Source organism: Luteibacter sp. SG786, from assembly GCF_011759605.1.
In the GTDB taxonomy this organism is placed as follows: Bacteria; Pseudomonadota; Gammaproteobacteria; order Xanthomonadales; family Rhodanobacteraceae; genus Luteibacter.
On the sequence record NZ_JAAOYX010000001.1, the window covers coordinates 1,496,271 to 1,726,956 of the forward strand.

At 65.3% G+C, this 230,686-nt stretch carries 207 protein-coding genes, 2 tRNA genes and 2 pseudogenes (2 of these 211 only partly in view); 112 read left to right on the forward strand and 99 right to left on the reverse strand.

Annotation, left to right across the window (positions count from 1 at the left end):
* Positions 1–1,257: the 5' portion of a PLP-dependent aminotransferase family protein gene (locus FHS47_RS06835; RefSeq protein WP_167024791.1), read on the reverse strand. 150 nt of this gene lie to the left of the window's left edge; 1,257 of the gene's 1,407 nt are visible here — the first part of the coding sequence; the start codon lies at positions 1,255–1,257; its stop codon lies beyond the left edge, outside the window.
* Positions 1,258–1,348: 91 nt separating this feature from the next.
* Between FHS47_RS06835 and FHS47_RS06840 the strand changes: the two genes are divergently transcribed.
* From FHS47_RS06840 to FHS47_RS06860, 5 genes are read left to right on the forward strand one after another with little or no spacing between them, the layout of a single operon-like run.
* Entirely contained in the window at positions 1,349–1,759 is a 411-nt protein-coding gene (locus FHS47_RS06840; protein ID WP_167024794.1) for a cupin domain-containing protein, read from the forward strand.
* An 8-nt stretch (positions 1,760–1,767) separates the two neighbouring features.
* Positions 1,768–2,229, forward strand: a complete 462-nt coding sequence (locus FHS47_RS06845) for a carboxymuconolactone decarboxylase family protein (RefSeq protein ID WP_167024797.1) — start codon at positions 1,768–1,770, stop codon at positions 2,227–2,229.
* Positions 2,230–2,245: 16 nt separating this feature from the next.
* Complete coding sequence (locus FHS47_RS06850; protein WP_167024800.1) at positions 2,246–2,959, forward strand: HD domain-containing protein; 714 nt, start codon at positions 2,246–2,248, stop codon at positions 2,957–2,959.
* Positions 2,914–3,636, forward strand: coding sequence for an SDR family oxidoreductase (locus tag FHS47_RS06855; RefSeq protein WP_167024803.1), 723 nt, complete (start codon positions 2,914–2,916; stop codon positions 3,634–3,636). The genes FHS47_RS06850 and FHS47_RS06855 overlap by 46 nt, the downstream gene beginning before the upstream one ends.
* A 54-nt stretch (positions 3,637–3,690) precedes the next feature.
* On the forward strand, positions 3,691–4,683 hold the full coding sequence (locus FHS47_RS06860; RefSeq protein WP_167024806.1) for an NADP-dependent oxidoreductase: 993 nt from the start codon (positions 3,691–3,693) through the stop codon (positions 4,681–4,683).
* Here FHS47_RS06860 and FHS47_RS06865 read toward each other — a convergent pair.
* A complete protein-coding gene (locus FHS47_RS06865) occupies positions 4,680–5,729 on the reverse strand; it encodes a permease (RefSeq protein ID WP_167024809.1) in 1,050 nt (349 codons plus the stop codon). The two genes, FHS47_RS06860 and FHS47_RS06865, sit on opposite strands and share 4 nt — an antisense overlap.
* 83 nt (positions 5,730–5,812) lie before the next feature.
* Between FHS47_RS06865 and selD the strand changes: the two genes are divergently transcribed.
* A complete protein-coding gene (gene selD / locus FHS47_RS06870; RefSeq protein ID WP_167024812.1) occupies positions 5,813–6,853 on the forward strand; it encodes a selenide, water dikinase SelD in 1,041 nt (346 codons plus the stop codon).
* A 23-nt stretch (positions 6,854–6,876) separates the two neighbouring features.
* Here selD and FHS47_RS06875 read toward each other — a convergent pair.
* The 8 genes from FHS47_RS06875 to FHS47_RS06910 form a co-directional block, all read right to left on the reverse strand.
* Positions 6,877–6,972, reverse strand: a tRNA-Sec gene (locus FHS47_RS06875).
* A gap of 11 nt (positions 6,973–6,983) precedes the next feature.
* Positions 6,984–8,915, reverse strand: a complete 1,932-nt coding sequence (gene selB, locus FHS47_RS06880; protein WP_167024815.1) for a selenocysteine-specific translation elongation factor — start codon at positions 8,913–8,915, stop codon at positions 6,984–6,986.
* Positions 8,912–10,321, reverse strand: a complete 1,410-nt coding sequence (gene selA / locus FHS47_RS06885) for an L-seryl-tRNA(Sec) selenium transferase (RefSeq protein WP_167024818.1) — start codon at positions 10,319–10,321, stop codon at positions 8,912–8,914. Before selA ends, selB begins: the two co-directional genes overlap by 4 nt.
* Positions 10,322–10,325: 4 nt before the next feature.
* Positions 10,326–11,258: a formate dehydrogenase accessory protein FdhE gene (gene fdhE / locus FHS47_RS06890; protein ID WP_167024821.1), complete on the reverse strand. Its 933-nt coding sequence runs from the start codon at positions 11,256–11,258 to the stop codon at positions 10,326–10,328.
* The gene (locus FHS47_RS06895) at positions 11,255–11,914 is read right to left on the reverse strand and encodes a formate dehydrogenase subunit gamma (RefSeq protein ID WP_167024824.1); all 660 of its coding nucleotides are present in this window, start codon (positions 11,912–11,914) and stop codon (positions 11,255–11,257) included. Before FHS47_RS06895 ends, fdhE begins: the two co-directional genes overlap by 4 nt.
* Positions 11,911–12,834, reverse strand: coding sequence for a formate dehydrogenase subunit beta (gene fdxH, locus FHS47_RS06900; protein ID WP_167024827.1), 924 nt, complete (start codon positions 12,832–12,834; stop codon positions 11,911–11,913). The genes FHS47_RS06895 and fdxH overlap by 4 nt, the downstream gene beginning before the upstream one ends.
* Positions 12,835–12,844: 10 nt before the next feature.
* Positions 12,845–15,919, reverse strand: coding sequence for a formate dehydrogenase-N subunit alpha (gene fdnG, locus FHS47_RS06905; RefSeq protein WP_167024830.1), 3,075 nt, complete (start codon positions 15,917–15,919; stop codon positions 12,845–12,847).
* Positions 15,920–16,228: 309 nt separating this feature from the next.
* On the reverse strand, positions 16,229–17,212 hold the full coding sequence (locus FHS47_RS06910; RefSeq protein WP_167024833.1) for an NAD(P)H-quinone oxidoreductase: 984 nt from the start codon (positions 17,210–17,212) through the stop codon (positions 16,229–16,231).
* A gap of 167 nt (positions 17,213–17,379) precedes the next feature.
* On the opposite strand from FHS47_RS06910, the gene FHS47_RS06915 reads away from it, so the two are divergent.
* The gene (locus tag FHS47_RS06915) at positions 17,380–18,402 is read left to right on the forward strand and encodes an MBL fold metallo-hydrolase (RefSeq protein ID WP_343203514.1); all 1,023 of its coding nucleotides are present in this window, start codon (positions 17,380–17,382) and stop codon (positions 18,400–18,402) included.
* 92 nt (positions 18,403–18,494) lie between these two features.
* Here FHS47_RS06915 and FHS47_RS06920 read toward each other — a convergent pair whose 3' ends face one another.
* Complete coding sequence (locus FHS47_RS06920; RefSeq protein ID WP_167024836.1) at positions 18,495–19,313, reverse strand: alpha/beta hydrolase; 819 nt, start codon at positions 19,311–19,313, stop codon at positions 18,495–18,497.
* Between the two features lie 355 nt (positions 19,314–19,668).
* On the opposite strand from FHS47_RS06920, the gene FHS47_RS06925 reads away from it, so the two are divergent.
* From FHS47_RS06925 to FHS47_RS20005, 3 genes and pseudogenes are all read left to right on the forward strand, one after another.
* Entirely contained in the window at positions 19,669–20,265 is a 597-nt protein-coding gene (locus FHS47_RS06925; RefSeq protein WP_208381828.1) for a response regulator transcription factor, read from the forward strand.
* Positions 20,266–20,462: 197 nt separating this feature from the next.
* Positions 20,463–23,450, forward strand: coding sequence for a sensor histidine kinase (locus FHS47_RS06930; protein WP_167024842.1), 2,988 nt, complete (start codon positions 20,463–20,465; stop codon positions 23,448–23,450).
* Positions 23,451–23,525: 75 nt separating this feature from the next.
* Positions 23,526–23,930: pseudogene (locus FHS47_RS20005) on the forward strand (hydrolase); the annotation flags it as partial.
* Positions 23,931–24,049: 119 nt separating this feature from the next.
* On the opposite strand, the gene FHS47_RS06940 reads toward FHS47_RS20005, so the two are convergent.
* From FHS47_RS06940 to FHS47_RS19560, 3 genes are all read right to left on the reverse strand, one after another.
* The gene (locus FHS47_RS06940) at positions 24,050–24,493 is read right to left on the reverse strand and encodes a MarR family transcriptional regulator (protein WP_167024848.1); all 444 of its coding nucleotides are present in this window, start codon (positions 24,491–24,493) and stop codon (positions 24,050–24,052) included.
* Positions 24,494–24,501: 8 nt separating this feature from the next.
* A complete protein-coding gene (locus tag FHS47_RS06945; protein ID WP_167024851.1) occupies positions 24,502–24,909 on the reverse strand; it encodes an ester cyclase in 408 nt (135 codons plus the stop codon).
* 225 nt (positions 24,910–25,134) lie between these two features.
* Positions 25,135–25,272 carry a hypothetical protein gene (locus FHS47_RS19560; RefSeq protein ID WP_208381829.1) on the reverse strand — a complete coding sequence of 46 codons (138 nt, stop codon included), beginning with the start codon at positions 25,270–25,272 and terminating at the stop codon, positions 25,135–25,137.
* A gap of 643 nt (positions 25,273–25,915) precedes the next feature.
* Between FHS47_RS19560 and FHS47_RS06955 the strand changes: the two genes are divergently transcribed.
* Entirely contained in the window at positions 25,916–28,114 is a 2,199-nt protein-coding gene (locus FHS47_RS06955; RefSeq protein ID WP_167024854.1) for a hypothetical protein, read from the forward strand.
* A gap of 567 nt (positions 28,115–28,681) precedes the next feature.
* Here FHS47_RS06955 and FHS47_RS06960 read toward each other — a convergent pair.
* The 3 genes from FHS47_RS06960 to FHS47_RS06970 all read right to left on the reverse strand — a co-directional run bounded on the left by FHS47_RS06960 (position 28,682) and on the right by FHS47_RS06970 (position 31,294).
* Positions 28,682–29,335 carry a hypothetical protein gene (locus tag FHS47_RS06960; RefSeq protein ID WP_167024857.1) on the reverse strand — a complete coding sequence of 218 codons (654 nt, stop codon included), beginning with the start codon at positions 29,333–29,335 and terminating at the stop codon, positions 28,682–28,684.
* Positions 29,336–29,707: 372 nt separating this feature from the next.
* Positions 29,708–30,313 (reverse strand): hypothetical protein, encoded by a 606-nt coding sequence (locus tag FHS47_RS06965; protein WP_167024860.1) that lies wholly within the window; start codon positions 30,311–30,313, stop codon positions 29,708–29,710.
* 207 nt (positions 30,314–30,520) lie between these two features.
* The gene (locus FHS47_RS06970) at positions 30,521–31,294 is read right to left on the reverse strand and encodes a hypothetical protein (protein ID WP_167024863.1); all 774 of its coding nucleotides are present in this window, start codon (positions 31,292–31,294) and stop codon (positions 30,521–30,523) included.
* Positions 31,295–31,758: 464 nt separating this feature from the next.
* On the opposite strand from FHS47_RS06970, the gene FHS47_RS06975 reads away from it, so the two are divergent.
* Together FHS47_RS06975 and FHS47_RS06980 are read left to right on the forward strand one after the other, a co-directional pair.
* Complete coding sequence (locus tag FHS47_RS06975) at positions 31,759–35,841, forward strand: type II toxin-antitoxin system MqsA family antitoxin (protein WP_167024866.1); 4,083 nt, start codon at positions 31,759–31,761, stop codon at positions 35,839–35,841.
* Positions 35,842–35,860: 19 nt separating this feature from the next.
* Positions 35,861–36,976: a hypothetical protein gene (locus tag FHS47_RS06980; protein ID WP_167024869.1), complete on the forward strand. Its 1,116-nt coding sequence runs from the start codon at positions 35,861–35,863 to the stop codon at positions 36,974–36,976.
* A gap of 781 nt (positions 36,977–37,757) precedes the next feature.
* Here the strand turns inward: FHS47_RS06980 and FHS47_RS06985 are convergent.
* Positions 37,758–38,615, reverse strand: coding sequence for a LysR family transcriptional regulator (locus FHS47_RS06985; RefSeq protein ID WP_167024872.1), 858 nt, complete (start codon positions 38,613–38,615; stop codon positions 37,758–37,760).
* Positions 38,616–38,702: 87 nt separating this feature from the next.
* Between FHS47_RS06985 and FHS47_RS06990 the strand changes: the two genes are divergently transcribed.
* Together FHS47_RS06990 and FHS47_RS06995 are read left to right on the forward strand one after the other, a co-directional pair.
* Positions 38,703–39,740 (forward strand): zinc-dependent alcohol dehydrogenase family protein, encoded by a 1,038-nt coding sequence (locus tag FHS47_RS06990; RefSeq protein ID WP_208381830.1) that lies wholly within the window; start codon positions 38,703–38,705, stop codon positions 39,738–39,740.
* A gap of 261 nt (positions 39,741–40,001) precedes the next feature.
* Complete coding sequence (locus tag FHS47_RS06995; protein ID WP_167024874.1) at positions 40,002–41,267, forward strand: carbohydrate porin; 1,266 nt, start codon at positions 40,002–40,004, stop codon at positions 41,265–41,267.
* Between the two features lie 25 nt (positions 41,268–41,292).
* On the opposite strand, the gene FHS47_RS07000 is transcribed toward FHS47_RS06995, so the two are convergent.
* The 3 genes from FHS47_RS07000 to FHS47_RS07010 form a co-directional block, all read right to left on the reverse strand.
* The gene (locus FHS47_RS07000; protein WP_208381831.1) at positions 41,293–41,886 is read right to left on the reverse strand and encodes a cytochrome b/b6 domain-containing protein; all 594 of its coding nucleotides are present in this window, start codon (positions 41,884–41,886) and stop codon (positions 41,293–41,295) included.
* Between the two features lie 74 nt (positions 41,887–41,960).
* On the reverse strand, positions 41,961–43,346 hold the full coding sequence (locus tag FHS47_RS07005; RefSeq protein WP_167024876.1) for a sigma-54 dependent transcriptional regulator: 1,386 nt from the start codon (positions 43,344–43,346) through the stop codon (positions 41,961–41,963).
* A complete protein-coding gene (locus tag FHS47_RS07010; RefSeq protein ID WP_167024878.1) occupies positions 43,343–45,073 on the reverse strand; it encodes an ATP-binding protein in 1,731 nt (576 codons plus the stop codon). The genes FHS47_RS07005 and FHS47_RS07010 overlap by 4 nt, the downstream gene beginning before the upstream one ends.
* A gap of 116 nt (positions 45,074–45,189) precedes the next feature.
* Between FHS47_RS07010 and FHS47_RS07015 the strand changes: the two genes are divergently transcribed.
* The 8 genes from FHS47_RS07015 (at position 45,190) to FHS47_RS07050 (ending at position 52,402) form a co-directional block, all read left to right on the forward strand.
* Positions 45,190–46,290 (forward strand): porin, encoded by a 1,101-nt coding sequence (locus FHS47_RS07015; RefSeq protein WP_167024880.1) that lies wholly within the window; start codon positions 45,190–45,192, stop codon positions 46,288–46,290.
* 3 nt (positions 46,291–46,293) lie between these two features.
* Positions 46,294–46,785, forward strand: coding sequence for a hypothetical protein (locus FHS47_RS07020; protein WP_167024882.1), 492 nt, complete (start codon positions 46,294–46,296; stop codon positions 46,783–46,785).
* Positions 46,786–46,945: 160 nt separating this feature from the next.
* Complete coding sequence (locus FHS47_RS07025; protein WP_167024884.1) at positions 46,946–47,683, forward strand: thermostable hemolysin; 738 nt, start codon at positions 46,946–46,948, stop codon at positions 47,681–47,683.
* Positions 47,683–49,173: an AMP-binding protein gene (locus FHS47_RS07030; protein ID WP_167024886.1), complete on the forward strand. Its 1,491-nt coding sequence runs from the start codon at positions 47,683–47,685 to the stop codon at positions 49,171–49,173. The genes FHS47_RS07025 and FHS47_RS07030 overlap by 1 nt, the downstream gene beginning before the upstream one ends.
* The gene (locus FHS47_RS07035) at positions 49,160–49,831 is read left to right on the forward strand and encodes an iron-containing redox enzyme family protein (RefSeq protein WP_167027750.1); all 672 of its coding nucleotides are present in this window, start codon (positions 49,160–49,162) and stop codon (positions 49,829–49,831) included. Before FHS47_RS07030 ends, FHS47_RS07035 begins: the two co-directional genes overlap by 14 nt.
* Positions 49,828–50,481 (forward strand): tetratricopeptide repeat protein, encoded by a 654-nt coding sequence (locus FHS47_RS07040; RefSeq protein WP_167024888.1) that lies wholly within the window; start codon positions 49,828–49,830, stop codon positions 50,479–50,481. Before FHS47_RS07035 ends, FHS47_RS07040 begins: the two co-directional genes overlap by 4 nt.
* A gap of 2 nt (positions 50,482–50,483) precedes the next feature.
* The gene (locus FHS47_RS07045; protein ID WP_167024891.1) at positions 50,484–51,293 is read left to right on the forward strand and encodes an SDR family oxidoreductase; all 810 of its coding nucleotides are present in this window, start codon (positions 50,484–50,486) and stop codon (positions 51,291–51,293) included.
* A gap of 2 nt (positions 51,294–51,295) precedes the next feature.
* A complete protein-coding gene (locus FHS47_RS07050) occupies positions 51,296–52,402 on the forward strand; it encodes a glycosyltransferase family 9 protein (RefSeq protein ID WP_247741385.1) in 1,107 nt (368 codons plus the stop codon).
* On the opposite strand, the gene FHS47_RS07055 is transcribed toward FHS47_RS07050, so the two are convergent.
* Positions 52,349–52,921, reverse strand: coding sequence for a TetR/AcrR family transcriptional regulator (locus FHS47_RS07055; RefSeq protein ID WP_167024897.1), 573 nt, complete (start codon positions 52,919–52,921; stop codon positions 52,349–52,351). The two genes, FHS47_RS07050 and FHS47_RS07055, sit on opposite strands and share 54 nt — an antisense overlap.
* A gap of 77 nt (positions 52,922–52,998) precedes the next feature.
* Between FHS47_RS07055 and FHS47_RS07060 the strand changes: the two genes are divergently transcribed.
* Positions 52,999–53,748, forward strand: coding sequence for a glucose 1-dehydrogenase (locus FHS47_RS07060; protein ID WP_167024901.1), 750 nt, complete (start codon positions 52,999–53,001; stop codon positions 53,746–53,748).
* An 83-nt stretch (positions 53,749–53,831) separates the two neighbouring features.
* Here FHS47_RS07060 and FHS47_RS07065 read toward each other — a convergent pair whose 3' ends face one another.
* Both FHS47_RS07065 and FHS47_RS07070 read right to left on the reverse strand, forming a co-directional pair.
* Positions 53,832–55,133, reverse strand: a complete 1,302-nt coding sequence (locus tag FHS47_RS07065; RefSeq protein WP_167024904.1) for an OprD family outer membrane porin — start codon at positions 55,131–55,133, stop codon at positions 53,832–53,834.
* On the reverse strand, positions 55,133–56,482 hold the full coding sequence (locus FHS47_RS07070) for an MFS transporter (RefSeq protein WP_167024908.1): 1,350 nt from the start codon (positions 56,480–56,482) through the stop codon (positions 55,133–55,135). The genes FHS47_RS07065 and FHS47_RS07070 overlap by 1 nt, the downstream gene beginning before the upstream one ends.
* Positions 56,483–56,728: 246 nt before the next feature.
* On the opposite strand from FHS47_RS07070, the gene FHS47_RS07075 reads away from it, so the two are divergent.
* Genes FHS47_RS07075 through FHS47_RS07100 form a run of 6 tightly spaced genes read left to right on the forward strand, consistent with a single transcriptional unit; the run spans position 56,729 to position 62,489 of the window.
* Positions 56,729–57,499, forward strand: a complete 771-nt coding sequence (locus FHS47_RS07075; protein WP_167024911.1) for an IclR family transcriptional regulator — start codon at positions 56,729–56,731, stop codon at positions 57,497–57,499.
* Between the two features lie 22 nt (positions 57,500–57,521).
* Entirely contained in the window at positions 57,522–58,682 is a 1,161-nt protein-coding gene (locus tag FHS47_RS07080; RefSeq protein ID WP_167024914.1) for a CoA transferase, read from the forward strand.
* Positions 58,675–59,400, forward strand: a complete 726-nt coding sequence (locus FHS47_RS07085; protein WP_167024917.1) for an enoyl-CoA hydratase/isomerase family protein — start codon at positions 58,675–58,677, stop codon at positions 59,398–59,400. Before FHS47_RS07080 ends, FHS47_RS07085 begins: the two co-directional genes overlap by 8 nt.
* 17 nt (positions 59,401–59,417) lie before the next feature.
* A complete protein-coding gene (locus FHS47_RS07090; RefSeq protein ID WP_167024919.1) occupies positions 59,418–60,239 on the forward strand; it encodes a CoA transferase subunit A in 822 nt (273 codons plus the stop codon).
* Complete coding sequence (locus FHS47_RS07095; protein WP_167024922.1) at positions 60,232–60,981, forward strand: CoA-transferase; 750 nt, start codon at positions 60,232–60,234, stop codon at positions 60,979–60,981. The genes FHS47_RS07090 and FHS47_RS07095 overlap by 8 nt, the downstream gene beginning before the upstream one ends.
* Positions 60,978–62,489, forward strand: coding sequence for a class I adenylate-forming enzyme family protein (locus tag FHS47_RS07100; RefSeq protein ID WP_167024924.1), 1,512 nt, complete (start codon positions 60,978–60,980; stop codon positions 62,487–62,489). The genes FHS47_RS07095 and FHS47_RS07100 overlap by 4 nt, the downstream gene beginning before the upstream one ends.
* Here the strand turns inward: FHS47_RS07100 and FHS47_RS07105 are convergent.
* Positions 62,434–63,069 carry a TetR/AcrR family transcriptional regulator gene (locus FHS47_RS07105; protein WP_167024927.1) on the reverse strand — a complete coding sequence of 212 codons (636 nt, stop codon included), beginning with the start codon at positions 63,067–63,069 and terminating at the stop codon, positions 62,434–62,436. The genes FHS47_RS07100 and FHS47_RS07105 overlap by 56 nt on opposite strands.
* A gap of 154 nt (positions 63,070–63,223) precedes the next feature.
* On the opposite strand from FHS47_RS07105, the gene FHS47_RS07110 reads away from it, so the two are divergent.
* The 5 genes from FHS47_RS07110 (at position 63,224) to tssA (ending at position 68,994) form a co-directional block, all read left to right on the forward strand.
* Positions 63,224–64,642 (forward strand): MFS transporter, encoded by a 1,419-nt coding sequence (locus FHS47_RS07110; protein ID WP_167024930.1) that lies wholly within the window; start codon positions 63,224–63,226, stop codon positions 64,640–64,642.
* 100 nt (positions 64,643–64,742) lie between these two features.
* Complete coding sequence (locus FHS47_RS07115) at positions 64,743–66,032, forward strand: retropepsin-like aspartic protease (RefSeq protein WP_167024933.1); 1,290 nt, start codon at positions 64,743–64,745, stop codon at positions 66,030–66,032.
* A gap of 27 nt (positions 66,033–66,059) precedes the next feature.
* Complete coding sequence (locus FHS47_RS07120; RefSeq protein WP_167024936.1) at positions 66,060–66,686, forward strand: hydrolase; 627 nt, start codon at positions 66,060–66,062, stop codon at positions 66,684–66,686.
* Positions 66,687–66,989: 303 nt separating this feature from the next.
* Complete coding sequence (locus FHS47_RS07125; RefSeq protein ID WP_167024939.1) at positions 66,990–67,970, forward strand: LysR family transcriptional regulator; 981 nt, start codon at positions 66,990–66,992, stop codon at positions 67,968–67,970.
* Positions 67,957–68,994, forward strand: coding sequence for a type VI secretion system protein TssA (tssA, locus tag FHS47_RS07130; RefSeq protein WP_167024942.1), 1,038 nt, complete (start codon positions 67,957–67,959; stop codon positions 68,992–68,994). Before FHS47_RS07125 ends, tssA begins: the two co-directional genes overlap by 14 nt.
* Positions 68,995–69,010: 16 nt before the next feature.
* On the opposite strand, the gene FHS47_RS07135 is transcribed toward tssA, so the two are convergent.
* The 18 genes from FHS47_RS07135 to tssB are packed head-to-tail and all read right to left on the reverse strand — an operon-like array spanning position 69,011 to position 93,072.
* Entirely contained in the window at positions 69,011–69,322 is a 312-nt protein-coding gene (locus FHS47_RS07135) for a hypothetical protein (protein WP_167024945.1), read from the reverse strand.
* Positions 69,322–72,243, reverse strand: a complete 2,922-nt coding sequence (locus FHS47_RS07140) for a bifunctional serine/threonine-protein kinase/formylglycine-generating enzyme family protein (protein WP_167024948.1) — start codon at positions 72,241–72,243, stop codon at positions 69,322–69,324. Before FHS47_RS07140 ends, FHS47_RS07135 begins: the two co-directional genes overlap by 1 nt.
* 3 nt (positions 72,244–72,246) lie before the next feature.
* Complete coding sequence (locus FHS47_RS07145) at positions 72,247–72,969, reverse strand: protein phosphatase 2C domain-containing protein (protein WP_167024952.1); 723 nt, start codon at positions 72,967–72,969, stop codon at positions 72,247–72,249.
* On the reverse strand, positions 72,966–73,541 hold the full coding sequence (tagF, locus tag FHS47_RS07150; RefSeq protein WP_167024955.1) for a type VI secretion system-associated protein TagF: 576 nt from the start codon (positions 73,539–73,541) through the stop codon (positions 72,966–72,968). Before tagF ends, FHS47_RS07145 begins: the two co-directional genes overlap by 4 nt.
* On the reverse strand, positions 73,538–76,918 hold the full coding sequence (tssM, locus tag FHS47_RS07155) for a type VI secretion system membrane subunit TssM (protein WP_167024958.1): 3,381 nt from the start codon (positions 76,916–76,918) through the stop codon (positions 73,538–73,540). The genes tagF and tssM overlap by 4 nt, the downstream gene beginning before the upstream one ends.
* A complete protein-coding gene (gene icmH / locus FHS47_RS07160; protein ID WP_167024961.1) occupies positions 76,915–78,201 on the reverse strand; it encodes a type IVB secretion system protein IcmH/DotU in 1,287 nt (428 codons plus the stop codon). The genes tssM and icmH overlap by 4 nt, the downstream gene beginning before the upstream one ends.
* 3 nt (positions 78,202–78,204) lie before the next feature.
* Positions 78,205–79,545, reverse strand: coding sequence for a type VI secretion system baseplate subunit TssK (gene tssK, locus FHS47_RS07165; protein ID WP_167024964.1), 1,341 nt, complete (start codon positions 79,543–79,545; stop codon positions 78,205–78,207).
* A complete protein-coding gene (gene tagH / locus FHS47_RS07170; protein ID WP_167024967.1) occupies positions 79,542–80,906 on the reverse strand; it encodes a type VI secretion system-associated FHA domain protein TagH in 1,365 nt (454 codons plus the stop codon). The genes tssK and tagH overlap by 4 nt, the downstream gene beginning before the upstream one ends.
* Positions 80,906–81,442, reverse strand: coding sequence for a hypothetical protein (locus FHS47_RS07175; protein ID WP_167024970.1), 537 nt, complete (start codon positions 81,440–81,442; stop codon positions 80,906–80,908). The genes tagH and FHS47_RS07175 overlap by 1 nt, the downstream gene beginning before the upstream one ends.
* Entirely contained in the window at positions 81,439–83,427 is a 1,989-nt protein-coding gene (gene tssI / locus FHS47_RS07180; protein WP_167024973.1) for a type VI secretion system tip protein TssI/VgrG, read from the reverse strand. Before tssI ends, FHS47_RS07175 begins: the two co-directional genes overlap by 4 nt.
* A gap of 8 nt (positions 83,428–83,435) precedes the next feature.
* Positions 83,436–84,446, reverse strand: coding sequence for a hypothetical protein (locus tag FHS47_RS07185; protein ID WP_167024976.1), 1,011 nt, complete (start codon positions 84,444–84,446; stop codon positions 83,436–83,438).
* Positions 84,443–87,142: a type VI secretion system ATPase TssH gene (tssH, locus tag FHS47_RS07190; RefSeq protein ID WP_167024979.1), complete on the reverse strand. Its 2,700-nt coding sequence runs from the start codon at positions 87,140–87,142 to the stop codon at positions 84,443–84,445. Before tssH ends, FHS47_RS07185 begins: the two co-directional genes overlap by 4 nt.
* Positions 87,139–88,173 carry a type VI secretion system baseplate subunit TssG gene (gene tssG / locus FHS47_RS07195; RefSeq protein ID WP_167024982.1) on the reverse strand — a complete coding sequence of 345 codons (1,035 nt, stop codon included), beginning with the start codon at positions 88,171–88,173 and terminating at the stop codon, positions 87,139–87,141. Before tssG ends, tssH begins: the two co-directional genes overlap by 4 nt.
* Entirely contained in the window at positions 88,137–90,002 is a 1,866-nt protein-coding gene (tssF, locus tag FHS47_RS07200; protein ID WP_167024985.1) for a type VI secretion system baseplate subunit TssF, read from the reverse strand. The genes tssG and tssF overlap by 37 nt, the downstream gene beginning before the upstream one ends.
* Before the next feature lie 6 nt (positions 90,003–90,008).
* Positions 90,009–90,509, reverse strand: coding sequence for a type VI secretion system baseplate subunit TssE (gene tssE / locus FHS47_RS07205; protein ID WP_167024988.1), 501 nt, complete (start codon positions 90,507–90,509; stop codon positions 90,009–90,011).
* A 10-nt stretch (positions 90,510–90,519) separates the two neighbouring features.
* Positions 90,520–91,023 (reverse strand): type VI secretion system tube protein Hcp, encoded by a 504-nt coding sequence (locus FHS47_RS07210; RefSeq protein ID WP_167024991.1) that lies wholly within the window; start codon positions 91,021–91,023, stop codon positions 90,520–90,522.
* A gap of 36 nt (positions 91,024–91,059) precedes the next feature.
* On the reverse strand, positions 91,060–92,553 hold the full coding sequence (gene tssC / locus FHS47_RS07215; RefSeq protein ID WP_167024994.1) for a type VI secretion system contractile sheath large subunit: 1,494 nt from the start codon (positions 92,551–92,553) through the stop codon (positions 91,060–91,062).
* Positions 92,554–92,556: 3 nt separating this feature from the next.
* Complete coding sequence (gene tssB / locus FHS47_RS07220) at positions 92,557–93,072, reverse strand: type VI secretion system contractile sheath small subunit (RefSeq protein WP_167024997.1); 516 nt, start codon at positions 93,070–93,072, stop codon at positions 92,557–92,559.
* Between the two features lie 404 nt (positions 93,073–93,476).
* On the opposite strand from tssB, the gene FHS47_RS07225 reads away from it, so the two are divergent.
* Positions 93,477–96,308, forward strand: coding sequence for a TonB-dependent receptor (locus tag FHS47_RS07225; protein WP_167025000.1), 2,832 nt, complete (start codon positions 93,477–93,479; stop codon positions 96,306–96,308).
* Positions 96,309–96,350: 42 nt separating this feature from the next.
* Here the strand turns inward: FHS47_RS07225 and FHS47_RS07230 are convergent, their stop codons facing one another.
* The 12 genes from FHS47_RS07230 to FHS47_RS07285 all read right to left on the reverse strand — a co-directional run bounded on the left by FHS47_RS07230 (position 96,351) and on the right by FHS47_RS07285 (position 109,716).
* On the reverse strand, positions 96,351–96,656 hold the full coding sequence (locus tag FHS47_RS07230; RefSeq protein ID WP_167025003.1) for a hypothetical protein: 306 nt from the start codon (positions 96,654–96,656) through the stop codon (positions 96,351–96,353).
* Between the two features lie 124 nt (positions 96,657–96,780).
* Positions 96,781–98,007 (reverse strand): HAMP domain-containing sensor histidine kinase, encoded by a 1,227-nt coding sequence (locus tag FHS47_RS07235; RefSeq protein ID WP_208381833.1) that lies wholly within the window; start codon positions 98,005–98,007, stop codon positions 96,781–96,783.
* Between the two features lie 89 nt (positions 98,008–98,096).
* Positions 98,097–98,771 carry a response regulator transcription factor gene (locus FHS47_RS07240; RefSeq protein WP_167025009.1) on the reverse strand — a complete coding sequence of 225 codons (675 nt, stop codon included), beginning with the start codon at positions 98,769–98,771 and terminating at the stop codon, positions 98,097–98,099.
* 50 nt (positions 98,772–98,821) lie between these two features.
* A complete protein-coding gene (locus FHS47_RS07245) occupies positions 98,822–101,833 on the reverse strand; it encodes a sensor histidine kinase (RefSeq protein ID WP_167025012.1) in 3,012 nt (1,003 codons plus the stop codon).
* A gap of 92 nt (positions 101,834–101,925) precedes the next feature.
* Entirely contained in the window at positions 101,926–103,347 is a 1,422-nt protein-coding gene (locus FHS47_RS07250; protein WP_208381835.1) for an alginate export family protein, read from the reverse strand.
* Complete coding sequence (locus FHS47_RS07255) at positions 103,344–104,216, reverse strand: glyoxalase (protein ID WP_167025015.1); 873 nt, start codon at positions 104,214–104,216, stop codon at positions 103,344–103,346. The genes FHS47_RS07250 and FHS47_RS07255 overlap by 4 nt, the downstream gene beginning before the upstream one ends.
* A gap of 16 nt (positions 104,217–104,232) precedes the next feature.
* A complete protein-coding gene (locus tag FHS47_RS07260; RefSeq protein ID WP_167025018.1) occupies positions 104,233–105,852 on the reverse strand; it encodes an MFS transporter in 1,620 nt (539 codons plus the stop codon).
* The gene (locus FHS47_RS07265) at positions 105,842–106,264 is read right to left on the reverse strand and encodes a DoxX family protein (RefSeq protein WP_208381836.1); all 423 of its coding nucleotides are present in this window, start codon (positions 106,262–106,264) and stop codon (positions 105,842–105,844) included. Before FHS47_RS07265 ends, FHS47_RS07260 begins: the two co-directional genes overlap by 11 nt.
* Positions 106,249–108,135, reverse strand: a complete 1,887-nt coding sequence (locus tag FHS47_RS07270) for an amidohydrolase (protein ID WP_167025021.1) — start codon at positions 108,133–108,135, stop codon at positions 106,249–106,251. The genes FHS47_RS07265 and FHS47_RS07270 overlap by 16 nt, the downstream gene beginning before the upstream one ends.
* Positions 108,136–108,151: 16 nt before the next feature.
* On the reverse strand, positions 108,152–108,394 hold the full coding sequence (locus tag FHS47_RS07275) for a DUF1427 family protein (RefSeq protein WP_167025025.1): 243 nt from the start codon (positions 108,392–108,394) through the stop codon (positions 108,152–108,154).
* A gap of 4 nt (positions 108,395–108,398) precedes the next feature.
* Positions 108,399–109,055 (reverse strand): hydrolase, encoded by a 657-nt coding sequence (locus FHS47_RS07280; protein ID WP_208381837.1) that lies wholly within the window; start codon positions 109,053–109,055, stop codon positions 108,399–108,401.
* Positions 109,056–109,182: 127 nt separating this feature from the next.
* Entirely contained in the window at positions 109,183–109,716 is a 534-nt protein-coding gene (locus FHS47_RS07285; RefSeq protein WP_167025028.1) for an AraC family transcriptional regulator, read from the reverse strand.
* Positions 109,717–109,894: 178 nt separating this feature from the next.
* On the opposite strand from FHS47_RS07285, the gene FHS47_RS07290 reads away from it, so the two are divergent.
* Positions 109,895–110,518 (forward strand): response regulator transcription factor, encoded by a 624-nt coding sequence (locus FHS47_RS07290; RefSeq protein WP_167025031.1) that lies wholly within the window; start codon positions 109,895–109,897, stop codon positions 110,516–110,518.
* A gap of 1 nt (position 110,519) precedes the next feature.
* Here FHS47_RS07290 and FHS47_RS07295 read toward each other — a convergent pair whose 3' ends face one another.
* Both FHS47_RS07295 and FHS47_RS07300 read right to left on the reverse strand, forming a co-directional pair.
* Entirely contained in the window at positions 110,520–111,461 is a 942-nt protein-coding gene (locus FHS47_RS07295) for an MBL fold metallo-hydrolase (RefSeq protein WP_167025033.1), read from the reverse strand.
* Positions 111,458–112,321, reverse strand: a complete 864-nt coding sequence (locus FHS47_RS07300) for an alpha/beta hydrolase (RefSeq protein ID WP_167025036.1) — start codon at positions 112,319–112,321, stop codon at positions 111,458–111,460. The genes FHS47_RS07295 and FHS47_RS07300 overlap by 4 nt, the downstream gene beginning before the upstream one ends.
* Positions 112,322–112,532: 211 nt before the next feature.
* On the opposite strand from FHS47_RS07300, the gene FHS47_RS07305 reads away from it, so the two are divergent.
* On the forward strand, positions 112,533–113,240 hold the full coding sequence (locus FHS47_RS07305; protein WP_167025039.1) for an alpha/beta hydrolase: 708 nt from the start codon (positions 112,533–112,535) through the stop codon (positions 113,238–113,240).
* 935 nt (positions 113,241–114,175) lie between these two features.
* Here FHS47_RS07305 and FHS47_RS07310 read toward each other — a convergent pair.
* The 5 genes from FHS47_RS07310 to FHS47_RS07330 form a co-directional block, all read right to left on the reverse strand.
* Positions 114,176–114,568 (reverse strand): HU family DNA-binding protein, encoded by a 393-nt coding sequence (locus FHS47_RS07310; protein ID WP_167025042.1) that lies wholly within the window; start codon positions 114,566–114,568, stop codon positions 114,176–114,178.
* A gap of 167 nt (positions 114,569–114,735) precedes the next feature.
* Entirely contained in the window at positions 114,736–115,491 is a 756-nt protein-coding gene (locus FHS47_RS07315) for a molybdopterin-binding protein (protein ID WP_167025045.1), read from the reverse strand.
* Positions 115,484–116,308 carry a cytochrome b/b6 domain-containing protein gene (locus FHS47_RS07320; protein WP_167025049.1) on the reverse strand — a complete coding sequence of 275 codons (825 nt, stop codon included), beginning with the start codon at positions 116,306–116,308 and terminating at the stop codon, positions 115,484–115,486. The genes FHS47_RS07315 and FHS47_RS07320 overlap by 8 nt, the downstream gene beginning before the upstream one ends.
* Positions 116,309–116,472: 164 nt before the next feature.
* The gene (locus FHS47_RS07325) at positions 116,473–117,078 is read right to left on the reverse strand and encodes a nucleotidyltransferase family protein (protein ID WP_167025052.1); all 606 of its coding nucleotides are present in this window, start codon (positions 117,076–117,078) and stop codon (positions 116,473–116,475) included.
* Complete coding sequence (locus FHS47_RS07330) at positions 117,075–118,052, reverse strand: XdhC family protein (protein WP_167025054.1); 978 nt, start codon at positions 118,050–118,052, stop codon at positions 117,075–117,077. Before FHS47_RS07330 ends, FHS47_RS07325 begins: the two co-directional genes overlap by 4 nt.
* An 87-nt stretch (positions 118,053–118,139) precedes the next feature.
* On the opposite strand from FHS47_RS07330, the gene moaA reads away from it, so the two are divergent.
* The 5 genes from moaA to FHS47_RS07355 are packed head-to-tail and all read left to right on the forward strand — an operon-like array spanning position 118,140 to position 122,001.
* A complete protein-coding gene (gene moaA / locus FHS47_RS07335; RefSeq protein WP_167025056.1) occupies positions 118,140–119,114 on the forward strand; it encodes a GTP 3',8-cyclase MoaA in 975 nt (324 codons plus the stop codon).
* Positions 119,115–119,136: 22 nt separating this feature from the next.
* Entirely contained in the window at positions 119,137–119,388 is a 252-nt protein-coding gene (locus FHS47_RS07340) for a MoaD/ThiS family protein (protein ID WP_167025059.1), read from the forward strand.
* 2 nt (positions 119,389–119,390) lie between these two features.
* Positions 119,391–119,876: a molybdenum cofactor biosynthesis protein MoaE gene (locus FHS47_RS07345; protein ID WP_167025062.1), complete on the forward strand. Its 486-nt coding sequence runs from the start codon at positions 119,391–119,393 to the stop codon at positions 119,874–119,876.
* A complete protein-coding gene (gene moaCB, locus FHS47_RS07350) occupies positions 119,873–120,811 on the forward strand; it encodes a bifunctional molybdenum cofactor biosynthesis protein MoaC/MoaB (protein WP_167025065.1) in 939 nt (312 codons plus the stop codon). Before FHS47_RS07345 ends, moaCB begins: the two co-directional genes overlap by 4 nt.
* Positions 120,811–122,001, forward strand: coding sequence for a molybdopterin molybdotransferase MoeA (locus FHS47_RS07355; RefSeq protein WP_167025068.1), 1,191 nt, complete (start codon positions 120,811–120,813; stop codon positions 121,999–122,001). Before moaCB ends, FHS47_RS07355 begins: the two co-directional genes overlap by 1 nt.
* Before the next feature lie 38 nt (positions 122,002–122,039).
* Here the strand turns inward: FHS47_RS07355 and FHS47_RS07360 are convergent, their stop codons facing one another.
* The 16 genes from FHS47_RS07360 to rpsB form a co-directional block, all read right to left on the reverse strand.
* On the reverse strand, positions 122,040–125,339 hold the full coding sequence (locus FHS47_RS07360) for an Ig-like domain-containing protein (protein WP_167025071.1): 3,300 nt from the start codon (positions 125,337–125,339) through the stop codon (positions 122,040–122,042).
* Positions 125,340–125,443: 104 nt separating this feature from the next.
* Complete coding sequence (locus tag FHS47_RS07365) at positions 125,444–125,809, reverse strand: hypothetical protein (protein WP_167025074.1); 366 nt, start codon at positions 125,807–125,809, stop codon at positions 125,444–125,446.
* A 110-nt stretch (positions 125,810–125,919) separates the two neighbouring features.
* A complete protein-coding gene (gene rnhB, locus FHS47_RS07370) occupies positions 125,920–126,609 on the reverse strand; it encodes a ribonuclease HII (RefSeq protein WP_167025077.1) in 690 nt (229 codons plus the stop codon).
* Positions 126,593–127,816, reverse strand: coding sequence for a lipid-A-disaccharide synthase (gene lpxB / locus FHS47_RS07375; RefSeq protein WP_167025080.1), 1,224 nt, complete (start codon positions 127,814–127,816; stop codon positions 126,593–126,595). Before lpxB ends, rnhB begins: the two co-directional genes overlap by 17 nt.
* A complete protein-coding gene (gene lpxA, locus FHS47_RS07380) occupies positions 127,813–128,586 on the reverse strand; it encodes an acyl-ACP--UDP-N-acetylglucosamine O-acyltransferase (RefSeq protein WP_167025084.1) in 774 nt (257 codons plus the stop codon). Before lpxA ends, lpxB begins: the two co-directional genes overlap by 4 nt.
* Positions 128,583–129,047, reverse strand: coding sequence for a 3-hydroxyacyl-ACP dehydratase FabZ (gene fabZ, locus FHS47_RS07385; RefSeq protein ID WP_167027762.1), 465 nt, complete (start codon positions 129,045–129,047; stop codon positions 128,583–128,585). The genes lpxA and fabZ overlap by 4 nt, the downstream gene beginning before the upstream one ends.
* 5 nt (positions 129,048–129,052) lie before the next feature.
* Positions 129,053–130,081, reverse strand: coding sequence for a UDP-3-O-(3-hydroxymyristoyl)glucosamine N-acyltransferase (lpxD, locus tag FHS47_RS07390; protein ID WP_167025087.1), 1,029 nt, complete (start codon positions 130,079–130,081; stop codon positions 129,053–129,055).
* Between the two features lie 90 nt (positions 130,082–130,171).
* Complete coding sequence (gene bamA, locus FHS47_RS07395; protein WP_167025090.1) at positions 130,172–132,595, reverse strand: outer membrane protein assembly factor BamA; 2,424 nt, start codon at positions 132,593–132,595, stop codon at positions 130,172–130,174.
* Positions 132,596–132,745: 150 nt separating this feature from the next.
* Positions 132,746–134,089, reverse strand: coding sequence for an RIP metalloprotease RseP (rseP, locus tag FHS47_RS07400; RefSeq protein ID WP_167025093.1), 1,344 nt, complete (start codon positions 134,087–134,089; stop codon positions 132,746–132,748).
* Between the two features lie 45 nt (positions 134,090–134,134).
* Positions 134,135–135,319 carry a 1-deoxy-D-xylulose-5-phosphate reductoisomerase gene (locus tag FHS47_RS07405; RefSeq protein WP_167025096.1) on the reverse strand — a complete coding sequence of 395 codons (1,185 nt, stop codon included), beginning with the start codon at positions 135,317–135,319 and terminating at the stop codon, positions 134,135–134,137.
* 2 nt (positions 135,320–135,321) lie between these two features.
* Positions 135,322–136,140: a phosphatidate cytidylyltransferase gene (locus tag FHS47_RS07410; RefSeq protein ID WP_167025099.1), complete on the reverse strand. Its 819-nt coding sequence runs from the start codon at positions 136,138–136,140 to the stop codon at positions 135,322–135,324.
* A 12-nt stretch (positions 136,141–136,152) separates the two neighbouring features.
* Positions 136,153–136,887 carry a polyprenyl diphosphate synthase gene (gene uppS / locus FHS47_RS07415; RefSeq protein ID WP_167025103.1) on the reverse strand — a complete coding sequence of 245 codons (735 nt, stop codon included), beginning with the start codon at positions 136,885–136,887 and terminating at the stop codon, positions 136,153–136,155.
* 21 nt (positions 136,888–136,908) lie between these two features.
* Positions 136,909–137,466 carry a ribosome recycling factor gene (gene frr / locus FHS47_RS07420; RefSeq protein ID WP_167025107.1) on the reverse strand — a complete coding sequence of 186 codons (558 nt, stop codon included), beginning with the start codon at positions 137,464–137,466 and terminating at the stop codon, positions 136,909–136,911.
* A gap of 90 nt (positions 137,467–137,556) precedes the next feature.
* Complete coding sequence (gene pyrH, locus FHS47_RS07425; protein WP_167025110.1) at positions 137,557–138,279, reverse strand: UMP kinase; 723 nt, start codon at positions 138,277–138,279, stop codon at positions 137,557–137,559.
* Between the two features lie 277 nt (positions 138,280–138,556).
* Positions 138,557–139,435: a translation elongation factor Ts gene (gene tsf / locus FHS47_RS07430; protein WP_167025113.1), complete on the reverse strand. Its 879-nt coding sequence runs from the start codon at positions 139,433–139,435 to the stop codon at positions 138,557–138,559.
* Between the two features lie 85 nt (positions 139,436–139,520).
* Positions 139,521–140,369: a 30S ribosomal protein S2 gene (gene rpsB, locus FHS47_RS07435; protein ID WP_167025116.1), complete on the reverse strand. Its 849-nt coding sequence runs from the start codon at positions 140,367–140,369 to the stop codon at positions 139,521–139,523.
* A gap of 352 nt (positions 140,370–140,721) precedes the next feature.
* Between rpsB and map the strand changes: the two genes are divergently transcribed.
* The 6 genes and pseudogenes from map to FHS47_RS07465 all read left to right on the forward strand — a co-directional run bounded on the left by map (position 140,722) and on the right by FHS47_RS07465 (position 151,054).
* The gene (gene map / locus FHS47_RS07440; RefSeq protein ID WP_167025119.1) at positions 140,722–141,489 is read left to right on the forward strand and encodes a type I methionyl aminopeptidase; all 768 of its coding nucleotides are present in this window, start codon (positions 140,722–140,724) and stop codon (positions 141,487–141,489) included.
* Positions 141,490–141,617: 128 nt separating this feature from the next.
* A pseudogene (glnD, locus tag FHS47_RS07445) lies at positions 141,618–144,203 on the forward strand ([protein-PII] uridylyltransferase); the annotation flags it as partial.
* The gene (gene dapD, locus FHS47_RS07450) at positions 144,103–145,089 is read left to right on the forward strand and encodes a 2,3,4,5-tetrahydropyridine-2,6-dicarboxylate N-succinyltransferase (RefSeq protein WP_343203515.1); all 987 of its coding nucleotides are present in this window, start codon (positions 144,103–144,105) and stop codon (positions 145,087–145,089) included. The pseudogene glnD and the gene dapD, both read left to right, overlap by 101 nt.
* Before the next feature lie 3 nt (positions 145,090–145,092).
* Positions 145,093–145,446, forward strand: a complete 354-nt coding sequence (locus tag FHS47_RS07455; protein ID WP_167025125.1) for a Spx/MgsR family RNA polymerase-binding regulatory protein — start codon at positions 145,093–145,095, stop codon at positions 145,444–145,446.
* Between the two features lie 247 nt (positions 145,447–145,693).
* Complete coding sequence (gene dapE / locus FHS47_RS07460) at positions 145,694–146,824, forward strand: succinyl-diaminopimelate desuccinylase (RefSeq protein ID WP_167025128.1); 1,131 nt, start codon at positions 145,694–145,696, stop codon at positions 146,822–146,824.
* Between the two features lie 93 nt (positions 146,825–146,917).
* Positions 146,918–151,054 carry a glycosyltransferase gene (locus FHS47_RS07465; RefSeq protein WP_167025131.1) on the forward strand — a complete coding sequence of 1,379 codons (4,137 nt, stop codon included), beginning with the start codon at positions 146,918–146,920 and terminating at the stop codon, positions 151,052–151,054.
* Positions 151,055–151,056: 2 nt separating this feature from the next.
* On the opposite strand, the gene FHS47_RS07470 is transcribed toward FHS47_RS07465, so the two are convergent.
* Positions 151,057–151,866, reverse strand: a complete 810-nt coding sequence (locus tag FHS47_RS07470) for a phosphodiester glycosidase family protein (RefSeq protein WP_167025135.1) — start codon at positions 151,864–151,866, stop codon at positions 151,057–151,059.
* Positions 151,867–151,969: 103 nt separating this feature from the next.
* Between FHS47_RS07470 and FHS47_RS07475 the strand changes: the two genes are divergently transcribed.
* On the forward strand, positions 151,970–152,458 hold the full coding sequence (locus tag FHS47_RS07475; protein WP_167025138.1) for an 8-oxo-dGTP diphosphatase: 489 nt from the start codon (positions 151,970–151,972) through the stop codon (positions 152,456–152,458).
* Between the two features lie 189 nt (positions 152,459–152,647).
* On the opposite strand, the gene parC is transcribed toward FHS47_RS07475, so the two are convergent.
* The 3 genes from parC to FHS47_RS07490 all read right to left on the reverse strand — a co-directional run bounded on the left by parC (position 152,648) and on the right by FHS47_RS07490 (position 157,178).
* Entirely contained in the window at positions 152,648–154,888 is a 2,241-nt protein-coding gene (parC, locus tag FHS47_RS07480; RefSeq protein ID WP_167025141.1) for a DNA topoisomerase IV subunit A, read from the reverse strand.
* Between the two features lie 270 nt (positions 154,889–155,158).
* Positions 155,159–156,196, reverse strand: coding sequence for a proline iminopeptidase-family hydrolase (locus tag FHS47_RS07485; RefSeq protein WP_167025144.1), 1,038 nt, complete (start codon positions 156,194–156,196; stop codon positions 155,159–155,161).
* A gap of 151 nt (positions 156,197–156,347) precedes the next feature.
* On the reverse strand, positions 156,348–157,178 hold the full coding sequence (locus FHS47_RS07490) for an endonuclease/exonuclease/phosphatase family protein (RefSeq protein ID WP_167025147.1): 831 nt from the start codon (positions 157,176–157,178) through the stop codon (positions 156,348–156,350).
* A gap of 122 nt (positions 157,179–157,300) precedes the next feature.
* On the opposite strand from FHS47_RS07490, the gene FHS47_RS07495 reads away from it, so the two are divergent.
* Positions 157,301–157,765 carry a hypothetical protein gene (locus tag FHS47_RS07495; RefSeq protein ID WP_167025150.1) on the forward strand — a complete coding sequence of 155 codons (465 nt, stop codon included), beginning with the start codon at positions 157,301–157,303 and terminating at the stop codon, positions 157,763–157,765.
* 61 nt (positions 157,766–157,826) lie between these two features.
* Positions 157,827–158,066 (forward strand): hypothetical protein, encoded by a 240-nt coding sequence (locus FHS47_RS07500; protein ID WP_167025153.1) that lies wholly within the window; start codon positions 157,827–157,829, stop codon positions 158,064–158,066.
* Positions 158,067–158,074: 8 nt separating this feature from the next.
* On the opposite strand, the gene FHS47_RS07505 is transcribed toward FHS47_RS07500, so the two are convergent.
* Positions 158,075–158,971 (reverse strand): oxidoreductase, encoded by an 897-nt coding sequence (locus FHS47_RS07505; protein ID WP_208381841.1) that lies wholly within the window; start codon positions 158,969–158,971, stop codon positions 158,075–158,077.
* Between the two features lie 81 nt (positions 158,972–159,052).
* On the opposite strand from FHS47_RS07505, the gene FHS47_RS07510 reads away from it, so the two are divergent.
* Positions 159,053–159,937, forward strand: coding sequence for a MurR/RpiR family transcriptional regulator (locus FHS47_RS07510; protein WP_167025156.1), 885 nt, complete (start codon positions 159,053–159,055; stop codon positions 159,935–159,937).
* The gene (locus FHS47_RS07515) at positions 159,937–160,803 is read left to right on the forward strand and encodes a DMT family transporter (RefSeq protein ID WP_167025159.1); all 867 of its coding nucleotides are present in this window, start codon (positions 159,937–159,939) and stop codon (positions 160,801–160,803) included. Before FHS47_RS07510 ends, FHS47_RS07515 begins: the two co-directional genes overlap by 1 nt.
* On the opposite strand, the gene FHS47_RS07520 is transcribed toward FHS47_RS07515, so the two are convergent.
* From FHS47_RS07520 to ftsY, 7 genes are all read right to left on the reverse strand, one after another.
* Complete coding sequence (locus FHS47_RS07520; RefSeq protein ID WP_208381842.1) at positions 160,787–162,010, reverse strand: glycoside hydrolase family 27 protein; 1,224 nt, start codon at positions 162,008–162,010, stop codon at positions 160,787–160,789. The two genes, FHS47_RS07515 and FHS47_RS07520, sit on opposite strands and share 17 nt — an antisense overlap.
* A 106-nt stretch (positions 162,011–162,116) precedes the next feature.
* On the reverse strand, positions 162,117–162,983 hold the full coding sequence (locus tag FHS47_RS07525; RefSeq protein ID WP_167025164.1) for a type II CAAX endopeptidase family protein: 867 nt from the start codon (positions 162,981–162,983) through the stop codon (positions 162,117–162,119).
* Between the two features lie 452 nt (positions 162,984–163,435).
* Positions 163,436–163,511: transfer RNA gene (locus FHS47_RS07530), tRNA-Phe, on the reverse strand.
* A gap of 66 nt (positions 163,512–163,577) precedes the next feature.
* Positions 163,578–163,856 carry an oxidative damage protection protein gene (locus FHS47_RS07535; RefSeq protein WP_167025167.1) on the reverse strand — a complete coding sequence of 93 codons (279 nt, stop codon included), beginning with the start codon at positions 163,854–163,856 and terminating at the stop codon, positions 163,578–163,580.
* A complete protein-coding gene (gene mutY / locus FHS47_RS07540) occupies positions 163,853–164,899 on the reverse strand; it encodes an A/G-specific adenine glycosylase (RefSeq protein ID WP_167025170.1) in 1,047 nt (348 codons plus the stop codon). The genes FHS47_RS07535 and mutY overlap by 4 nt, the downstream gene beginning before the upstream one ends.
* Positions 164,896–165,918, reverse strand: coding sequence for an AsmA family protein (locus tag FHS47_RS07545; protein WP_167025173.1), 1,023 nt, complete (start codon positions 165,916–165,918; stop codon positions 164,896–164,898). Before FHS47_RS07545 ends, mutY begins: the two co-directional genes overlap by 4 nt.
* A gap of 41 nt (positions 165,919–165,959) precedes the next feature.
* Entirely contained in the window at positions 165,960–167,099 is a 1,140-nt protein-coding gene (gene ftsY, locus FHS47_RS07550) for a signal recognition particle-docking protein FtsY (protein ID WP_167025176.1), read from the reverse strand.
* Between the two features lie 64 nt (positions 167,100–167,163).
* On the opposite strand from ftsY, the gene rsmD reads away from it, so the two are divergent.
* The 9 genes from rsmD (at position 167,164) to FHS47_RS07595 (ending at position 174,271) form a co-directional block, all read left to right on the forward strand.
* Entirely contained in the window at positions 167,164–167,733 is a 570-nt protein-coding gene (gene rsmD, locus FHS47_RS07555; protein ID WP_167025179.1) for a 16S rRNA (guanine(966)-N(2))-methyltransferase RsmD, read from the forward strand.
* Between the two features lie 25 nt (positions 167,734–167,758).
* The gene (coaD, locus tag FHS47_RS07560; protein WP_167025182.1) at positions 167,759–168,259 is read left to right on the forward strand and encodes a pantetheine-phosphate adenylyltransferase; all 501 of its coding nucleotides are present in this window, start codon (positions 167,759–167,761) and stop codon (positions 168,257–168,259) included.
* 17 nt (positions 168,260–168,276) lie between these two features.
* Positions 168,277–168,780 carry a hypothetical protein gene (locus tag FHS47_RS07565; RefSeq protein WP_167025185.1) on the forward strand — a complete coding sequence of 168 codons (504 nt, stop codon included), beginning with the start codon at positions 168,277–168,279 and terminating at the stop codon, positions 168,778–168,780.
* A 157-nt stretch (positions 168,781–168,937) separates the two neighbouring features.
* Positions 168,938–169,192 (forward strand): YfhL family 4Fe-4S dicluster ferredoxin, encoded by a 255-nt coding sequence (locus FHS47_RS07570; RefSeq protein ID WP_167025188.1) that lies wholly within the window; start codon positions 168,938–168,940, stop codon positions 169,190–169,192.
* 61 nt (positions 169,193–169,253) lie between these two features.
* Complete coding sequence (ggt, locus tag FHS47_RS07575) at positions 169,254–170,957, forward strand: gamma-glutamyltransferase (protein ID WP_167025191.1); 1,704 nt, start codon at positions 169,254–169,256, stop codon at positions 170,955–170,957.
* Between the two features lie 10 nt (positions 170,958–170,967).
* On the forward strand, positions 170,968–171,831 hold the full coding sequence (locus tag FHS47_RS07580; protein WP_167025194.1) for an MBL fold metallo-hydrolase: 864 nt from the start codon (positions 170,968–170,970) through the stop codon (positions 171,829–171,831).
* A gap of 10 nt (positions 171,832–171,841) precedes the next feature.
* Positions 171,842–172,891, forward strand: a complete 1,050-nt coding sequence (locus FHS47_RS07585; RefSeq protein ID WP_208381843.1) for a TMEM43 family protein — start codon at positions 171,842–171,844, stop codon at positions 172,889–172,891.
* Positions 172,892–172,952: 61 nt separating this feature from the next.
* Positions 172,953–173,810 carry an AraC family transcriptional regulator gene (locus FHS47_RS07590; RefSeq protein ID WP_208381844.1) on the forward strand — a complete coding sequence of 286 codons (858 nt, stop codon included), beginning with the start codon at positions 172,953–172,955 and terminating at the stop codon, positions 173,808–173,810.
* A 53-nt stretch (positions 173,811–173,863) separates the two neighbouring features.
* Positions 173,864–174,271 (forward strand): DUF2000 family protein, encoded by a 408-nt coding sequence (locus tag FHS47_RS07595; RefSeq protein ID WP_167025197.1) that lies wholly within the window; start codon positions 173,864–173,866, stop codon positions 174,269–174,271.
* 4 nt (positions 174,272–174,275) lie between these two features.
* Here the strand turns inward: FHS47_RS07595 and FHS47_RS07600 are convergent, their stop codons facing one another.
* Positions 174,276–175,157, reverse strand: a complete 882-nt coding sequence (locus FHS47_RS07600) for an AraC family transcriptional regulator (RefSeq protein WP_167025200.1) — start codon at positions 175,155–175,157, stop codon at positions 174,276–174,278.
* Between the two features lie 168 nt (positions 175,158–175,325).
* Here FHS47_RS07600 and FHS47_RS07605 point away from each other — a divergent pair, with 168 nt between their 5' ends.
* Entirely contained in the window at positions 175,326–176,168 is an 843-nt protein-coding gene (locus FHS47_RS07605; protein ID WP_167025203.1) for an oxidoreductase, read from the forward strand.
* Between the two features lie 22 nt (positions 176,169–176,190).
* On the opposite strand, the gene FHS47_RS07610 is transcribed toward FHS47_RS07605, so the two are convergent.
* From FHS47_RS07610 to FHS47_RS19565, 5 genes are all read right to left on the reverse strand, one after another.
* Positions 176,191–177,459 carry an HDOD domain-containing protein gene (locus FHS47_RS07610; protein WP_167025206.1) on the reverse strand — a complete coding sequence of 423 codons (1,269 nt, stop codon included), beginning with the start codon at positions 177,457–177,459 and terminating at the stop codon, positions 176,191–176,193.
* Between the two features lie 54 nt (positions 177,460–177,513).
* Positions 177,514–177,957, reverse strand: a complete 444-nt coding sequence (locus FHS47_RS07615; protein ID WP_167025209.1) for a flagellar protein FlgN — start codon at positions 177,955–177,957, stop codon at positions 177,514–177,516.
* On the reverse strand, positions 177,954–178,262 hold the full coding sequence (gene flgM, locus FHS47_RS07620; RefSeq protein ID WP_167025212.1) for a flagellar biosynthesis anti-sigma factor FlgM: 309 nt from the start codon (positions 178,260–178,262) through the stop codon (positions 177,954–177,956). The genes FHS47_RS07615 and flgM overlap by 4 nt, the downstream gene beginning before the upstream one ends.
* Positions 178,263–178,365: 103 nt before the next feature.
* Positions 178,366–179,064 carry a flagellar basal body P-ring formation chaperone FlgA gene (gene flgA, locus FHS47_RS07625; protein WP_167025215.1) on the reverse strand — a complete coding sequence of 233 codons (699 nt, stop codon included), beginning with the start codon at positions 179,062–179,064 and terminating at the stop codon, positions 178,366–178,368.
* Positions 179,061–180,368, reverse strand: a complete 1,308-nt coding sequence (locus FHS47_RS19565) for a methyl-accepting chemotaxis protein (protein ID WP_247741277.1) — start codon at positions 180,366–180,368, stop codon at positions 179,061–179,063. The genes flgA and FHS47_RS19565 overlap by 4 nt, the downstream gene beginning before the upstream one ends.
* A 237-nt stretch (positions 180,369–180,605) precedes the next feature.
* Here FHS47_RS19565 and FHS47_RS07635 point away from each other — a divergent pair, with 237 nt between their 5' ends.
* The 48 genes from FHS47_RS07635 (at position 180,606) to FHS47_RS07870 (ending at position 225,918) form a co-directional block, all read left to right on the forward strand.
* Complete coding sequence (locus FHS47_RS07635) at positions 180,606–181,523, forward strand: chemotaxis protein (RefSeq protein ID WP_167025218.1); 918 nt, start codon at positions 180,606–180,608, stop codon at positions 181,521–181,523.
* Positions 181,524–181,892: 369 nt separating this feature from the next.
* Positions 181,893–182,312, forward strand: a complete 420-nt coding sequence (gene flgB / locus FHS47_RS07640; protein ID WP_167025221.1) for a flagellar basal body rod protein FlgB — start codon at positions 181,893–181,895, stop codon at positions 182,310–182,312.
* Positions 182,309–182,722 (forward strand): flagellar basal body rod protein FlgC, encoded by a 414-nt coding sequence (gene flgC, locus FHS47_RS07645; protein WP_167025224.1) that lies wholly within the window; start codon positions 182,309–182,311, stop codon positions 182,720–182,722. The genes flgB and flgC overlap by 4 nt, the downstream gene beginning before the upstream one ends.
* Positions 182,723–182,730: 8 nt before the next feature.
* Entirely contained in the window at positions 182,731–183,378 is a 648-nt protein-coding gene (locus FHS47_RS07650) for a flagellar hook capping FlgD N-terminal domain-containing protein (protein WP_167025227.1), read from the forward strand.
* A 20-nt stretch (positions 183,379–183,398) separates the two neighbouring features.
* Positions 183,399–184,625 (forward strand): flagellar hook protein FlgE, encoded by a 1,227-nt coding sequence (flgE, locus tag FHS47_RS07655; RefSeq protein ID WP_167025230.1) that lies wholly within the window; start codon positions 183,399–183,401, stop codon positions 184,623–184,625.
* Between the two features lie 12 nt (positions 184,626–184,637).
* Positions 184,638–185,378 carry a flagellar basal-body rod protein FlgF gene (flgF, locus tag FHS47_RS07660; RefSeq protein ID WP_167025232.1) on the forward strand — a complete coding sequence of 247 codons (741 nt, stop codon included), beginning with the start codon at positions 184,638–184,640 and terminating at the stop codon, positions 185,376–185,378.
* A 62-nt stretch (positions 185,379–185,440) separates the two neighbouring features.
* Positions 185,441–186,226 carry a flagellar basal-body rod protein FlgG gene (gene flgG / locus FHS47_RS07665; RefSeq protein ID WP_167025235.1) on the forward strand — a complete coding sequence of 262 codons (786 nt, stop codon included), beginning with the start codon at positions 185,441–185,443 and terminating at the stop codon, positions 186,224–186,226.
* A gap of 8 nt (positions 186,227–186,234) precedes the next feature.
* Positions 186,235–186,915, forward strand: a complete 681-nt coding sequence (gene flgH / locus FHS47_RS07670; protein ID WP_167025238.1) for a flagellar basal body L-ring protein FlgH — start codon at positions 186,235–186,237, stop codon at positions 186,913–186,915.
* A gap of 26 nt (positions 186,916–186,941) precedes the next feature.
* Positions 186,942–188,039: a flagellar basal body P-ring protein FlgI gene (locus FHS47_RS07675; protein WP_167027777.1), complete on the forward strand. Its 1,098-nt coding sequence runs from the start codon at positions 186,942–186,944 to the stop codon at positions 188,037–188,039.
* Between the two features lies 1 nt (position 188,040).
* Positions 188,041–189,045: a flagellar assembly peptidoglycan hydrolase FlgJ gene (gene flgJ, locus FHS47_RS07680; RefSeq protein WP_167025241.1), complete on the forward strand. Its 1,005-nt coding sequence runs from the start codon at positions 188,041–188,043 to the stop codon at positions 189,043–189,045.
* 38 nt (positions 189,046–189,083) lie between these two features.
* Positions 189,084–190,958, forward strand: coding sequence for a flagellar hook-associated protein FlgK (flgK, locus tag FHS47_RS07685; RefSeq protein ID WP_167025244.1), 1,875 nt, complete (start codon positions 189,084–189,086; stop codon positions 190,956–190,958).
* A gap of 2 nt (positions 190,959–190,960) precedes the next feature.
* Positions 190,961–192,160, forward strand: a complete 1,200-nt coding sequence (gene flgL / locus FHS47_RS07690; RefSeq protein ID WP_167025246.1) for a flagellar hook-associated protein FlgL — start codon at positions 190,961–190,963, stop codon at positions 192,158–192,160.
* 401 nt (positions 192,161–192,561) lie between these two features.
* Entirely contained in the window at positions 192,562–194,001 is a 1,440-nt protein-coding gene (locus tag FHS47_RS19895) for a flagellin (RefSeq protein ID WP_167025249.1), read from the forward strand.
* Positions 194,002–194,139: 138 nt separating this feature from the next.
* Positions 194,140–195,528 carry a flagellar filament capping protein FliD gene (fliD, locus tag FHS47_RS07700; protein WP_167025252.1) on the forward strand — a complete coding sequence of 463 codons (1,389 nt, stop codon included), beginning with the start codon at positions 194,140–194,142 and terminating at the stop codon, positions 195,526–195,528.
* A 24-nt stretch (positions 195,529–195,552) separates the two neighbouring features.
* Positions 195,553–195,969 (forward strand): flagellar export chaperone FliS, encoded by a 417-nt coding sequence (gene fliS / locus FHS47_RS07705; RefSeq protein WP_167025255.1) that lies wholly within the window; start codon positions 195,553–195,555, stop codon positions 195,967–195,969.
* On the forward strand, positions 195,966–196,259 hold the full coding sequence (locus FHS47_RS07710; protein WP_167025258.1) for a flagellar protein FliT: 294 nt from the start codon (positions 195,966–195,968) through the stop codon (positions 196,257–196,259). The genes fliS and FHS47_RS07710 overlap by 4 nt, the downstream gene beginning before the upstream one ends.
* Positions 196,260–196,290: 31 nt before the next feature.
* Positions 196,291–196,872: a PilZ domain-containing protein gene (locus FHS47_RS07715; RefSeq protein WP_167025260.1), complete on the forward strand. Its 582-nt coding sequence runs from the start codon at positions 196,291–196,293 to the stop codon at positions 196,870–196,872.
* Positions 196,873–197,161: 289 nt separating this feature from the next.
* Positions 197,162–198,580 carry a sigma-54 dependent transcriptional regulator gene (locus FHS47_RS07720; protein ID WP_167025263.1) on the forward strand — a complete coding sequence of 473 codons (1,419 nt, stop codon included), beginning with the start codon at positions 197,162–197,164 and terminating at the stop codon, positions 198,578–198,580.
* 69 nt (positions 198,581–198,649) lie between these two features.
* Positions 198,650–198,979 carry a flagellar hook-basal body complex protein FliE gene (fliE, locus tag FHS47_RS07725; protein WP_167025266.1) on the forward strand — a complete coding sequence of 110 codons (330 nt, stop codon included), beginning with the start codon at positions 198,650–198,652 and terminating at the stop codon, positions 198,977–198,979.
* A gap of 36 nt (positions 198,980–199,015) precedes the next feature.
* Entirely contained in the window at positions 199,016–200,722 is a 1,707-nt protein-coding gene (fliF, locus tag FHS47_RS07730; protein WP_167025268.1) for a flagellar basal-body MS-ring/collar protein FliF, read from the forward strand.
* Complete coding sequence (gene fliG, locus FHS47_RS07735) at positions 200,712–201,725, forward strand: flagellar motor switch protein FliG (RefSeq protein WP_167025271.1); 1,014 nt, start codon at positions 200,712–200,714, stop codon at positions 201,723–201,725. The genes fliF and fliG overlap by 11 nt, the downstream gene beginning before the upstream one ends.
* Positions 201,725–202,384 (forward strand): flagellar assembly protein FliH, encoded by a 660-nt coding sequence (locus FHS47_RS07740; protein ID WP_167025273.1) that lies wholly within the window; start codon positions 201,725–201,727, stop codon positions 202,382–202,384. Before fliG ends, FHS47_RS07740 begins: the two co-directional genes overlap by 1 nt.
* Positions 202,381–203,742, forward strand: a complete 1,362-nt coding sequence (fliI, locus tag FHS47_RS07745) for a flagellar protein export ATPase FliI (RefSeq protein ID WP_167025276.1) — start codon at positions 202,381–202,383, stop codon at positions 203,740–203,742. The genes FHS47_RS07740 and fliI overlap by 4 nt, the downstream gene beginning before the upstream one ends.
* A complete protein-coding gene (fliJ, locus tag FHS47_RS07750; RefSeq protein ID WP_167025279.1) occupies positions 203,742–204,176 on the forward strand; it encodes a flagellar export protein FliJ in 435 nt (144 codons plus the stop codon). Before fliI ends, fliJ begins: the two co-directional genes overlap by 1 nt.
* Before the next feature lie 52 nt (positions 204,177–204,228).
* Positions 204,229–205,332 carry a flagellar hook-length control protein FliK gene (locus tag FHS47_RS07755; RefSeq protein WP_167025282.1) on the forward strand — a complete coding sequence of 368 codons (1,104 nt, stop codon included), beginning with the start codon at positions 204,229–204,231 and terminating at the stop codon, positions 205,330–205,332.
* A gap of 206 nt (positions 205,333–205,538) precedes the next feature.
* Positions 205,539–206,039, forward strand: coding sequence for a flagellar basal body-associated FliL family protein (locus FHS47_RS07760; RefSeq protein WP_167025285.1), 501 nt, complete (start codon positions 205,539–205,541; stop codon positions 206,037–206,039).
* Positions 206,040–206,052: 13 nt separating this feature from the next.
* Positions 206,053–207,069: a flagellar motor switch protein FliM gene (gene fliM, locus FHS47_RS07765; RefSeq protein ID WP_167025288.1), complete on the forward strand. Its 1,017-nt coding sequence runs from the start codon at positions 206,053–206,055 to the stop codon at positions 207,067–207,069.
* Between the two features lie 446 nt (positions 207,070–207,515).
* On the forward strand, positions 207,516–207,827 hold the full coding sequence (gene fliN, locus FHS47_RS07770) for a flagellar motor switch protein FliN (protein WP_343203522.1): 312 nt from the start codon (positions 207,516–207,518) through the stop codon (positions 207,825–207,827).
* 5 nt (positions 207,828–207,832) lie between these two features.
* On the forward strand, positions 207,833–208,243 hold the full coding sequence (fliO, locus tag FHS47_RS07775; protein ID WP_208381847.1) for a flagellar biosynthetic protein FliO: 411 nt from the start codon (positions 207,833–207,835) through the stop codon (positions 208,241–208,243).
* 134 nt (positions 208,244–208,377) lie between these two features.
* Complete coding sequence (gene fliP, locus FHS47_RS07780) at positions 208,378–209,106, forward strand: flagellar type III secretion system pore protein FliP (protein WP_247741399.1); 729 nt, start codon at positions 208,378–208,380, stop codon at positions 209,104–209,106.
* Positions 209,103–209,372, forward strand: a complete 270-nt coding sequence (gene fliQ, locus FHS47_RS07785; RefSeq protein ID WP_167027786.1) for a flagellar biosynthesis protein FliQ — start codon at positions 209,103–209,105, stop codon at positions 209,370–209,372. The genes fliP and fliQ overlap by 4 nt, the downstream gene beginning before the upstream one ends.
* Complete coding sequence (fliR, locus tag FHS47_RS07790; protein WP_208381849.1) at positions 209,372–210,139, forward strand: flagellar biosynthetic protein FliR; 768 nt, start codon at positions 209,372–209,374, stop codon at positions 210,137–210,139. Before fliQ ends, fliR begins: the two co-directional genes overlap by 1 nt.
* Before the next feature lie 4 nt (positions 210,140–210,143).
* Complete coding sequence (gene flhB / locus FHS47_RS07795) at positions 210,144–211,286, forward strand: flagellar biosynthesis protein FlhB (RefSeq protein WP_167025294.1); 1,143 nt, start codon at positions 210,144–210,146, stop codon at positions 211,284–211,286.
* 2 nt (positions 211,287–211,288) lie between these two features.
* Entirely contained in the window at positions 211,289–213,400 is a 2,112-nt protein-coding gene (gene flhA, locus FHS47_RS07800; protein WP_167025297.1) for a flagellar biosynthesis protein FlhA, read from the forward strand.
* Between the two features lie 89 nt (positions 213,401–213,489).
* A complete protein-coding gene (gene flhF, locus FHS47_RS07805; protein ID WP_167025300.1) occupies positions 213,490–214,821 on the forward strand; it encodes a flagellar biosynthesis protein FlhF in 1,332 nt (443 codons plus the stop codon).
* Between the two features lie 47 nt (positions 214,822–214,868).
* Positions 214,869–215,744: a MinD/ParA family protein gene (locus FHS47_RS07810; RefSeq protein WP_167025303.1), complete on the forward strand. Its 876-nt coding sequence runs from the start codon at positions 214,869–214,871 to the stop codon at positions 215,742–215,744.
* A complete protein-coding gene (locus FHS47_RS07815; protein WP_167025306.1) occupies positions 215,741–216,472 on the forward strand; it encodes an RNA polymerase sigma factor FliA in 732 nt (243 codons plus the stop codon). Before FHS47_RS07810 ends, FHS47_RS07815 begins: the two co-directional genes overlap by 4 nt.
* 31 nt (positions 216,473–216,503) lie before the next feature.
* Positions 216,504–216,905 (forward strand): chemotaxis response regulator CheY, encoded by a 402-nt coding sequence (cheY, locus tag FHS47_RS07820; protein WP_167025309.1) that lies wholly within the window; start codon positions 216,504–216,506, stop codon positions 216,903–216,905.
* Between the two features lie 9 nt (positions 216,906–216,914).
* Positions 216,915–217,556, forward strand: coding sequence for a protein phosphatase CheZ (locus FHS47_RS07825; protein WP_167025311.1), 642 nt, complete (start codon positions 216,915–216,917; stop codon positions 217,554–217,556).
* A 7-nt stretch (positions 217,557–217,563) separates the two neighbouring features.
* The gene (locus FHS47_RS07830) at positions 217,564–219,612 is read left to right on the forward strand and encodes a chemotaxis protein CheA (protein WP_167025314.1); all 2,049 of its coding nucleotides are present in this window, start codon (positions 217,564–217,566) and stop codon (positions 219,610–219,612) included.
* Position 219,613: 1 nt separating this feature from the next.
* Positions 219,614–220,354, forward strand: a complete 741-nt coding sequence (locus FHS47_RS07835; protein WP_167025317.1) for a flagellar motor protein — start codon at positions 219,614–219,616, stop codon at positions 220,352–220,354.
* The gene (motD, locus tag FHS47_RS07840; RefSeq protein ID WP_167025320.1) at positions 220,351–221,352 is read left to right on the forward strand and encodes a flagellar motor protein MotD; all 1,002 of its coding nucleotides are present in this window, start codon (positions 220,351–220,353) and stop codon (positions 221,350–221,352) included. Before FHS47_RS07835 ends, motD begins: the two co-directional genes overlap by 4 nt.
* A complete protein-coding gene (locus FHS47_RS07845) occupies positions 221,352–222,140 on the forward strand; it encodes a ParA family protein (protein ID WP_167025323.1) in 789 nt (262 codons plus the stop codon). The genes motD and FHS47_RS07845 overlap by 1 nt, the downstream gene beginning before the upstream one ends.
* Entirely contained in the window at positions 222,140–222,715 is a 576-nt protein-coding gene (locus tag FHS47_RS07850) for a chemotaxis protein CheW (protein WP_167025326.1), read from the forward strand. Before FHS47_RS07845 ends, FHS47_RS07850 begins: the two co-directional genes overlap by 1 nt.
* Positions 222,712–223,161, forward strand: coding sequence for a chemotaxis protein CheW (locus FHS47_RS07855; RefSeq protein ID WP_167025329.1), 450 nt, complete (start codon positions 222,712–222,714; stop codon positions 223,159–223,161). Before FHS47_RS07850 ends, FHS47_RS07855 begins: the two co-directional genes overlap by 4 nt.
* 103 nt (positions 223,162–223,264) lie before the next feature.
* Positions 223,265–223,678 (forward strand): DUF2802 domain-containing protein, encoded by a 414-nt coding sequence (locus tag FHS47_RS07860; protein WP_167025332.1) that lies wholly within the window; start codon positions 223,265–223,267, stop codon positions 223,676–223,678.
* A 40-nt stretch (positions 223,679–223,718) separates the two neighbouring features.
* Positions 223,719–225,236 carry a P-loop NTPase fold protein gene (locus FHS47_RS07865; protein ID WP_167025335.1) on the forward strand — a complete coding sequence of 506 codons (1,518 nt, stop codon included), beginning with the start codon at positions 223,719–223,721 and terminating at the stop codon, positions 225,234–225,236.
* 145 nt (positions 225,237–225,381) lie between these two features.
* Positions 225,382–225,918 (forward strand): YaeQ family protein, encoded by a 537-nt coding sequence (locus FHS47_RS07870; RefSeq protein WP_167025339.1) that lies wholly within the window; start codon positions 225,382–225,384, stop codon positions 225,916–225,918.
* Between the two features lie 21 nt (positions 225,919–225,939).
* Here FHS47_RS07870 and FHS47_RS07875 read toward each other — a convergent pair whose 3' ends face one another.
* The 3 genes in view from FHS47_RS07875 to FHS47_RS07885 are tightly spaced (at most 31 nt apart) and all read right to left on the reverse strand, a layout consistent with a single transcriptional unit that may run on beyond the window.
* The gene (locus FHS47_RS07875) at positions 225,940–226,581 is read right to left on the reverse strand and encodes a TMEM175 family protein (RefSeq protein ID WP_167025342.1); all 642 of its coding nucleotides are present in this window, start codon (positions 226,579–226,581) and stop codon (positions 225,940–225,942) included.
* Between the two features lie 31 nt (positions 226,582–226,612).
* A complete protein-coding gene (locus FHS47_RS07880) occupies positions 226,613–230,359 on the reverse strand; it encodes a translocation/assembly module TamB domain-containing protein (protein WP_167025345.1) in 3,747 nt (1,248 codons plus the stop codon).
* 11 nt (positions 230,360–230,370) lie between these two features.
* On the reverse strand, positions 230,371–230,686 hold the end of the coding sequence (locus tag FHS47_RS07885) for an autotransporter assembly complex family protein (RefSeq protein WP_167025348.1). Its footprint extends 1,451 nt past the window's final position; only the last 316 of its 1,767 coding nucleotides appear in the window; its start codon lies off the right edge, out of view; its stop codon occupies positions 230,371–230,373.

The following is a 230,686-nucleotide window of genomic DNA, read 5'->3' on the forward strand; positions in this document are numbered from 1 at the left end:
ACCCAACGAGCGGGCTTCCTTCGCCACGGCGACGTCGGGTGCCCCGTCGGGCAGGCGCAAGAGCGCGGCGAGCCCGCCGATCCGCACTTCGTAGCCCTTGCGCTCGAGGGCGTTCTGCAACGCATCGCCTCGCGCGGAATAGATGCGTTTCATCCGGCGCAGATGTCGCATGTAGTGCCCTTCGCTCATGAAGCGTGCCGTCGCGTGCTGCACGGCGGGGCCGGGCGCCGAACCGAGACACAACACCGCCTCGGTGAACCTGTCCACCAGATCGGGTGGCGCGACGATGAAACCCAGGCGCAGGGCAGGGCTGATGGTCTTGCTGAACGATCCGATGTGGATGACGCGGCCGCTTTGGTCCAGCGAAGCAAGCGCGGGCGCAGCGCGGCGGCGAAGCTGCAATTCGCCGAGGTAGTCGTCCTCGATGATCCACGCGCCGGTTTGCGCGGCCCACGCAATGAGTGCCACGCGGCGGCCAAGCGACAACGTGCCGCCAAGCGGTGCCTGTTGGCCTGGCGTCACCAGGGCAAGCGCAGCGTTTGGAAACCGCTCGATGCCGTAGTCGACATCCATGCCATCGTCGTCCACCGGTATCGGCACGGTTTCAAGCTGAGCGAGTTCCAGCGCGCGGCGACTGTGGAAGAAACCTGGGTTTTCCATCCAGGCCGTGGCGCCCGCCAAGCCAAGGATCCGTAGCGTTATCTCCAGTGCGCCTGCGAAACCGGCCGTCACGAAGATCTGCGAGGGGCGGCATTCGATACCCCGCGCAAGCGCCAGATGCGCGGCGATCTCGCGTCGGAATGCCAGTTCGCCGCGCGGGTCGGGATAGACCGCTGGCGACATGACCTCGCGCCGGGCCGCGTGGGCGCGCAGGCGGGCGAAGAGGCTGACCGGAAAGCTGTCCGAGGCCGGCACGCCCATCTGGAACATCGCCGGACCGGCGAACAGATGCTGATAGAGCTCCGGCACTTCGGCCTCGTTGGCCGGTGCCGACCGGGTGGCCGTGGGGTGCTCCGCGACCCGCGTTCCGCCCGGCTGCGACGAAACGATGACTTGTTCGTCGGCCAGCCGCTCATAGGCCGATTTGACCGTGCCACGGGCCACGCCCAGCTGTGCGGCAAGAGCCTGCCAGGACGGCAACCGCGCGCCCGGGGCCAGTGCGCCACTGCGAATGGCGGCGAGCACACCCATACGAATCTGTTCGGTCAGCGTGGCCGCGGCGGACCGGTCGAGACGGATGTCGAGCGCATGAGGCATGCCGCATGGTACAGCGAAAATAGAGGCTTTTGGTTCTTTGCAGTGCACCGTTCGGGGCGCAAGCTGGCCCCATTCCGAACAGGAGCGAACCATGTCGACGAAACGCCTGCTTGCCACACTGCTCGCCTCCACCGCGCTTGCCGGGGTTGCCTATGCGCACGCTCCGGAAGAAACCGTCAAGCCCAACTTCTCCCATGCCCTCCCGAACCTGCCGGGCAAGTCGCTCGTCGCGGTGGAGGTGAACTATCCGCCGGGCGCGGCGTCCAGGCCGCACCACCACGCCCATTCCGCCTTCATCTACGCCTATGTGCTTTCCGGCGAAATCGAGAGCCAGGTCGACGATGGCCCCGCACGGATCTACCGCGTTGGCGAATCGTTCTATGAAGCGCCGGGTTCCCATCACGGCATCAGCCGCAACGTGAGCAAGACCCAGCCCGCCAAGCTGCTGGCCGTGTTCGTCGTCGACACCGGCGAGAAACCCCTCACCACCCCGGACAAATAGGTAACGCCATGTCTCCCCGCATTGATTACACCCATGTCGCGCCGGCAGGTGCCAAGGCGCTCGGCACGGTTTACGGTTACATCATGCAGTCCGGCCTCGATCCCATCCTGGTGGATCTGGTCTACCTGCGCGTCAGCCAGATCAACGGTTGCGCCTACTGCCTGGACATGCACACCCGCGACCTGGTGAAGAAAGGCGTCGGCATCGAAAAGCTCGCGCTGCTGCAGGCCTGGCACGAGGCGGGCAAGGTTTTCAGCGAGCGCGAGAAGGCGGCTCTCGCCTGGGCCGAAACGGTCACACGTGTTGCGGAAACCGGTGTGCCGGATAGCGACTTCCAGGCCGCGTCGGCCGTCTTCAGTGAGAAGGAACTGGTGGACCTCACCTTCGCCATTGGCCTGATGAACACCTATAACCGCCTCGCCATCAGCTTCCGCAACCCGCCCGAGGCGGCGCTGCGCGCGGAAGGCTGAGCACCGGAAGAAGACCATGTCTACCCCTCAGATCCCGGGCCTCCGTATCCCCGACAGCAGGATAGCCCGCGAAGCCACAGAGCTCGTTCGCGATACGGAGAGCGAGCGGCTTTTCGTCCACTCCATGCGCGTTTACGCATGGGGCGCGCTGGCGGGCGAACGCCAGGGCCTGACTTTCGATCCGGAGCTGCTCTACGTGGGCGCCATGTTCCACGACCTTGGCCTGACCGAGCGCTTCCATGGCAGCGCATTGCGTTTCGAAGTGGACGGCGCGAACGCGGCGCGCGAGTTCCTGCGCGGCCACGGTATTCCGGAGCCGAGCATCGACAAGGTGTGGAGTGCGATCGCGTTCCACACCACGCCCGGCATTCCGCAGTTCATGCACCCGGAGGTGGCGCTGCTGCACCTCGCCGCAGGCATGGATGTGGCCGGCCGTGCCTACGGCCAGTTCACCGACGCCGAACGCGATGCCGTCACGGCCGCCTGGCCGCGCGGAAGCGACTTCGAGCACGCCATGATCGATATCTTCTACGAAGGCCTGAAGCATCGCCCGGACAGCACGTTCGGCACATTCAACGACGACTTCCTCGCCTTCAAGGATCCGACGTTCCGCCGCGGGGACATGTGCAGCATCATGCTGCATTCGGCCTGGGCGGGGCAGGGCAGCATCCAACAGGAGCATCCATGTCTTCCCGTACATTCCTCATCACCGGCGCAAGCAAGGGCATAGGCCGTGCCTTGTCCGATCGGCTGGCCCGGGATGGCCACCGCGTGGTCGGCATCGCGCGGCAGGGCGGCGATCCGGACTTTCCGGGCGAGCTGGTCGCGCTCGATCTTGCAGATCGCGAGGCCACCGAGCGGACCTTGCGCGACTTGAGTTCGCGCCATGCCTTCGATGGCGTGGTCAACAACGTGGCCATGGTGCGCCCGCAGCGCATCGGCGAAATCGATCTGGACGACCTAGACGCCACCCTTGCACTGAATCTCCATCCGGCGGTGCAGGCCGTGCAAGCGCTTCTGCCAGGCATGCGCGAACGCGGATGGGGCCGCATCGTCAACATCTCCAGCCTCACCATCCTGGGGATGATCGAGCGTACGGCCTACGCGGCAGCCAAGAGCGCCATGGTCAGCTTCACCCGCTCATGGGGACTGGAACTGGCGCGCACCGGCATCACGGTCAACGCGGTGGCGCCGGGCCCGACCGAAACCGTGCTGTTCCGCGAGAACAATCCACCGGGGAGCGAGGGGGAGAAGCGTTATCTCGCCTCTGTTCCCATGAATCGGTTCGGCAAGCCGGAGGAACTGGCGGCGGCGATCGCATTCTTCCTGTCGGAGGAGGCGGGGTTCATTACGGGACAGACGCTTTATGTGGATGGCGGAGCTTCGATTGGGAAGTTGGCGTTTTGATGAGACCCGGGTCGAACGCAACTCTATTCGGACAGATCAGCCGGAGATAAAACCATGAAGGCCGCGTGGATCACTGCACCCCGCGCCGGGGACCTTTCGATCAGCGTCGGTGACACCGACGCGCCTGTGCCGACCGAAGGCCAGATTCTGGTCGATGTAGAGACGGTCGGACTCACGTTCAGCGAGCCCACGTGGGCCACCAATGGCAGTCTGCCGTTGCCCGACGGATCTATGCGGCCGTTGCCTGTCATCATCGGGCACGAGTTCGCCGGACGTGTTGCGAGGGTGGGCTCGGCGACATCGGGCTTCGCCGTCGGTGATCGGGTCTTTGGCCTCATCGACTTCTGGCGCAATGGCGCCGCAGCGGAGCAGGCGAACGTGTTGCCTGGCGAAATAACGCACGTGCCCAGCGCCGTGAGTAGCCTCGACGCGTGCACTCTTCCCATCGGGGCGCTTACCGCATGGCAGGCGCTTTTTGATTTCGCTCACTTGAAGAAAGGCGAAACGGTGCTCATCCATGGCGGTGCCGGCGCCGTGGGAACGTTCGCGATCCAGCTTGCGAAGGACGCCGGTGCCCGCGTCATCGCCACCGCCCGAGGCCAGGCCGCAACGGCGCTCTGCCATGCACTGGGCGCCGAGCATGCGATCGATACATCGGCGGAGCGTTTTGAAGACGTCGCCGGCCAGGTGGATGTCATCTTCGATACGGTGGGCCACGAACTGCTCGAACGCAGTTGGTCGTTCTTGCAACGGGGCGGCCGGCTGGTGACCATCTCCGGCGAGGCAGAAGATGCGCCTTCACCCGAGCGCGCAGCGGCGCTGGGCATCGAGGCGCACTGGTTCATCGTCGAGCCGAACCCGAAGCAACTGGATCAGATCGTCAAGAAGGTAGAGGAAGGCCGGATCGTTGTTCAGATCGACCGGTGTTACCCGTTGAGTGATGCTCACAAGGCGTTCGTGGAAGCGGAGAACCGGGCCAGACAGGGGAAGACGATCCTGGTGGTTCGTGAACCGCGGGCGCAATCGAGTGCTATAAACAGGCCCTAAGCCCACAACGCCGCGGCGATTGCCGCGGCGAGTACCCCGAACGACACCACCGCGGCCGCCAGCGACAGCAGCAGGCGCAAGGGTAGGGAGCGTCCCAACATCGCCAGCGACGGCAGGCTGACCGGGGGCAGGGTCATCATCAGGGCGGCAGCCGGAGCCACGCCCATGCCGAGCGTGAGCATCGCCTGGACGATCGGCACTTCGCCTGCCGTGGGAATCACGAACAGCATGCCAGCCAGTGCCAGGGCGAGCACCCAGAACCATTCGTTGCCGATGTCCGGACCGATATGCGGGAACATCCACGCACGCGCCGCGCCCAGCAGGAGCACGATCACCAGGTATTCGGGAATGAGCCGCAGCGTCATGCCGCCGAAGATCCGCATCCAGCGGACCGCGGTCTGGCCCAGCGTGCGGGGCTCGTCTTCCCCCAGCGGCACCTGCACGGTGACGTGGTCGGCGGGCGCGGCGACACGATTCGCCAGCCAGCCGAGGCCGAACACCATCGGCACGCTCAGGGCGAGACGCAACGCGGTCCATTGCCACCCGAGCACGAAACCGGTGAAGACGAGGGTGGCGGGGTTGAGCATGGTGTTCGACAACCAGAAGGCCACCGCCGCGCCCGGCGCGGCATTCTGCCGGCGCAGGCCCACGACGACCGGCGCCGCGCAGCAGGTGCACATCATGCCGGGTATCCCGAGCAACCCGCCGGCCAGCGTGCTGCGGAAGCCGCTGCCCGCGAGTGCGCGGTGCACCGCGCTCGCGGGGACGAGCGCCTGCACGGCCGAGCCGATCAGCAGGCCGAGGATCATGGCCTTCCAGATGGCCTTGCCGTAGGCCAGCGCATAACCGAGGGCCGCGTCCCAGGAGGGCGAGGGCGCCGCATCCGCCGTACCCATGAGGATCGACGAACCGATGGAATGATGGGCTGCCGCGTCGAAGGCACGGCCGTAGTAGGGGTACCACTTCACATAGAACAGCCCCGCCACCACGAGCAGAGCGAAGACCGACCAGCGCATCGTGCGGGAGCTGCGAAGTGCCACACTCATGACCGTCCCCTCGGGAAACATGCGTGCGTTATGCTGCCGCATGAGATGACGACCGCGCTACCTCGCCTTTGGTGGAACCTGCCATGACTTGTGTCCGCTTGACCGAACTTGCCCATGGCGGCGGCTGTGGCTGCAAGCTCGCGCCCTCGGTGCTGCGCGAATTGCTCGCCGATCGCGCCAGGGCCATGCCCTTCTCGCAGCTGCTGGTGGGCACCGAATCGAGCGACGACGCGGCGGTCTGGCAGGTCGACGAGCGCACCTGCGTCATCGCCACCACCGACTTCTTCATGCCGGTGGTCGACGATCCTTACGACTTCGGGCGCATCGCGGCCACGAACGCCCTGTCCGACGTGTACGCCATGGGCGGGAAGCCGATCATGGCTCTCGCGATCCTCGGCATGCCACTCGACAAGCTGGACACGGGCACCGTCCGCCGCATCCTCGAAGGCGGTGAGGCGGTCTGCGCGGAGGCCGGCATCCCGGTGGCGGGAGGCCACTCCATCGATTCGGTCGAGCCGATCTACGGGCTGGCCGCGATCGGCCTGTGCGCGCCTTCCGAGGTTCGGCGCAACACCGGCGCACGCGCCGGCGACGCGCTGATCCTCACCAAGGGCATCGGCGTCGGCGTGTACTCGGCAGCGTTCAAGAAACAGCAACTGCCCGAGGATGCATACGCCGAGATGATCGCCTCGACGACGCTCCTCAATCGCATCGGGCACGAGCTGGCGAAGGACGACGACGTGCATGCGATCACCGATGTCACAGGCTTCGGCCTCCTGGGCCATGCGCTCGAAATGGCGCGTGGCAGCGGTGTACGCATCCGCATCGACGCCGACAGCGTGCCGTGGCTGGCCCGGGCCGAAGCACTGGCGCAGGCCGGCTTCATTACCGGTGCCTCGACGCGCAACTGGAGCAGCTACCGCGACGGCGTCACACTGGACCGCGCGCTTCCCGACTGGCGTCGCCAGTTACTCACCGATCCGCAGACCTCCGGCGGCCTGCTGGTGGCCTGCCGCGCCAATCGCGCCGACGCCCTGCGCGATGCTATCGAGGCGGCCGGCTACGCGCGCGCTTCCATTGTCGGCGCGGTAGTGGAAGGCGACACCGGCGTCACGGTGGCCTGACAAGGCCCGAATGTCGCGATCGATGGCGGAAGAGAATGGGAGTCGAACCCACCCGAAACAGACTGGCTGCCTCACCCGGATTTGAAGTCCGGACGCCCCACCGGGGACGATTCTCTTCCAGAGATGCCGGCTACGGCGGAGTCGGTGCGTAGAGGTCGGCGTAGCGCGCCTGCACACGTCGCGACGTACCGCGTTTGAGCATAACACCCTGGCGTTCGAAGAACTCCAGGATCTGGATGGCCACCTTGCGTCCGCAGTCGAGACGATCGCGGAACGCGGCGGCCCCGAAGAATCCGTCCTGGGCCTCCGCGGATACCTCGAGTGCGATGCCGACCATCTCGTGCATCGTTGCGCGCAGGAAGTAATGATCGTGCGCAACCTCGACAACGGAGCCGAGGCGGCCGACGAAGCGCAACAACTGTCGCACCTCGTCCTCGGGCCGCCGCAACTCGCCGGCGATGTCGCGCACGCGCGGCGGGCGGAAGCGTGCGGGGCCGCCGAGCAGGGGCTCGATGGCGGCCCAGAGCGATTCGCGCGCCGCCCCCATCTGCACGCTGTGGCTGGCCAGGCGCACGAACGCGCCGTCGCGGACGACGGCACCGACGAGGTCGTCATGCTGCAGCGCCATGGCCAAGGCGGCTGCCGGAAGACGGGGCACGACGGAAACGCGTAACTTCTCGCGGGCCAGGCCGGGCAGGTCGGGGTGCGCGGCATGGAAGGCGACGAGACGCTCCACGACGGCCGTCACGAAGTGGCGCCACGCGGCATCGCTGAGCACGATGCGCTCAGCGCCCGTGACGAACATGTGCGCCATCGGCGGTAGCAGAGCATCGCGTGCTTCCGCCGACAGCGCGCGATCGCGCGCGAACGCATCGACGTCACGGGCGTAAGGCGGCGTGTCCAGCAGCGCCGCGAAGGCGGCCCGTGGGTCGTGGTGCGACAGGGCCGCGCGCTCTGCGACACGCTCGGGTTTGCGGCGTTGCCGCTCCGGCGCGCGCAGGTCGATGAAATGGCCTCCGCCGATCGTGCGCCGGGCGGACACGTCGCGCAGCACGAAACGGTCGAAGGCCGCCGCGGCGATCGGGCGGTCGAGCACCAGTTGCACGTCTGCCGCCTGACCTGGGCGCAACTGCTCGCCTTCGAGCGGCACGACGCGCACGCCTACCTCCGTCGCGCCATGGTGCAGTCGCGCGGGGAACCAGGCGGCGATGGCCTTCGATTCGGACGGCAGCAGCGTCATGCGCGCGTCGATGCGATCGGCCGGTGCGTGCAGCGCCGGGTCCACGATCATGTCGCCGCGCTGAATCGCGTCCTTCGTCACCCCGTCGCCCGCCAGGTTGAGCGCGCAGCGGTCGCCCGCGCGTCCGATGTCGACCTGGCGGTTCTGGGCGTGGATGGAGCGCACCCGTGCCGCGATGCCGGAGGGGCTGATCGTCACCGAATCCTTGAGACGCACGCTGCCCGACAGCACCGTGCCCGTGACGACGACGCCGATGCCGGGCAGGGTGAAGACGCGGTCCACCGCCATGCGGAAGCGCCCGTCCTCCCGGCGCTCGCTGAGGACTCCGGCCTCGGCGATCAGTCGAGCGCGCAGCGCGTCGATGCCTGCGCCGGTGGCCGACGACACCGGGACGATGTCGGCACCGGCGAGCACCGTGCCGCGACACGCTTCGCGAATATCGTTCGCGACGGCGGCGAGGCGCTCGGGCGGCACCAGGTCGGCTTTCGTCAGCGCGATGAGACCGCGTTGCGTGCCGAGCAGGTCGACGATCGCCAGGTGTTCCAGTGTCTGCGGCATCACGCCGTCGTCGGCGGCGACGACCAGCAGCGCGAAGTCGATGCCGCTGGCACCGGCGACCATGGTGTGCACGAAGCGTTCGTGCCCGGGTACATCGACGAAGCTCAGCGTCGGCCCGTCGTCGACCGGCAGGTATGCGAAGCCGAGGTCGATGGTGATGCCACGCGCCTTTTCCTCCTTCAGGCGGTCGGTGTCGACACCGGTGAGTGTGCGGACCAGCGACGTCTTGCCGTGGTCGATGTGCCCCGCGGTACCGACGATCACGGGTGCCCCGCGCTCCCGGCGGCGAGAGCGTCGAGGAGGGCCGCTTCGTCGCCGGCGTCGAGGCAGCGCAGGTCGAGGTGCAGGGCACCGTCGGCGATGCGACCGATCACGGGTCGAGGCACGGCGCGGAGGCGCGCCGCGAATTGCTCCAGCGCCGTCTGGCTGCCCCGCGCGCGGATGCGGAGGGCCGTGCTCTGCAGGGTGTCGAGCGGCAGTGCGCCCGAGCCGATCTGGCTGAGGCACGGGACGACGTCGACGTCGAACGAGGCACCGAGCCGCGCCGCGACATCGGGCAGCAGGCGCTCGGCTTGGGCGTGGATGGCCGCGGTCTCGCGGGAGAGGTAGCGCAGGGTCGGCAGGCGATCGCCCAGGCGGTCGGGGTCGCGGTACAGCCGCAGCGTCGCTTCGATGGCGGCCAGCCGCATCTTGTCGACGCGCAGCGCACGCTTGAGCGGGTTGCGGTTGATCTGCGCGATCAGTGCCGCGTCGCCGACGATGAACCCGGCCTGCGGGCCGCCAAGCAGCTTGTCGCCGGAGAACGTGACCAGGCGCGCGCCCTCCGCGACCGCCTCGCGCACCGTGGGCTCCTTCGCGAGGCCGTGGCGCGACAGGTCGACCAGGCTGCCCGAGCCCAGGTCGTTGAGCAGCGGCACGCCGGCTTCGTCGGCGATGGCGGCGAGTTCGCGGGCGTCGACCCCGGCGGTGAAGCCCTGGATCCGGTAGTTCGACGTGTGCACCTTCAGCACGAGGCCCGTGCGCTCGTTCAGCGCGTTTCGGTAGTCGGCCGCGTGCGTGCGGTTCGTTGTGCCGACTTCCACCATGTCCGCGCCGGCGCGCGCCATGATGTCGGGCATGCGGAACGCGCCGCCGATCTCGATGAGCTCGCCCCGGGACACCACGGCCTCACGACGCAGTGCAAAGGTGTTGAGGCAGAGCAGCACGGCCGCGGCATTGTTGTTGACGACGGTGGCGTCTTCCGCCCCCGTCAGCTCGCGCAACAGGTTCCGCACGTGGTCGTCGCGCTCGCCGCGCGAGCCGGTATCGAGGGAGTACTCGAGCGACACCGGGTGGCGCATGGCCTGCACGGCAGCGTCGACCGCCGCGTCGGCAAGCTGCGCCCGCCCGAGGTTGGTGTGCAGCACGGTGCCGGTCAGGTTGAACACGATGCGTAAGGAGGTACGCCGCGCGGCCAGTTTTTCGCCGGCTTCGCGCGCTATGCCGGCGGCCGTCGGCACCGGCCGGGCCTCGCGCGCCATGGCGATGCGGATGCCGGCGAGCACATCGCGGATAGCATCCGTGACGATCGGGCGGCCGTGCGCTTCCACGAGTTCAGCCGCCTCGGGCGTGGCGAGCACGGTGGCGACGGCGGGGATCTGGCGGAGGAGGGCGGTGTCGGGTTCGGCCATGGGCTCAGGTTGGCGAGAGCAGCAGCGGATTCGGTGCGTGCCTCGAGTATCCCGCTTCGGCGACCAGCAGGTCGAGTCCGAGCGAGGCCAGGTCGTCCGCGTACGGGTCGACCTTCATGTCGCGCAACTGATAAAGCAGCTTGCTGTACGTATGGCAGTCGCCGCAGGTTTCCACCTTGACGGTCTCCGGTGCGCCTTCGATGCCCTGCACGGACAGCTTGCGGGTGCCACCGCAATGCAGGCACACGGCGCGTACGTGGTTCCACGAGGTGGAGCAGAGCGAGCAGTACAGGTAGCGGGTACCGGGCGTCGTGCCGCTGGCGGTGATCAGCCCCGCGACCGACGGCGAGCCGCAACACGGGCACAGCGCGCGTTCCTCCAGCAGCCGCAGTTCGGCCACGGGAAGCCGCGCGGCCGAACCCGTGAAGTACACCTGCAGGGCCGCGGCGACGAAGACGGCCGCCGCGGCTTCGTCCGCCGGCACGCGGCCGCGCAGGAAGCGGTCGGCACGCTTTTCAAGAGCGTCGGCGTCGTCCGCGCGCAGCGCTGCGATGGCTTCACGCGCCGGATCTGGAAGGCCCGGTGCGTCCACATGGTCGAGCAGGGCGGCCAGACCCTCGCGCCAGGCCTGGTCGCGCCGGTGGCCGTCGGCGGCGAGCGGCGGCAGGCGGGCCTCGACGGCCTGGGCGAGCGCCGCCGGTGCCACGGACGCGTGGGGCTCCTGCATGGCCGCGACCGCGTGCTGTGCGTGCGAAAGCGCGGCCATGAAACGCAGCCACGCCTCCATCGGATGGCCATCAGCCAGTGTCTGCAGACGGTCCCCGCTGGACGCGAACCGCGCGAGTGGATCCGGCAGGACGATCGGGTCCGGCGCCTTCACGCCGGCATGCGAGGGGCCTGACCATGTCGCGTTCGGCGGGGCTTCGGCTTGCTTCACGGATTCTTCCTGGGTTCGGTTTTCACCCGCTGGCCCGACGCCAGCTGGTAAAACCACTTGCGATGATGGTGCCACGCCCAGCCGGGCGTGACGTAACCCTGCGTCATGCTGCGCACCGACCCGCGGATCCAGATGGCCGCATAGACGTGCACGATCCAGACGAGGATCGCGGTGATCGCGGCAAGGCTGTGCACCAGCACCGCCACGCGCTGCACGGGGATCGACGTCGCTTCGCCGAAGTACACCTGCCAGATCAGCAGGCCCGAGACGAACAGGGTAGGGATGAGCAGCGTCATCGCCCAGAACACCGCCTTCTGGCCGCTGTTGTTGCGGCCGACCGGCGGCACGTGCTCGTCGTCGTTCTTCACCACGCTGACGATGGCCTTCGACCAGGCGGCGTCGTCGCGGTTGAAGAAGTTGTTTCGCCAGAACTGCACGAACATGCCGATCCAGCTCACCAGCAGCCCCACGCCGAACCACGGGTGGGCGGCGCGCGCCCACTGGCCGCTGCCGAACAGGTTCGACAGGAAGAAGAAGTATGGGTGGAAGAACGACAGGCCGGACAGCACCAGCAGCAGGAACAGCCCCGCGTTGATCCAGTGGTTAACGCGGTTGGCGGTGGTGTAACGGGTGAAGGCACGTTGCGGACGGGTCATGACGACTTCTCCTCTTCTTCCTTCATCTCGCGCAGGAGGCGATCGGCCTCGAGTTCGTCTTCTTCCTGCACCTCGTTCGGGCCGACGGTAACCCAGTGGAAGAAGCCGAAGACGGCGGCTGCGGCGATGCCGAAGACGGCAAGCGGCTTGATGGCGCCTTTCCACACCTGCACCAGTGGGCTGATGCGCGGCTTGTCGGGCAGGCCAGAGTAGAGCGACGGCTTGTCGGCGTGGTGCAGCACGTACATGACGTGCGTGCCGCCGACTTCCGGCGGGTCGTACAGGCCGGCCTTCTCGAAGCCGCGGGACTTCAGATCCTCGATGCGCTCGCCGGCCCAGTCCGTCATGTCGGTCTTGGAACCGAACATGATCGCGCCGGTGGGGCACGCTTTCACGCAGGCCGGCTCGAGGCCGACCGACACGCGATCGGAGCACAGCGTGCACTTGTACGCCTTGTGATCCACCTTGCTGATGCGCGGGACGTCGAACGGGCAACCCTTCACGCAGTAGCCGCAACCGATGCACTTGTCGCTGATGAAGTCGACGATGCCGTTGGCGTACTGGACGATGGCACCGGGCGCCGGGCAGGCCTTCAGGCAGCCCGGGTCTTCGCAGTGCATGCAGCCGTCCTTGCGTATCAGCCACTCCAGGTTGCCCTGTTCGTTCTCGTACTCCGCGAACTTCATCAGGGTCCAGACGCTGGGCCCGAGGTCGGCCGGGTTCTCGTACGAGCCTTCGAAATGGCCGATTTCCGGGCGCAGGTCGTTCCACTCCATGCACGCAGACTGGCACGCCTTGCAGCCGATGCAGCGGCTGACATCGATCAGCTTGGCAACCTGGTCTTCATGGCTGCGGGCCGCGGGAGGCGTGATGGTCGTCGCCGAGCGCCGGACATAATCTTGCGATTGCAGGTCTGACATGTCGTGGGCCTCAGGCAGCGACCGGTGCGGTGGTCTTCTCGACGTTGACGAGGAACGCCTTGAACTCCGGCGTCTGTGTGTTGGCGTCGCCGACCGACGGCGTGAGCGTGTTGGCGCCGTAGCCCTTGCGCGCCTGGCCGGTGAAGCCCCAGTGCAGCGGCACGCCGATGACGTGGGTGGGCTTGCCGTCGACGGTGAGCGGCTTGATGCGCTTGGTCACATAGGCCTTGCACACCACCTCGCCCCGCTTCGACGACACCTTGACCCAGCCGCCTTGCTCGATGCCCTTTTCCTTCGCGAGCGCCTCGCCGATCTCGACGAATTCCTCCGGCTGGAGGATCGCGTTGATCAGCGCGTGCTTGGTCCAGAAATGGAAGTGCTCGGTCAGGCGGTACGTGGTGGCCACGAACGGGAAATCTTCGCGCTTGCCGAAGTTGGCCCGATCGTCGGCGAAGACGCGCGCCACCGGGTTATGGGCGACCTTCGGGTGAAGCACGTTGTCGACCGGCGATTCCATGGGCTCGTAATGCTCGGGGAACGGGCCATCGGCCATGAGGTCGCGGGCGAACAGGCGTCCCATGCCTTCCGCGTTCATGATGAAGGGGCCCACGCCGTCGGTGGGTTTCACGGTGGGGCCGTAGTCGGGCACGTCGAGACCGACCCAGCGCGTGCCGTTCCACTCGATGATCGGCTTCTTCGGGTTCCATGCCTTGCCGTTGAGGTCGGCGCTGGCGCGGTTGTAGAGGATGCGTCGGTTCGCCGGCCACGCCCATGCCCAGTTCGGCGCGATGCCCTGCTCACGTGGGTCGGTGGCATCGCGGCGGGCCATCATGTTGCCCTTCTCGGTGAACGATCCGGTGAAGATCCAGCAGCCCGCCGAGGTGCTGCCGTCGTCGCGAAGCTGCGCGAACGAATCCAACAGCGTGCCGCCCTTCGTAACCGCACCCGTGGTGGCGTCGGTCAGGTCGGTGAGCGCACGGCCGTTCATCTCCTTGGCGAGCTCTTCCGGATCGGGCGCCCGCGGGTCGGTGTACTTCCAGGTGAGGTTGAGGATCGGGTCCGGGAACGCGCCGCCCTCCTTGCGGTACAGCTCGCGCAGCCGCTGGAAGATGCCGGTCATGATCCAGATGTCGGACTTCGCGATGCCCGGGGCCTCGGCCGCCTTCCAGTGCCACTGCAGCCAGCGCGCGGAGTTGACGAGCGAGCCGCTCTCCTCGGCGAAGCAGGTGGTGGGCAACTGGAAGACCTCGGTCTGGATCTCGGACGGCTTTGCCGGGTTCTGCGGACCGAAGTCCTGCCAGAAACGCGAGGTCTCGGTGTCCAGCGGATCCATCGTGACCAGGAACTTCAGCTTGCTCAGCCCACGGCGGATCTTGCCGCGATCCGGGAACGCCTGCAGGGGGTTGAAGCCCTGGCAGATGTATCCGGTCAGCTCGCCGTTGTTCATCATCTCGAACGCCTTGATGATGTCGTACAGCGGGACGTCGAGCTTCGGCAGCCAGTCGTAAGCCCAGTTGTTCTCGGCTGTCGCCGCGTCTCCGTAGAGCGCCTTCTGCAGGCTGACCACGAACTTGCGGTAGTTCTGCCAGTAGCTGGTCTGTCCGTCGCGCAACGGCTTGAAGAGGCGGGTCTTCATATAGTCGTCGAACGTCGTCTCACGATCGTTCGGCAGCGTGAGGTAGCCCGGCATCTGGTTCGACAACAGGCCCACGTCGGTAAGGCCCTGGATGTTCGAATGGCCACGCAACGCATTCATGCCGCCACCCGCCACGCCGATGTTGCCCAGCAGCAGCTGCACCATCGCCATGGCGCGGATGTTCTGCGCACCGACGGTGTGCTGCGTCCAGCCCAAGGCGAACAGGCTGGTCATCGCCTTGTCCGGCGCCGCCGTGGCCGCGATCAGCTCGCAGATGTGCAGGAACTTGTCCTGTGGCGTGCCGCAGATGCGCGAGACCATCTCCGGCGTGTACCGGGCGACATGCTGCTTCAGCAGGTTGATGACGCAGCGTGGGTCCTGCCAGGTGTCGTCGGACTTCGCGAAGCCCTTTTCATCGAGCTCGTAATCCCAGGTCGAGCGGTCATAGCCGTGGCGCCCTTCGTCATAGCCGCTGAACAGGCCGTCCTGGAAGGCGAAACCCTCGCGCACGATGAGGCTGGCGTTCGTGTACGAACGCACGTATTCGTGCTGGATGGCGTCCTTTTCCAGGAGGTACCGCATCAGCCCGCTGAGGAACGCGATGTCGGTGCCCGGCCGGATGGGGGCGTAGTAATCGGCGACCGAGGCCGTGCGCGTGAAGCGCGGGTCGACCACGACCAGCTTCGCGCCGTTCTCGATCTTGGCTTCGATGACCCATTTGAAACCGCACGGATGCGCCTCGGCGGCATTGCCGCCCATGACGATCACCAGATTGGCGTTACGGATGTCCTGCCAGGTGTTGGTCATCGCACCGCGACCGAATGATGGGGCCAAACTGGCCACCGTCGGTCCGTGTCAGACGCGCGCCTGGTTGTCGAACACCACCATGCCGAGGGAGCGGGCAACCTTCCAGGTGAGGAAGGACGTTTCGCTGGAGGACGCCGAGGCGGCCAGCATGCCGATGCTGGTCCAGCGGTTCACCGTGGTGCCTGCGGCATTCGTCGCCTGGAAGTGCTTGTCGCGGTCGTCCTTCATCAGGCGCGCGATGCGGTCGAGCGCGAAATCCCACGACACTTCCTTGAACTCGGCCGAGCCGGGCTCGCGGTAGCGTGGCGCCTTCAGGCGGGTGGGGGCGTGCACGATATCGAGCAGCGCCGAGCCCTTCGGGCAGAGGGTGCCGCGATTGACCGGATGGTCGGGGTCGCCCTCGATGTGGATGATGTTCGACACCGCATTCTTCGCACGGTCGCCCATGCTGTAGATGAGGATGCCGCATGCCACCGAGCAGTACGTGCAGGTGTTGCGCGTCTCGGTGGCGTGGGTGAGCTTGAACGGCCTGACCGCTGCCGCCTGGGCCACGCCGGCCGCGCCGAAGCCGAGCATGCCGAGGCTGGATGCGGCGAGGCCTAAGCCTGTGAACTTGATGAACTCTCGGCGGGTCATGGTCATCGCACGAGCTCCCGGGAATCTTGGCTGGACGAACCGCCAGGTGGAACTGACGGCAGTTGGCTTGACGTTGCTCCCTGAATACCCCGCCTTCACGGAGTGTTCGCGGAAACGCTAGCACGACTCTCCGCGCCGGTCGATGACGTTTCTGCGCTTTTGGGGTTCGACTTTTGGGTGGGGGAGGTGGCCAGTCCGCGTGGAGACCGCCATCGCGGCGTACTGCGCTAGCCATGCAAGCCGCGGCTACGACGGCGCAGGGCCTGGGGTGAGAGCCCATAGATGCGCAGGCAGGCTCGCCGCATGCGCTCCATCTCAACCGCTCGTGAGGACGATCTTCCCGATGGACTGATTGGTCTCCATGCGCCGATGGGCCTCGGCGGCGTCTTCCAGTGGAAAAACGCTGTCGATGACCGGCACCAGCGTGCCGTCGGCGAATCGCTCGAGCCATTGGTCTCGGAAGCGCTTCACCATCGCCTGCTTCGCTTCCTGGGTCCGGGATTTCATCACCGTTCCGAGTATTTGCAGGTGACGATAGATCACGCGCTCGAGATCCACCGCGGCGCCTTCGCCACCACCAAGCAGGCCCACCTGGACCAGCCGGCCGCCGTAGTTCAGACACTCGATGTTGCGAGCGAAGTAGGGTGCCCCGACGAAGTCGACGATGACGTCGACGCCGGTGCCGTTCGTCTCGCCATGAACCACTTCGACAAAATCCCTGTGCTTGTAATCTATGGGTGTATCGGCACCCAGTGCACTGACACGCTCGAGTTTGCCGCCGTCGGCAGTGGCGAAGACCCGGGCGCCAAGGGCATGGGCCAGTTGCACGGCGGCGGAGCCCACACCGCCGGCGGCGGCATGGATCAGCACACTTTCGTCTGGCTTGAGGCGCCCCAGGTTGAACAGCGCTTCGTGGGCTGTGACGAACACTTCCGGTATGGCGGCCGCGCGGGTGTAATCCAGGCCATGAGGGATGGGCATGGCCATGCGATAGTCGAGGCGTGCAAGCTCGGCGTATGCGCCACCGCCGGTGATGCCCATGATGCGATCGCCGACCGCGAAACCCTTGACGCCATCGCCGACGGCGACGACCTCTCCTGCGACCTCCAGACCGATGAGCCGCGAGTCGCCGAAATCCGGCCGCCCGTAGTGCCCGGTACGCAAGAGCAGGTCGGCCCGATTGACGCCGGCTGCATGCACGCGGACGAGAAGATCGTTCTGACGTACCTCCGGCGGATCGACCTCTACGAGTTTCAGCACGTCAGGGTCGCCGAAGGCGGTGAAATCGATGGCTTTCATTCTGTATCCGGAAATGCGGGTGAGGGCACGCTCTGAATCGCAGAAATGAAGCGAGCCACAGAGGGCAACGGCACAGTCCTGGTAATTACTGTACTAATGAGTTTACTTTCTAGCGAGATCGCCCTAGACTGAAAGCGACGTTGTCACCATCACCAGGAATTTCAAGCGTGACCACCCTAACCACACGAGTGCCGGGCTACGCCGGCTCGCCGCAATACCGCGACGGCCGCTTCCATAACCCCATTCCACGTCCTTCTATGGGCTGGTGGGCCGGGTTGAAGCTGACGCTGTCCTTTTTCTTCTCCAAGCCGAAGGGAACCGTTCCCGACCGCCCCATACCCGTGCGTTCCCTGACGCGCGCGCAACTGGATGCGGCACCCGATCGAAGCCTCTACCGGCTCGGGCACTCCACCGTTCTCCTGAAATTGCGCGGACGATACTGGCTCACCGATCCGGTGTTCTCGGAGCGGGCTTCCCCGGTGCAATGGGCTGGCCCGGCACGATTCCATGCCCCACCGATCGACATCGACGAATTGCCGCCACTGGCTGGCGTCATCCTGTCGCACAACCATTACGACCACCTCGACCGCGATGCCGTCACCCGCCTGGCTGCGAAGACGGAATGCTTCCTTACCCCGCTGGGCGTCGGTGACCAGCTCGTGGGGTGGGGCATCGATCCGGACAAGGTGGAACAACGCGACTGGTGGCAGTCGGCCGATCTCGACGGGCTTCGATGCACCGCCACGCCGGCCCAGCATTTCTCAGGGCGCGGACTGGGCGATGGCGACAGCAGCCTTTGGGCTTCATGGGTCATCCAAGACAGGGACTTCCGCCTGTTCTTCAGCGGCGACTCCGGATACTTCGATGGCTTCAAGGCTATCGGGGACGCGTTCGGTCCATTCGATATCACGCTCATGGAAACCGGTGCCTACGACCGGCGCTGGGCCTTCGTACACATGCATCCGGAAGAGACCTTGCAGGCTCACGTCGACCTGCGCGGGCGCTGGTTGTTACCGATCCATAACGGCACGTTCGACCTGGCCATGCACGAATGGCACGAACCGTTCGAGCGAATCGCGGCGCTGGCGGCTGCCCGTGGTGTGTCGCTGATCACGCCGGAAATGGGTGAGCGGGTGCATCTGGAATCGCCGCAAGGCGGGTCGGCTTGGTGGCGTTCGGTCGTGGAATGAGCGGCTTGGGCCGATCCTAGCGGAGCGAACGCGTAGGGGAGTGGCGCCCCGGTGGAGAGCGCCACTCGATTCCACGTCTGGCTAGCTCACTGTCAGGATTTGACGAACTCGAGGAGATCGGGATTGAGGACGTCCGCGTGGGTCGTCAGCATGCCATGAGGAAAGCCGGGGTATGCCTTCAGCTTACCGTTCACGAGCAGGTCGACCGCGCGTGGCACCGAACTGGCGAACGGGACGATCTGGTCGCCTTCGCCATGCATGACCAAGACAGGCACACTGATCCTCTTCAGATCTTCGGTGTAATCCTCCAGCCAAGAGGAGACGGTCTCGTAGTGGGCCTGGGCGCTGCCGGCCATGGCCTGACGCCACCAATTCGCGATCACCGCTTCAGATGGAGTGGCATCCGGGCGGTTGAATCCGTAGAAGGGGCCCTCTGGTACTGCCCGGTAGAATTCAGACCGATTTCCCAGCACCCCTGACTTAACCGCTTCGAACCACTCCGCGGGCTGACCGGCTGGATTCGTACCGCTTTTCACCATGTTTGGCGTCAACGAGGCCACAAGCACTGCCTTGGCGACCCGATCTTGGTGACGAGCGACGTAGCGGGCCACCTCGCCACCACCGGTGGAATGCCCGATGTGGATCGCGTTGCGGATACCGAGGTGCTCGGTTAATGCAGCGAGGTCGGCTACCCAGTGGTCCATGTCGTTGCCGAAGCTGACTTGGTCGGACCGACCATGGCCGCGGCGGTCATGGGCAATCACCCGGTAACCGTGCTGAAGGAAAAACATCATCTGAGCGTCCCAGTCGTCGGCCGACAGGGGCCAGCCATGGCTGAAGACGATCGGTTGGCCCGTTCCCCAGTCTTTGTAGTAGATTTTTACGCCATCCGGAGTCGTGATCGTAGGCATCGTTGGTACCTCCTAGCAAGAAATTGATCGAAGTGTTGGGGCTCCGCGAAACATTGAGAGTGCCGCCGGCGGCAGATGGGAATATCACCCCAATGCAAACCTCACTGGAATCACCCGAAAGTGTCGTCGTTACGGTTTCACAGCATCCGCAGCAAACCTCCCTGGAAAGGGTGGTTAGCTAGAACAACAGCACTTTTCGTTATGAAGTAGCTCTTAATTTCACCCGGAAGGGTGATTGCCGACCAGGCGCCTTGCCTTCCAAATAGCCGGTACAGCACTAGGTCGACAGGTTCCCCGCAACCATTTTCTTAATGGACGAGTATTGGACAGCGATAGCCCGATTCGGGTCCTAATCGTGGATGATCACCCGATGATGCGGGACGGGCTGCGTTCCACCATTGAACTCGAAGACGACATGCGCGTGATCGGCGAAGCCGCTGATGGCGCACAAGCCATCGAGATGCACGCGGCCCTACGCCCCGACGTCACACTGCTCGACCTCCAAATGCCCAACGTCGATGGGCTGCAGGCGCTCACGGTGATTCGCAAGTCCGAGCCGAACGCGTCAGTTGTGGTTTTCACGATCTATCCAGGCGACGCGCGAGTCACGCAAGCTTTGACGTTGGGCGCGACTTCTTATCTACTCAAATCAGCCAGTAGCGAAGAAATCATACGCGCCATTCGAGAAGCTGGTTCAGGGCGACAAGTCATCGCACGGGAAATCAGCTCCGAGCTTGCGACCTATCACGGATCAGCTGTCCTCACCGTGCGGGAATTGACGGTGCTTCGCCTCGTCAAGGAAGGAATGTCCAATCGCCTCATCGCCGAATCCCTCTTCATTGCCGAGGACACGGTGAAGTCTCACATGAAGAGCATACTGTCCAAACTTGGTGCATCCGATCGTACCCATGCTGTAACCATTGCCGAGCGCCGCGGTTTTATCGATCCATAGGTTTTCTGGTGGCTTCCGCTGTTACTGGATTGCAAGACCAGCGACGCTACGCGCGGCGAGCCCTTGCCATCGTCACGCGCACGGGCAGAGGCGTCTGGCGTAAGGTAAATACGACCTTCGGCTCACGCATCCATGTGCTTGCAAGGCCGGAATATCAAAGGGTTGTGGACTTAACGTCTCAGCGGGGACGAAACTACATGACGCTTGCAATCCGCATCGCAGTTCTAGCTGTTTGCGTCCTCGTGCTGATGCCCGCAATCGTCCTCGCACAGAACGACGATCAGCAGCTCGATGGCTTCACGCGGACAGTGTTCTCACAACAGGACGGGGCATTTGGCCATATATCCGGCATGGCTCAGACCCCGGATGGTTGGATATGGCTCGCAGAGAGAAGCCATCTTTACCGATTCGACGGCATTTTGCCGGAGTTGGTTGAGATTCCGACGCCGGATACTTCTGACATCGGTACAATTTTTGCCACAAATTCTGGCGACTTGTGGCTATCGTTCGGGTCTGGCCGCACCATCGTCTTGCCCGCAGGGGATGTTCATCAAGCGCGGACGGTGCCAAAAAAGGACGCATCGGAACTGAAGCGTTTCCAGGAAGACGGCCTCGGTCGTATATGGTCGTTTTCATACAACGCCGTTTATGAAACCACCGGTGACGAGTGGCATCAGATCGGAAAGGGCGCCGGCCTTGACGCGGATCACTTCTATTCGATCCTCCTGGATACCGATGGAACCCTCTGGGTCTTGAGCAATAAAGGAGTATTTACGCTCGCGGAGGGGCGTGCGAAATTCGAAAGCGCTAAGTTCAGTGCCACCTGGATTACCCCTCGCGCAAACGAGGCAGACAACCATGCTCTTCGCATTTACGGAAATGTCTACCTTAGCATCGTCATCGCGATGGCCGGGAAGAAGGAAGTACCTAGTTTTTGCGGCTCGCGGCTTAGGGTGTTGCGTGATACGCGCGACGGGTTCTGGTTAATGAGTTCTGCTAGCGGGGTACGGCGAGCTTCGTCACCGAATCCCCAGGATCTTTTCGCGCTCGGTGCGTCTCTCGAAAAAAATATAAGCCCCGCGCCTTCTGTCTGGACGAAGATGTCATCCTCTAGCGCAGGAGGAGGTTTTGAAGATCGCCAGGGTAACGTCTGGGTAGTAACGCGTACAGGGCTGGAATTGTTTCGACCGAATGTTGCAGCTCGCCTGAAGTTGCCGCGCGGCGACTATGCATACTCAATGCTACCGGACCATGATGCATCGATCTGGTTTGGGACGGCCCAATCCGTGCATCCGTACCGATGGTGGCACGTGGCCTCGACGATCAAGCCGGCGAGAGGCTACGACCTCGATACCACCGCAGCCTATCGCGATATCGACGATAGCGTCTTGCTGGGTTCGGGCGGCGGTCTTCTGCGTCGTTTCAACCATGGGAAATTTGAGCCCGTGAGCCCGCAACCTCCTGGCTCTGGCCAAGGGGACGACGTGATCGCCATGGCACGGGACGGGCAAGGAAAGCTGTGGGTTTCCATCCTCCGTCGCCCCATTGCGAGGCTTGATAAAGACGGTTGGCTTGTCAAAGGCGGGTTTGACCAGCTCCCCGACAAGGGCAATCGGCGCGCCGTAACCGATGCACGTGGAAGATTGTGGCTTAGCTATCCGCATGAAGTATTCGTCCTCGATGGGCAGCATCTGACACGCTATTCCAGGGATGAAGGGATGGATATAACTAATGTGGGTGACATCATCCCGGACGGCATGACGTTGTTGGGAGGAGCCGACGGATTGGCCGCGTTTGATGGCCGCCAATTTCGTCGCATCTTTGCACTAGACTCATCCGTTCTTACCAATATCAACGGTATGACGCGACTCGGGGACGGATCAGTCTGGCTTTATGGCCAAAAGGGTGTAGTTCGCATCGGTGCTGGGGAGATAGAGCATGCTTTAAAAAATCCGCAATACAGGATCGCGATACGCGTCTTCGACGATCGCGACGGTGTGCCCGGTGCGGCTCAGAACGCCTATCCCAATCCTTCCCTTGTCCAGGGAGCCGATGGACGTTTGTGGCTGGCCGGTGATAATGGTCTAGCATGGATCGACCCGGAGAAACTCCCAGCCGCGCGCGAGCCCAAGGTCGTCATTCGATCCATCATGGTCGGCAGTAAGTCTTATCGCCCGGATTCGGCACTTGCTCTGGCGCCCGGGACGCGCGACATCCAGATTGACTATACGGCCCTTGGCTTGGGTGACGCGACGCGATCCCGCTTCCGTTATCAGCTAATTGGCGTCGACAAGGACTGGCAGGACGCCGGCGGTCGCAGACAGGCGTTCTACACCAATCTCGGTCCAGGTTCGTACCACTTCCGAGTCGAGGCACTAAACGAGAACAATACATGGAATGAGACCGCTGACACTGTCCGTTTCGCCATCGAGCCTAAGTTCCATCAAACCACATGGTTCTTCGTTTTGTGCGCCGTTGTTGTCATTGCGCTGCTGTGGGTGGGCTATCTCTATCGTCTACGCCAAGTAACCAAAGGCTTGATGCGACGACTGGAAGAACGTCATGCGGAACGCGACCGCATCGCACGCGAGTTGCATGACACCTATCTACAGACGACTCACGGCCTTGTTCTCAAGATGCACGCCGTCAGTCGTGAACTTCCTGACGGAAATTCAAAGAAAAGAATCTTAAGCGCGCTGGAGCTCGCACGCGCGGCTTTGGCTGAAGGGCGTGGCCGCGTTTATGCGCTAAGGGCCGGCCCGATGAAAGACCTGGACTTGGCTGTCGCGTTCAGGGCCATCGCGCAGGAGTTCGCGGGCGATCCCGTGCCCAACTTCATTGTGTCATCGAGCGGCACAAATAGGGCGGTCGATCCATTGGTCATCGATGAGCTCTACGCAAGCGGTAGAGAAGCCGTTATCAACGCGTTCAATCATGCCTCGGCAAATACCGTTCGTGTCGATCTTCGCTACGAAAAGAGGGGCGTCCGTGTTGAAATCACCGACGATGGCAAGGGAATAGAGCTCCAAGTCGTCGAAGATAAAGGCATCTCGGGTCACTGGGGAATTCGCGGCATGTACGAACGCATGGATCGTGTTGGCGGAATGTGCGAAATCGAAGGCAATACGGCTACCGGGACAAAAGTCACTCTATTTGTGCCGCGGCGGAGGGCGTACAGGCACTGATCATCGCAGGGGAGGGCACGCTGATTAGTCGGTGTTATATGGGAAGAGCGGACAGGAACCACCTGTACGCGCGCTTGGCAATCGGCCGATCTCGAAGGACTTCAATAATGCACCGCCACGCCGGTCCAGCATTTCTCGGGGCGCGGACTGGGCGATGGCGACAACAGCCTCGGGCCTCCTGGGTCATCCAGGACGGGGACTTCTGCCTGTTCTGGTGTCTAGGGCCGGCGCTGGGTCTTCGTACACATGCATCCGGAAGAGACCTTGCAGGCCCACGTCGACCTGCGCGGGCGATGGTTGTTGCCGATCCATAACGGCACGTTCGACCTGGCCATGCACGTATGGCACGAACCGTTCGAGCGAATCGCGGCGCTGGCGGCTGCCCGTGGCGTGTCGCTGATCACGCCGGAAATGGGCGAGCGGGTGCACCTGGAATCACCGCAATCCGGCTCGGCTTGGTGGCGCTCCGTCGTGGAATGAGCGGCTCGGGCCGAATGAGGGCGAAGGCCCCGATCACGTGATCGACACCCGTGATGACGCCGCGGCAGAGTAGGGGGCCCTTAATTAAGTCCCCTGACCCATATCTCGCGTTTTGCCTGCTAATCGGGCAGTTGCGATAGGCGATCGAGTAGCGGAAGCGCAGCCCGAAGCACGCCCTGTTCTTGCGGAGACAGCAGGCGGCGGATTGCTTCCTTGATCTTAGCCGTCCGCGCCTCGCGCTCTCGTTCGAGCGCATCGTTTCCAGCCGGGGTGAGTGTGATAATACGGCTGCGGCGATCGACAGGGTTTGTCTCCTGTCGGACCAGACCATTCGCTTCGAGCTGAGCGACAACGAGCCGCATCGTCTGATGCGTAACGCCGCGGCGGCCTGCCAGGGAAGCGACGCTCATTGGACCCGCGCGTTGCAACAGATCCAGGGTCTCCGATTGCGCCGATCGTTCCGTCCCCGTGTTGTGCCGGACGGCGCGGACGAAAGTGCTGACACTTCGGCGCAAGTCACGGGCCAACTCGGCTATGGCTTCCTGATCTTCCGTCTTGCTCATAAGGGCCTTCATCCCTGCCGAAGCTGGGCCAACACGCTGGATAGGGTGTTGATCCCCCAATGCTCTACATAGCGCCCGTCCCGCACCCTCACGATGTCGATCACCTCGATCGCGACCAGCTTTCCGGTGGCTTCCACGCCGAGCAACGTGCCGGTGTGCCGGCCCGATATGGTCTTGCGCGTGGTCACCTTATCGCCCTCGGCAATCTGGTCGTGGATCGACACCGTCAGGCCTTCGAGCGCCGGACGCAGAACGGTATCGAAGGTGTTCCACATGCTCTCGCCGTCGTTCGGAGCGCCGGGCGGCGCGGATCGATTTATGAAGTCCGGCGCCATCAGCGCGTCAAAGGCCGCTCGGTCGCCGGCGGCGATGACCTCTTCATTGAAACGCCGAACCACCAGTTTGGCATCGTGCATAGCTATCCAGCCTCTACCGTAAATGTCGATATATACAGTATAGCTGTATATTATAGACCAGGTGCCAGTAGCCCGTTAGGTGTCCGCCGCATGATCGACGATCGATTACGATGTGGGGCGAGAATCACTAAACGGTGTTTGTCGTGGCGGCTCTTGAAAGAAAGATCGTTATAGTTTCCGGCACGCCCCGGCGCTGGGAAGACGACCCTAGCGGTCCCGCTTGCCCTACGGCTCGGCTTTCCGCTTTTCTCCAAGGACTTCATCAAAGAGACCTTGACCGATATTGTTGAGGTCCATTGCGACTGCGGCGAGATTGAAACTGCACGTCGCTTCCGTGATCGCGCCGCTGCCAGCGGTCATCATGCCACTCACCCACTGAAAGAAATGCCGCCGGAGATGCTCGCGGAGTACGGCCAGCCGGATAGGGCTAGGCCCCGTAATCGCCGTAGATAATCGGAGGAGTCGCCGTGTGAGATCTAGGGTATAGCGACTGACCGGTGTAAACCTTTTGATACGCCCAAACGGCCAGTTGAATCGTCATGTCACTGCGTCTAAAACACACGAATTGCTCAAGTTGTTCTCCATCGAACTGACCCCCATGGGGCTTGCCATGATCACGATGCGAGTGGTCCTATGTGGACTGGTTGTCGCGATGCTAACGCCCGCTCAATGCGCACTCGCCGGCGATATCGCCAGCGAGCGATCCGTGGGAACTTGGTCAAAAGGAAGTTTCGCTCAAATCAGTTTCAAGTGTATGCAGGCGTGGATTTGTAGCGCTCCTGATGTATTGCATTCACCGGACACAGTCGTTGTGACCACGGGGTCGATGAGCGTCATGGGTACATGTAACGCCGCAGGTAGTTCTATCGATAGCTGCAACGCCTGTTCGTCGAACCCACCAGAAACTCCGTGCGAGTATTGGCTCGAAAAGAAGTAGCTTCTGACGACGCACTTGTCTTAAGGGGTTGGCAGATACTCGCACAACAGATGTCTGTAGGGCAGGTCCGTGCTGAACGTGTCGCAATACTGGCATATGCGCGTGCTATCGGTTTGCCTGATCATGGTAGGGACTGCGGCACCCTTCGCTGCCAACGCTGCAAACAAGGTCTGGGCAGAGTTCCCGCTGGGATCCATTGAATCGGGTATACGTGCGGAGGGGCAGGGCCGCCGTATCGAATTGGCCACAATCGGCCTTATTGCACCTGATTCGCTGTTCCATCCGCATATGAGCCACTGCAGCGAGCTAGCGCTGGCATCGGCCGGAATCCAACTTCGACTCAGCGTCCGCGAGGCCGATGGCCTGGACACTGTGGTTACCGACATGGCCGCCTCAGGCGTAACGATGACAGTGGAAGGTATAAACGCCCTAAGTTCTGAACGCATATCCAAACTATCGAGACTGATGCGTGGAGCAACTGATGTAGTCAAGGCAGGCATGAAAACCTGCATCGGGCATGAAGCTGAAACGATTAATGAGAAGATATTTGTCGCGTTCTCGATCCATGAGTGTGCCGATTACATCAAGCTATGTACCTGGGATATTCGCTCGCGAATCACGCCGCCACATTACGGAGGTGTCTTTGAGCGCGTGTACAGTTGGGCAACCGCTTCGCAACCAAGATCGCTAAATGAGTGGGTTGAAGCGACCGAGTCGGGAGACGTTATTAGCACCAACACGACCGGGTGGGTTATGTACCAAGATTGGCCCGAGGCGCCTGCTCAAGACATTGCTATTGCCGATCTTGAGCGACTAGTAGTCTATGCTAGGTCTCAAAACAGTGAGCGCATCAGCTATGTCGTTCCAGCAATTGCAGGCTTGCACAGAGAAACGGCGTTGCGCTTTCTGGACGAGCTATCAGAGCCATTCGCGTCAATGCAGCTGTTGCCATCAGGTGGCGACGTACTGAACTTCATCTCCGATGAACTAGGACGCAGTCGTATTAAGGATTGCGCTCAACTTCGAGGCAAGTTCAGACCGGATGATATCGGTAAATGTGCCGGTTTCGAACTGGACGACGCCGAGGTGTATCAGTGTCTCTCAGGACAGCGATGTCTTCCGAAGCTCCGAGATTCGGCATTCGCTCCACTCCTGGCGCTAAGCAAGCCATTGGATCTAAATAGCCTTCTGAAGAACACCGATATACCTAGATTAGGCATTGATATGCCGTATCAGGACTGGTTGCAAAAGGCGCAGGCATGTCGCGATGAGGCAAACAAGGAAGCCAGTGTTGATTGTCTCATGCGAAATACGATGGATAGTCGAGCCTATGGGACGTTCGCGTGTGCGCGTGACGCAATCGGTCCAGGAAAAGACAAAGCGCTTCTCGAGTGTGCAAAGCGCAACGTAGGTGAAGCCATGAAGCGCCTAATGGAATGTGTTGAGGGCGCAACTCTTGTCCCGAGCGATATGGCCTACTGCGCGGTTGAGGAATCCATTCCAGATCACTTAAGGGCGGCCGTCGATTGCATCCGCCTAGAGAAACCTGAATTCGACGCGGCTTCCTGTATCGCCGGTGCTTCCCTGGGGAAGCGCCAGAAGCACTTCCTCGACTGTTACCTGGGAAATCACGACGCACCAAAGGCCGCTGTAATGTGCGCCATCGCGCCCGATCTTCCTAGTGGCGCACAAATGACTCTTGAGTGTCTTCAGCCTGGGGTCAACTGGCAAAGCGCAGCTGCATGTATCGCGACGCATAAGCTAGCGTTAGATGGTGAATTTGGACGAGTTGTCGCGTGCGGTCTGTCTAGCGGCGGCACGGTCGTAGGCACGGTTACTTGCGCCGCGGGGTCGCATCTCAGACCCGAGCAGGCGATCGCGCTTCAGTGTGCGGCAACTGCCACGACCGGTCCGGGGTACCTCGTCTGCACAGGAGGTCTCCTGACGTTAAACGAGTATGCAAAGTGCAGAAAGACCCGCATTGGCAAGGACAACTGCTTCGGTGAAAACAACGAGATACGCCGCTTCATCCGTGCACTAGGCTTGCCAGATGCAGGACCGAACTCGATCGCGGCCCGGATGGGAAATCTGTACCTAGATATAGTCAACGTCCAGATCGCGACACTTGAGGGCGCAGCCAAGCTGGGCAAGAAGGCTGGCGAGGAATTGTCTAATGCCGTTGCGAAGGCCGGCAAGGCACTAGCCGATGGTAGCGAATCGATCCTCAAGGAAGGTGGACGCGTTCTGTGCAGATTCGTCGGATGTTGAATCAAAGAGTAATAAGTGCCATCGCTTGCGCGCTAGTTGCGACAACCTGCTGCGCTATGGCGGTGGCGGTGGATGAGCCATCGAAATCGGAGAAGGGCGGGCGGCCCCGGGTGGACAGGCAGACGTTAGCGTCGCTAGATACCCCGGCCTGTCAGGCCTTCCTGGAAATCTCTGTTGTGCAGCCGAGCATTGATGCGTGCGTGGCGGATCCGAAGAAGCGGGAGACCCTTCATCAATTGAGCGAGCGTTACATGAGATTTTTGCATCAAGGCGAGCGAGTTTCAGGCGGCGATCTCGCGCGTGCGTCACAGACTTGCCCGCCGACTGCGCCGGTGAACTGCGAAGTAGCGCTTGAGGCGCTTAACGGCCTGAAGCACCGCGATGACCTGCTCCGGGATTCCAGCTTGGCAGATCCGCCTACGATCTCAGCGCCGCAAAGGGAGGGCACAGTTAGTGATTTCTATGGTGAGAAGGCAAAGTAAATAGTTTACATAATATACATTATGCGCTCTTGTACGTTAGCTTCGCCGCGTGGTCAGGACTGTCGAGACCCGCTTAGGTGGCGAGTTATGGAGCGCGGCGCCCTTTCGAAACATCGGCGTCTCCAGGGATTGGGCGGTTGTCTGTCTCGCGAGTCAGTAGGTCCGACAAAGGCATAGCACGGGCGATCTGCAAAACGCGCCGGGTTTCTGAGGCTATTTCTTCCCGAACCCTAACCTCCAGTGTTCCGGCTAGATCCCTCAGGCGCTCGACTCTACCGCTCGACAGTGAAACGTATCTACCCGTATCGACAGCGATTGATTTCACTTCGGTTGGTGCGAATTGCGGGTGGAGATAAGCGAACACCTGATTGTCTTCGAAAGCGTTTGCCGAGTGGGCAATGAACTTGTCTCGCAAGCTCTTGAAATACTGGTGGGCCTTCTGATCATCAGGCGGCAGCCGCTTCATCCAGGCCAATGGAATAGGCCGGCGTACGCCTGAGCCAAACGTCCGGCCATATTTAACCACCGAGGCGAACGACATTTCCCCGGCCATCCACATGGCGTCAAGATATTTTTGAGGCGCTTGTTCTGGGGAAGGAACGGCGGACATCAACTCAAGGCACTTGCCGCACAACCGTACTACGTCGCGTAGATCGTGCTCGATCCCATGGAGGTCGGCCAGCCACTGGGCCTCTTTGATGGAAAAATCGACCCTGCCGGGTATATCAAAGGAGTTCATCGGAGACGCCCTATTATCGATAGCAACCCATTCTACTTGGCCTGATGCGGCACCCAAACGTTTGACACGGCAATCGTGTCGCGAACCCAAAATTGTATGACTCAATGCGTCGCAAACCGACATTTGTACGCTTTACTGCGTCGCGAACGGACAAGTCAAAACGCTTCCTCGCATCGTTCCATGGCTTGAGCATGCCCGCCGCGGAGGTCGCCCCCTACGCTGTCGAACTGCCACTGTATACCGGAGGGTGAAGCGAACGCTTCCCTGCGTGCACGGGATAACATCCCCCAATCGATCTTTGCTACCTCAAGGCGCATTTTCATGCCAAAGCTGCCGCCGTAGACCACTCGAAGCTGCCGCATCGATGAAACGTTAGACTTCTCCACTCCCGTCCGATTTCTGCTTATTACTAACTACGATATCAGCCAAGATCGTTTCGAATGTCATGAGCCCATCGACGGCATTATCAAGTGGCATAGGAGTGCCTCGGCTCAGTAAAAATGCCGCTGCCATGTTGTCACCGCCGAAGATCAACTCTAGCGCCTCCCGTAAGATTGCATCGGGTACGTCGTACTTAAAGATTCCAGATGTGCGCTGCTTCAAATATTCGAATCGGGGTGGCGTAAGCGGACTGCGCTCAACGGCATTTGCGGCAATTTGGGAGAGAACTTCCGCTGTCGGCTCCTTGGCGATAGCGCTAGTCAATCGCACTACATCCTGAGTGACCTTGGCAGCAAGATCTTCAGGCGACGAAAAGAAGTTGACCACATGGGACTTTTTAAGCCCAGCCTTGAGGCTACGCAGCATTTCTGCCAAAGATCCGATATCTACATGCTTAGGAAGGACGAGATGCGCCTCTTCATCTATGACGTAGATGAGGCTTCGGAGCCGAATTATTTGGGCCTCTTCGTATTCGAGATGCCTGCCCAGCCCTTCCCTCGCGTCAACCGGCCAGGCATTGGCCGAAAGCCGCCCCACCCTGCCGATTCCGGGAGGTTTAAGTGCGATGTCATGGACGCGCGAACAACAACCTGTTTGCGCGGACAGAAGGGGCGGCTTTCTGGAAGGTCATGGTTCGCGTATCGCCCGGTGACGCCGGACCTCTCCGGCATCACGTACGCAACGAACTGTCCTGCTTCTCGATAAACGACAGGCTCAGCAGCGGGCCGGTACAGCGCCGGACTGTCAGTGAACAAGGATGTCGCTTGCCGCCCTGTCCGGCAACGGCACGGCACCGTCGTTGGCCGCCGGCGTCGCCAATCGGGTCAGCCCTTCCCCATCACTGCCCTGCCGTGCCTTGCGCTTTCTTGCTGAGGCGAGCAGGTCGCACTGGTAGACGAGCCGCTCGGAGAAGCCCTTTGCCAGCGCCGGGCCGATTGCAATGACGATGCCCGCACCTATAAAGGCTCCAAGGACGGGTGACCCAGGCTCGACCCATTTGAGATCACTGAGCACCTTCCAAAGGGTCACCGTTGACAACGCGCTGGTCACCACTGCCGACTTGTCGCCTAGCACCGACGCCATCCGCGACTGACCCGCATCGAGTCTTGCGCGGTACTGCGCCTCGACGTCCTCGAGCGCATCATCGTCAAACACTGCGAGTGCCTCGACCTGCGGGGTGCGGTGATCAAGCCGGGCAAGCTGATGGTGTGCCTCATCTTCCGCTCGGTGCGCGCGGCGCGTCCACCGGACAATCAAGTCGGCCGACGAGTAGGTGAATCCGGCGATGATGCTGGCCAGGGCAAACGCCAGACCGGGCCATTTGATCCATCCAGGCAGAGGACCCATTGCAAAGCGGACTGCCCAAAGAACGAGCATCGTGGCGAAGCCCAAAGCGAAAACCCATGCAGCTACCCGTTCAATGCGTTTTTCGGCCTGCTCCTTCTGTCCGGGGTTTTTAAGCGGTCGGTAGGGCAACGCCTCGGACAGGAGGCGGATGATGGCGTGTCGCTGGCTCATGGGTGACTCCCCTGGGTAAGGTTTGCGGTGCACTGTGCGCCGCAAAGCGAGTGTGCACAGCCCCGTCTCAAATTCCGGGATTTGAGCAAGAGGTCGTCCACGCAAAGCCGGTAGGACGATTCCTATAAGGCCGCTAGTGAGTGGGGCGGCGACGGTCGGGACAGAAGGCTGCGGTTGTGCGACCCGGTGCAAAGCGACTGCTCAGGCCCTGCTTTCGCCAAAGGCCTAATCCTGACGGCCAAGGGTCTACCAGGCGCATCGCGCCTTGGCCAGAGGTGGCAATCCCTCTCACAGCGGCTTCTGGCCGCCGGGAAGGCAGGTCGTGCCGCCCAATGCCATAGAGGCCAACCTCGTCTGCGAGCGCTGAAACCATTCTTTAGAATTAAGTATCTAAGTTGATCAAGCGAGCCAGGCTTTGACAAGTTGGGTCAAATGTGAGGCTATTACACCATCATGGTGTATAAATGAAAAAGCAAATCAAGCAAACTGCCCCTTCGAAATCTGAAGCCGAGCCCATGACGCCGGCGGACATCCGTCGTATCCGCGAGAGCCTTGGCCTGAATCAGGTCGAAGCGGGTGAATTGCTGGGCGGCGGCATCCGCGCCTTCCAAAAGTACGAGAGCGGCGCGATAACGCCGGCGGCTGCCACGATCAGCCTCTTACGCATCCTCGACGCCGACGCTACGGCCCTCGGCGCACTAACCGGTATACATGTCCCTATTCAGCAGACAGGGCTTCGGCCCTTCGAGATAACCGGAGCGCATGTCAGTGCCCTAACCGATCGCTTCCTCGTTGTACTGACGCGGCGCCTGCTTTCGGCTGAGGCCGCGAAGAACCGCATCCCACCCGACAACATCCATGTCGCCTCGGTGCTGACGGCTGCAGATGGCGGCGAAGATGCACATATTACTTGGGAGAACGGCCCGGAGCGCACATCCTACCTGCCGAGCCGCAACTGCATCCTTCAGGTAAAGGCTGCCGCCATCACGCCGGGCAAGGCAGCGAAGGACGTTCTGACCGCAGCAGGTGACCTAGAGCCGGTCATACGCGAGACGCTCGAAGCGGGCGGCAACTACATCATGCTGTGCAATCGCGCCTATGTTAGGCGTGAAGTCGTGAAGCGCGTCACCGCCGTGCTCGAAGCAATTCATGCCCAGGGCGTTGCCGCCAAGGCCTCACAAATCGCCTTCCGTGACGCGGATCAGATCGCCACCTGGGTGAATGAGCATCCGCAAGTCGCCACCTGGGTTCAAGAGCAAACGCAACCGAGCCTCGCCACCACCTTCCGCACCTACATGCATTGGGCAGGTCGGCACGAGCATGAGACCCCGTTCGTCGATGACGACCGCCTCGCGGCCGTGCGTGCCGGCGTCCGTCCGGTGGTCGAGAAGGAGCGCGAAGTTGTTCGCATCGTCGGCCTGTCCGGCCTCGGCAAATCTCGCCTCGTTCTGGAAGCATTCGCCGATGACGATGAGACCGGCATCCGGACCGGCGACCTCGTGCTTTACGGTGTAGAGACGGAGCTTGGCTCGACCACCGTCAAAGGTGCGGTGCAGTCCCTGGCGGATCTTGGCAAGCGTGCGGTCGTCGTCGTCGACCGGTGCAGTGAGGAGACACACCAAGACCTTGCCGCGATGGTGAAACGCTCCAGCAGTCGTCTGTCGCTTATCACCATCGACCATGAGGTGCCCGGCGGATCGTTGGGTAAAAACATTGATCGTGAGGGGCCGGTCGAAATGCTGCCGAACGACACTCTACTTATCAAGCCCGCCAAGAACTCCCTCATCGAAGCCCTCATTAAGAACCTACAACCTGGGCTGCCCACCCAGGACGTGCGCCGCCTGGTGAAGTTCGCCGGCGGCTTTCCGCAGATGGCCGTCTTGAGTGCGGAGGCGTGGGTCGCTGACATCTCGCTCGCCACCGTTACGCAGGACTTCCTCATTGAACAGGTTGTCATTGGGCGGCGCGGCACGAATAAGGAAGAGCTTCTGCAAGGCGCGAAGCTGCTAAGTGTTTTCGGCTTGGTGGGATTTCGCGGCGAAGCGGAGGCAGAGCTGGCCCAGGTCGCGGCCTTGGCGGGCACTTTGCCGGAAGACCAGCTGAGGGCAACGTTCGTCGATCTCGCCCGCCGCCGAGTGGCGCAACCGCGTGGCCGCTTTGTTACGGTCCAGCCCCGCCCCATCGCGCACAGCCTTGCCGAGCGGCAATGGCAGGAATGGGGGCCTCAGAAATGGGACGAGGTGCTTACGCAGGCGCCGCCGCTGTTGCGTCGCCGTGCGGCCAAGCAACTGGCACTCCTTAACCAGTCGCGCATCTCGCTCGACGTGACCCGCCATGTGTGCCGCGTCGGCGGCCCGCTCGACTCCTATGACGCCATCTGTAACGGCGCGAACGCGAGCGTCATCGACAGTCTGTCGGAGATCGACGCCAGGGCGACTGGCGAGTTGCTTGAACGTGTGTTCGACACGTTGCCCAATGGCGCGCTGAAGGACTTTGGCGGTGATGCGCGAAGTGAAATCCGATGGGCGGCGCAACGCATCGCTTTCGTGCCCGCGACTTTCGAGCTTGGCGCTCGATTGCTGTTCCGCCTGGCGATGGCGGAAAACGAGACCTGGAGAAACAATTGTACCGGTCAGTTCAAGTCGCTGTTTCCTGCCTATCTCGGCGATACTGCGGCGGATGGGGATGCGCGCCTGGCGCTGCTCGACGACCTGATCGATCAGGATATCCCTGAGCAAAATACGTTGCTCGCTGCAGCGCTCGAAAGCGGCGCGGAAGTGCAGCATTTCTCGCGCTCGGTCGGCATCGAGAGCCATGGGTTACGCAAGGCGCTCGAACCGTGGAACCCGAGCAATAAGGTTGCGGTCGATTACATCCTAGAGTGCCTTGAACGTCTCCTACGGTTCGCGCTGATTGACGACACAGCGGGCGAGATCGCGAAAAAGGCACTCGCCAACGACATTCGCGGACTGATCCTCGTTGGTTTCCTGGACTTTGTGGAAAAGGCCGTGACGCAACTCGTACAGGCCCAAGGCCGCTACTGGCCCCGGGCCATGGCCTCCCTTGGCGATGTCATCACCTATGACGCCGCTGGCATGACGCAAGAGGACCTTGCGCGGGTATATTCGATACTCGCCATGGTGTCACCTGACGACTTGAGCGGACGGCTCAAGCTGCTCGTGACTGAGATGCCATGGGACTACCCTTGCGACGAGAAGCTAGACTTCAATGAACGTGAGGTGCGTCAGCAGGAAACGATTGCGGAACTCGCCGTCGAGGCGCTCGCACAGCCCGAGGTGTTAATTGCGGAGCTTCCGGCGCTAAGCACCGGCGAGCAGCGCATGGCAGGATCTTTCGGCACGGCCCTGGCGGCGAACGCGAACGACAAGGTTAGTTGGCTGTGGAGGGTGGTAAAGGCCTACCGCGCTGCGCCTTCTGGACGGCAGAACTCGGACCTGCTAACAAGCTACGTGGCTGAGTTGGCGAAAACGAAGCCACAGTTGGTCGAGATGCTCAAGCGCAGGGCGATCCGTTCGCCAAAGTTAGCGTCAAACGTGCCCTTGCTCGCCTTCAAGATGGACATTCCGTCTTCAGACATTTTATTGGTCTGTGAGGGCTTGAAGAGCGGCACGCTCACGTCACGAGCGCTCTATGCCTGGACGTTCGGAGGCAGGCTTGCCAAGCGTGAGCCCGAGGAAGTCGCGCCGCTGTTCACCGAGATCTTCGCGAAACCCGACCAAGCGAACCTGGGCTACGATCTCCTGGGGATGTACGTCCATTCGGACATGGGACGCCTTGAGCACCTTCGCCCGCAACTACGGTCAGCAGCTGATACTGCGCTCGCCGGTCAGACCAACACCATGAACGACCATCACTTCATCGAACTGATGAAGTGGCTGTTGAGCAAGGGGCGCAACGACGCGGACGCGCGAGCCGTAGCGCTATCCCTTACGCGTCAGCTCATTGACCGCGTGGACGAAGGATCGCTGGTCGACGAGCGCCGGATCAAGCCACTGCTGCCACTACTGCTTCGTGAGTTCCCCGAGATCGTTTGGCCCCTGATCGGCAATGCGATCACTTCAAACCCACCGGCGTCCTGGCGTTTCCAGCACTCGCTCGGCAAGGACTATTCTTTTGGTGGTTCGCAACAGAAGGCCCCTATCGAGGAGCTGTCGGACGACACACTGCTCGCCTGGTGCCACGCCAACCCGGAGGTGGCGCCGGCCTTCCTCGCGCGCATCCTGCCGCTCTTGACCAGCGAGAGTGATGGTCAGGGCAAGCGCTTCAGCTGCCTGATCCAACGCATAGTCGATGAATTCGGGGAGCGCGATGACGTGCAGCAGGCCTTGGTCGGAAACATGCATACATTTGGTTGGTCCGGGTCGCTCACGACCTACTACGAGCTGTACGAAGAGCCGCTAACGGCGTTGCACAAGCATGCGAAAGCGGCTGTTCGGCGCTGGTCCAAGAAAATGTCGGATTCCATGGCCAAGCAGATCGCGCGGGCACAGGACTCCGACGATGAACAGAGCGCACAGTACGATTGACCCGCCATAAGGGAGGCATATGACAAAGAGCGTTCTGATAGGGCACGCGCTCACCGGCGACGTCGAAAGGGCTGGCCGATCGCGTGATGTGGCGTCCGGCCTGATCCCGCGCAACCGTCTCAAATGGGTGCCGCCCTCGGTGCGCCTGGCACACGAGTACTGCTTCTTCTTGCATGATACTTGCGTTCACATGCTCGCCGAATACGAAAAGGCGCGTGCACACCTCGTGCGGTTCAAATTCCGAGATGCTGACGAGGCCGATCGGTTCGAGAAGTTGTCGAGCGCAGTCGGCTCGATAGAAGCGCTCAAACAGCTTGGGCGTTTGGAAGAGGCCAAACGCGTCGCCATCAATACCATCACGATTGGTATGGTATCGGATTGCCTTCATCACATCTACGAAGCGTTGCGTTGCATGGAACGACGCAAGGTAGTGGTGGCGTTCAACCTCTTTCGGAAGCCGTTGTTGGACAACTTGGTCTATCTGGCTTGGATGCTCGGAGATGAGGACGGTTTCTACGAGGCCTTTGCAAATCAATCTCCCGCCGGGCTAGCTCCAAAGATCGTCGGCAATCACCGCCAGGCAATCTTGCAGGCCGCCCTAGAGAAGACGGTACTCAAAAATGCTCTCAAAAGCGACTGGCTTCACTCCGTCCTATTCAAGGACTCCTATGAAAGAGGCCTATACAAAATCCTCCAGCGGGCCGTTCACCTGATAACTGTAGACCGCGAGGCCGTGCGAACGGAGCCGATGAACTTCAATTTCATCTTCAAGAACCACACTGAAGATGACTCCTACGAGGGCCTTTACGAGGTATTGCCGACCGTGCTGCTATTCCTGTCGCACGTCATCCTGGGTCTCTATGACCGCATGAAGAATATGGACCCAGGCGCGAGAAGTGCGTTCGAGGTTCGGACGATCCTCGGAATGTATACGCTTGGTGACGATCCTGCGCAGGTCAACGAGGTCAAACGGATTCTAGATCCCTTGGCAACGCTTCTTGCATGTCCGCAGTGCGGGACTAAGCTTGCTCTGACCAAGCACAACTTAGCCAGGCTGCTCATGCGCGAGTCGTTCCGATGCACTGGCTGCAGGGTCGTCACGTCCTTTCCGTTATCCTACCTATTTAACTCGTAGTGCAGTGCTCGATTGTGCCGCCTTTGGCCTCCTTCTCTCGCCTGTGCGAAGATGACAAGCAAGTAGAAAATGAACGACGGCGGAGCAGCGCGCGAAGAGATTAACGCCCACTGGCAGCTTGAACCTCAACTCAGTTTAATTTGCTATGGTGGAGGTTGATTACGGAAACTGGGCGTGACCGCTTGGGTGCGGAAGTCGAAGCCTGCACCTTCCCTCGATAACCAGCCCTAATCACCCGTCGTCAGAGGATCCATCGGCCCTATCATCGGCAGATCATATTCAACGTTAGCTGGCTGCTGCCGATTCATGGATTGCCTCCAATACTCTATCGACGGAAGCGCCTGGGCAACACCCTTCGTTCAATATGACGTGGTGTATGCCGCTCACACCGGCTCCGCAGGCTGGTCGCTAGAGATCTCCTGGGTAAATGTGGTATCGCACCGGCCGCCCCCGCTTCTCGATCTGGCTCGTGGTAGAGCGTACTGAGTCAGTAGCAGTGATGCCTTGCGTTGCCGACATCCCAGCAACCCCGCCCTATTCTCGACAACCTAGCCTGATGGCGCGATCCAGTTGCATCCGCACGGATGCGTATCACTTACAACAGCTCCGCATCGATGCGCTCGATTTGCCTCCCTGGTCCAGCCGTCAGATCACATAGCCACCAGAGACCTCGATCTACTGCGCGTTCGCCCATCCGCCTTCGGGTGACAGGCACGTGCCCCCTTCTCGCAAAGCGGCACGTGGTGGCGACGCGCCGGGCAGAGACGCCCGTCGCGCAGCATCACGCCACCGCGTCAGCGAAGCGCTCGCTCAACAGATCCAGCAGGCTGCGCAGTCGATTCAGCCGTTTCAGGTCCTTGTGGTAGCCCAGCCACGTGTCGCGTGACGGCGGCGCCTCGCCCAGGTCGATGCGGCGCAGCGTCGGAAAGGCGTCACCGAGCGCCACCGGCAGCACGGCCAGGCCGATCCCTTCGGCGCACATACGCGCTTGCGCCTCGCGGTTGTTGCTGGTGAACGCCACCGTGGCATGCGGCAGGTGCTTCTTTAGCCAGCCCACGTCGGGCATGCCGCCGAACGCGGCGTTCATGGTGACCAGGCGTGCGCCGCGGCCATCCTTGCGCAGACGGGCTCCGCCGGCGCTTGCATACAACGCATAAGGCATGCGCAGCAGGCGGCGCGAGATCACGTCCGGCTCGTCGAACGCCTTGATGCGGAATGCCAGGTCTGCCTCGCGCCGCGCCAGACTGTAGAGGCGCGCGTCGGTAAGTAACTCCACTGTCACCGCGGGATGCCGCCGGGCGAACTCGGCCAGCACCGGCGCGAGCACGTAGCTTCCGAACCAGTCCGACGCCGCCAGTCGAAGCTGCCCGCTCAGCGTGCTCTCGCGGCCGGCCAGCGCACGCTCGAAGGCGAGTGCTTCCTCCTCCATGCGCTCGGCGCTGGCTACCACCGCCATGCCCTCATCGGTGAGCACGAAGCCGTCGGCCGTGCGCTGGAACAGCGTCTGCCCTACCGCGGCCTCAAGCGCGCGCAGGCGCCGGCCCATGGTGGGCTGGGTCTGTCCCACCGCACGCGCTGCAGCGCCCAGCGAACCCTCGCGTGCGATGGCGAGGAAGATGCGCACGTCGTTCCAATCCATCGCCGGCTCCGTCAGTGAGAGTTCATGCATTTTTGCATGGATGGAAAACGAAAACGTCGATTCCCATGCACGTGGATCGGATCCATCATGGCGCCACCTTCCGATGGACACCTCGCCATGAACGCGCTTCCCACCACCATGCAAGCCGCCGTCGCCGGACAGATCGACACCCCGCTACGCCTCGTGGAGCTTGGCGTGCCAGCGCCCGGCCCGGGCCAGGTGCTGGTGCGCGTGGCCGCCGCCGGGCTCAATCCGCTGGACACCAAGATCCGCGCCGGCAAGGCAGCGCACGCGAGACATCAGCTACCGGCGGTGCTGGGTATCGACCTGGCTGGTACCGTGGTGGCGCTGGGTACTGACGTCCATCAGTGGCAAATAGGCGACGCCGTCTACGGCATGACTGGCGGCGTCGGCGGCGTGCAGGGTTCCCTTGCCGAATACGCGGCGGTGGATGCCGCACTGTTGGCGCCGAAGCCCGCGAATCTGTCCATGCGCGAAGCCGCAGCGATGCCGCTGGGTTTCATCACCGCTTACGAGGGTCTGGTGGATCGGGCCGGTGTGCATGAAGGCCAGCGCGTGCTGGTGCACGGCGGCGCCGGCGGCGTCGGGCATCTCGCCCTGCAGCTCGCCCGTGCCCGCGGCGCGGAGGTGTTCGCCACCGGCAGCGCCGCGCAGAAGCCCATGATCGAGGGCTACGGCGCCACCGCCATCGACTACACCACCACACCGGTTGCCGACTACGTGCAGGCGTACACCGATGGCGAAGGCTTCGACGTCATCTATGACACGGTCGGCGGCGCCACGCTGGACGCCTCGTTCGAGGCAGTGCGCACGTATCAAGGCCACGTGGTCAGCGCGCTCGGCTGGGGCACGCACGCGCTGGCACCGCTGTCGTTTCGCGCAGGTACTTATTCCGGCGTGTTCACCCTGCGCCCGCTGCTCACCGGTCAGGGCCGCGCCCACCATGGCGAGATCCTTCGGCAGGCCACCGCGCTGGCCGAGCAGGGCCACCTGCGTACGCACCTCGACCCGCATCGCTTCTCGCTGGCTGAGGCGGAGCAGGCTTATCAGCTGATCGAGAGTGGCAAGGCCGCCGGCAAAGTGGTGGTGGATGTCGCGGGTTAAAACGCGAGCTGGCGTTGGGTCATCATTCCTGTTGCGATCTTGCTAAGAACGTACAAGCGCTTAGACGGCGCTGTGTCGTAGCTTCTCACTGAGCATGGCGATCGCGAGCTGGCGGTCGTCGTCAGAAACTCCGGTGCCTGCCCCATGTTGCACGGCTTATTGCTTAGCTGGAGGATCAACATGGGACCCCCACGGTCGCGTCGCACAGTTCCGCTGCCTCCGGCCCTGCCCGACCGAGGCCCTTCAGGTGTAGATCCGTGGTTGAAGACGCTGTTGCAGAGCGTGATAGCGAGCACTGCCCTTTTCTGCGGCCAGGCCTTATCCGATGAGATTGACGACCAAAAGGCACGCCTCACCCGAGAAGGTGTGACCCCTGCATTGATATATGACGGAATCGCTGCCGCAAATACTTCTGGCGGCATCCGAACAGGCACGGCCTATGTCGGCAATCTGCGCTTGCAGCTTGCCTTGGATGGCAACAAACTGTTTCATGCGCCAGGCTGGACAGCGTTTTTCCAGGTGCTATCGATACACGGCGGCCAACCAAGCAACTTCGTTGGAGACGCTCAAGGCGTCAATAGCTATGCGGCAAAGCCGGCGTTGCGATTCTACGAAGCATGGGGACAGTACAGCTCGCTGAGTGGACGTTGGTCGCTTCTCGCCGGCCGATATGATCTCAACTCGGAATTCTATCGCCTCGCGTCCAGCGGTCTTTTCTTGAACAGTTCGTTCGGCATGGGGCCTGAGTTCTCCCAAAGCGGCATCGGTGGACCGTCCATCTTTCCCGATACCTCATTCGGAGCCAGGGTTACCTTCAAACCCAGCTCAAGCATTCTGATTCGTACGGCGATCATGGACGGCGTGCCGGCCAATCGGACCGATGAGCAGAACCGATTTCCTGGCCAAAAAGACGGTCTACTGCTTGTCTCCGAGATCGCCTTCCTGACTCGCCCGGGGTCAGGTGGTTCACAGGGCATTTCCAAATACCGGGTGGGTCGCGGTGCGAACTTCCCCGCTTACGACGATAAATTTGCCATCGGAGCATGGCACTACACCGGCACGTTTCGCGACCTGAGCCGCGTTGATAGCAAAGGACGCCCTTTGCAACATGAAGGCAGCAGCGGCGCTTACGTACTGATTGACCGAACCCTGTTCAGGTCGCCCGCCAATCCCAAGGCCCGATTGTCGGGCTTCCTGCAATACGGCGTCGGGGACGGGAGAATCAATCAGTTTGACTCGTTCGTCGCCGCGGGTCTTACAGCCTCCGGGTTCATGACAAGCAGGCCGGACGATACGTTTGGCATCGCCCTCACCTCTGCACGGAACGGATCGCACTACATCGACTCGCTGAACATGCAGGCGATTCCAACGACGACCGCCGAGACTTCCATTGAGGCTACCTATCTTCTTCAGGTGAATCCGAGGTTGGCCATTCAACCGGATATTCAGTACGTGATTCATCCTGGCACGAACCCCACGAGAGCAAATGCAACCGTTGTCCAGGTGCATTTTCAATGGATGCTCTAGGGGACATGGGCGCTGCAGTCACGGTTCACACCATCCTTCGCAACGTGTTGTCGTGGCGAAGGAAGTGATGCCATAGCGATGCGACCAGGTGGGCGCCGATCACCCAGTAGAAGATCTCCCCGAGTGCCTCGTGAAGTTCACCGATCGACTCATGCGCAGCATGATCAGGCGCGACCAGCGCCGGAAGTGACCAGCCGCCCCACGGCAGGCTGACAAGTTCGCCGCCATAGTTGACCTGGAGTATGCCAAGTACCGGCTGCACCAACAGGAATGCATACAAGGCGAGATGCGACACGCGGGCGACCATGGCCACCATCTTTCCGGGCGCGGGAACGATGGGCGGCGGTCGGGTGGTGAGTCGGGAAAGAATGCGGGGTATCAACAGGACCAGCACGGCAAGCCCTGCCAGATAATGCCATCGCATGATTGCCGGGGCTTCGTCGTCACCGATGTTGACGAAGACATACGCTGCCACGACAGCCAGGACCGTGAGCCAATGTGTCCATCGGACAAGTAAGGCATAGCGGTTCGAAGGTTGATGCATCGGTGTCACCCTCATGTGGGCGGCAATGCATGGCATGGGCATGCCGCGATCGAGCTCGGATACCGACAGGATCATCCGGCGGGCACACCCACTTATTGATCAGGATCAAGCAGCAGGTCAAAGACCCGTGCCGGGATGCGCGCTAAGTTTTAGCTAAGCCCCAATCGCTTGATCTTGTACCAAAGCGCACGCTCACTGATCTGAAGCAGCCGCGCCGCGGCAGCCTTGCTTCCGCCTGCCCGCTTCAGTGCCTCGTCGATCAGGTGCCGCTCCAACTCATCCACGTGCAGGCGCAGGGAGAGTGAGTCCGAGCCGTGCGGCATGGCTTTCGCATCGACATCGGCTGCGCCGGCCGTAGGCACGACTGGCGCCGGGCCAAGGCCCGCAGGCAGGTGTGCCACCGTGATCAGATCGCCGCGGCACAGGACCATGGCTCGTTCGATGAGGTTTTCGAGCTCACGCACATTCCCCGGCCAGGCGTAGCCTTCCAGGATCGCCAGCGCGTCGGGCGACATCCGCGGCGGCGTCCGGCTGAGTTCGATCGAGTACTTGTGTATGAAGTAGTCGACGAGCAACGGGATATCGCCATGCCGGTCACGCAGGAGCGGCACGTCCACCCGAACCACGTTGAGCCTGAAATACAGGTCTCGCCGGAGCAAGCCCGCATCCACAGACTGTTGCGGATCCCGGTTGGTGGCCGCTACGACGCGCAGATCGACCGGCGTGGCCGTGTTGCCGCCTACTTTTTCGATCACGCCTTCCTGCAGGACGCGAAGCAGCTTCGCCTGGAGACCGACGGGCATCTCCGTGATCTCGTCCAGGAAGAGCGTTCCGCCACTGGCCAACTCGCACTTGCCGATACGATCACGCAAGGCGCCGGTGAACGCACCCTTGATGTGCCCGAACAATTCGCTCTCGAGCAACTCGGAGGGAATGGCAGCGCAGTTGATCGGCACGAAAAGCCCGCTGCGCCCCGACGCCTCGTGGATCGCCCGCGCCACCAACTCCTTGCCTGTGCCCGTTTCGCCGACGATAAAGACGCTGCTGCGGGTCGGAGCCACTTGTTTCAGGAGATCGTAAAGGTCCTGCATGGGCTTGCTCGTGCCCACGAAGTCGCCCCAGCCACGGGACACCTCCTCCTTCAGAAAGCGGTTCTCACGCTGCACCACCTGCATCGTCAGCGCGCGCGTGACCGCCATCTCGATGGTTTCCATCTCGAACGGGCGGATGACGTAGTCGGCTGCACCCACCTTCATCGCCGCGACGGCGGTTTCGATGGTCCCGTAGGCAGTCATCACGATGACCGGAATATCGTTGTCGGCCTCACGCAGCGCACGCAGCAGGCCGATGCCGTCCAGCCTGGGCATGCGAAGGTCGGTCAGCACGAGGTCGAACGATCCCGTCTCGAGGATCGCCAGTGCTTCCTGGCCATCGCTCGCCTGCTCCACGTCGTGCCCCATGGATTTCAGGGAAAGCTCCAGGATGCGACGCATCTTCGCTTCGTCGTCTACCACCAGGATGCGTTTTGCGGTCATGTGTCAGGTTCTTGGTCGTTGAAGCGCAGGTTGAAGGAAGCGCCACCCCAGGCGCTTTCGCCGACGGTCAGCGTGCCGCCATGCGCCTGGACGATCTGCTGCACGATGGTGAGGCCGAGGCCGATCCCCCCTTCCCTGCGGCTGAAGAAAGGATCGAAGATCCGTTGCCGCAATTCGACGGGCACGCCAGGGCCGTCGTCGGCGACACTGACCCATAGCGCGTCCTCGTCACGGTGAGTGCTGACCCGGATTCGCCCACCCTCCCCCACGAACGACAACGCATTGAGGATGAGGTTCAGGAATACCTGCATCATCTGTTCCCTGTCGCAGCGGAGCATCACCTCTCCCCCGTCGGATTGCCTCGAAAGGGTGACGCCGGCGCGCTCCACACGCGATTCGAGCAAGGCGATGACATTGTCGACGATCTCCAGCAGATCGTGCGACATGAAGTGCGGTGGATTTGGCCTGGCACATTCGAGCAGAAGGGTGACCAGGCGGTTCAGCCGCTCGGTTTCACTGAAGATGAAGCCGATCAGTTCGCGCTGCCTCTCGTCGAGGTCGGCCTGCCTTTGCAATAGCTGGGCGGAACTTCGCAGGATGCCCATCGGGGTCCGCACTTCATGCGCCATGATCGCGGCCATTTCGCCGACGACGGCCAGCTTGCCTGCACGAACGATCTGCTCGCGTGATTGCTCCAGGGCCTGGATCATCTCGGTATAGGCGCGATGCAACTCGTCCACTTCCGAGGTGGCGCCGGACGGCATGGTGGGAAGCAGTGTCTGGCCCTGGCGGAAGCTCCGCGTGAAGGCCGTCAAGGCTACGATGGGCGATGCGATGCGGTCGGCCAGGCGCGAGGAAATCCACAGCCCGATGACCAAGGTGACGAGCAAGACGCCGAGCATGGCCCACAGCAGCGCCCAGATCGGGCCGAACGATACCGACGTCGGCTCGATCATCAGGATGTGCCACCCCATGCCCTCGAACGGCGGGTACCCTTCGGACGTGGCCGCTCCCACGAGCAGGTCGCCGTATCCCAGCCCTGCCCCGTCATGAACATAGGAAGCCGCCCCGGATCGCGGAAGCAGCCAGTCGTCCAGGCGGAGACGCGACAGGCCCGGCGCAGTGCGCAGGTTGGCCGACGCGCCGAGTACATGGCCCTCGCTGTCGATCAGGAGCAGATTGCGCGCTCCGTGGTTCACCGCACCATCGAGCAACCGCTGCACGGCCCCCCAGTCCAGGAATACATAGAGATAACCGATCGTGCCTTCGCCGAAGGCATTGGCTATGGGGCTGCGCAATACGATGGCGCGAGTACCGTCGCCCGGCGACACCAGCGCCATCGAAACGGCGTCGAGGCCCTGCCCCGGAACGCCGCGCCATCCCGACAGCCGCGGCGCATCGCCGCCGATGTAGGACGGATCGCTGGCGGCGACGACGCGCCCCTGGGGGTCGGTACACAGCAGTACGTCATAGACCGTGTCCTGCCCCGCGCGCAGGTTCGCAAGGAAATTCGACAGGCGCTTGTCGACATCCTTCACCCGGATATCCTGCATGACCTCCAGACCTCGCCACACGCGCATGTTCTCGACATGGGCGAAGAGAAAGGTGTCGATGCGCTGCATCATGGCCGTCGCGCCGAAGCGGAGGTTCCCCGCGATTTCAGACCGCAGGGCGCTACGGAACTGGAAAAACGACAGCGCGCCGACCACCGCCATGGTGCCGAGCATGGTCCATAACAGGAGCCGAAAGAGTACCGATCGTGTGGTCAAGGCAGGTCAGCTTTGCGAATGCCGGCATCAGTGTCGCAGAATCGTCCACGTTTCATCCCCCTGAAGGTATATCCATGAGCCGGTACCCGCGTCCTCCCCCGAGCCTGGGCGTGATCGCTCTCGTGGCGGCCCTTTGCGCGGCCTCTCCGGTCCATGCCGCCGGCACCACGGACGAGAACCCCTGGCAGCCGGCGCCCTATACCCTGGGCCAGGGGCTCTACTTTCCGGCCCTGGGCCTTCGTATCGGCGGATACGCTGATGTTCACTTCTTCGACCTGGACGGGTCGCGCAGCACATCGAGTCTCCGTGACGCCAGCATGTTCGTCACCAAGGACCTGGGCAGCCGGTGGCAGCTCTTTACCGAACTGGCGACCTCCCGCACCACCAACGTGACCGGCGCCCGGAATGAGGGGGGCGAGGCCGAGGTGGATGTGGAGCGCCTTTATGCCGATTTCCACGCCACCCCCTCGGTCACGTTCCGGTTCGGCAAGTTCCTCACCCCGGTGGGTGAGTGGAACCTCGTCCATGCCGACCCACTGACGTGGACGGTTTCACGCCCGTTATCCACGTCGGCGGCGTTCGCCCGCCACGCCTCCGGTGCCATGGCGTTCGGTACGGTCGGCATCAAGGGTCAGGATCTCGACTATTGGGTGTTCGCCGACAACAGCCAGTCACTGGGCGTGGGGCAGGATGCGGACGACGCATTCACGGATTACACCGGCGACCGCAGCCCGCGGAACAACTTTCGCCACGCGGTGGGCGGCCGTGTCCTGTACCACCTTGCGGGCGACAGCCTCAGCGTCGGCGCTTCGTACGTGAACTATCAACTGGAGACACCGCGGCACGATTACCAGCTCATCGGTGTCGACTTCACATGGACCATGCGGTACCTGGAATTGACGGGTGAAGCGATCTACCGGTCGGGGCCATCGCAACTGTCCGACGAACGCGGTGGCTTCATCGAGGCGGGCGTCCCCATCGCCGCCCGGCTCTACCTCATCGGCCGGCTGGAGCGATATCACACGTCGATGCCGGAAACCACGACGACGGTGCGCACCGAAGCGATCAACTACCGGCCCGTGCCGGGGGTGGTCCTCAAGCTGGAACACCGGAACGGGCGCGGCGGTGACATCGTCCCGGCCGGGTGGCTGGCCTCCGTGTCGGTGTTGTTCTGACGCATGCGAACCAGCAGACGCATCGCGCGTTACCTTGTCGGTGCGCTGGTCGCTGCCGGCCAACCGGCATGGGCGGCGCAGTTGCAGATCGCCGTGATTACCGCGCCTGCGGAACCGCGGCTGTCGTTCGATCGGGACACGCTGCGCAATGTCTACCTTAAGCGCATCTTTGTCGACGATGACGGCCTGAAGCTCACGCCGGTGAACCTTCCCACGGAGGCACCGCTGCGCGACGCCTTCTCTCGCGCGATCGTGCGCATGCCTGCCACGCGGTTGCAGGATTATTGGGACAAGCAGTACTTCCAGGGCGTCAGCCCTCCCTACGTGCTCGGTTCGGACGAGGCCGTTGTCAGGTTCGTTGCGGCCACCCCGGGCGCGATCGGCTACGTGGCATCGTGTCATGTCGACGCGAGCGTCCATGTCGTCATGCTGCTGCCATGGCCGGGGAGCATGACGAACATGCCGGCACTTTGTCCGGACCGTGCCGGCCCCTGATTCACCCCGACATTTCTTGCAGACAATTCATGCGCACTGCAACGAATGAAGGGCGTTTCGGCGCGTAAAGTTGAAGTTATTTCCATATCCATCAATGCGATAGATGGATGGCACGGATCTCGCAATTAAGAGGGCACCCCACCCCTCGCGAGCGATGTCCATGTCCCCTGCCCCCTCGCCTTCTTCGTTCGATCCTTGCGTGCTCGACACGGTGGAGCCCCTGCTCGCCGAACTGCGCAACCCGGTAAGGGTGAACGTCATCGATGCGCAACACCCCGAGCGCACCGACGCCGAGGCATTCGTGCGTCGGGTTTTCGAGCGGCGCTACGGCGCGGACGTCCGGACCTTTCATCCCACCCTGCTGAGCTTCCGCGACCACGACCGGCACAGGGCGGTGGTCGGCTTTCGTGGCGGTCACGACGGTGCGCTGTTCTCGGAACAATATCTATCCTCGCCGGCGCCACACATGATCGCCGATCGGCTAGGTATCCGGATCGATCGCGGCGAACTCGTCGAGGTCGGCCACCTCGCACTCGATAAACCCGGCGATACCCGTTGGGTTATCGCCGCCGCCACGCAACACCTGCACGCGCGGGGTTACCGCTGGGTGTTGTTCACGGCCACACGCGCGCTGGTCAATGCCTTCCAGCGCCTGGGCCTGCATCCGATCGAACTGGCCACCGCACAGGCCTCCCGTCTGGCAGACGGCGGCTCGCACTGGGGCGACTACTACCGCACCAAGCCCGTCGTGTGCGTGGGCAACATCGATTCGGGCCATAGGAAACTGCATCGGCACATCGGCCCGTCGCAGCCATGGCTGCGGGCGCTGCTGCGCGAAAGCCGCGAGAGCGCCGATCCGGAGGTATCCCCGTGCGCCTCGACGTGCGGAGGTGCGTGATGCGACACGTCCTGAAGCAGATGGCACGGCATGCGCTCACGCAACCGGGCAAGATCGCGCTGGACGATGGCCGTTCGACGTTGACGTACCGCGATCTCAACCGGGCGATCGCGGCCGTCGGCGCCCGTATAGCCGCCGAGCGCATCGCGGTGATGGTGGACAATGGTGTCGCGTGGGCCGTCGTCGACCTCGCCATCGCCGCGTGCGGCGCCGTATCGATACCTGTGCCCGCCTTTTTCAGTGACGGGCAGGTCGAGCACCTCCTGGCCGATGCGGCTCCCGATCTGCTCATCACCGATCGCCCTGATTGCGGCGTGGCCTCGTCACGCATGCTCTATCACGAGGCGATCGTGGTAGCCGACGCCGAGCTTCACCTCTTCAGCCTCGAGGTCAAAGATCGGCGTACGCTGCCGTCCGACACGCGCAAGATCACGTATACATCGGGAACCACCGGGCAGCCGAAAGGCGTATGCGTTACCGGTGACTCCATAGACCAGGTCACGGAGTCCCTGGCGAGCGCGGTGTCCGCCGAACCAGGCGATCGAAGCCTCACCGTGCTTCCGTTATCCACGCTGCTTGCGAACATAGGCGGCGTCTATGTGCCGCTGAGCCGTGGCGCCACCGCCATGCTGCCTTCGCTGACGCAATGCGGTTTCACGGGTTCCAGCACCGTGGATCCGCGTGCGTTCCTTGCCGCGTTTCATCGCTTCGCACCTACCGCCACGATCCTCGTTCCGCAGCTGCTGAAGCTTCTGGTCGAATGCGTGCAAGGTGGGGCAACCCTTCCTTCCACGCTGCGCTTCGTGGCCGTCGGCGGCGCGCCGTGTTCCGAGCCGTTGATAGGTCGCGCCAAGGCGCTGGGCATTCCGGTGTACGAAGGATATGGGTTGTCGGAAGCCACGTCGGTTGTCTGCATGAACCGGCCTGGCAACGAGCGCCCGGGAAGCGTGGGTACTCCCTTGCCGCATGCGCGCCTGCGCATCGCCGATGACGGCGAGATCATTGTCGCCGGCGCGCTTTTCGGCGGTTATCTTGGATTGAACGAGGCGCCTCCAGAGAAATGGCATACCGGTGACACAGGGTGGCTCGACTCCGACGGCTTCCTCTACGTCAACGGCAGGAAGAAAACCGCCTTCGCCACCGCATACGGACGCAATGTGTCCCCGGAATGGGTGGAGAGCGAACTCGTCGCCACGCCAGCCATCTTGCAAGCCGCCGTACTCGGCGAAGGACGGGATTTCAACGTAGCGGTGATCGTGCCGACGCCGGGCGCATCGCCCGGTCAGGTCGACAGCGCCGTCGACGCGGCCAACGCCCGGCTTCCCGATTACGCACGCATTCGCGCGTGGTGTGCCGCCGAACGACCTTTCAGCGCCCATGACGGACTGGCCCGTCCCACCGGCGCGCTGGACCGGCAGGCCATCGCAACCCGCTACGCCTCCAACATCGATGCCCTTTATGAAAGAGAAGCTCCGCATGTCCACCCATGATCGTCTCGTGCGCGACACAGAAGTGAACCGGCAGGTATTCCTGTCCATCCCCATCATCCAGCGCGCCCTGCGTGGTCAGGTGACGCCACACGAATACATCGCGTTCCTGGGCCAGGCATACCAGCACGTGCGGCAGACCGTTCCGCTCATGATGGGCATGGGCTACCACCTTCCCGAGCGGCTCCGCTGGATGCTGCCGGCGATCGCCGAATACATCGAGGAAGAGATCGGCCACGACCAGTGGATCCTCGACGATCTGCTCGCCTGTGGCGCGGACGCCGACGCGATTCGTCTTGCACCGCCCATGCGCTCCACGGAAATGATGATCGCCTACGCCCATGACGGCATCGCTCGCGGCAATCCCGTGTCCTTTCTAGGGATGGTGTTCGTGCTGGAAGGCATCAGCGTGGCGCTCGCCACCCGTGCGGCGGGAGCGCTTCAGACGGCGCTTGGCTTACCGAAGTCCGCATTTCGTTATCTCGCTTCGCACGGCGCGCTCGACGTAGACCACGTGGGCTTCTACGAGCGCCTGGTCGATCGCCTCGAGACGGAAGCCGACCGTGAGGTCCTTATCCACGCGGCCAACCGGTTCTACGTGCTCTACGGCGACATCTTCCGCGAAATCGATGCCACCACATCCGAAGGAGCCACCGCATGATCGCTTCCCGTTCATCGATCGCCATGCTCGTCTGCGCGTGCCTCGCGATCGTTCCCGCGCTATCCCGTGCCGACGACCTGGACACAGCCATCAAGGGCCTGAGCCAGGACTGGTCGCACGTAACCTATGAGTTGCCCAAGGCACAGCAGGACGACGCATACGCCGCGCTCGAAACCCGGGGTTCGGCACTCATAACCCAATACCCACAACGGGCCGAACCGCGGGTATGGCAAGCCATCATCCTGTCCACGCATGCAGGAGAGCACGGTGGCCTGGCCGCGCTTGGCATGGCGAAACACGCCCGCGATCTGCTCCAGGAAGCGCAGAAGATCCAGCCCGACGTCTTGCACGGGTCCATCTATACGACGCTTGGCAGTCTTTATTACCAGGTTCCCGGCTGGCCGCTGGGTTTCGGAGACAAGGACAAGGCACGAACGCTCCTGCAAAAGGCCTTGCAGATCGATCCCGACGGCATCGACCCCAACTATTTCTACGCCGATTTCCTCTACAAGACGGGTGACAAGAACGGCGCCATGGAACACCTGAAAAAGGCGCTCGCCGCCCCACCGCGGCCAGGCCGGGAATTGGCGGACAAGGGGCGGCGGGCGCAGGTGCAGAAGCTGATCGATACCATCGCCGCGGACAAGTAACCATGAGCCTAGATCTTCGCTCGCAACGCATCCTCCTCACCGGTGCCGCGGGTGGCATCGGCCGGGAACTGGCCGAGGCGCTCGCCGCAAAAGGTGCGCGGCTGGGCCTGCTCGGGCGCACCGATGCGTCCGTCGCCAGCCTCGATCATCTCGTCGCCACGCAGCGGCTGGATGCCGTCGTCATCCAGGCCGACCTCACCGACGCATCGGCCCGTCGCGCTGCGGTGCGGCGCATGGTCCAGGCCTACGGCGGTCTCGACGTACTCATCAACCTGGCCGGCGTCCTGGACTTCCGTTTCTTCGACGAGGTGGATGCCGGCGCCATTACCCGTGCCCTGCAGGTCAACGTCGAGGCGCCCATGCAAATGGCGCGCGAGGTGTTGCCTGCCATGCTGGGCCGGGGTTCCGGGCGGATCGTCAATGTGGGCTCCACCTTCGGAAGCATCGGCTATCCCGGCTTCACCGCCTACTCGGCCAGCAAGTTCGCCCTGCGCGGTTTCTCGCAGGCCTTGCGTCGCGAATTGCACGGTACAGGCGTCGGGGTGACCTACGTCGCCCCTCGGGCCGTCCGCACGGCCTTCAATCCTCCGGCGGTGCACCTCATGGCCGAGCGCAAGCTCATGCACATGGATGAGCCTTCGTGGGTGGCGACACGCATCGTGCGAGCTATCGAGCAGGAGCGGAACGAGGCTTACCTCGGTTTCCCCGAAAGCCTGTTCGCACGCCTCAATGGCGTGTTCCCCGCACTGGTCGACAGCGCGCTGAAGAAGGTTCTGCCGGATCTGTCCCACCACGCGCGGAGCGACCCGTGACCATGCCGAATCCCATCATCGGTCACGGGATCTACCGCATCCTCGTCTGCCGTCCCAACCATCGGCTGGGCAACACGCTGCTCCTTACCCCGCTCATCACCGAGCTCCAGACGCTCTACAGGGGGGCTGAGATCGACGTCGTCAGCGAGGGGGATATCGCGCACGATGTGTTCAAGGGCTTCTTCAACGTAAGACAGGTCTTTTGCCTGCCCCGTCGTGGCTTCAAGCATCCGATCGCGTTCCTGCGGATGATCCTGCGCATCCGGCGCACGCACTATGACCTGATCGTGGACCCGAGCGTGCGCTCGGGCTTCGCCAGGACGCTGACAAGGATCTTTCGGGGGCGCTACAAACTGGGTTTCAGCGATGCGCCTACCAAAGCGCTCACACATGCCGCGCCCCGAGCGGTAGCGGGACGGCACATGGCGAAACGCCCCGTGAACCTGGTCCGCTGGGCGTCGGGGGGCGACGTTTCCGCCTTCCGGAGCCATCCGCCCCTGGCGATCCATCTGAGCGAGGACGAGCGCTCGGAAGGCCGGGAAGCCGTCGCGGCGCTGACCGCTTCCCGCCACGGTGCGCCAACGACGCTCCGTATCGGCATCTTCGGCAATGCGACCGGCGCCAAGCGTTACACCACGGAATGGTGGGCCGACTTCATGGCCACGCTGTGCGCGGCCCATCCCACGGCATCGATCCTGGAGATCATTCCCGCGCACGGACATTCCATGCTGCGCGAGGCATGGCCGGGCTACTACTCGTCGGACATCCGCCGGATGGCGGCGGTGCTGAGTGGGCTGGACCTGTTCATCACCGCCGATTGCGGCGTCATGCACCTTGGCGCTGCGGCCGGTGTTCCGACCATCGGTTTGTTTCACGTCACTGCGACCGATGTCTACACTCCTTACGGGGGCCACAATGCCGGCCTGGATACCGGTACATGCAACGGCCGTGATACGGCACGGCATGTTCTCGGCATGATGGAGATAAGCCTCGGTCATCGCCGTGCGACCAGCGATCCGGCGATGACCGAACGCGCTACGAGCCGTCTCGCCGCATCACCGCAACCTGATCCCTCCAAGAAACAGATCGACAAGGTGCGTAACCCGTGACTTCACCACCCCGCCCTGCTCCACCGCCAGCGAGATCGCCGTGATGACGCAAAGCAGGTCGTCGAACGAAACGTTCTTGGCGACGGCCTTGGCTTTCTGCGCACGCTGCAGCAACCGCTGCCCTTCCGCGGTGCCCGCGTGGCATCCCGTGGTGTGGCTCTTGAGCACCGTGCCGAGCTGCACGGCCAGCCCCTGGTAGTGGCTCGCATGTATCGCGAGTTCGATCATGAACGCGCGGAGCGAAGCACCGGGGTCCATCACGTCGTCGCGCGTCCGGCTGTTGGCGGCAAGCGCAAGCAATCGCTCGTCGCAGAGCGCGCCAAGTAGCGCTTCACGCGTGGGGAACCGACGGTAGAGCGTGCCGATACCCACCTTTGCGCGTTTCGCCACGTCTTCGAGTGACGCGTCGGCGCCGCGCTCGGAGAACACCTCGTCCGCCGCCGCGAGGATGCGCTCGCGATTGCGCGCCGCGTCGGCGCGTAGCGGCGTCTCGTCGATCGTCTGGATGGCTTCGGTCATGGGAGTCCCGGTTGCAAAGTGGATGATGCCTCCATATATTAAATGGAGCAATCCTCCACTTATATAAAGGGGCTCCTATGAACAAGCGTTTCGAGGGCAAGATCGTGGCCATCACCGGCGGCAGCGAGGGCATCGGCCTCGCCACGGCAAAGGCGTTCATTGCGGAAGGCGCGCGCGTGTACATCACCGGCCGCCGACAGGACCGGCTGGACACGGCGGTTGAGGAACTCGGCGATGCCGCCGTGGGCGTCCAGGGCGATGTGACCGATCTGGGCGACCTGGACCGCCTCTACGACCGCATCCGCCAGGATCACGGCAAGCTGGACGTGCTCTTCGCAAACGCGGGCACGGCGGACTCCGACGCCCTTCCCTTGGCCGACATCGCCGAACAGGACTTCGATCGGATCTTCGGCGTGAACGTCCGTGGCCTGCTCTTCTCCGTGCAGAAGGCGCTGCCGTTGCTCACCGCGGGCAGCACGGTGGTCCTCAACGGGTCTGTCGCCGGAGCCAAGGGTTTTCCGGGGCAGTCGCTCTACAACGCCACCAAGGCGGCGGTGCGCTCGTTCGCCCGCAGTTGGACGGCCGACCTGAAGGACCGCGGCATCCGCGTCAACGTCGTTGCGCCTGGCGGCACGGAAACGCAACTGATGCGCGGCTACCTCGACATCCGGCCGGGCGCCGAGGAGATGTTCAATCAGCTCATTCCGCTCGGCCGCATCGGCCAAACGGAAGAAGTCGCAGAAGCGGTGCTCTTCCTTGCGTCGAGCCAGAGCAGCTACATCGCGGGTGCCGAGCTCGTCGTCGACGGCGGGCTCGTCGCCGTCTGACCCTGCCACGCCACGCACGCATGCCGCGGGGAAGGCGATCCATCACGCCTTCTCCGCGCGCGCAGGTCCGTGGGCGAGCCGACTCAAAACCGATAACTGAGCATCAGCCGGTTATTCGTCCAGGGCATGTTCCCTGGATTCAAGTTGTTCCTTCCGCCCACGGTGTGCTCCCACCGGTTGCGTAGCTGCAGCCCCTTCAGCAGCTTGTCGAGCTTCCATACGATGTCGACGTAGACATCGTGGCTGGTGCCGCGAAGCACGGTGTCGTAGTGCGCGTACGACGCGATCAATTGCAGGTCGTCGTGCAGCAGGCTGTACTGCGCGCGCGCCTTCCAAGCGTGCCCAGGGCCCTGCTCCACCAGGCCACGCAGCATCGAGGTCGTGTAGAGCGGGTCGGTGGCGTAGGTGTTGGTATACGGCGAGATGATGGCTCCCGCCCCTACCGCGTTCCGGTCGCTGTCGAGTTTGTTGTACGAGACATCGAACTTTGCCTTGCCCACGCCCACGCCGGCGTCGACGCCCCACGCCGAAGCGTCCACGCGCTGGCCGGCCACGCCGGTGATCTTCGTGTGCGTATCGACGATGACGTTGTCGGAACCCGTCGTCTCTCTCACGAACTGAGCGCCGATGAAGGGCTTCAGCAGGGTGCCGGTGTCGATGGTGTACATGCCATCGATATAACCCATTCTTCCGAAGTGCTCGAAGTCGTAGTACCACGCCTGGGCCTTCAGGCCGTGACCGGCATACGCGCTGCCGAGAGCGGTGGTGCCATCCTGCGAACGCGCCGACGAGGGCAGCGAGCCGTTGTTACCGTACATGCTGTCGCCGTGGTACGTGGACGGGTAATACACGTTGTCGTCGTTGTAACCGTCCGACGTGCGGCTTTTCCAGCGCAGCGTGCGGATGGCATAGATATCCCAGCCTTTCGCCGGCTTGAAGTCCAGCGTGGCGCCCTGGTAGGAAGCCGGTATCACACGCGAATCGGACCGGCCCATCCACGGCGTGTCGAGGTATTGGTCGCCGGCGCGGACCACCACCCAACGGTTTGCGTATTCCACGTAGGCCTGGGTGAAGCCGTCGATGACGTTGTCCGGGCCCATCAGCGAGGCATCGATGCGCCCCTTGTCGTGTGACTGCGTGCCGAACGAATGTGCGGAGAAGCCCGTGACCACCGCGCTGAAGCCATTCACCTGGCCGCTGTGCACCGTGAGCAGGCCCGCCAGCGAATTGGAGAACTGATCCTTGCTCGTCGGGTTGTCATAGTTGCGGTCGAAGCGGTAGAGGCGCACCTCGCCGTCGACCCTGGCATCGCGGAAGAAGTCGTCTGCGTGGGCACCGGCGACGATACAGGCGAACGTCGCGGCTGCGAGGATCCGGCGGCGCATCAGTGGGCCACCCGTGCGACAGTGCCGTGCTTGGCGACGGGTTGGCCTGCTGCCGTATCCCGGCTGCCCTTCCCCACCGGCGCACCGCTGCGGTGGAGCATCCATACGCCGAAGAAGCTGACGACGGCCGAGGCCGCTAGCCACGCGCCCGGCATGGCCTTGTCGCCCGTGCTGTGAATCAAATAAGTGCTCACCGCTGGGGTGAAGCCTCCGAAGATCGCCTGCGCCAGACTATACGCCACGCTGAAGCCACTGGCGCGGACGTGCGCCGGCATCATTTCGGTGAGGCTCACCACCATCACGCCCTGGTAGCCGCCGTAAAGGAAGGACAACCACAGCAGCACGGCGAGCATGCGTCCGAATGACGGGTCAGCGACGAGCCAGGCCATGGCCGGGTAAGCCGTGATGGCCACCGCCAGCGAGAACGTGGTGAGCGTGCGCACACGGCCGAATCGATCGGATACCGCGCCCATCAGCGGCACGAAGATGAAGTTTGAAATGCCCACGCACACGGTGACCACGAAGGCGTTGCGCGCAGTGAGGTTCAGCACTTTCTTGCCGTACGTCGGTGTATAGGCGGTGATCAGGTAAAACATCACACTGGTGAGCGTCACCAGCATCACCGCGTTCAGCACGATCTTCCAGTTCGTGAGCAGGCCGGCATAGATCTCGCGCAGCGTGGGCGTGTGCGTCGCGGCACGCTTCTCGAACGATTCGGTTTCCTGCAGCGTACGGCGGATGTAGAACAGCAGCGGCACGATGAGCGAGCCGATGACGAACGGGATGCGCCAGCCCCATGCCATGATCTGTTCCTCGCTCAGCGAGAAGCGCAGCACCACACCGAGGACGGCGGCGAAGATCACGGCCACCTGCTGGCTGGCCGACTGCCATGCCACATAAAGGCCGCGCTTGCCGGGCGGCGCGATCTCGGCGAGGTATACCGAGACGCCGCCGGATTCGGCACCGGCAGAGAAACCCTGCAGCAAACGGCCGACGACCACCAGCAGCGGGGCCGCCAGACCGATGGTCTTGTAGTCCGGCGTGAAGGCGATGATCAGCACGCCCACCGACATGATGGCAAGGCTGGCGATGAGGCCCTTGCGGCGGCCGTGCCGGTCGATATACGCACCCAGCACGATCGCACCCACCGGACGCATCAGGAAGCCGACGCCGAACGTCATCAGCGACATCATCAGGGAAACGTAGCCGCTTGCGTTCGGGAAGATCGCATGGGCGATGGCCGACGCGTAGAACCCGTAGACCATGAAATCGAACATCTCAAGGAAGTTGCCGCTGACTACCTTGAACACGCGGCCGAACTTCGAACCGCCTTCTTGCACCTGTGCCATGCCGTTCTCTCCCCGAGACGATTGCAGGATGACACGGCTTTAGCGCGTTCCACATATTGATACGCCGTACCGTGATGTAAAACAGTCAAGCAGAGAGGCCGAGAAGGCGTCAACAGGTTTTTTCGGCCCGTTCCAGCATGTAATACGTTGATTCGACTACTTATTTTGATGCGTTGCAGCATCGCTTGACGGCGTCTTTCGAACAGGTTTACGGTTATTTGGAACACCGTTTTGGATATTGGAACGATGGACACCACCCTTTTGAAAGGCCTGAACGTGCTCGAGGCCGTGGCCCGTTCACGCGCGCCCCGTGGGGTCAGCGAACTGGCCCGCGAGCTCGAACTCACCAAGAGCAACGTGCACCGGACACTGCAGACGCTCATCGCCGCGGGATATGTGCGGCCCGGCAGCGTCGCCGGCACGTACGAGTGCACGCTGAAGTTGTTCGAGATGGCCAGCGGCGTGGTGGCGCGCATCGACGTCCGCCAGCTGGCGGATCCTTTCATGCAGCATTTGGCCCGGCTGACGAAGGAAACCATTCACCTCTCGATCCTCGAAGGCATGGACGTCATCTACCTCAACAAGATCGAGTCGCCGCAACCTGTTCGCGCGTATTCGACCATCGGAGGCCGGGCTCCGGCGCATTGCGTCGCGTCCGGCAAGGCATTGCTCGCCTGGCAGGGCGAAGCCGTGCTACGGGAACTGCCCGCCCGGCTCTCCTCGCCCACGCAGCGCTCCATCGCTTCGCGCGACGCGTTGCTGGAAGAACTCGGCCGCGTCCGCCGCCAGGGCTTTGCCGTGAACCGCGGCGAGTGGCGCGAGGGCGTGGGCGGTGTCGCCGCCATCGTCTTCGACATGCACGGCATGCCCGTGGCCGCCATCGGCATGTCCGGCCCGGTCGAACGCCTGCGCCCGGCCAGCGTTCGCAAATACAGCCAGCTGGTGATGGAGGCGGCGCTCGGCCTGTCCCGGTCGCTCGGCTATTCGCAGCCCGGCTACCCGCCGCTCGCCGCCTGAACTTACCTGAGGAGTACCCCACGTGCAGCCTTTGAAAGGCATTCGAGTCGTCGAGTTCTGCAGCGTCGCCGCAGGCCCCTTCTGCGCCATGTTGCTGGCCGACATGGGCGCCGACGTCATCAAGGTGGAACACCCGGAGGGCGGCGACAGCATGCGCGCCTGGCCCCCCATGAGCGAAGGCTTCAGCGAGAACTTCGCGTCGGTGAATCGCAACAAGCGCTCCGTCGCGCTCAACCTCAAGGACCCCGACGACAACGCCCGTGCCCGCGAACTCGCCGCCGGTGCCGACGTCGTCATAGAAAACAACCGTCCCGGTGTCATGGCCCGACTCGGGCTGGATTTCGCCACGCTCTCGGCGATCAATTCGAAGCTGGTCTACTGCTCTATTTCGGCCTTCGGACAGGATGGCCCGCGTGCGGGCGAAGCCGGCTTCGACCTCACCATCCAGGCCATGGCCGGCGTCATGAGCGTCACCGGCGAGGAAGGTGGCGCACCCGTGAAGTGCGGCGTGCCGCTTTCCGATTTCGCCACGGGCCTGTATGCGGCCTTCGCCGTCGCCAGCGCGCTGCGCGATGTGCGTGAGCACGGCAAGGGCACGCATATCGATGCCTCGATGTTCGGCGCCTCGCTCGCCGTGGGCGCGCTGCAGACCAGCCAGTACTTCGGCAGTGGCATCGACCCGGTGAAGCTGGGCTCGGCGCACCCGCGCAACGCGCCCTATCAGGCGTTCAAGGTGGCCGATGGCTATGTGGCCATGGCCGCGGGCAACAACGCGCTGTTCCGGTCGGCTGCCGCCGCCATCGGCCGCGAAGACCTTGCCGGCCTCGAACGTTTCGGTTCCACCGCGTTGCGGGCGCAGCACCAGGCTGAGCTGAAGCAGATTTTCGAATCGGTATTCGAGACGCTTTCGGTGCCGCAGGTGCTGACCATGTTCCGCGAGACGGGTGTTCCGTGCGCCCCGATCAACAGCTACAGCGATGCGCTGGCCGACGAGCAGGTGGCGTTCATGGGCTGGGTGCAACCGCTTGAACTGCCCTCGGGCGTCGTCACCCGCACGTTCGCCTCGCCGTTGCGCTTCGATGGCCAGGGCCAGCCGATCTACCGCCGGCCGCCCGCGCTGGGCGAGCACAACGCGGAGATCTTCGGCGACGCGCTCGCCACGGCGGAGGCCCGCCATGGGTGAGTTGCTGGCACGGCGCGGCGATGGCGTGCTCGAACTGACGCTCAACCGCCCGGAAAAGATGAACGCGCTATCCGCCTCGCTGGTGGATGCGTTGCACGCGGAACTCGACGCCGCGGACGCCGACGGCACGCGCCTCGTCGTGTTCCGTGGCGAAGGCAAGAACCTCTCCGCCGGCTTCGATTTCGGCGGCTACGACGCGCAGAGCGACGGCGATCTGGTGCTGCGCTTCCTCCGCATCGAGCAGTTGCTGCAGCGCGTGTTCCACGCCCGTTACGACACGTTGGCGTTCGCACATGGTCGCAACTTTGGTGCCGGCGTCGATCTGTTCGCCGTATGCAACCGCCGCGTGGCCACACCCGATGCATCGTTCCGCATGCCGGGGCTGGGTTTCGGCCTCGTGCTCGGTAGCCGCCGCTTTGCGGGCCTGGTGGGTGAAAGCTGGGCCCGCCTGGTGTTGCAGGAAGGCATCACGTTCGCTGGAGTGGAGGCGCATGCGCGTGGCTTCGTCACTGCGCTGGCCGATCAAGCTGGCTGGGCCTCCGAGCGCGAGCGCGCGGACACCGCCCGCCGAAGCCTTGGCGACGATGCCACCACGCGGCTGTTCCGCGTCACCCATACCGATACCCGCGCGGCCGACATGGCCGAACTCGTCGCTTCCGCCGCACGGCCTGGCCTGCAGGGCCGCCTGCGTGCCTACCGCGAAGCGCTGGGCAAATAAGTTACCGGAGGACACCCGTGAGCACGTCCAAGATCATCCCGCTCGGCGAACTGACATCGCAGGTCGCCAACGGCAGCTCCCTCGCGCTCGGTGGCAGTTTCCTGCACCGCGGCCCGTTCGCCTTCGTCCGTGAGCTGATCCGCCAGGGCAAGCGCGACCTCGAAATCATCAAGCAAAGCCCCGGCTACGACATCGATATCCTGTGCCGCGCGGGCTGTGTGCGCCGCACACGCGCCGGCATCGTGGCGATGGAAGGCAATTTTGGCCTCGCGCCCTATTACCGCAAGGCGGTGGAAAAGAAAGAGATCGAACTGGAAGAACACGCCTGTGCCAGCCTCACCGCCGGACTTCGCGCGTCCGCCTTCGGCGTGCCGTTCCAGCCCTGTGGCGGCCTGCACGGTTCCGCATTGCCCGAACTCAATGGTTGGCAGAAGGTTGCAGACCCCTACGGCACCGGTGAAGCCGTGTACGTCATCCCGAGGATCACGCCGGACTTCGCGGTGATCCACGCCAATGAGGTAAGCCCCGAGGGCGACGTGCGCGTGTTCGGCACCTCGCACTGGGACCGGATCATGTCGCGTTCCGCGAAGCGCGTGCTGGTGATCGCCGAGCGCATTGCCAGCAGTGAATCCTTCGCAAGCCAGCCCGAGCTGACACTCATCCCGCACTTCCTTGTGGACGCCGTCGCCGTCGTGCCCAGGGGCGCATGGCCGGGCTCGTGCTGGCCGCATTACGAAGTGGACTACCCCGCCGTGGAGGCCTACCTGCCCGACGGCGCCGACGTGCTCGCCGCCCATCTTGCCGCCGCCCCGGAAGCCCAGGAGGCCGCCCATGCGTGAGTCGTGGTCGCCGTTCTCGTTCATCGTGACGAACCTCGCCCGCTTCGTGCGCCCGCATGAGGTGACCTTCAGCGGTGTGAATTCCACGCTGCCGATGCTTGCCTGCCTGCTGGCCAAGCGCGCGTACGATTTCGAGTTCACGTACATCAACGTGGCCGGCGGCGTCGATCCGCAGCCGTCGTCCATTCCCATTTCCAGTTCGGATCCCGTGCTGGCGGAAGGCTCGCGTTCGATCTTCTCGAACGAGGACTTCTACGATCTGTGCACGCGTGGCGAAATGGACCTCTGCTTCCTCGGCGCCGCGCAGGTCGACGGCCTGGGCCAGACGAACGTTTCGAGCATCGGCGACTGGCATAACCCCAAGGTGCGCCTTCCCGGTGGCGGCGGCGGCGCGGTGATGCTGCCGACGGCGCGCCGTGCCGTTACATGGCGCACCGAGCACTCGCGCCGCACGATGGTGGAGAAGCTCGACTTCCTCACCGCGGCAGGTGGCATGGCCGGTGTGGTCACGCCCATCGCCGTTTTCGTAAAACGCGACGGCCGTCTGGCATTGCAGTCGTGGCACCCCGAGAGCTCGCTCGACGAAGTGCGTGCCCGCACGGCTTTCACCTTCGATGCCGAGGGTGCGGGCCCAGCGGAGCCTCCGACCGGGCGTGAGCGCGATGCGCTGCGCTCCCTCGATCCCACCGGCACTTTCGAACGCGACGCGGGCGTGCGGCTGCGCCCCGAGGCGGCCGCATGACCGGCGGTTCATTGTCCCTGGCCCTACATGAAGCGCTGCGCGCGCATGCGGCCCTGGGTCGCCGCGCGTTCATCGTCGGCGACCGGGCCGTGGGTTACGGCGAGTTCGCCAACCGCATCGAGGCGTATGCCTCCGGTTTCGGCCAGGCCGGCCTTGGCCGCGGCGACTTCGTGGGCATCGCCTCCGCCAAGACCATCGAGTGTGTTGCAGCGTTTTTCGGCGCCATGCGCGCGGGCCTCTGCCCCACGGTGATGGAAGCGCGCATCTCGACGGAAGAGCTCGCTTCGCGCATGCAGGCGGTGGGCATACGCCTGCTGGCTTGCGACGACGAAGAGCAGCAGGCTGCCTGTGGCGAAACGCTCGCCGCGATCGGGGCCCGCGCGGTGCCGTTGGCCAGCCTCGCCTCGTCGGCCCCCTTCACGCCGCCGGACCTGGACGAAAACGACCGCGCCCTGCTCCTTTTTACATCCGGCAGCACCGGACGCCCGAAGGGTGTGCTGCTGTCGCATGGCAACCTGCTCGCCAATGCACGCGGCGTGGCGCTGCACACGGGCGTGACACCATACGATCGACTGCTGCACATCATGCCGCTGCACCATACCAATGGCATCAACAACCAGTTGGTGGTGCCGCTGCTGGCCGGCGCCGAGATCGCGCTGGTCGAACGCTTCCGCGCCGAGGACATCGTCGACTGCCTGCGCCACTACAAGCCGACGTACGTTACGGGGGTACCCACCATGTACTCGCGCGTGCTGTCGAAGCTGGAGCCGGGCGAGCGCTTCGAATCCCTCCGTTTCCTCCGCTGCGGCTCGGCGCCCATCACGCCGGCGCTGCACGAGGCCATCGAGGAAGCCTTCGGGGTGCCGCTCGTGGTCTCCTACGGTCTCTCCGAGGCCACCTGCACCACCACGATGAACCCGCCGCACAAGCGAAAGGTCGGCAGCATTGGCACCGTCCTCGACGGCCAGGAGCTGGCCCTCTTCCGGCCAGGCAGCAGCGAGCGCGTGGCTCCGGGCCAGGACGGCGAGATTCGCATCCGCGGCCCCGTGCTGATGCAGGGCTACATCGGCGCCGACGTGGAATCCCCCATCGTCGACGGCTGGCTGCGCACCGGCGACCTGGGCCGCTTCGACGACGAGGGCTATGTCACCATCACCGGCCGGATCAAGGATGTGATCATCCGCGGCGGCGAGAACATCTCCCCAGGCCTGATCGAAAACCAGTTGGCAAAGCACCCCGCGGTGAAGGAATGCTGCGTGGTCGGCACCGCCGACGCCGACCTTGGCGAAGTGGCCGTGGCCTTCGTGGTGGCGCAACCCGGCCATACCATCGAACTGGGCGCCCTCCGCGAGCACGTGCTTCAGGGGCTGTCACGGGTCTACGTTCCCGCTCGCATCCATGTCCTTCCTACCCTCCCCACCGGCAGCCTGGGCAAGGTGGATCGTCATGCCCTCAAGCGTATGGCGACCCACGATGCTTCGGCGCCGCTGAGTCCCACGCCAGCATGACCTGAGAGATACCGGCCTCGACGACACTCAGGCGGACCCGGTCTCGCGCGAGCACCGAAAGTCCCATCAGGAATGCATCGAAGACGGCGGCCAGCGCTTCGGGCGCAATGCCGGGGTCGAGTTCGCCGCGGTCGATGCCGCGTTGTACGCAGGCGATGAATCCCTTGCGGGTGCGCGAGCGGGAGCGCGTAAGCGCGGCACTGACCGACGCATGCTCCTCCGACGGCGCGCTCATGACGCCCAAGCCCACCATGCAACCTTTGGGATGGCCGCGCTCGTACTGCATCCTTGCGGACTGCCGCAAGGCGGTCTCGATGGCCTCCCTCGGCGCCATGTCGGTGTCCCACAGGCATTCGGTCACCTGAGCGTACGTTTCCAGGTAACGCTGAACGCATTCCTGGAACAGCGCTTCTTTCGACCCGAAGGCCGCATAAAAACTCGGCGCCGAAATGCCGCCGCCCATGGCAGCTTTCAGCTGGTTCAACGACGTCGCTTCGAAGCCATTCTGCCAAAACAGGTGCAGTGCCTCGTCGACCGCCTTGTCGCGATCGAACGTTCGTGGGCGTCCCATGACAGCCATGGCTATCCTCCTGCCGATATCTAGTTAAATACTAATCGATATAGAAGTTCTTGACTATGCACGGCCGGCCTAATAATGTACCGGTCGATACATAAATATCAACGAACGGCGCGCGCCGGCGTCGTTCCCCAGACATCATGTTCCGGAAACGTCCATGCCCGACGGCAATTCCCGTATGTCCGAGCGCACGACGCACGAGACACATCGCTGGCTCGCGCTGGCGGTACTCCTGACCGGCACGCTGCTGCCGCCGCTTGATTTCTTTATCGTCAATGTGGCGCTGCCCGCCATCCGTACGGACCTGCGGGCCTCGTCGGATGTCGCCCAGCTGGTGGTTTCCGTCTACGCGACCGCATATGCCGTGACGCTTATTCTGGGTGGCCGGCTGGGCGATCTCTACGGGCGCAAGCGCGCTTTCGTGGGCGGCATGCTTGGCTTCGCGGTCGCCTCCGCGTTGTGCGGCTGGGCGCCCTCACCCGCCGTGTTGATCGTCGGCCGGTTACTCCAGGGTGTCGCCGCGGCCGTGATGGCTCCGCAGTCCCTGGCCTCCATCCACGCCCTCTTCCCTGCCGCGGAGAAAAACCGCGCCTTGAGCCTGTACGGCGCCACCTTTGGTCTGGCGTCGGTGGGCGGCCAGTTGCTGGGCGGCGTCCTCGTCTCGGCCGATGTCTTTGGCCTGGGGTGGCGCAGCGTGTTCCTGATCAATCTGCCCATCGTCCTGTTGGCTGTACCGGCCGCGCTGGTCCTTCTTCGCGAAAGCAGGGGCGAGCGGACGGCGCGGCTCGACGTACCGGGCGCGTTGCTCCTGGCGACGGGGCTCCTGGCCCTGGTGGTTCCGCTGATCGAGGGACGGGAGCAGCACTGGCCATGGTGGTGCGTGGCCTTGCTGATCGCGAGCGGGCCGCTGCTTGTATCGTTCTGGCGTTTCGAGCGGCGCCAGGAACGGCTGGGTAGCACGCCACTGGTGTATCCCTCGTTGCTGAAGGCTCGCGGCCTGCAGCGAAGCCTGGCGGCAACGTTCTTCTTCTATTGGCTCGCCCCGTTCTTCCTGGTCTTCGCAGTCTATGAACAGATCGGTCTGGGGCATGACGCCTTAGCCACCGGATTGGCCATCCTGCCTTTGGGCGTGGGCTTCCTCCTGGGGCCGCTATGCAGCCCGCGACTGGCAAAGCGCGTGGGTGCGCGCACGGCCGCTCTTGGCATGCTGTGTGAAGTCCTGGGTGCGCTTGCCGCGTGCTTGCTGGCACTGGCGCAAGCACCCGCATGGCTTCCCGCGCCGCTCTTCCTGATCGGTCTGGGGCAAGGCATCGCCCTGCCCGCCCTGGTCCGCCTGAATGTGGATCAAGTGGACCCGCGCTGGGCCGGCCTTGCCGCCGGACTGGTCAGCGCCACGCTGCAGATCAGCGCAGCCGTGGCGACCGCGCTGGTCGGTGGCCTGTTCTTTACCCTGGCACCCGACGGCGGTGGCGCCCGGCTTGCTCAAGTCGGCTTCGCGCTCGCCACGCTCGCGATCGGCGCAGCGTTGGCCCTGGCTGCCGCACTCAGCTGGCGTCAGGCACGTATTCAGGGCTGATCGGCCACTCCCCCTTTTCCCAAGAAGGCACCTATCCTTGAAGACACGTTCTTTCCGGCATCTGCTGGCTGTACTCGCCTGCGCAGGCATACCTTGCGCCATGGCAGGCCAGACCGATCCCGTCGCGCAGGCCGAAGCGGCGTTCGACGCCTGGCGCATGGATGAAGTGAGTGCACTGTTGCCGACGCTGCCCGACACGGCCGACGGCGACTATGTGCGGGGTCTCGTAGCCAATCGCTTGAACGATATCGAAGCGTCGAAACGCTTCCTTCAGCGTGCGCTGCCCGAGCTGGAGCGACAGCACTCGCCGCGAGCGACCAATGCGCTGCTTACCCTGTCCGACGATTACCAGAAGGCCGCAGCCTACGCGGATCAGGCCAACGCACTGCGCGAAGCGGTGGAGCATCACGCGAAAGATCTGGGTTCGGCGGCGCAGGGGGTAAAAGATGTGCTTGCCCTGGCCAGCGCTCTCAGCGGCTCACCGCCCCAGACCATAACCTTTTCGGGGCCGTCCCGATTGCCCATCCGACGCAATCCCCTCGGCACGTTCGATGTCGAGGCCGTGGCGAACGGCGTCGGCGGTTCGTGGATGTTGGATTCCGGCGCCAATTATTCGGTTGTCAGCGAGAGTTTCGCCAAACGCCTCGGACTCTCGATCAAGGGTACGGCTGGGGGCGTGGGTTCCACTACCGGCGCCTCGGTGCAGAGCAACGTAGCGGTCGTCAAGGAGATCCGTCTGGGTACTGCCACGCTCCGCAATGTCGCCGTGCTCGTGGTCCGCGATGATTTGTTGCATATGAAGCTGCCCGGCAAGGAACACCAGATTTCGGCCGCATTCGGCTTCCCCGTGTTCCAGGCGCTAGGCCGGATCAGCTTCCGTGGCGACAAGGCGATCTTGATCGGATCGGCGACCGACACGAGAGAGGATGGCGTACAAATCTATATGGACGGCCTGACGCCGGTTGTCATGGTCGCCACCGAAGGAGAGTCGGTGCCCGTCGGGCTGGACACCGGTTCAAGCACCACCAGCCTGTCTTCTGCCTATTGGATGAAGGTCAAGGATCGCGCGGACGCGTGGCCACGCTCACGACAGTCTTCGGCAGGCCTGGGCGGCGCGCGTAGCCTCGACACGGTCAGTCAGCCGGAATGGAAGTTCGCCCTTGGCAAGGACGAAGTAATCCTCAAGAACGTGCGCATCGAAACGGAAAGCCGGCCGGGGCCGGGTGGCCCGCCCATGTTCGGTACGCTCGGCCAGGATCTCTGGGCGAATGCCGCTGGCTTCACGCTGGATTTCCGGTCCATGCGTTTTCGCATCGACCGGGCTGGTTTGAGCAAACGTCCTGTCAGCGGTAACGATTGCGCAAGCCCACTGCCCCGGTGCGCGCCATGATGCGCTTTTCCAGCACCGGGACTCCCCATGCCTACCTCCCCTCTCCTCACACCCGCTGACTGCGCCGTCCTCCTCGTTGACGAACAGGCTGGCCTCGCCTTTGCCGCAGGCTCGCAGGATCGCCAGGTCCTTCGCAGCAATGCGGTGGCGCTTGCCCGCACGGCCGTTGCTTTCCATATACCCGTGGTCGTCAGCACCTCGGCGTCGAAGGTCTACAGTGGGCCCCTGATGCCTCCGCTTCGCGCGGTGCTGCTGGACGTGGCACCCATCGAGCGGCGGAGCATGAATCTGTGGGAAGACGAGGCGGCGCGGAATGCGGTCCGAGCCACCGGCCGCAATACGCTTGTCGTCGCAGGACTTCTCACCGAGGCATGCGTAAGCTTTCCCGTCCTTTCCGCGCTCGCGGACGGATATCGCGTGTTCGTGGTGACCGATGCCTGCGGCGGCCTCACGGTGGCCAGCCACGAGGCAGCCCTGCGCCGACTCGAACAGGCAGGTGCCGTACTCACGTCATGGCTGCAGTTCCTGCTCGAGATGCAGCGCGACTGGACACGTCACGACACTTACGAAGCGGCGCGCAGCATCGTGGTCGACCACGGTGGCGGTTACGGCATCGGGCTCGATTACGCCCGCGACATGATAAAGCCGACCTGAAGGGGGCGTCCGCTTTGGGCAACTACTGACTCCGACGGGGCCGGGCATGCCAATGCCTGGCTCCGTCGGGCCTGACGACGCATGCAATGTGTGTCGCACGTCACGGAATGAACATGCAGCGGGCCGATGGCACGGCCTGCGAGCGATTGCGCGCAACGGTTCAGGACCGTGAAAGCACACAGGTATTCCGTCACATGTCGGAAAACGGACGGTGCAAATGACCCTTCTGGGGGTGTCGCACTTCGCGGTCCTGGCCTTTAATCGGGAAGTGCGCTCCCCCTCCGCACTCACCAGTAGTGTCCAATGAACCTGAAACCAAGCGACCTCCCCCTCCTGGTCTCGCTCGACGTGCTTCTGGAGGAACGCAACGTCACGCGCGCGGCGTTGCGACTCAATGTCACCCAGCCGGCGCTTTCCGGACACCTAGCCCGCCTGCGCCGCCTTTTCAACGACCCCTTGCTGGTGCCCTCGCAGACGGGGCGCGGCATGGTGCCGACACCGAAAGCCGAGGAAATGGCCGCCACCCTGCGGGATGCCCTGGCACAGATCGGCACCCTCAGCGAGTTCGACCAGACGTTCGACCCGTCGCGCGATGCCGCAACGTTCCGCGTCGCCGGCTCGTTCAGTGCCATCGGCACCTTTGCGCGTCCGCTCATCAGGTCGATCGACGCCTGGCACAACCGCGACCTGCGCATCGCGTTCCGCGTCGGTCGCGAAGATATCAACGTACTCGCGCAGTTCGAGCATGGCGAAATAGACGTCCTTCTCGTACCCGGCGAGCAGGTGCCCCCGAGCCTGAAGGCGCGACCCTTGGTAGCGGATCGTTTCGTCATGGTGCAGCGCGCCGGTCACCCGAGGGGGCGCGGCCCGCTCACCATGGCGGAGTACTGCGCCCTTGGCCACATGATCGTCTCGCCCATCGGCCGCCTCGACGGGCTCATGGACCAATACCTTGCCGAGCAGGGCTACCGGCGCGATGTCGTGGTTTCTGCACCGGACGGCGATTCGATCGGCCCTGTGCTGCTCACTACCGACCTCGTCTGCACCATCCCCTTGTCGATGGTCGACTCCGTGGGGCCGGGCGTCGAGGCGTTCTCCATCCCCATGGACATCCCGAACATGTCCGTTGCCATGGCGTGGCCGGAACGGCTCGATAAACGGCCGGCGCACCGATGGCTGCGCGAGCAGATCATGGCGATCGGCCAGCGCGTGGATGCCGTACGCCGCACCGTCGACAACTACCTCCCTCCGTCACCCAAGCCCAATTCCCGTGGATATAACTGAACGCCTCGCCCTGCCCCTCAGCGACACGCCGCCTTGTGGCCCCAACCTCGAATACGACAGCGCGTTCCTCGCGCTGGAGGCCCTTGCCGAGACCACGCCGGAGCGCGCCATCGGCGACGCCGTGCGAGAGGCCGAAGAGCCCGACTGGCGCGATGTGGCACGCCAGGCGGAGGCACTCCTCGACCGGACGCGAGATGTCCGGGTGGGTGCGCACCTTGCCACGGCATGGCTGCGCACGGGCGGTCTGCCCGCATGGTCGCGTGCCGTAGGCCTGGTGCGCGTGTGGCTGGAAACGTTCTGGGACGAGGTGCACCCGGTCGTCGAGGAGGGAGACGCCGTCGAACGCATCAATGCCGTCGGTGCCCTGGCGGCCGCCGATGGTGTGGTGCCCTACCTGCGGCGTACGCAGGTGCTGCGTGTGGAACGCATCGGCAGCTTTACCTTGCGCGATCTCCGCATCATGTCGGGAAGCCTCAAGGGTACCGAGGACGCCCCGGTCCGCGCGGATGCGTCACCCGACGACATTGAGGCCGTGCTCTCGCACGTGGACGAGGCCGCGCTACGCGACACGGTCGGAGCGGTGTCCGACGTACTCGCGCACCTCGACGCCATCGACACCATTTTTGCGACACGAACGCCGGGACAAGGCCCCGACTTCGGCGGCATGCGTCGCGAGCTGCGGGAGCTCGACGCCTTCCTCCGTGCGGCACTCGCGCGGCGCTTCCCGGGAACGTCGGATGCCGGGGTGGATGGCACGCTGGACGAAGGCCCGGCGGGCACGATCGGAGACGCGTCGGCGGGCCGGCAAAACCGGGGCCCCATCCGTGGGCCCGACGACGTGCGCCGGCTCATCGACGAGATCTGCGCATGGTATGCCGTGCACGAGCCTTCGAGTCCGGTGCGGCCGATTCTCCGGCGGGCCCATGGGTTGGTCGGCCTGGGCTTCGCCGAGCTTCTGAAGGCCCTGGCCCCTGGCGGCTACTCGGAGTTCCAGAACATCGCTGGCGACGACGAGGGCGCCTGACCTCGTCGCGTTCCGGTCACGCCAGCCGCAGCCACAGGAACATCGCGCCGCCGGCAACCGCGGCCAGCAGCACGCAGAGCATCACCGCCAGCACGGCCTTGGCCTTGCTGGCACTGGCATGGCGCGCGCCCGCCCGTACGGCGCGATCCCGCCGCACGGACATTTGGAAACGGCCGTCCTGCTCGCTCGCATGCCGCCGGGCGGCAAGGGCCGCCTCTCCCAGTAGCTCACGGCGACGCCGGCGGTATTCGTCGGTGCGGATGCGCGATGCGCTGTGCGCGTCGCTGAGTTCGAGCAAGCTGCGGTTGATCCGCTGCGACCAGTCCATCAACGAATCTCCCTGACCAGTCTGAACCCCACGTCCCGGTCGGCCGTGCCATCGGACGCACGGGCGGAGTTGACGGAGCACTGCGCCGGTCCGCTGCGAAAACTTCCGCCGCGCGCCACGAGGGCACTGCCGCGCGTGACCCACTCCCACACACCGCCGGTGACGCCGACGAGGCCCCAGGGATTCGCCTTGCCCGTGGCAGGCCCCAGTTCCGGCGAATGGATCAGCCGGCCCAGCGCGGACGACGCTTCGCCGCATGCATCGTTTTCACCGTCCCAGTTGGCACCGCCCCGGGCGGCCGTCAGCCATTCCTGTTCGGTGGGCAGGCGATAGAGGTGGCCGCTTATCTGAGTCAGCCAGGCGGCGTAACGGCGGGCGAAGTCCACCGGAATGGAACGCGCCGGATCGTTGGCATTCTGGCCGCGGTTGATGGCGCAGGTTCGCGTTGCGCGACAGAACTGGTCGAGGTTCGCGACGGTCGCTTCGGTACGCATCATGGCGAAGGGCTTGCGGCCATTCGGGATGACGACCATCGCGGGTCCATAGGAACCGACGGCGAATGTGTCGAAGCACTCGCGCGCGGTACCCGCAAGACCCTTTCGCCCACATGGATCGCGCGGCGTGCCTGCGACCGGACCGGACACCTCCGTAGCGCGCAGCTTCTTCACCACATTGTCGAGCGTGCCTTCCGGCAGACCCTTCGAGGCGACCATGGCCGCTTCCATGTCCTTCATGCCGGCGGCATCGTCCTGCCGTGCCGCTTGCAAGCGCTTGCTCAGGTCGTCCTGCTCGGCGCTGCTGACACTCGGTGCCTTCGCGGCATTCATGACCGCCACGGCGAGGTCGTAACGGGTCTTGGCCCGACGCAGGTCCGTCCGCTCGCCCGTGGCGTCGAGCGCCGTCTGGATGCTTGCGGCTGCGTCCTTCCAGCGGCCTGCCGCGCAAGCGTTGCGGGCTGCCGCGAGAGAGGCCTGGGCAAGCAGGCCGGCTGCTTCATCGTCCGCCGGCGGTGGCGCCGTCGCCCCCGCGTTCAGCGCGCGGAAGCTTGCAAGCGCCTTGTCGAGGTCACCCGCTGCCGATGCATGACGCAGCGATTCCAGGCGTGACGTCCGCTCGGCAATGGCGAGGTCCGTGCCGTCCTGTACGGGCGACGGCGTGGGCATGGCCGCGGATGTCGCTGACCCCGGAGCCTTGAGGTTTCCGGCGATCGTTGCCAGCCGGCTCGACGCAGGAAACCATGCACGTGCGATCGCGAGCTGCTTTTCCGCGCCGGCTGTGTCGCCCTGCTGTTGCGAGGCTTCGATCGCCATGCCGAACTTGAGTTCGAGCTCGGGATTGGCAAGCAGGCGGCTGACCGGGTCGATGGAGCGGACGCGGCCAAGGATCGCAGGAACGTCATCGGCGCCGTCGCCGAACAAACGGCCAGCGAGGATTGCCTCGCTCAGCGCGGTGTCGAGCCGGTTGAGCTGGTCCTCGCGCTCATGGACCACTTCGTCGCGACGACGATCGAACTTCGGGGCAAAGGTCTTCAGTTCGGCCCGCAGGGCGAACGTGCGTTCGGCGCCCGCGTAGTCCAGCCGCCCTTTCGCCGGATCCCAGTGCGCGGCGAGCTGGCGCATGAGGAAATGGTCGATCGTATCGGCGCCGTCGACCACCACGCGCCGCCGCTCGTCGCCGGTAAGGCTGCCGAGGCCCTGGCGCACCTGATCCTCGCCGGTGAAGGCATCCGGTTGCGCCGGGTCGAACCGACGCAGGGTATCGGCCACGTGCTGCTGTTCCGCACGGTGCGACGCATACCATGCGCCCCCGGCCGCGACCACGCCGGCAACCACTGCTGCCGCAACCCACGGTGTCGCACGTTCGCGCAGGCGACGGCGGCGCAACCCCGCCAGCACGGTGGCGATGTCGGCCGTACGCCGTTCGGCCGTCAGGGCCAACGCATCGGCCAATGCCTTCTGCTGTCGCTTGTCGAGGCCCGGCACCACGGGCGGCCTGAGCCCGGCACCCAGTGCCTCCTCCGCCGTCTTCTTGGCGAAGGGGTGGCGACCGGTAAGCAGTTCGGCAACCACGCACCCGAACGCGTACACGTCGTCGGCTGGCGTCGGCGGTTCGCCACGAAGCATCGCCAGACTCGCGTAGGCGGGCGTCATGGCGCCGAGGGTGCCTGCGTCGAACACAGTCTCGTCGTCGTGACCGTCACGGGGCACGTTGCCGTCGCGGACCGCATGGCCCGCACGGGCGATCCCGAAGTCGAAGACCTTGGCCACGCCGGCTGCGGTGACCATGACGTTGCCGGGTTTGAAATCCGAGTGGACGACCCCCGCCTCATGCGCACGCTGGAGCGCCCTGGCCATGCCTTCGATCAGCGGCCAGGCCTCGGCGAAGGCAAGCCCGTCGCGGCCACGGCTGCGCATCAACGCGCGCAAGTCCGAGCCCTCGACGTATTCCATCGTCATGAAGACATTGCTGCCGTCCTTGTCGAAGTCGTACACGCGCACGATGTGGTCGTTGGCGAACTGCTGCGCCCGGCGTGCTTCGCGCTGCAACGCGATGAGCGAATCGGGATGCTTGCGGAACTGGTCGTTGAGCACCTTCACGGCAACGTAGGGGTCCCGGTCGCGGGCTTCCACCTTGCGTTCGTCCCGTGCCAGAAACACCACGCCCATACCGCCGCGGCCAAGCTCGCGCTCAAGGAAGAAGCGCCCCTTGAGCACGGTTCCCACCGTGGGGCTTTCGCCGGGGGCGAGGGTCGCGAGGCGCTCCCATGCTTCGCTCGTGCCGATGGAACCGGACTGCGTGCCCGTGCCTGTCCTTGTCGACGGTGCATCGCTGACGGGTTTGACGACCGTGCGGTCGTCGTCGTGGTCGCGGCGCGCGGCATCCACGGGTGCCACGCGCGTGGCGTCGTTATCTTCATGCATCGCTCAATCCTCGAATTCGTCGAGCCAGACGGCCACGGCGGAAATGTTGTCGCGGCCGCCTCGCGAGAGTGCGCAGTCGACCAGGCTGTCGACGAGGGACGAAGGCGCCTTGTGGCGTCGACACTCCGCTTCGATCTCGCTGTCCGTCAGCTCCTTGTTGATGCCGTCGGAGCACAGCACGAAGCCCATGCCCGGCTGACGACGAGTGATCACCCAATCCATGTGCAGCTCTTCGTCCGCGCCCACGGCGCGCGTCAGTGCGCCCGCCATCGTGCCGGCGCCCGTGTTGCCGATCCGGGTCACGTCGTCGCCTGCGCCATGCACGTGGTCGCGCGTGAGCTGGCGGAGCCGGTCGTCGTCGAAGCAGTAGCCGCGGCTGTCGCCGGCCCAACCGCATGCGACCATCTCGCGCGCGTGCACAAGCACCACCACGGTGGAAGCGATGACGTCGACGCGGCGTTCCCGCGCCGCATCCCGCAAGAGATGGTTCACGGTGGTCATCTCGTCTTCGACCGCCTCGATCTGGCCGGCCAGATCGCCGCGAAAGCGCAGCGTGCCCAATCGCCGGGTCACCATCTCGCTGGCGAAGGCGCCCGCGGTGTGCCCGCCGAGGCCATCGGCGACCACCCAGAGGCCCGGGCCGTCGGCGAGCAGGATCGCGTCTTCGTTCACACGGCGCACGCGGCCAGTCTCGGTCCGCCCGGCGGAAAGATACGGGCGCGTCACGCCGGCGCTCCATTGGCGAAGAGCCAGCCTTCCGCATCGGCCGCAGGCAAGGTCGGCGTGACATGCCCTTCCCGGCCGTGCTGCCAGAAGTAGACGCGATCGTCAGGCGAGTGGCAGCGGCGCACCGGGTCGGCCGGCACACCCGCCGGATCGGGCAAACGGGCCACACACGCATCGAAGGCAAGGAGGGGCTCGCCCTCCGCCATCTCGCACGCACTCTCCACCGCATCGAACCAGGCCGACGCGGGCACGCGCGGCCATCCGCCCGGCATGACATCCGTGGCGACAGCGACGATCAAGGGATAGAGGCGACCCACGCTGTCCCGCGACGGCACGAGAACGCCTACCCATGGCGCGTCGCCGCACACGCCATCGGCGAGCGCGAAGCGCCATGGCTGCGTGGCGAGGAAATCGGTTTCGCCCTGGACCGCACGTCTTGCCAGGCCGGCGGCAAGCCACCCACTCACGGACGCGTCCCAGCGCTCGATGAACGTCGACGGCAAGCGGCGCGACACGAAGTCGCCCCGGCACGGCAGCTTGCCGAAGAATCCCGCCACGGCCCGCCGGCTCATGCCGGACACCGGAAGCGGCGAACGCTGTTGTCGCCGAACGGATTGCGCACGCTGGCCGCCTCGATATCGACAACCGCCCGCGTGTCGCCGAAGTTGAAGGTGGCGCCGAAGCGTGTGTCGGTCCGCCGTTGCAGGGCGGCTGCATCCAGGGCATGGAAGAGCCCCCAGGGGCCCGGGTAGACGAGCACCGGCAAGGCCCGGCCGGTGGCGTCCCATGCGCTGATGCGGGTCAGTCCCGGCTTCGGTCCCGGCCAGCGCATCGCCACCGGGGCAACTGTTTCGCCGGCTTCGTATGCGAAAACCTGGCCGTCCACTTCCACGGTCAGCCGGGAGAGCGTCTGGGGGTTCGCGGAAACGGTGAAGCCGACGTCCGGCTGTGGCCCGTCACGGAAGTAGACCTGCCGTATGGTGTCTGCAGCCTGCGCATCGGCAAGCATCGGCACGCGCTGGCGACGTCCGGTGTCGCCGCGCAGCGTCCACGTGACAGCGGATGTATCCACACTGCTCTCCAGCGTCTGGCGGAAGAAACGGTCGAAGCGGCCATTCGGAGCAAACAGCGTGGCGAAATCCTGCAGCGGCACGTCGTTCCCGCTCTCCGGCGAGAACGGATAACGACCGCCGACGATGGCTGCGCAGTCGTTGCCTGCCGCCTGCCGGAAGGCCTGCTCGAGCGCATCCGTGGCGCTGGTCTGTGCCAGCGACTGACTGCTGCCGACGAGTCCACCTATCCAGGCATCCAGTGGGGGCGGCAGGCGCGATGCCTCCTGCCTCGCGGCAAGGATGGACGGATCGGTCGCGCTGCCGCTGGCCGGATTCACCGACAGCAATGCCCTGCTGACCTGTTCCAGGTCGGCCGTGATCCGGTCGAGCGGCGTGCCGCCGGCCGGCCCCTCGGTCAGTTGGTCGAGCAAGGCAAAGTGTTCTGCGATCGGCGCGTCGAACGGCGGCGAACCCGCCTGCACCAGATGCGTCGTGTTGTCCCGTACCAGCGCGAGCAGCGCCTTGAGCGGGGAACCCGGCCCCGCAAGCCGGGATGCCACTCCGCTGGCCTGCTGCACGTTTGCCACGGGCTCGATCTCCAGGTCGTTGATGAGTTCGTCCCAGGCGTGGATGTAGTCGTTGACGTAGAGCTCCCGCACCCGCGCGATCAGCGCGGGTCGCTGCGGCAGATCGGCCGAGCGCGTCCCCAGTACCCAGTCTTCGGCCACGAAACGGTCGACAGCCGTGCCGATGGTGCCCCCGCCGTTACCGCCGGTGATCCGCGCGAACGCCGCGCGGGTATAGAGCGCCGGCAAGGGTCGCGACAGCGGCGCGCCGCTCTTGCGACGAAACACGTCGCCGAGCAGGCCAAGCGTGCGGTCAAGGCGGATGGCACCATCGCCCGTTCCGTTCGCCAGCTTCACGTTGCTGTAGACAAGCGTGGCGAGATCGGCGGCACGGAGGGATGCACGCGCGGCATCGACAAGCGATGCATCCAGGGGAAGCGCGCGCAGATGGTCGCCGCCGTCGAAGAGAATGCGCAGATGGTCTTCCATGGCCACGTCGAGGGCGTCGTCGGCAGGAAGCACGGTCCGCAGGCGCTCGCCAATCAGGAGCAGGAGTTCCTCGAGATTCCGATGGCCAGGCTCGCCGAGCATCAGATAGCCCTTGAGGGCGTCGTACAGATGCTGCGGGTCGCCGGCTGCAGCGCGCACGCCGTCGCGGAACTGCATGGCCACGCCGGGAACCGCGCTGGCGTTGATTTCCCGGATGTACGCATCGCGGACCTGTTCGCCGAGCGCATCGGCCTGGAAGAGTCCGAAGCGCATCGACAACGGACGCTCGCGCCTCACGTCGGCCACGGCCTTGTCCGCCCGCGCGATGACATCCAGGCGCGAAAGCGCCTGGCCGTAGTACGCCCGCAGGTCGTCCGGATGCGTGGCCGTATCGGGAAAACCCCGTACGATGGCGTCGATGCGCGCGAGGAGGTCGGCGTTGCGGCCATAGCTTGTCGCCATGCCCACGGTGAGCGCCGCGCAGGCTGCCGCCACGGCACCGAGCGCGGCCACTTCATACAGGCGCTGGCGGCGCAGTGCGGATGGATCCGCCCCGACGAAGCCGGCCTCGGGAAGCACGGTTTCCTTCAGCAGCCGTTCGACGAAATAGGTGCGTGCCGGGCGGCGCTCGGGGGGCGAGGTATCCGACCGCAGACCGAACGAACGGCTCACCACCGCCAGCACGCGGTCGATGGGCGTGCCTTCCTGCGTGCCCGACGTCAGGTACACGCCGCGCAGCACGGGCGAGCGCCCATAGGCGTGGCGGGAAAAGACATGCCTGACGAAAGGCGATACTACCTCGCTCACGGCACGCAGCTGCTGGGGAAAGGAAAGTATCTGCGCCCGGCGACGCAGATCGCGTTCGTGGTGTATACGTCCGGCCATCCGGAGATCGACACGCTCGATCAGCCCCTCGAAGGCTGCGGAGACGGCGCCCGGCGCCGTACCTTCCACGCTTTCACGCGCGCGGAACGTCGTGCCCCAAACCTGTGCGCGGCCCACCGCGTCCAGGTCGTCGAAGAAGGCCGAGAAGCCGGCCGCAAGATCCATCTTGGTGAGCACGACGTAGACCGGCACGGCAAGTCCGAGGCGCTCGCCGATTTCATCCAGGCGCTCGCGCAATCGCCGTGCGTGCTGCTCGCGTTCCGTGTTGCCCATGCCCAACAGCTCGGGCACGCTCACGGCCAGAAGCACGCCGTTGACCGGCCGCCGCCGCCGGTATCGCCGCAAGAGATCGAGAAAACCTGCCCACGCCTGGGCATCGGCGCGCGGGTCGGAATCCTGTGTGGTGAAGCGGCCTGCCGTGTCGAGGAATACGGCCTGGTCGGTGAACCACCAGTCGCACAGCCGCGTGCCACCCACCCCGCCGACGGTGCGCTTGCCGCCATCGCCGTGCATGAGCGGGAAGTCGAGGCCGGAGTTCTCGAGCAGCGTGCTCTTGCCCGATCCGGGCGAACCCAGGACGAGATACCACGGCAGGTTCTCCAGCGTGCCGCCGTCGGCCCTGCGCTTGCGCAACGCCACGAGTGCGTCCGCGAAGCGCTTCCTGAGCTGATCGCGCTCGTGGCGGATGCGCGCATCCAGTTCGCCGTCACGAACATCGTCGCGGGCGAGGTCGTCGCCGAACTGCTGTCCGCGCCGCGCGGTGAGCATGCGCCGGGCAAGAAACACGCAGACGGTGGCGAGGACGACGATAACGATGAGGCCCGCACGGGCCGGCCCCGTCGCCAGCGGCTGGCTCGTGCCGATTCCCAGGTAGGGGCCGCCGAACCATACGACCAGCGAAACGAGAACGACGCCGGCCACAGCCGGTACCCACGGCTTGCGAAGCATGGCTTTCATCCAGCCTCCGGAATGAAAAGGATGTCGACGCGCCGGTTACGCGCGCGGTTGGCCGGGAGGGACGGCGGGGTCGCCACGGGTTGCGAGTCGCCCGCGCCACTGGTCTCGATGCGACGCGGATCGGCGAGTTGCCGCGCGAGAATCGCTCCGACGTTCTTCGCGCGGGCCGTCGACAGTTCGAAGTTGTCCTTGAACCGCGTCGAGCGAATCGGCTGGTCGTCGGTATGGCCTACCACCACGATGCGCCCGCGCAGACCGTCGAGCACCTTGCCGATGCGTCCGATCAGCGCCTCGTCGCTCGCGGCGACATCGGCGCCGCCCGAGGGGAACATGCCCGTCGCTGCCAGATGCAAGACAGATCGCCCGTCCGGATTGTCGTCGACGGTAACCAGGCCGTTGCGCGCATCGTCCCCCAACAAATCGCGCAGCCGGACCGGTGCGGACGCCGGCGTGGCCGGTGTGGAAGGCAGCGGCACGCCGCGCAGGCCGATGTCGGCGAGCGCGGCATTGGCAGGCGCGCCCAGTCCGTTCAGACGACTGTGCAGGAACACCCACACCCCGCCGACGACGACAAGCCCGGCCAGGAGCGCAAGGCCCACGGGCCATCCCCGACGGGACACCAGCGGCCGGTCGAGCCCCTGCCATTGGGTGGACAGCGCTTCCGGCGGCGTGCCGCGGTAGGTCTTGATGCGCGCGTAGACGTCCTCGCGGAGGTCGGCAAGACGCGCGAGGCCACCGGGTTCGACGAGATAGCGGCCACCGAAGCCCAGCGCCAGGCACAGGTACATCAGTTCGACGAGGTCGATGTGCCGGAGCATGTCGCGCGAGAGGTGCTCGAGGATCAGGAAAAACTTCTCGCCACCGTAGGTCTCGCCGTGAAAGCTCACGAGCAACGTCTGTCGTTGCCAACCTGTCTGGTCGCCCCATGGCGCATCGAGGATGGATTCGTCGAGCATCGTGCACAGTACGTAGCGCGCGGTCATCGCCGCCTGGCGGTCGACGCCCGAGGCTTCGGCGGCGGCATCGAATCGCTTCACGGCTTCCACGGCGCGCTCGCGAAGCAGACCGATGTCGGGCATGTCCATGGAGGTTCGCAACTGCGACGCAAGCAGCAGGATCGCATTGGCCGCGCGCACCAGGCGGTTGCCGCCGGCTTCCGGAAGCGGCGTGTCGGCGCCCGATACCGGTGCCGGCCGCGACCTTTCCGTGGGTGCGGGGTTCTTCGGAGCGCTCCGGACGACGGTGGCATCGTCGTCGATCGGCCTGCGGGAATCGTGGCTCATCGATCAGTTCCTCACGGCCCAGAGTTCAAGCGCCAGGCCGTCAAAGCCGCTGCCGAAATGCAAGGCCACGCCGCCGGATGTGCGCAGCGTCTTCCACATGGGCGAACGGGTGTCGAGTTCGAAGTACTGGTAACCGGCGTGGTAGGGGATCTGGCGTGGAGCCGACCCCATGGTGGTCACCGCGACGCCGGGGAGCTGCAGGTTCACGAGGTCGCGGATCTTCTCGACGGGCCCGATCTTCGACTGCGTGGGCAGGCGCCGGCGCATGTCGTCGGAGGCAATGTTCGCTTTTGCCGCAAGGACGAACGCCGCGCTGTCCAGCAGCGTCTTGTCCGGCAACGTTCCCACCCACACCCCGTACTTCCGCTGTTGCAGCGGAATGGATACTGCCGTCTGTTCCAGCACGGCACTGAGGCTTGTCCTGAGCGAGGCGATCACCGGCTCGAACGACTCGCGCAGCCGTTCGTGCCGGTACGCAGGAAACGTCTCGGCGCGTTTGCCCGGCAAGGTAAAGGTGGCCAGTTCCCCGGCCATGGCGAGCAGGAGGCGATAGAGATCCTCCGGATGCAACGACGGGGCGTCCGCGTGGTGCGCAAGCAAGGGCTGGTAACGGTTGACCAGCTGCAGCATCAGGAAATCCGAGATTTCCGCGGTGCTCGTGCGATCCATGCCCCCGACCCGATGGGCCAGTGCCTCGCCGCGTTGATGCAGCATGCCAAGCAGCTCGGTGATGAACAGGGCAAGGCGCCGCGCGGCGCCGCAGGCCACGGCGGACGGAATGAATGCCTCGTCGAGAACCACCCGCCGGTCCGCCCGGCACTCCGTGACGTGTGCCAGCGGCAACTCCACCAGGCCCTCGCGCGGCTGCACCCCGGCGACGAGCCGGGTCGCGAGCCCGCCCACCTCGAGCACGACACTGCCTGGCGTGCTTCCCGACGCGTCGGTCACTTCCACGTCGCGCACGCGCAGCCGCGCAAGCTGGCCGGGTGCCGCAACGTCCGGCCACGCACTCTCGGGTTGCGTGGGCGAACGCAGCGGCAGCGTCAGGTATACGATCTGCTCGCGCCAGTCCGGCTGGATTTCCAGCGGCGGCGGGCAGTCGTCGCGGTCGGGCATGGAGAACGGCGTGCCGTCGGGGAACACACCCCGGGCGCGGCGGATGCCGAGCTTGCCGATGTCGAGCAGTTCGCGATCGAGTTCGAGCTCCTCGAATCCCCACGCATGGGCGCGCAACGTCGCGGCACGGAGTTCGACGTAGCGCTCCATGTAGCGGTCCTGCTGCTGCATGTGCTGGGGACGCAGGAAGAGTCCTTCGCTCCAGACGACCTTGTTGGATGTACTCACGAACGCCGCTCCCCTGCCGTGTCGGCTCGCCGGCCCCGCGCGAGTTGATCCTCGTAGGCACGCGCGAACTCGTCTCCGAACAGGCGACGGAATCGCTCCTCGGGATCCTTCGCCATGCGCTCGAAATGCTCGCGGTACCGATCCCACGAGCCGTTCCCGCCTTGGAACCCGAAGCGCGGCCGCCGTTTCGCATCGGACGCTTCCTCGAACCGGCTTGGGTCGAACTGGCGCACGAGATCCTCGAAGGCCTCCCGCACGCCGGCCAGGAGGGCGACCTGGTGCACGCGGATGTCTTCCATCGCGTCGGCGATGGCCGCGCTGCCCGAAAGGAACGCATCGCTACCGGGAGCGAGGATGCGTGCCATGGCTTCGCTGGCCGTCGGTGCAAACTTGAGCGGATTGTTCTCCGTGCGCCGGATGAGCGTCGCGGGCATGCGGAAACCGTTTTTCAGTTCCGCCCGCGCGCGTAGCACGTCCATGACGCCTTCCAGCAAAGCAAGGAACAACGGTTCCATGCCGGGCGGCTGTGCCCGCACCGACGCGTGCCCGTCTTCACGACCAGCCTGAACGACCGGCGGCGGTGCAGCGACTGGCGCGGCCGGCGTGGAAGACATGTCCGGGATCGCGGGCGCGGGCGTGGTGGCAACCATCGGCTCGACCGCTGCCGCGGGGGGTGCCGGCATGGCGAACTGGCTGCGTGTGAGGTCCCAGTTCTCCGGCAGAACGGGTGCCTTCCTTGCGGCGTCGACGAACACCCCGGGCGCCTGGAACTGCGCGTTGACGGCATGCCCGTGCGAGAACGGCGGCAAGGCCTCGTCGTTGGGCACGACAGCGCCACCGCCACCCGTCGACAACCATGCCATCGGATCGAGCGAGGCCGGCGACGCCGGCACAGTCGACGGCGATGCCACGTCTGCCAGGCCGGAGCGCAGGTCCCCGACGAACGGCAATGTCGCGGGTGCGTCCCTGCCGGCCGGCCCGCCATCGGCGGTCGCATCTTCGCGGTGTGCCGTGGCGGTGGTATCCATGCCCGGTGTCTCGATCGCCACGTCGATGTCGATCGTATCGATGCGCAGGCGGTCGCCGTCGACAAGCAGCACGGGCTCGCCGGTGTGCAGCGCAACGCCGTTCCGCAGCATGCCGTTGGTGCTGCGGTCCTCGAGGAAATACTGCCCGTTGAGGAAACGCACTTGCGCATGCAGGCGGGACACGCCCCTGGCGGCGAGCACCCAGTCGCATCGCTCGCCACGGCCGATAGAGAGGTCGCCGCCCTGTATCTGGCGGCTGCGCTCGGATGCGTGCGCATCGGAGCGATCGTCGGCGACGGTCAGGCGCAGCGTGGGTCGGGTGTCGGCATCCATCAGGATTCCTCCGTGGGCAAGAGAGTGAGGCCCGCCTCGGCAAATGCGCGGCAGCAGGATGCGAAGGCGGGAGACGACGTGGCAGCCAGCAGCACCGCGCCCACCGCCATTCGTGGCATCAGCGGCGGCGGCACGGGTCCCATGGGCTTTCCGGCGGCGTCGGTGAGATCGCCGGCGCTCCATCCCGCACTGGCGGCGAGCATCGGACCGATGCCGACGAACGCATGCCGCGTAGCGAAAGCGAGCGCCGACGCGCGGTCCGCGTCGCGCCGATGGCGCAACCACGCCTCGGCCAGGGTGAGGCCTTCGGTATCGAGGGCGGACAGCTGGCCGTCACGCACGCATTGGCACGCCCACGGCACCACATAGGCCCGGGGCAGCCAACCGGCGAGAAGGCGCAGCCCGGTGCCGGGCTGATCCTCGTCGAGCAGGACACGAATGGCCTCGACCGCGGTCGCGCCGGGGCGCAGCGCGGTAAGGGACGAAGGCAGGACGCCCATGGCCAGGGCCACGTCGGGAAGGCTTGGGCGCGTCATGCAAGCAACGGGGGTTTGCCGGTGAGCACCGCCGGCCCGAGTGTTGCGGTCAGGGTCAGGGCCGCGCCTGCCGTCACGGCCACCGCGCCAGCGGCGTTCACAGCGACCGCCGCACCGGCCGTGAGCGACACGGCGGCACCCGCCGTCATGGAAACCGAAGCGCCCGCCGTGATCGACGTGGCCGCACCGGCGGCGAGATTGATGGTGCCGGTGGCCGTGCTCCGCAGCATCGAACCCGTGACCTGGATCTGACCTGTGCTGTTCATGGTGATGCGCGCAAGGCCGGTGACGAACTCGATTTCCTCACCCGCTTCGATACGCAATCTGCGCCCCACGTGCAGCGTGTCGTCGCGGCCGATGGTGTGCGTGCGGTCGCGCTTGATCGCGCCCGACTCGTCACGGTCGATCGTCAGCGAGTGGTCGCGCTCGGCCTCCACGCGGAGGTCGCGCTGCGCGTGCAGGTAGAGTTCTTCCTCGCCTTTCTTGTCCTCGAAGCGCAGCTCGTTGGCATCGCCGGGGCCGCCCGTGAGGCTGCGGCTTACCACGCCGCTCTTCGTCCGCTCGTCGGGCAGCGGGTAAGGCGGCATATGCTCCTGGTTGTAGACGCTGCCGATGATGAGCGGGCGATCCGGGTCGCCCTCGAGGAAGCTGACCACCACCTCCTGGCCGACACGGGGAATCTGGATCGCACCCCAGCGTTTGCCTGCCCACTGCGAGGCCACACGGACAGGGCACGACTGGTCGGCGTGGGGACGCGACGGCGTGTTCCAGAAGAACTGCAACTGCACCCGGCCGTACTTGTCGACGGCGATGTCCTCGTCCGCAGGGCCATGCACAAGCGCGGTCTGCAGCCCGTGGATTACCGGGCGCGGGGTGACCTGGGGCGAACGGTAGGGCTGCCGCCCGCGAATCACGTGGAACGAACAGACAAACGGTGGCTCGCCCTCGTCGGCTTCATTGCCGCCGGCCTGGTAATCGGGTTCCACGAGGCGGATGTGCGTCGCCGTGACGAGGTATTCGTCGTTTGCGCCGGACAGCGGAAAGTCCGCCAGGCGGAACAGGCTGCCCGTCGCCATGCCGACGGCGTCGGTGGTGCCCGAGGACACCGCCTTGGCGACGTTCTGCGCGTCGATGCGCACCTGCGCATAGCGCTGGCCGTCTTCCACTCGCTGGGAAAAACCGGGTCCGCCATAGGGGAAGTCGAATCCTTCGAGACTGGCTCCCGTGTAACCCTCGACGCTGTCACTTGACGGTTCGTTGTTCAACAAGGATGCCCGCGGGCGCAGGTAGTCGTAATCGTCCAGCTTTACCCGCGTGGGCCGGATGCCGCGCGCCATCGTCCATTCCGCGATGGAGGCCGTCATGCGCGAACCGCGTTCCAGGGGCGGCACATAAGGAAGCGACTCGAAACCAGGCACTGCCGCGTGCGCGCCGAGCGCATCGGCAAGCACCATGGTGTGCACGCCGTCGGCGTGCGTGAAGTAGTAGTAGATGCCTTCCTGTTCCATCAGTCGGCTGATGAAGGCAAAACTGCTTTCCCGGTACTGCACGCAGTACTCGCGCGGCGGATAGTGGGCCGAGAGCCGAACGCTCACGTCGGTAAAGCCGAATTCGGAGAGCATCTGCCGGACGATGTCGGGCACGGAGACGTTCTTGAAGATGCGGCAGTCGGTTGCCTGGGTCAGCAGCCAGGCACGCGGAACCACGCGCAGCACATACGTCGCGTAACGAACGTTGTCGATGTTGACGAACGCGCCCTGCTCCGCCTCCGCCACCATGCCGTTGAAGTAACGCACGAAACCTTGCGGTGTCGTGACCGTGACGGTGGCCGGTGTACCGAGCAAGCCGCGAAGGTCGACCTGCACGTTCCTGCTCAGGGTTTCGATGCGATAGTCGAACAGAGCGCCCAGGGACTCCCTGGCCGTCATGTTCGCAAAGAGCAACGCGGTGCCTTCCTGCGTCTGCAATGTGATGGCATGACTCACATCACACCTCACTCGGGAAAGGCACGCTGGCAATAGGTGAGGCCATCGATGCCGGCCTCCGTCAGGCCCATGTCTGCGAGCCTCGTGCCACCGGCTGCCACGTCCATGCCGGAGCCGCTGAGATGGTGCACCGCCCAGTCGGTGCCGTCCTCCGTCGGGGCCAGACTGAACTGGACGCGATCCGCGCGCTCGGCACCGTGCTTCGAGGTGCCGACGCGCTGGTATTCGTGCAGCGTGTAGTCCTGCCGGGTCACGAAGGTCACGCCATCGATGAGCGGCTGTACGGGCATACCGCGCCGCGTCGTCCGGTATTTAGGCTTTCCGGCCAGATATCGCACATACCAATCCGAGAGCCCGCGATAGGTATCGGTGAACTCCTGTTTGCGCGAGCGCACTTCCTCGAAGAAGCGCTGTTCGTCGCCCTGGTCGATGGTCGTGCTTCTCGGGATAGGTGCGCGGCCCTGCTCGGTAGGATGGAGCCGACGCTCGGCGACCTTCGCCGCGCGGCGTTCGCTGTCCTTGTTCTGCGACATATGATCGGTCTGGAACTTGAGCGTGAAGCCGTAACCCGTGGTGTGGGTCGGGGCGATGCTGTGCAGAACGATGAACGGAAACGGATTTCTCCGATCCGGCGCCAGCGCCGACGCCACTGCGGAAAGCGCGATGAAGCGTGTGCGAACCACCTTGTCGTCAAAGCCGCTGACAAAGAGCTGCCGGCCCTTCCGCCATGACGAGGCCTGGACGGGATCGGCTGCCCGTGCCAGCAACGCCTCGGCATTGGGGAAATTTGCCCTCTCGTCCCATGGGCCCACGACCAGGCGCTCCACCGCGCCACCAGCCTGTTTCTGCAACGCCATTAGCAGTTCATGGACCGCCTCCCATGCGGCATCGCCCAGCTCCGCCTTCGAGGTACGGATCCAATCGTGGAAAAGCTCCAGGTCCAGCACGAGGGAGGCCGGTTCGCCCGGCGTCACGACCACGCCGCGTGTCCGGTGCACGAGGTGCTCAAGGAATCTCATGCGCTTACTCCATCGGTAGCGGCATCGAAGCGATAGCCGAAGCCGCCATCGGCCACGTTTACCTCCACGCGCTCGATCGTTTCGCCCGAGAGCGTGCGGCGAAGGAACTCGCGACTGATGTCGGGCAGCATCGTCTGGGTGAGGATGGCGTCGATCATGCGGCCACCGGATTCGGACTCCGTGCACCTCGACACCACGCGGTCGACCACATCGTCGCCATAGACGAACGGCACGCGGTAGCGCGACTCCACCCGGCGGGCGACGCGGTTCAGCTGCAGGCGAACGATGCGGGAGAGCATGTCGGCATCCAGCGGGTAGTACGGCACGACGACAAGACGGCCAAGCAGTGCGGGCGGAAATACGTCCAGAAGGGGACGGCGCAAGGCCGTCGCCAGGGTGTCGACGTCGGGGCGCGTGCCGTTGGCGCAAAGCGTTTCGATTTCCCGCGTCCCTGCATTCGTGGTCAGCAGAATGAGCGTGTTGCGGAAGTCGATCGCCCTGCCCTCGCCATCTTCCATCACACCCTTGTCGAAGACCTGGAAGAAGATCTCGTGCACGTCCGGGTGGGCTTTCTCCACCTCGTCGAGCAACACGACGGAATACGGCTTGTGACGTACCGCCTCGGTGAGCACACCGCCTTCGCCGTAGCCGACATAGCCTGGCGGCGCGCCCTTCAGGGTCGATACCGTGTGTGCCTCCTGGAACTCGCTCATGTTGATGGTGATGACGTTCTGGTCGCCGCCGTAAAGCGCTTCGGCCAATGCGAGCGCCGTCTCTGTCTTGCCCACGCCCGAGGTGCCGGCAAGCATGAAGACGCCGATCGGCTTGTCCGGGTTGTCCAACCCGGCACGCGAGGTCTGGATACGTCGGGCGATCGCTTCCATGGCGTGGTCCTGACCGATGACCCGCTGCCCCATGAGCGCGGCGAGGTTCATCACGGTTTCCGTTTCGCTGCGAACCATGCGGCCCACGGGGATGCCGGTCCAGTCGGCCACCACGGACGCCACCGCCTGTGCATCGACCCATGGGTGGATCAGCGGGTGCTCGCCCTGCAGTTCCGACAGCCGTTCCTGCAATGCGGCCAGTTCCACGCGGATGGCACCGACGTCGACCGCTTCGGGGGTGTCCTCGTCGCCAACCGGGACGAGAACGCCCGCATGCGCGTTGCGCAACGTCGCACGCAAGCTCAGGATGCGGGTAACGAGGCTCGATTCCTCGCCCCAAGCGCGCTCGACGCGGGCCAGCTCGTTCCGCGCGTCGTCCAGGGCCGCTTCGCGCGATGCGCGACGTTCCGTCGTATCCAGCCCTACCGCCGTCTCCCGCTCGATGACGGACATTTCGAGCGCGAGGTGCTCGATGCGGCGACGTACCTCGGCCACTTTCGCGGGAACGGCGTGCAGGCTCACGGCCACACGGGCACAGGCCGTATCGAGGAGGCTCACCGCCTTGTCGGGCAGTTGCCGTGCAGGGATGTAGCGATGCGAGAGCTGCACCGAAGCCTCCACGGCTTCGTCCAGCACCTGCACGCCGTGGTGCGATTCCATGACGCCGGCGATGCTGCGCAGCATGAGGATGCCCCGCGCCTCGTCGGGCTCGCCGACCTGCACGCTCTGGAAGCGGCGCGTGAGTGCCGGGTCCTTCTCGATATGCTTCTTGTATTCGGCCCACGTCGTGGCACCGATGGTGCGCAGGCCGCCGCGGGCCAGGGCAGGCTTCAGCAGGTTGGCGGCGTCTCCCGTCCCCGCGGCGCCACCGGCACCCACCAGCGTATGCGCCTCGTCGATGAAGAGGACGACGGGGACAGCCGAAGCCAGTACCTCGTCGATGACGTGGCGGAGGCGATCCTCGAACTCGCCCTTCATGCTGGCACCGGCCTGCAGCAGGCCGATGTCCAGTACGCGCAGTTCGACATCGCGCAAGGCCGGCGGCACGTCGCCTTCCACGATGCGCAACGCCAGGCCCTCCACGACGGCCGTCTTTCCCACGCCCGCCTCGCCCACGAGCATCGGGTTGTTCTGTCGCCGGCGCATCAGCACATCGACCACCTGGCGGATTTCCTCGTCGCGACCGACCACGGGATCGATCGCCCCGTCACGCGCCTGCGCCGTCAGGTCCACCGTATAGCGCTGCAACGCCTGGCGCTCGCCTGGCACACCCGCCAATGGCGCGCCGGCATCGCCGCCGTTCGCGCGGAAGCCATCTGTCGGCTTCTGCTGGTCTTCGGGCGAGCCGGCGATGATGCCGGGCAGCTCCTCGATAAGGCGCTCCGCATTGAAACGCTCGAACTCTTTCGAAATGGAGGTGAGCACATGGCGGAGACGACGCGTGCGGAGGATCGCAGCCAGCAGGTAAGCCGTGCGCACCTGCGACTCGCCGAAGGTGAGCGTCGCGTAGACCCAGGCGCGCTCGACCGCCTCTTCGATGTCGGCCGACAGGTCGCTTACCGACGTGGCACCTCCGGGCAGGCGTTCGATCGCGTCGGTCACGTCCCGCGCCAGGCGCGAAGGGTCAAGCGAGGCATGCCGTATGAGCCGGTGGAAGTCCGAATCGGCCAGCGCGAGGATCTGCTGGAGCCAGTGCACCAGCTCCACCTCGCGGTTGCCGCGCAGGCGGCAAGCGACCGTGGCGCCCTCGATGGCCATGTACGCGAGGCTGTTGAGCTTGCCGAACAAGGCCGTGCGGCTGATATCACTCACGATGTTTTCCTTTTTCGAAGGGAGAGGTCGGCCGGGGGGCAGAACACCGCGTCGTCGGCATCGGGGCCGTCGTAGTGGCCCATCCACGTGGACTGGCCTAGGCGGCTTCCCGAGCCAAGGTGCGCGCGTGGCACGTCGTCGGCGCGGAGCACGAGCTGCACGTCCCACTCCAGTTCGTCGCCGGTGAACGTGCGCAGCAGTGCGCAAAGCGCCGGCAGTGCATCGCCCCCGGGGAGGAGGCTGCGAAACGCGGCGTAGGTCAGGGGGCCGATGCGGAGACGGATGCCATGCTGTGCGCTCCTGACTGCCGCGCCGAGTACCGTGCCGTGCCCGAGCGAACCGGCGCCCTCCCCCAGCCGCAGGCGACTCTCGGAAGGCAACGGCAACCAGCCGGGCACGAACTCGATGACGTCCACGGGCAGGTCGAGCCAGGCGCCCACCATCGCCGAAAGGCCCTCGGCACTGCGGGTCTGCACGAGGCGACCGGCCATGAAGCGGCGGAAAGCATCCGGCAGCGCGTCGCCATGCTGCAGCGAACTGCCGGCGATGCCGGCGAAGGCACCCATGTAAGTGGCGAATGCGTCGTCGTCCGGACGATCCATCTGGATGGCCGGCTGCGATTCCGCCCATGCGCGGTAGAACATCGACAGCATGCGGTGATGGAAAATGTCCGCGAATGCCGTGAGTGTCCTGTCCTCCGCGTGGTGCTCGCGGTCGAGCGCGTATTCGGTCAGATGCAGCGGCAACGCACCGTGCGGCCCCCACAGCCCCATATGCAGGCTCGAGACCCTGTACGTCGCGCCATGCCGACGCACGGCACGAACGGTCGACGGAGCGAAGTCCAGCGAGGGTGCATGCGAGAGGCGCACCGGCTCTTCGGCCGGCCGGGCCGCGGCGCCGATGCGCGGACTGGCAGGAAACGCGCACTCGCTCCGGCGCAGCGCGTCGTACCAGTCCGACACGCCGGCATCGCGTTGCAGCGCCTCGAACCACGCTACAGGATCGGGCGCGTGCCGGACTGTGCCGTCCACCGGGCCACCTCGTTTCGTTCCTGGGAATGGAGCACGGTTTCAGCGAACGAATTCACCGATACGTACCGTGCAAAGAAATGCCGCATGACGCTGGCAAACACATAGGCCCCCACGCCCTCGAAGGCCCGGTCCTCGCAGGTCAACGAGATCTCCAGCCCGCGGCCGAACGTGGCGGGCCCGGGGATCGGCATGCGCCGGACGATGGGTGTGGAGCGCACGGAACGCACGCCTTCGATCTGCCTGCGTGCCGTCGCGTCGAACGTGTCGCTGTAGAGAGACAGCATCTCGCGCAGTGCGGTAGCGCCCTCGCCCTGATCGAGCAGGGAGAGGTAGTTGAGCTGTAGGTGACTCACCAGCTGCCACGCACCCTGCGTATTGCCCATGGCTTCGCGGGGACGGGTCGGGCCGGCAAGGCAACGGATACTACGGACCGGGGCGTCGGTGTCGAGGTGGAAGTCCGTCGCGCCCTTGCCGGTGGGCATGTGCAACGGCAGGTCACGGTTGCTCGCCCACAGCTCGAGCCCGAGCTGGCGCAGGGAACTCGCATAAGGCGCCTGCCGACCATCCACGAGCGAGAGGAAAACCTCGCCGCCCACGTAGCTCGATCGCGCACCTTCGCGCCGCTGACGGTACGACAGCACCCGCGGCTCGCGGCGCAGTGTAAAGAATGCAGCCGACGGGTTGTGCCAGGTCCGTGCGTTGCCGCCATAGAACGGCACGAAGGTTTGCTCCGGATCCTGTCCATCACCGAATCCCTGCACGCCGAAGACGTCGTGAACCTCGAAGTCCATCGGACGCGTGCGGTCGGCAACGATATGGTGCTCGACCTGGCCGTCGCGCAAATGCAGGCGATCGGCGCGACGCCTGAACAGGTTGATGGCCGGCGTGCAGTGGAACCGGAACAACGACGCATTGACCGAAACCTCGAGCGCAGGCACCGCACGGTCGAGCCATACGACGAGGTCGAAGCCTCGCGCGGCCGACCCGCCCAGTGCGTGCGCGAGCCCGGCAAAGGTCACGAAGGAGAACCGTTGCGGGCAGGCGAAATATTCCTGGAGCAGACGGTACCCGCTGAAGGATCGCTCGGACACGGGCAACAAGGCTTCGCCTTCGCCGAAACCGGCCTCCTGAATGGCAGAGGGCGCCAGGTGCGTCGCCCGTCCGTCGACCACCACGCTCAGGCCGAGCCGGTTGCCCAGCACCTGCTCGAGAACCTGCCCCGGCAGGCTGTCGGCACCGTGGACGAAGACCTCAAGCTGGTCGATCCGGCAGCCATCCAGTCGGGCGCCGCCGGTAAGCCCCACGCGCAGGCGCAACGCGGCGCGAGGACGCAGGGAAGCAGGCACAGGCAATCCGGCTGCCGACATGGCGGCAGGGCTCGCGAAATAGCGACCCTCGTCCATGGTCAAGGGGCGCAGCGTGACGTCGTGCGCCGTGCGGAACTCGCAGGCGGTGCGCTCGCCGAAGCCGGGTTGTGCGCGCAGCGCGCTCCCGCGAGGGACAACGTGCCCGGTCGGTGGAAGCGCTTCGGCGTCGTCGAGCGTCATCTCGACCACGGCCATGGCCGGTGTCGGCTTGAGGAACTGCGGGTACAGCATCTGCAACAGATGCTGCGTGAACACTGGATGCTGCGCGTCGAGCTTCATGTGCACGCGCGCGGCCATGAAAGCGAAGCCCTCCAACAGGCGTTCGACGTAGGGATCGGCGCACTCCATACCCTCCATCCCCAGACGGCCGGCGATCTTCGGATAGGCGTTGGCGAACTCCGCCCCCATGTGCCGGACGTGCTGGAGTTCCTGGCTGTAGTAATGGAGGAGTTTCGGGTCCATGTCTCGTCAGCCGAGGCTCTCGACGACGCTGAAACGTGCCGTCTGCAGGTCCACCTCGGTTTTAAGGTAGAGATTGATCGGAATGGGCTGCGCCCACATGGTCGACTCGATGCGGAACGACATCGTCAGGCTGTCCATGCGCGACGTATCGACATCCACCTCGACCCGCAGCGAATCGGCGTCCAGTCGCGGCTCGAAGCGGACGATGGCCGCCCGCAGACCCTGGCGGAACGCATCGATATCGAGGCCGTGCACTACTACCCCGGCGATATCCGGAATGCCGTAGGCGACAACGGCGTCCTCGACATGGCGCGGCACGCCTCCCGCCAGCCACGCGGGACGGATGGTGTTGAACAGCCATCCGAGGTCGCGCGTGATGTACTCGCGAAGCCGGCTTGCCGTGATGACACGCTCGTCGCGCGACTCCTGCGCGACGTGCGGTGCGTCGTCGCGCAGGCGGTCCAGCAGGCTCGGCTGCAGGCGTTCCTGGGTACTGAGGCCGGCCACGCGGAAGGCCTCAGGTGCCCTTGACTTCCTGCATGTTGTACGTGAAGTCCTTCACGCCACCCGACGCCTTGCCCTTGTCGTCCTGCGGCTGGAAGGCGTACTTGAACTTGCCGAAGTGCAGCGTGATGTTTTCCGTCAGGCGCTCGTCGCTGCCGGATCCACCCGTCGACACCGAGGTGATCATGACGCCCTCGCTGAGTTCGATGGTAAGGAAATCCGTCTGCTCGCCGGTTGCATTCGTGACGTAGAGCGTTGCCGTTTCCATGCGCGCACCCGTGCAACAGGCGTTGATCAACGCGTTGGAGCACGAATCGACAAACTTGGTGATGTTGATGTCGTGCACGTTGGCCTTGCCGCCGGAGGCGTATCCGGCGCCCGTGTGCAGGTTGCCGGTATTGCTGGCGCCCCACGACCACGCAATGATGGGCACTTCATTCTTGTGTTTGGCGTGGTTGGAGGCGCCCTCGATCTTGACCTGACCGGGGCCGAACTTCAGATGCATGTCGAATGCCATGGAACGATTCCTTCAGAATGGGGGAATGGGGGCGAATCAGGCAGCCTTGCCCGAAGGCAGGCGCGCGACCAGACGCAGCGAAACGGTCAGGCCTTCGAGCTGGTAGTGCGGCTTGAGGTAGAACTTCGAGGTGTAATACCCCGGGTTGCCTTCCACCTCCTCGACCACGACCTGCGCAGCGGCAAGGGGCTTGCGCGCCTTGCTTTCCTCGCTCGAGTTCTGCGGATCGCCGTCGACGTAGTTGAGAATCCAATTGCTCAGCCAGCTCTCCATCTGCTCGCGCGAGGAGAATGAACCCACCTTGTCGCGCACGATGCACTTGAGGTAATGCGCAAAGCGCGAGCACGCGAACATGTACGGCAACCGTGCGCTGAGCGCGGCATTCGCGGTGGCGTCGGGGTCGTCGTACTCTTCCGGGCTGGCGAGCGACTGGGCGCCGATGAATGCCGCGATGTCCGAGTTCTTGCGGTGAACCAGCGGCATCAGGCCCATCTTGTCGAGTTCGGCCGAACGGCGGTCCGTGATCGCGATCTCCGTCGGGCACTTCATGTCCACGCCGCCGTCGTCGGTCGGGAAGGCGTGCACGGGCAGGTTCTCGACCGCACCGCCCGATTCGACGCCGCGGATGCGCGTGCACCAGCCGTACTGCTTGAACGAGCGGTTGATGTTCACGCCGAGCGCGTAAGCGGCACTCTGCCAGGTGTACTTGGCCGAATCCGCACCTGAGGTGTCTTCCTCGAAGTCGAACTCTTCCACCGGGTCGGTCTTGGCGCCGTACGGCAGGCGCGCCAGCGTGCGCGGCATGGCCAGTGCGACGTACTTCGCATCCTCGGTCGCGCGCAGCGACCGCCATGCGGCGTATTCCGGCGTCGAGTAGATCTTCGCCAGGTCCCTCGGATTGGCCAGTTCGTTCCAGTCGTCCATGCCGAGCAGCCCCGGCGCGGCAGCCGCCACAAACGGTGCGTGCGACGCCGCAGCGATCTGTGCCATGCCGCGCAGCAGTTCCACGTCCTGCGGGCTATGGTCGAAGTAGTAGTCGCCGATGAGACAGCCGTAGGGCTCGCCGCCGAGCTGGCCGTACTCTTCTTCGTAGATCTTCTTGAAGATCGGACTTTGGTCCCACGCGGCGCCCTTGTAGCGCTTGAGGGTGCGGCCCAACTCGCTCTTCGAGAGATTCATGACGCGAATCTTCAGCTGCGCATCCGTCTCGGTGTTGCTTACCAGGTGGTGCAAACCACGCCACGCGCCTTCGACCTGCTGGAACGCGGGATGGTGCATCACCAGGTTGATCTGCTCGGATAGCTTGCGGTCGATCTCCGCGATGTAGGCGCTGATCGTCTGGCTGAGGTCGTCGGAAACGATCTCGGCGCGTTCGAGCACCTGGCCCGCGAGCGTACGCACGGCGGATTCCACTTCCGCGCGCGCGCGGTCGCTACGGGGACGGAACTCCTTGGTCAGCAGCGCCGCGAATTCGCCGGCCTCGCGGGTTTCCGTGGTTGTCTGCACGGCATCGGTCAAAGAAGTGGCCATCGGTCAGTCGTCCTTTGCGTCCGGAGCGGAGGGGTGCGGCGCAGCCACGATGGAAGCGAGCAGCACCGGATCCTTGATCGCCTCGGCGATCAGCTTCTCGGCACCGGCCTTCCCGTCGAGATAGGTGCTCAGGTTCGCAAGCTGCATGCGCGCCTCAAGCAACCTGGCCAGCGGTTCGATGCCGCGCGCGACCGCAGCCGGAGAAAAGTCGTCCATCTGGCGGAACGACAGGTCGACCGCGAGCTGGCCTTCGCCCGTGAGGGTGTTGGGGATCTGGAAGGAAATGGCCGGCGCGATGGCGGCCATGCGGGCGTCGAAATTTTCTACGTCGAACTCCACGGCCTTGCGCTCGTCGACACCCGGAAGCTCGTCGCGATTCGTGCCGGAAAGGTCGGCCATCACACCCATGGTGAACGGGATGGAGACCTTCTTCTGAGCGCCGTACAGCTCAACGTCGTACTCGATCTGGACGCGGGGCGCGCGATTACGCGCGATGAACTTCTGACTGCTGTTCGCCATCGTAATTTCCTACTGTGTCGATAGACATGCTCAATCTATTGAGTGCTTTTATTTCACCCAATCAATCGAGCGGCTATTCTTCACGGTATGGCGCCCGGGCAGAAATCCTTTTTTTTAAATAGGACGCATCAGCAGGCGTGATGGAATAAATCGCGAGTTCGCAATTTCATGCCGTCGTGAGCATTGCGGCGTAACTCATTGCGACTTGTCTCATTTTTTTCGTAACCCCCTTTTCGCTGCCGTGACAGTGGCGTTATGTTCGCGTTACGCCGTCGTGTCCTCAGGGGAATAGACGGCTGGGTCTCCCTGCCCTCCCCACCATCCCCCACTGGCCGGTTGCCTTCCCCAGGCGCCGTCCGTCCCGAAGTTGCGTTTCGCCGTGAGGCGAAGCGTGGAGGTCCAGCATGAATACGAGTTACTTCCGGGGCGCCCACAAGCGCACTGCCCTTGTCGTTGCGTTGAGCGCTTGCCTGCTCTCGGTCGCCGCCCACGCGCAGGATGCGCCGCCCGACGCCGCCAAGTCACAAAATCTCGAGACTGTCATGGTCACCGGTTCGCGCATCCGCTCGGTCGACGTCGAAACATCGCAGCCGATCTACACGATGGACCAGAAGGCCATCCAGGCCACCGGCCTGACCAACGTCAACGACGTGCTCGCACGCTTGCCCTCCACCGGCACACCCGACATCAGCAACCAGAATCCGCTCGCCAACGGCGACGGCGTCGGCGGCAGCTACGTGAACATTCGCAACCTCGGTTCCAAGCGCACCCTGGTGCTGGTGAACGGCCGACGCTGGAGTACCAACCTTTCGGGCCTCACCGATATCTCGACGATTCCGGTCTCGATCATCGAGCGCATCGACGTCCTGAAGGACGGCGCCTCGTCGATCTACGGCTCCGACGCCATCGGCGGGGTCGTCAACATCGTCACCAAGCAGAAGTTCGACGGCGCCGAAGCCAACGTGTACTACGGCACCAACGGCAAGCACGACGGCGACCAGAAGAACTACGAGTTCACCTGGGGCCACAGCACCAAGAACAACTCGATCATCCTGGCCGCCACTCAGCAGGAAACCGATCCGCTTATGAGCAACACCCGTTCGCTGACGCGTTACCCGCAGGGCCCGCGCCACCCGAACGACCGCCTCGGCCTCACCAACGAAGGCAACATCTTCGCGCCGGACGGCACCAGTTACGTGCTGCGCCCGGGTGGCAACGCCGCCAACCTGGCTGACTACGACCAGCGCGACGCCAACGGCTACAACACGCAGGCCGACTCCACCTTCCGCGCCGGCACCAAGCTGCGCAACCTGTTCCTCACCGACCGCTACAACCTGACCGATAACATCACCCTGCACGGCACGGCCAGCTACAGCGTGCGCGATTCGTCGACGGTGGTCGCCGGCTACCCGTTCAGCACGTCGTCCACCGGTCTGCAGCTGTCGGGCCAGAACGCCTATAACCCCTTCCCGGGGCAGGACGTCGACTTTGCCCGTCGCATCACCGAAGAGCCGCGCAACTCGTTCAACAAGGACCGCATGGCCCACATCGACGTGGGTGCCGAAGGCTACTTCACGTTCATCAATCACGACTGGAACTGGGACGCGACCTACACCTATTCGCAGTCGAAGGTGAAGCAGGTCTACAACGGCAATGTGTACCTGCCGAACGCGCAGAAGGCCCTCGGTCCTACCGCGCTGGTCGACGGCCAGGTCGTGTGCGCCAACGCCGCCGACCGCGCGGCCGGCTGCCTGCCGTGGAACATCGCCGGCGGCCCGGCCGCCATGAGCCCGGCCCTGTGGCAGTACCTCGGCTACCTCGCCACCGACCGTGCCACGCAGAAGACCAACGACTTCAGCGCCAACGTGGGCGGTGGCCTGTTCGACCTGCCGGGCGGCACGGTGAGCATCGCGGGCGGCGTCGAGCATCGCAAGGAAGAAGGCAGCTTCACGCCGGACGCCGCCGATGTCCTCGGCCTGACGACCAATCCCGCCAGCCAGCCGACGAACGGCAGCTACATCGTGAACGAGGCCTACCTCGAACTCGACGTGCCGCTGCTGCGTGACCTGCCCGGCGCGAAGGAACTCGGGTTGAATGCCGCCAGCCGCTACTCGCACTACAGCAACTTCGGCAGCACCACCAACAACAAGTACAGCTTCCGCTACCGCCCGATCGACGACCTGCTCATCCGCGGCACCTATGCGCAGGGCTTCCGCGCACCCAGCATCCAGGATCTTTTCCAGGGCACGGCGCAGACCTTCGACAACTACATCGATCCGTGCGACGCGGTGTACGGTTCGGCCCAGGCGAAGTCCACCTGTGCCGCCCTGGGCGTGCCGGCCAACTTCCGTCAGGTGAACCAGAACGGCCAGCCGATCACCAGCGCCAACGGCGATTCGGGCCAGGTGCCGTTCCTCCAGGGCGGCAGCACCCAGGTCAAGCCGGAGAAGTCGATCACCCGCACGGCGGGCCTCGTGTACAGCCCGCACTACGTGCAGGGCCTGGACTTCACGCTGGACTATTACAAGGTCCAGGTCAGCAACGCGATCACCAACCTGACCGCGAACGGCGTGCTGAACTTCTGCTACATCCAGAACATTTCCTCGTTCTGCAACAACGTGACGCGTGACGCCACCGGCACCATCACCAGCCTGCTGGAAACGCCGGCCAACGTCGGCACGATCCAGACCCAGGGCTACGACTTCGGCGTCCATTACCGCCTGCCGGAAACCCCGATCGGTACCTTCTCCATCGCGTCCGACAGCACCTACCTGAAGCAGTACGACGAGACGGCAGGCCCCGGCGCCGCGGTGCGTCATCTGGTCGGTTACCAGGTCAACCAGGCCGTGGCCACCAATGCGTCCGCCGGCGAGTTCCGTGTGCGCTCCAACCTGGCGCTGAACTGGGAATACAAATCGTTCGGTGCGAGCTGGACGATGCGTTACTTCTCCGGCCTGAAGGACATCTGCGTCGACAGCTTCGAGTGCTCCAACCCGAACGAGGTCAACAACGACACCGGCACGCTGGGTGTGGCCAGGAAGGGATCGGTCACCTTCAACGACGCGCAGTTCCGCTACAGCGCACCGTGGCAGGGTACCTTCACCGTGGGCATCAACAACGTGTTCAAGCGCAAGGGTCCGCTCTACTACGACTCGGCCACCGCGGGCGTACCGCCTTACAACTCGGCGTTCGACGTGGATCGCTTCTTCTACGTCAGCTACGACCAGAAGTTCTGATGCGGGCGGATGCCGCGGCCCTCATGGGCCGCGGCATCCGGATCACGGACACCATTGTGGCCGCTCGCCCCGTTTACGCGCCTTTTCCGCTTCGCGGTTGCAGCGCATCCTCCGTACCGTCTCCACGTTGTTCCGTGCAGCTTCCGCGTTGTTCCGTTGCTGCTCGGACGCGTTGAGCACCGCGTCGTCTCGCCGGCGCTGCTGTTCGAGCATGCACCGCGTGTACTCCCGGCCGTGAGTCGCACCGAAGCGCTCGCACGTCTTGCTGTCTTCCCGCTGGGCTTCGCGCCCCCAATCGGTCGCCGATGCATGGCTCGCGATGGCAGTGCCGAAAATGACGGCAAGCATCACAAAGGCGGTCCGATACCGACGGACAGGGTTTTGTCGTGTCATTTCCTGAGTCTCCATTTTCTACGCCGGGGACAGGAGAGCAGACCGGGATTGCGCGAACATGGGATGGCTTTGCCGGACATTAGCGGGAAGTGAACTCGACACGCACGATCGTTCCGCCGGCGGGCGCGCCGACGATCGACACTCGTCCGTCGTGCCTTTCGACGATCTGTTGCACGAGATTGAGCCCGAGGCCGCTCCCCGTCGAACGCGGGCGCAGGCGATGGAACGGCTCGAACACGCGCTCGCGCTCTTCGGCGGGTATGCCCGGACCATCGTCCTCCACTTCGAAGCCCGATGCCGTCACGCGCAAAATGACATGATGCCCACCGTGTTCGATGGCATTCTGGACGAGGTTTGTCATCACGCGTTCGAGAGCGCCCACATCGCCGCGTAGCGACGACATGCCTTCGATCCGAACCTCGATCGTGCGTTTCGATGCAATCAGCAGCGGGGCCAGGTCCGCCGCAACACGCCGTGCGAGTGCCCCAAGATCGACGCTTTCGAGGTTTCTTTCGTTATCCAGGCGCTGAATATCGAGCATCTGCTCGGCGAGATTACTCAATCGCGCCACGTCGCCACTCAATTTGCGCGTGGCCGGCTCGGCCGCGGTGTCCACTTTCAACCGCAGGATGGCGATGGGCGTGCGCAGTTCGTGCGCGGCGGAGGCAATGAAGCGCCTCTGTCGTTCGTAGCCCTCGTCAAGCCTTCGCAGGGCATCGTTCACGGCGCGTACCAGCGGCGCGATCTCGATGGGTACGTGTTCCTCGCTCAACCGTCGCCCACGCCGGTTTGCGTCGATTTGCTCCGCCTCCTGTGCGATGGCGGAGACACCGGCAAGTGCTTTCCGAACGATCCACGGCGTCACAAGCATCGAGATCAGCGCCAAGGCGATGAAGATGGGAATGACAATGACATTGGATGCAATAAGAACGACGAGGCTGACACCGGTGAGCTCGCCGTGCCCCAGGATCGTCAAGGTTCCGGCCGGAGCAACCTCTCGCCGGATAACCGCCGACAGGCGGTAAGGCGGAGATCGATCGCGCAGATGCGCGTAGGACAGATGGCTTAGCCGCCCTAGAAGCGAAGCATATTGAGGTGGCACGCCACCCGACGCCACATGGCGACCGGAATCGTCCTCCGCCACGAACCAGAGGTCGGGAGACTTCATGCGAAGCCTGGCCAGTTCCGGTGTTTCGCGAACCGAGAGACTCCCGTCCGGAGCACGAACGATCGCCCGCGCGATCACTGGCGTGATGGCCTCGTCGGTATAGAGGCCGCCACTGTCCATGCGAAGCGCCATCGCCATGAAGAATGTGCATGCGACAAGTAACGTCGCGAGTTGGAAGATCAGCGGCTTGAGGATCAGGGGACGTTTCAGCGAAGGCGCCCCCCGCTTCATGACAGATCCTTCAACAGATAGCCGACTCCCTTGATCGCGTGGATCTCGACCTTCGCCCCCGCATCGGCAAGCTTGCGGCGAAGACGCGAAATGTGGGAGTCCAGCGTGTTCGACTGCACCTCGTCGTCGAACCCGAAAACCGCTTGCTCGAGGGTCTCTCTCAGGATCGTTCTACCGCGACGATTCACGAGCGCTGCCAGAACGCGCAGCTCCCTGCGAGTGAGATCGATTCTGACGCCTTCGACGGAGGCCTCGTCATTCGTAACGTCGAACACAAGCTCGCCGACTTGGATTTCCTCACTGCCCAATTCCATGGGGCGCCGCCGTATGGCACGGATACGAGCAAACAGTTCGTCGATATCGAACGGCTTGGCGAGATAGTCGTCGGCTCCTCCATCGAGGCCGGCAACTCGGTCGACCACGTCGCCGCGGGCGCTCAATACAATGACCGGAAGACCCGGCCGTATGTCACGAAGTATCGGTAAAAGCGAAAGGCCGTCGCCATCCGGAAGGGTACGATCGAGCAGGACCAGATCATGGGAGCCCGACATGGCGGCTTCCTGCGCCACCGAGATGCGATCCGCCCGATCGACTATGAAGCGCTCCCGCTCCAGCGCCATGCGCAGCGCATCGGCGAATTCTTCCTCGTCCTCGACTATCAAAACTCGCACGAATGCACCTCACATCTGCATCTTCGCATGATATATGCGATGCATTGCGGCTACCTTGCGTAGCGCGACCCGTGGCGCGCCCGTGACAGAGGCACAACCAAGGTAACGGTGGTTCCACCAGACCCCGTCGCAATCGACAGCGTGCCACCGATTTCCTGGGCCCGCTCGCGCATGGTCACCATGCCCCAGTGTCCTGCGCGGCGGCCCTCGGCCGCTACGAGTTCGGGGATGCCCTGTCCGTTGTCTTTCACCTCCGCGACGAGCGTCGCCTGGCCGTATCGGAGGGTCAGCACGATATGGCTGGCCTTGGCGTGCTTGAAGGCGTTGTGGATAGCTTCCCGCAAGATGTCCAGGGCGGCGAGATGCGTCATGTCGCCGAGGGACGTTTCCTCGCCCTCGACGACCACGTCGAAGGTGGCCCCATTTGCAGAGCCATGGTCGTCGCCAATCATCCGCAGCGCATCGGACAACGGCATGCGGTAGGACGCGACGCTTCGCAACGAAATCACTCGCGCCCTTGCCTCCAGTATCAATCCCGACAGCTGCCCAGCGACGTCCTTGAAGGCGGAACGCAGCTCGTCCGGCGCGCGCCGGTCGCGCTCCCATGCGACCACCCGCAGCATGACGCCTGCCATGCCTTGCAGCATGGAGTCATGGAGTTCGCGGGCGATGCGGTCGCGCTCCCGGAGCTTTGCCTGGGTGGTCTCCTCGTCGCGGCGCCGCACGACGGCCATCCGGTAGCGATGCCCTACGACAGCGGCGGCAACCACGAGGAGCGCCATCAGCACCGCAAACCAGGCGGTTTCGAAGAAAGCGGGCCGGGAGGTCACCGTCGCGGAGAAAAGGCTGGGCGACCAGTCGCCGCTCGGGCCCCTCGCCTGGATCTCCAATCGAAGCTGCCCGGGCGGCAGGTCCGAGTAGCTCACCTTCGCTTCGTCCGCGGCATACCGCCAGGCCGTGTCGACGCCGAGCAACCGGTAGCGCAAATCCACGAAGCCCGAGTCGGTGAGCGACACGCCCACGATGTCGGCGTCCAGCGAACGCTGGCCGGGTCTCAGCTCGCCACCGGACAGCAGGGACGTGCCGTTGCCGTCGCGCATGGCCATCAATGAAGGCGTCGCGGCGATATCGCGACCGAGGTCCTCCGGACGGAAGGTAACGAGACCCGACACGCCGGCGATCCAGAGCTTGCCATCGGCAGCCTGGTGAAGCGTCGGCAAGGGACGTACTTGCTGGGCGCCACCCGGCATGCCGTCGGCGGTGGTGACGATGCGAAAAGGAAGCCCGTCCCCTGCGCCGTCCTGCGCCCTTTCGATGTCCCGGGTGGTAAGACCTATCAGGCCCTTGGCGGTGTTGAGCCAGACGTCGCCTCCGGCGGTGCGGACAATGCCGGTCACGCCTCGGAGCAGACCGTGGCGGCGCAGTTCGACTGGCCTGAAGGTGCCGTGATGCACGACGCCAAACCCGACTTCGCCGCCGACCAGGAATGGCTCGCCGGGACTGATGGCCGTGATCGCTCCTATCGATGGCACCTGGGTGATCGCTGGCGAGGATATGGATCCCGGCGCGAGCGCCGCCAGGGATCCGTCGGAAAAACCGAACCAGGTCACGCCACCTGCATCGATGGTGCCGCTCGTGGGCGACAAGGCCGGAAAACCTTCCGGTGCTCCGACATGACGCCAACCGTTGGCATCGACCAGAAATAGCCCCTTGTCCCGAAGACTCACCCAGAAGCGATCGGTGCCGGCAGGAAGCACCACCTGGGCAGGATCGGTGGTAGCGGTGGGTCCTTCGTCGGGGCGCGGCGAAAGCATCTGAAACGCCTTGCCCGATACGCGATAGAGCGCGTCGTCGCCCGCGAGGACGGCCGTCCCGTCGGGTAGCCGGGTCAGCGCGGAAACCGCCGTGTCGTTGGCGAGGATGTCGACGCGGTTTCCGTCGACGAGTCCGATCTTGTTGTAGCCGCCACGGGTGTAGGTGGTCACCAGCGTCGTTCCGTCCGTAGCTGGCAAGACACCGAACCAGCCAAGGCCCTTCTCGAAGGGGCTGATGGGTTCGGTCACCATCGGACGGAAACGGACGAGACCTTGCCGGGCGCCCACCCACAGATCGCCGGTTGCATCGAGCATCAACGAGAGCGCACTGATGTTGCCCGCAGGGATAACGGACGCCCGGGTTGGACGGCGCCCCTCGCGTATGTCCGCCAGGGCAGACTCCCGGCTCGCCGAGCAAAGCCCGTCGCAACCCTGCTGCACCGTCCAGAAGGTTCCCCGCGTGTCGAACGTCGTGATGTGATTGACGTTCACCGCGGCCGGTTGCGTGGACATGCGGATGCCGGGCACCTCCATGTACTTGCGGTACGTCACCCACAGGTGCCCCTCGGGGTCCGCCACGAGCAGTCCGCCCTTGTTCGGTTCAGCGAGTTTCGCCACCTCGACAAAGCGTTGCGCCCCGCGCGGCAACCGGTATATCGATTCGCCGGCGATCGCCAGCATGTCGCCGCTGGCGCTGCTTCGCACGGTGTCGATCGGCGCGGACGGCAGGCCCCATGCCGACGCGTCGCAGCGAACCCAGCGTCCTTCCGTCAGGACATAGAGACCGTCGTCCGCAGTGACGAACGTGCGGCCATCGGCATGGACGAAGGCGCCGCCGATGCCGCTGGTGGGCAATCCCGCAGGAATGGTAACCGTTCGGCCGTCGGCCGCCAGATGAACCTCAACGGCGTCTCCATACAGCACCCAGAGGCCGCCCTTCGGGTCCGGCGTCAGGTCCCTGACCTGACGGGACACATGGAGCGACTCCGGAGCCACGTTGAATTCGCTGAAATGGTGTCCGTCGAAACGGAACAGACCATTGTTGGTTCCCAGCCAGATCATGCCGTCGGCAGTCTGCGCCATGTTCCCGACATCCTGGGGGGCACCTTCCGAAGCACCCCAGACAGTCACCACGTATCCTGGCGCCTTTATTTCGTCCGCGAAGGCATCGCCCCAGACGAGCAGGCCCAGCACGACGCAGGCAAGCAACGCCCTCACGCCGCGCAGCCGCCGATGGACAGCCTTCATACATCAACCCCCGAAACCGAATGAATGCGGGCCTCAGGCCATACGTGCCCGGGCCGTCTTGCTTATGTCAGGAGGTTATACAGGGGCGCGCATCACCAGCCAAACAGCACCTGCACACTGCCGTAGTTGCCGTCATTCCCACCGGCATCCCTGATGGTGCGGCCCGCCCGGAAGTGATTCCCTTCGATGGAGAACGTGATGCCGGGACGCCACTTCCAGTCGACGCGCACCTGCCCGTACATTCCCGTCCACTTCGAGCCGGTGCCCGCCGTACCGGCAAGTGCATTGTTGGGCTGCACGTAGATCGCGTCAGCCGTGGTACGCCGCCACTGCAGGCCCACTGCGGCGAGAAGGGTCACGGTCGATGCCGGCTTCAACGTGATGCTCGGCTTCACGTGGACGAGGTTCGTGTAACCGGTGTAACCGGCGAGCGAGAAGTAGTAGCCATTGGGAAAGAGCGGATTGAAGGTGCCGAGACGCCCGTCGCCCGCCCGCTTGTCGCCCGAAGCGGTGTCGAACTGCAAGCCGAGCCTGGGCGCCCATGCGGTGTCCGTAAAGGTCCAGCCCGCGCGGGTGCCCACCGCCCACGCGTGGATCGTGCTGTCCCCCACCCGCCCGCGCTGCCGCATGGCTTCCAGATCCCAGTCGAGCGGGCCTTGCTTGCCGGCAAAACGCACGTCGTCGACACGGCGACGCTCGTTGCCCCTGGCATCGAGGAAGCTTGCCCGGTCGGTGTCGTACCACGCGTGGTAGTACGACAGTTCGTTCGTGCCGAAGACATGGCGCTCCACACGAACCATGTGGAAGCGATCGTCCGACCCCGACGTGTCGTCGAAGGCGTGGTCGTCGCGGTACTGCACGGGGTGGCTCAGGAAGGCGATGATGCGCCACGGCCCCCGCTCGAGGTTGGCCCAGAGCGCATCGAACGACTGGCGCACGTTGGGGCCGTCACGCAACGACACGAAGCGCTGCAGGTCGAGCGCGAAGTCCTGGCGTCCGGCACGCACACGCACCGTGCCACCGAGCGCGTCGCCCTGCCAGGCAACGAACGCAAGGCGCACGTCCGCACGGTTGCGATCGGTCGGCCCCCAGCTCGACTTCGCAAAGGGCCTGGCGTCTTCGAGTTGCACAAAAGCGAGCCAGGGGGTGCCCCAGCGCAGCCCCGCGTGCACCTGCAGGCGCTGCAGCAGGTACGTGTCGTCGTTCCGTCCGATGCCGAAGGCCGGCGCATTGTTCGTCTCTACCCTTTCACGCAGGAGCACGCCCAGTGTGAGGTAGTGGTCGCCGCCGGGGCCCAGCGGCATGTACTTCAACGCGTCGCCCGGTTTCCTCGGCACCGCCGGGTCGGCGAGCACCGACCAGTCCTCCTGCCAGCGGTTCGGCAGGACGACCGGGCGGTCGGGCGTTTTCACCATCCCGTCGTTGGTCGTGGCCTTCTCGTCTGGCACGTCCTGTGCCGATGCCGCCGTCGCGAGGAAAACCGCCGCGACAAGCGGCAGGCAGGCGCGCTTCATTTGCCGCTGTGGATTTCGGCGACGTAACCGCCCGGGAACCGGACCATGGCAGCACGGCGGCTGCCCTCGGCATGCGCGTCGACGACCACCTTGGCGCCGCTCTCCTGCGCGCGCTTGAGCGTGGCGTCGAGATCGGTGACTTCGTAACCGGTCAGCTCGGTGCCGTAGGGCCAGTCAAGATGTCCATCGGTGACAAGCACCGTGGCCTTGCCATACCCGGATTCGATGCGGATGCGGCGATACGTACCACCCTTGCGACCAAGCTCGCTCCCCGGCGCATGGCGGTCGTCGTCCACCACCTTGCCGTGCGAGAAGGTCACAAAGGCTTTCACGAAGGCATCGGCGGACTCGGCCGGCAGGTAGATGCGGTTTTCCGGCACGTGTTCGAACGCCGCGTAATTGGGCTTTTTCGTATGCCAGTACAACTGCATGTTCACGCCACCCGGCCAGGCGACGACGGCGTCGCGTCCGATCGGATCGTCGAAGGGCGCGACGAGCGTGGCGGCCCCGGCGGCGTTCGCCGCCTTCACTGCCGCGTCGAGATCGGTCACGAGGTAGCCGGTGCGCTCGAGGCCGAACGAATACGGAACCGGCGTGCGAAAGCCGAACACCGACACGGTGCCGACCGGGGTTTGCACGAGCTGCGACGAGGTGCTCGACGGTGTCGGCGTCACCGTCACCACCACCTGCTTGGTGGACTGCCCGCCGAAGGTGGCCGTGAAACTCCGCACGAACGCGTCGACGTCGCTCGGCGCAACGTACACGTGGGTCGTGTCGTATTGCGAACCCACCGCATAGTCCGGTGTGGCCGCCATGGCGGTGGATGAAACGAGGAGCGCAAGGGAAGCGATCAGGGTGTACGGGCGCATGGGATATGTCCGTTGCTCAGGAAGAAGGAAGGCCCTGCGCGATCGCGCGGGCGTTGACACCGATGAGGTGCGTGACCTTGGGCGGCTGGGCGCCCCGGTGGAAGGCGGAGGCTTCGCTCTGGATGTCCGCGCCGGCGTGACTGAAACGTTCATGCTGGCGGAGGTGCTCGGCCCACGACTCGACCATGAACCACTCCACGACGTGCTCGGGATTGCCCGAGTCCTGGGTGACGCCCCAGGCATAAGCCCCGTCGCGCAGACGCTCCATCGAGAAGCGCTCCAGCACGGCGAGGAACGCGGCAAGCCTTTCGTGTGCCACGTCGTATTCCACAAGGATGAGGACGGGGCCGCGGTCGTTCGCGACCGGTTCGGCCGTGAGCGGTTCGGCCCACTGGTGCGCCGAACTCAGGTCCAGTTCGGCCGATGGCAGCGGCATGGTGCGCATGACGAACGCCGCCACGACGAGCCCCGCGGCACTGGCCAGCAGCGTCGTGCCCACGCCCACCGCTTCGGCCAGCGTGCCCCAGCCGATGCTTCCCGCCGCCATCGCACCATTGAACACGGTGAGGTACACGGCAAGCGCCCTGCCCCGCACCCAGTTGGGCAGGATGCCTTGCGCGACCCCGTTGAAGGTGGTCAGCGACATGATCCACGCGCCACCGAGCACCAGGAGCGCGACGAACGCCACGACCTTGTCGGGGACAAGCGCCAGGACGACCATCACGAGGGCGGAGAGCAGCGACGAACCGAGCAGCAGCGCGTCGGCGCTGCATCGTGCACGCATCTTCGGCAGCAGCAGCGCGCCGACGATGGCACCGGCGCCCACGGCGCCCATCAGCACACCGTAGAACCCCGCACCGCCATGCAAGGTGCCGCGGGCCACCAGCGGCAAGAGTGCCCACACCGCGGAAGCGAACGCGAAGAACACGGCCGCCCGGATGAGGACAACGTGCAGCTCGCGGCTTGCCTTGGTGTATCGAAGACCCGCACGAAAGGCGCCGAGGAAGTTCTCCGGAAGCGCCGTGTCGCCCGTGGACTTGCGCCGCCACCAGACGAGGGCCGCGATGACGAGGAAATAACTGCAGACGTCCGTGCCATACGTGACGGCGGCGCCCATGCCGGCAAGGATCAGACCGCCTGCGGCCGGCCCGATAGCGCGTGAGATGTTGACGCCCAGGGAGTTGAGCGAGACGGCATCCTTGAGCTCGGCCCGCTCGACGAGTTCCGGCACGATGGACTGCCACGTCGGCCCGATGAGCGCCGCGCCGATGCCGCCGACGAAAGTCAGGGCAACGAGCGCCGCGATGCTCAGGTTTCCGGTGGAGGCGAGCATCATGAGCGTCGCACTCACGCAGGCAAGGAGAACCTGCACGGCGATGAGGAAACGGCGGCGGTCGAGGATGTCGGACAACACGCCCGCGGGGATGGCGAGGAGGAAGATCGGCAAGGAGCCCGCGGCCTGGATGAGCGAGACCGCGGCGGGGCCGCCACCCAGTTCCGTCACCATCCAGGAGCTGGCGATGTCGCGCATGAAAGTGCCGGTGTTACCCAGCACAGTCGCCACCCAGAGGACGGCGAAGGTCGCGTGCTTGAGCGGCCGCAGGCTGTCGGAGAGTCCCCCCGTTTCAGCGGCCATGGAGGCGCCCTCGCAGGTCGAGCCAGCCCACATACACGAACGCGCCGGCAAGGCCCAGGTGTTCGAAGAACCCGTTCATCATCATGTCGCGCCCGGGGCCCGCCGTCTCGTTCCACCAGGCATTGGCAAGGAAGTTGGCGGTGAAGGTGAACAAGGCCAGCGCGAACGCGCCCAGCCACCGCAGGTGTCCGGTGAGGACGGCGAGCGAGCACAGCAACTCGAAGACGATGACGCCACAGGCAAACAGGCGCGGCGGCGAGAGGCCGAAGTGCTGCATCTCGCCGATGGCCGAATCGAAATCGACGAGCTTGCAGATGGCGCCCTGGAGGTAGGCCGAGCATAGCGCGAGGAGCGCAAGCCACAGCACGACGTCCATGCGCAGGGAGGCCGGGCGCATCATACGGCCCAGCATGCGCAGCCCAACGCGCCCCAGAAGCTCTTGAAGTCGTCGACCGGAAGCGACGTCGCATGCGAACGGCCATGGTCATGCCCGTGCACCGAGCACCCGTGCGCACAACCACATGTACTATGCCCGCGGCGCTCGGCTCCATCCACACGCAACTGGTGCGTTGCCCAGGCGGCGTAACCGCCATAGGCATTGACCGGCGACCAGTCGGGCATCGCGGCGGGGATGTCGCTTTCGTCGAGCGAAGCGAAAGGCCCGGCGGCGTAAACCACCTTGCCGCCGACCATGGTCAGCAACGACGTCGTTCCGACGATCTCGTCTTCGGCACAGGCAAAGAAGTCCCGGTCGGGGATGATGAGGTCGGCCAGCTGTCCTTCCGCGATCCGCCCCTTCTTGCCTTCCTCGTTGGAGAACCACGTGACATTCTCGGTCCACATGCGCAGGGCCTCCTCGCGGTCGAGGCAGTTGTGCTGGGGATACAGGCGCAGCCCACCGACCGTGCGACCCGTGGTCAGCCAGGCAAGCGACACCCACGGGTTGTAAGATGCCACACGGGTGGCATCGGTACCGGCGGAAATCTTGACGCCCCGATCCAGCATCTTCCTGACCGGGGGTGTTGCCTGCGCCGCGCCGATGCCGTAACGCTCGACGAAGTACTCGCCCTGGTAGGCCATGCGATGCTGCACGGCCACGCCGCCGCCGAGGGCCGCGATCCGATCGATGGACGCGTCCGAGATGGTCTCGGCGTGGTCGAAGAACCAGTGAATCCCGTCCAGGGGAATGTCCTGGGCCACTTTCTCGAACACATCGAGCGCGCGGCTGATGGTTTCGTCGTAGGTCGCGTGCAGGCGCCAGGGCCAGCGATTCTGCGCGAGGATGCGCACCACGCCTTCGAGTTCGCCTTCCATCTCGGGCGCCATGTCCGGCCGGGGCTGGCGGAAGTCTTCGAAGTCGGCGGCCGAGAACACCAGCATCTCGCCTGCGCCGTTGTGCCGGAAATAGTCGTCGCCCTGTTGATACGTGACCGACTTCGTCCAGGCGAGGAAATCGTCCTTCTCCTGCTTGGGCTTCTGCGTGAACAGGTTATAGGCAATGCGGATGGTCAGCTGGTTCTCGTCCGCCAGCTGCTGGACGACCGCATAGTCGTCGGGCCAGTTCTGCGAACCGCCGCCGGCGTCGATGGCACCCGTGATGCCGAGGCGGTTGAGCTCGCGCATGAAGTGACGGGTGGAATTCACCTGGTATTCGAACGGCAGCTTCGGACCCTTGGCCAAGGTGGCGTAGAGGATCGACGCATTGGGTTTGGCGAGCAACAGGCCGGTCGGGGTGCCGCTCTTGTCGCGAAGGATCTCGCCCCCGGGTGGATTGGGGGTGTCCTTGGTGTAACCGCACACACGCAGCGCCGCGGCATTGAGCAGCGCGCGATCGTACAGGTGCAGGATGAACACCGGGGTGTCCGGCGCCACGGCGTTGAGCTCGTCGATCGTGGGGAGGCGCTTTTCGACGAACTGGTGTTCGGTGAAGCCGCCGACGACGCGCACCCATTGCGGCGGGGGCGTGATTTCGACCTGCCGGCGGAGCATGCGCATGGCATCGGCAAGACTCGGCACACCGTCCCAGCGCAGTTCCATGTTGAAGTTCAGTCCGCCACGAATCAGGTGGAGGTGGTTGTCGATGAGCCCCGGAAGCACCCGGCGCCCACCGACATCGACCACACGTGTCCCCGGGCCGGCCAGTGCCAGCACCTCATGGTCGTCTCCCACCTTCAGGAACCGCCCATTGTGAATGGCCACGGCACTTGCCGTCGGCCGACGACGGTCGAGGGTGGTGAACAGGCCTCGGTGCAGGACGAGGTCCGGGACGGGGACGTGCGACATGGCAAAGCTCCGAGGATCAGGCGTGGTCGTCGTTGGAACGAGGGGCGTCGCTCTTGGGAACGGCGAAGCTCTTGCTGTGCCAGAGATTGGCCCAGACGTCCGGATGTCCCTTCACGTAGGACACGGCCGCCTCACCGGCAAGCATGCCGAGCAGCCCGAGCAAGGCGATCATCGGTGGCGCCGGCGAACGCACTCCGAAGCAGCCGTAAGCGATGCCGACCACCACACCGAACGCGAGGGAGATGAGATAGGGCGACATGGTTTCAACCCGCTTCCGAGGCATGTTCGCCGAGCGCCCACTTGGAGAAGCGCACCTGGATACCGTAAGGCGTGAGGGCACGCAGGATGTCCATCACGCCCTCGTAGGTGCCCGAGCGTGCCCAGTCCTGCTGCAGCTCGAACATGAACTGGAGCGTCGTCATCGGCACCGCACCGGCCTGAACCATGCGCTGGACGGCACGCTCGTGTGCCTCGGTACTCGTGTCACCGCAGGCGTCGGTCACCACGGTGACTTCGTAGCCCTCGCGCAGCATGTCGAGCGTCGGGAAGTTCACACAGGCGCCGGTCCACAAGCCGGCGACGACGAAGCGCTTGCGACCGGTGTTCGCGACGGCCTTGCGGAAGTCCGCGTTCAGCCAGGAATTGATGGAGGTGCGATCGATGACGGGCTCGCCGGGGAAGACGTCGTCGGTCACTTCCGGCATGAAGGGACCGGAGAAGCTGTCCTTGGCGACCGTGGTGAGGATGGTCGGAACCTTGAAGAGCTTCGCGGCCCGCGCGAGGATCTGCACGTTGTCCATGATGACCTTGCGGTCGTGGCTCTGCACGCCCTGGAACATCGCGGGCTGGAAGTCGATGAGCGCAAGCGCACAATTGGCAGGCGTGATCAATTCGTTGAATGGCATGGGAAGGGGCCTCATGAATGGATCGCAGGCGGTTCCTGCGATTGCATTCACGATAGGCAGCACACCGGAAGACAAATAGAAGCTTTGGAATCCATCGTCCGCATGTTTGATAAAAACAAGCACGGACCGGCGAGCGAAGCCCTCACCTTGCGCGCGCCTTGCGATACAAGTGTGGTGTCGTTCCCATCAGCGCCTTGAAGGCTCGGGTGAAGTGCGCCTGATCGTTGAACCCACAGTCCATCGCGATGCCGGCAAGGGTGTCGGTCGTGTCGACGAGCCGCCTGCAGGCCTGCTCGATGCGCTTGCGGTGTCGCCACCGATGCGGGCTCTCGCCGAAGGTCACCTTGAACGCCCGGCTGAAGTAGCCGCGGGACAGTTGGCAGGCCGCGGCAAGTTCGGTTATCGCAAGACCGAGGTCGAGGCGGGCCAGTGCCACCTGCTCGACCGTGCGCACCTGCCACTCTGCCAGCCCCGTCGGAGCGCGGGCAGCGCGTTGCGTGGTGGCTTGCTGGTGAATCCGCAAGGCCTCCGCGATGTAGCGCGCGCAGGCGGCGCGGTCGGCCTTTTCCACGTCGGCGATCTGGCGCAGCGCCTGGCGCAGCAACTGCTGCACCTCACTCACCGGCGAAACGCGGTCGGTGGATAAGACCGACGACAACGAGGTATCGATTCGCATGGAGCCACCATCGTCACAGCTCGAAGACGATGCGGATGCTATCGGCCGCCCGCTCCGGGCAGACCCCCTGTATGGGGGGTGATTTTCCTAAGACATGATGGCCCGCTCAGGCAACAATACGACTCGGGCCAACCCGTCCTCCACGCTACGTCCAGCACCCGATTGCACGGAAACACTCATGACCCCAGCTGCCATCCGCCTCATCGTCGTCGACGACCACCCGCTGTTTCGCGCCGGTGTGGTGGCCATGCTGGCGGCCGAGCCGGACATCCTGATCGTGGGCCAGGCGGGAAGCGGGAAAGAAGGCGTGGAGATCTTCCGCGACATGCGTCCCGACGTCGCCGTCGTCGATCTGAAACTGCCAGACATGGACGGTGACGAAGTGGTAGGCGCCATGAGGAAGATCGATCCGATGGCCCGCGTCATCGTGCTCACCACCTATGGTGGAGACGCGGCGGCGCGGCGGACGCTTGCCGCAGGCGCCCAGGGCTACCTGCTCAAGACCTCCCTGGCCAACGACCTCGTCGGCGTGGTCAGGGCGGTCCACGGCGGCCAGCACCGCATCTCGGCGGAAGTGGCGAAGCGCCTGCACGAACACCGTGGTGACGAGTCGCTCACCGAGCGCGAGCTGTCCGTGCTTCGCGGGGTGGCGGCGGGACTGGAAAACAAGCAGATCGCCCAGCACCTCGGCATCGGCAGCAACACCGTGAAGGAGCACCTGTCCCATGCGATGGCCAAGCTTCGGGCCACCAACCGTGCACACGCGCTCTCCATCGCGATCGCTCGCGGTTATCTCGACTGAATCAAGGCGTCCGCGTGTAGTTGACCGGCACCCACTGGTATCCGGTTGCAGTACGCCTGACGTGTCCAAGGCCGGGAAACGACACGTGGGCTGCCGCCACCCAATAGCCTTTGCTGACGGCCTCTTCCAGAGCCCGCTTGCGCGATGCGGCAGCGGCCGCTTCGTCGTAGTCGTATCGAATGGAAGCATTGGGTTCGGCGAGCTGGACGGTTGCCACATGGACCGTATCGCCCCAGGCGAGCAGATGCTCCTGCCCGCTCGTCACGAGGTACCAGGTATGCCCCGGGGTGTGCCCCGGTGCGGGAACGGCGCGGAATCCAGGCAGCACATCGGTTTCACCCCGGAATGTCACCACTCGCCCGGCCTTCCGGTACGGCGCGAGCGAATCCATCGCGCCCGGGAACATGGGCAGCAGGATTTTCTGGACCTTGCCCTCGTTCGCCGGATTGAGCCAGAAGTCGGCGTCGTCCCCGTTGACGTGAACCACGGCGTTGGGAAAGAGCATCGTGCCATTGCGGATGAGGCCACCGACGTGGTCACGGTGCAGGTGCGTCAGGAGGACGTCGGTGACATCCTCGGGGCGGTATCCCGCCGCGAGCAGCGCTGTGGGTAGGAAACCGCCGTCCCCGGCATAGAGGGGACCGGCACCCGTGTCGATGAGCGCAAGACGGTCAGGTGTCTTGACGAGGAAGGCGTTGATGGAGCCCTGGACCGGTGAGGCCAGAAAATCGGCCTTGAGTAGCCCGTCCACCTTTGCACGATCGATGTGCGTGAGCAGTTCGTCGGCCGCGAACGGATGGGTGCCATCGAGAAGCGCCGTGACCTCGTCGGCCCCGAGCCGCAGCCGGTAGAAGCCGGGGCCTTGCGGGCCGACCCGCACATCGTCGGCACCAGCACTCCCGATGGCGACAAGGAGTGCCAGCAACAGGCAGAGCCGCTTCATGCCGCACCTCCGGTCCAGCCGTCGAGGAAGTCCAGCAGTAACCCGTTGACGATCTCCGGCTGCTCTTCCTGGGGAAGGTGGCCGCACTCGGCGATGGGCTCGGCGCGAAGGTGGGTTGCCATGCCCTTCCACACCGCGGCCATGTCGAAGGTGCCCCCGACCGCCTCGAAGTCCGCGCCCCAGATGGCCATCGTCGGGCATGCAATCAACGTGTCGGCGTCCTGCTCGTCCTGCAGCACGTCCTCGGGCGCCGCCCGGTAGTCCGCCATCGCACCGCGCACGGCGCCGGGCTCCCGGTACGCCGACACATAGGCGTCGAAGTCCGCACCCGCGATGGTGTGCGGGTCGTAGCACCAGTCGGTGAAAAAGTGACGAAGCCATACGTCTTCCCGCCCTGCGATGAGCGCCTCGGGCAGGTCGAGCACCTGGTGGAACGTGAAGAACCAGTACGCCTTCGCCACCTTCGCATTCATTGAATGGGCGACGATGCGGGTGGGCACGTTGTCCATCACAACGACCCGGTCCAGGCGGTGCGGATGATCCTTGGCGAATCGTGTCGCGACCCGTGCGCCGCGGTCGTGCCCGACGAGGGCGATGCGGTCGATGCCGAGGTGATCGAGGAGCGCGAGAAGGTCCCGCGCCATGTTCCGCTTGTCGTAGCCGGTTGCAGGCTTGTCGGTCTTTCCGTAGCCGCGAAGGTCCGGCGCGATCACACGGTATTTGCCCGCCAACACGGGAACCTGGTATCGCCAGGCGTAGTTCGTCTCGGGAAAGCCGTGCAGAAGGACAACCGGTGCACCTTCACCCGCGTCGAGATAATGCTGGCGGATGCCGTTGGCCCTGACGGTGTGATGTTTCATGGCTCATCAACTGCGGCGGAAGGAGATCGCAGCGTATCGATGCGCAGCGCGTGCAAATAGCATGATTGGACCGCACCTTGATGGGTTGTGAGACGCGTGCTTAGAAGGATCGTCCACCCCGCCTTCCTGCAAGCACCGGGCGCTGGATTGTCCTAGCTTGGCGCGAGGTTCGCGTTCGAACGCGACTTATCCCGCCATCATAGGAATCGCCATGAGCAACAACCCAACCCCACAGGCCACCATTGTCCTCATCCATGGTGCATGGGCAGACGGCTCGAGCTGGAACGCCGTCATTCCGAAGCTGCTTTCGCGGGGCCTGAAGGTCGTAGCGGTGCAGAATCCCCTCACGTCGCTCGCCGAAGACGTTGCCGCAACGAAGCGCGTTCTTTCGTTCGTCGAAGGGCCGGTTGTCCTCGTTGGCCACAGCTGGGCCGGCTTCGTCGTCACCGAAGCGGGCGACGATCCGAAGGTGAAGTCGCTGGTGTACGTGTCGGCTTTTTCCGGAAGCGTGGGCCAGACCACGGGAGAACTGGTCGGCAAGTACCCTTCCCCGCCGGCGCTTGGCGGCATCCGCGAGGACGGCAACGGGTTTGTCTATCTCTCTGAGCAGGCCTTCATCGACGACGTCGCGCAAGACCTCCCTTCCGATATGGCACGCCTCCTGGCGGCAACGCAGGGTCCCCTTGCCAAGAGCACCTTCGGCGATGCGTTGACGACCACGGCATGGCGCACGCGCCCGTCCTGGTTCATCGTCTCGACCAGCGACCGTGCGGTCTCGCCGGAGTTGCAGCGCGATGCCGCCAAGCTCATGGGCTCGACAGTGACCGAAGTACTTTCCAGCCATATGTCGCTGATCTCTCATGCCGACGAGGTCGTGAAGGCGATCACGGAAGCTGCCGACGCAGCCGTTCGCGGCTGAAGGCAGGCACGAGGAGACAGATTCGTCTCGCGTTTCCGGGGACTGTTGCTGCGTTGCCTGGTGATAGTGGTCGCTTCGTAGGGAGGGCTCGCCTTGCGGCCTCGCTCGTGGCGCCTGTGCCGTTGCTTGGGAGCCAGTACCCGTTCCCCTCGCCGCGAAGACTTACGTCGTTCCTTGCGCAAGGAGAGCCGCTGCGCGGCTCGTGTCTTATGGCTTCGCCGCGGCGGACCCGGGCGTCCGGGCGGGGGTCTTCGACTCGGCTTCCTGCCTCGGCGAAGACGGCGGGCCGTCCTGGCCCGCCCCCTTGCGGGCCTTTTCCGCCCGCACGCCCTCGACTCCAGACATCGCGGCGAGGGGAACGGGTACTGGCAGCCGACGGTGCGGGTTGGTGTTGGGAGAGCCGGAGCAGGAGCTGATGGCTGCTCTCGCATCTTGTCGACCGAGGCGCTGGTTGCCTGCTTTCGCAGGCACGACGGTAGGTGGGGACGCTGCGATACCGTCGCGTCGTGCTCTTGTGGGAGCCGCTTCGCTTTGTGTGGGAGCCGCTTCAGCGGCGATGGGTGTTCGCGGCAAGATGGCCCGCTGCCGCGGGATCGCCGGCGTAGCCGGCTCCCACACAAAGCACCGGGTACGCGTATGTCGTGGGCATCGGTGCCGGGTTTTCTTGCCGCCATATCGTCGTGCCTGCGAAGGCAGGCACCCAGCGACTCAAGCGCGAACGGTCGCACCCGACCGAGCATAACGACGCCACGCCACGCAGCAAGCGCCGCGAGCGATGCCGAAGGCGAGCCCACCCTGCGAAGCGAAAACCATAGGCACCAGACAGCAAAGCCGCCATCCCTCGGAGATGCGCGAAGAACCAAAGAAAAACCCCCGCCTTTCGAGCGGGGGTCTTTTTCGCTTCCTGGTCGCGGTGGATGTTCCACCGCGAGGGATCAGGCGGCGGCGTCCTTCAGCTTCTTCAGCGGACGGACCTTGACCTTGACCGAAGCGGGCTTGGCGGCGAACCAGCGCTCTTCGCCCGTGAACGGGTCCTTGCCCTTGCGCTTCGGCTTGGCCGGGACGGCGACCGAGGTGATCTTGAGCAGGCCGGGCAGCGTGAACGTGCCGGCGCCCTTCTTGTGAACCGACGCGGAGATCGCGCCTTCGAGCGAGGCCAGCACGGCCTTCACGCTCTTGCTGTCCACGCCGCTCTGCTCGACGATGTGCGAGACGAGCGAGGACTTCGACAGCGGATCCTTGATGGGCTTGAGGGCGGCCGGCGCCTTCGTTGCCTTGGCGGGAGCCTTGGCAGCCTTCTTCGCCGCCGATTTGGTGGTCTTGGCCATGGTTATCCTTGTCACTTTGATCGAATGAGGCGGCCTTACCGGCCGGTGCCCAGCGGGCGACTCACTCTAGCGTTGCTTTCGTCCGCTGAAAATAGGGTCCGCGAAGTTTTTTCGCATTTATGAGCCCTTTTTTCAGGGTCCCCGTGACGCAATGCAGAAAAAACGGCTCAGATGCCCGCGTACCACTCGTAACCGTTGTCCTCCCAGTACCCGCCGTTGCCCTCACCGATGTCCGCGAAACTGGCGACGATCTCGATCCGGCGAAGGTACTTCGCGTGCTTGTAGCCCAGCTGGCGTTCCACCCGCAGTCTCAGCGGGGCACCGTTGGCGACCGGCAGCGGCTTGTCGTTGAGGGTATGGGCGAGCAGGGTCTGCGGGTGCCGCGCTTCGTCGAGGTCGATGCTTTCGTAGTACGGGGTGTCCTCGTCGTAAGTGTCGAAGCAATGGAAGACGACGTAACGCGCGCGATCCGTCGGGCCGACGCGGTCCAGGACGGCGGCTAGCGGTGTGCCCGTCCATTTGCCGATGGCGCTCCAGCCTTCCACGCAGTCGTGGCGGGTGATCTGCGTGCGGCTGCCCAGCGCCTTCAGTTCCTCCAGCGACAGCCGCGCCGGCCGTGCCACGAGGCCATCCACTTCCAGGCGGTAGTCGGAGAATTCCCCGCGCAGCAGCGACTGGTAGAGCGGCGTGTCGGGCATGGTGGTGCCGTTGGGCTTGAACACCGGGGAGATGTCGGATTCCGCGTATTCCTTCGCGAGGGCGCGCGACGGCGAGAGGAACCGCTGGACCCGTCGCGTCACCGCTTCCGCGGATTCGAGCACGCGTGCGCCGGTCTCGCTTTCGGAGATGCGGTCGCAGCCGGCCAGCGTCGCGCCGCCGAGGGCGAGGAGGGTGTTGCGCAGGAAATGGCGGCGGTCAGTCATGGCGGGTTGCCTCCCTGTCGTCGCGAATCCGGTACCAGCCGGTCACCATGCCGCGTAGCTGGTTGAGGGGACCGCTTACCAGTACCTCGAAGACGTGCACCAGCACGAAGGCCACGAAGGCGACGGCGATGATGAAATGGATGGTCCTGGCCGACTGGCGACCGCCGACGAGGTCGACGAGCCAGTACAGCACCGCATCCATGCGGGGCGACATGGCAACGCCCATGAGCACGATGCCGCCACCGAACACGAAGATGGCGACGAGGTAGGCGAGGCGCTGCAGGATGTTGTAACGGGCCGCTTCCTCGCCCACCGGATGGTGGAAGCGCAGGTGGTCGACGACCGAACGGCCGAAGCCGCGCCAGTCGTTCCGCGTGGGCACGAGGTCCCTGGCGAGATGCCGGCTGAAAAGGGACCAGCCCACGTACGCGATGCCGTTGGCGACGAAGAGCCAGGCAAAGAAGAAGTGCCAGCGACGACCCATCGCGAGCCAGCCCGGCCCAGGAATCGTGGCCCAGGCGGGAAAGCCGCGCGACCGCCACTGCCCGTTTACTTTGGAGGCGCCGAGGACGCCGGTGGTGTCGAACGCATGGCTGCCGATACGCGTGGTGCCGCGCGGCGCGCCCTGTGCATCGACACCGCCTTGCAGCGAAAACACCGCCTTGCCGGGGTCGGAACGCTGGCCCCAGTAGAGCGAAGGGTGTGCGTTGAAGATCTGCAAGCCGCTGCCGAGCAGCACGAACAGGCACACCACGTTGATCCAGTGCATCACGCGCACGGGCCAGCGGTGCCGATAGACGAGGCGTGTGTTGGGCATGGGATGCTCCGCGGCAGGCGACCTGAAGTATGACCGTGCGGGCGGATATTTTCTTGCAGGGTGTCTTCGAGCCCCGACCTGGACCTGTAGGAGCCGCCATGGCGGCGAGAGGCCCACGAAGCGGTGTAGCCGTGAGGCGCGCTCCCTCGCCGCCATGGCGGCTCCTACAGGGAAGCGCCCGCCGGATCGTCCAGCCGTCCGGCTGCGACGGCACGCCGAAGGTCGGCCTCGTCGTCCAGATCGTCGCCGAGTTCGTCGGCGCGTACGCTACGCGGTGCCAGGTCGCGCCACAGATCGCGGAACCCCGCGTCGCCTTCGAGTTCCATCCCTCGCGACAGCGTCGATGCGCGGAGAACCACCGGCACGCCTCGCGCGTCGCCGTAGCGGCTGACCGTGTCGCGGTCGTCCCCGTGTATCGCGAGCAGCGCGAGGAGGTGTCGAGCCTCGAGCGCCGGTTGATCTACCGCGGTGACGAGCGTCGGGCGCTCGCGGCCGGCCAGTTCCCCCGCCGCGAGGCGCAGGCTTGACGCCATGCCTGTGGACCAGAGTTCGTTGACCAGCACCTGCACGTCGAGGTCGCCCAGCGCCGCCGTCACTTCGTTGCAGTGCGCCCCCACCACCACGATCGTCCGCTCCGGTTTCGTCGCAAGCACCAACCGGGCTACCCGGGCGACCAGTGCCTCGCCGTGGCGGGTAAGTAACTGCTTCGGCCGGCCGAGGCGGCGGCTGCCGCCGGCGGCGAGGATCACCGCGTCGTGGCCCGTATTCATTCCGCGCGTGCGCGGTCGCGCTGGCACACTTCGGCAAGGATCGACAAGGCAATGCCGTGCGGCGTCTGTGCACCGATCGGCAGGCCCGCGGGCAGGCGGAGCCGATCGAAGGCTTCTTCCCTGATGCCCTCGTCGCGCAGACGCTGCATGCGCGCCTGGATCTTGTGCCGGCTGCCGAGTACGCCCACCGCGAAAGCCGGCGATGCCAGCGCATGCGATGCCACGGCGTGATCCACTTCCGCGTCGTGGCTGAGCGAATAGACGGCCGTACGGTCGTCGATGGCAAGTTGGGCCAGTGCCGCGGGAAGCGAGCGTGAGTCGTATCCCGCCAGCACCGCTCCGGGCGGCGGCGACGCCGGCCCGTGAGGCCTAAGCAGCACGACTTCCACGCCGACGAGCGGTGCGAGACGCGCCACGGCTAAGGTCACCGGATCGCCCCCGACCACGACCACCCGCAGCGGAGGACGATGGACCACCGCATAGGCGCCGCTGTCCGCGGGGACGACGCCGTCGCGGATCGACCATTCGCCCGTCGTGGCAGTGGAGAGCGCCGTGACGGTACGCCGCTCCCGTCGGGCGACACCGAGGGCATGCACGTAAGCAGCCGCTTCGCGAAGTTCGCGCACGAAGATCCCGATGCGCCCGCCGCAGCTGAGCTGGATATCGAGCACATCGCTGCCCACCCCGTAATCGAGCAGGCGCGGGCGGCGCTCCGCGAGCGCCATGGCCGCCTCGGCGGCGACGGCGGCTTCCACGCATCCCCCCGAGACATAACCGGCCACGGCGCCGTCGGCCGCAATGACCATCTCGCTGCCCAGCGGCCGCGGCGACGGCCCTTGCACGCTTACCAGGGTGGCCAGCGCCACGCGGCCCCGGTGGGCAAACTCGCGCAGCGATGCCAGCAGGTCTTCCACGAGGGCGTAGTCGGGCCAGGCAGGCCAGGCGGGAACGGTGGATGTGTCCAAGGCGCTCATGGCCGAAGTCTGGCACGATTGCGGCAGAAGGGGCATGACACGGCCGAAACACCCGTCTCACGCCCTCCGTGCTCTCCTAAGGCGACCATGTCCCCACTCATCGACCGCCACGGACGTACCAAGCGCAAGCTGCGGATATCGCTCACCGACCGCTGCAACTTCCGTTGCACCTATTGCATGCCGGAGCATCCGGACTGGCTCCCGCGAGCCAGTCTGTTGAAGCGCGACGAGATCGTCCGCCTTGCCGGGATATTCGTCGACCACGGCATCGAACAGATCCGCCTTACCGGTGGCGAGCCGCTGCTCCGGCCCGACCTGCTCGATTGCGTGCGTGCCATCGACGCGCTTCGCGAGCGCGGGTTGTCGCGCCTGTCCATGACCACCAATGCCTCGCGCATCGCCCCGAAGGCGCGCGAGCTGGTCGCGGCGGGTGTCGACGACTTCAACGTCAGCCTGGACGCCATCGATGCCGGCACGTTCCGCCGGCTGACCCGGCGCGAGATCTCCCCGGTGCTCGACGGCATCGACGCCCTCGCCGATGCAGGGGCCAGGGTGAAACTGAATGCGGTGGTGATCCGCGGCGACAACGAACAGGACATTGTGCCGTTGCTCGAATGGGCGATGGCGCGCGGTTTGCCGCTGCGCTACATCGAATACATGCCGCTCGACGCGCCGGGGCATTGGAAGCGCGACGCCGTGGTGTCGGAGGCCGAGATACTGACCGCCATCGGCCAATCGCACAGGGTGGAGGCGCAGCCGCGCGGCAACGAGCCGGCCACGCCTTACCTCGTCGACGGCCACTATTCGCTCGGTGTCATTTCCACCGTCTCCAACCCGTTCTGTTCCACCTGCGACCGGCTGCGCCTTACCGCGACGGGCGAGCTCTTCACCTGCCTGTTCTCCCCGGTGGGCATGCCGTTGGGCGCTCGCCTGCGCGAAGGGGCCGACGATGCGGCGCTCGCGGCGCAGGTCGTCAAGGCCGTGTGGCTGAAGGACGCCGGCTATGCTTCGCGGCCCGGGCCGGTGGACCGCCCGTTGACCATGCATGCCATGGGCGGTTGATCCGCCCTTTGCCAGGATGCCCATGAAACCGATCGTTTTCGAACTCTTCGCCAACCTCGAAAGGCTGGCCGGCACGAAGGAATGCCGTATCGATGCCGACGGCGGCGTCGCCACCATCGGCGATGCACTCGCCGTGCTGGCGCGCGCACACCCCGAACTTGCGGGTTCCCTCGAACGCTGTGCCTGCGTCTCGGGCGACACCATCGTCCGCCGCGCCGACGCCGTGCCTGCGGACGGCCGCATCGCGTTGCTGCCACCGGTCGCGGGAGGTTGAGCATGAACCGCATCTTTCTTTCCCATGAGCCGGTGGCCGTCGAGCCTCTGCTCGAACTGAACGCCCATCCGGAGTGCGGCGGCCTTGCACTGTTCGTCGGCACGGTACGCGACCACCACGAGGGGCGCTCGGTGCGCCATCTCAAGTACACGGCGCACGAGCCCCTGGCGGCGAAGGTGATCCGCGACGTGGAGCACGCCACGCGCGAGCGCTACGGCGTACCGTATGTGCGCATCGTGCATCGTCTGGGCGACCTTACCATCGGCGACATCGCCATCGTCTGCGTGGTGCGCGCACCGCATCGCGCGGAGGCCTTCGATGCCTGCCGCTATGCGGTGGATGCGGTGAAGCACGGCGCGCCCATATGGAAGGAGGAGTTCTACACGGATGGCAGCAGCGCCTTCGTGGAAGGCTGTTGTATCCGGGACGACCTGGACGAGCCCGCCACGGCGTCGCATCGTCACCACTCTCATGCGAGCCACGGATGAAAGACGTCAGCCAGAAACCGGATTCCCTGCGCGTCGCGCGCGCCACGGCCACGCTCCATGCTCCTGCCACGTGCATCGCACTGCTGCGCAGCGGCGACACGGAGAAAGGCGATCCGCTCAAGACCGCGCGCGTGGCGGGCATCCTCGCGGCGAAACGTACGGATGAACTGATTCCGCTGTGCCATCCGCTGCCGATCCACCGCGCCGACGTGCATTACGAACTCGGCGAGACCTCCGTGCGCGTCCTCACCGAGGTGCAGACAATCGGCCCTACCGGCGTGGAGATGGAAGCGCTGACGGCGGCAAGCCTTGCGGCGCTCACCCTCTACGACATGCTGAAGCCGTATGCGGAGCCGGACGAGCTGCACATCGAGGACTGCCGCCTCGAGCGGAAGACAGGCGGCAAATCGCACTATCGGCGCACGCTCGCACAGGTGCGCAGCGCGGCGGTCGTGGTGCTGTCGGACACCGTCGCGAGCGGCGCGAAGACCGACACCGCGGGCGCTTATGTTCGGGACGCGCTCATGGAGGCCGGTTTCGATCCGGTGGAATACGCCGTGATCGCCGATGACGCATCGGTACTTGGCAATCTGCTGCAGTCGCTGGTCGAAGGCGGTATATCGCTTGTGATCACCGTTGGCGGCACCGGGTTGGGCCCGCGGGACATCACGGTGGACACCGTGCGTCCCCTGCTGGACGTGGAGATTCCCGGCATCATGGAAACCGCGCGCGCCTTCGGCCAGAAGCGCATGCCGTTCGCCATGCTCTCGCGTGGCGTGGCCGGCTACGTGCGCGACACCCTCGTCGTGACCTTTCCCGGCAGCCGGGGCGGAGCGAGCGAGTCCCTCGCGGCGACCCTGCCGGGCTTGATCCACCTGCTGGAAACCGGCCGTGCCGGAGGCAGGCATCCGGGCGGCTACGGGGAGTCGGCCTGATGCCCCTCCTTCCCCTGTCGGACGCGCTGTCGCGGTACCGCTCCAGCGTGCGCGCGCTTCCGACCCAGCGCGTGCCGCTGGAACTGGCGCTGGGGTCCGTGCTCGCGGAGGCGCCCAAGGCGCGTATTTCGCTGCCTCGGTTCACGCAGAGCGCCATGGACGGCTATGCCGTGCGGGCCGCCGACGGTCTTTCACCGCGTACGCTCATCGGCACCGCGGCCGCCGGCACGCCCGCCGGGGTCACGGTGGGGGCGGGGCAAGCCGTGCGCATCCTCACCGGCGGATTGCTCCCGGCAGGCGCCGACGCGGTGGCCCGCCAGGAGATCGTCGAGCGGACCGGTGAGGGCATCGTGCTGCGCGAAGCGGTGCGGAAGGGCGAGGCTGTCCGCTACGAAGGCGAGGAACTGGTGGCCGGAACGGCACTCGCGGAGCCCGGAAAGAGAATCGGTGCCGGACTGCTCGCCGCCCTCGCCATGGCGGGCGTCGACACGGTGGAGGTCTATCGCCGGCCGCGTGTGGCGGTGCTGGTGACGGGCGACGAAATCCGCCGCGTCGGCGAGCCCCTCGAGCCCGGCCACGTCTACGATGCGAACGGCCCGCTGCTGCGCGCGTGGTTCGTCGAGAACGGGTACGGGGAGCCCGTGATCGCCTATGTAAGGGACGACGAGGCTGCGCTCGAGGAGGCCATGAGCGCTGCGCTCGACAGCGCCGACCTGATCGTGACCAGCGGTGGCGTATCGGTGGGCGATCGCGACTTCGTCCCGCTCGTGGCCGATCGCCTGGGCGTGCGCCAGATCTTCTGGAAGGTGGCGCAGAAGCCGGGCAAGCCGCTGTGGTTCGGCATGCGCGACGGCAAGGTCCTTCTCGGCATGCCGGGCAATCCGGGTGCGGTGCTGGTGTGCCTCGCGGTGCATGCCCGCGCCATCCTGGCGCAGATGGAAGGCGAAACCTCCGAAAAACCCGACTGGCGCGCCGGGGTGCTGGCGTCACCGGTGGACGCCGATCCTCATCGCGACAGGCTCGTGCGCATGGGCGTCAACACGACAGGCAGCACGACCGTATTGGAACTCCTGCCGCGGCAGGAATCGCACATGCTCAGCAACCTAGCCTCGGCACATGCCCTGGTCTGGTTGCCCGCCCGCGACGTCGGCTTCGGCGCGGGCGAGAGGGTTCTCTGGCTCACCCTATGACGTGGTCTGCCGACAAGGCGTCGAACCGCGACTCGTGATCATCGATAGACACTCAGCGATGAATGGGAGAAGGCCTTGAGTTCATATTGCGCGTATCCAGTCGCGACATTGACCGTAAGCGCGTCGGCGGTCCTTGCGTCCGCAGTCCACCAGACGATTTCTGGGCGCGGCCACGCCGGCGCCCAATTGGGCCTGATCTTCCAGTTCATCTCGTCGCCTGTCGGCAGATGTCCGCCAGGTCGTTGATACTGGATGGCGCCGTTCCAGATGAAGTCGCCGATGTATTCCATGAGCCATGCGTTGGTAACGGTGACGGAATAGCTGGCGGTCTGATTGTCCGAGTCCGTGACCGTGATGGTGGCAGTACCGTTCCTCCGTGCGCGAACAACACCCGCTGCGGTCACACGTGCGACGTCGGTATTGGAGGACGTGTAGGTATAGGGCGGAGAGCCGCCGGAGGCGGGCCGATCGACAAAGCTGTTTTCATACCACACGGGAGACAGGGGCAAGCCCGGATCGCTCCATGCGAAGCATAGGCCGGGCAGCGTGACGGGCGTGGGGTCGATCGTCAGCGGCTGTTCCACCGTTACTCGCCACACGGCAGATTCCGGATTGCTGCCGTAGAGCCCTCTGGCCTTGAAGTTGTGCGCACCCACGGCAAGACCCGAAAGGGTTAGGGACCACGCGCCGCTCCCATTCACCGTGGCGTTGCCCTTCGACGTCGCGCCGTCAAGGATCTGTACCTGCTGGTTGGGTTGGGCGGTGCCGCTCAGGGTGAGGGTGGTATCCGTGGTGGACCCGCCGTTGGCCACTGCGTTGCCGTCAGAATCGCGCACGCCGGTGATGTTCGGGACGATCGCGGGCACCTTGGCGAGGGTGTACTGCCGCTGAGGGAACAGCACGTCAGGCTCTTCCGAAAATGCGACGAAGCCCACCGAAGCCACCACCGTCATCGTCGAGTTGTCGTCGAGGGCTTCCAGGTCGGTGCGCGCCAGGGCCACGTCGAGTCCGGCGGTAACCTCGCCGGAGGTCACCGGGGAGGCCGTGCGCAGCCATATCGTTGTGGTCTGGCCGCCGGCGATGCCGCGCACTTCCAGCCAGACGCTCTGACCAACCGCGATCAACGGCCAGGGCGCAACGGTGACGGCGGCGTTGCCGGTGAAGGTGCCGAGGTCGACCTTGCCTCCGCTGGCCTGGGGGATGACCGGGGTCGGCAGGCGGGAATCGCCGTCGGTAAAGCGCAGCACCTGCAGCGACAGGTCTTGCGAGGGATAGGGTACGGTGTCGCGCACGACGATGTAGCTCACCGTGACGGTCCGGCCCAGATAGAGAGCGACCTGGGCGGCGGGAACGGTGAAGACGAGCGCCTCGTTGCCTGCCTTGGGCGGGGTTTCATAGGTGCCGAACTGCACGCGCACCTGATCGGTGGCCTGCAGGGGCGGGGAGAGGGTGGGCACGCGCACGGTGACCCCGTCGGCGGCATCGACCGGATCGAGCGTGCCGCTCGATGCCTCGTCCACACCGGGCGGGGGCAGTGCGCCCAGCCCGGCGCCGACGTGCAAGGACAGCGGATCGGAGCGGCCCTTGCCCTCGACGGTGTATTCGACCTCGACGTCGGCGTCGACGTTGCCGTCGACGAAAGGTGTCTTGGGGACGAAGAAGCTGACGCGGCTGCCGTGGGCGGTGAGGGTTTCGGTATAGGGCGTGGTGTCTTTCGTGCCGATCCAGCTCACGGTGACACGATCGTTGGCGACGACGCCGTCGACATCGACGCGCACGCCGATCAGGGGATCGACCTTGGCCGGATCGAGTTGGCCGTTCTCGGCCTCGGGCACGCTGGGCGGCGGCAGATTGGTCGACGAGCCCAGAATGCGGTAGGTGCGTTCGGGCGACGGAAGGGCGCCGTTGCCCTCCTTGCGTCGGCGCAGCCGCCGGCCGCCGTCCATGACGAAGGTATCCACGGTATAGGCGAAGGTGGCCGTACTGCCGGCGAGCAAGGCGATCTTCCCGGCCGGGATGAGGAAGCTCAAGGGGAAGGGCGTGTTGTCGCCGATGTCGCGGTAGTCCTGATGACCGACCGGGACGTCGCCGGTGGTGGTGCCGTACATCTCGAGGGTGACGCGGGTGCCGGGAACGATCAGCGGGTTGGCCGACACGCTGGCGTGGGCGCCGTTGGTGACGTGGGCCGGGTCGATGGTATCGCCGACCGCCTCGTCCACCGAGGGCGGCGCCAATTGGGCTGCCTCGCCGATGACCGAGAGGCGACGCAGGGACGAAGGAGGAAGGGAGGCCCCGCCGCGCACGACGGTATAGCCGACGGCGCACGCGCCTTGGATCAGGGGCGGAAACAAGCGGTTGGGCAGGACAAAGAGTAAGGGGCGCCCTGCGACGGTCACGGTCTGCGGAGGGGGGGTGTACTCGGTGGCCGAGCCCTCGGCGGTCGTGCCCAGGAACTTCGCGGTGACCACATCGCCGACCTGGAGGAGGCTGTGGACCTCGGCGGTGGCATCGCCGCCGGCCAGGGCCCGGACGTCGATGACTTCGCCCGCATCGCCGACGGTCGGGTCGACCCAGGGAGGCGGCAGGGCATCGGGCGCTTCCACGTCCACGTTGGTGGGCGGTGCGAACAGCGACCAGTTACCGACAACATCAAAGATATGGTAAGTGACCTCCACCTTGCTACCGGAGCCGCCCTTGTCGATCATCGCGCGGTCGACGGTAAAGGGGGGCACGTCCGCCTCCGGATCGATCACGTCGTAGGTCATCTCATTGCCGGCCAGGCCCCAGCGGAGGATCAGCCGGTCGCCTTCGTCGATGTTGTCCCAGGCCGGCACGGTGACGATCGCGGTGACGGTGTCGTTGTCGATGAGCATGGGCTCGACCGTGGGCGCCGCGAGGTTCTCGTTGCGATGGGTGGTGTCGGCCACCGGATCCAGACCGCCGGGCACGCTCAGCTTCAGGCGGACCGCTTCAGGGGGCGAGGACACCGGTATGCCGAGCTGATTGACGACCTGGGCCACCACCTCGTAGGTGCCGTCGGCCAGAAACGAGAAATTGCGGGCAGGCACGACGACCGTGACGGTTCCATACTTGTCGTCGGCCGACGCGGGCGCGGTGCCGAAGATGCGCTGGTCGGGGCCGACCAGCACACGGACGGTGTCGCCGTTTTCAAACCCGTCCCAGGGGCCGACATCCACGGAGAGGTTCCTGTCCGGAATGCGCAGGATGTCGTCGTAGCCGAGGCCGCCATCGTCGGCGTCGGGGATGCGGGGCTTGGGCAGCGGGGAGGCCAGCCGGGAAACAAGGGGCGAAAGCGCACCGTTCCGGGTGTCGTTCATGACAGATCCTTGTCGTGGTGAAACTCCTCGCCCGCACCCTACGCCGCTTCCGGCGGCCGGCCTATATTACGAAGGTTATAGATGGAAACCCGCGCGTGCGGGTCTTACCAGGCCTTCACGTCCGACACGACCACGGTGTAGTCCTGCATGTCGGCGGAATAGCGGAACAGGCGGCCCAGGTCGAAGTCCACACTCTTGCCCGGCTCGATGTTCGAGGTGCCGGCCGGCCAGCCCTGCTTGCTGGCGATGACCTTGCCGCTGGCGTCCTTCGCGTCGATGCGGATCTGGGCAGCGGCGGGCTCCGCGCACTTGTTGACCAGGTTGCCCTTCATGCTGAAGCGGGGCTGGCCCGAACCCTGCTGGAGCTTCACGGCGAAACCGTCGATGGCGAAGTCCTTGGGTGCGCAGGCGGCCTGGGCGGACAGGGGAGCGGCGACGAACAGCGCGGTGACGATGACGAGCTTCTTCATGGGGGTGTTACCTGTCGATAGGGAAAGGGCTACGCCTCCGCGTTGGAGGAGGGCGTTAGCCTTCGTATCGGCAGGGCCGGGGAGGACTTTAGGCTAGGCCAGAAGGCCAGTCAGGCCGCAGCCCCGGCGGTCAGGGCCGCGAGTTCGTCGTCCATGGCGCCGAAAAGATCGTCCATGGGTGCCAGTTCGGCCTCGGGCTCGAACCAGCGCTTCACCGGGGCGAAGCTGCGCCGATGTGCCTCGCACGGCCCCAGGCGACCCAGCGCATCGAGGTGCTCGGGCACCGCGTAGCCCTTGTGCCGGGCGAAGCCGTAGCCGGGATGGAGGCTGTCCAGGGCCGTCATGTGCCGGTCGCGACTGACCTTGGCCAGGATGGACGCGGCGCTGATGGCCGGTTCCGAGCCGTCGCCGCCGATCACCGCCCTGCCTTCGCAGGGAAGGGTGCGCGGGAGGCGGTTGCCGTCCACGAGCGCCACGTGCGGTTTCAAGGACAGGCCCATGAGCGCCCGGGTCATGCCGACCATGGTTGCCTGGAAGATGTTGATCCGGTCGATTTCTTCGCGTTCCACGAAGATCACGCAGTGGGCGAGGGCGCGCTCGACGATCCGGCCGAAGAGTTTCTCGCGCACCGCCTCGGTCAGTTGCTTCGAGTCGTCGAGGCCGCGGATGGGGCGCGTGGGGTCGAGGATCACCGCTGCGACGACCACGGGCCCGGCCAGCGGCCCCCGACCGGCCTCGTCGACGCCGGCGACGACGAGGTCGCGGGCAAGGTGGGAGGTGACGTTACGACGGCGAGGCATGACGGGCAGGGTACTGTCCGGGGGCGGCAGCGACAAGATCGGCCAGGGCATCGGCTGCATGGTCGGCGGCACGGCCTTCGAGGCCGCCGCGCAGTTCCTGGTGCAGGAATTCGAACGCGGCGACGATGGCGCCGCGGCGTTCACTGTCTGCCAGCAGGTCGAGCGTGGCGCGCGCCAGGTTCTCCGGCGTGCAGTCGTCCTGCATGAATTCAGGCACGAGGGGGTCGCGGCCAAGGCCGCAGGCACGGGCGAGGATGTTGGGCAGGCTGTACACGTCGGTCTTCAACATGCGCAGGGCCTTGGCGATGCGGTAGCTGGTGGGCGACACACGGTAGCCCACCACCATGGGTCGCTTCGCGAGCATGGCTTCCAGGGTGGCCGTGCCCGACGCCAGCAGCACGGCATCGGCGGCCAGCATGGCCTCGTGTGCGTGCCCGTCGACGAGCCGCGGCGCCACGCCGGGGAAACCCTGGAGCAGGGCCGCCAGGCGCGCGTGCACGCGTTCGTTGGCAGCCGGTACGACGATGCGCAAACCCGGCATGGCCGCCGCCACGCGCTTCGCCGCCTCGATGAAGATGGCGCCGGTGCGCTCGATCTCGCTGGGCCGGCTGCCGGGCAGCACCGCGAGCACCGGCGCGTCGTGCGGCAGGCCCAGCGCATCGCGCGGACCGTCACGCCCGGAGACCATGGGAAACCGGTCGGCAAGCGGATGGCCCACGAAGCGCGCGTCCACGCCATGGCGGGCGTAGATCGGCGGCTCCATGGGAAACAGGCAGAGCACGCGGGCGGCGGAACGGCCGATCTTCGCGGCGCGATTCTCGCGCCAGGCCCACACGGAAGGGCTGACGTAGTGGGCCGTCATGAGCCCACCTTCCCGAAGCTTGCGCTCCACGGCGAGGTTGAAGTCCGGGGCGTCGATGCCGACGGTCAACGAGGGGTGGGCGGCGAACAGCTTCGCCAGCAGGTCGCGGCGCAGGCGGAGCAGACGCGGCAGGTGCTTCACCACTTCGGCGAAACCCATCACGGAGAGTTCGCGGATGTCGTACCAGGACTCGAAACCGCGTTCGAGCATGCGATGCCCGCCGATGCCCACGAAGCGCGCCTGCGGATAGCGCTGGCGCAGGGCGTCGATGAGGTCGGCGCCCAACTGGTCGCCGGAATCCTCGCCGGCGATCAAGGCGATCAGCGGCGCGTCGGGCGATGTCACCTCGCGAGCGCCCGCTCGCTGCGATCGAGGAAGTCGAGCATCTGTCGCACGTCGTCGCTGCCTTCGGCCTGTGCCACCAGCTGTTCGCGCGCCTCAGCCAGGGGAAGCCCTGCCATGTAGAGCGTGCGATAGGCGCGCTTGATGGCGGCGATGCGCGCAGTGTCGAAGCCGCGGCGTTTCAGGCCTTCGCTATTGATGCCGCGCGGACGGCCGCGGGTCTCGTTGGCCATCATCACGAACGGCGGCACGTCGGAACCGACGAGGCAGCCCATGCCGATGAAGGCGTGGGCACCCACCTTGCAGAACTGGTGCACGCCGGAGAACCCCGAGAGGATCGTCCAGTCGCCGATTTCCGCGTGGCCGGCCAGGGCCGAGTAGTTGGAGAACACCACGTTGTTGCCGATCTGGCAGTCGTGGGCCACGTGTACGTAGGCCAGCAGCCAGTTGTCGTTGCCGATGCGGGTGATGCCGCCGCCGTCGCCGGTACCCCGATTGATGGTGACGAATTCGCGGATGAGGTTGCGATCGCCGATGACCAGTTCGGTGCGCTCGCCCTTGAATTTCTTGTCCTGCGGCGGACCGCCGATGGACGCGAACTGCGAGATGCGATTGTCGCGGCCGATGGTCGTGGGACCTTCGATCACCACATGCGGGCCGATCGTGGTGCCTTCGCCGATGACCACGTCGGCACCGATGACACTGTAGGCACCGATGCTGACGTTGTCCGCGATGCGTGCGGACGGATCGATCTGCGCGGTGGCGTGGATCATTTGTCGCTCCTGGCGGCGCACATCAGTTCGCAGCAAGCCACCACCTTGCCGTCCACCGAGGCCTTGGCCTCGAACAGGCCCATGCCGCGGATCAGGCGCTTCAGCGAGACCTCCATCACGAGCTGGTCGCCTGGGGCCACGACAGCGGAGAAGCGCGCGTTGTCTACCTTGACGAGGTAGAACAGCGGGCTGCCGGACTGGCCGTCGACCTGGCTGGTGATCTGCGTGAGCAGGCCTGCCGTCTGGGCCATGGCCTCGACGATGAGTACGCCGGGCATCACCGGATGACCGGGGAAGTGGCCCTGGAAGAAAGGCTCGTTGATGGTGACGTTCTTGATCGCCGTGATGGTCTTGCCGGGATCGATCGAAAGCACCCGGTCCACCAGCAGGAACGGGTAGCGGTGCGGCAGGAGCCGCTGGATCTGCTCCACATCCACGGGGAGCGTCACGGCAGCTTTCATTTCGGTCATTGCCCTTTGTCCTTTTCCAGCGCCGCGAGACGGCGCGCGTACTCGTCAAGGTGTTTCATGCGCGCCGCGTTGCGACGCCACAGGCGGTTTTCCTGCAACGGAGAACCCGACGAGTATTCGCCGGGCTCCCGGATCGAAGCGGTCACGAGGCTTTTCGCGGTGATGGTAACCCGGTCGGCCAGTTCGAGGTGTCCCAGGATGCCCGCATTGCCGCCGATGAGGCAGTAACGGCCGATCTTCGCGCTGCCGGCGACGGCGGAGCAGCCGGCCATGGCGGTGTGCGCGCCGATATGGACGTTGTGGGCGATCTGGATCTGGTTGTCGAGGCGAACGTCCTCTTCCAGCACCGTGTCTTCCAGCGCGCCACGGTCGATGGTGGTGTTCGCGCCGATCTCGCAGTCGTCGCCGATGCGCACGCCGCCGAGCTGCGGCAGCTTCACCCAGCGGTCGCGATCGAAGGCGATGCCGAAGCCGTCCGCGCCGATCACGGCGCCGGGGTGGATCAGCACCCGCTTGCCAAGCGTTACCCGGATCACCAGGGTCACGCGCCCCACCAGGCGGGAATTCGCGCCCACCACGCAGCCCGGGCCGATGGCGCAGTGCGGGCCGAGCACCACGCCCTCCTCGATGACGGCGCCGTCTTCGATCACGCAGCACGGACCCACGCTGGCCGTGGGGTGGACACGCGCGGAGGGGGCGACCACGGCGCTGACATGGATACCGTGCGGCGCGTCCGCGTGCCGCTCGAACAGCGCGGCGATCTTCGCGTAGGCGACGTAAGGGTCCTTGGCAACCAGCGCCGCGCCGCGGCGCAGGGGCAGGGCATCGGCGTTCAGCACGACGATGCCCGCCTGCGAATCAGGCAGCTGCGAGGTGTACTTCGGATTGGAGAGGAAGGTGAACTGGTTCGGCGTGGCCGTGGCCAACGTGCCCACGCCGTCCACCGTCGTGGCGGGATCCCCATGCGCTTCGAGCCCAAAACGCTCGGCCAGTTCAGCAAGTGAAAATTGCGGATTCCCGCTCACGAAAAGCTCCCAAAAGAAAAGGGGTGGCAAGGATCGCTCCTCCGCCACCCCACGATTCTACTTACAGTTCACGCTTTACGGTTCGCGCCCTTAGAACGTGTTGCCGAAGGTGAACTGGATGCGCTCGACGAAGCGGCTGTCGGCGTCCTTCTTACGGAACGGCACGGCGAAGTTGATGATCAGCGGACCGATCGGCGCCTGCCACTGCAGCGAGAGGCCCGTGGAGGCACGCAGTTCGCTGGCGTCGAAGGCGGCATAGTTCTTGTACACGTTGCCGACGTCGACGAACCAGGACACACGGGCCGTGTTCACGTCCTTCAGGAACGGCAGCGGCAGGAACACCTGCGCGGTACCCAGCACCTTGAACGCGCCGCCGACCGGCTGCCCGTAGGTGTACGCACCGCCGGTGCAGCGGCCCTTGCTGTCCGGCTCGCGGGTGGACGAGATACCGTCGCAGAGGCGAGGACCCAGGGTGTTGTCCTGGAAGCCGCGCACGTCGCGCACGCCGCCCGCGTAGTAGTTCTCCCAGAAGGGGAAGTCGATCTTGTCGCCCTTCTTGTAGATCTGCGCGCCGCGAGTGCCGTCCGCGTTGATCAGGTAGCCGTCGTTGTCGTAGGTCTGGCCGTAGGTCTTGCCATAGCCGACCTGGCCGTCGAGGTAGAGCACGAAGCCCTTGCCGATGGGCCAGTAATGGTTGGCTTCGCCGAACAGCTTGTAGAACTGCACGGTGGAGCCGGGCAACGCGCCGGACACGGATGCCGTGAGCTGGCCGCCGCGAGTGGGCGCCCAGTAGCTGTTGCGCGTGTCGTGCGAGTAACCCAGGCTGGACGTCCACGAGTGGATCGTCTTGTTGCCGAGCGCGTTCTGGTAGGCCACCAACTCCTGCGGCGTGTAGAACGAGGTGTTGATGAGGTTCGAGCTGACGCCGAGGCTCGTCGACACGTTGTCGAAGTCGGTGATCGGGATCGACACCGTGGTTTCGAACGACTTGGTGCTGTACGTGTAGTTCGCGAGATCGGTGTCGCCGTAGTCGAGCTTGCTGTACCCGAGGTTGTAGCCGATCGCGATGTTCGAATCGGTGAGGTACGGGTTGGTGTAGCTCGCGTTCACGCGCTTGTAATACGTGCTGGTTTCCGCGGCGATGGAGAAGCGGTCGCCCGTGCCCAGGAAGTTGTTCTGCGACACCGAGGCCGACAGGATGATGCCGGAGTACTGCGAGTAGCCCACGCCGAACATCAGCGAGCCGGCGGACTGTTCTTCCACCTTGGCGGTGAGGTCCACCTGGTCGACGGTGCCGGGCACCAGCGCCTTGTCGATGTCCACCGTCTTGAAGTAACCCAGGCGCTGCAGGCGCGTCTTCGAACGGTCGATGGCGCCCTGCGAATACCACGCGCCTTCGAGCTGGCGCATTTCGCGGCGGAGCACCTCGTCTTCCGTGCGGGTGTTGCCCTGGAAGACCACGCGGCGCACGTACACGCGCTTGCCCGGCTCGATGAAGAGCGTGAGATCGGCGGTGCGCTTGTCCTTGTCGAGCTTCGGAATCGGGGTGACCTTGGCGAACGCGTAGCCGATGTTCGCGAGGATGCCCTTGATGGCGTCCGTGCTGGCCTCGATGGCGCCGCGGTTGAAGGTGTCGCCCTTGTGGATGAAGACCAGCTTGCGCAGGGTGTCTTCAGGCAGGATGAGTTCGCCGAGCAGCTTCACGTCGGAGACGGTATAGACCTCGCCTTCCTTCACGCTGGCGTCGACGTACATGGCGCGCTTGTCCGGGCTGATCGCCACCTGGGTGGAGTCGATGCCGAAGTCGGCGTAGCCGCGGTTCATGTAGTAGTTGCTGAGCTTCTCCAGGTCGCCGGAGAGTTTCTCGCGCGAGTACTGGTCGTCCTTGGAGTACCAGGACAGCCAGTTCGTGGTGTTCGACTCGAAGCCGTCGCGAATGTCTTTGTCGCTGAACGCCTTGTTGCCGATGACGTTGATCTCCTTGATCTTCGCCGCCTTGCCTTCGCGGATTTCGATGTCGATGGCCACGCGGTTGCGATCGAGGCGCGTCACGTGCGGGTCGACCGAGACGTTGTACTTGCCGCGGTTGTAGTACTGGCGGATGAGTTCCTGCTGCACGCGGTCGAGGGAGAGGCGGTCGAAGGTTTCGCCTTCGGCCAGGCCGATCTCCTTCAGGCCCTTGCGGAGGTCGTCTTCCTTGATGTCCTTGTTGCCACGCAGCGTGAGCTTGGCGATGGCCGGGCGCTCGACGACCTTGATGACCAGGATGTCGCCCTGGCGGTCGAGTTCCACGTCGCTGAAGAACTTGGTCTGGTACAGGGCGCGAATGGCGGCCTGGGCCTTGTCGTCGCTTAAGGTTTCGCCCTTTTCGATCGGCAGGTAGCTCAGCACCGTGCCCTGCGCGATGCGCGTCAGGCCGTCGATGCGGATGTCGGAGACGACGAACGGCTCGAAGGCGGCAAGCGCATTGGCGGACAGGGAGGCAAGCAGGATCAGGGCGGCGATACGCTTCATCGTCGATTCCGTTGGGTTAATTCCAGTCGACGGCGGACGAGGCCGGCGACCGAAGAGGAGCACGCGCAAGACTCTGGCCTTGCGTCGTTCGGCGCAGGGCGCGGATGCGCCAGGAGCCTCGGTGATACGGTTGCGTCGCGAGCTGGTGGCTCACGAGACAAGCATGCGTTGAATGTCGTTGAAGAACGCCAGCCCCATCAAGGTAAACAACAGGACGATGCCCACGTATTGACCAGCGATCATGGTGCGTTCGCTGACAGGGCTGCCCTTGATCAACTCGATAAGGTAATACAGCAGGTGTCCCCCGTCCAAGACCGGGATCGGCAGCAGGTTCAGGATGGCCAGGCTCAGCGACACCAGGGCGAGGAAGTTGAGGAACCACCCCAGGCCGCGGTTGGCCGAGTCGTTCGCCACCTGCGCGATGCCGATGACGCCGGACAGGTTCTTGGTGGATGCCTCACCGGAAAGCATCTTGCCGATGAGGTTGAAGGTGGAAGCCGTGCCCGTCCAGGTGGCCCGCAGCGATTCGCTGAAGGCGCGCGCGGGGCCGTAGCGGAGGGTGGCCTCTTCCAGGGGCTGCCGGGCCACGCCGATGAGCCAGCGGACCGGCTGGCCCTGCTCGGACTTCATGCGTGCGGTGACGTCGAAGGTTTTCGTCTGGCCGTCGCGCTGCACGGCGACCGCGAGCTTCGGCGAGATGGCGGCCTGTTCCGGAACGAGCCGGGTGAAATCGTCGAAATCGGAGACGGGCTTGCCGTTGACGCTGAGAATGCGGTCGCCGGCACGGATGCCCGCGAGCGAGGCCGGATCGCCCTTGACCACCTCGCCCACAACGGGAGGCGCCTGCAGGGTCATGCCGAGCTGTGTGAAGCGCTTGCCGATGTCTCCGCCGCCCTCCAGGCGCTGGAGCGGCAGCACGACATCGCGCTGCGCGCCGTCGGTGCCCTGCACCCGAACCGGTAGCGGCTCGCTGCCGAGCAGGCCGTTGGCGAGGATTTCGGTGGCGTCGCTCCAGTTGTTCACCGGGTCGCCGTTCATGGCGACAAGGCGGTCGCCCGGGCGAATGCCGGCCGTGGCGGCCACCGTGCCCGGGTCGGCGGTGACAATGGGAGCCACGTCGGGCTTGCCGATCATGTACATCGCCCAGAACGCGGCGATGGTGAAGATGAGGTTGAACGCGGGGCCCGCCGCGACGATGGCGATGCGCTTCCACACGGACTTGCCGGTGAATTCCTGACCGCGTTCCGCGGCGGGCACGTCGCCCTCGCGGGCGTCGAGCATCTTCACGTAGCCGCCCAGCGGGATGGCGGCGATCTGGTATTCCGTGCCGTCCTTCGCCACGCGGCGCCAGAGGGGGCGGCCGAAGCCCACCGAAAAACGCAGTACCCGCACGCCACAGCGGCGCGCGACCCAGTAATGGCCGAATTCATGGAAGGTTACCAGCACGCCAAGCGTGACCAGCAGCCAGAACACGGAACCTAGGACGGGGCTCATCGGGGAGGGTGGGTCTCGGTGGAAAAACGTTTGGGTGGAGCGAGTTTAGCAGTAAGCGCGGTGGAGCACGCCCCTGGCGGCCCGGCGCGCCTCGTCGTCACGTGCGACGAGGGTCTGGACATCGACCACGGGTTGGGCCGGCAGTTCCGCGAGTACGCGTTCGACGATCTCGGCAATGCCGAGGAAGGGGAGGGTGCCAGCCAGGAAAGCGTCCACGGCCACCTCGTTGGCGGCATTGAGGATGGCGGTGGCGTCGCCGCCCTCGCGCAGGGCAGCGAAGGCCAGGGCGAGGCAGCGGAAGGTGTCGGTATCCGGCGTCTCGAAGTCCAGTCGGGCGTGCGCGGCGAGGTCGAGCGGGGCCACGCCGGCCTCGATCCGCTCAGGCCACGCGAGGGCGCAGGCAATGGCCGTGCGCATGTCGGGATTGCCCAACTGCGCCAGCACCGAGCCGTCGACGTAGTCGACCAGCGAATGCACGAGGCTTTGCGGGTGCACCACGACCTCAATGGCATCGACGGGGGCCGCGAACAGGTGGTGGGCCTCGATGACCTCCAGGCCCTTGTTCATCAGCGTGGCCGAGTCCACCGAGATCTTCCGGCCCATCGACCACTTCGGATGGGCGCATGCCTCGCCGGGGGTGATCTTGCCGAGTTCGGCGCGGGTGCGGCCGCGGAACGGGCCGCCGGACGCCGTGAGGATGATGCGGCGCACACCCGCTCGGCCCAGGTCCGGACGCCCGCCGGGCAGGCACTGGAAGATGGCGTTGTGCTCGGAGTCGATCGGGATGAGGTCGCCGCCGCCCTCGCGGAGGGCCTCGAGCAGCAACGCGCCGGCCATCACGATGGATTCCTTGTTCGCCAGCAGCAGGCGCTTGCCGGCCCGCGCCGCGGCCAGTGTGGAATCCAGGCCGGCGGCTCCGACGATGGCGGCCACCACCGCGTCGCAGAGCGGCCCGGAGGCCGCGGCAGTGACGGCGTCGGCGCCGCTGGCGACCTCGCAGCGCACGCCTGCCGCGGCGAGGCGCCGGGCGAGGTCCGCTTCCATGGCAGGGTCGGCAACGATGGCCAGGTCGGGACGGAAGCGCGCGCAGAGGGCCGCGAGGCCTGCGCTGTCGCGATTCGCGGCGAGGATGCTGGCCCGGAAGCGATCGGGGTGGCGGGCGATCACGTCCAGCGTGCTGCCGCCGATGGAGCCGGTGGCCCCGAGTACGGCGACCTGACGCACGGCCATGCTCAAAGGCCCAGCAGGAGCTTGCCGGCGGCGAACACCGGCAAGGCCGCGAAGACGCTGTCCAGGCGGTCGAGAAGGCCGCCGTGGCCGGGGAACAGGTTGCCCGAATCCTTCACCGTGGCATGGCGCTTCATGAGGCTTTCGAAGAGATCGCCCACCACGGCGATGCCGACGGTGACCACACCGAGCAGCAACAGGCCGACCAGCTGGCCGCCGTCACGCACACCGATCAGGTAACCGCCCAGCAGGGCCATGAGGCCGCCCGCGACGATGGCGCCATAGACGCCCGCCCATGTCTTCCCCGGGCTGATCCGCGGCGCGAGCTTGCGCCGCCCGAAGTGCCGGCCGCTGAAGTAGGCGCCGGTGTCGGCGGCCCAGACGATGACCAGGGCCAGCAGCGTCCACCAGTTCCCGCGGTGGCTTTCGTGCAGCAGGATGGCCGACGCAAGGGCCGGCACGATCACGAGCGCGCCGACGCCCAGCTTGAGCATGCGGTTCTCGGCGTTGGGCGCCGCCGCGAAGGTGAAATGGCGCAGCCAGAAACAGCAGCCGATCCACCAGGCGACGCCGATCAGGGTCAGCATCAGGAGCAGGCCGGGAGTGCGCACGGCGATCAGCGCCGCGAAGACGACGACGGCCGCCGCGGCCACGATGCCGCGCCCGGCCTGGGTGCGGCAGCCCGACAGCAGGCTCCATTCCCAGGCGGCGCCGACGAAGACGATGGCGACCAGCGACGCGAAGAACGCCGTGGGGGGCAGCAGGATGAGCGCCAGGACCAGCGGAATGAGGATCGCGGCGGTGATGATGCGTTGCTTCAGCATGGGATTCCGGCGTCAGCTCGTGGCCTGTTCGCCCGTGCGCCCATAACGGCGCTCGCGGCGTGCGTAGTCGTCCAGTGCCTCGGCGAGGCACGCCTGGTCGACATCGGGCCAGAGGGTGTCGGTGAAATAAAGCTCGGCATAGGCGATCTGCCAGAGCAGGAAGTTGCTTACCCGGCGCTCGCCGCCCGTGCGAATGAAGAGATCGAGCGGAGGCTGGTCGGCCAGGCAGGTGTAGTCGTGCAAGCGCTTTTCGTCGATGTCGCCGGGGCCGAACTCGCCACGGGCGACGGCTTCCGCAGCGAGACGCGCCGCGTGGGCGATGTCCCAGCGGCCGCCGTAATTCACCGCCACGTTCATGTTGAGGGCGGTGTTCCCGGCCGTGCGTTCCATCGCGGCGAGCATGCGGTTGCGCAGTTCGGGGGCGAAGGCGTCCAGATTGCCGATGAAGCGGATGCGCACGCCATTGCCGTGCAGTTCGTCCACTTCCCTGTCCAGCGCCTTCAGGAAGAGTTCCATGAGCGCCGACACCTCGGTGGCGGGGCGCTGCCAGTTTTCACTGGAGAAGGCGAACAGCGTGAGCGAGGCGACGCCCCGGCGCAGGCAGAACTCCACGGCTTCCCTTACCGCCTTCTGGCCTGCGTGGTGGCCGAACGAGCGCGGGCGCAGGCGTTGCTTCGCCCAGCGCCCGTTGCCATCCATCACGATGGCGATGTGGCGGGGAACCCGGTCGACGGGCTTCGCTGCCATGAATGCCCGACCGATGGCGCGTCAGAGCGCCATCAGCTCCTTTTCCTTTTCCTTGACCACGTCGTCCACTTCCTTGACGTACTTGTCGGTCAGCTTCTGGATGTCGTCGTCGGCGCGCTTCTTGTCGTCTTCCGTGATCGTCTTGTCCTTCAGCAGCTTGTCCACGTGCTGGATGGCGTCGCGGCGCACATTGCGGATGGCGATCTTCGCCTGCTCGCCTTCCTTCGCCACGTTCTTGGCGAGCTCCTTGCGGCGCTCCTCGGTCGGGGGCGGGAAGTTCAGGCGGATGTCCATGCCCATCGTGGTCGGCGTGATGCCGAGGTCCGAGGCCATGATGGCCTTCTCGATGGGGCCGACCATGCTCTTGTCGAACGGCTTCACGGAAAGGGAGCGGGCGTCGGGCGTGGTGACGTTGGCCACCTGGGCGAGCGGGGTGTCGGTGCCGTAGTAGGGCACCTTGATGTTCTCGAGGATCGACGGGTTGGCGCGACCGGTGCGGATGGTCTTCAGGTCGTGCTTGAGCGAGTCGATGCTCTTGCCCATGCGGGTTTCAGCATCTTTCTTGATGTCGTTGATCATGGGTTTGTCCGGTGGAGCGGGTCAGCAGGCGAGTATAGCAGCGCGGCCGGCGAGGGCCGTGCCGCGCTGCGCCAGACGGGGACGGGTGCGTCAGCCGGCGTCGACCAGGGTGCCGACGGGCTCCCCGCGCATGATCCGCATGAGGTTGCCGGGCTGGGTCATGTCGTAGATGCGCAGCGGAAGCTTGTTCTCGCGGCAAAGGGCGATGGCCGCGGTGTCCATCACCTCCAGCCGGCGCTCGATCACCTGGTTGTAGGTGAGGTGTTCGTAACGCTCCGCTCCCGGCACCCGCTTCGGGTCGGCCGAATAGACGCCGTCGACCTTGGTGGCCTTCAGCAGCAGGTCGGCGCCCACCTCGACCGCGCGCAGGGCGGCGGCAGAGTCGGTGGTGAAGAAGGGGTTGCCGATACCGGCGGCGAACAGCGTCACACGGCCTTTCTCGAGGTGACGGATGGCCCGGCGGCGGATGAAGTCCTCGCACACCTCGTTGATCTTGATGGCGCTCATGGTGCGCGCTTCGCCGCCCAGCTTCTCGATGGCGTCCTGCATGGCCAGCGCGTTCATCACGGTGGCCAGCATGCCCATGTGGTCGCCGGTGACGCGATCCATGCCCGCGGCCGCGAGGCCCGCGCCACGGAAGATGTTGCCGCCGCCGATCACGACTCCGACCTGTACGCCCGCTTCGCGGACTTCAAGGATTTCCTTCGCAAGGCGCCCGATCACCTTCGGATCGATGCCGTAGTCCTCGCTGCCCATGAGGGCTTCACCGGAGAGCTTGAGCAGGATGCGGCGGTGGTTCAGCGGGGTGCTCATAGGGGGTCTCCAGATTGTGTGAGGCAAAACGGCCGTATTCTAGCGTGAAGAGTGAAGCGTGAACCGTGAACCGTGAACCGTGAACCGTGAACCGTGAACCGTGAACCGTGAACCGTGAACCGTGAACAGTGAACAGTGAACAGTGAACCGGGGCACATGTAACTCGTGCCTCCCGCTTCGCTCTTTTACGGTTCACTGTTCACGCTTTACTCTTCACGCCCCAAAAAAAAGGCCGCGAGCAATCGCGGCCTTTTCTTTTGCAACTTACGGAGAAGGCTTACGCCAGGCCCGCCTGCTTCATCACTTCTTCGGCGAAGTTGTCCTGCACCTTCTCGATGCCCTCGCCCACGGCGAGGCGCTTGACTTCGACGATCTCGGCGCCGGCCTTCTTCAGGGCCTCGCCCACCGTGATGTCGGTGTCGATGACGTAGGACTGACCCACCAGCGTGACGTCGGCCAGGATCTTGTTGACCTTGCCCGAAACGATCTTCTCAAGGATGTCGGCCGGCTTGGCCTTTTCCTTGTCGGTCATCTTCGAAAGCTCGATTTCCTTTTCCTTCTCGAGGAAATCGGCCGGGACGTCCTTCTCGCTGACGAACCGCGGGTTCATCGCGGCCACGTGCATGGCAATGCCCTTGGCCAGCTCTTCCGAACCGCCCTTGAGCGCCACGAGCACGCCGATGCGGCCGCCGTGCGAGTAGGCGCCGAGCACGCCGTCGGTCTGGATGGCGGCGATGCGACGCACGTCGAACTTCTCGCCGATGGTCAGCGTGAGTTCCTTCGCGCCTTCCTCGACCGTGCCGCTGCCGAGCTTCGCGCCCTTCAGCGTGTCGATGTCGGTGGCGCCGGCGGCGAGGGCGACGTCGGCGACGTCCTTGGTGAACTTGATGAACTGTTCGTTCTTGGCGGCGAAGTCGGTCTCGCTGTTGACCTCGACCATGACACCCTTGCCGCCGTCGACGGCGACGGCCACCAGGCCTTCGGCGGCCACGCGGTCGGCCTTCTTGTCGGCCTTGGCCATGCCGTTCTTACGCAGCCATTCCATCGCCGCTTCGATGTCGCCGTTGTTTTCGACGAGCGCTTTCTTGCACTCCATCATGCCGACGCCGGAACGCTCGCGCAGGTCCTTGACGAGGCTTGCGGTGATCTCAGCCATGGTAATTCCTCAAAGTTTGGTGGGCGCCGCGGCGAGGGTGCCGCGGCGCCGGTGAAACGGAAGAGCGGGTTACGGGGTGGGGCGCTTACGCGCGGCCACGACCACCGTCACGGCCGCCTTCGCGGCGCGGTGCACCCTTCTTGGCCGGGGCGCCACGACGCTCGCCGCGCGGGGCTTCGTCCTTGGCGACCGGGTTGCCTTCCTCGTCCAGCTCCACGAACTCGTTGGCGTCGCCACGGGCGGCGTTCGGAGCGGCGGACTTGCCTTCCAGGATGGAGTCGGCGGCGGCGCGGGCGTAGAGCTGGATGGCGCGGATGGCGTCGTCGTTACCCGGGATGGCGTAGTCGACGAGGGCCGGGTCGTAGTTGGTATCGACGACGGCGACGACCGGGATGCCGAGCTTGCGGGCTTCCTGAACGGCGATGTCTTCGTGGCCGATGTCCACGATGAAGAGCGCGTCCGGCAGGCGGTTCATGTCCTTGATGCCGCCCAGCGAGTTCTGCAGCTTATCGCGCTCGCGGCGACGGGCCAGCACTTCGTGCTTCACCAGGCGGTCGAACGAACCGTCGGTTTCGGCGGCCTCGAGTTCCTTCAGGCGGGCGACCGACTGCTTCACCGTGCGGAAGTTGGTGAGCATGCCGCCGAGCCAGCGGGCGGTGACGAACGGCTGACCGGCGCGCGCGGCTTCCTCGGCGAGGGCCTCGCGGGCCGAACGCTTGGTGCCGACGAACAGGATGGTGCCGCCCTTCTGGGCCAGGCCCGAGAGGAAGTTCATCGCGTCGGTGAAGAGCGGAAGGGTCTTCTCGAGGTTGATGATGTGGATCTTGCCGCGGGCGCCGAAGATGTACGGGGCCATCTTGGGGTTCCAGTAACGGGTCTGGTGACCGAAATGGACGCCGGCTTCCAGCATCTCGCGCATGGTGACTTGTGCCATGGAATACTCCTGGGCGAACCGCCTTGGCGGTTCTATGGGGGTTGGGACCTCCACGCATCCCCGGCTTCGACCCGCCCCGAAGGACAGGCACCCCGAAGACGGTGCCGATGCGTGTGTGGCGTTGAAGCGATTGCCCCGCGCCGGGGCCAAGGGTGGCGCCGTGCGGTTACAATCGCGCTTCGAATCGCCGCCGTGGCCACCCTCTGGGTGACTGCGCCGGACGGCAAAACTCGCTAATTGTAGCCTCCGGAGCCCCTTCGCCGCAAGCCGAGGGTGGCAACCGGGACAGGGTGCCCCCATCTTGCGTGGCAGGCCCAATCCCCTGACGGCAAAGGATAAAGAGAGAGCACCAATGGCAGTCGTACCGAAGACCCCCGAAGAAATACAGGCCATGCGCGAGGCCGGCAGGCTGGCCGCGGAAGTCCTGGCCATGCTGGTACCGCACGTGAAGCCGGGCGTCACCACCGAGGAACTGGATCAGCTGGCGCACGACCACATCGTGAACGTGCAGAAGGCCATTCCCGCCAACGTGGGGTACCGCGGCTACCCGAAGACCACCTGCACGTCGGTCAACCACGTGATCTGCCACGGCATTCCCAGCCCCACCAAGGTGCTGAAGGACGGCGACATCGTGAACATCGACGTCACCGTCATCAAGGACGGGTGGCATGGCGACACCAGCCGCATGTATTTCGTCGGCACGCCGAGCGTCCTGGCCAAGCGCCTGGTGGACACCACCTACGAGGCCATGATGAAGGGCATTCAGGCGGTGAAGCCGGGCGCCACCCTGGGCGACGTGGGCGCGGCCATCCAGAAGCACGCGGAGGCCGCGGGGTTCTCCGTGGTGCGCGAGTACTGCGGCCACGGCATCGGCAAGGTCTACCACGATGAACCGCAGGTGCTGCACTACGGGCGCCCCGGCACGGGCCTGGAGCTGAAGCCGGGCATGACCTTCACGGTCGAGCCCATGATCAACGCCGGCAAGCCGCAGACGAAGTCGCTGCCCGACGGTTGGACGGTGGTCACCAAGGACCATTCGCTCTCGGCCCAGTGGGAACACACCATCGCCGTCACCGAAGACGGGTTCGAGATCCTGACGCCCTGGCCCGACGCGGCCTGATGATCTGTGTAGGAGCCGCTATAGCGGCGAGAAGCCCACGGAGCGAAGAAGTCGCGGGGTAACTCCCATCGCCGCCATGGCGGCTCCTACAGGGTTATTGCGGCCCGCCATCGAAGAGGGTTTCGGCCATGACACTGCCATCGCTCCCGCGCCTCCCCAAGGTGGTGCCCCGCTCCGGCGTGTCGCCGGAGGCGCGGCGGTCCCTGCGGCAGTTGCTGGGCGACGTGGACCGTGCGCTGGCCGCCGCCTTCGGCGAGGGCGAGGACGCATCGGCCCTGGCTCGCCGGCGGGGAGACATCGTGGAGCGGATCGTGGTCCACGTGTGGCACGCGAGCCTGGGCGATTCGGCGGAAGCGGCCTTGTTCGCGGTGGGCGGCTTCGGCAGGGGCCTCCTGTTTCCCCGTTCCGACGTCGATCTGCTGGCGCTGGTCGACGACAACTCGCCGGCGCTAGCGCGTGCGCTGGAACACTTCTTCGCCTGTCTGTGGGACATCGGCCTGAAACCCGGGCATGCGGTGCGGACGGTGGAGCAATGCCGCGACCTGGCCGCGCAGGACGCCAGCGTGTTCACCAGCCTGCTCGACGCGCGCCGCCTGGTCGGCCAGCCCGCGCTCGGCGACCGCCTTCGCGGCATCCTCGACGATCCGGCCATCTGGCCGCCGCGCGCGTATCTCGCGGCACGGCTCGCCGAGCGAGACGCCCGCCATGCCCGCTACGACGACACGGCCCAGAATCTTGAGCCGAACCTAAAGGACGGCCCCGGGGGATTGCGCACGCTCGACGCCATCCGCTGGCTCGGGCGCCGCCTGGCGAATGCGCCCGATTTCGACGCGATGGTAGCCGAAGGTTTGCTCGAGCCCGTGGAGGCGGCGCGTCTCACCCGTGCGGAGGAAACGCTTCGCCGTTACCGCTACGCGTTGCACCTGGAAGCCGGGCGCGCCGAAGAGCGCCTGCTGTTCGACTACCAGCGCGCGCTCGCCGAGCGGCTGGGGTTCGAAGACGAGCACGCGAAGAACCTCGGCGTCGAGCAGTTCATGCAGGGGTACTACCGCGCCGCGACGCAGATCGAGCGCTCGGGCACGCAGCTGGTGGAACGCTTCGAGGAAATGCTGGACCCGGCCACGGAACCGGTGCCGGTCGGCACCGACTACGTGCGCTACGGTTCGCGTATTGCGCCACGCAATCCGCACCTCTTCGTGCGCAGGCCGTCGTCGCTGGTGGAAATCTTCATTGCGCGACTCGACGAGCCGGGCATCACGGGGTTCACCGCGGAAACCATGCGGCGCATCCAGCATGCGGTATCGCAGCACGGCGAATCGCTTGCCGACGATCCGCAGGTGCTCGGTGCGTTCCTCGCGCTGCTTCGTCGAGGCGCCCCGGCCGTGGATGCGTTGTGGCGAATGAACCGGCACGGCCTGCTCGCTGCCATCCTGCCCGCGTTCGGCAAGGTGGTGGGGCGCATGCAGTACGACCTGTTCCATGTGTACACCGTGGACGAGCACACCACGCGCGTGCTGCGCACGGTGGCCCGATTCGCCGATCCCGCCGCGCGCCGCGAATTTCCCATCGCCTGCGAAGTGTGGCCGCACCTGGAAAGGCCGGAACTGCTCCTGCTCGCCGCTTTGTTCCACGACATCGCGAAGGGGCGCGGCGGCGACCATTCCGTGCTCGGCGAGGAAGATGCGCGCGCCTTCTGCACTCGCCTGGGCCTGCCGGTGGGACAGGTGGAACTGGTGGCCTGGCTGGTGCGCTACCACCTCCTCATGAGCACCACTGCGCAGCGCCAGGACATCACCGACCCGGAAGTGGTGCATCGCTTCGCGGCCGTGGTGGGCGACTGGGAACACCTCGACCACCTTTACCTGCTGACCATCGCGGACATCATCGGCACCAGTCCCAAGCTGTGGAACGCGTGGAAGGACCGCCTGCTCGCCGACCTGTACACGGCCACCCGCTTCGCCTTGCGCAGCGACCTGACGCCGCCCGCCCATGCGGCGGTGCGCGTGCGCGAATGCCGCGAGAAGGCCATGGGTGTGCTCGCTACCGAGCACATCGACGCCGACGAGATCGCTAAGGTATGGGCCGAGTTCCCCGATACCAGTTTCCTACGTCACCGGCCCGAACAGATCGCCTGGCAGACCGCGGCGATACTTCGCGCGCATGGCGCGACGCCGCTGGTGGAAGTCCATCCGTTCTCGGTGCGCGGCAGCACCGAACTCTTCATCTACACGCCCGACCGCGACGGTCTGTTCGCCACGGTGACGGCCGTGCTCGACCGCCTGCGCTTTTCCGTCATGGAGGCACGCATCCTCGTGTCGAACACAGGGATGGCGCTGGATACCTTCCTCCTGCTGGAGTCCGACTCCCAGGCGCCGGCCTCGTTGCAGCGCGCCGAGGAACTGCGCGCGCGCATGCGGCACGCGCTGTCGCAGTCGGCGGGACACGGGCCGGCCAAGCGCACGCTGTCGCGTCACCTTCGCCATTTCCAGATGGCGCCCCGCATCGAATTCGTGGACGCGGGTGAGCGCACTCAGCTGGCGCTGGTGTGCACGGACCGGCCCGGCCTGCTCGCGGCCGTGGCGCAAGCGCTGGCCGAAGCGGAGGTGCGCGTGCATGATGCGCGCATTGCCACGTTCGGCGAACGCGTCGAAGATTTCTTCCAACTCACCGACCGCAGCAACGCGCCGCTCTCTCCCGATCGCCGGGAGATCCTGCGGGCCTGCCTGTTGCGCCATATCGGTTCCGAAAGCCCCAGGACTTCCGTACATGCAGATGCAAACGCTTGAATCCATCATCGAAGACGCATTCGAACGCCGCGCGGCCCTCACCCAGAACGAGATGGAGGGCGACCTCCGCGAAGCCGTCGAGCAGGTGCTGAACCTCCTCGAGTCCGGCGAGCGCCGCGTGGCCGAGCCCGACGGAAAGGGCGGCTGGACGGTGAACGCGTGGCTGAAGAAAGCGGTGCTGCTCTACTTCCGCATGAACGGCAATCGCGTGATGGACGGTGGCCCGTCCAGCGCCTTCGACAAGGTGCCCCTGCGCTTCACCCAGGCCGATGCCATCGAATACGCGAACCTTGGTGCCCGCGTGGTGCCGGGCGCGCTCGTCCGCCGTGGCGCGCACATCGCGAAGGACGCCGTGCTGATGCCCAGCTACACCAACATCGGCGCCTATGTCGGCGCCGGCACCATGGTCGACACCTGGGCCACGGTCGGCTCCTGCGCGCAGATCGGCGCGAACGTGCACCTCTCGGGCGGCGTCGGCATCGGCGGCGTGCTGGAGCCGTTGCAGGCCAATCCCACCATCATCGAGGACGGCTGCTTCATCGGCGCGCGTTCCGAGGTGGTGGAGGGCGTGGTGGTGGAGAAAGGCTCGGTGATCGGCATGGGCGTGTTCCTCGGCCAGTCCACGCGCATCTACAACCGCGCCACGGGCGAGATCAGCTACGGCCGCGTGCCGGCCGGCAGCGTGGTGGTGTCCGGCAGCCTTCCGGCGAAGGACGGCAGCCACAGCCTGTACGCCGCGGTGATCGTGAAGCAGGTGGACGAGAAGACCCGTTCCAAGACGGGCATCAACGAACTCCTGCGCAGCGGCGACTGAACCATGACGATCACGGTTTACGGCCTGCCCACCTGCGACACCTGCAAGAAGGCGCGCAATTGGCTCGCGCGCTTCGACGTGGAACACGAGTTCGTGGATTACCGGGCGAACCCGGTTCCCGCGGCGACGCTGAAGGCCTGGGCGGAAAAGCTCGGTGGTTGGGAAAAACTGGTGAACAAGGCGTCCACCACCTGGCGCACGCTGCTGCCGCAGCGCAAGGACCCGCGCACGGATCCGGAGTGGACCTTGTTGTTCAAGGAGTATCCGGCGCTGATCAAGCGGCCGGTGGTGGTGGAGGGTGACGAGGTCAGCGTGGGTTTTACTGACAATGCCTTCAAGAGGCGGTTCGGGAAGTGACGCCTCGTCGGGCCGAGAGTCGCTGGGCCCCTGCCTGCGCAGGGGCGACGGGGCCATGGATGTTCGTCGGTCCTGCACAGGCAGCGTCACACCCGCAATGTGCTGTCGTTCGGGCACAGGCAGCGTCACACCCGCAATGTGCCGTCGTTCCGGCACAGGCAGCGTCGCGCCCGCAATGTGCCGTCGTTCCTGCGAAGGCAGGAACCCAGTGCCTTCCGCGCTTCCCCGAACCATGAATGGATCAGCGATGTCTCCGGTTCTCACACTGACCCATGAGCTCATCCGCCGCCGCTCGGTCACCCCCGACGACGCCGGCTGCCTGCCGCTGATCGCGGGTCGGCTCGAAGCAGTCGGCTTTCGCATCGAACACCTTCGCTACGGCGACGTCGACAATCTCTGGGCCACGCACGGAGGCGAAGGCCCCGTGCTCGCCTTCCTCGGCCACACCGACGTCGTGCCCACGGGCCCGGAGGATCGCTGGGCGTCGCCGCCTTTCGAGCCCACGGAGCGCGACGGGCTGCTCTACGGCCGCGGTGCCGCCGACATGAAGGGCTCGGTGGCCGCGATGGTCGTGGCGCTGGAACGCTTCGTCGTCGCGCATCCCGCCCATGCCGGCACGGTCGGCCTGCTGCTGACCAGCGACGAGGAAGGCGTGGCCTTGCACGGCGTGCGCGAAGTGGTCGAACACTTCGCCCGTACCGGGCAACGTATCGATGCTTGCGTGGTCGGCGAGCCTTCGGCGAAGGCCCGGCTAGGCGACCTTATCCGGGTGGGGCGTCGCGGCTCGCTTTCGGGCACGCTCACCGTCCGTGGCGTGCAGGGGCACGTGGCGTATCCGGAAAAGGCGAAAAACCCGATCCACGCGTTCGCCCCGGCGCTCGCCGCACTCACCGCGGAACGCTGGGACGAAGGCAACGCGGATTTTCCGCCCACGTCGTTCCAGGTATCCAACATCCATGCGGGCACGGGTGCCAACAACGTCATTCCGGGCGAGCTCGTCGCGCTGATCAACTTCCGTTACGCCACCGCGAGCACCGCCGACGAACTGCGCGCGCGCACGGAAGCCATCCTTCGCCACCACGGCGTGGACTTCGCCATCGAGTGGCATCTCTCGGGGCGCCCGTTCCTTGCCACGCCAGGCGGGCGCCTGCGTGAGGTCGTGGTGAACGTCTGCCGCGATCTGTGCGGCATCGATCCCGAACAGAGCACGGGCGGCGGCACCTCGGACGGCCGCTTCATCGCCCCCATGGGCGCCGAGGTGATCGAACTGGGTCCCGTCAACGCCACCATCCACAAGGTGGACGAGTGCGTGTCGATCGCCGACCTGGAACGGTTGCCGGACCTCTACGAGGCGATCTGCGAGCGTATGCTCTTCTGAAGGACGACGCGTTCCTGGGCATAAGCCGATGCCGCATGGCGGGTGCAGCCGCCACACTCCCTTGCCCGATAACAGCAATGCAAGTGATCGCGCATGGAGAGAATCAGACGCACCACCCTGGCGACACTGATCGCCGCCAGTTCCTTTCCGCTGGCATCCGAAGCGCGACCCTCAGGGGAGGTGCCAGAGTTCGCCGGGATGCAGACACCACAGCCCGGCACCTCTCCGCTGGCGCGACTGATTCCTCCAGAACCCGACACCGTTTCCCAAGCCGTTGTCGCACCGCCAGGGGGCGATCTCAACCGGCTACTGGGCGAGATCCGGCACGTCGGACTGGCCAGGCAGCCGAGCTTCAGTTCGATTTCCAAGGAGTTGCTAGCGGAGGAGGTGCGGCGCCATGTTCCTGCACTTCCGGTCGAGACCGACGTGGAGAAGGTGTACGTCACGACCTTCCGTGAGGCCGCGGACGGTCGGCGGGACATCGTGAGCTCGCGGCCGCTGACAGATATCTATCGCGAGATCATCCTCCATCCCGGCACGTTTCTCGAGTTCATCCAGAGCGAGACGGGCTTCTTCAACGCCGCTGGGACGCTTGCATCGTCCGCGCGGATTCCCGCGTTGGCGGGTGGAGCGGGCTTGGCGAAAATCGAGTCTGCGCTGCAATCGGCGCGCGACTTCCGATTTCATTTCCAACGGCGGATCGATCGGTATTGGAACGAGATACTGTCGACACGGAATGTTGCCGGGGAGGTGGAGGCGCCCACGCGAAAAACATGGCTGGCACGGGCATTGGCCGATCTCCGTCAGGTCGAAGTCGATTCGATGGTCGATGAGGGATGGCTGGAGCCGCTGGGCGCCACCCTTATGGGCGCCGGTAACGGAGTTACCGGCATCGAGGTCCTCAATGGGAATTTCCGCAACAAGTTGAGCCTTCCGCCGACTGTCGCCATTTCGGAACGCCCCTGTGTGAATTTTCCAGAGGGCGATTGCGGCAAGCTTCTCCTTCTGTCGGCGAGCCTCCCCACGCGGCTGTTCGAGAATGCCGATGCGCTTCGGGCCTGGTTGATGGAGGCCGGGGGACAAAGTGCGACGCTCCGCTCGCAGCCTGTTTCCGGCGATCCATGGCGATGGTTGCTCGATCGGATCGTGCTCCGCGGCAAGACGGATGCATTGGCAGCGATGATGATGCTTGAAGCCTCTCCCATGGCGGTTGGCGAGGCCGGTGCGGTCGTCGATCGCCACGGTGATCTCACGGGCGAGCTCGATCAGCGGTGGATGGTCGACACATACAATGCCCGCCTGCGCGTCGATCTCCTGATGCCGGATGCCATAGCTGCCGCTTCGCGAGATGAGAAGGTGGCATGGCGAACGCAGGCGCGAAGGCATCTCCAGGCCTTCCGTGCCGCCGGCGCCCTCCTGGCGGAGCAGCCGGGCGCGTTGCGGGACATCAAGCTGCTGGCTCGGAATGCCATGGCAGAAGCACTTCGAGCACGTGGGGCAAGTGTCTTCGACCCCGACGCCGTTTCCATCTTCCATTGGACGTTCCAGCAGCACCATGCAGGCGGCAAGCCAAGGCGGTGGTGCGACGAGGATGGTGTATGGCACAAGGTGGATGAGAAGGATACCGAGCACACCGGCAGGAAACTCACCTTGACCGAGGCCGCGCTCGAGAACCTTCCCGTTTACGCAGAGCCCCTGACTCAGTACGAAGTGGTCGATGTCGACGGGCAACCGATGCGCGACCTGCCTTTTGCCGCGGTGTCGGCCATGGTCCGCGAGGCGAATGTCGCCCAGCAGTATCTGGATACGGTCGGACGCTTCCAAAGCAGCGTGAATCTGGACGCGATCGCGCTTGGGCTTGGGCATGGAATGATGCTGAACCTCCTCCACGCTGTGGCGCTACCGGCTTCAGGCCTGTCGACACACGCGCAAACCTCGATCCTGCACGCCTTGGCCAACGCCGGTGCCTCGACACGGATCGCCGTTCATCATCTCCAGGTCAGCGGGGCCAGCGTCGGCGGCGGTGTCTTGCTGTTCCACACCGCGGGTGGCGATAAGGATGCCTGGGTGCTTTACTCCCCCGGAGCTCCCGACAACAAGGCCTTCCGGAGCTTCCGCGGCCTCGACGAAATTGCCCGAAAGCTCAAGGACGACGAAGCGCTGCGGAATTACATGGTCGAGGCGATCGTCGCGGGTGAACGCCTCCAGGCGAGCCGTGCTCTCGCACGAGGTGGCCGCGGTGGCGAGATCGCTACCGTGCCGATTGCCGGCGATTTCCTGGTCGCCGCCGCCAGCGCTTTCTTTGCGCAATGGCGAAACGAGTCGCGGCACGCGTCCAATACCACATCGTTTCGGGATCGGCTCACGATCGCCGATAACGTCAAGGGTGTCGCGGATGTCCTCGATGTCGTGCTGCCACTATCCGGCCTGGTCGGTGGAAGCCTCGACATGAACGGCGCGATCGAATGCTTCCTTGCCGAGGAGAAAGGCTGCTATGGGAAGCTGGCGGCAGCCGGCCTCGCCGTGGCCCTGGATGCCCTGCCCATGGCGGCGGAACCCTTCCGCACGCCACTCAGGTCGATGGGGAAGGCCGTTCGACGGCACTTCGCCGCCGTCGTGCGCGGGGCGAACGGCAGGCCCATGGTTCGGTTCGCCCTGCCTGCAAGTGCCTCGTCGCGCCTTCCCGACTCCGACATCGCGGCTGTCCTGCATAAGTTCGCGGTGAGCGGTATCGAAGTAACGAGTATGCATTCGCCGTCCCGCCGCCTCTTTCGCGACGGCACCGGCCAGGAATATGTGACCATCGGCGAAAGGATCTATCGCAGCCGCAACGTCCTCAAGCCTGACGGATCCGGCGAACGTGTGATTGTCGATCCCCTCGATGCCGGCAACACACGGGCCATCCGTCTCTCAGGGGAAGGGTGGACGGTATTGCCTGCGGCCCGCCTGGTGGGCGGTTCCCCCCGGCGGCCGGCGATAACGTGGGGCGAGCCACGTTGGGGCGAGGGTCATCTGAAAGGTATCAGCGGACAGAGTACGAGCCGCCGGATGGCTGTGGATATCGACGGCTATCGGACCGACATCCTCTTCGATCTGGCCGCATGCAAGTGGAGGGCGGCTGACGGAGCCGCCATGAGGCCAGGCGCCTACGTGGAATATAACGACATCACCAAGGAGTGGCAGTACGTCGTGCTTGAACGGGGAAGCGCGGGCGCGCCTGCGCTGCCTCCACGGCTGGCGTCCGATGAGCAGCGGCTAGAGGCGCTCAACCAGTTCGGGATCAGCAGGGCACCACATCCATGGCCGCGTCCTGTTGAAGGCGCCCGCACTCCGATTCCCAAGGTGATAAATCAAGTGTGGTTGGGGGATGCACACGCGCTGAAGACCCGGCGAACGCGCGGCCAATCGGGTGACCTGCTGATCGACACGATCGAAGCGAACGGGCGTCTCGCGAAAGAGGGAGGGTACGAGTCCAGACTGTATGTATTGCTGGACGACGAATCCCCGGCGGCTGTCAAAGCCCTTCAAGACGCCTTGCCTGATGTCAAGGTGGTCGACCTTCGCTCAGATCCGTTATTTGCGGAATTCAAGACGACGAAATATGCCGATCCCTTCGAATTTTTCCGGTCCCCCGATCGCTCCCGCCGAAACCTTTCGGCCGCCAGCGATATCCTGAGACATTTCATCCAGTACAAGGAAGGTGGCCTGTACCTGGACACTGATGACGCGCTGCTCCAGGGTTTCGGTCAGGTCCGGCTCATGGCGAAAGCGGACGAGGTGCTCACCGGAGGGGTCATGTCCCATCCCGCGCTGGGAATGAATGCCGAGTACAACACCAATGCCTTTGCCTCCCACAAAAATAATGGGTTTTTCATCGAGGTCCTGGACGAACAGACGACGCGTGTTCGGCTGAACAGGCATCGCCTGAGCGACAGGCCTCATGATAGAGGTGACCGCGAATCGTACGATGCCTTGGTGTCTTATATGCCGATCATCTCGCAATCCACCGGGCCAGGCGTTTTCAACGATGTGTTACGGCGTCGTTCCAGCGGACACGCCGACTTCGCGGACGCCACGCGGGATGTCCACGTTATCGGCGACCATCCTTGGCTCAGCAATGTCTCGTCGCTCGATGGGACGTTCGAAAGAACGACGGCCCAGGACGGCTTCGCTCCGCTTTCAAAGGTCGTCGACCCGGGGAACAGTCATTCCTGGCGCCAGACGAGGTGAGGTCACTGAGGTTTCGTGAACACGGCGATCATGCCGGCATAAGGTTTTGTCATGAAGGCCGGCGCGCCGGTGTAGCCCGCCTCCGGCGTGTAGAACTGCGAGATCGTGCCGTCGAGAAACAAGGCGTCCCGGCAGCCGATCGCGTCGCGGAACAGGCGCGCGAAGCTGTGGAAGTTCACCGGGGCGCGACTCACCACGAAGACGACCTCGTGCGGGGTTTTCGCACAGACGCCGCTGCGCCATTTCATGCTGTCCGAGCCATTCTCGAACTGCGGGTTGATTTCGCCGTCGATCACGAGCATGGGGCCCGACTGCGTGGCCCAGCGCGGCTTGCGGCCCGCGGTGCGAAAGGCGTCGCTGGTGCGCACTTCCGCGCTGCCGTCGTCGTACACCGCGAAGACGCCGTTGGGCAACAGCGAGAAATTGCCCGAGCGCGGGTTGCCGTGAGCGAGGTTCAGTGGCACCACGGTCTTGCCGTTCTCCACATAGAGACCGAGTGGCTTGAACTCGCGGTCGTAGATGCCGGCATTGGCGGCGAAGGCGAGCGTGCGGCCCTTGCCGGCCGTCCACGTCTTCAGCGCTTCCAGTCCGCCGAAGGGCTGACCGTTATCCGGGTTGCGCCAGTAGAGCTCGATATCGTCCTTGCGCGTGTCCACGGTGACCGCGAAGTACGACTGGCTGTCGAAGGTGAGGTCGCGGCCTTCCACGGCGTCGGCCGGACTCGCACAGCCCACCAGCGCGGCGATGCTGCCGGCGGCGAGGATGCGGAACGTGGCTCGGTTCAACAGAGAGGGGATAGTGAGATGGAACATTCGTCGATGGTCGCCGGCCCCGGCGTCCCGCGCAAGCTGCGCTGCGGCGGTTTCCTGACGCAGGGCGTAAACTCCCTGGTTTTTCCTCCCTTTCCCCACCGCCATGCCCTATACGCCCATCGTCGCCACGCTCGGCTATGTCCTTTCGCCGGACGGTAATCACGTCCTCATGATCCATCGCAACGCCCGCCAGGACGACATGCATCTGGGAAAGTACAACGGGCTCGGCGGCAAGATGGAGCCGGGCGAGGACATCGCCGCCTGCATGCGGCGCGAGATCAGGGAAGAAGCCGGCATCGAATGCACCGAGATGAGCCTGCGCGGCACCCTCAACTGGCCCGGCTTCGGCAAGCAGGGCGAAGACTGGCTCGGATTCATCTTCGTCGTCACGCGCTTCGAGGGCACGCCGCTCACGTCGAACCATGAGGGCGCGCTGGAATGGGTGCCCGTGGAAAAGCTGGACACCCTCCCGATGTGGGAAGGCGACCGCCATTTCTTGCCGCTGGTCTTCGACGCCGACCCGCGCCCGTTCCACGGCGTGATGCCGTACAAGGACGGCCGCATGGTCTCCTGGAACGTCACGCGGCTATAAAACACGCGGCTGTAAAAAAAGAAGCAAGCTGAAGCAAGCTCTAGAAGAAGCAAGCTTTGTGTGGGAGCCGCTTCAGCGGCGATGGATGCTCGCGGCAAGCTTGCCCGCTGCCGCGGGATCGCCGGCATAGCCGGCTCCCACATGAACCGGCTCCCCACATGAACCGGTTCCCGGCGAAACCCGCGCGCGTCAGCCTGTGGTTTCGATCCGCTCCACGCGGCGCAGCCCGCGTGGCAGCACGCCACCGCGGGTGGCGCGGCTGCCGCCGTATTCCACCAGGTCCGCCCACTTCAGCGTGAGCTTCCGCTGGCCGGCGTAGAGCGTGACCTCGCCCTTGCCCTCGGCAACGACGGCGACGCCCACCACGCGTTCCTCGCCCGAGACCAGCTTGGCCTTGGGAATCTCGATGAGCTTGTTGCCCTTGCCCTTGTCGAGTTCCGGCAACTCGGCCACCGAGAACATCAGCAGGTGGCCCTCGCCGGTGACGACCACGATGCGGTCGCGCGAAGGGTCGGCCGTGATGGCCGGTGCGACCACGCGCGCGCCTTCGCTGAGCGTGATGATCTGCTTGCCTGCCTTCTGGCGTCCCGTGAGCGCCTCGAAGCGGGTGACGAAGCCATAGCCGAAGTCGGTGGCGAGCACGATGCGCGTGTCGTTGTCCGCTGCCACCACGGCATCGAATCGCGCCCCGGCCGGCGGGCTGAAACGGCCCGTGAGCGGTTCGCCGTTGCCGCGAGCGGAAGGCAGGGTGTGCGCGGGTGTGGCATAGGCGCGGCCGGTGGAATCGATGAAGGCCACCTGCTGGGTGGTGCGCGCACGCGAAACCGCAAGCAGGCTGTCGCCGTCGCGGTAGGACAGGGCCTCGCCGTCGATCTCATGGCCCTTGCCCGCACGGACCCAGCCCTTCTGCGAGAGGACCACGGTGACCGGCTCGGAAGCGACCAGCGCGCTTTCGTCCAGCGCCTGTGCCACGCTGCGCTCGACCAGTGGCGAGCGGCGCGCGTCGCCGTATTTTTCGGCGTCGCCGCGCAGTTCTTCCTTGATGAGGCCCTTGAGCTTCGCCGGAGATTTCAGCAGCACGTTGATGCGCGCGCGTTCCTCCTCCAGCTTGTCGCGTTCCTCGTTGATCTTCATTTCCTCGAGACGGGCCAGCTGGCGCAGCTTCGTCTCCAGGATGTAATCGGCCTGTTCCTCGTCGAGACGGAAGCGGGCGATGAGCACCGGCTTCGGCTCTTCCTCGGTGCGGACGATGCGGATCACCTCGTCGATGTTGAGGTAGGCGATGCGCAGCGCCTCGAGCATGTGCAGGCGGCGCTCGACGCGGCCGAGGCGATGGTTGAGCCGGCGCGTGACCGTATCGGTGCGGAAGCGCAGCCATTCGCCAAGGATCGTCTTGAGGTCCTTGACCTGCGGACGGCCGTCGAGCCCGATCATGTTGAGGTTGATGCGGAAGCTCTTTTCCAGGTCCGTGGTGGCGAAGAGGTGCTGCATCATCTCGTCGACGTCCACGCGGTTCGACCGCGGGACCAGCACGAGGCGGATGGGGTTCTCGTGGTCGGACTCGTCGCGCAGGTCTTCCAGCATCGGCAGCTTCTTCGCGCGCATCTGCGCGGCGATCTGCTCGAGGATCTTCGACGGCGAGACCTGATGCGGCAGGGCGGTGATGACGATGTTGCCTTCGTCGCGTTCGTACACTGCCCGGGCGCGGACGGAGCCCGTGCCGTTCTGGTACATCGCCAGGATTTCCTTGCGCGGCGTGATGATCTCCGCCGTGGTCGGATAATCCGGGCCCTGGACGTGTTCGCACAGGTCGGTGACGGTGGCGTCGGGGTCGTCGAGCAGGCGGATGCAGGCGCTGGCGACCTCACGCAGGTTGTGCGGCGGGATATCGGTGGCCATGCCCACCGCGATGCCCATCGAACCGTTCAGCAGCACGTGCGGCACCCGGGCAGGCAACCAGGACGGTTCCTCCATGGTGCCGTCAAAATTCGGCACCCAGTCGACGGTGCCGTGGCCGAGTTCGGAGAGCAGCACCTCGGCGATGGGCGTGAGGCGGGACTCCGTATAGCGCATGGCCGCGAAGCTCTTCGGGTCGTCCGGCGAGCCGAAGTTGCCGTGGCCGTCCACCAGCGGATACCGGTACGAGAACGGCTGGGCCATGAGCACCATGGCCTCGTAGCAGGCCGAGTCGCCATGCGGGTGGAACTTGCCGATCACGTCGCCGATGGTGCGCGCGGATTTCTTCGGCTTGGCCGTGGCCCCCAGCGCCAGCTCGCTCATGGCGTACACGATGCGGCGCTGGACCGGCTTCAGGCCGTCGCCCACGAAGGGCAGGGCGCGGTCCAGCACCACGTACATCGAATAGTCGAGGTAGGCCCGCTCGGCGTATTCCTTGAGCGGGATCTGTTCGTAATTGGCTTGCAAATTCATGGGTTTGTGCATCCGGCAGGCGCGCCACGGCGCGTCGATAACCGGACGATGTTGCCAGAAACCCGTCTCAGGAGCGAAGACCGGCGAGTGCGGACAGGCTGGTTACCTGTGGGAGCCGGCTCCGCCGGCGATCCCGCGGCAGCGGGCAAGGCCGCCGCCAGCACCCATCGCCGCTGAAGCGGCTCCCACACAACGCTCGCACGCTTGTGGGGAAACCTCTGTGCTTGGGAGGGCTTCTGAAAAAGACAGTTGCTCTCACAAAAGTGCCGCTCAGTTCAGCGGCCTGCCCGCGTCCACGTCCTTCAGGAACTTGATCAGGCCCGTGAAGTAGGTTTTCTGATCGTCGTACATCGCCAGGTGCGAACCCTGGGGGCACAGGAGGAAGCGGGCATCCGGCATCTTCTTGGCCATGGCGGCCATGTACTTCGGGTCCATGGTGTCGTACTGCGCGCCGATCACCAGCGTCGGCACCTTGATGGTCTTCAATGCCTCGCTACGGTCCCAGTGCAGCAGCTTGCCGCTTGCGCCCAGTTCGCTGGGTCCCTGCATCGAGACGTAGATCTGCTCGTTGATGTGACCGAAGGCGCGTTCCACCGGTTCCGGCCACTGCGCGGCGGGCATGCGAAGGATGTGCTTTTCGTAGTGCATGGGCATCAGGATGGCCATGTACGCCGGATCCTGGGTCTTGTGCTCGGCCTCGAGACGCTTCACCTCGGCCAGCTTCTTCGGGTCCATGGCTGGCATCAGCACCTTGCTGGCGTATTCGTTGTACGCCGGAATGCTGTCCATCATGTTCGAGATGATCAGGCCCTTCAGGTGTTGCGGGTACTTCAGCGCGTACTCGATGGCCAGCACGCCGCCCCAGGAATGCCCGAGGACGAAGAAGTTGTCCTTGTCCAGGTGCAGCGCCTTGCGCACCTGCTCCACCTCGTCGACGAAGCGCGGGATTTCCCACAGCGAAGGGTCGGTGGGCTTGTCGCTGAAGGCCGAGCCGAGCTGGTCGTAGTAGTAGTACTCGATGCCCGCACCGGGGAAATAGCTGTCGAACGCTTCGAAGTACTCGTGCGTTGCGCCCGGGCCGCCATGCAGCAAGAGGACCTTGATCGTCGGGTTGTTGCCCACCCGCTTCGTCCAGACCCGGAACTTGCCCTTGGGCGTGTCGATGACGATGGACTTCTGGCCGCCCGAAAGCACGTCATCGCGACCGGTGTTGTCGAAGTACGAGCTGGTGCCGGCCGCGGGCGGCGTTGCGGCGTGCGCACAAAGCGCGGCGAAGGCAAACAGGGCGGCAATGACGAGGCGGCGCATGGGCGTACTCCGGCTAGGGTGGCCGCATCATCCCCGGGTGGCCCCGGGTGGGCAACCCTCAAACGGGGGCCGGGCGACAGGCACGACGAGCCGGAGAAGGGCGCTGGTCTGACGTGTACGGACAAGCGCATCTTCTCCGGGGTCGAATGATTCAAAGCTCGAAGGTCGCCTGCACCGGGAAATGATCCGACGGATAGCGTCCGTCCTTCGATGTCGTGATCGTCTCCACGGACTTGGCCGTTACGCCACTGGAGAGGATCCAGTCGATGCGCTTGGTTGGCTTGCCGGTGAAGTTGTGGAAGGTTTCCGCCGGGCCTTCGCGCTTCGGCGCGGTTTCCCAGGCGTCTTTCAGCGACGCCGTGAGCTCCTTGTGCGCTTCGCCGTCGGGGCCGGTGTTGAAGTCGCCGGTGACGATCACCGGAACACCCTTGGGGAGTTTGGCAATCCATGCCGCGAGCAGTTTGCCGCAACGCGTGCGGATGTCCTCGTCCTGGTCGCGGTAGGGCAGGTGGGTGTCCAGCAGATAGAACTGCTTGTGGTCGGAAAGCCGTTCGAACAAAGCCCAGTTCACCATGCGGGGCATGGGGTTGCCCCAGTCCATGGTGCCGGGCTTGTCCGGCGTGCTGGAAAACCAGAAGTCGCCGGACTTGATGAGCTTCAAGGCGTCCTTGCGATAGAAGATGCCCATGTGTTCGTCGGTGTGCTTGCCGTAGCGATCGCGTCCGAACCACGTGTATTCCGGAAGGCGCTCGACGGTGTCGTCGCCCTGCTGCTTGTACAGTTCCTGCGTGCCGATGACGTCGGGATGCATTTGCCGGATGGTGTCGGCGAAGAGATCGCGGCGGAATTCCCATCCGTTGGGACCGTCCTTGCCTGTCATGGTGCGCACGTTGAACGTCATCACTTTCAGTTCCGCGGCGACCGAAGGCAGCGCGAAGGCGGCGACGGCGGCGGCGAAGAAGAGTCGGGAAAGGCGAGTCATGGGCTCCGGCTTCTTGGGGACGAGCATCCGACTATAACGTCGGATGGAGCGCTTTTTTGCCGCGCAGTGCACATGCTCCCGATGTGGGATGATTCGTTTCTTTCGACAAGTCGTTGCCTCCGATGGAAAAAGAAGCCAAGCGGGAAAAACTTTCGAATGGCCGCAAGGCGGTCATCGCCGTGGTGGCAGCGGCCTTCATCGCTTCCGCTACCACCGCCATGCTCGCCTTCACCGCGTCGCACCGTGCGCGCGAGAGGGATGCGAAGGCGCTGGCGGCCGACACGGCCGACCTGCGTGGCGAATTGGCCACATGGCAGACCAGGGTTCGCGAAGCCACGAACGCCGCCCCCTCGGATCGCCAGCCCTACGTGGACAGACTCGTCGGCCAGACGCAGGGCCTTTCGCTCTGGAAGCCGCGCACGCCCTGCGGCCAGACAGCACGCGACAGCCTTGTGCGGGCGATGGAAGATCATGCGGGCGCCCTGTTGCGTGGCGAAAGTGCGCCAGTCGACGCCGGCGAGTCCAATGCATTGAACATGGCCCTGCGCGAGTGCGAAGCGGGGCGAGGCAGGGACGTCGACGGCTGAACGGTTACGCCGACGTAACAACATTCATGGTAACGGTGCGTATTCGAAAGAGGCACCATCCATGAACGACGCAGGCCGTCCGTTCCGCATCTTCATCTTCTATCCGGGCATGAACGAGCGCGTCTGGCGTGTCCTGCTGCCCGGCGGGGCGAAGCATCTCTTTCCTACCGAAGGCAGGGCCGTGGAGTTTGCGCTGGCGTCTGCTTCCTCGGCGACGGCAGGCCGCATGCGCCGTGTGGAAGTGCTGAAAGAGACGCTGTCCGGCGGCTGGATGGTGCTGGCGCGTCCGGCCGCGCAGTAGCGTCGGAATCACCCGGGGCCATCGCTCGCGGCCGCGAGAAGCGGCAGCAACACATCACTGATGGGGGTCGGGATGCCGCGGGCCCGGCCACGACGCGAGATGACACCGTTACGGGTATCCCATTCGAGCGGTTTGCCTGCTTCCCGATCCGTGAGGATGGACGTGCCCATATCCGCCGGCGACGCAAGAAACCTGTCGAGGATCGCCTGCGGCACCTCGTCGCCAAGTTCGGCACCTTCGGCGCGGGCCACGGCAAGACACTCCTGCAGATAGGCGAGGGTGAGCCTGGAGATATCGGCCCGGGTGAACATCCCCGAGCGGCGATGCGTAAGCGCCATGAGTCCGGCCGCCGCGTTCTGCAGCAGCTTGCGCCAAGCCAGGGATCTGAAATCCGTGGCGAGCTCGACGACACACCGGGTGTTTCGCAATGCTTCTGCGATCAGGCGGGAAGGGGGTGTGTCCGGCAAGCTGAGGCGCACGTCGCCGCGCAAGCGCACGGAGCCATCGGTCTGCGTCTGCGCAGGAAACCACACGACAGCGGGAACGACCTTGCCGGATGGAACGTGCGGGGAGACCGCCTCCAATTGTTCGACGCCGTTTTGCAGAACGCACACAACCGTCTCCGGCCCGGTCAACGCGGCGAGCCAGCCTGCCGCCGCCTCGGTCTGTGTCGCCTTGACGGCGAAAAAGACGATATCGACCGCGCGGCCGATCTGTTCCGGATCGGTCCGGACAGGGCCGGGAACGGTGACGAGGCGGTCGCCATCGTGAAACGTCAGAGAGTCGCGTGATGTGCGGCCGCAGAGCACGGGTGTGCGGCCAGCCTCCTGCATGACTCCCGCCATGGTGGTGCCAATCGCACCGGGGCCGACGATAGCGACGGACATCATGGCTTCTGTATCCAAGTAGGGCCTCCTTTGGCTCCGCCGCAGCCGCCGGTCCGGGCGACGGTTGCGGCGTCGGCTGCGCGAGGTAATATATTACCTATGAACACAGAATATGGTAATGAAATTACAGGCGACGAAGAGCGCCTGGGGCAATGGATCGGAAGCATCCAGGCTCGCAGTGGCGATCTTCCTGCCAGCGAGGCGAAGGTCATCGCCCTCCTTCTTGCCGATCCCTTGTTCGTCGGCGTGAGTACCGTGGCGCAAGTGGCCGCTCGTGCCGGGGTATCGCCACCGAGCGTGGTTCGCGCCGCACGTGCGATCGGATTCGGCGGGTTCACCGAACTCAAGATCGAGATCGCCCGCGCACGCGGAACAACGCGGTTCTTCGCGCCGCCTGAAGCGCTCGCACCGGGCGCGACATCGGCCGCGGTGCTGGAAACCTCCATTCGCGCAGGCACCGACGCTCTGACCGCGCTCGCTGGGGCCATGGAACTCTCGGCGTTCGACAAGGCGGTCGCCACGCTCCTGGCCGCGCGGCAAGTGCTGGTGTTCGGGGCAGCCTCTTCGGCAACGGTGGCCGCCGACGCGGTGTTCCGCCTGCGCGCGGTGGGCGTGACGACCATAGGCATCGCGGATCACCTCTCGGCCATGATCGCGGCGCGTCTTCTTGGTCCCGGCGATGTCATGCTCGCCGTCAGCTCGACAGGCCGCACCTCCACAACGCTTGCCGTTGCCGATGCGGCTTCTTCCGCCGGAGCCCCGCTCATTGCCATCACCAACCAGTACAGCACGCCGTTGGCGAATCTCGCCGACGTCGCGCTGGTCGTTGGGGGTGCGCCATTGCCGGCGCAGATGGCCGCGGCGGGGAGCCGACTGGCCCAGCTTGTCGTCGTCGACGCGCTGGTCGCCGCCGTCGCGCTGCGCGATTCGGAGCGGAGCGCAAGGGCAGAGCGTGCAGGTATCGATCTGCCCGACATCTCCTGATGCAGCCCACCATCGTCGCGATGGTCCTTGCCGCGGCGGTTGCGCATGCGGTGTGGAACCTCGCCTCGAAGTACAAGCGGGGCGATACCTTGCTGTTCGTGTGGGCCTATACCTGTGTGTCGGTCCTGTGGTGCGTCCCGGCCGCCATCGTCCTCATGGCAAAAGAGCCGCTGGCGCTCGACTGGCGCCTCGCGGTGGGTGCGGCAGTCTCGGCCGCGCTGCACGTCGCATACTCCATGGCCTTGCAAGCCGGATACGATCGGGCCGAGCTCGGCGTGGTCTATCCGATAGCCCGCGGCACCGCGCCGATGCTCACGATGGTGTGCGCGGTCCTTCTGCTGGGGGAACGGCTCACTATAGTGGCCGCACTCGGCGCGCTCCTCATTGTCGCGGGCATCCTCGTCGTTACCGGCAACCCGTTTGGAAGCGGGAGCCACCGACCGCTGCAGGGAACGTTGTGGGGTGCGGCCACCGGTGCCACCATCGCCAGCTATACGCTATGGGACAGCTATTCGGTGACATCGTGGCATTTGCCACCCGTGGGCTACTACGCCGGCACGCTGCTGTTGCAGCTCATGATCCTGACCCCTGCCGCGTTGCGCCGCCGGCATCGGGCATCGGAGGCGTTACGCGCAGACGCCATGCCGATCGTTATCGTGGCCGTCTTTTCGCCGCTCGCATACATGCTCGTTCTCACGGCCATGCAGAGTGCCCCCGTGGCGCTTGTTGCGCCGCTGCGCGAGTCGTCGATCGTCGTCGGCGCCCTTCTCGGATACTGGCTCTTCCGCGAAAACCATCTCGCGCGCCGTATTGGCGGGGCGGTGGTCGTGCTGGCCGGGATCGCTGCGATCAGTTCGTGTCGATAGGGGCAGGGGTTACGCGCAACAGAGCGACACCATGGCGAGGCACCGAGCCGGTGAAGGCACTGCCCGGCGTAACGGCAGCGTGTCGCCAAAGGTCGCGTGCGGCCGCTCCGTGGCCGAAGCGGTCGCCCAAGCGCCGCCAATCCAGGTCGACCTTGGCGGCTTGCTCGCCCAGGTTGAAAAAGCCCACGACGATCGACCCATCGCTCATGTCACGCACGAGCACTTCGACCTCGCCACGCGTCTCCAGGCGTCGGGCGGGCGTTCCGGCAGGATCCTGATCCACCGCGATCACTTCGCGGTTGAGCAGGATCTCTTTCGTGACGGCATCCATGCTGCGCAGGTCGTTACCGGCCAGCAGCGGTGCGGGAAGGATGGACCACAGGCTCATCTGTGTGCGGTATTCGTCCGCGGTCATGCCACCGTTGCCGATCTCGAGCATGTCCGGATCGTTCCAGTGGCCAGGCCCCGACCACGCGGTGAGATCCAGTTGCCGAAAGCCGCGCTTCGACATGGATTCCCAGTTGTCACTGATGTCGGGCGTCGTGCGCCACATGTTCGCGCCCGTCTGCGGGCCCCACTTCCAGATGTCGAAGTCGCCGGATTGCGAGAGGCTGTACACGATGGGGCGGCCGGTCTTGCGCAGCGCATGACCCATGCGCCGAAAAAGCGCTTCCTGGTTCTCGCGCGTTACCGGATAGAGAAGGGTGGCTCCGCAGTAATCGTATTTCAGGAAGTCGACGCCCCATGCCGCGAACGTGCGAGCGTCCTGATCCTCGTGGCCATAACTGCCGGCGAACCCGGCGCACGTCTTCGCGCCGGGCGAAGAGTAAATGCCAAGCTTCAAACCACGCGCGTGCACGTAAGCCGCCAGTGCGGACATGTCACGGAATTTCTCGTTCGGTTGAATCGCGCCGGAGGCGTCGCGCCCGCCTTCCCAGGTGTCGTCGATGTTGACGTACACGTACCCCGCGTCGCGCATGCCCGTGGCGACCATCGCGTCCGCCATATCGCGCACCTCGGCGGCGGTGATGCGGCCTGCGAAGTGATTCCAGCTGTTCCAACCCATCGGGGGCGTCTGCGCCAGTCCGTTGGCGGGAACGGCGTCCTTTGCGGGGACGTTCGTCGGTGCCGCGGCTGCAAGGAGGTTCCAGCTCGACACCGCGGCCAAAAGCCCAATGAAGAAGCGAGCGGTTTGGCCTAGCGTCATGCGGCGTCCTCGGAAAGGTGGGCGGTATCGCATGGTAGCGGATACGCCGCGATCGGCTGGCGGGGCGAATATCGAGAGTCCCTGGAGCGGGTCGTGCCTGTCCAGCTCATGCGGTGGCTACGTCGACATCCTTTCTTCTTGTCCAGACGAAGACTGCCAGTACGAACAACACCAGCGGCAGGGCTACACCGGATTCATCGATGGCGTAGGCGGTGACATCACCGTGGGGTGTGGTCAACGGAGCGAAATAAGCCTGGTTCCAAAGGTTGATGCCGGCATGGGCAATCGCTCCGGTCCACAGGCTGCCGGAACGCTGGCGCACCCAAGCCATGATCACCGCGAGACTCAGCACCTCGACGACGAAGCAGGGAACGGCAAACCACAACGGCGTGGCGGACGCGTAGTTCGAGAAGAAGATGATGGGAAAGTGCCAGACCGCCCATGCGACACCGGTGAGCAAAGCGCCCCGTGTAAATCCGTACCGAGCATGCAGCGCGGGTGAGAGAAAACCGCGCCAACCGATTTCTTCGCCCAGGGAGCTGGCGACCCCGCGAACGAAGCCTGTCGAAGCCAGGAGTGCGAACCAGCCGACGACGATTGTCCACGTCGAGGCGTTCGGCCAAGCCAGTGTGGTTCGCAGCGATGCCACGGTTGCCGGATTGGGAAACCCGCCCAGGCCGACCGCATAGACAAGCCCATATGCGACAACACAGACAGCTAACGGCCACAGATAGGAAACGATTTGCCAGCGCCAGCGCCCCCAGGTCCAGCCAAGCGAGGCAATGGGACGGCCGGTGATCCAGCAGGTCAGCAGCGCGGCGATACCCGGCCCCCACATGCTCCCTACGGCGTAAGCGCCTCGCCCGCCGGCGGAGTCGCCCGTGGCAATCCCCAAAGCCCAGAAGGGGGCGGTGGTGAGGCATGTCAGACCGAGAAAGAGAAAGATTTGGCGCTTGGACGGCATTTCGGGCATGCGGGCGGATCTCGGGAAGGGGCGGCGATAGCGGCTGTAGCGCGGAAAAGATGGAGCGAAAGTGGGATCACGTCGCGTGCTACCTACTAGAAGGTAGATTATCTTAAGGGGCGCCGTCAATCTGTTGGGGAGCGAACGGCTCCGAACTCCTGTTGTGCGACCTGTGGGAGCGCCGACCGATCTCGTTCCCAGGCAAATGCGGCTGCATCGTTAGTCTCTCGGTCGAAGAGCAGCTCAAGCATTGATCCGACGATAAACGCCGCGCGCGGTAATCAGACGACTCGTTGAGAGCGGTGCCTTCGCCCCTCAATGCGGTAACGACTAGCAGCGAATGAGGAGTCATGCTTGCCCACGTATGCCGGTGCCTGCGGTCGTCGCTTACGCAAAGTCGCAACACAGCGGCAATACAAACGAAAAAGCCCGCCGAGGGGCGGGCTAAGTCACTGACCAAATGGTGGCTCGGGACGGAATCGAACCGCCGACACGGGGATTTTCAATCCCCTGCTCTACCAACTGAGCTACCGAGCCACAGGTGCCTGCAACGATCGTTGCGGCGAGTGGAGCCGCGTATTAAATCGGGTGCGGGCGCCGGCGTCAAGCGTCCCGTTCGGGCGGAACGTAGCCGGCGGGTTGAATGACGTCGCCGCCAAAGAAGTACTTCTCCATCTCGCCGCTGAGGAACGTGCGTGTCTTCGGTTCCAGCGGCGACAGGCGCATCTCGTTGATGAGCATGGTCTGATGGGACAGCCATTGGGCCCAGGCTTCCTTCGACACGTTGTCGTAGACGCGCTTGCCAAGCTCGCCCGGCCAGGGCGCGAAATCGAGGCCTTCGGCCTCGCGGCCGAGTTTCACGCAATGAACCATGCGCGTCATGGGGATATCTCCGGAAGGTTGGCGAGCAGCGTCCGCACGGGGGCCGGCAGACCGAGCGAGGCGAGTTCCTCGCGCCCGCACCAGCGGCGGTCGTCGCGGTCCGCCACGGCGGCGAGCGGGGCCGCATGGTCGAACAGGATGGGCGACACGTCCAGCCTGTAATGGCTGAAGACGTGAGTGAAGGCAGGTAACGGGTCCGCGTCGCGGACACGGGCAAGGCCGGAGGCGACCGCGCCGGCGGCATCGGCATCGGCCGCTTCCGGCAGGCTCCACAGGCCGGACCAGACGCCTTGCGGCCCTCGCTTTTCGAGCAGCACGCGGCCCTGCGCATCGCGCAGCAACAACATGGCCAGCGAGCGGGTGGGAACCTTCTTGCCGGGCTTCGGGGTCGGCAGTGCGGCCGTGAGCCCGTCGCGGTGCGCGACGCACGTGGCCGCGTGCGGACACAGGAGGCAGAGGGGCTTCGTCCGCACGCAGACGGTGGCGCCCAGGTCCATGATGGCCTGCGTGTAATCCGCGGTTCGCTCGGACGGGGTGTGCTCGTCGGCGTGGCGCCAGAGTTGTTTTTCGACGGCGCTCTCACCGGGAAAGCCGGCAATGCCGTGGTACCGCGCGAGCACGCGCTTCACGTTGCCGTCGAGGATCGGGAAGCGAAGGCCATGCGCCTGCGCGAGAATCGCGCCGGCGGTGGAGCGGCCGATGCCGGGAAGGGCCATCAGCGCGTCCAGATCGCGCGGCAGTTCCCCGCCGTGTCGCTCCACGCAGAGCTGAGCGGCGCGATGAAGGAAGCGGGCACGCCGGTAATAACCGAGGCCGGACCACAACGCCAGCACCGTGTCTTCATGGGCCGAGGCCAGCGACGCCAGCGTGGGCAGCGTGTCCACGAAGCGCTGGAAGTACCCGATGACGGTCACCACCTGGGTCTGCTGCAGCATGATCTCGGACAGCCACACGCGATACGCGTCGCGCGGGTGCTGCCAGGGAAGGTCTTTCCGTCCGTGGTGGTCGTACCAGCGGAGCAGTTCGCGCGCGAAGACGTTCATGGCGCAGCGGTGGTCGAAGTGGCGGCCGGTACCAGCGGCGTGGCACGAATGCGCAGGCCTTTCATGTGTACGTTGCCGATGTCGAGGGTCTTGGCTTCGATGGTGCCGAGGACGGGCGGCAGGGTGGGCGAACCGCCCGCCAGGATGCCGCTCCACCATTCGGTGAATCCGATCGGGGGAATGCGGATGTCAGTGCGGTCGTTGTCGCCTTCGAGGCGAAGGGCGACGTAGAGCGGATCCTGCTGGTTCGCTGGAGTGACGTTGAGCGTGATGCCATAAGGTGCGCCACTGCTACGGGTAACGCGCCCGGAAAGCGACGCGCCCACGTCCGCACCGCCGCGCCAGGTGGCACTCCCTCGCAGCATGGCGGCGAAACGCGATTCGCTGGAAAGTCCGAGTTCGACATCGCTCAGCGTGAGCACGCCGCGCGAGAGCTGCGGCATGGTCTCGAGCTCCAGCGAATAGGGCGTGCCGTCGGAAGTGCTGGCGGCGAGCGCGAGCGCGAACGGTATGCCGTTCGCGAGGCGTCCCGCGTCGATGTCCACGTTGGACAGCAGCAACTCGTTGCCGCGCAGGAGCGTGCCGCGTTCGATGCGGAAGCCCGCGTCCACCGTGGGCAGAATGGCGCCAGCCGTGGACGGGCGTGAGGGCAGGGTGTCCAGATACGCGCCCAGTGCGTCGACGTCGATGCGGGCACCGTCCACTTCGAGCCGCGAAATGCGGGCTTCGCCGCCCATCAATGCATGCCAGGGCAGCACGAGCTTGCCGCGCGAGGCGACCAGCAACGGCTGCTCCGCACCGTTCGCCCGCACGGTAAGGCCTTCCAGCTCGAGCGCGGGTTTCGGCCACAGGGTGGGGCTGGCCGGGTTGGACAGCGTGAGTTCGAGGCCCGCGGCGCGGGCGCGCGATTGCAGCAGGGAGGTGAAGCGCTCCGGCTGCAACATCACGTAGGTGGCGACAAACGCCGCCAGCAGTACCACCACGACCAACGCGCCGGCGGCGAGAAGGCCGATTCGCAAGGGGCGTTTCATCGCCGCGGTGCCTGCATCGCGCGGTTCGCTCAGGCGCCGATGGTGGGCGGCAGAAGGCCGTCCACGAAGGCTTCGGCATCGAACACGCGCAGATCGGTGGCCGTTTCGCCCAGGCCGACGTAACGGATGGGCAAGCCGAACTCGCGTGCGAGCGCGAACATCACGCCGCCCTTGGCGGTGCCGTCGAGCTTGGTGACCACAAGCCCGGTGACGCCTGCAGTGTCGCGGAACTGGCGAAGCTGGCTGATGGCGTTTTGCCCTGTCGTGCCGTCGATCACCATCAGCACCTCGTGCGGTGCGCTGGCGTCCAGCTTCTTCATGACGCGGGCGATCTTGCCCAACTCGTCCATCAGGCCGCCCTGGGTGTGCAGACGGCCCGCGGTATCGGCGATCAATACCTGGGTGCCACGCGAGCGCGCTGCCTGCAACGCGTCGAAGATCACGCTGGCGGAATCGGCGTCCTGGCCCTGCGAGACGACGGGCACCTTGTTCCGTTCACCCCATGTCTTCAATTGTTCGACGGCGGCGGCGCGGAAGGTATCGCCCGCGGCCAGCATCACGCTGCGGCCTTCGTCGGCATAGCGACGGGCGAGCTTGCCGATGGTGGTGGTCTTGCCGACGCCGTTGATGCCCACCGTGAGGATCACGAACGGCGACTGCGTGGCTACGTCCAGCGGCTGCTCCACGGGCCGGAGCAGGGCCACCAGCTCCGCGCGCAACGCCTTGAGCAGCGCGCCGGCGTCGGCAAACTCGCGCTTGTGCATGCGCTTGCGCAGGTCTTCGACCAGGCGTGTGCTGGCTTCCACGCCCACGTCGGCGGTGATGAGCGAGGTTTCCAGTTCGTCGAGCAGGTCGTCGTCGAGCTTGGGATGGCGAACGAACAGGGAGGTGAGGCTCTTCGCGAACCCGCTGCCGGAAAGGCGCTCGCGCCAGCTGCGGCGCGCGGGCTGCTCCGCTTCGCGGGCGGCTTCGACAACCGCGGATTCCTCCGCTTCGGCCTCGATCTCTGGGGCGGCGGGTTCAGGCTGGGCCGTTTCCGCCAGTGCTTCCGACACGCCGGCGCCAACCTCGGCCGCGGCAGGGTCGGCCAATTGATCGACGCGGTCTTCCGGTGCCTGGGGCTCCGGTGCAGCCGGCTCGGTGGGCTTTTTCTTCCAGAACTTGAGCATTGCGCGGGGGATTCAAAGACAATAGGCGAATGCTAACACCCCCGCCCTCACTGGCCGCTGAGCGATGACCGCGTCCGGCCGCATCCGCGTCATCGGCGGATCCCTGCGCAATTCGCGGATCGAGGTTCCCGATCTCCCCGGGCTCCGCCCAACCACGGATCGCGTGCGCGAAACCCTGTTCAACTGGCTCCAGCCCGTGGTGGACGGTGCCCGTTGCCTCGACCTTTACGCAGGCACGGGGGCCCTGGGCCTCGAAGCACTGTCGCGCGGCGCGGCCGCGGTCACGTTCGTGGAGCGCGAGCCGCGCCTGGCAGCGGCGCTGAAGGCGAACCTCGCCCGGCTGAAGGTGGAAGGCGAGGTGATCGCCGACGATGCGGGGCGTTGGCTGCAGGGACACGCGCGTCCGTTCGATCTGGTGTTCCTCGATCCGCCGTTCGCGCTGAACGCTTGGGCGGCGACGGCCCGGGCTCTGGAAGAGGGCGGATGGCTCGCGCCACGCGCGTGGATCTATGTCGAATCCCCCCGCGGCGCCTCGTTTGCGCTGCCTGACAGCTGGCTGCCGCATCGCCAGGGCCAAGCCGGGGAGGTGGCCTACGCCCTCTATCGCCGCACCCCGGCCGATCCGTTAAGCTAGCCCGCGTTTCCCCGACCCGCCTCCCATGACTCATCCGGCCAATCCACGTCTCGCCGTTTACCCGGGCACATTCGATCCCATCACGAACGGCCATGCCGATCTCGTGTCGCGTGCCGCGCCCCTGTTCGACAGGATCGTGGTCGCCGTGGCGGAAAGCCGCAGCAAGGGGCCGGGTTTCAGCCTGGGCGAGCGCATCGCGCTGGCGCGGCTGGCCCTGGCCGATCTGCCGAACGTGGAAGTGCGCGGTTTCGACTGCCTGCTTGCCGACTTCGTGACGGAGATCGGGGCGGGTGTGATCCTGCGCGGCCTTCGCGCGGTGTCGGACTTCGAATACGAGTTCCAGCTCGCCAGCATGAACCGTCACCTGATCCCACAGGCCGAGACGCTGTTCCTGACGCCGGCGGAACAGTACAGCTTCATTTCTTCCTCGCTCGTGCGCGAAATCGGTCGCCTTGGTGGTGACATTTCCGGCTTCGTGCATCCGGCGGTGCAGCAGGCCATGCGTCAACGCTGGCGCAACTCTTAACCAAACAGGTGATCATCATGCGTAAGTTCATCCTCGCCGCGTCCGTGGCCCTGACCGCCACCCTGGCCCTCTCGGCCTGCAACAAGTCCGAAGACACCGACCAGGCTGCCACGCAGCAGGAAGCGGCTGTCGCCAAGCCGACCAACCCGTCCGATACGAAGGCCTGGAGCCAGTACTTCGGCCAGATCGTGCGCAAGAACATGCAGGGCATGACGGCCGACCGTCCGTTCCCGTACTTCGTGCCCGCCGGCGACGACCAGGCCGGCCAGGACGGCCGCGCCCGCCAGCTCGAGAACGTGCAGGGCACCGTCGCCCGCGGCGTCACGCCGGGCAACATGCTCGTGTTCGGCGGCCCGGATTCGGCCAAGACCGCCGACCTGATGGTCGAGGCCTTCAAGGGCGCCAACGCCGGCTCGTTCAAGAACGTGATCGTGCTGTTCATTGGCGACCAGGCCGACCAGCAGCGCGTGGCCGACGCCGTGGCGCCGAGCGGCGCGACGTTCCGCTTCGTGGCCATGTGAGTGAAGCGTAAAGCGTGAACAGTAAGGAAGGGCGCCTCGGCGCCCTTCTTCATTCTCCTTACGGTTCACAGGCCGCGCAGCGGCCGACTTGCAGGCGCGCAGCGCCGACTCACGGGGGACCAACGCGCCGCCTCTCGCCTTGCGGTAAAATCCCCGAATGTCCCTGATGATCCTCGACACCTGCGTCAACTGCGACGTCTGCGAGCCCGTGTGCCCCAACAAGGCCATCTCGCTGGGTGAGCTCTACTACGTGATCGATCCCAACCTCTGCACGGAGTGCGTCGGGCACTTCGACAATCCGCAGTGCGTGGAGGTCTGCCCGGTGGAATGCATCCCGCACGACCCGGACCATGTCGAGACCCGCGAACAGCTGATGCTCAAGTACGAGCACCTGATGGCGAAGGCGTCCTAAGAAATCCCGCGGCGCCATGGGTTAATCTCAGGGGTAACGATATCCCCTCGGAGACAACCCCATGCTCCATGCCCCTTCGTGGCGTGTGCTTGCCGCGACTTTCTTCCTCGTCGTCGGCACCGGTCAGGCCTCCGCGCTCGACGCGCCGGCTGCGGCCCCGAAAGGTCCTGGCCACGCCGCCATCGCCAGCGCGAACTACCTCGCCACCAACGCCGGGTTCGAGGTACTGGACAAGGGAGGCAACGCCTTCGACGCCGCCATCGCGGTGGCCTCCACCCTGGCCGTAGTCGAACAGCAGAGTTCCGGCATCGGCGGCGGATTTCTCGCGCTGCTGCATCGCGCATCGGACCGTCGCAACGTTTTCATCGACGCCCGCGAAACGGCGCCGAAGGCCGTGGACATGAAGGTGTACGTGGGCAAGGACGGCAAGCCGAATCGCGACGTGTCCACCAACGGCCCGCTTTCGGCAGGCATTCCGGGCGAGCCCGCCGGGCTGGCCTGGATCGCGGCCCACTACGGCAAGGTTCCACTTTCCGTCTCGCTGGCGCCTGCCATTCGCATCGCAAGGGAAGGCTATCAGCCGGACGAGCGCTTCATCGGGGCCATCGAGGACCGCAAGGACGTCCTTTCGCGTTATCCGGCCTCCGCCGCGATCTACCTCCCGGGCGGAAATGCACCGCAGAAGGGTTGGACGCTGCGCCAGCCGGACCTGGCGAAGACGCTCGAGCGTCTCGCTGCCGGCGGTGCCGACGGCTTCTACAAGGGCGAAACGGCGAAGCTGCTGGTGTCCGCGTCGCGCGCTGCCGGCGGCAACTGGACCGCCGCCGACCTCGAAGCCTACCGGGTGAAAGAACGCGAGCCCCTCAGCGTGGACTACAAGGGCTATCGCATCGTTACCGCGCCACCGCCGTCGTCCGGCGGCGTGGCGATCGCCGAGATCCTGAATATCCTCTCCGGCTTCGACCTGACGAAGCTCGATGCGGCGCATGCCGCGCACCTCACCATCGAGGCCATGCGCCGCGCCTTCCGCGACCACAACGAATATCTGGGCGATCCGGACTTCGTGAAGATGCCGCTCGACATGCTCCTGTCGAAGTACTACGCCGATGGGCTCCGCGCCACCATCTCGCCAGACAAGGCCACGCCGTCAGACCTCCTGCCCACCGCGATGGCACCGGAGCCGGGCATGCATACCACGCATTTCTCGGTGATCGATGCCGACGGCAACATGGTGGCTTCCACGCTCACGGTGAACCTCGAGTTCGGTTCGGCCTTCGTTGCCAAGGGCACCGGCGTCGTGCTGAACGACGAGATGGACGATTTCGCGCTGGTTCCCGGGCAGCCGAACGCCTTCGGCCTGCGCGGGGCGCTCGCCAACGCACCGGAACCCGGCAAGCGCATGCTCTCGTCGATGTCGCCGAGCTTCGTGTTCGGTGCGGATCGCACCGCGGTGATCGGCTCGCCGGGCGGTTCCACGATCATCACCCAGGTGCTGGAAGGCATCCTTGCCTTCGTGGACGGCAAGAGCGCATCGGAAATCACGGCGCAGAAACGTTTCCACCACCAGTATCTGCCTGACCGCGTGGACGTCGAGGCCGGCGTTTTCGACGACGCCACCAGCAAGGCCCTCACCGACATGGGATACGTGCTGCGCAATCGCTCACCCTGGGGCTTCATGAACGTCGTTACGTGGGACCATCGGACCAACACGCTCGACGCAGCGAGCGATCCGCGTCGGCCGTCGGGACTGGGCAAGGTGCAGTGAGGCTCGACACGTGAAACTCTGGTCACTGATCGGCAATTCGCAACGCCTGGACGGCGGCGCGATGTTCGGTAACGCGCCGCGCGCCATGTGGTCGCGCTGGATAGAGCCCGACGAACAGAACCGCATTCCGCTGGCGTGCCGCTGCCTTCTCGTCACAGGCCTCGACGGGCGCAACGTGCTCTTCGAGACAGGTATCGGCGCGTTCTTCGATCCCGCCATGCGCGAGCGCTACGGCGTGGTCGAAGACCGCCACGTGCTGCTCGATTCCCTGGCGGAGGCGGGCCTCGGTCACGAGGACATCGATGCCGTCGTTCTCTCGCACCTGCATTTCGACCACGCGGGCGGGCTTCTCGCGCCGTGGGCCGAGGGCGAACCTGCGCGGCTGCTTTTTCCGAAGGCGCGCTTCCTCGTCGGCGCCGCACATTGGGCACGTGCCCATGATCCGCATCCGCGGGACCGTGCGTCGTTCGTACCGGAGATCGTGCGTCTGCTCGAGGAGAGCGGCCGCCTTGAACTGGTGGAAGAGGGCAAGCCGTCGTCGTTGGGCGACGCAGTGCGCTTCGAATTTTCCGAGGGCCACACGCCGGGCCTCATGCTGGCCGAAGTCGGGGGTGTGGCGTTCTGCGCCGACCTGATCCCGGGACGTGCGTGGGTGCACCTGCCCGTGACGATGGGCTACGACCGCTGGCCCGAGAAACTCATCGACGAGAAGAAAGCATTCCTCGACGACAAGATGGCGCGGGGCGTCCGGTTGTTCTTCACCCACGATCACGGCTGCGCGGTGGCGTCTGTCGCACGGGACGATAAAGGTCGCTACTCGGCGGCCGATATCCTTGAACGATTAGCCGGGGTCGATGCCTGGGCAGCGGCATGATGGGGGCAGGATGACATCCACATACAGGGTGAAGCAGGCGGGGATGGCCCTGGGGGCGCGATTGGCCGGAGCGGCGTTGCTGCTCGCCGGCCTGGGCCTCATTGCGTGGAACGAACGCCGCGTCATGGATTACACCGCGGCGCTGGCGCGCCACGGCGCCCCAGTGCTCGATCTGGGGGCCGCCGGCAGGCCCGGCGCCGGCCAGTACGGTTCGCTGACCCGGGTGAGCGGCATGCCGCAAATCGTGGACGCGCCGCGCGACGCGGAGTTCGGCGTCCGCGCCGAGTCGCCCATTCTCATTCGCCATGTGGAGATGTTCCAGTGGCGCGAAATCACGGTCGGCGGCAACACGCATTACGAACTCGATTGGGTGGACCGGCCCATCGACGCGTCTGAATTCGCGAAGCCTGCCGGCCATGTGAATCCCGGCCACTTTCCCATCCAGGGGCGTCAGTTCGAGGCGGGCGAGGTGAAGCTGGGTAACTTCAAGCTGTCCGAGCCCATTTTGCGCGCCTTCCCTGGCCGCGTCGCCGTGCCACCCGACGAAAAGGCCTTGCCGGCGAACCTGGCCGCCACGTTCCAGCGTGCCGGCGATGCCCTGGTCACCAGCAACAAGCCCGCCAATCCGCGTCTGGGCGATCTGCGCATCAGCTGGGAAGCCGTACCGCTACAGGCCATGACCGTGCTCGCCCGCATCGACGGCGACACCCTCGTGCCGGCCGCTACGGCCAACGGCGGGAGCGGCTTCGACGTACAGGTGGGCGAGCGCAGCCTGCTCGACGTGCTTCCGGCGTTGCCCGAGCCGCCCCAGGCGGTACTGCCCATACGCCTCGCTTCGTTCCTGCTGGCGGTCCTGGGCGCATGGTTGCTCGCCCTCACCAGCCGCCTGCAACGCGATGTGCTGTTCGCCATAGGCATCGGCGCCGTGGTGGTTCCCGCCGTTGCCGGCGTGATGTGGTTGGGTGGCGACGCCATGGCGGCAAGCGTGTGGTTGCTTTTCGCGGTGCTTGGCGCGGGCCTGGCGATCTGGCGGGTGCAGCAGCGCACCGCACCTGCCTGACGGGAACCCGCGGGGAGTCGCTCGGCGTCGAAGTCCGGACTCCACCTCCGGTGGCCGGTGCATGCATACTCGACGCATGCCGGCCCCATCCCGCCATCCGAATGACTGGCTTCATATCCGTCGTGACGCCGAGACGGGGATCGAAAGCGTGCAGGCCCACTTCACCGGGCATGCCTACGACGCCCACGCACACGACGAGGTATTGATCGGCGTTACGCAGGACGGCATCCAGCGTTTCCGCTGCCACCGGTCGACGCACACGAGTACCCGCGGCCGCGTCATCCTCATCGAGCCTGGCGCCGTGCACGATGGCGACGCCATCGAGGAAGGCGGGTTCACCTACGCCATGCTCTACCTTCCGCAGTCCTGGCTTCGCACAGCGCTCGACGGACGTTTGCCGGCGGCAAGCACCGCGCTGTCGGGACGATTCCGCGAAACGCTGACCGACGACGATGGCCTGCGCGATGCCATCGTCCGTGCCTTCGCCGCCATCCACGGCAGGGAAGGGCGGCTGGCGCGCGACGTCAGCCTGCATCGTCTGGTCGATCAACTCTCGGATCACTGGGATCATCGCGCCACGCAGGCGGCATCGGAGCGATCCGCCGCGACGCGCGTTCGCGATTACCTCCATGCGCATATGGCCGACGACATCGGCCTCGACGATCTGGCCACGCATGCCGGCATGGACCGGTTCCGGCTCCATCGCCAGTTCACGGCGGCGGTCGGCCAGTCGCCGCACGCATACCTGGTCAACCTTCGGCTACGCGCCGCGCGCGATCGCCTGACGCGCGGCGATACCCCGGCGGACGTGGCGATGGCGGTCGGCTTCGCCGATCAGAGCCACCTCGGACGCTGGTTTCGCCGTGCATTCGGCATGTCCCCCGGCGCGTACCAGCGGGCTTGCACAAACGTTCTATAGGCGTGCAGCCATCGTGTCGATGCTCGCGGGTAACCTTCCATGGAAACCCCTCGATGTTCGATACGAAAGTGGCGCTGATCGTTCGCGACGACCTCCTGACCTGGCAGAAACTCAACGTAGTGGCGTTCCTCGCCACCGGCATCGCCGCGGCAGCGCCAGAGGCCTTGGGCGAGCCGTATGAAGACGCCGCCGGCGTGACGTATGGGCGCATGCTGATCCAGCCGATGATGATTTACGGCGCCGGCGTGGATGCGCTGCGCAAGATCCATCGCAAGGCGCTCGAACGGGAATTGACGATCGTCCCGTACGTCGAAGCGATGTTCCGGACCGGCAACGACGCAGAGAACCGCCGTGTCTTCCGCGACGAGGACGTCGACGCGATGAACTTCGTCGGGATGGCGGTGCGCGGCCCGAAGAATGCCGTCGAGAAGACGTTGAAAGGGCTATCGCTGCACGAGTGAAGCGTCAGACGGCGCCCGCTACCCGCGCCACATCGGCGCCGGGCGGGGCGCCGAACATCCTCTTGTAGTCCCTGGTGAACTGCGACTGGCTGTCGTAACCGACCATCGCGGCAGCGGTGCCGACCGATCGGGCGTCGGCCAGGAGCAGCCGGCGCGCCTCCTGCAGCCGTAACCTGGTGCGGTACTGCACCGGTGTCATCAGCGTCATCGCCTTGAAGTGACGGTGGAATGACGTGACGCTCATGCCTGTGGCTTCCGCCAGCGCATCGATCGCCATCGGCGCAGCGTAGTTCGCCTTGATCCATTGCGTGGCCCGGTCGATCTGCGCTGCGTGCGAACCGCTGAGCGCGAGTTGGCGGAGGGTGTCGCCGAGGTGACCGCCGAGCACCCGGTAGTAGACCTCCTGTACCACCAGCGGCGCGATGAACGGAATGTCGTCGGGCTTGTCCAGCAGGTCGAGCAAACGTGCGAACGGTTCCGCCAGGGCCGGCGTCATCGCGGCCGTCGCCACGCCGGCCGGCCTCGCCGCTGCGCGTCCGTCGGACGGCATCTTCGCCATGGTTTCCGCCAGGGCGACACGGTCGATGTCAAAAGAGAACCCGAGGTGCGAGCGGCTCTCATGGTCGAGGAGCACCTGCGTGCACACCGGAAGGTCCACGGTCACGAGGAGGAACGTGGATGAGTCGGCGAGGAAGGGCGCGTCACCCGCCGCGATGGTCTTGCTGCCGCGGAGGATGACGACCATCCTGGGACGGTACAGGACGTGCGCCGGCGGCAACGGCTGGTTCACGCGGTAAAGCGTAAGGCCCGGGATCGACGTTTCCTGCCGGAAGTGGGCGGCGTGGCGTTCCACGACGTGGCACATGCGTTCGAGCAATGTTTCCATGGGGTCCATTATGCACCGGCAAGCCACCTACACCTGAACGACTTTGGGGGTGGATTGGCAGGATCGTGCAAAAGACCGGCAGCATCGGCGTAGGCCGCGAGGTTCATCACGCGCATCCTTTTCGGGTACCGCCGATGGCGGCTTCTCCCTGTCCCCGAGGAAATACCCGTGTCCGATTCGAAAAAGATCTGGTTCATTACCGGTTGTTCCACCGGCTTGGGTCGCGAACTGGCCGAGCAGGTCCTTGCTCGTGGCGAACGCGTGGTGCTCACCGCCCGGAACCCCGAGCGGTTGCGCGACGTCGTTGCGAAGCATCCCGATACGGCGCTGGCGTTGGCGCTGGACGTCACAAGCGAGGATGCCATCCGCAAGGCCGTCGCCGATGCATACGCACGATTCGGCAGCATCGACGTGCTGGTGAACAATGCGGGCTACGGCTATTTCTCGGCGATCGAGGAGGGCGAGGACGAAGAGATCCGGCGCCAGTTCGAGACCAACGTCTTCGGCCTGATCTCGCTCACGCGGCATGTCCTACCCGGAATGCGCAAGCGCCGGAGCGGTCACATCGTGAACGTTTCTTCCGTGGGAGGGCTGCTGGCGGTCCCGGCTACCGGTTACTACCACGCGACAAAATGGGCGGTGGAGGGTTTCTCGGAATCGCTGTCGAAGGAAGCCGGGCCGCTGGGCATCAAGGTGATCATTGTCGAGCCGGGCCGCTTCCGCACCGACTGGGCAGGACGATCCGTGATCGAATCGAAGACGATCATCGACGACTACGACGCCACGGCCGGCGAGCGCCGCCGACAGACCAGGGCGTATACCGGCACGCAGCCTGGCGACCCGGCACGCGGAGCGGCAGCGATCATCGGGGCGGTCGACATGGAACATCCGCCCCTGCGGCTGCCGTTGGGCTCGGACGCCTATCAGTTCCTCAGCAGCAGGCTGGACGAGCTGCGGGCGAATTTCGAGGCAGTGAAGGACATCTCGATGAGTACGGACTTCCCCGCGTAAGGCGGGACGCCGCTGGCAGCGCCTAAGCGGCGGCGCTGCCGTCGGCGAACGCGTAGACGTGGTCGGCCCAGCTCGCGGCTTCGACGTAGATCGTGGCCATGGCGGCCACGTCCTGCTCGGACAACGACGCACCGCTTTCCAGTTCGCCCTGTTCCCAATGGCGAATCTGGTCGAGGATGGCGGCGAAGGGACCCGTGCCCTCGAGCAACGCTTCGCGGATCTCGATGGCCAGCGGCAGGTGCTCCAGCACGTACGCCATCGATACGTTCATCAGCGTGTCGAGCAGGGAGAACAGGCCGGCGGTGAAGGCCATTTCCTGGAGTTCCGGCCTTACCGCTCGCGCCAGCTTCTCGCACATGTGCGCGCGGATGAGGGCCAGGCGCAGCAACTCCGGCGGACGCTCGTCCATGCCGGACACGGCCATGGTGAAGATCCAGTTGCGCATGCGGTTCACGCCGAAGAACACGGCTGCCTGTTCCACCGATTTCAGCTGGCGGGGCAGGGCGAAGTAGGCGGAATTCACGCAGCCCAGCAGCTTGTAGCTGAGGATGGCGTCGTCGCGGATGATCTTACCCAGCTCGACGGGACCGTTGTCCGGATCCTGCAGCGCCCCCATGAGGCGAAGCACACCGAGCCTGCTTGGGGTGAGGCGCGGCATGTCCACGCGTTCAGGGCGCAACAGGTACTTGCCCTGAAAACCGTCGACATCCTGTTCGGCGTATTCCACGAAGGTTTCGTGAGTGTCGACGCCGGTGACGATGACCTTGACGCCGAACGCGTGCACGTAATCCATGTGCGCCTTCGCCGCGAGCGGATGGCGATGATCGACCGCCACCTTGGCGAACTGCACGATGCGCAGCAGGGCGTCCACGCCGGCGCGGTGTTCCGGATCGGCGGGAAGGTTGAAATCTTCGAGCATGAAGAGGCAGCCATGCCCCTTCAGCTCGCGCAGTTTCTCGAGCAGTTGCTCGTCGGTGCCCACATCGGCGCTGATGCTGGCGCCCAGGCGCGCGTTATGGCGCAGGATGTCGGCATGCTGGAGGAGGAGATCGCGCGACATGTGCAGGAACGCGCGGTTGTCGCGCACCAGCCGCTTGAGGCTGCCGTCGGCGATGGCGCTCAGCGTCGCCTGCGTGTGGGCGAGCGCGGCGGCCTCGATGTCGCTGCCGATCGGCCGCGGGAAGAGTAGTTCGTAGGCGAAAAGCGACTGCTTTCTGTCCAGGACAGGCACGCGAACGATGGGGAGGATGCCGTCGTCATTCACCGCGGTCAGCTGGGGAGTTACTGCCATTGCTTTCTTCTTGCACCGTCTTCGGGAATCGTGAGTGTCGCTGGTTTGTCGCCTTCAAACCTGTGCAAGTGTCGCGGAACGGAGCTTGACCTTCGCGACGCCGTTCGGGCCGTAGGTCCCGCCGCCGGGGGCTTCGCCCGAGAGCACGGCCAGCGCCTGGCGCACGTGGCTCATCCGCTGTCCGACGATGCGGCCATTGGTTTCGTTGAGACCCCGGCATTCGCGCAGCCGGTCGATCGTCGGCGCCCAGCGTGGATCGGCGAGGCTGTCGACACCGGCGGCAGCGTCGAGCTGGCGGCGCTCGACGTCGAGTTTCTCGATCCGGTCGAGGAGGTTGCCCTTGGTGCGGCCTGCGGCGTCCAGCGCCTGCGCGTCGCCTTGGTCGAGGGCGAGACGCTCCTCGATCAGGCTGGCGTGCAGGGCGTCGACCTCAACGGCGAGATCGCCCATGACGGCCGCGAGTGCCGTGTCGAAGTCCCGGCCCAGCGGCGGGTTCATGCCTTGACGCCGCCGATCTGGCCTTCCATCGCAAGAAACTTGCTGGCGATGGCCTGGGCGTCGGGCTTGTAGGTGCCCTCGGCGAGACGGGCGCGGATTTCTTCCACGCGCTTCGTGTCGATGCCTTCGCCGCGGCTGGCGGCGTCGAGTGCCTTCGCCGAGTCGGTGATCTTCACGCTGTCGTCGCTCGGGCGCACCGAGGCAGCGCCCTGGGCGGAGCCGGCGGAACCGGCGCCGGGGCTCTGGGTGCGCAACTGGACCTGCGGCTGGGGAGCCTGGAGGCCGGGTTTGATGGGTGTCGTCATGGGTGTATCCCTCGGAGCTTTGTTCCGTCAGACCGTTATCGGCGCTCTGACGGCGAACTTTAACGGGCCTGGACCACGGAATGTGACACGGTTCGGATTTCGTTCATGGCAGGACCGCGACCGTGCCCGGCCCGCTGACGACCGCGTCCAGCACCTTGCCTGACGACGCGTTGCGGACCTTGATCCGGCTGCCGGTGTCGCCGGCGCCCAGGGCCACGCCTTCCGCATGGATCGTCACGCCCTCGATGCTGGCTTCCATGCTCACCGCGTCGCCCGTGCGCACGGCCTGGCGGCCGGCGAGCATGCCGGGCGTGAGAACCGTGCCGGCGCTCAACGGGCGGGCCAGCGAGCGGCCTTCGATCTGGTCCAGGCCAGCGACATAGCCATAGGCCAGCCCGGCCACGTCGCGTTCCTCGCCATGGACGTCGGCGGCGCCGATGCCGTCGCCGCGCGCGAGCGGCCGGCTGGTGACGAGCACGTTCGTGAACATCTTCACGCTGACGGGCACGCGCACCGTCCAACCGCCAGGTACCGGACAGCGAACCGTGACGCTGACCCGCGCCGTAAGCCGACGGTTGCCCGGCAACGACGCATCCAAGGGAGCGGCGCAATCGGCGAGTTGCAGACGGCTGTCCAGCGGCGCGGCTTCCGCGGTCATGCGCGCGCCGGGGAGGGTACGGTGCTGTTGCAGCCAGTTCACCGCCGCCGCACGCACGGCCTCGAGGGACTGCGTGGCCGCCGCGGAAAGCGGTGCGGCCAGCAGAACGGCGAGGGTGGCGACGGCGACGGCGCGACGGGTCACGCGGCGCGCTCTGCCAGTGAGACGGAGAGGCCTTGCGTGATCGCGTCCAGTTCCCGCGTCAGACCCGGCAGCATGTGGCTGGCGTCGGCATGGCGACCTTCGCCGAGCGTGATCGCGTACTGCGAGGCCAGTGCAGAGAACCGTTCGCCCGCGGCGTGCGCGAGATCGGCGCTGCCTTCGGGCCGCAGGGCGCGCAGCTTTTCCAGGCAGCGCATCATCGGGGTGGTGTCGAGCCAGCGGCGATCGAGGCTGGACGGATCGCGCGCGGCAAGTTCCAGCGCATAGCGAAGGCCCTGGGTGGCTTCGCGGATCATCTGGCTGAGGCTGGCGGCGTCGAGGTTGCCTTCGGTTTCGAGGCGGCTGAGGCTCAGGCGATGCGCGAGCACCACGGCGCGGGCCGCGGCATCGGCCTGCCGACGCGCCTCGTTCGTTACGCGGCCGAGCGTGGATTGCGTGGCCTGGATAGCGGCCATACGGCCCTGGAGCGCGGCCATGCCTTCGCGTGCCGCGTCGAGGCTGCCGCGGGCACCCCGCACGGCCTCGTCGACGCGGCCGAGGGACGCCTGCATGCCGGCGATGCCGGACTGCGACTGTTCGAGACGGCGCAGGCTGGTTTGCACGGCGTCGTCGAGCTGTCCGGAGAACTCGCCCACGGCCTGGGTGACCTGATCGATTTCCGCGGTGGCCTGGGTGGTCTTCTCCGCCAGCTGTTTCACTTCGTCGGCCACCACGGCGAAGCCGCGGCCCGCCTCGCCGGCGCGCGCGGCCTCGATGGCGGCGTTCAGCGCCACGAGATTCGTCTGGTGGGCGATGTCCTGCACCGTGGCCGTGAGCTTCCGGATGGCGGTGAAGTATTCGGAAAACTGGGCGTGGTTGCGGCTCATGCCCGACAGGGCGCTGCGCAGCAGGCGCAGCTGGCCGTCGAGTTCGGCCGACGTAGCCTGGCCCTTGTCGCCTGCGTCGGCCATGCCGGCCACGCCGGTATGAACCTGGTCGATCGCCGTCGAAATCCTGGCGCTCGCCTCCGTCAAACGTCCGGCGGTGTCCCGGGCGCTGTCGGCGGCGGTGCCGAGTTCCTGCAAGGTGGCGCCGAGCGCCTGGGCGCTGTTCAGCGCCATGCCCTGCTGTTCGATCGCCTGGATGGTCGTGGCCGCGACAGTGCGCGGCTCCGCAGGCTTCAGCAATGCGCCCAGCGCGCTGGCGGCGGCCGGATACTGTGCGGCCAGTGCGCGGACGCGCGCTGTGTCGCCGGTGGCTGCGGCCTGGGCAAGGAGGCGGACGTGCTGGCTCCAAAGGAGGGTCATGATGTTCGCTTTCGCTCTACGGATGGTCGGCCCAATAGATCGGTCGGGCCACGTGTTTCTTGAGTCATGCAATCCATGTGCCATGACAACGGCTGTGGGAGCCGCTATAGCGGCGAGAAGCCTGCGAAGCCGGGAAGCGATGAGATGGGAATCCCTTCGCCGCTATAGCGGCTCCTACAGATTGGCGGCCGTGTGCCGATACGGTTCGCGACACCTCCTTCGACGCACGCGCACCCCATGGCCCGACCGCTCCTCGATACCGTGGAAACCTTCACCCGCCTGGCGGGCCACAACCGCGTGGCCATGCTGCTGTTCCGCCTGGGCGATCGCCAGGCCTTCGGCATCAACGTGTTCAAGGTGCGCGAGGTCTTGCGCAGGCCGCGGCTGGAGCGGATGCCCAGCATGCACGAGCTGGTGGCAGGTAGCTTCGACTATCGCGGCAACACGATCCCCGTGATCGACCTCGCCGCCGCCATGGGCTACCCGCCGCTGGCCGCGGTGGACACCGCGCACCTCATCGTTACCGAGTTCAACCGCTCTGTGCAGGGTTTTCTGGTTTCCGACGTGGACCGCATCATCCATGTCGATGGCGCCCAGATGGCCGCGCCGCCGCCTGCACTGGGGTATGGTCCCCGCGTCAACGCCGTCACCCGCATCGACGGCGACCTGCTCGCCATCGTCGATGTGGAGCAGGTGCTCGCCAGCGTGGACCCGCGAGCCGTGGAACTCTCCGATCGGGTACAGCACGCGGCGCAGGTGCAGCATGTCGGCAACCGTCGAATCCTGGTGGTGGACGACTCCCTGGTGGCCCGAACGCAGCTGGTCGACCTGTTCCGCAAGATGGACCTCGAATGCGTGGTGGCCAAGGACGGCAGCGAAGGCCTGGACGTCCTGCGCACGCTCACCATGGGCCCCGCCGCGGATCGCATCGCGCTCGTCGTCTCGGACATCGAGATGCCCTCCATGGACGGCTACGCGCTCACCCGGGCCATCCGGGAGGACGCCCAGCTGCGCCACGTGAAGGTGCTCCTGCACAGTTCGCTCAGTGGCGTGTTCAACGAGGCGATGGTGGCCCGCGTGGGCGCCGACCGCTTCATCGCGAAGTTCCAGCCAGACGTCCTGGCGACCGCGGTGCTCGAGCTCCTCCCCGCCTGACCGGTCTTTATGTGGGAGCAACTGTCTTTTTCAGAAGCCCTCCCCAAGCACAGAGATTTTCCCCACAAGCTGGCGAGCTTTGTGTGGGAGCCGCTTCAGCGGCGATGGGTGCTCGCGGCGGGGTTGCCCGCTGCCGCGGGATCGCCGGCATAGCCGGCTCCCACAGGGTCTGACGTCTCCCACAGGGCCTGACAGCTTCGTGCACGGCGGTTCTCCGTCACCTGGCGATTCCTGGGTGCGTCGGATTTCCGGCGCCCCACTTTCCCTTTCGCCCTGAAACGGCGCTACCAAGCCATTTCACACCCTCATCCGGGGCGTGGCACGCGAATTGCTCCATCCCCTCGCCAAGGTCACGAGGGGAGAGAGCCCATGATCGACAAACCCGATGCATTGTTCGGTGTGCACGCACAGGCCCTCGGCCTGTGGCAGCGGCGTGCCGAGGTGATCTCCTCCAATCTCGCCAATGCCGACACTCCCGGCTTCCTCGCGCGCGACCTCGATTTCCGCAAGGCGATGCAGGCGGCCACGGGCGCGACCGAAGCCGGTTCGCTGCCCATGACGGCGACGGAGCCGGGGCACATCGGCGGCAATCCGGCCGTCGCCCTGGCGCAGGCCGACAAGCTGGCCTATCGCGCGGAAACCCAGCCCACGATGGACGGCAACACCGTCGACACCCAGGTCGAGCAGGCCCAGTTCGCCGCGAACGCCATCCACTACCAGGCCTCGCTCGGCTTCATCAACGGCCAGATCCACACCATGCGGCTGGCCATCACCGGATCCTCCTCATGAGCCTGCTGAAGATCTTCGACGTCGCCGGTTCGGGCATGGCTGCGCAGTCCGCCCGCCTCAACACCACCGCGAGCAACATGGCCAACGCCGACAGCCTTGCCGGCAGCGAAGCCGCGGCCTATCGCGCGAAGCAGCCGCTCTTCTCGGCGGTGCAGCAGCAGATCAACGGCCAGTTGGAAAACGCAGGCGTGCGCACGCTCGGTGTCACCGAAAGCCAGGCGCCGATCCAGTCGCGCTACGAGCCGTCCAACCCGATCGCCGATGCCAACGGCTACGTGTATTCGAGCAACGTCAATCCGGTCGACGAGCTGGTCAACATGATCTCCGCGTCGCGCTCCTATCAGAACAACGTCGAGGTCATGAACAGCGCCAAGCAGCTCATGCAGAAGACGCTGGATCTCGGCAAATAAGGATTCCCATGGCAGTCGATTCCATCAACGGCAATTCCTCCGGGCAACAGTCGTCGTCCAGCCAGTTGCAGCAGCAGACGCTGAGCCAGTCGGACTTCCTGAAGCTCATGGTCACGCAGATGACCAACCAGGACCCGACCAAGCCCATGGATTCCACCCAGATGGTGGCGCAGATGGCGCAGTTCTCTCAGGTGGCCGCCACCCAGGAACTGCAGCAGTCGTTCGATTCGCTGGCCACGAACCTGTCCGGCGACCAGTTCGTGCGAGCCGCGTCGCTGGTGGGACAGGAAGTGCTGGTGCCTTCCTCCGCCGGCAAGCTGGCGGACGGCACGCTCAACGGCGCCGTGAACGTCGGTACCTCCGGCACCTACGTGAACGTGCAGGTGAAGGACCAGGCGGGCACCGTTGTCCGCACCATCTCCCTCGGCCAGCCCGACGCCGGCCTCGTGAAGTTCTCCTGGGACGGCAAGTCCGACGACGGCACGCAGTTGAACGACGGCGTTTACCAGATCTCCGCAACTTCCGGCGGAACCGCGATCGACACGTTCGTTCGTGGAAAGGTGGAAGGCGTGGGTGCCTCGGGCACCGACGGTACGTACCTGCAGGTGGCCGGCTACGGCGGCGCCCTGCTCAGTCAGATCGCGCAAATCCTGTAAGTCCAGCGAGGAAACCCATCATGCCATTCGAAATTGCCCTCAGCGGCATCAACGCGGCGTCTTCCGACCTGGAAGTCACCGCCAACAACATCGCCAACGTGAACACCGTGGGCTTCAAGGGCTCGCGCGCCGAGTTCTCGCAGGTCTACTCCGTGGCGGGCGAGAACCTTTCCGCCAATGCCGCCGGCAGCGGTGTGCGCCTGACCAACATCGCCCAGCAGTTCAGCGACGGCAACCTCACGCAGACCGGCAATTCGTACGACTTCGGTCTCAGCGGCGCGGGCTTCTTCACCATCCGCGACGGTGCCGGCTATTCGTATACCCGCGCCGGCAACTTCCACCCGGACGACCAGGGCAACATCGTCACGGCCACGGGTCAGTTCGTGCAGGCGTATCCGCCGTCGGCGGCGGGCGGTTTCGACATCAGCGCCCTTACCGATCTCAAGATCACCAACGGTTCCAGCCCGGCCAAGGCCAGCACCAAGGTGTCGCTCACCGCGAACCTTTCCGCCAACGCCAAGGCACCGACCGGCGGCGCGTTCGATCCCACGAACGACCAGACGTACAACTACCTGTCCACGTTCCAGTCGTACGACTCGCTGGGTGCCACCCACACCACGAACATCTACTACGTGAAGGACGCCACCAATCCGAACACGTGGAACGCGTACATGACCATGGACGGCACGCAGGTTGGCACGGCACAGCCCATCGCGTTCAGCTCCGGCGGTGCGATCGTCACGCCGGCCAACGGCCAGCTCACCTTCGGCGCGGTGTCGCCCAATCCCGGCGCCGCTCCGCTGAACGTGGCGGTCGATGTCACCAAGATCACCCAGTTCGGCGACAACTACGCCACCACCGCGGCACCGACCGACGGCTACGCGGCAGGCAAGTTCTCGAAGATCGACGTGGCGAAGGACGGCACCGTCTCGGCCATCTATTCCAATGGCGTGTCCACGCCGCTCGGCCAGCTGGCGATCGCCACTTTCGCGAACAACCAGGGCCTGCGCCAGCTCAACGACACCAACTGGGTGCCCTCGTCGGAATCGGGCCAACCCATCCGCGGCGTGGCCAACTCGGGCGACGTGGGCACGGTACAGGCGGGCCAGCTCGAAGCGTCCAACACGGCCGACCTCACCGCGCAGCTGGTCAACATGATCAAGGCGCAGCGCAACTACCAGGCGAACGCGCAGGTCATCTCGACCGACGACAAGCTGACCCAGACCATCATCAACATCCGCAACTAAGCGAGCCCCCCCATGGACCGCTCCGTATATGTCGCGATGACCGGCGCCTCGCAGATCATGAGGGCGCAGGCCGAAGTGGCCCACAACCTCGCCAACGCCAACACCATTGGCTTCAAGGCGGAACTGTCGGCGTTCCAGAGCCTGCCCGTGCAGGGCGATGGCCTGCAGACGCGCATCAACGGTGTGGCCCAGGGTACGGGGTGGGACACCACCGCCGGCAACCAGATGGAAACCGGCAACGATCTCGACGTGGCGGTGCAGGGCGACGGCTGGATAGCGGTACAGACGCCGGACGGCACGGAAGGCTATACGCGTGCCGGCAACCTGCGCATCGATGCCGACGGATTGTTGACGGACGCCAAGGGCAACGCCGTCCTGGGCGGTGGCGGTCCCATCACCATCCCGCAGGCATCCAGCGTGAAGATCGGCGCGGACGGCACGATTTCGGTCGTGCCGCTCGGCGAATCGCCGGCGACGGTGGCCACCACCGACCGGATCAAGCTGGTCAACCCAGGCAACGACCAGCTCACCTATGCCTCCGACGGCCTGATGCATATGCGCGACGGCAGCCAGGCGCCCGCCGACGCGGGTGTGAAGCTCGTCTCCGGCGCGGTGGAAAGCAGCAACGTCAACCCATCCGACGTGCTGGTGAAGATGATCTCGCTCTCACGCGAGTTCGAGATGCAGGTCCGTTCGATCAAGACGGCCGACGAGAACGCCCAGTCGGCATCGAAATTGCTACAGGTGGGATAACCACCGCCGCGCGACGCCATTCCGTCGCCGGCACGTAAAGCGCCCGCGCGCAGGAGTCAACGATGTTCACGTCCCTCTGGATCGCCAAGACCGGCCTCGATGCGCAGCAGACGCGCATGGATGTCGTGTCGAACAACCTCGCCAACACCAACACCACCGCCTTCAAGCGTTCGCGTGCCGAGTTCGAGGACCTGTCCTACCAGAACCGTGGCCAGGCCGGCGCGCAGACGACGGAGCAGACCCAGTCGCCCACCGGCTTCATGATCGGCACGGGCGTACGCGTGGTCGGCACGCAGAAGATGTTCGACGATGGCGGCGTGCAGCAGACGGGCAACCCGCTGGACGTGCGCATCGAGGGTCGCGGATTCCTCCAGGTGACCATGCCCGACGGCACCGTGGGCTACACGCGCGACGGCGCGCTGAAGCAGGACCAGGACGGCCAGATCGTCACCAACGATGGCTACCCCATCGAGCCGGCCATCACCATTCCGGCCAATGCGAAGACGATCACCATCGGCAAGGACGGCACGGTGAGTGTCACGACCGCGGCCAGCGCGGCCTCGCAGCAGATCGGCACCATCCAGCTCGCCGACTTCGTGAACCCAGCCGGCCTCGAGCCGCGCGGCGACAACATGTACCTGGAAACGGCGGCCAGTGGCGCGCCGCAGACGGGCACGGCCGGGCTCAACGGCCTAGGCACCCTCGAACAGAACTCCCTCGAAACGTCGAACGTCAACGTGGTCGAGGAAATGGTGAACATGATCGAGACGCAGCGCGCCTACGAGATGAACTCGAAGGCGATCTCGGCGGCCGACCAGATGCTGCAGTTCATCTCCAACAAGACCTGAGACACCCCATGAATCGTCCCTTCGCCCGCCTCCTTGTCGCCGCGCTGCCGCTTCTCGTCCTCGGCGGCTGCGCCATGGTGCCGCCCACCCCGAGGCCCATGTACGCGGCCACGCTTCCGGTGGAGCCCGCAGCGCAACCGCAGGCCACCGGTTCCATCTATGCCGACCAGCAGTCGATGGAGCTGTTCGCCGATCCGCGCGCACACCGCATCGGCGACATCCTCACCATCACCCTGGTCGAGGCCACGCAGGCCAGCAAGAAGGCGGCGACGAGCACCAGCAAGAAGAACGGCAACAACATCGCCTCGCCCACGCTGTTGGGGCAGGGCCTCCGCATCGGTGGCAAGGCGGCCGACAGCTCCCTTTCCAGCAACAATGCGTTCGACGGCGACGGTTCCTCCAGCCAGAGCAACCAGCTCACGGGCGAGATCACCGTCACGGTGGCGCAGCGCCTGTCCAACGGCGCGCTCGTTGTCCGCGGCGAGAAGTGGCTCACGATCAACCAGGGCGAGGAACTGGTGCGCATCTCCGGCATCGTCCGTCCCCAGGACATCGGCAACGACAACATCGTGCCGTCCAGCCGCGTCGCCGACGCGCGCATCGAGTATGTGGGCAAGGGCACCCTGGCCGACTCGAACACGCGTGGCTGGCTGTCGCGCTTCTTCGACTCCAAGTGGATGCCGTTCTGATGAACGCCTTTCGCTCCTTCCGCCGCATGCTCCAGGTTTCCTTCGCCGTGTTGGCGCTCGGGGCCGTCGTACCCGCGCATGCCGATCGCGTCCGCGACCTCGTGCAGGTGGGCGGCGTGCGCAGCAACCAGCTGATCGGCTATGGCCTCGTCGTCGGTCTCGATGGCAGCGGCGATCAGACGAGCCAGACGCCATTCACCACGCAAAGCCTGGAGAACATGCTCCAGCAGTTCGGCGTGAATGTGCCGCCTAACGTGCGCCCGCAGCTCAAGAACGCGGCGGCCGTCACCATCACCGCCGAACTGCCGCCGTTCGCCAAGCCCGGCCAGCGTATCGACGTAACGGTGTCCTCGATTGGCAATGCCAAGAGCATTCGCGGCGGCGAACTGCTGATGTCGCCGCTGAAGGGCGCCGACGGACAGGTCTACGCCATCGCCCAGGGCAGCGTGGTGGTGGGTGGCGTGAGCGCGCAGGGCAAGAGCGGTTCCAGCGTGCAGGTGAACATCTCGGCCAGCGGCCGCATTCCCGGCGGCGCCAGCATCGAGCGCAGCGTGGCCTCGTCCTTCGACAAGGGCGGCGACATCATGCTGAATCTCAACACCGCCGACTTCACCACCGCCGCGCGCATTGCGCAGGCGGTGAACCAGTCGTTCGGCGCGGGTACGGCGAATGCCGTCGATTCCGCCTCGGTGGCGGTCCGTGCGCCGATCGATCCGTCGCAGCGGGTCTCCTGGCTGTCGACCATCCAGGCGCTCGAGGTCACTCCTGGCGACGCGCCGGCAAGGATCATCGTGAACTCGCGCACCGGCACCGTCGTGATCGGCTCCGACGTCAAGGTCGGCGCCGCGGCGGTGGCCCACGGCGCCATCCAGGTCACCATCAGCGAGCAGCCGCAGGTCAGCCAGCCGGCACCGTTCAGCCGTGGCCAGACCGCCGTCGTTCCCAGCAGCCAGGTGGCCGTGAGCGAAGAGGGCGGCCATATGTTCAAGTTCGGCCCGGGTACCAGCCTCGACGCCATCGTGCGCGCGGTGAACCAGGTCGGCGCGTCGCCCAGCGACCTTATCTCCATCCTCCAGGCGCTGAAGGAATCCGGCGCGCTGCACGCCGAACTGGTGGTGATCTGACATGGCCGCGCCCGTCGACACACAGAGGCTTGGCACCTACACGGACATGTCCGCGTTCGCGGGCCTGCGCTCGGCGGCCCAGAAGGACTCCAAGGCCGCCCTCCCTGTTGTCGCGAAGCAGTTCGAATCCATCTTCACGCAGATGATGCTGAAATCCATGCGCGATGCGAGCTCCGCGCTGGGCGACGACATCATGGGTTCGCAAGCGGGCAACGCGTACCGCGACATGTTCGATCACCAGCTGTCGCTGACCTTGTCGCAGGGCCGTGGCATCGGCATCGCGGACATGCTCATTCGCCAGTTGGGCGGCAGCGCCGCCTCGCCGACCGCCGCTTCCACCGATCCTTTCGCAGGCGTCACGGGCGATGCGAGCACGGTGGCTTCCGTGTCGTCGCCTTCGGACCAGCAGAGCGGCCTCATGGACTCGCTGGAGCGCATGATCGGCAACGCCGGGCGCGCGGTGGGCGAGGGTGCCGATGCCGTCGCCGGCGCGGTGGGCAAGCTGTCGGTGTCCAGCCCCGAGGAATTCGTGCAGAAGCTTGCGCCGCATGCCATCGAGGCGGCGAAGAAGCTCGGTGTGTCGGTGCGTGCATTGCTTGCGCAGGCGGCACTGGAAACCGGCTGGGGCAAGCATATGCCGGCACAGGGCCACACCAGCAGTTTCAACATGTTCGGCATCAAGGCCGGAAGCAGCTGGGACGGCAAGCGCGTGAATGTGCCGACGCTCGAATACGAAGATGGCGTGGCTGTGCGCCGCAAGGACAGCTTTCGCGCCTACGACTCGCCGTCCGACTCGTTCAAGGATTATGCCGACATGGTATCCAGCAGCCCCCGCTACGCGAGCGCCGTGGGCCGCGGCGACGATGTCGCCGGCTTCGCGCATGCCCTGGTGAAGGGTGGTTACGCCACCGACCCCAGCTACGCGCGCAAGCTCACCGACATCGCAAACGGCCCGATCATGAAGCAGGCGCTCGCGGCGCTGAAGCAGATCGCGGCGGAACTGTGATCCGCATGCCGACCACGGATTAGAAAGGGAATACGACGATGGCCGATCTGCTCTCCACCGGTGTTTCCGGGCTGCTTGCCTCGCAGGTAGGCCTGTCCACGGTGGGCCACAACATCAGCAACGTGAACACTGCCGGCTACACCCGGCAGATCACGAACTTCAATGCGCGCACGCCGCAGTTCAACGGCGGCTATTACATCGGGCAGGGCGCCGATGCGGTCAGCGTCCAGCGCGCCTACAGCCAGTTCCTCACCCAGTCCGTGTGGTCGGCCAACTCCGGCCAGAGCCGCGCGCTGCAATACGCGGGCCTCACCGCCGCGGCGAACAACGCGGTGAGCGGTTCGGCCAACCTGCAGACGGCGCTCGACGGCTTCTTCGGCGCGGTGAGCGACGTGGCCAATGCGCCGGTGGACACCGCAAGCCGCCAGGCACTGCTCGGCAAGGCCAGTTCGCTCGTCTCCACGTTCCGCTCGCTGTCGTCGCAGTTCCAGCAGATCGACCAGCAGACGAACCAGGAAATCAGCAACTCGGTCGACAGCATCAACAGCCTGGCCAAGAGCATCGCCGATCTCAACGGCCAGATCGCGCGCGCCTCCATCGGTGGCGCCGCACCGAACGACCTGCTCGACGCGCGCGACCAGGCCATCTCGCAGCTGTCGCAGATCGTCGGCGTGAACGTGAGCCAGGGCAGCGACAACATGGTCACGGTGTCCGTCGGCAACGGCCTGCCGCTGGTGAACGGCACGGATTCGACGAAGATCGCCACAGCCAACAATCCGTACGACAGCTCGCGGCTGGAGATCGTCGGTCCGACCGGATCGATCATCAGCAGTCAGCTTGGTTCCGGTTCCCTCGGCGCCACGTTCGATTTTCGCACCAACGTACTCGATCCCGCCCGGAACCAGCTTGGCCGTTCCGCCATCGCGCTGACGGATGCCTTCAACAAGCAGCATGCGCAGGGTATCGACCTCAACGGCGCCGCCGGTGGCGAGTTCTTCAATATCGCCGACCCCGCGGTCTTCGACAACACGGGCAACAAGGGCAACGCCCAGGTCGCGGCGAAGATCACCGATGTCGGCAAGTTGGGCGCGTCCGACTACGTCATGCGTTTCGACGGCACGAATTGGTCGGTCACGACCACGGCAGGTGTCGCCGTGCCTTCGACGGGAACCGGCACGGCTGCCGACCCCATCCTCATCGACGGCCTCGCCATTACCGTGCCTTCGGGCGTGCCCCAGGCGGGCGACAGCTTCCAGATCCAGCCCACGCGCAACGCCGCATCGACCATGAGCGTGGCCATCAGCGACACGAACAAGATCGCGGCTTCCGGCCCGCTGGCCGCCAGCAAGGGCGCCATGAACACCGGCAAGGCCACCCTGGGCAATCTCACCGTTACCGATCCCACCGATCCGGCGTTCAATACGCCGGTGAACATCGTCTTCAGCTCGCCTACCACGTATTCGATCAACGGCGGGGCGCCGCAGACCTATGCCGCCGGCGACACCATCACCGGCAACGGCTGGACGCTCAAGCTTTCCGGCGTGCCTGCCGCTAACGATACTTTCAGCGTGAAGCCGGCCGGATCGGCCAGCGGTGACAACGGAAACGCGCTCGCCCTGGCGGATGTCGCCAATAAGGGCGTGCTCGACAATGGCGTCACCACCGTGGGCAAGTCCTACAGCCAGCTGATCGCACAGGTGGGCACGGCGGGCGCGCAAGCGAACACGGCGCTCGACGCACAGCAGAGCATCCTCGACCAGGCCACGTCGGCGCAGCAGAGTCTCTCGGGAGTGAACATGGACGAGGAAGCCGCCAACCTCCTGCGTTTCCAGCAGTCTTACGCGGCCGCCGCGCAGGTCATCAACGCGGCGAACACCATCTTCGATTCCCTCCTGAGCGCGGTACGGGGCTGATCATGCGTATTTCCACTTCCTGGGGGCAGCAGCAGGCCGTCAACACGATGCTGGACCGGCAGTATTCGCTGTCGCAGACCCAGCTTGCGCTCGGCAACGGCAAGGCCATCCAGACGCCGGCGGACAACCCCGCCGCGGCCGCCCGCGCCGTGGATACCAGTTCGGCTGCCGCCCAGAACGACCAGTACACGCGTAACATCCAGTCCGCCACCACGCGCCTTTCCGTCGAAGAACAGGCACTGAATTCGGCGGGCGACATCCTCGACCGCATCCGCTCGCTCACGCTGGAAGGCATGAATGGCACGCAGACGGACGAATCCCGTCAGTCGATCGCCACGGAACTGCGGCAGACGCTCAAGCAGCTGGTGGCCCTGGGCAATACGCGCGACGGACAGGGCGAGTACATCTTCGCGGGCAGCCGCACGACCACGCAGCCTTTCACCATCGATGGCCTCACGGTGAATTACGGGGGCGACCAGAGCCAGCGCATGGTCGCCGCCGCGGCCGGTCTCCAGGTGGCCACCGGCGACAGCGGCTCCGATGTCTTCATGGCCATCCGCGGCGGCAACGGCACGTTCATTACCAGTGCGGGCGCCACCAACACCGGCACGGCCGTGGTCGGGTCCACCTCGGTCACCGACGCCTCGGCGTGGGACGGTGGCAACTACACCATCACCTTCACCACGGCCACGGATTACGAGATTCGCGACAATGCGGCGCTTCCGACGGATCCGCCGCTTGCCACGGGTACCTACACCGGGCAGACAGGCACGATCAACTTCAAGGGTGCGCAGCTCAACATCACGGGGACTCCCGCCGCCGGCGACACGTTCGCCGTGGGTCCCTCCTCGTCGCAGGACGTCTTCTCCACCGTTGCGGGCATCATCAATGCCTTCGAGGCACCGGGTGGCGGCGCTCCGATGAACAACCAGATCAACGCGCAACTGCAGAACCTCGATCAGGCGTCCACCAGCTTCCTCAATACGCGCACGAAGATCGGCGCGCGCATGAACACGCTCGACCAGCAGTCGCAGATCGGCGACGACGTGAAGCTGCAGTACCAGACCACGCTGTCCAACCTGCAAGATCTCGACTACGCCAGCGCAACGAGCCAGTTCGTGCAGCAGCAGACGGCGCTCACTGCGGCGCAACAGGCGTACGTGAAAATGCAGAACCTCACGTTGTTCAATTACCTCAAGTAACACGCAGAGGAAACGGCGGAGGAAATTGTGGGAGCCGCTTCATCGGCGATTGGATGCGAGCGAGAGATCCACTTCAAGGCGGCCGAGAGGCCGCCTTTTTCTTGCGATTCGGGAAAGGTGGATGCGCTGTCGGATTCGGCCCTCGCGTCTCGATGAGGCACCTCATGAAATTCACCCTAAATCCTCTCCGGGAGCGGCCGATAACTTCCGCGACAGAGCCATGAGGCGGCATGCCTTCGGCCCTGATCAAGAAAGTGGTTGACAGGTAGAAAAAGTCCTCAAGTTTCTCCCCGGCGTGCCGTAAACCTCTCCGAGGCGGAAGGCTTCCCTAACGGAACCCCGCCGGACAACGCCGCATAACTTCCGGCAATTCGGTTCCGCTTACAAAGGATCAAAATCCCATGGCTCTGACCATCAACACCAACATCATGTCGCTGAATGCTCAGCGTAACCTGAGCACCTCGCAGACGAAGCTGTCGTCGGCGATCGAGCGTCTGTCTTCGGGTAACCGCATCAACAGCGCGAAGGACGACGCCGCCGGCCTCGCCATTTCGACCCGCTTCACCACGCAGATCAACGGCCTGACCCAGGCTGTCCGCAACGCCAACGACGGTATCTCGCTGTCGCAGACCACCGAGTCGGCGCTGGACGAAGTCACGAACAACCTGCAGCGCATCCGCGAACTGGCCGTGCAGTCGACCAACGCGTCGAACTCCGCCAGCGACCGCGCCGCTCTGGACGCCGAAGTGCAGCAGCGTCTGTCGGAAGTCACCCGTATCGCCACGCAGACCAACTTCAACGGCATGAAGGTGCTCGACGGTTCCGCCAAGGAACTCAGCTTCCAGGTCGGCGCGAACGTCGGTGAAGTCATCACCGTCGGCCTCGACAAGGGTGTGAAGGCGAACCAGGTCGGCCAGCTGGCTTCGGGGTCCATCGGCGGGTTCGTCGCGGCCGCCAATACCGCGGGCACCACAACGGCATCGGCCCTGCCGGCCAGCTTCGATTTCACCACGACGAACTTCAACCTCACGGTGAACGGCAAGGCCATCACGCTCAACACGGACACCACCGATGCCGCCGGCTTTGCAGCCGCCCTGAACACTGCACTCGGCACGGCGGGTGCGGGAGCTACCGCCGCCATCGATGCCAATGGCAAACTCGTCTTGACTGACGCCACGACGGGCAAGGATTCCGTCGCCCCGGTCGTCGGCGGCACCGGCGCGGGCTCCCTGGGCACCCTGACCAGCGTCAACGGCGTGGACGCGGGTTCTCCGGCTGCGCTCACGGTCGGTGATGTGACCCTCCAGGTTGGCAGCAACGCCGCCTTCAGCATCAAGGGCACGTTCAACACGGCGCAGGACCTCGCCGATGCCATCAACGCCAAGTCGGGCGACGGCATCAACGCCTACGTCGGCTCCGACGGTTCGGTGAAGTTTGCCTCGGCCTCCACCATCACGGTGGGCGGTACCGCCGCCGACGTCACGGCCGCCGGCCTGACGGCGGGTGCGATCAACGTCTCCACCACGAGCACGCTGGCCGACTCCAGCATCAAGACGGTCGACGGTGCCAACGACACGATCAACCGCGTCGATGCCGCCCTGCAGTCGATCTCCGACCTCCGTTCGGACCTCGGCGCCGTGCAGAACCGCTTCGAGTCCACGATCTCCAACCTGCAGAACATTTCGCAGAACCTGACGGCCTCGCGTTCGGCCATCACGGATGCGGATTTCGCCCAGGAAACGGCCAACATGTCCTCGGCCCAGATCCTGCAGCAGGCCGGCGTCTCGGTGCTCGCCCAGGCGAACCAGAGCCAGCAGATCGTCCAGAAGCTGCTCCAGTAACAAGGTAAGACCGGCGGGCCCGGGGCTTCCCGGGCCTTGGCAGGGTAATTGCTTAGTTGTCACGGCTGGCGTTCGCAAGGGCGCCAGCCGTCGACAAATTGGCGCCCGGGGCAGTGAGGCGTCTTCAAGGAGAGCTTCATGGCCACGAATCCCGTCAACCTCGGCAGCAGTTCCATCGACGTCGCGTCGATCGTCAAGAATCTTGTCGCGAACAAGCGCAGCGCGCCGGACGCGAAGATAGCTGCCGACAAGCAGACCAATTCCACCCAGATTTCCGCGGTCGGCAATTTCACCTCGTCCCTGACGAGTCTGCAGAGCGCGATCAAGACCCTCACTGACGGCACGGCGTTCACGACCACAAAGGTCTCCGTGGGCGATTCGTCGGTCTTTACCGCCGCCGCCGACAGCACCGCACAGCCCAACGTCTACAACATCGTCGTCAATCAACTGGCGACCTCGCAAAAGACGACCTCGGGCGCGTTTACAGACAGCAAAGCCGCGGTCGGAACCGGCAACCTCACCATCTCCATCGGCGACAAGTCGATGAGCCTGGACATCGCCGACGGCGCGAACTCGCTGGAAAACATCCGCGACATCATCAACAAGTCCAAGGACAACCCCGGCGTCACCGCCAGCATCGTCACCGGCAACGACGGCGCGCACCTCGTGCTCACCTCTTCGGTCACCGGCAAGGATAACGCCTTCAAGGTCGTCGCCAGTGGCGGCGATGGCAATCTTTCCCAGCTGAACTTCGATCCGGCGACGGATCAACCCACGGTCGCGGCAAAGGATGCGGAGTTCACGATCGACGGCCTCGCAGCCAGCAGTCCGACCAATGTCGTGACGAAGGCGATCGATGGCGTGACGCTCACGCTGTCCAAAGTCAGCGCGAAAGACAACGGAACGCCCCCGGCCGGCATTCCCACGGCCGTTACCATCACCAACGACACCACCGCCGTTTCCGGCGCACTCAGTTCGCTGGTCACGGCCTATAACTCGTTCATCTCGACCTACCAGCAGCTGACCAAGTACGACGCCACCAACCAGCAAGTAGGTGCGCTGATCGGCGATGCCACGGTCAACTCGATCAAGAGCCAGGTGTCGACCCTCATCGGATCGCAGTTCACCGGCAATACCAGCGGTCCTACCTCCCTCAGTGACCTGGGCGTGGCCTTTCAGGTTGACGGCACGCTGAAGCTGGATACCACCAAGCTCAACAAGGCTCTGGCGGACAATCCGAAGGAAACCCAGAACCTACTCAGCGGCGACAACGGCATCGCGCCGAAGCTGGACAAGCTGATCACCGGCTGGACGTCCACCACGGGCATCCTCACCCAGCGCACGAACAACCTGAACCAGAAGACGAAGGACCTGCAGGACCAGGCGGACGACCTCGACAAGCAGATGCAGGACTACACCGACCGCCTCACCAAGCAGTACACGGCGCTCGACGCGATGATGACCAAGCTTGCCGGCACCAGCAGCTATCTCCAGCAACAGTTCGACGCGCTCACGGCCAGCAAGTAACGGCAGCTCCAGGAAAAGATACCCATGGCACTCGGATATTCCCAAGGCGCAGGCGCCTACCAGCAGGTCCGCACGCAGGGCGGCGTCGAAACCGCCGATCCCCACGGCCTCATCACCATGTTGATGGACGGTGCGCTGGAGCGGATGCGCTTCGCGCGCGGCTGCATCGCCACCGGTAACGTGGCGGGGAAGGGCGAAGCCATCTCCAAGGCCATCGAGATCGTCGGGGCCCTGCAGGCGGCGCTGAATCCCGAGGTCGGCACGTCGCTGGTTGCGCGTCTCGAGAGCCTGTACGACTACATGAACCGCCGCCTCCTTCACGCGAACCTGCACAGCGACAGCGAGGCGCTGGACGAGGTGGCCCGGTTGCTCGGCCAGATCCGCGACAGCTGGGTCGCCATTCCGGTCGAGGCGCGACAGGTCGCCGGAGCCGGCGCATGACCGACACCTGGTGCGATCTCGACCGGGTGCTCGATCTGACCGAGTCGATGCATGCCGCTGCCAGTGAGGGCCGCTGGGACGACCTGACCGCGCTGGAGGCCGAGCGCGAACCCGTGCTCCGCCGCGGTACGATGCGGCCGGTTCCGGAAACGCTGGAATCGCTGAAGTCCATCATGCTGCTCGACGGACTCATCAAGGACCTGGTGTCGGTGGCGCGGGACGAAGCCGCCGTGGCGTGGGACGCGTCCCGCCGGGTGCGCCGTGCGGTGGCCGCGTATAGTTCGTTCTGAGCGACAACCTTCTGCTTTGGGGGCAGGGCGCATGGGTGACGAAGGCTGGCAGGCATTTTCCGAGCGCGTTACCTGGGACGCGGCCTTCCACGCCACGTGCGAGGCAGCGCCCCGGCCCGACGCGGCCGCTCTCGGGCTCGTCAACGACCGCAATGCGAGCGTCCTGGTCGCCGTATCGGCGCTGATGGACCGCCGGGCCGAGAACAATGAGGACGACGGCCAGCTCTCCCAGGAGGTGGCGCGTCTCGACGCCAAGCTCAACGTACTCATGGAGATCGTCAACCGGCTGCTCCTGCCGCAGTCGGCCCTGCCGCCGCGGGTCCCCATGCGCTTCAACGCGGTCGGCGCGGTGCTGCCCTGGGCCGGCCTGCCGCCCGTGGGCCAGCCGGTCATGCTGCGGCTTCACTTCGACGCCTGTCGGGCACTGCCGCTCGAATTGCCCGGTGTCCGCCTTGCCGGGCCCAGCGACGGCCGTGGATTCATTGGCTTCGAGGGGCTGTCCGAAGCCGTTCGTGACGGCATCGAGCGCCTCGTCTTCCGCCAGCACCGACGCCAGGTGGCCGAGGCCCGCGCCCAGGCGCGCCCCTCCGATGGCGGCTTGGAAGGCATGTGACCTTTTACGTCACGTGACGTAAGAACGTCGCGTGGCGTCCCGCGTCACATTCGTGACGTGAGTCGTCACGAACGGGCGGATCCCACACCCTGCCGGACGGCAGCGACCCTCGCGGGTCTCTTGTCGTACATATGCGAACGCCGCGCCACCACGTCAATTTCCGTTGGCGTGCGTCGGAATTCCGGCGTTGGCACGCTCCTTGATTGATACCTTGCAACGAAGCCGACGGGATTCCAGCACGGAGCCCGCCTGACTCCTTCGATCCAACGCATAAGCGAGGTATCTCCCGGTGAAGTCTTCCCTGTTTCTCGTCGTCGAATCCGATGCCGCACGCGCCGAGAGCGTCGTCTCCGCCCTGGCTTTCCTGGGCTACCGTCCGGTGCTCGCCAACCGTATGCAGGCGGGTGAGGCGAACGAAGGCTGGCGCGGCGTGTACGTCGGTACTGCCGAAGACGAGAACGAGCTGGAAGGCTACCTTGCCGCCGTGGGCCGCCAGGGGCGGAACCTGCCGATGCTGGTTGCCGCTGACTCCCCGCTGGCTACCGCGCTGATCGCCGACGACGCCCGTAGCGGCAGCGTCGAGCTGATCGACATGCCGCTGCGCTACGAGCGCCTTTCCGAAGCCCTTCGTGCCTTGCAGTCGCGCATGGAGCCGGTGCAGGCCAGCCGCCGCTTCGTGGGCCAGTCCGGCCCCATGCAGCGCGTGAACGCGCTGATCCGCCAGGTGGCGCCGTTCGACTCCAGCGTGTTGGTGCTCGGCGAATCCGGCAGTGGCAAGGAACTCGTGGCCCGGACCATTCACGATTGCTCCCCGCGCCGCGACAAACCGTTCGTGGCGATCAATTGCGGTGCCATTCCCGCCGAACTGCTCGAAAGCGAACTGTTCGGCCATGAGAAAGGTGCGTTCACCGGCGCCATCAGCACCCGTAAGGGCCGCTTCGAGATGGCCGAGGGCGGCACGCTCTTCCTCGACGAAATCGGCGACATGAGCCTGCCCATGCAGGTGAAGCTGCTTCGCGTGCTGCAGGAGCGCGTGTTCGAGCGCGTGGGCGGGAATCGCCCGCAGCGCTGCGACGTGCGCATTATCGCCGCGACCCATCGCGACCTCGAGGGTGCCATCGAGCGCGGCAGCTTCCGCGAAGACCTGTTCTACCGTCTCAGCGTGTTCCCGCTGGAGATGCCCCCGCTGCGCCAGCGCCTGGAAGACATGCCGGCGCTCATCGCCGAGTTCAACCAGCGTCTCGTGCAGCGCGGCCTTTCCCCGGTCCGCTTCTCGCCCAGCGCGATGGGCGCGCTGTGCCGCCATGGCTGGCCCGGCAACGTCCGCGAGCTGTCCAACCTGGTCGAGCGCATGGCCATCCTCATGCCGCACGGCGAAGTGCGCGCTGCCGACCTGCCCGAGAAGTACCGCGGGGCGTTGCCGGTGGAAGAAGTTTCCGGCGCCGCGCTCATCGCCATGATGGAAGCCGAGCCGGAAGTCACCGAATCGTTCGGCTACGCCGCCGACGGCGATCCCTCCGTGTTGCCGCAGGGCGGTCTGGACCTCAAGGACCATCTGGCCGGCATCGAAATCGGCCTGATCCGCCAGGCGCTGAATTCGGCGAACGGCGTGGTCGCCCACGCTGCCAAGCTGCTTCGCGTCCAGCGCACCACGCTGGTGGAAAAGCTCCGCAAGTACGGCTTGTCCGAGACGGCGCAGGCCGGCTGACAGCGGTCGTTCGTTGGCACAGGACGTGCATCGGGTGTCGCAAACCCGATAACGCGTTGGAAAACCGTCATGACCACGATCGACGTCAACAGCCTCCTGCTCCAGATGCGCCGCATCAGCGCGCAGACCGAGATGCCCACGCTGCGTGGCGTGGGCGAGGCGGCTCCGGCGGCAAAGGGCGCCTTCGGCGACCTGCTGAAGCAGTCCATCGAGGGCGTGGCGCAGACCCAGGACAAGGCGGCGAAGATGTCGGCCGCGTTCGAACGGGGCGATCCGGGCATCGATCTCGCCCAGGTGATGATCCAGGGACAGAAGGCCGATCTCTCGTTCCGCGCCATGACCGAGGTGCGCAACAAGATGGTCGATGCCTACAAAGAAATCATGAACATGTCGATCTGATCGACGTGCGCGCAATGACAGGATTCGAGTTCAACCATGGCAGATAACGGCGTCGCCACCACGGAAAGCAACGCGGCTTCGCGCATGCACTCGCTGAAGTCGCTCGCGCAGACGCCCGCGGCACGGCAGTTGTTCATGCTGGCGGGTATCGCCGCGGCCGTCGCCATCGGTATCGCCGTGGTGATGTGGTCGCGCGCACCGAACTACGGGCTGCTTTATGGTGGCCTGGAACAGAAAGACGCCGCCGCCGTCACCCAGGCGCTGCAGGCCGCCAACACCCCTTACACCTTGAGCGCCGACGGCAGTTCGATCTTCGTGCCGGCGGCCGATGTGGCAGGCGTTCGTCTGAAGCTCGCCGGCCAGGGGTTGCCGCAGGGCAGCGCCGCCAGTGCCATCCCGCAGGCGGACTCCCCGTTCGGCATGAGCGACATGGCCGAACGCAGCCGCTACCAGTCGATGCTGGAAAGCGACCTTTCCAACACCATCGCCGGATTGCAGTCCGTGCGCGCGGCACGCGTGCACCTCGCGCTGCCCAAGCCTTCCGCATTCATTCGCGACAACAAGCCGGCCAGCGCTTCGGTGGTGGTCACCTTGTATCCGGGGCGCCAGCTCGACCAGGGCCAGGTGGCGGCCATCGTCCATCTCATCGCGGCCAGCGTGCCGGGTCTGGACACGCGCCAGGTGTCGGTCATCGATCAGGGCGGCAATCTGCTCACGGTGAGCGATCCCGATAGCGCACAGGCCATCGGCGACAGCCGCCTGCGCCTGTCCAACCGCATCGAGGCCACTTACACGCAGCGTGTGGAAGACCTGCTCACGCCGCTGGTCGGCGCAGGCAAGGTGAGGGCACAGGTTTTCGCGGATCTGGATTTCTCACAGACCGAGAAAGCCAGCGAAACCTTCAATCACGACAACCCGGCCCTGCGCAGCGAGCAGACCAGCAGCGACACGCGCACGGACCCCGCCACCAACGGCGGCGTGCCGGGCGCGCTCAGCAATCAGCCGCCCAACACGGGTGCGAACGCCACGGCGGCCAACCCGGGCGCCGGCAGCAAGCCGGGCACGCAGGCGAGCACGCAGACCGCGCAGCAGACGCCGACGCAACAGAGCCAGAGCGCCACCCGCAACTACGAGCTCGACCGCACGGTCAGCCACGTCACGGATCCCGCCGGCAAGGTGGCCCGTCTGTCCGTGGCGGTGGTGGTCGACAACAAGCAGGTTCCCGACAAGGACGGCAAGCTGAAGAGTGTGCCGTTCACGCCGGAAGAACTGACCCGCCTCACCGAACTCACCAAGAATGCCGTGGGCTTCAGCGCCCAGCGTGGCGACAGCGTCAGTGTCATCAACGAGCCGTTCCGCGGGAACATCGTCGACGACGTGCCGCAGACCATGCCATTCTGGGAACGTCCGGGCATGCTCGACCTGATCAAGCAGGGCCTTGGCGTGATGGTCGCCCTGATCGTTGGCTTCTTCGTGCTGCGCCCGATCCTGAAGGGCCTGCTGAAGCCGGCTCCGCTGGCAATGAACAATGTGGCGCTTGCCGGACCGATGCCTACCGTCTCGGTCATGGTGGACGACGATGACATGACACCTGACCGTGTCTCCACCTCACAGGCCCAGCTCGGTTCCCCCGCGCTTTTGGCCTATGAACAGAAGGTGGGCCTTGCCAAGCGCATGGCCGCCGAAAACCCGAAGCAGGTGGCGCAGGTCGTGAAGAGCTGGGTATCCGAAGATGGCAGCTGAGCCGAAAGAAAACCTAACGGGCGCCCAGAAAGCGGCGATCCTTCTCCTCACCCTCGGTGAGGAGGACGCGGCTTCCATCCTGAAGCACCTCGGCGCACGCGACGTGCAGGCCGTGGGTACGGCGATGGCCGCGTTGAAGAACGTCAGCAAGGAGCAGGTGGACCAGGTGCTCACCAAGCTCCAGGAAGACGTGGGCCAGCACACATCCATCGGCGTCGGCACCGAGGAATACATCCGCCGCATCCTCGTCAACGCGTTGGGCGAGAACAAGGCCGGTGGCCTCATCGACCGTATCCTCCTCGGCCGCAGCAGCAAGGGCCTGGAATCGTTGAAGTGGATGGAGAGCCGCGCCATCGCCGAGATGATCGGGCAGGAACATCCGCAGATCATCGCGCTCGTCATGGCGCACCTGGAGGCCGATCAGGCCGCCGAGGTCATCGGCTATCTCCCGGCCCGCACGCGTAGCGACGTGGTGATGCGCATCGCCACGCTGGACGGCGTGCAGCCGCACGCGCTGAACGAACTCGACGAAATCATGGAGCGCCAGTTCTCGGGCAATTCCACCAAGCTGAAGTCCGCTACCGTGGGCGGCCTCAAGGCCGCGGCCGACATCCTCAACGCGATGGAGACGGCGCGCGAGGCCGAACTCATGGCGTCCATCCGCGGCATCGACTCCGGCCTGGGCGAGCGCATCGAGGAACTCATGTTCGTCTTCGACGACCTGGCCGACCTCGACGACCGCAGCATGCAGACGCTGCTGCGCGAAGTGCCGTCGGCACGCCTCATCACGGCCCTGAAGGGCGCGGAAAGCGCCATTCGCGAGAAGATCTTCGCGAACATGTCCAAGCGTGCCGCCGACATGCTGCGCGACGACCTCGAGGTCAAGGGCCCGGTTCGTCTTTCCGAGGTCGACGCGGCGCAGAAAGAAGTGCTCGCCACCGCGCGTCGTCTTGCCGACGCCGGCCAGATCAACCTCGCCGGCGGTGGGGAAGAGTTCGTCTGATGAGCCTCACGTCCATCCTCGCGCGGGAACGCATTTCGCAGTTCGAACGCTGGGAACCTCCCGTTGTGGGGGCGCCGGAATCGCGCGATGTGGCCGACGTGCCGGACGACGGTCCGCAACGGCCCACCGTGGCCGAAATCGAGGCCATCGAACGGCAGGCGCGGGAAGAAGGATTCAACGCCGGCCTCACCGAAGGCCGCGCGATGGCGAAGCGCGAGCTGGCCGCACAGGTCGCCCGCCTCGAAGCACTGTTTGCCGCGGTGGAGCGGCCGTTCGCCGATCTGGACAACGATGTCGTCGGCGACCTCGCCCTCCTCGCGACCACCATCGCCGAGCGCGTGCTGGGCTACGAACTGGCCACGCGGCCGGACAAGATAATCGACGTGGTGCGCCAGGCCGTGGATGCCCTGCCGGCGGCTACGCGTCACCTGAAAATCCATCTCCATCCGGCCGACGCCGCGATCGTGCGCGAACATCGGTCGTCGCTCGACCACGAAGGCACGGTGGTCGACGACGCCACCCTCGAACGCGGTGACGTCCGCCTGGAAAGCGAGCATTCGCGGCTCGATGCACGCGTGCGCACTCGCCTCGCCGCGGTGATCGACAGCGTGTTGCAGGGGCGGGACACCTCCGCCGATTCCGAGGCCGAAGCGTCGTGAGCGCCGAGCACCACGTTGCGACGCGCAACGCGCACTGGCGCGAGGCTCTGGCCGCGCAGCGGGCGAACGCTGCGCAGGTTCGGCCGCTGCAGGCCGAAGGAAAACTACGTCGCGTCGTGGGTCTCACCCTCGAAGCGGTCGGCTGCGAGGCACCCGTGGGCGCGCGCTGCATGGTCGCCGGCGCCGACGGTCGCCAGCTCGAAACGGAGGTGGTCGGTTTTTCCGACGGCCGCCTGTTGCTGATGCCCACCGGCGAGATGCATGGCGTGCTGCCCAACGCGCGCGTCACGCCGGTCGCCGCCGTGTCGGGCATCCCGGTGGGCGATGCGCTGCTCGGCCGTGTCATCGGTTCCGACGGCGTACCTCTCGACGGGCAGGGCCCGCTGCTGGCGCGCGAACGTGTTCCGCTGCGGCGCGACCCCATCAACCCCATGCTCCGCCGCCCGATCGACACGCCACTGGACACCGGCGTGCGGGCGATCAACGCGTTGCTCACGGTCGGCCGCGGCCAGCGCATCGGCCTGTTCGCCGGCTCGGGCGTCGGCAAGTCCACGCTCATGGGCATGATGACGCGCTTCACCAACGCCGACGTGGTGGTGGTGGGGCTGATCGGCGAGCGCGGTCGCGAGGTGAAGGAATTCGTCGACCACACGCTGGGCGAGGAAGGACGGCGCAGGGCCGTGGTGATTGCCGCACCTGCCGACGCGCCGCCTCTCTCCCGGTTGCGTGGCGCGCAGGTGGCCACTGCGGTCGCCGAACATTTCCGCGATCAGGGTAAACGCGTGCTCCTGCTCATGGACTCGTTGACGCGCTATGCCCAGGCACAGCGCGAGATCGCGCTCGCCATCGGCGAGCCGCCCGCAACCAAGGGTTATCCGCCGTCCGTCTTCGCGATGCTGCCGGCGCTGGTCGAGCGCGCGGGCAACGACGCGGAAGGGCGCGGTTCCATCACGGCGTTCTACACCGTACTGACCGAAGGCGACGACTACCGTCACGACCCGATTGCCGATTCGGCCCGCGCGATCCTCGACGGCCACATCGTCCTGTCGCGCGACATGGCGGAAGCCGGTCATTACCCGGCCATCGACATCGAGGCATCCATCAGCCGCGTCATGCCCGCCGTTGTAAGCAAGGACCACATGCGCTCGGCGCAGCGGTTCCGGCAGGTCTATTCCGCCTACCGCCAGCAGCGCGATCTGATTGCCGTGGGTGCGTACCAGAAGGGCAGCGATCCGCGCACGGACGAGGCCATCGCCCTTTATCCGCGCCTGTCGGCGTTCCTGCAGCAGGAAACCGATGTGCCGGTGAACCTCGAAGAGGCCGAGGCCGGCCTCGCCGACGTCTCGCAGGCCGACTGATGCCTTCCCGCGCCGATCGCCTGCAGCCCGTCGTGGACCTCGCGGCCGAGAAGGCCGAGGACGCGACGCGCGCGCTCGCCACGCAGCAGCGTGCACTCGCCGACGCGGAACACCAGCTGGGCGAACTGCGCCGTTATCGCAACGAGTACGCCGAGATGCCCAACGGTATCGGCGTGAGCGCATTGCTCAATCGGCAGCAGTTCCTGCAGAAGATCGACATGGCCATCGTGCAGCAGCTGAACGAAGTGCAGCGACGCGAGCGCGCACTGGATCGCGCGCGCCAGGAGTGGACGGAAGCGCGAGGTCGCGCCAAGGCGCTTGACTCCGTGACCTCGAAATACCGGGAGCAGGAACGCAAGACGCAGGACCGCCGGGAGCAGGAGCAGGCGGACGAACGTTCGCAGCACCGTCGTTCGCCACGTGGCGAACATTGACGTGTCCGGGCGGCGCCACATTCAAGACAATGATTCGAATCGGGTAATCCGCATGAACAACGCAACCCTCGTGCTCAATGTCGCTCGTCCTTCCGCACCAGCGACGCCGCCCGCGGCGGCGCACGCGGTAGACGACGCAACGCCGTCGAAGCGCTTCGACGCTGCGCTGGACGCGGCGCATGCCGATGCACGCGCGCCGCGCAAACCGGAGCAGGAAGCCACGAAGGAAAACGCGCCTCCGGCAAAGACGCCCGATGCGAAGGCCACCGTCGACCACGACGACAAGCCGGCAAAGAAAGACGACGCACCATCCGATGGCACCTCCATCGCCACCGCCATGCTGTCGCTGATCGGCGTGCCGCCCACCGTGGCGGGGGGCGCGGCACAGGCGCTCGGTGTGGCGAAAGGCGCCGGCGACGCCGGAAAGGATGCGGCCGTCGGCGCAGCGGGCAACGCCCTGTCGCTGGCGGGCATGGTGCCGGGCACGACCGGCGAGATCGACACCGGGGCCTCCCTCAAGGAGACCGCCGGCGCTTCGCTCGGGATGGGCGCCGACACCTTGTCCGCCGGTTCCACACCTGTGCCCGCCGTCACGACGTCGTCCTTTACCGCGCTGCTCGCCACCCAGATGGATGGCAAGGCCCCTAAAGACGATGGCGTGAGCGTCGACGCCGCCCAGGGTGGCCCCATGCCGTTCGCTCATGCGCAGGGGCTTGGCCAGGGCGCGGCACCCGTGATGCAGTTCCAGGCCACGCAGCCCGCCACGTCGCCCCAGTTCGCGCAGGAGTTCGGCGAACAGATCGCCTGGATGGGCTCCGGGCAGGTGAAGGAGGCGCGTATCAAGCTGCATCCGGAAGAACTCGGCAGCATGGACGTACGCGTCAGCCTGGACGGCGGCAAGGTCAACGTGGCCGTCATTGCGCAACATCCGGCGGCCGTGCATGCCGTGCAGCAGACACTTTCGCAACTCGACAGCATGCTGGCGCACCACGGCCTCTCGCTCGGCCAGGCGGATGTCGGCCAGCGCCAGGCGGAGCAGGGCACGGGCGGCGGCAATGGCAGCGCGCCGGGGCAGTCCGGCGACGCCGGTACGACCGGCGCGGAGACAGTGACGACCTCGCGCGTGTCCCGTGGTCTCGTGGACGAAGTTGCGTGATACCGAACTTTTTCATGGGAACCGCTCTTGTGGGAGCCGCTTCAGCGGCGATCCCGCGGCAGCGGGCAACTTTGCTGCAAGACGTCCATCGCCGCTGAAGCGGCTCCCACGAGGGCACGCCAAAGTTCTGGCGTTAAATCTGGCACGACGATTGCACGTCACTCGCAAGACCATCGCATCAACGCATTCGCAAGAGGTTTACCCGCATGGCCGCAGCACCCAACGACGCCGCCGAAGGCGCCGAAGTCACTCCCCCGAAGAAGAAAAAAGGCAAGTTCCTGCTGATCGGCGCGCTGGTCGTGCTCGTCGCGGGCGGCGCCGGCGGCTGGGTGCTGATGAAGGGTGGCGCGGGCGGTCACGCCAGCGCGTCCGAAGCGGCCAAGGCGAAACCTGCGATCTATCTCCAGCTCGATCCGGCCTTCGTCGTCAATTTCCAGGATGCCGAGGCGCTCCGGTTCCTCCAGATCGGCGTCAATGTCATGTCGCACGATCCGGAAGCCATCGCCGCCGCCAAGGAGGCCGACCCCGAAATCCGCAACGCGTTGCTGATGCTGTTCTCTGCGCAGGACGTCAAGAGCTTGTCGGACGTAAGGGGCAAGCAGAAACTTCAGGCAGCGGCTCTGGCGGAGATCCAGCGTGTGCTGAAGGAAAAGATCGGCCGTCCCGGTGTCGATGCCGTCTATTTCACCAGCTTCATCATGCAGTAACGGACGCGCAGCCATGACCGATATCCTTACCCAGGAAGAAATCGACGCCCTCCTAGCGGGCGTGGAAGGTGGCGCGGTCGAAACCGAAGTCGAGCTTCCTCCGCCCGGCGGCATCCTGGATTACGACTTCACCCAGCAGGACCGTATCGTCCGTGGTCGTCTGCCGACGCTGGAGATGGTCAACGACCGTTTTGCCCGCTACTTCCGCGCCAACCTGTTCAATGTGCTGCGGAAATCGTGCGAGGTGTCCGTCCTTGGCGTGAAGATGACCAAATTCAACGAGTACGTGCACTCGCTGGCGGTCCCGAGCAACCTCAACCTCATTCGCATCAAGCCGCTGCGTGGCACCGCGCTGATGGTGTTCGAGCCGCGCCTGGTTTTCACCGTCATCGACAACTTTTTCGGTGGCGACGGTCGCTACCATGCCCGCATCGAGGGCCGCGACTTCACGCCCACCGAGAACCGCGTCATCCAGATCGTGCTGCAGGAAGCCTTTGGCGCCATGGCCGAAGCCTGGGCGCCGGTGCTGCGGATGCAGTTCGAATTCCTGAATTCCGAGATCAATCCGCAGTTCGCGAACATCGTCAGCCCGACGGAGACGGTGGTGGTATCCCGCTTCCATATCGAGCTGGACGGCGGTGGCGGCGAAGTGCACCTCACCCTGCCGTATTCGATGGTGGAGCCGATCCGCGAGCTGCTCGATGCCGGTGTGCAGAGCGACCGCGCGGAGCGCGACGAGCGCTGGATCCAGAACCTGCACGAGGAAATCCTCGACGCGGAGGTGGAGATCACCTCGATGCTGGCGGAGGCCCGGCTCACCATCGGCGACTTCCTGCACCTGCGCAAGGGCGACGTCATCCCCATCAGTCTGCCGGAGACGGCCACCGTCTTCGCCGAAGACGTGCCGATCTTCCGTGGCCGCATGGCCAACTCGAACGGCAACAAGGCGATCCAGTTCGAATCGCTGCTGCGCAGGACCGCGCCGCGCGCTACACCGGTGCCGATCCAACACTTGGAAGAGCCGGCCTGAGGGCCGTCTTCCCGCCGCGGCGCGGCGGCAGGGTCGCTGCAACCTTGCCCGCTGCCGCGGGATCGCCGGCATAGCCGGCTCCCACACGCCTGCCGCGGGCAGGACCTCTCTGGGGTTCCTGCCCGTAATCGCGGCGCACTCCACGAGTACATGAATCGCTTCGTGTGGGAGCCGCATCAGCGGCGATCCGCGGTCAGGCGGCATGCCCGAGGACCGTCAATGCCCCGTCACGGTGACTAACTGCCGTCGAGCGTCAGGTTTCCGTCTGACCTCCCGCGTCACTTCCCGTCCCCCTTCCTGCCTCCTTTTCCAAGTGGTTGATGCGGCGTGAATTTGCCGTCGTCACGCGAAGCGAAATCCGTGGCACGCGGTTTGCTTCATAGGCTTCGCACCTGGCAACGCCCCCTATTGGAACGGACATGAACGAACCCACCACCCTCGAAGATCTGGATACCGGCGCCGACGCCTCGCTGGCGTCTTCCATCGGCCTCGGCAGCGAAGTGAACCTCGACGTCATCCTGGATGTCCCGGTCACCATGGCCATGGAAGTCGGCCGCACCAAGATCAGCATCCGCAACCTGCTCCAGCTTAACCAGGGGTCGGTGGTCGAACTCGACCGCGCCGCCGGCGAACCCCTCGATGTCTTCGTCAACGGCACCCTGGTCGCCCATGGCGAGGTGGTCGTGATCAACGAGAAATTCGGTATCCGGCTGACCGACGTGATCAGCCCGGCCGAGCGCGTCCGCAAGCTGCGGTGATTCCCATGCGCCGTACCGCCGCCGTCCTCGCGGGCGGCTTCCTTCCCTGCGCCCTGATGGCGGCCCCGGCCGCTGCTCCGGCCGTCGATTCCGGGGCGGAGCTGTTCCGCGTGCTGGTCAGCCTGCTGGGCGTGGTCGCCCTCATTTTCTTCGTGGGCTGGCTGAGCCGCCGGGCCCAGGCGCGCGTGCGTCCGGGCGGCCGGAAGATCCGCGTGGTGGAGTCGATGCCCGTCGGCATCAAGGAAAAGATCATGCTGCTCGAAGTGGGCGGCACGCAACTTCTCGTCGGCGCCTCGCCGACCGGTGGGCTGCGCACGCTGCATGTGCTGGATACGCCTGTGAAGGACGATCCGGCCGCTCCGGCCCAGCCGACGATCGGCGGCTTTCGCGACGTGCTGTCGCAGTGGAGACGTTGATGAAGCACCGGTTTTCCAGGTCACAGCGCCGTCGTTCCCGCGAAGGCGGGAACCCAGTGACTTCGTCGGCAGGGCAGAAGCCGCTGGGCCCCTGCCTGCGCAGGGGCGACACGTGGGTGGCGCTTCTGTTTTTCCTGTTTCTGTTCCTGTTTCCCGTAGCCGCATTCGCCGCCGATCAGGTCCAGCCGGGCATCCCGGTGCTGAACGTGCAGCCGGGTGCCAACGGCGGCCAGACCTGGTCGCTGTCGATCCAGATGCTGGCGCTGATGACGGCGCTGACGGCCCTTCCGGCAATCCTGCTGATGATGACGTCGTTCACGCGTATCGTCATCGTGCTGGGCTTCCTGCGCCAGGCGCTCGGCACGAACAGCACGCCGCCGAATCAGGTGATCCTCGGCCTGTCGCTGTTCCTCACCCTGTTCGTGATGACGCCTGTGCTCAACAAGGCCTACGACGCGGGCATCAAGCCGTACATGGATGGCCAGATGAGCGTGCAGGACGCCCTGCCGCTGGCCGCCGCGCCGTTCCGCCACTTCATGCTGGAACAGACCCGCGAGCCGGACCTCCAGCTGTTCACGAGGCTGGCCGGTGAACAGCCCTACGCCGACAAGGACGCGGTGCCCTACCGGGTAGCGCTGCCCGCGTTCGTCACCAGCGAGCTGAAGACCGCCTTCCAGATGGGTTTCCTGCTCTTCATTCCTTTCCTCATCATCGACCTCGTCGTGGCCTCGGTGCTGATGTCGATGGGCATGATGATGGTCTCGCCGATGATCATCTCGTTGCCGTTCAAGATCATGCTGTTCGTGCTGGTCGACGGGTGGACGCTGCTGCTGGGCACCCTTGCCGGGAGCTTCTTCCAATGACGCCGGAATCGGTCATCGGATTCGGCCAGCAGGCCCTGCACATCGCCATGCTGATCGGCGCGCCGCTGCTCCTCACGGCGCTGGCGGTGGGCCTGATCATCGGCATGGTGCAGGCGGCCACCCAGATCAACGAACAGACGCTGAGCTTCATTCCGAAGCTCATCTCCATGGCGCTCGTGATGATCATCACCGGCCCCTGGATGCTGCGCACGCTGGTGGACTTCACCCGCACGCTCATCGAGAACCTGCCCCAGGCGGTGCGCTGATGCCGCTCGACCTCGGCCAGCTCGAAGCCTGGGTCGGCAGTGCATGCTGGGCGTTGTCCCGTATCGCCGGGCTGCTGCTCGTGGCGCCGGTGCTCGGCGCGACCACCATTCCGGCGCGCATCCGCATCGGTCTGGCATTGCTCCTCACGATGGCGCTGGCGCCCTTGGCGCCGCTGGATATACGCCCCCTGTCGGCACAGGGCGTAGCTACCCTGGCGCAGCAGGTGCTGGTGGGGGCGTCGCTCGGTTTCGTCCTGAAGCTCGTGTTCGAGGCCGTGGCGTTCGGCGGCCAGATCGTGTCGCAGGCGATGAGCCTCGGCTTCGCGGAAACCGTGAATCCCGGCGTCGGTGGCACCACGCCGGTACTCAGCCACTTCTACATGATGCTGGTGACCCTTCTGTTCCTGGTGATGAACGGACACCTGCAACTCATCTCGTTGCTCGCCGACAGCTTTCGCACACTGCCGGTGGGCGAGCAGGGCGTCGGTGCGGACGGTGTGTGGGGCGTGCTCGGCTTCGCCGGCCACCTCTTTAGCGGCGCCGTGCGTGTGGCGTTGCCCGCGCTGACGGCCACGCTGGTGGTGAACCTCGGGTTCGGCGCCATCAGCCGTTCGGCACCCTCCATGAACCTGTTCGCGGTGGGTTTCCCCATCACGATCTGCCTGGGCCTGCTGGCCGTGTGGCTCGCGCTGCGCGCCCTGCCGGGCGCGTTCGATTCGTTGCAGACCGACGCATGGGAAACCATGCGCGGGCTTATCGGGAGGTAGCGCCATGAGCGAGACCGATAAGGAAGACCGCACCGAAGCCCCTAGTGACAAACGCCTCCGCGAAGCCCGCGAGAAGGGCGATCTGCCGCGCTCGCGCGATCTTTCCACCGCGGTGGTGGTGCTCTCGGGCGTGGCCACGATCATCGCCTCGCGCGAGCAGATGGCCGTGCATGCCGCCAACATCATGCACGTGGGGCTGCGCTACTCGCGCGACGACCTGTTCGCTGCGAACGGCCTCACCCATGCGTTCATGACGGCCGCGATGGAGGCCCTGAAGCTGCTGGGACCGGTGTTCGCCGTGACCATGGTGGCGGCGATCGCGGCACCCGCCTTGATGGGCGGGCTCAATTTCTCTGGCCAGGCGCTGATACCCAAGTTCGACCGCCTCGATCCGATCAAGGGCTTTTCCCGCCTGGTATCGATGAACGGGCTGGTGGAGCTGGGCAAATCGCTGCTCAAGCTGATCCTGATCGGCGGCGCGCTGGTGTGGTTCCTGCGCCGCTCCACCCTTCAGATGTACACGGCCGGAACCGGCCCCGTCGCCAACGGCATCGCTCAGGCGCTGGGCATCCTCGGCCATGCCTCCCTCGTCTTTGCCTGCGCCCTCGGCGCCATCGCCCTCGTCGATGCGCCGTGGCAGAAGTTCAGCTTCACCAAGAAGATGAAGATGACCAAGCAGGAAGTGAAGGACGAGCACAAGGAGAACGAGGGCAGTCCCGAACTGAAGTCGAAAATCCGTCAGATGCAGCACCAGATGGCGCGGCGCCGGATGATGGAAGACGTTCCGACGGCGGACGTGATCGTGACCAACCCCACCCACTTCGCGGTGGCCCTGAAATACGACGAAGACCGCATGGGCGCGCCGCGCGTGGTGGCCAAGGGTGTGGACGTGATCGCCCAGCAGATCCGCGATGTGGCGGGCGGCGCGAAGGTGCCGGTGGTCGAAGCCCCGCCGTTGGCACGCGCCTTGTATCACACGACGGAAATCGGACGCGAAATCCCCTCGGCGCTCTATATCGCCGTGGCACAGATCCTGGCCTACGTGTTCCGGCTGAAGCAGGCGATCGCCATGGGCGACCTCCCGCCCGATCTCCCGAAGCAGGACATCGACCCTGATCTCATGGGTCCTTACCGGATGGACAACTGACGATGGCAGCCAGCACCAGCACCCTCATGGGCACGTTCCGCCAGATCGGCCGCCGCGGCATCGCCGCGCCGCTGGCGATGCTGATCATGCTTGGCATGATGATGCTGCCCCTGCCGCCGTTCGTGCTGGACCTGCTGTTCACCTTCAACATCGCGTTGTCGCTGGTGATCCTGCTGGCCACGATGTACGTGCTGCGTCCCCTGGAGCTGGCGTCGTTCCCCACGGTGGTGCTGTTCGCCACCTTGCTCCGCCTGGCGCTGAACATCGCATCCACCCGCGTGGTGCTGCTGCACGGCCACAACGGGCCGGGCGCGGCCGGCAAGGTCATCGAGGCCTTCGGCGAGTTCGTCATCGGCGGCAACTTCGCCGTCGGCTTCGTGGTGTTCGCCATCCTCACCATCATCAACTTCGTGGTGGTGACCAAGGGCGCCACCCGCGTGTCGGAAGTGACGGCCCGCTTCACCCTGGACGCCATGCCCGGCAAGCAGATGGCCATCGATGCCGACCTCAACGCCGGCCTGCTGACGCAGGAGCAGGCTCGCGAGCGGCGCCAGGAAGTGCGCGAGGAAGCGGATTTCTACGGCTCGATGGACGGTGCGTCGAAGTTCGTGCGCGGCGACGCGACCGCCGGCATGCTCATCCTCGCCATCAACATCATCGGCGGCTTCTTCATCGGCATGCTCCAGCACGGCCTCTCGGCCGCGGAAGCCGCCCGCACGTATACCCTGCTGACCATCGGCGACGGCCTTGTCGCCCAGGTGCCGGGTCTCATGCTTTCCATCGCCACCGCGGTGATCGTCACCCGCGTATCGAAGTCGCAGGAGATGGGCAAGCACGTGATGGGGCAGCTGTTCGGCCAGCCGAAGGCGCTGGCTGTCGCGGCTGCCGTGCTCGGCACGATGGGCCTCATTCCGGGCATGCCCAACCTGCCGTTCCTCCTGCTCGCGGCGATCGCCGGCTTCGCCGCGTGGAAGCTGCACCAGAACCAGCTCCTGGCCGCGGCCGGTCCGGCGTCGGTTGCCGGTGCCCCGGGTACGGAACTGGCGCTGGAGTCCGCGCCGCCCGCCGAACGCCTGGAACTGTCCTGGGAAGACGTGGCGCAGGTGGACACCATCGGTCTGGAAGTGGGCTACCGGCTCATTCCGCTCGTGGACAAGGCGCAGGGTGGCGAACTCATGGCACGCATCAAGTCCGTGCGCCGCAAGCTGTCGCAGGAGCTGGGTTTCCTGGTGCCCTCCGTGCATATCCGCGACAACCTCGACCTGGCTCCGCATGGCTACCGCATCTCGCTGATGGGCGTGCCCATGGGCGAGGCGGAGATCCACACCGAGCGCATGCTCGCGATCGATCCGGGCCGCGTGCACGGCACGATCAACGGCATCGCCACTCGCGACCCGGCGTTCGGCCTCGATGCGGTCTGGATCGAGCCCGGCCTGCGCGAGCACGCGCAGACGCTGGGCTACACCGTGGTGGATCCGGCCACCGTGATCGCCACGCACCTTTCGCACATCCTGCAGAACCACGCGCACGAGCTCATCGGTCATCAGGACGTGCAGCAGCTGCTCGACCGCCTGGCCCAGCAGACGCCCAAGCTGGTGGAAGACCTGGTACCGAAGCGCCTCTCGCTGGGCGTCGTGGTCAAGGTGTTGCAGAACCTGCTGGCCGAGCGCGTGCCCATCCGCAACTTCCGCGGCATCGTCGAGTCGCTGGCCGAGCATGCGGGCCAGAGCCAGGACCCGGGCGTCCTCGCCGCAGCGGTGCGCGTCACCCTGGGCCGACAGATCGTGCAGGAAATCGCCGGTCTCGGTACGGAAGTGCCCGTCATTACTTTGGCGCCGGAACTCGAACAGATTCTCTTGCAGTCGCTGCAAGGCGGCGGCCCCGCCGGCGCGGCGGTCGAACCGGGGCTGGCGGATCGCCTGCAGCAGAGCGTGGCCGACGCCGCGCGTCGTCAGGAAGCGGCGGGCGAACCCGCGGTGTTGCTGGTGTCGCCGGCGCTTCGTCCGTGGCTTTCACGCTTCACGCGTCATGTGGCCCAAAACCTGCATGTACTTGCGTACAACGAGGTTCCGGACAACCGACGCGTCAAGCTGGTGACGGCCCTCGGGCGGTAAGCAAATAGACCACGCGCGGATCAGGCGCGAACCAACAGGCAAGCGGCGCCCCGGGATGAGGGCGCCAGGACGAGGAAAGGATAGGAACGATGAAAATCAAGCGATTCGTTGCGCCGGACATGCGCCAGGCCATGCGCCAGGTGAGGGACGAGCAGGGTCCGGACGCCGTGATCCTCTCCACCCGCCGGCTCGACGACGGCATCGAGATCATTGCCGCCCTCGATTACGACGAAGCACTGGTGCGCGAGGCGGGTTTCGGCTTCGACCAGCCGAAGCGCGACGAGTCGCCGATGCGCGCCGTCCGCGACGAGGCCGAGCGTGCCGCCCGTATCGATCAGGCGCGTGCCGCGACGGCCGCCGCCGTGGAACGCGCGACGAAGTTGGGCACGCCCGCCGCCGCGAGCGCGCCACAGCGCCAGTCGAGCGCGGCGTTGGCCGCCAGCGTGGCCGACGTGGTTCGCGCCGCCACCGTCATGCCGAACAACGACGCCGCCGTGAACGGCGTACGCGCCGAGATCAACAACCTGCGCGAGATGCTCGAAGTCCAGCTTTCCACGCTCGCCTGGAACCAGATGGACCGCGAACAGCCGCTGCGCGCCCGCGTGCTGCGCGAGATGACCCGCCTTGGCATCGACGGCGACGTGGCGCGTGCGCTGTGCGCCGAGCTGCCGCCCGGCATGACCACCGACCAGGCGCGATACCTTCCGTTGGGCCTGCTCTCGCGCAACATCCGCACGAGCGGACGGAATTTCGATACGGTGGGCGGCGGCGTCACCGCGCTCGTCGGCACCACGGGCGTCGGCAAGACCACCACGATCGCCAAGCTCGCCGCGCGCGCCGTGCTGCGCCATGGCGCATCGAACGTTGCGCTCATCAGCGCCGACCAGTACCGCATCGGTGCCGGCGCGCAGCTCGAACACTACGGGCGCCTGCTCGGCGTGCGCGTCTTCAACGCGCACGACGCCACCAGCCTGCGCAACGTGCTTCTTCAGCTGCGCGGCAGGCACACCGTGCTGGTGGACACGGCTGGCCTTGCCGGCAACGACCCCAAGCTGCAGCAGCAATTCGATACCCTGCGCGCCACGTCGGACGTGCGCGTGTGCCTGGTGCTGGCGGCCAATGCGCAGGCCCAGGCCATCGACGGCGCCATTCGCGCGTATGCGCCGCTGGCGCCGCAGAGCGCCATCCTCACCAAGCTCGACGAGGCACCGCTGATCGGCGGCGCACTCTCGGCCCTGATCCGCCACAACATGCCGCTGGATTACACGACGGACGGGCAGCGCGTGCCCGAAGACATCGCCTCGGCAGACGCGCGCAAGCTGGTCTGCCTCGCCGCGCAGCTGCTGAAACAGCGCAACGAAGAACCCGACGACGCCCTGCTGGCCGAACGTTTCGGCACGGCGACCCCGGCCCTGGCCTGACGGCCCCACGGAACACACACAGAAACATACGGGCAGTGACTTCCTTCATGAGCACACACGTCGATTCCACCCAGGCCGCCGGTCTCAACTGGCTTGCCGATCGTCGCCCCACCCGCAGCATCGCAATCGCGGGCGGGAAGGGCGGCGTCGGCAAGACCACGGTGGCGGTCAACCTCGGCATGGCGCTCGCGATGGGCGGCCGTGACGTCCTCCTCCTGGACGCGGACCTCGCCATGGCGAACATCGACGTCCTGCTCGGCCTGCAGCCCACGCGCCACCTGGGCCACATGCTCGAAGGCGAATGCCGCATCGAGGACCTGATCCTCGAAGCTTCCCACGGCCTGAAGGTGATCCCCGCCACCTCCGGCACGCGGCGCATGGCACAGCTGCCGAACATCGAGCACGCCGCCGTCATCCGGGCGTTCGACGAATACCCCCTGGCCCCCGAATACCTGATCGTGGACACCGCCGCCGGCATCTCCGACAGCGTATCGATGTTCGCGGCGGCCTCGGACGAGGTGGTGGTGGTGGTCTGCGACGAGCCGGCCTCGCTCACCGACGCCTACGCGCTGATCAAGGTCATGAGCCGCGAATTCGCGATCAACCGCTTCCGCATCGTGGCGAACATGGTCCGCCACGCCCAGGAGGGCCGCCAGCTGTTCGAGAAGCTGTCCCGGGTGACCAACCGCTTCCTCGACGTATCCCTGGATTTCATGGGCATGGTTCCGCACGACGAATACCTGCGTCAGGCCATCCGCCGCCAATCGGCCGTGGTCGACGCCTGGCCGAGCAGCCGGTCCGCGGTCGGATTCAAGAATCTGGCCAGGTCGGTCGATACATGGGGTGAACCCGAGCCCCGGGCACAGGGCCGCATCGGCTTCTTCGCCGAACGGTCCCATCTGGGGGGAGGGCTGCCACTGTGAGCGTCGCGACCGAATATCTCGAGATCACGCGTATCCCGGCGGATCAACTGGTTAAGACCCACGCGCCGCTGGTGCGCCGTATCGCCTATCACCTGATGGGCCGGCTGCCGCCGAGCGTGGATGCGAACGACCTCATGCAGGCCGGAATGATCGGACTGCTCGAGGCCGCAAGAAATTACTCGCCGACTCGCGCGGCCAGCTTCGAAACCTATGCGGGCATCCGCATACGTGGCGCCATGCTGGACGAACTGCGCAAGACGGACTGGACCCCGCGCTCCGTCCACCGGAAGTTGCGCGAGGTCGCGGAGGTGACAAGGCAGATAGAAAACGAGACGGGTGGCGACGCCGAAGACGCGGAAGTGATGAAGCGCCTGGGCATCGACGCCATGGAATACAACCAGATCCTGGCGGACGCCGCGAGCGCGCGGTTGCTGAGCCTGACGGCGCCGGAAGGCGACGAGGGTGCGGCGATCGACGTGGCCGATCCGGACGCCGCGGGTCCGGACGGCATGTTCGAGCAGGAAGGCCTGCGGGATGCGCTGGCGCAGTCGATCGACGGGCTGCCCGAGCGCGAAAAACTGGTCATGTCTCTGTACTACGATGAAGAGCTCAACCTGAAGGAAATCGGTGCGGTGCTGGGTGTGAGCGAATCTCGGGTGTGCCAGATCCACGGCCAGGCCCTCATTCGCCTCCGTGCACGCATGTCGGGTTGGAAAGACAAGCATTGACGAACGCGCAGTAGCAAGGCGGAGAGAAGTTTTGGACAAGAACATGAAGATCCTCGTGGTGGACGATTTCTCCACCATGCGACGCATCGTCAGGAACCTCCTGGTGGAACTGGGTTTCACCAACACCCTGATCCAGGAGGCCGAGGACGGCAATGCCGCGCTGGCATTGCTGCGCGCACAGCCGATCGACCTCGTGGTCACGGACTGGAACATGCCGAACATGACCGGCATCGACCTGCTCCGTGCCATTCGCGCCGACGCGGCCCTGAAGTCGTTGCCCGTACTGATGGTCACGGCGGAAAACAATCGCGACCAGATCATCGCCGCCGCGCAAAGCGGCGTGAACGGCTATGTCGTCAAGCCTTTCACCGCGGTCACGCTGAAGGAAAAACTCGACAAGATCTTCGAACGACTCGCCGCGGCCGCGGGCTAAGGAACGACCATGAACACCATGCTTTCCACCGGCCACGACGTGGCACCTGAACTGCGCGAACTGCTCGGTGCCGACGATCCGGTTGCCTTCGAGCAGGCGCTGGACAAGCTCCTGCGCACCCGCGAACAGCACCTCTTCCTCGCGCTCGGCCACCTCGCGCGCGACCTGCACGAGTCCGCAAGGCGCCTTGCCGCCGACATTTCGCACGATGGCGTGCCCGGCAACATGAGCGACGCGCGCAAGCACCTGCGCGACGTGCTCGAGATGAGCTCGCAGGCCGCGCACCGCACGCTCGACTTCAGCGAGAAACTGCGTCCGCAGGCCCAGGCGCTGGCCCGCCAGGCCGACGAGGTTCTGGTGCTCGACCACGCCGACCCCGTTTTCGCCGCCAATGCGACGGCACTGGCCGTGCGCGTGGGCGACTTCGCGCAAAGCTGCGACATCGGCTTCGGCGAGATGGTCGAGGCCCAGTCGTGGCAAGACCTCTCCGGCCAGCGCGTCGCCCAGGTGGAAGCGTTCATGGCCAAGGTCGAATCCTCGCTGGTGGAACTGGTGCGCCTCACCGGCTCGCTCGCGGGCGGTGCGGCACCGGCCGCCGAGAAGGTCAGCCAGGACGAGGTGGATCGCCTCCTCAGTGAATTCGGCTTCTGAGCACCCTATGAGCGTGGAGCTGGACAACGAGCTGCTCAATGTCTTCCTGATCGAGGCACGCGAACTGCTCGAGAGCCTGGGCGAACAGCTCGTGGATCTCGAATCGTCGCCGGAAGACGTCGACCTGCTGAACGCGGTGTTTCGCGCGTTCCACACGGTGAAGGGCGGGGCGGGTTTCCTGGGTCTCAATCCGATGGTCGAGCTGTGCCATCGCGCCGAAGACCTCCTGAACGAGGCGCGTAACGGCGCCATCGTGCTCAACGCCGGCTTCATGGACGCGTTGCTGGAGTCGCTCGACCTTCTCAACGACATGATGCGTGCGGCCGACGGCGGCTTGCCCATCGACCCGGCGCCGCGTTCGCTGCTCGATCGTCTGCTCATTCCTGGCCGTGCGGCCTCGGCGCCCCCGGTGGCACTTGCCGCGCCGGTGCCTTCTCCCGTCGCCAGCGAAGCGCGTTCGCGCCCGTACGATCCTATCGAAGACGAGTTCGAAGCGATGCTCGACGCCGCGCGCAGCGAGCGCGAGCCCGCGCCGGCCTCGTCGGGAACGATCTCCGACGACGAATTCGAGGCGCTGCTCGATTCCCTGTACGGCACGGGGGCGCCGGGCGCCGAGCCCGAGGCGCCCGGCGCCGGCACGCCCGCGGTGGCGGCAGCGCCGGTGCCCGCCGCGCCAGCTGCCGACGGCATCAGCGACGACGAATTCGAAGCACTGCTCGACAGCCTGCACGGCACGGCCGCGCCCGGCGCCAATGGGGCGGCTGTTGCCACAGCCACGCCCACACCGCCAGCGGCTCCGGCTCCGGTTGTCGAGACGCCCCAGGCGGCGGCCTCGCCCAAGCCTGCCGCCGCGGCTGCGGGCGAGAAACGACAGGCATCCACCGCCGAAACCACCGTTCGCGTCGACACGCATCGTCTCGACGGCCTCGTCGACGCCGCCGGCGAACTGGTCCTGGTACGCAACCGTCTGACCAACCTCGCGCCGCGCGGCACGAACGATCCGATGGAACGCGCCATCGGCGAGCTGGAACGCGTGGCCGAAGACCTGCAGAACGCCGTGCTGCGCATGCGCATGCAGCCGGTGGGCAAGCTGTTCTCGCGCTTCCCGCGCATCGTCCGCGATCTTGCCCGTCAGCTCGGCAAGGAGATCGAGCTGGTCACCGAAGGTGAAGACACCGACATCGACCGGACCGTGGTGGAGGCCCTGGCCGACCCGCTGGTGCACCTGCTGCGCAACGCGGTGGACCACGGCATCGAGATGCCCGATGTGCGCGTTCGCGAGGGTAAACCCCGCGGCGGCACCGTCCGGCTGGCCGCCGGCCAGTTCGGCGATCGCATCGTCATCACGGTGACCGACGACGGCAAGGGCATGGACCCGGAAGTCCTGCGCCGCAAGGCCGTCGAAAAGGGCCTGATGGACGCGGAACAGGCCGCACGCCTGGACGAGCGCGAGTGCTACGAAATCGTGTTCCGCCCGGGCTTCTCCACGGCGAGCCAGGTGTCCGACATCTCTGGGCGGGGCGTCGGCATGGATGTCGTCAAGACCAAGATCGTGGAACTCGGTGGCACGCTTTCCATCGATTCGCGCGTGGGCCACGGCAGCACGGTGCGGCTGTCCGTGCCGCTCACGCTCGCCATCCTTCGCGTGCTCATGGTGCGGGTGGGTAACCGCCTGCTGTCGCTGCCGCTGTCGAACGTGGCCGAGGTTTTCGAACTCGTGCCGGGACAGGTCCAGGAACTGGACGGCCGCATCGTCGCGTCGCACCGCCAGCGTGCGCTGCCCCTCGCCGACCTCGGCCGGTGGGCGGGCACGGCGGGGAAGGGCGGCCATGTCGTCGTCGTGCAGATCGGCCACCAGACCCTGGGTTGCCTCGTCGACGAGGTGCTCGGCCGCGAAGACGTCATGGCCAAGCCGCTCGGTCCGTTCCTGAAGCACGTGCCCGGCGTCGCCGGCGCCACGATCACCGGCGACGGCCGCATCTCGCTCGTGCTCGATCTCGCAGGCCTGGCCGACGACGGCGGTCAGGTGCTGCCCAGCCTGAGGATGGCTGTCTGATATGGATATCGTGAGCGTCGTCGGAACGATCCTGGCCTTCGTGGTCATCATCCTGGGCACGATCCTCAAGGGATCGAGCCTCGACGCCCTGTGGAATCCCGCCGCGTTCGTCATCGTCTTCGTCGGAACGTTCGCGGCACTGCTCGTGCAGACGCCCGGCGCGGTGCTCAAGCGCGCGTGGAGCATGCTGCCCTGGGTTTACCGTCCGCCGGACATCGAATCCGAAGACCTCGTCAGCCGCATCATCGGGTGGAGCGAGATCTCGCGGCGCACCGGCCTGCTGGGACTGGAACCCGCCATCGAGCGCGAAACGGACCCCTTCATTCGCAAGGGGCTGCAACTGCTCGTGGACGGCACCGAACCCGACGCCATGCGTTCGGTGCTCGAGGTGGAGGTGTTCGCGCGCGAACATACCGACATCGAGGCGGCCAAGGTGTTCGAGAACGCGGGTGCCTATTCGCCCACGATGGGCATCATCGGCGCCGTGATGGGCCTGATGTCGGTGATGCAGAACCTGGCCGAGCCGAGCAAGCTCGGCCACGGCATTGCCGCGGCGTTCGTTGCCACCATCTATGGCATCGGTCTCGCCAACCTGCTGGCCCTGCCCATGGCGTCGCGCCTCAAGGGGCTTGCGCGCCGCCGTTCGCAGATGCGCGAGATCCTGGTCGAAGGCCTGGTTTCCATTGCCCAGGGCGACAACCCGAGGCACATCGAGAGCAAGCTGCAGGGGTTCCTGTCGTGAAGCGCCGCTACCACGAGGAACACATCAACCACGAGCGCTGGGCGATCCCTTATGGGGATCTCATCACGCTGCTGCTTGCGTTGTTTGTGGTGATGTACGCGGTGTCGGCCGTGAACGAGTCCAAGTTTCGCGTCATGGCCCAGTCCATCAACGAGGCCTTCAACGGCACCGGCAAGGTGATCGAGCCGATCCGCGAGGCGACGCCCGCGGCGCAGGTGCCGCTGCCGAACCAGTCGCGCGCGCCGACGGCTGCGCCCATCGCCAAGATCGACGTGCCCATCCCCCCGCGCAACCTGCCGTTGCCCGGCCACGAAGGCGCAGCGCCCGTGCGGCAGGAAAGCGCCAGCATCAACACCGCCCCTGCGGCGAACACCTCCATCGGCAAGACGGAGGACGCCAGCCTCAGCCAGATTTCCGACGAAGTGCAGCGCGCGATGAAGCCGCTCATCGACAAAAGCCTGGTGAGCGTGCGACAGACGCCCGACTGGCTCGAGATCGAAGTGCGCACGGACATCCTGTTCCCCGTTGGCGTCGCGAAGCTGCAGGCGCCTGCGGAAGACGTACTGCGCAAGCTCGCCGGCATCCTCGCGCCGTTTCCGAACGCCATGCGTATCGAGGGCTACACCGACAACACGCCCATCGCCACGACCACCTTCCCGTCCAATTGGGAACTGTCGGCCGCCCGTGCGGCCACCGTGGCGCGGCTGCTTACGCTGAGCGGTGTCGACCCGCACCGCGTGGGCATCATCGGTTGGGGCGAGTTCCGCCCCACCGCGAACAACGCTACCGAAGACGGGCGCAACCGGAATCGCCGGGTGCTCATCGTGGTGATGAGCGACAAGGCGGCACCCGCCCGTTTCTACAGCGACGCCGACCGCGTCGACCTGGCGGCGAAGCCTGCCGCGCCGGCCTCGGCAACGCAGGCCGACGCCAGCCGGGGCACGGCAGCACCGACGGCCGGGGCAGCCCGTTTCGCGCCCACCGCGGAGGCTCGCTGATGCGCGTCTGGGCGGTTTCCAACCAGAAGGGCGGTGTGGGCAAGACGACGACCACGGTGGCGCTCGGCAGCCTGCTTGCCCAGGCCGGCCGACGGACCCTGCTCATCGACATGGATCCACACGCCTCGCTGTCCGGCTATGTCGGCGTCGAAGGCGGCGCGCACGGCAGCGTCTACGATCTTTTCGGCGTGGGCGGAAATCCCCTGCCGGTGCGCACGCTCGTGCATGCCACCCAATGGGACGGCCTCAGCGTGCTTCCGGCGTCGGCGGCGATGATCACGCTGGATCGTCAACTCGGCACCCGGCCCGGCATGGGTCTGGTACTGAGCCAGGCGCTCGCGGAACTCGCACCCGATTTCGACCATGTGCTGCTCGACTGTCCACCGACGCTCGGGGTGCTGATGGTCAACGCCCTGGCGGCCAGCGACCGGCTGCTCGTGCCCACGCAGACGGAGGCGCTGGCCCTCGCCGGTCTGGAGCGCATGTTGCGCAGCCTGTCCATGATCGAGCGGTCGCGCGGCAAACCGTTGCCGCGCACGATCGTGCCGACGCTGTACGACGCGCGCACGCACGCCTCCCGCGCGTGCCTGGCGCAATTGCGCGAGCAATACGGCGACGACGTGAGCCAGGCTGTCATTCCCACCGACACGCAGATTCGCGAAGCGAGCGCCGCGGGCGTTCCCCTCGCATCCTGGCCCGCCGCTCGCCGCGGTGGGCTTGCGTATCGCCAGTTGCTGGACGAACTGCTGGCACTGCCCGTCGCTTCGGTGACGGACGCAGCGGCGTGATGCGTGCCATGCAAGACGCCGAACAGATCGTCGCCGACTACCTTGCCGAACTGCTGACGCCAGCGGCGGTCCCGGCCGCGAAGGTGCCGGCCGCCGAGGTTACCGTGGTGGCCTTCCAGCCCTGGCGTAACGCGCCCGCCCCGGTCCCGGTGCGCGATGCGGCGTGCCGCTACCTGCTGTGCGTGGCAGCGGGCGTGAAGCTGGCGGTGCCGATGGCCGACGTGACGCACGTGATACCGATGCCGCCACTCAGCCCGCCGAATTCCAGCAATCCCATCTGTCTGGGGCGCTGGCGGCATCCTGGCGGCGAGGCGCGTGTCGCCGACCTCGCAGCGATCCTCTCGCCCGACCTCAGCGGTTCGCCGGTGATGACCCTGGTGATCCTGCGCGATCGCACCTGGGCACTGGCCTGCGTGGTCGACGAAGAACCTGTCGAACTCCTCCCGGATGCGATCCAATGGCGCCTCGGCGCCACGACACGCCCGTGGCTGGCCGGCATGTCCCCCGAACCCAAGTGCGGCGTGGTCGACACCACGGCGCTGATCGAATGGCTGGAAAAGGAGCTGGGCCCATGACCCCAACCCAACTCGAGGGCCAGGGCGCCTGGCTCGGCTTCTCCCTGAAGGGACAGCGCTATGCGGTGTCGCTGGGCAGCGTGCGCGAAGTGATCCGCCCCGGCGACATCACCCCGGTTCCCGGTGCACCCGACGACGTACTCGGCATCGTGAACCTGCGCGGCCAGATCGTGCCCGTTCTCGACGGCCGGCGCCGCTTCGGCCTGGATGGCGGCGCAGACGAAGGCGAGGAAGAGTCGCGCCGCGTCATCGTGTTCGACGACAACGGCAGCGTGGTCGGCATGCGCATCGACGTCATCGGCGACATGCTCACCTTCGATGCCGACGACGTGGCCCCACCGCCGCCGGGGCGCGCCGAGCGTCGCGACGATCCCGTCAGCGGCGTGATTACCCGCGACGACGGATTCATCGCGCTGGTGGACGTGCAGAAGCTCTGCCGGGCGTGAGCCCGGTGGCCGCCGACTCTGCCGGCGATCCCGGAGCGGGCAATCTTGCCCCTCCCGCACAACACCGCTACCGTTCGACACGACATCTTCGGAGCCCTGCCGCATGAACGCCGTCATCGGATACGTGCTGATCGCCCTCGCGATCCTCAACCTCGTCGGCCTGCTCCTCGTGTTCCGGAGGTTGGGCGGTGTAATCGCGCAGCCAACCCGTCCGCAGCCGGCGGCTCCCGTCGCCGAGGCTCCTGTGCCGATTGCGGGCGAGCTTGCCATCCCCGCTGATGCCCTCGCCAACATGCTCCGCCGCCTGGAACACCGCCTCGGCGACATCGAGGACCAAGTGCGTCGGCAGCCCACAGTCAGCATGGCGAGTGAGCCCGGCGCCACCAGCGATCGCGCTCTCGCGCTGGCCCAACGGCTTGCACGGCAGGGCGCGAATCCGAAGGATATTGCTGAAACCTGCGGTATTTCCTTGACCGAGGCGGAGCTTCTGCATCGCCTGCATTCGAATAGCCACTAGAACCCGCGCAGGTAGCGTGGAGCCGTGGAGTGGAGTCACGATGTCAATCGAGGCAGCGGATGATCATTGGGCAGACGATGCGCTTGGGCGAAAGAGCCTAGCAACATATCTATCCCGGTCAATTTGCGGACAAGTTGATCGTCAGGCGAAGTTCGGGAAGGGTCTGACAATTTCCCTCGACGCAGAGTGGGGCGCCGGAAAAACTTTCTTTGTCTCACGGTGGCAGCAAGACCTAAGATTAGCAAATCATCCAGTCGTATATTTTGACGCCTGGGAGAATGATATTGGTGACGAAGCATCAGTCGCCGTGATGTCGGCTGTTCTCGCAACGCTTCGTGAGTGGAGTGCTCAAATTCCACTGGCTGACAAAGCTCGAGATGCTATCTCCAAGATGACCAGGGATGCTACAAAGAAACTGCGTCGAGCGATCGTTCCGGCGGCATCAGTCATAGCGAAAAGTGCCTTAAAGAAGGCAACAGGAATTGCCGTCGATGAACTCATTACAGCTTTTTCAGATGAGGGCGACGGCGAGCCCGCAAAAGTAGGTGAGGCAGATAACTCAGAAACTGACAAGGCGCTCGATAAGCTGTTCGAATTGAAGTTGAAGGAGCATCAGTCGCGTAAGAACGCGTTGCTCGATTTCCGATCAGCGATGGAAAAGCTCCTTCGCGAAATATATGAGCATACGCATGCGGCGAGTCCGCTCTTCATTTTTGTCGATGAGCTTGATCGATGCAGGCCATCGTATGCGCTAAAGCTGTTGGAGGAGATCAAGCACATCTTTGGCGTGGCCGGTGTTGCTTTTGTAGTCTCCACGAATCTCGCTCAATTGCAGAGCGCGGTGCGTAGTCTATACGGGAGTGATTTTGATGGCAGTGCCTATTTGAAGAGACTCTTCGATCGAGAATATGTTCTCCCTACTCCCGATAACCTACGCTACGCAGCAATCGCAATCCCACACGACAGTGCCCTACGCGGTGTTCCCGCCCTGCACTGGCGGCCTGGGTCGCGAGTCACCGGCAGTCAGCTTGATCTGGATTGGGCAGTTGTCGCCGAAATGTTCGCACTGGATCTGAGGAGCCAGAAGCAGGTCGCTACACTCGCTGACGAGGTCGCACACTCTCTTTCTTCCAAGTACTCGCTTTTCGCATTCTGGCTGTTTTTCTTGTGCGCCCTATTCTTCAAGGATCGGCGATTCCTTGAAAAATGCCTTGCCGATGATCGGATGCCACATAGCACGTTTGAGGAGCACTTGACAAAGCTCTTGCGTGCATCACCCAGGATAGAGTGGGATTACCGTAGCAGAGAGCAACCGTATGAGACAAACAAGCGAGCAATTACGATTGTCCGATTTGCTCGTGAATGCTATGCGCTCAGCCGAGACTCAAGTGCGGAGTTTTATGAGAAGTTTAACGCTGATAAAAAGGAGTTCCCTGCGACGTTGATCGATCTATTGATAGACCAAATAACGGCTTCTTCAGGTGTCGCGGGAACCTTTTCAGCCTATGGTTCGATCGTAAAGAATGCTGGCTACTATCTTGGCGATAGTACAGAGTAATTGGGCGGCACGATTAGTCACGTCTGATCTCCCAATCTACCCCGACGGCTGCAAATTCGAGGTATAGCAGGGTCAGGTGGATGTCCCTTAATGTCGCTCGCTTGGTGTACGCTCTGTGTCTATGTTTCGCTTCTAGCGGTACCCCATGGCACTCAAATCCACGGTCTTCAAGGCCGAGTTGCAGGTCAGCGACATGGACCGGCATTACTACCAGTCGCACGCGTTGACCATCGCCCAGCATCCGTCGGAAACGGACGACCGGATGATGGTGCGGGTGCTCGCGTTCGCCTTGAATGCCGACGATGCGCTCGTTTTCGGCAAGGGGCTCAGTTCCGACGACGAACCGGATCTCTGGCGCAAGGAGCTGACCGGCGAGGTCGATCTGTGGATCGAGATCGGCCAGCCGGACGAGCAGCGCATCCGGCGTGCCGCCGGCCGCGCGAATCGGGTGATCGTCTACAGCTACAGCGGACGCAGCGCCGAGGTCTGGTGGAAGAAGACGGCAGCTGCCGTGGCCCGCACGAAGAACGTGTCCGTCATCGATATCGCACCTGCCACGGTCGAAGCCCTCGCGGCACTTACGCAACGCACGATGCAGATCCAGTTCATGGTGCAGGATGGTCACGCCCAGGTGATCAGCGGCGAGACCATCGTTCCGGTGGAACTGACGACATTGGCCTAGCGGTGCAGCGCCGTCGCGCTGCTATTCCGCTTCCGGCGCGGCCACCGGCTCGACCGAAACGGGCTTGGTCATGCGTGTGACCAGAAGCACGATCAGCGGCATGAGCATCAAGGGAAGGTTGCTGGGGCCAGGCCACCAGGCGGCCAGTATCCCGGAAAGCAGAGCCATGGCGGGCAGGGCGAGAGCCCGGCGGCGCAGAACGAGGATCATCTCCTCCGACACGCCTTCCTTGATGAAGGGTGGGCGGAGCACACGCTTCACGAGGCGATACTGGAGCAACCCGGCCACCAGCAAGGTGCCCGTGTAGAACCATTCCGGCACGCGTTCCGTGGGGTGTTCGCTCATCAGCGCCGACGAGAACGGCATGAACGCGATGGCCATGAGCAGGAACAGGTTGGGCCACACGATGGCCGGATCGTAACGGCGAAGAAGCCCGAACACGCGGTGGTGGGCGGCCCAGAGCGCTCCCACGACAACGAAGCTCAGGATGAACCCCACAAAATGCGGCGTGAGGTTGAGAAGCGCCACCAACCAGGCCTCGTTGCTGCTGTCCGCGGGATGCGGCACGTGGATCTCGATCACCAGCAAGGTGATGGCGATGGCGAAAACGGCGTCCGAAAAAAAAGTCAGCCGTTCGAGCTGCTGGTCGTGCCCCTGCGACATCGTTGAACCTCCCCTGTAAGTCCCCGGCGAATCATCGCTCCAACCGGTAATTCAGGCTAGCCCGACTGAAGTCGGTGGCGTTCTGTGCCTCGAAGTTCCAGCGGCGGCTGAGGAGGTAGCGGAGGGTGATGACCTGGCCAGGATCGAACAGACCGACGCCATAGCTCAGGTAAAGGCGTGGCGAAAGGTACTTGCCGACCGTGAATGCCGAGGTGCCGCCGAGGGCGTCGTTGTTGCTGACGCCGATGTCGTCCACGCCGATCTTCGAGCCCACGCTCTTTGCCAGGAGGTCGCCGGCGGCGGAGCCGAGTGCCTGCGCGGCGGCGCCCACCATGTTGCCTTCGCCGCCTTTCACCTGCGACAGGGGTTTGCCGGTGACGAGGTAAGAGAGGGCGTCGGATTGTTCCATCACCGGGTTGGAGAACACCGTGAGGATCGGGCGGCGCGCCGTGCCCGAGACGTAGAGGCCCACCTTCTGGCCTTCGTCGATGGTGGCATTCGGGTTGAGCGTACGCGCGGCGCGGATGTTGATGCCCGGGTTGTCGATGGGTGTGCTGGCAAACAACAGCTGACCCTGTTCGATGCGCAGGTCCTGTCCGTAGGCCTTGTATGTACCGTCGACGCCGATCTGTCCCTGGCCCGTGGTGGCGCGACCGGGACGCTCGCGTACGTCGAGCTGGCCGGTGATCCGGCCGTCGATGCCGAAGCCCACAAGGTGCACCTTGTTGCCCAGATCCACGCGGATGTCGGCGCTGATCGGTGCGGATTCCTCGGCGGCCTCGCGCTGTTTGTCGTCGACGACGACCACGTCGGGCGAGGCCCGGGTGGCGCCCGCGCCGGGCAGCTTCTCGACGTTGACATCGGCCATGTCGACGTCGAGCTTGCCGCCGATGGTCATGCCCTTGGCGTCCTGCATGATGGTGAGGTTCGGCGAAATCACGGCCTTCGCCGCGGGAATGTCCACCGCGGTGAACTTCGAACCCTCGATGCCCAGGCGCATCTGGGCGCCCGTGCCGAGAGCGGCGTTGCCCTTGATCGACAATGTGCCTTCGCCGGAACGAACGGTACCGGCGACGAGGTAGTTCTTAGCATCCGCGGTGTCGATGCTGATGCGGCCATCTTTCAGTTTCAGGCCGGCGCTGGGCACTTCGGCCGCGAAGCCGGCAACCACGGCCTGGCCGGTGACGGCGGGGGCGGCGACCGTGCCGCCAAGATTGAAGTTGGCGTCGAGCGCTCCCTTCACTTCGGCCAGTTCCGCCGTGAACAATTCGATGACCGACAGGTTCTTCAGGTGGAGCGACACGTTGCCACCCAGCGCCTGCTGCGCCCCGCTGACGGATACGTTGCCGTCGAGCGTGCCGCCATCGTTGAGCGACGCACGGAGCGTCACCCGCTGGTTTGCCGGTGAGAGTTGGGCGTTGGCCGAGAGGTTGTCATAGACGACCAGCGGGCGATCCATGCGGTCGGCATAAGCCACGGAGCCGTGCGCGGAGGTGATGTTGGCCTGGCCCGACAGGGCGCCTGCCGCCGTGCGCCGCACGCTGCCGTCGCCCTCGATGATGCCTTCCGCGCGCATGGGGCTGTTGGAGGCTTCGGCCACGGTCATCAGCAGTGCGAGGGGAACACGCCGCAGGCGATAGCTCGCGTCGAGATTGCCGGCCTTGTCCTGTTTGGCTGCCACGCAGAGAACAGGGTCGCCCGCGGTCAGGCAGAGGTCGCCGACGCTCAGGGCGCCGTCGTTCCAGGCGAGCTGGGAAGAATTCTGCAGGCGCCAGGGCGGAATGCCCTGGTAATCGATATCGAGTGCCGACAGGGTGCCGTTCCACGCGCCGTTCTTCATCGAACCGGACAGGCGCAGGTCGGCGGACAGAGGTTGCCCTTTCGCGTCCACGCTCAACTGGTGCCGCTGCTCGTCGCCATTGGCGGCGATAACCACGCGATTGAACACAAGGCCGCCACTGACCACCCGGTTGCCCACCACATCGAGCTTGCCGCCGGGTGTGCTGATGTCGGGAATGTCCGCGTCGACCGTGAGCGCGTCGATCTTCTGGTCGGCGTAGACGATTGCGCTGCCCCGCAGGTTGGCTTTCACCGCCAGCTTCGGCAGGTTGCCTTTCGCTGTGATGTCGCCGGTCACGCGGCCGCCCGCATCGGGCAGCCAGTCGCCCAGCGACGCGATGGCGAGTTTCAGCGTGGCGTCGTTCGATGTATCGCCGCGTGCGTCGAGGCGGATCGTGCTTCCACCGGAGGCGAGGTCGAGCTGGCCGTTGATCACCTCGTGCGGTTTCAGCGTGAGCTTGCCGCTGCCGCGCACGGGGCGCTGGCGCAGGTTGCCGTCGAGCTTGCGCAGGTCGAGCGTGCCGAGCGGCTCGTCGTGCTCCATGCGCCCCTCGGTGGTCAGGTCGATGTTCAGCGCGCCGTTCCAGTCGGCAAGCAACTGCCCGGGATCGAACTGGCTGCCCTTCACGTTCAGCGTCCACGCCAGCGCGGGTTGCAGGGTGAGGACACCTTCCGCGGCGAGGTTGCCCTTCGGCTGCTTCAGCTGCACGTTGTGCAGGGTGATGAGGTCGGGTTTGCCGTCGACGTCGAGGGCGAATTTGCCCGTCTTCCCGGGAGGACCGATGTCGACGTCGCCTTCGGCGTGGTAGGCCTCTGCGCTGCCCTTGAAGACGAGTTTTCCGGTGCTCGCGAGATCCTGCCCGGCGATATTCGCGGGAACGAGCACGTCCTTCCACGCGAGCGCGAGGTCGGCCGACACAGGTTGCGCCGCGATATCCACGGTGCCCTTCGCGGTGAGCGATCCCTTCACCTGGGGCGAGCCGACCGTGAGTTCGCGCAGGGTGAGGTGCTTGTATTCGTGGTCGAAGGCGGCATCGACGGGCGACAGACGCACACGGTAATCGTTGAGGTCGACGTTGCCCGACAGCCTGGCGCCGTAGCGATCGCCGCTGCCCTGCAGCGCGAGGCCGAGGGAATCGAGCGCGCCCTCGCCGAGCAGGGGCGTGGGATCGAAGCGGGGCGCGTCGATCTTCGCGTTCCAGGCGTAGTCGCCGCTCTGCACCAGGTTCGCGTCCACCTGAGCCACGAAGGGCAGGGTGAGCTTGACGACGGTATGTGCCTTCGCGCCGTCGCTGTGCGCTTCGATGTCGCCTGCGTAGTCCACGTCGCCGACTTTCCAGCGGAAGGCGGCCTTGCCGTCCCCGCGGTAGCCCTTGCCGACGGCAAGCGTGCCACCGAGGTCTGCCTGTCCGTCCGGTGCGCGAAGTGCCAGCGATTTCACCACGATGCCGTCGCTGGTCCACGAGCCGGCAAGGTCGAGCGAGTTCGACTCGAACAAGGGCTTGCCGTCCTGCACGACGCGAACGTGGCCGACCTTCACCGCGTCGAGCACGATATCGAGCGGCGGTTCGAGCGTGAACGGTTCCGATGGTTGCGTTTCCGGCCCGGGAGGGCCGAGGACCACGTCGATGCCGTCGGCGGAGAGGTTGTACACGTGCGCGCGCTTGCGCAGCAGCGAGGCAAGCGAGAAGTCGACACGCGCCGTGGCGACGCGCACGTCCATGCCCTTGCCGTCCTTGTAGCGGATGCCCGTGAGGTCGAGCGGCCCGGCCAGCCGGCCTTCCGCATGCGCCACGGTGAGCGCGTTGGCGGTGAAGCCCTGCGCGCGAGCCAGGGCGAAGCGCAGCCCCGACGCCGTGCCCAGGAGCCACGCCAGGAAGAGCGCGATCCCAAGCAGAAGAATGCCCAAGGCCATGCCGACGCGGATCGTCCATTTCATGCCGTTACTGCTCATAGGTCGGGCCCGATGACGACATGGAGGTGGATGCCGTGCTCGTTCTTGTCGCCGACGGGCACCGCCACGTCGACGCGAATCATGCCCACCGGCGAAAGCCAGCGTACGCCCAGGCCCGCGCCCACGCGGGGACTGTAATCGGTGCCGGTGAACGCGTTACCGGCATCCACGAAGGCAGCCATGCCCCAGTTGCGGGTGAAGTAGTGCTCCACCTCGGTGCTGCCGACGAGCAGACCCTCGCCGCCGATCACCCGGCCGTACACATTGCGTGGCCCGATGCTCTCGAAGTCGTAACCGCGCACGGAGCGGTCG

Bases quoted from the DNA above. Each gene is read 5' to 3' on its own strand.
- FHS47_RS06840 (WP_167024794.1), top strand. From the start codon at position 1,349: ATGTCGACGAAACGCCTGCTTGCCACACTGCTCGCCTCCACCGCGCTT.
- FHS47_RS06845 (WP_167024797.1), top strand. From the start codon at position 1,768: ATGTCTCCCCGCATTGATTACACCCATGTCGCGCCGGCAGGTGCCAAG.
- FHS47_RS06850 (WP_167024800.1), top strand. From the start codon at position 2,246: ATGTCTACCCCTCAGATCCCGGGCCTCCGTATCCCCGACAGCAGGATA.
- FHS47_RS06855 (WP_167024803.1), top strand. From the start codon at position 2,914: ATGTCTTCCCGTACATTCCTCATCACCGGCGCAAGCAAGGGCATAGGC.
- FHS47_RS06860 (WP_167024806.1), top strand. From the start codon at position 3,691: ATGAAGGCCGCGTGGATCACTGCACCCCGCGCCGGGGACCTTTCGATC.
- FHS47_RS06865 (WP_167024809.1), bottom strand. From the start codon at position 5,729: ATGAGTGTGGCACTTCGCAGCTCCCGCACGATGCGCTGGTCGGTCTTC.
- selD (WP_167024812.1), top strand. From the start codon at position 5,813: ATGACTTGTGTCCGCTTGACCGAACTTGCCCATGGCGGCGGCTGTGGC.
- selA (WP_167024818.1), bottom strand. From the start codon at position 10,321: ATGGCCGAACCCGACACCGCCCTCCTCCGCCAGATCCCCGCCGTCGCC.
- FHS47_RS06895 (WP_167024824.1), bottom strand. From the start codon at position 11,914: ATGACCCGTCCGCAACGTGCCTTCACCCGTTACACCACCGCCAACCGC.
- fdxH (WP_167024827.1), bottom strand. From the start codon at position 12,834: ATGTCAGACCTGCAATCGCAAGATTATGTCCGGCGCTCGGCGACGACC.
- FHS47_RS06910 (WP_167024833.1), bottom strand. From the start codon at position 17,212: ATGAAAGCCATCGATTTCACCGCCTTCGGCGACCCTGACGTGCTGAAA.
- FHS47_RS06920 (WP_167024836.1), bottom strand. From the start codon at position 19,313: ATGCCTACGATCACGACTCCGGATGGCGTAAAAATCTACTACAAAGAC.
- FHS47_RS06930 (WP_167024842.1), top strand. From the start codon at position 20,463: ATGACGCTTGCAATCCGCATCGCAGTTCTAGCTGTTTGCGTCCTCGTG.
- FHS47_RS06940 (WP_167024848.1), bottom strand. From the start codon at position 24,493: ATGAGCAAGACGGAAGATCAGGAAGCCATAGCCGAGTTGGCCCGTGAC.
- FHS47_RS06945 (WP_167024851.1), bottom strand. From the start codon at position 24,909: ATGCACGATGCCAAACTGGTGGTTCGGCGTTTCAATGAAGAGGTCATC.
- FHS47_RS19560 (WP_208381829.1), bottom strand. From the start codon at position 25,272: ATGATGACCGCTGGCAGCGGCGCGATCACGGAAGCGACGTGCAGTTTC.
- FHS47_RS06960 (WP_167024857.1), bottom strand. From the start codon at position 29,335: ATGAACTCCTTTGATATACCCGGCAGGGTCGATTTTTCCATCAAAGAG.
- FHS47_RS06970 (WP_167024863.1), bottom strand. From the start codon at position 31,294: ATGAGCCAGCGACACGCCATCATCCGCCTCCTGTCCGAGGCGTTGCCC.
- FHS47_RS06975 (WP_167024866.1), top strand. From the start codon at position 31,759: ATGAAAAAGCAAATCAAGCAAACTGCCCCTTCGAAATCTGAAGCCGAG.
- FHS47_RS06980 (WP_167024869.1), top strand. From the start codon at position 35,861: ATGACAAAGAGCGTTCTGATAGGGCACGCGCTCACCGGCGACGTCGAA.
- FHS47_RS06985 (WP_167024872.1), bottom strand. From the start codon at position 38,615: ATGGATTGGAACGACGTGCGCATCTTCCTCGCCATCGCACGCGAGGGT.
- FHS47_RS06990 (WP_208381830.1), top strand. From the start codon at position 38,703: ATGGCGCCACCTTCCGATGGACACCTCGCCATGAACGCGCTTCCCACC.
- FHS47_RS07000 (WP_208381831.1), bottom strand. From the start codon at position 41,886: ATGATCCTGTCGGTATCCGAGCTCGATCGCGGCATGCCCATGCCATGC.
- FHS47_RS07005 (WP_167024876.1), bottom strand. From the start codon at position 43,346: ATGACCGCAAAACGCATCCTGGTGGTAGACGACGAAGCGAAGATGCGT.
- FHS47_RS07010 (WP_167024878.1), bottom strand. From the start codon at position 45,073: ATGCTCGGCACCATGGCGGTGGTCGGCGCGCTGTCGTTTTTCCAGTTC.
- FHS47_RS07015 (WP_167024880.1), top strand. From the start codon at position 45,190: ATGAGCCGGTACCCGCGTCCTCCCCCGAGCCTGGGCGTGATCGCTCTC.
- FHS47_RS07020 (WP_167024882.1), top strand. From the start codon at position 46,294: ATGCGAACCAGCAGACGCATCGCGCGTTACCTTGTCGGTGCGCTGGTC.
- FHS47_RS07025 (WP_167024884.1), top strand. From the start codon at position 46,946: ATGTCCCCTGCCCCCTCGCCTTCTTCGTTCGATCCTTGCGTGCTCGAC.
- FHS47_RS07030 (WP_167024886.1), top strand. From the start codon at position 47,683: ATGCGACACGTCCTGAAGCAGATGGCACGGCATGCGCTCACGCAACCG.
- FHS47_RS07035 (WP_167027750.1), top strand. From the start codon at position 49,160: ATGTCCACCCATGATCGTCTCGTGCGCGACACAGAAGTGAACCGGCAG.
- FHS47_RS07040 (WP_167024888.1), top strand. From the start codon at position 49,828: ATGATCGCTTCCCGTTCATCGATCGCCATGCTCGTCTGCGCGTGCCTC.
- FHS47_RS07045 (WP_167024891.1), top strand. From the start codon at position 50,484: ATGAGCCTAGATCTTCGCTCGCAACGCATCCTCCTCACCGGTGCCGCG.
- FHS47_RS07050 (WP_247741385.1), top strand. From the start codon at position 51,296: ATGCCGAATCCCATCATCGGTCACGGGATCTACCGCATCCTCGTCTGC.
- FHS47_RS07055 (WP_167024897.1), bottom strand. From the start codon at position 52,921: ATGACCGAAGCCATCCAGACGATCGACGAGACGCCGCTACGCGCCGAC.
- FHS47_RS07060 (WP_167024901.1), top strand. From the start codon at position 52,999: ATGAACAAGCGTTTCGAGGGCAAGATCGTGGCCATCACCGGCGGCAGC.
- FHS47_RS07065 (WP_167024904.1), bottom strand. From the start codon at position 55,133: ATGCGCCGCCGGATCCTCGCAGCCGCGACGTTCGCCTGTATCGTCGCC.
- FHS47_RS07070 (WP_167024908.1), bottom strand. From the start codon at position 56,482: ATGGCACAGGTGCAAGAAGGCGGTTCGAAGTTCGGCCGCGTGTTCAAG.
- FHS47_RS07075 (WP_167024911.1), top strand. From the start codon at position 56,729: ATGGACACCACCCTTTTGAAAGGCCTGAACGTGCTCGAGGCCGTGGCC.
- FHS47_RS07085 (WP_167024917.1), top strand. From the start codon at position 58,675: ATGGGTGAGTTGCTGGCACGGCGCGGCGATGGCGTGCTCGAACTGACG.
- FHS47_RS07095 (WP_167024922.1), top strand. From the start codon at position 60,232: ATGCGTGAGTCGTGGTCGCCGTTCTCGTTCATCGTGACGAACCTCGCC.
- FHS47_RS07100 (WP_167024924.1), top strand. From the start codon at position 60,978: ATGACCGGCGGTTCATTGTCCCTGGCCCTACATGAAGCGCTGCGCGCG.
- FHS47_RS07105 (WP_167024927.1), bottom strand. From the start codon at position 63,069: ATGGCTGTCATGGGACGCCCACGAACGTTCGATCGCGACAAGGCGGTC.
- FHS47_RS07110 (WP_167024930.1), top strand. From the start codon at position 63,224: ATGCCCGACGGCAATTCCCGTATGTCCGAGCGCACGACGCACGAGACA.
- FHS47_RS07115 (WP_167024933.1), top strand. From the start codon at position 64,743: ATGGCAGGCCAGACCGATCCCGTCGCGCAGGCCGAAGCGGCGTTCGAC.
- FHS47_RS07120 (WP_167024936.1), top strand. From the start codon at position 66,060: ATGCCTACCTCCCCTCTCCTCACACCCGCTGACTGCGCCGTCCTCCTC.
- FHS47_RS07125 (WP_167024939.1), top strand. From the start codon at position 66,990: ATGAACCTGAAACCAAGCGACCTCCCCCTCCTGGTCTCGCTCGACGTG.
- FHS47_RS07135 (WP_167024945.1), bottom strand. From the start codon at position 69,322: ATGGACTGGTCGCAGCGGATCAACCGCAGCTTGCTCGAACTCAGCGAC.
- FHS47_RS07140 (WP_167024948.1), bottom strand. From the start codon at position 72,243: ATGCATGAAGATAACGACGCCACGCGCGTGGCACCCGTGGATGCCGCG.
- tagF (WP_167024955.1), bottom strand. From the start codon at position 73,541: ATGAGCCGGCGGGCCGTGGCGGGATTCTTCGGCAAGCTGCCGTGCCGG.
- tssM (WP_167024958.1), bottom strand. From the start codon at position 76,918: ATGAAAGCCATGCTTCGCAAGCCGTGGGTACCGGCTGTGGCCGGCGTC.
- icmH (WP_167024961.1), bottom strand. From the start codon at position 78,201: ATGAGCCACGATTCCCGCAGGCCGATCGACGACGATGCCACCGTCGTC.
- tagH (WP_167024967.1), bottom strand. From the start codon at position 80,906: ATGGATGCCGACACCCGACCCACGCTGCGCCTGACCGTCGCCGACGAT.
- FHS47_RS07175 (WP_167024970.1), bottom strand. From the start codon at position 81,442: ATGACGCGCCCAAGCCTTCCCGACGTGGCCCTGGCCATGGGCGTCCTG.
- FHS47_RS07185 (WP_167024976.1), bottom strand. From the start codon at position 84,446: ATGAGATTCCTTGAGCACCTCGTGCACCGGACACGCGGCGTGGTCGTG.
- tssF (WP_167024985.1), bottom strand. From the start codon at position 90,002: ATGGACCCGAAACTCCTCCATTACTACAGCCAGGAACTCCAGCACGTC.
- FHS47_RS07210 (WP_167024991.1), bottom strand. From the start codon at position 91,023: ATGGCATTCGACATGCATCTGAAGTTCGGCCCCGGTCAGGTCAAGATC.
- tssC (WP_167024994.1), bottom strand. From the start codon at position 92,553: ATGGCCACTTCTTTGACCGATGCCGTGCAGACAACCACGGAAACCCGC.
- tssB (WP_167024997.1), bottom strand. From the start codon at position 93,072: ATGGCGAACAGCAGTCAGAAGTTCATCGCGCGTAATCGCGCGCCCCGC.
- FHS47_RS07225 (WP_167025000.1), top strand. From the start codon at position 93,477: ATGAATACGAGTTACTTCCGGGGCGCCCACAAGCGCACTGCCCTTGTC.
- FHS47_RS07230 (WP_167025003.1), bottom strand. From the start codon at position 96,656: ATGCTTGCCGTCATTTTCGGCACTGCCATCGCGAGCCATGCATCGGCG.
- FHS47_RS07235 (WP_208381833.1), bottom strand. From the start codon at position 98,007: ATGGCGATGGCGCTTCGCATGGACAGTGGCGGCCTCTATACCGACGAG.
- FHS47_RS07245 (WP_167025012.1), bottom strand. From the start codon at position 101,833: ATGAAGGCTGTCCATCGGCGGCTGCGCGGCGTGAGGGCGTTGCTTGCC.
- FHS47_RS07250 (WP_208381835.1), bottom strand. From the start codon at position 103,347: ATGAAGCGCGCCTGCCTGCCGCTTGTCGCGGCGGTTTTCCTCGCGACG.
- FHS47_RS07255 (WP_167025015.1), bottom strand. From the start codon at position 104,216: ATGCGCCCGTACACCCTGATCGCTTCCCTTGCGCTCCTCGTTTCATCC.
- FHS47_RS07260 (WP_167025018.1), bottom strand. From the start codon at position 105,852: ATGGCCGCTGAAACGGGGGGACTCTCCGACAGCCTGCGGCCGCTCAAG.
- FHS47_RS07265 (WP_208381836.1), bottom strand. From the start codon at position 106,264: ATGCTGGGCCGTATGATGCGCCCGGCCTCCCTGCGCATGGACGTCGTG.
- FHS47_RS07270 (WP_167025021.1), bottom strand. From the start codon at position 108,135: ATGTCGCACGTCCCCGTCCCGGACCTCGTCCTGCACCGAGGCCTGTTC.
- FHS47_RS07275 (WP_167025025.1), bottom strand. From the start codon at position 108,394: ATGTCGCCCTATCTCATCTCCCTCGCGTTCGGTGTGGTGGTCGGCATC.
- FHS47_RS07280 (WP_208381837.1), bottom strand. From the start codon at position 109,055: ATGAGGCCCCTTCCCATGCCATTCAACGAATTGATCACGCCTGCCAAT.
- FHS47_RS07285 (WP_167025028.1), bottom strand. From the start codon at position 109,716: ATGCGAATCGATACCTCGTTGTCGTCGGTCTTATCCACCGACCGCGTT.
- FHS47_RS07290 (WP_167025031.1), top strand. From the start codon at position 109,895: ATGACCCCAGCTGCCATCCGCCTCATCGTCGTCGACGACCACCCGCTG.
- FHS47_RS07295 (WP_167025033.1), bottom strand. From the start codon at position 111,461: ATGAAGCGGCTCTGCCTGTTGCTGGCACTCCTTGTCGCCATCGGGAGT.
- FHS47_RS07300 (WP_167025036.1), bottom strand. From the start codon at position 112,321: ATGAAACATCACACCGTCAGGGCCAACGGCATCCGCCAGCATTATCTC.
- FHS47_RS07305 (WP_167025039.1), top strand. From the start codon at position 112,533: ATGAGCAACAACCCAACCCCACAGGCCACCATTGTCCTCATCCATGGT.
- FHS47_RS07310 (WP_167025042.1), bottom strand. From the start codon at position 114,568: ATGGCCAAGACCACCAAATCGGCGGCGAAGAAGGCTGCCAAGGCTCCC.
- FHS47_RS07315 (WP_167025045.1), bottom strand. From the start codon at position 115,491: ATGACTGACCGCCGCCATTTCCTGCGCAACACCCTCCTCGCCCTCGGC.
- FHS47_RS07320 (WP_167025049.1), bottom strand. From the start codon at position 116,308: ATGCCCAACACACGCCTCGTCTATCGGCACCGCTGGCCCGTGCGCGTG.
- FHS47_RS07325 (WP_167025052.1), bottom strand. From the start codon at position 117,078: ATGAATACGGGCCACGACGCGGTGATCCTCGCCGCCGGCGGCAGCCGC.
- FHS47_RS07330 (WP_167025054.1), bottom strand. From the start codon at position 118,052: ATGAGCGCCTTGGACACATCCACCGTTCCCGCCTGGCCTGCCTGGCCC.
- moaA (WP_167025056.1), top strand. From the start codon at position 118,140: ATGTCCCCACTCATCGACCGCCACGGACGTACCAAGCGCAAGCTGCGG.
- FHS47_RS07340 (WP_167025059.1), top strand. From the start codon at position 119,137: ATGAAACCGATCGTTTTCGAACTCTTCGCCAACCTCGAAAGGCTGGCC.
- FHS47_RS07345 (WP_167025062.1), top strand. From the start codon at position 119,391: ATGAACCGCATCTTTCTTTCCCATGAGCCGGTGGCCGTCGAGCCTCTG.
- moaCB (WP_167025065.1), top strand. From the start codon at position 119,873: ATGAAAGACGTCAGCCAGAAACCGGATTCCCTGCGCGTCGCGCGCGCC.
- FHS47_RS07355 (WP_167025068.1), top strand. From the start codon at position 120,811: ATGCCCCTCCTTCCCCTGTCGGACGCGCTGTCGCGGTACCGCTCCAGC.
- FHS47_RS07360 (WP_167025071.1), bottom strand. From the start codon at position 125,339: ATGAACGACACCCGGAACGGTGCGCTTTCGCCCCTTGTTTCCCGGCTG.
- FHS47_RS07365 (WP_167025074.1), bottom strand. From the start codon at position 125,809: ATGAAGAAGCTCGTCATCGTCACCGCGCTGTTCGTCGCCGCTCCCCTG.
- rnhB (WP_167025077.1), bottom strand. From the start codon at position 126,609: ATGCCTCGCCGTCGTAACGTCACCTCCCACCTTGCCCGCGACCTCGTC.
- lpxA (WP_167025084.1), bottom strand. From the start codon at position 128,586: ATGATCCACGCCACCGCGCAGATCGATCCGTCCGCACGCATCGCGGAC.
- fabZ (WP_167027762.1), bottom strand. From the start codon at position 129,047: ATGAAAGCTGCCGTGACGCTCCCCGTGGATGTGGAGCAGATCCAGCGG.
- bamA (WP_167025090.1), bottom strand. From the start codon at position 132,595: ATGAAGCGTATCGCCGCCCTGATCCTGCTTGCCTCCCTGTCCGCCAAT.
- rseP (WP_167025093.1), bottom strand. From the start codon at position 134,089: ATGAGCCCCGTCCTAGGTTCCGTGTTCTGGCTGCTGGTCACGCTTGGC.
- FHS47_RS07405 (WP_167025096.1), bottom strand. From the start codon at position 135,319: ATGGCCGTGCGTCAGGTCGCCGTACTCGGGGCCACCGGCTCCATCGGC.
- FHS47_RS07410 (WP_167025099.1), bottom strand. From the start codon at position 136,140: ATGCTGAAGCAACGCATCATCACCGCCGCGATCCTCATTCCGCTGGTC.
- uppS (WP_167025103.1), bottom strand. From the start codon at position 136,887: ATGGCAGCGAAGCCCGTCGACCGGGTTCCCCGCCACATCGCCATCGTG.
- frr (WP_167025107.1), bottom strand. From the start codon at position 137,466: ATGATCAACGACATCAAGAAAGATGCTGAAACCCGCATGGGCAAGAGC.
- pyrH (WP_167025110.1), bottom strand. From the start codon at position 138,279: ATGAGCACCCCGCTGAACCACCGCCGCATCCTGCTCAAGCTCTCCGGT.
- tsf (WP_167025113.1), bottom strand. From the start codon at position 139,435: ATGGCTGAGATCACCGCAAGCCTCGTCAAGGACCTGCGCGAGCGTTCC.
- rpsB (WP_167025116.1), bottom strand. From the start codon at position 140,369: ATGGCACAAGTCACCATGCGCGAGATGCTGGAAGCCGGCGTCCATTTC.
- map (WP_167025119.1), top strand. From the start codon at position 140,722: ATGGCAGTCGTACCGAAGACCCCCGAAGAAATACAGGCCATGCGCGAG.
- dapD (WP_343203515.1), top strand. From the start codon at position 144,103: ATGATGCGCGCATTGCCACGTTCGGCGAACGCGTCGAAGATTTCTTCC.
- FHS47_RS07455 (WP_167025125.1), top strand. From the start codon at position 145,093: ATGACGATCACGGTTTACGGCCTGCCCACCTGCGACACCTGCAAGAAG.
- dapE (WP_167025128.1), top strand. From the start codon at position 145,694: ATGTCTCCGGTTCTCACACTGACCCATGAGCTCATCCGCCGCCGCTCG.
- FHS47_RS07465 (WP_167025131.1), top strand. From the start codon at position 146,918: ATGGAGAGAATCAGACGCACCACCCTGGCGACACTGATCGCCGCCAGT.
- FHS47_RS07470 (WP_167025135.1), bottom strand. From the start codon at position 151,866: ATGTTCCATCTCACTATCCCCTCTCTGTTGAACCGAGCCACGTTCCGC.
- FHS47_RS07475 (WP_167025138.1), top strand. From the start codon at position 151,970: ATGCCCTATACGCCCATCGTCGCCACGCTCGGCTATGTCCTTTCGCCG.
- parC (WP_167025141.1), bottom strand. From the start codon at position 154,888: ATGAATTTGCAAGCCAATTACGAACAGATCCCGCTCAAGGAATACGCC.
- FHS47_RS07485 (WP_167025144.1), bottom strand. From the start codon at position 156,196: ATGCGCCGCCTCGTCATTGCCGCCCTGTTTGCCTTCGCCGCGCTTTGT.
- FHS47_RS07490 (WP_167025147.1), bottom strand. From the start codon at position 157,178: ATGACTCGCCTTTCCCGACTCTTCTTCGCCGCCGCCGTCGCCGCCTTC.
- FHS47_RS07495 (WP_167025150.1), top strand. From the start codon at position 157,301: ATGGAAAAAGAAGCCAAGCGGGAAAAACTTTCGAATGGCCGCAAGGCG.
- FHS47_RS07500 (WP_167025153.1), top strand. From the start codon at position 157,827: ATGAACGACGCAGGCCGTCCGTTCCGCATCTTCATCTTCTATCCGGGC.
- FHS47_RS07510 (WP_167025156.1), top strand. From the start codon at position 159,053: ATGAACACAGAATATGGTAATGAAATTACAGGCGACGAAGAGCGCCTG.
- FHS47_RS07515 (WP_167025159.1), top strand. From the start codon at position 159,937: ATGCAGCCCACCATCGTCGCGATGGTCCTTGCCGCGGCGGTTGCGCAT.
- FHS47_RS07520 (WP_208381842.1), bottom strand. From the start codon at position 162,010: ATGACGCTAGGCCAAACCGCTCGCTTCTTCATTGGGCTTTTGGCCGCG.
- FHS47_RS07525 (WP_167025164.1), bottom strand. From the start codon at position 162,983: ATGCCCGAAATGCCGTCCAAGCGCCAAATCTTTCTCTTTCTCGGTCTG.
- FHS47_RS07535 (WP_167025167.1), bottom strand. From the start codon at position 163,856: ATGACGCGCATGGTTCATTGCGTGAAACTCGGCCGCGAGGCCGAAGGC.
- mutY (WP_167025170.1), bottom strand. From the start codon at position 164,899: ATGAACGTCTTCGCGCGCGAACTGCTCCGCTGGTACGACCACCACGGA.
- ftsY (WP_167025176.1), bottom strand. From the start codon at position 167,099: ATGCTCAAGTTCTGGAAGAAAAAGCCCACCGAGCCGGCTGCACCGGAG.
- rsmD (WP_167025179.1), top strand. From the start codon at position 167,164: ATGACCGCGTCCGGCCGCATCCGCGTCATCGGCGGATCCCTGCGCAAT.
- coaD (WP_167025182.1), top strand. From the start codon at position 167,759: ATGACTCATCCGGCCAATCCACGTCTCGCCGTTTACCCGGGCACATTC.
- FHS47_RS07565 (WP_167025185.1), top strand. From the start codon at position 168,277: ATGCGTAAGTTCATCCTCGCCGCGTCCGTGGCCCTGACCGCCACCCTG.
- FHS47_RS07570 (WP_167025188.1), top strand. From the start codon at position 168,938: ATGTCCCTGATGATCCTCGACACCTGCGTCAACTGCGACGTCTGCGAG.
- ggt (WP_167025191.1), top strand. From the start codon at position 169,254: ATGCTCCATGCCCCTTCGTGGCGTGTGCTTGCCGCGACTTTCTTCCTC.
- FHS47_RS07585 (WP_208381843.1), top strand. From the start codon at position 171,842: ATGACATCCACATACAGGGTGAAGCAGGCGGGGATGGCCCTGGGGGCG.
- FHS47_RS07590 (WP_208381844.1), top strand. From the start codon at position 172,953: ATGCATACTCGACGCATGCCGGCCCCATCCCGCCATCCGAATGACTGG.
- FHS47_RS07595 (WP_167025197.1), top strand. From the start codon at position 173,864: ATGTTCGATACGAAAGTGGCGCTGATCGTTCGCGACGACCTCCTGACC.
- FHS47_RS07600 (WP_167025200.1), bottom strand. From the start codon at position 175,157: ATGGAAACATTGCTCGAACGCATGTGCCACGTCGTGGAACGCCACGCC.
- FHS47_RS07610 (WP_167025206.1), bottom strand. From the start codon at position 177,459: ATGGCAGTAACTCCCCAGCTGACCGCGGTGAATGACGACGGCATCCTC.
- FHS47_RS07615 (WP_167025209.1), bottom strand. From the start codon at position 177,957: ATGAACCCGCCGCTGGGCCGGGACTTCGACACGGCACTCGCGGCCGTC.
- flgM (WP_167025212.1), bottom strand. From the start codon at position 178,262: ATGACGACACCCATCAAACCCGGCCTCCAGGCTCCCCAGCCGCAGGTC.
- FHS47_RS19565 (WP_247741277.1), bottom strand. From the start codon at position 180,368: ATGACCCTCCTTTGGAGCCAGCACGTCCGCCTCCTTGCCCAGGCCGCA.
- FHS47_RS07635 (WP_167025218.1), top strand. From the start codon at position 180,606: ATGGCCCGACCGCTCCTCGATACCGTGGAAACCTTCACCCGCCTGGCG.
- flgB (WP_167025221.1), top strand. From the start codon at position 181,893: ATGATCGACAAACCCGATGCATTGTTCGGTGTGCACGCACAGGCCCTC.
- flgC (WP_167025224.1), top strand. From the start codon at position 182,309: ATGAGCCTGCTGAAGATCTTCGACGTCGCCGGTTCGGGCATGGCTGCG.
- FHS47_RS07650 (WP_167025227.1), top strand. From the start codon at position 182,731: ATGGCAGTCGATTCCATCAACGGCAATTCCTCCGGGCAACAGTCGTCG.
- flgE (WP_167025230.1), top strand. From the start codon at position 183,399: ATGCCATTCGAAATTGCCCTCAGCGGCATCAACGCGGCGTCTTCCGAC.
- flgF (WP_167025232.1), top strand. From the start codon at position 184,638: ATGGACCGCTCCGTATATGTCGCGATGACCGGCGCCTCGCAGATCATG.
- flgG (WP_167025235.1), top strand. From the start codon at position 185,441: ATGTTCACGTCCCTCTGGATCGCCAAGACCGGCCTCGATGCGCAGCAG.
- flgH (WP_167025238.1), top strand. From the start codon at position 186,235: ATGAATCGTCCCTTCGCCCGCCTCCTTGTCGCCGCGCTGCCGCTTCTC.
- FHS47_RS07675 (WP_167027777.1), top strand. From the start codon at position 186,942: ATGCTCCAGGTTTCCTTCGCCGTGTTGGCGCTCGGGGCCGTCGTACCC.
- flgJ (WP_167025241.1), top strand. From the start codon at position 188,041: ATGGCCGCGCCCGTCGACACACAGAGGCTTGGCACCTACACGGACATG.
- flgK (WP_167025244.1), top strand. From the start codon at position 189,084: ATGGCCGATCTGCTCTCCACCGGTGTTTCCGGGCTGCTTGCCTCGCAG.
- flgL (WP_167025246.1), top strand. From the start codon at position 190,961: ATGCGTATTTCCACTTCCTGGGGGCAGCAGCAGGCCGTCAACACGATG.
- FHS47_RS19895 (WP_167025249.1), top strand. From the start codon at position 192,562: ATGGCTCTGACCATCAACACCAACATCATGTCGCTGAATGCTCAGCGT.
- fliD (WP_167025252.1), top strand. From the start codon at position 194,140: ATGGCCACGAATCCCGTCAACCTCGGCAGCAGTTCCATCGACGTCGCG.
- fliS (WP_167025255.1), top strand. From the start codon at position 195,553: ATGGCACTCGGATATTCCCAAGGCGCAGGCGCCTACCAGCAGGTCCGC.
- FHS47_RS07710 (WP_167025258.1), top strand. From the start codon at position 195,966: ATGACCGACACCTGGTGCGATCTCGACCGGGTGCTCGATCTGACCGAG.
- FHS47_RS07715 (WP_167025260.1), top strand. From the start codon at position 196,291: ATGGGTGACGAAGGCTGGCAGGCATTTTCCGAGCGCGTTACCTGGGAC.
- fliE (WP_167025266.1), top strand. From the start codon at position 198,650: ATGACCACGATCGACGTCAACAGCCTCCTGCTCCAGATGCGCCGCATC.
- fliF (WP_167025268.1), top strand. From the start codon at position 199,016: ATGGCAGATAACGGCGTCGCCACCACGGAAAGCAACGCGGCTTCGCGC.
- fliG (WP_167025271.1), top strand. From the start codon at position 200,712: ATGGCAGCTGAGCCGAAAGAAAACCTAACGGGCGCCCAGAAAGCGGCG.
- FHS47_RS07740 (WP_167025273.1), top strand. From the start codon at position 201,725: ATGAGCCTCACGTCCATCCTCGCGCGGGAACGCATTTCGCAGTTCGAA.
- fliJ (WP_167025279.1), top strand. From the start codon at position 203,742: ATGCCTTCCCGCGCCGATCGCCTGCAGCCCGTCGTGGACCTCGCGGCC.
- FHS47_RS07755 (WP_167025282.1), top strand. From the start codon at position 204,229: ATGAACAACGCAACCCTCGTGCTCAATGTCGCTCGTCCTTCCGCACCA.
- FHS47_RS07760 (WP_167025285.1), top strand. From the start codon at position 205,539: ATGGCCGCAGCACCCAACGACGCCGCCGAAGGCGCCGAAGTCACTCCC.
- fliM (WP_167025288.1), top strand. From the start codon at position 206,053: ATGACCGATATCCTTACCCAGGAAGAAATCGACGCCCTCCTAGCGGGC.
- fliO (WP_208381847.1), top strand. From the start codon at position 207,833: ATGCGCCGTACCGCCGCCGTCCTCGCGGGCGGCTTCCTTCCCTGCGCC.
- fliQ (WP_167027786.1), top strand. From the start codon at position 209,103: ATGACGCCGGAATCGGTCATCGGATTCGGCCAGCAGGCCCTGCACATC.
- fliR (WP_208381849.1), top strand. From the start codon at position 209,372: ATGCCGCTCGACCTCGGCCAGCTCGAAGCCTGGGTCGGCAGTGCATGC.
- flhB (WP_167025294.1), top strand. From the start codon at position 210,144: ATGAGCGAGACCGATAAGGAAGACCGCACCGAAGCCCCTAGTGACAAA.
- flhA (WP_167025297.1), top strand. From the start codon at position 211,289: ATGGCAGCCAGCACCAGCACCCTCATGGGCACGTTCCGCCAGATCGGC.
- flhF (WP_167025300.1), top strand. From the start codon at position 213,490: ATGAAAATCAAGCGATTCGTTGCGCCGGACATGCGCCAGGCCATGCGC.
- FHS47_RS07810 (WP_167025303.1), top strand. From the start codon at position 214,869: ATGAGCACACACGTCGATTCCACCCAGGCCGCCGGTCTCAACTGGCTT.
- FHS47_RS07825 (WP_167025311.1), top strand. From the start codon at position 216,915: ATGAACACCATGCTTTCCACCGGCCACGACGTGGCACCTGAACTGCGC.
- FHS47_RS07830 (WP_167025314.1), top strand. From the start codon at position 217,564: ATGAGCGTGGAGCTGGACAACGAGCTGCTCAATGTCTTCCTGATCGAG.
- FHS47_RS07835 (WP_167025317.1), top strand. From the start codon at position 219,614: ATGGATATCGTGAGCGTCGTCGGAACGATCCTGGCCTTCGTGGTCATC.
- FHS47_RS07845 (WP_167025323.1), top strand. From the start codon at position 221,352: ATGCGCGTCTGGGCGGTTTCCAACCAGAAGGGCGGTGTGGGCAAGACG.
- FHS47_RS07850 (WP_167025326.1), top strand. From the start codon at position 222,140: ATGCGTGCCATGCAAGACGCCGAACAGATCGTCGCCGACTACCTTGCC.
- FHS47_RS07855 (WP_167025329.1), top strand. From the start codon at position 222,712: ATGACCCCAACCCAACTCGAGGGCCAGGGCGCCTGGCTCGGCTTCTCC.
- FHS47_RS07860 (WP_167025332.1), top strand. From the start codon at position 223,265: ATGAACGCCGTCATCGGATACGTGCTGATCGCCCTCGCGATCCTCAAC.
- FHS47_RS07865 (WP_167025335.1), top strand. From the start codon at position 223,719: ATGTCAATCGAGGCAGCGGATGATCATTGGGCAGACGATGCGCTTGGG.
- FHS47_RS07870 (WP_167025339.1), top strand. From the start codon at position 225,382: ATGGCACTCAAATCCACGGTCTTCAAGGCCGAGTTGCAGGTCAGCGAC.
- FHS47_RS07875 (WP_167025342.1), bottom strand. From the start codon at position 226,581: ATGTCGCAGGGGCACGACCAGCAGCTCGAACGGCTGACTTTTTTTTCG.
- FHS47_RS07880 (WP_167025345.1), bottom strand. From the start codon at position 230,359: ATGAAATGGACGATCCGCGTCGGCATGGCCTTGGGCATTCTTCTGCTT.